This is a genomic window from Flavobacterium sp. IC2-16, from assembly GCF_055521455.1.
This window is the reverse complement of the sequence record NZ_CM145480.1, coordinates 922,743-1,153,428: the sequence shown is the minus strand read 5'-3', so window position 1 is coordinate 1,153,428 and position 230,686 is coordinate 922,743. Positions and strand designations below refer to the sequence as shown.

General features: G+C 35.8%; 208 protein-coding genes and 4 tRNA genes (1 of these 212 running past the window's edge). 109 read left to right on the top strand and 103 right to left on the bottom strand.

The features are described from left to right. Nucleotides 1–127 precede the first annotated feature (127 nt). Nucleotides 128–2,182, top strand: coding sequence for a M13 family metallopeptidase (locus tag ACZ1JT_RS05180; RefSeq protein WP_465095095.1), 2,055 nt, complete (start codon nucleotides 128–130; stop codon nucleotides 2,180–2,182). A gap of 49 nt (nucleotides 2,183–2,231) precedes the next feature. Here the strand turns inward: ACZ1JT_RS05180 and ACZ1JT_RS05175 are convergent, their stop codons facing one another. Genes ACZ1JT_RS05175 through ACZ1JT_RS05145 form a run of 7 tightly spaced genes read right to left on the bottom strand, consistent with a single transcriptional unit; the run spans nucleotide 2,232 to nucleotide 6,599 of the window. Further along, nucleotides 2,232–3,149: a DMT family transporter gene (locus tag ACZ1JT_RS05175; RefSeq protein WP_465095094.1), complete on the bottom strand. Its 918-nt coding sequence runs from the start codon at nucleotides 3,147–3,149 to the stop codon at nucleotides 2,232–2,234. 2 nt (nucleotides 3,150–3,151) lie between these two features. Next, a complete protein-coding gene (locus ACZ1JT_RS05170; protein ID WP_465095093.1) occupies nucleotides 3,152–3,970 on the bottom strand; it encodes an SDR family oxidoreductase in 819 nt (272 codons plus the stop codon). Then, nucleotides 3,963–4,568: an NUMOD4 domain-containing protein gene (locus tag ACZ1JT_RS05165; protein WP_465095092.1), complete on the bottom strand. Its 606-nt coding sequence runs from the start codon at nucleotides 4,566–4,568 to the stop codon at nucleotides 3,963–3,965. Before ACZ1JT_RS05165 ends, ACZ1JT_RS05170 begins: the two co-directional genes overlap by 8 nt. Nucleotides 4,569–4,581: 13 nt before the next feature. Beyond that, the gene (locus ACZ1JT_RS05160; protein WP_465095091.1) at nucleotides 4,582–4,932 is read right to left on the bottom strand and encodes a hypothetical protein; all 351 of its coding nucleotides are present in this window, start codon (nucleotides 4,930–4,932) and stop codon (nucleotides 4,582–4,584) included. A gap of 4 nt (nucleotides 4,933–4,936) precedes the next feature. Further along, nucleotides 4,937–5,356, bottom strand: a complete 420-nt coding sequence (locus ACZ1JT_RS05155) for a YfiT family bacillithiol transferase (RefSeq protein ID WP_465095090.1) — start codon at nucleotides 5,354–5,356, stop codon at nucleotides 4,937–4,939. A gap of 46 nt (nucleotides 5,357–5,402) precedes the next feature. Next, nucleotides 5,403–6,395 (bottom strand): IS30 family transposase, encoded by a 993-nt coding sequence (locus ACZ1JT_RS05150; protein ID WP_465093876.1) that lies wholly within the window; start codon nucleotides 6,393–6,395, stop codon nucleotides 5,403–5,405. Nucleotides 6,396–6,431: 36 nt separating this feature from the next. Continuing rightward, a complete protein-coding gene (locus ACZ1JT_RS05145) occupies nucleotides 6,432–6,599 on the bottom strand; it encodes a hypothetical protein (protein ID WP_465095089.1) in 168 nt (55 codons plus the stop codon). 155 nt (nucleotides 6,600–6,754) lie between these two features. Between ACZ1JT_RS05145 and ACZ1JT_RS05140 the strand changes: the two genes are divergently transcribed. Then, nucleotides 6,755–7,075 carry a single-stranded DNA-binding protein gene (locus tag ACZ1JT_RS05140; protein ID WP_465095088.1) on the top strand — a complete coding sequence of 107 codons (321 nt, stop codon included), beginning with the start codon at nucleotides 6,755–6,757 and terminating at the stop codon, nucleotides 7,073–7,075. A gap of 63 nt (nucleotides 7,076–7,138) precedes the next feature. Here the strand turns inward: ACZ1JT_RS05140 and ACZ1JT_RS05135 are convergent, their stop codons facing one another. From ACZ1JT_RS05135 to metG, 3 genes are read right to left on the bottom strand one after another with little or no spacing between them, the layout of a single operon-like run. Then, nucleotides 7,139–7,759, bottom strand: a complete 621-nt coding sequence (locus ACZ1JT_RS05135; protein ID WP_465095087.1) for a CatA-like O-acetyltransferase — start codon at nucleotides 7,757–7,759, stop codon at nucleotides 7,139–7,141. 1 nt (nucleotide 7,760) lies between these two features. After that, nucleotides 7,761–8,444, bottom strand: a complete 684-nt coding sequence (locus ACZ1JT_RS05130; protein ID WP_465095086.1) for an HAD family hydrolase — start codon at nucleotides 8,442–8,444, stop codon at nucleotides 7,761–7,763. Between the two features lie 40 nt (nucleotides 8,445–8,484). After that, nucleotides 8,485–10,545, bottom strand: a complete 2,061-nt coding sequence (gene metG / locus ACZ1JT_RS05125; RefSeq protein WP_465095085.1) for a methionine--tRNA ligase — start codon at nucleotides 10,543–10,545, stop codon at nucleotides 8,485–8,487. A 230-nt stretch (nucleotides 10,546–10,775) separates the two neighbouring features. Between metG and ACZ1JT_RS05120 the strand changes: the two genes are divergently transcribed. The 5 genes from ACZ1JT_RS05120 to ACZ1JT_RS05100 all read left to right on the top strand — a co-directional run bounded on the left by ACZ1JT_RS05120 (nucleotide 10,776) and on the right by ACZ1JT_RS05100 (nucleotide 13,900). Continuing rightward, entirely contained in the window at nucleotides 10,776–11,675 is a 900-nt protein-coding gene (locus ACZ1JT_RS05120; RefSeq protein WP_465095084.1) for a S66 peptidase family protein, read from the top strand. Beyond that, on the top strand, nucleotides 11,675–12,034 hold the full coding sequence (locus ACZ1JT_RS05115; RefSeq protein WP_465095083.1) for a YraN family protein: 360 nt from the start codon (nucleotides 11,675–11,677) through the stop codon (nucleotides 12,032–12,034). Before ACZ1JT_RS05120 ends, ACZ1JT_RS05115 begins: the two co-directional genes overlap by 1 nt. A gap of 91 nt (nucleotides 12,035–12,125) precedes the next feature. Further along, nucleotides 12,126–12,785 (top strand): aspartate kinase, encoded by a 660-nt coding sequence (locus ACZ1JT_RS05110; protein WP_465095082.1) that lies wholly within the window; start codon nucleotides 12,126–12,128, stop codon nucleotides 12,783–12,785. A gap of 150 nt (nucleotides 12,786–12,935) precedes the next feature. Next, nucleotides 12,936–13,358, top strand: a complete 423-nt coding sequence (locus ACZ1JT_RS05105) for a hypothetical protein (protein ID WP_465095081.1) — start codon at nucleotides 12,936–12,938, stop codon at nucleotides 13,356–13,358. A 77-nt stretch (nucleotides 13,359–13,435) separates the two neighbouring features. Next, a complete protein-coding gene (locus ACZ1JT_RS05100; protein ID WP_465095080.1) occupies nucleotides 13,436–13,900 on the top strand; it encodes a septal ring lytic transglycosylase RlpA family protein in 465 nt (154 codons plus the stop codon). Between the two features lie 3 nt (nucleotides 13,901–13,903). On the opposite strand, the gene ACZ1JT_RS05095 is transcribed toward ACZ1JT_RS05100, so the two are convergent. Then, the gene (locus ACZ1JT_RS05095; protein WP_465095079.1) at nucleotides 13,904–14,371 is read right to left on the bottom strand and encodes a CYTH domain-containing protein; all 468 of its coding nucleotides are present in this window, start codon (nucleotides 14,369–14,371) and stop codon (nucleotides 13,904–13,906) included. An 84-nt stretch (nucleotides 14,372–14,455) separates the two neighbouring features. On the opposite strand from ACZ1JT_RS05095, the gene dinB reads away from it, so the two are divergent. Next, nucleotides 14,456–15,538 carry a DNA polymerase IV gene (gene dinB, locus ACZ1JT_RS05090; RefSeq protein ID WP_465095078.1) on the top strand — a complete coding sequence of 361 codons (1,083 nt, stop codon included), beginning with the start codon at nucleotides 14,456–14,458 and terminating at the stop codon, nucleotides 15,536–15,538. 55 nt (nucleotides 15,539–15,593) lie between these two features. Here dinB and ACZ1JT_RS05085 read toward each other — a convergent pair whose 3' ends face one another. The 6 genes from ACZ1JT_RS05085 to ACZ1JT_RS05060 form a co-directional block, all read right to left on the bottom strand. Beyond that, entirely contained in the window at nucleotides 15,594–16,364 is a 771-nt protein-coding gene (locus tag ACZ1JT_RS05085) for a Bax inhibitor-1/YccA family protein (protein WP_465095077.1), read from the bottom strand. Nucleotides 16,365–16,378: 14 nt separating this feature from the next. Then, a complete protein-coding gene (gene pyk, locus ACZ1JT_RS05080; RefSeq protein WP_465095076.1) occupies nucleotides 16,379–17,809 on the bottom strand; it encodes a pyruvate kinase in 1,431 nt (476 codons plus the stop codon). Nucleotides 17,810–17,814: 5 nt separating this feature from the next. Then, the gene (locus ACZ1JT_RS05075) at nucleotides 17,815–18,300 is read right to left on the bottom strand and encodes an IPExxxVDY family protein (RefSeq protein ID WP_465095075.1); all 486 of its coding nucleotides are present in this window, start codon (nucleotides 18,298–18,300) and stop codon (nucleotides 17,815–17,817) included. Between the two features lie 91 nt (nucleotides 18,301–18,391). After that, complete coding sequence (gene rnc, locus ACZ1JT_RS05070) at nucleotides 18,392–19,138, bottom strand: ribonuclease III (RefSeq protein WP_465095074.1); 747 nt, start codon at nucleotides 19,136–19,138, stop codon at nucleotides 18,392–18,394. A 9-nt stretch (nucleotides 19,139–19,147) separates the two neighbouring features. After that, nucleotides 19,148–20,401: a beta-ketoacyl-ACP synthase II gene (gene fabF, locus ACZ1JT_RS05065; RefSeq protein ID WP_465095073.1), complete on the bottom strand. Its 1,254-nt coding sequence runs from the start codon at nucleotides 20,399–20,401 to the stop codon at nucleotides 19,148–19,150. Between the two features lie 187 nt (nucleotides 20,402–20,588). Further along, entirely contained in the window at nucleotides 20,589–20,825 is a 237-nt protein-coding gene (locus tag ACZ1JT_RS05060; RefSeq protein WP_014166687.1) for an acyl carrier protein, read from the bottom strand. Nucleotides 20,826–21,025: 200 nt separating this feature from the next. Between ACZ1JT_RS05060 and purN the strand changes: the two genes are divergently transcribed. From purN to ACZ1JT_RS05030, 6 genes are all read left to right on the top strand, one after another. Further along, a complete protein-coding gene (purN, locus tag ACZ1JT_RS05055) occupies nucleotides 21,026–21,601 on the top strand; it encodes a phosphoribosylglycinamide formyltransferase (RefSeq protein ID WP_465095072.1) in 576 nt (191 codons plus the stop codon). Between the two features lie 6 nt (nucleotides 21,602–21,607). Continuing rightward, entirely contained in the window at nucleotides 21,608–22,087 is a 480-nt protein-coding gene (rnhA, locus tag ACZ1JT_RS05050) for a ribonuclease HI (protein ID WP_465095071.1), read from the top strand. An 18-nt stretch (nucleotides 22,088–22,105) separates the two neighbouring features. Then, entirely contained in the window at nucleotides 22,106–22,723 is a 618-nt protein-coding gene (locus tag ACZ1JT_RS05045) for an START domain-containing protein (protein ID WP_465095070.1), read from the top strand. Between the two features lie 57 nt (nucleotides 22,724–22,780). Next, entirely contained in the window at nucleotides 22,781–23,710 is a 930-nt protein-coding gene (locus ACZ1JT_RS05040; RefSeq protein ID WP_465095069.1) for a PfkB family carbohydrate kinase, read from the top strand. Nucleotides 23,711–23,770: 60 nt separating this feature from the next. Next, entirely contained in the window at nucleotides 23,771–25,669 is a 1,899-nt protein-coding gene (locus tag ACZ1JT_RS05035; RefSeq protein ID WP_465095068.1) for an amidophosphoribosyltransferase, read from the top strand. 192 nt (nucleotides 25,670–25,861) lie between these two features. Next, entirely contained in the window at nucleotides 25,862–26,407 is a 546-nt protein-coding gene (locus ACZ1JT_RS05030; protein ID WP_465095067.1) for a hypothetical protein, read from the top strand. 44 nt (nucleotides 26,408–26,451) lie between these two features. On the opposite strand, the gene ACZ1JT_RS05025 is transcribed toward ACZ1JT_RS05030, so the two are convergent. Further along, nucleotides 26,452–27,057, bottom strand: coding sequence for a superoxide dismutase (locus tag ACZ1JT_RS05025; RefSeq protein WP_465095066.1), 606 nt, complete (start codon nucleotides 27,055–27,057; stop codon nucleotides 26,452–26,454). A gap of 121 nt (nucleotides 27,058–27,178) precedes the next feature. Here ACZ1JT_RS05025 and ACZ1JT_RS05020 point away from each other — a divergent pair, with 121 nt between their 5' ends. The 4 genes from ACZ1JT_RS05020 to ACZ1JT_RS05005 all read left to right on the top strand — a co-directional run bounded on the left by ACZ1JT_RS05020 (nucleotide 27,179) and on the right by ACZ1JT_RS05005 (nucleotide 35,966). Next, nucleotides 27,179–30,328: a UvrD-helicase domain-containing protein gene (locus ACZ1JT_RS05020; protein WP_465095065.1), complete on the top strand. Its 3,150-nt coding sequence runs from the start codon at nucleotides 27,179–27,181 to the stop codon at nucleotides 30,326–30,328. Nucleotides 30,329–30,420: 92 nt separating this feature from the next. Beyond that, on the top strand, nucleotides 30,421–31,611 hold the full coding sequence (kbl, locus tag ACZ1JT_RS05015; RefSeq protein WP_465095064.1) for a glycine C-acetyltransferase: 1,191 nt from the start codon (nucleotides 30,421–30,423) through the stop codon (nucleotides 31,609–31,611). Nucleotides 31,612–31,725: 114 nt separating this feature from the next. Further along, on the top strand, nucleotides 31,726–33,141 hold the full coding sequence (locus ACZ1JT_RS05010; RefSeq protein WP_465095063.1) for an OmpA family protein: 1,416 nt from the start codon (nucleotides 31,726–31,728) through the stop codon (nucleotides 33,139–33,141). A 62-nt stretch (nucleotides 33,142–33,203) separates the two neighbouring features. Next, nucleotides 33,204–35,966, top strand: a complete 2,763-nt coding sequence (locus ACZ1JT_RS05005) for a PD-(D/E)XK nuclease family protein (RefSeq protein WP_465095062.1) — start codon at nucleotides 33,204–33,206, stop codon at nucleotides 35,964–35,966. On the opposite strand, the gene ACZ1JT_RS05000 is transcribed toward ACZ1JT_RS05005, so the two are convergent. Continuing rightward, nucleotides 35,958–36,740, bottom strand: a complete 783-nt coding sequence (locus ACZ1JT_RS05000) for an alpha/beta fold hydrolase (RefSeq protein WP_465095061.1) — start codon at nucleotides 36,738–36,740, stop codon at nucleotides 35,958–35,960. The genes ACZ1JT_RS05005 and ACZ1JT_RS05000 overlap by 9 nt on opposite strands. A 94-nt stretch (nucleotides 36,741–36,834) precedes the next feature. Continuing rightward, complete coding sequence (locus ACZ1JT_RS04995) at nucleotides 36,835–38,127, bottom strand: aminopeptidase P family protein (RefSeq protein ID WP_465095060.1); 1,293 nt, start codon at nucleotides 38,125–38,127, stop codon at nucleotides 36,835–36,837. A gap of 151 nt (nucleotides 38,128–38,278) precedes the next feature. On the opposite strand from ACZ1JT_RS04995, the gene ACZ1JT_RS04990 reads away from it, so the two are divergent. The 5 genes from ACZ1JT_RS04990 to ACZ1JT_RS04970 all read left to right on the top strand — a co-directional run bounded on the left by ACZ1JT_RS04990 (nucleotide 38,279) and on the right by ACZ1JT_RS04970 (nucleotide 43,886). Continuing rightward, nucleotides 38,279–39,148: a hypothetical protein gene (locus ACZ1JT_RS04990; protein ID WP_465095059.1), complete on the top strand. Its 870-nt coding sequence runs from the start codon at nucleotides 38,279–38,281 to the stop codon at nucleotides 39,146–39,148. Between the two features lie 158 nt (nucleotides 39,149–39,306). Continuing rightward, nucleotides 39,307–40,170: a succinate dehydrogenase cytochrome b subunit gene (locus tag ACZ1JT_RS04985; RefSeq protein ID WP_465095058.1), complete on the top strand. Its 864-nt coding sequence runs from the start codon at nucleotides 39,307–39,309 to the stop codon at nucleotides 40,168–40,170. Nucleotides 40,171–40,173: 3 nt separating this feature from the next. Further along, nucleotides 40,174–42,183 carry a fumarate reductase/succinate dehydrogenase flavoprotein subunit gene (locus ACZ1JT_RS04980; RefSeq protein ID WP_465095057.1) on the top strand — a complete coding sequence of 670 codons (2,010 nt, stop codon included), beginning with the start codon at nucleotides 40,174–40,176 and terminating at the stop codon, nucleotides 42,181–42,183. Nucleotides 42,184–42,273: 90 nt separating this feature from the next. After that, complete coding sequence (locus ACZ1JT_RS04975; RefSeq protein WP_465095056.1) at nucleotides 42,274–43,035, top strand: succinate dehydrogenase/fumarate reductase iron-sulfur subunit; 762 nt, start codon at nucleotides 42,274–42,276, stop codon at nucleotides 43,033–43,035. A gap of 83 nt (nucleotides 43,036–43,118) precedes the next feature. Continuing rightward, entirely contained in the window at nucleotides 43,119–43,886 is a 768-nt protein-coding gene (locus ACZ1JT_RS04970) for a nitrilase family protein (RefSeq protein ID WP_465095055.1), read from the top strand. Here ACZ1JT_RS04970 and ACZ1JT_RS04965 read toward each other — a convergent pair. Further along, nucleotides 43,870–45,471 (bottom strand): Ig-like domain-containing domain, encoded by a 1,602-nt coding sequence (locus ACZ1JT_RS04965; protein WP_465095054.1) that lies wholly within the window; start codon nucleotides 45,469–45,471, stop codon nucleotides 43,870–43,872. The two genes, ACZ1JT_RS04970 and ACZ1JT_RS04965, sit on opposite strands and share 17 nt — an antisense overlap. Nucleotides 45,472–45,540: 69 nt before the next feature. After that, complete coding sequence (locus ACZ1JT_RS04960; protein WP_465095053.1) at nucleotides 45,541–46,227, bottom strand: ComF family protein; 687 nt, start codon at nucleotides 46,225–46,227, stop codon at nucleotides 45,541–45,543. 65 nt (nucleotides 46,228–46,292) lie between these two features. Here ACZ1JT_RS04960 and ACZ1JT_RS04955 point away from each other — a divergent pair, with 65 nt between their 5' ends. Both ACZ1JT_RS04955 and ACZ1JT_RS04950 read left to right on the top strand, forming a co-directional pair. Beyond that, nucleotides 46,293–46,943 (top strand): hypothetical protein, encoded by a 651-nt coding sequence (locus tag ACZ1JT_RS04955; protein WP_465095052.1) that lies wholly within the window; start codon nucleotides 46,293–46,295, stop codon nucleotides 46,941–46,943. Between the two features lie 66 nt (nucleotides 46,944–47,009). Continuing rightward, the gene (locus ACZ1JT_RS04950) at nucleotides 47,010–48,551 is read left to right on the top strand and encodes a glycine--tRNA ligase (protein ID WP_465095051.1); all 1,542 of its coding nucleotides are present in this window, start codon (nucleotides 47,010–47,012) and stop codon (nucleotides 48,549–48,551) included. Nucleotides 48,552–48,644: 93 nt separating this feature from the next. Here ACZ1JT_RS04950 and thiL read toward each other — a convergent pair whose 3' ends face one another. The 3 genes from thiL to lepA all read right to left on the bottom strand — a co-directional run bounded on the left by thiL (nucleotide 48,645) and on the right by lepA (nucleotide 55,986). After that, nucleotides 48,645–49,691 (bottom strand): thiamine-phosphate kinase, encoded by a 1,047-nt coding sequence (gene thiL, locus ACZ1JT_RS04945; RefSeq protein WP_465095050.1) that lies wholly within the window; start codon nucleotides 49,689–49,691, stop codon nucleotides 48,645–48,647. A 115-nt stretch (nucleotides 49,692–49,806) separates the two neighbouring features. Continuing rightward, a complete protein-coding gene (locus tag ACZ1JT_RS04940) occupies nucleotides 49,807–54,054 on the bottom strand; it encodes a choice-of-anchor L domain-containing protein (RefSeq protein WP_465095049.1) in 4,248 nt (1,415 codons plus the stop codon). 135 nt (nucleotides 54,055–54,189) lie between these two features. Beyond that, nucleotides 54,190–55,986, bottom strand: a complete 1,797-nt coding sequence (gene lepA, locus ACZ1JT_RS04935; protein WP_465095048.1) for a translation elongation factor 4 — start codon at nucleotides 55,984–55,986, stop codon at nucleotides 54,190–54,192. A gap of 274 nt (nucleotides 55,987–56,260) precedes the next feature. Here lepA and dusB point away from each other — a divergent pair, with 274 nt between their 5' ends. Beyond that, on the top strand, nucleotides 56,261–57,253 hold the full coding sequence (gene dusB, locus ACZ1JT_RS04930) for a tRNA dihydrouridine synthase DusB (protein WP_465095047.1): 993 nt from the start codon (nucleotides 56,261–56,263) through the stop codon (nucleotides 57,251–57,253). A gap of 52 nt (nucleotides 57,254–57,305) precedes the next feature. Here the strand turns inward: dusB and ACZ1JT_RS04925 are convergent, their stop codons facing one another. From ACZ1JT_RS04925 to rbfA, 3 genes are all read right to left on the bottom strand, one after another. Next, on the bottom strand, nucleotides 57,306–58,733 hold the full coding sequence (locus tag ACZ1JT_RS04925) for an MATE family efflux transporter (protein ID WP_465095046.1): 1,428 nt from the start codon (nucleotides 58,731–58,733) through the stop codon (nucleotides 57,306–57,308). 156 nt (nucleotides 58,734–58,889) lie between these two features. Then, entirely contained in the window at nucleotides 58,890–60,089 is a 1,200-nt protein-coding gene (locus tag ACZ1JT_RS04920; protein WP_465095045.1) for an ABC transporter permease, read from the bottom strand. Nucleotide 60,090: 1 nt separating this feature from the next. Beyond that, on the bottom strand, nucleotides 60,091–60,483 hold the full coding sequence (gene rbfA / locus ACZ1JT_RS04915) for a 30S ribosome-binding factor RbfA (protein ID WP_465095044.1): 393 nt from the start codon (nucleotides 60,481–60,483) through the stop codon (nucleotides 60,091–60,093). Nucleotides 60,484–60,590: 107 nt separating this feature from the next. On the opposite strand from rbfA, the gene mce reads away from it, so the two are divergent. The 3 genes from mce (at nucleotide 60,591) to ACZ1JT_RS04900 (ending at nucleotide 61,596) form a co-directional block, all read left to right on the top strand. Further along, on the top strand, nucleotides 60,591–60,995 hold the full coding sequence (gene mce / locus ACZ1JT_RS04910) for a methylmalonyl-CoA epimerase (protein WP_465095043.1): 405 nt from the start codon (nucleotides 60,591–60,593) through the stop codon (nucleotides 60,993–60,995). A 45-nt stretch (nucleotides 60,996–61,040) separates the two neighbouring features. After that, a tRNA-Ile gene (locus tag ACZ1JT_RS04905) sits at nucleotides 61,041–61,114 on the top strand. Nucleotides 61,115–61,383: 269 nt separating this feature from the next. Further along, a complete protein-coding gene (locus ACZ1JT_RS04900) occupies nucleotides 61,384–61,596 on the top strand; it encodes a PID-CTERM protein-sorting domain-containing protein (protein WP_465095042.1) in 213 nt (70 codons plus the stop codon). Between the two features lie 13 nt (nucleotides 61,597–61,609). On the opposite strand, the gene ACZ1JT_RS04895 is transcribed toward ACZ1JT_RS04900, so the two are convergent. Further along, nucleotides 61,610–62,200: a riboflavin synthase gene (locus tag ACZ1JT_RS04895; protein WP_465095041.1), complete on the bottom strand. Its 591-nt coding sequence runs from the start codon at nucleotides 62,198–62,200 to the stop codon at nucleotides 61,610–61,612. Nucleotides 62,201–62,258: 58 nt separating this feature from the next. Between ACZ1JT_RS04895 and pdxA the strand changes: the two genes are divergently transcribed. The 6 genes from pdxA (at nucleotide 62,259) to accC (ending at nucleotide 67,219) form a co-directional block, all read left to right on the top strand. Beyond that, nucleotides 62,259–63,308, top strand: a complete 1,050-nt coding sequence (gene pdxA / locus ACZ1JT_RS04890; RefSeq protein WP_465095040.1) for a 4-hydroxythreonine-4-phosphate dehydrogenase PdxA — start codon at nucleotides 62,259–62,261, stop codon at nucleotides 63,306–63,308. A 70-nt stretch (nucleotides 63,309–63,378) separates the two neighbouring features. After that, nucleotides 63,379–63,912 (top strand): YceD family protein, encoded by a 534-nt coding sequence (locus ACZ1JT_RS04885; RefSeq protein ID WP_465095039.1) that lies wholly within the window; start codon nucleotides 63,379–63,381, stop codon nucleotides 63,910–63,912. 9 nt (nucleotides 63,913–63,921) lie between these two features. Then, nucleotides 63,922–64,116: a 50S ribosomal protein L32 gene (gene rpmF, locus ACZ1JT_RS04880; RefSeq protein WP_081694205.1), complete on the top strand. Its 195-nt coding sequence runs from the start codon at nucleotides 63,922–63,924 to the stop codon at nucleotides 64,114–64,116. Nucleotides 64,117–64,278: 162 nt separating this feature from the next. After that, nucleotides 64,279–65,277, top strand: a complete 999-nt coding sequence (locus ACZ1JT_RS04875; RefSeq protein WP_465095038.1) for a beta-ketoacyl-ACP synthase III — start codon at nucleotides 64,279–64,281, stop codon at nucleotides 65,275–65,277. A 26-nt stretch (nucleotides 65,278–65,303) separates the two neighbouring features. Beyond that, nucleotides 65,304–65,786 (top strand): acetyl-CoA carboxylase biotin carboxyl carrier protein, encoded by a 483-nt coding sequence (accB, locus tag ACZ1JT_RS04870; RefSeq protein WP_465095037.1) that lies wholly within the window; start codon nucleotides 65,304–65,306, stop codon nucleotides 65,784–65,786. A gap of 92 nt (nucleotides 65,787–65,878) precedes the next feature. Beyond that, a complete protein-coding gene (accC, locus tag ACZ1JT_RS04865; RefSeq protein ID WP_465095036.1) occupies nucleotides 65,879–67,219 on the top strand; it encodes an acetyl-CoA carboxylase biotin carboxylase subunit in 1,341 nt (446 codons plus the stop codon). Between the two features lie 204 nt (nucleotides 67,220–67,423). Here accC and ACZ1JT_RS04860 read toward each other — a convergent pair whose 3' ends face one another. Further along, the gene (locus ACZ1JT_RS04860; protein WP_465095035.1) at nucleotides 67,424–68,620 is read right to left on the bottom strand and encodes a C1 family peptidase; all 1,197 of its coding nucleotides are present in this window, start codon (nucleotides 68,618–68,620) and stop codon (nucleotides 67,424–67,426) included. Between the two features lie 366 nt (nucleotides 68,621–68,986). On the opposite strand from ACZ1JT_RS04860, the gene ACZ1JT_RS04855 reads away from it, so the two are divergent. Further along, nucleotides 68,987–70,216, top strand: coding sequence for a TolB family protein (locus ACZ1JT_RS04855; protein ID WP_465095034.1), 1,230 nt, complete (start codon nucleotides 68,987–68,989; stop codon nucleotides 70,214–70,216). A 113-nt stretch (nucleotides 70,217–70,329) separates the two neighbouring features. Here ACZ1JT_RS04855 and ACZ1JT_RS04850 read toward each other — a convergent pair whose 3' ends face one another. Together ACZ1JT_RS04850 and ACZ1JT_RS04845 are read right to left on the bottom strand one after the other, a co-directional pair. Next, complete coding sequence (locus ACZ1JT_RS04850) at nucleotides 70,330–72,237, bottom strand: S9 family peptidase (RefSeq protein WP_465095033.1); 1,908 nt, start codon at nucleotides 72,235–72,237, stop codon at nucleotides 70,330–70,332. A gap of 122 nt (nucleotides 72,238–72,359) precedes the next feature. Further along, nucleotides 72,360–76,295, bottom strand: a complete 3,936-nt coding sequence (locus tag ACZ1JT_RS04845) for a reprolysin-like metallopeptidase (protein WP_465095032.1) — start codon at nucleotides 76,293–76,295, stop codon at nucleotides 72,360–72,362. A 337-nt stretch (nucleotides 76,296–76,632) separates the two neighbouring features. On the opposite strand from ACZ1JT_RS04845, the gene ACZ1JT_RS04840 reads away from it, so the two are divergent. From ACZ1JT_RS04840 to ACZ1JT_RS04815, 6 genes are all read left to right on the top strand, one after another. Further along, nucleotides 76,633–77,871, top strand: a complete 1,239-nt coding sequence (locus ACZ1JT_RS04840; protein ID WP_465095031.1) for a dicarboxylate/amino acid:cation symporter — start codon at nucleotides 76,633–76,635, stop codon at nucleotides 77,869–77,871. 20 nt (nucleotides 77,872–77,891) lie between these two features. After that, nucleotides 77,892–78,578, top strand: coding sequence for a DedA family protein (locus tag ACZ1JT_RS04835; protein WP_465095030.1), 687 nt, complete (start codon nucleotides 77,892–77,894; stop codon nucleotides 78,576–78,578). Nucleotides 78,579–78,583: 5 nt separating this feature from the next. Continuing rightward, nucleotides 78,584–79,696 carry an NAD(P)/FAD-dependent oxidoreductase gene (locus tag ACZ1JT_RS04830; RefSeq protein ID WP_465095029.1) on the top strand — a complete coding sequence of 371 codons (1,113 nt, stop codon included), beginning with the start codon at nucleotides 78,584–78,586 and terminating at the stop codon, nucleotides 79,694–79,696. After that, a complete protein-coding gene (gene mtgA, locus ACZ1JT_RS04825; protein ID WP_465095028.1) occupies nucleotides 79,696–80,457 on the top strand; it encodes a monofunctional biosynthetic peptidoglycan transglycosylase in 762 nt (253 codons plus the stop codon). The genes ACZ1JT_RS04830 and mtgA overlap by 1 nt, the downstream gene beginning before the upstream one ends. Nucleotide 80,458: 1 nt before the next feature. Beyond that, a complete protein-coding gene (locus ACZ1JT_RS04820; RefSeq protein ID WP_465095027.1) occupies nucleotides 80,459–81,280 on the top strand; it encodes an SDR family NAD(P)-dependent oxidoreductase in 822 nt (273 codons plus the stop codon). Between the two features lie 79 nt (nucleotides 81,281–81,359). After that, nucleotides 81,360–82,160, top strand: coding sequence for a TIGR00266 family protein (locus ACZ1JT_RS04815; protein ID WP_465095026.1), 801 nt, complete (start codon nucleotides 81,360–81,362; stop codon nucleotides 82,158–82,160). A gap of 38 nt (nucleotides 82,161–82,198) precedes the next feature. On the opposite strand, the gene ACZ1JT_RS04810 is transcribed toward ACZ1JT_RS04815, so the two are convergent. From ACZ1JT_RS04810 to ACZ1JT_RS04775, 8 genes are all read right to left on the bottom strand, one after another. Continuing rightward, nucleotides 82,199–83,200: a transglutaminase domain-containing protein gene (locus ACZ1JT_RS04810; RefSeq protein WP_465095025.1), complete on the bottom strand. Its 1,002-nt coding sequence runs from the start codon at nucleotides 83,198–83,200 to the stop codon at nucleotides 82,199–82,201. Nucleotides 83,201–83,208: 8 nt separating this feature from the next. Continuing rightward, nucleotides 83,209–83,886, bottom strand: a complete 678-nt coding sequence (locus tag ACZ1JT_RS04805) for a carboxypeptidase-like regulatory domain-containing protein (protein ID WP_465095024.1) — start codon at nucleotides 83,884–83,886, stop codon at nucleotides 83,209–83,211. A 56-nt stretch (nucleotides 83,887–83,942) separates the two neighbouring features. Then, nucleotides 83,943–86,147, bottom strand: a complete 2,205-nt coding sequence (locus tag ACZ1JT_RS04800) for a TonB-dependent receptor (protein ID WP_465095023.1) — start codon at nucleotides 86,145–86,147, stop codon at nucleotides 83,943–83,945. Between the two features lie 55 nt (nucleotides 86,148–86,202). After that, on the bottom strand, nucleotides 86,203–86,553 hold the full coding sequence (locus tag ACZ1JT_RS04795) for a hypothetical protein (RefSeq protein ID WP_465095022.1): 351 nt from the start codon (nucleotides 86,551–86,553) through the stop codon (nucleotides 86,203–86,205). A 67-nt stretch (nucleotides 86,554–86,620) separates the two neighbouring features. After that, nucleotides 86,621–87,610 carry an aspartate-semialdehyde dehydrogenase gene (locus tag ACZ1JT_RS04790; RefSeq protein WP_465095021.1) on the bottom strand — a complete coding sequence of 330 codons (990 nt, stop codon included), beginning with the start codon at nucleotides 87,608–87,610 and terminating at the stop codon, nucleotides 86,621–86,623. A gap of 151 nt (nucleotides 87,611–87,761) precedes the next feature. Then, nucleotides 87,762–88,187: a large conductance mechanosensitive channel protein MscL gene (gene mscL, locus ACZ1JT_RS04785; RefSeq protein WP_465095020.1), complete on the bottom strand. Its 426-nt coding sequence runs from the start codon at nucleotides 88,185–88,187 to the stop codon at nucleotides 87,762–87,764. Nucleotides 88,188–88,270: 83 nt separating this feature from the next. Further along, a complete protein-coding gene (locus ACZ1JT_RS04780) occupies nucleotides 88,271–90,706 on the bottom strand; it encodes a bifunctional UDP-N-acetylmuramoyl-tripeptide:D-alanyl-D-alanine ligase/alanine racemase (protein WP_465095019.1) in 2,436 nt (811 codons plus the stop codon). 3 nt (nucleotides 90,707–90,709) lie between these two features. Next, entirely contained in the window at nucleotides 90,710–91,339 is a 630-nt protein-coding gene (locus tag ACZ1JT_RS04775; RefSeq protein WP_465095018.1) for a thymidine kinase, read from the bottom strand. Nucleotides 91,340–91,533: 194 nt separating this feature from the next. On the opposite strand from ACZ1JT_RS04775, the gene ACZ1JT_RS04770 reads away from it, so the two are divergent. The 3 genes from ACZ1JT_RS04770 to ACZ1JT_RS04760 all read left to right on the top strand — a co-directional run bounded on the left by ACZ1JT_RS04770 (nucleotide 91,534) and on the right by ACZ1JT_RS04760 (nucleotide 93,644). Then, complete coding sequence (locus ACZ1JT_RS04770; protein ID WP_465095017.1) at nucleotides 91,534–92,484, top strand: hypothetical protein; 951 nt, start codon at nucleotides 91,534–91,536, stop codon at nucleotides 92,482–92,484. Beyond that, the gene (rsmI, locus tag ACZ1JT_RS04765; RefSeq protein ID WP_465095016.1) at nucleotides 92,485–93,159 is read left to right on the top strand and encodes a 16S rRNA (cytidine(1402)-2'-O)-methyltransferase; all 675 of its coding nucleotides are present in this window, start codon (nucleotides 92,485–92,487) and stop codon (nucleotides 93,157–93,159) included. A gap of 62 nt (nucleotides 93,160–93,221) precedes the next feature. Then, nucleotides 93,222–93,644: an OsmC family protein gene (locus ACZ1JT_RS04760; protein WP_465095015.1), complete on the top strand. Its 423-nt coding sequence runs from the start codon at nucleotides 93,222–93,224 to the stop codon at nucleotides 93,642–93,644. A 3-nt stretch (nucleotides 93,645–93,647) separates the two neighbouring features. On the opposite strand, the gene ade is transcribed toward ACZ1JT_RS04760, so the two are convergent. Then, complete coding sequence (gene ade, locus ACZ1JT_RS04755; RefSeq protein WP_465095014.1) at nucleotides 93,648–95,270, bottom strand: adenine deaminase; 1,623 nt, start codon at nucleotides 95,268–95,270, stop codon at nucleotides 93,648–93,650. 120 nt (nucleotides 95,271–95,390) lie between these two features. Here ade and recJ point away from each other — a divergent pair, with 120 nt between their 5' ends. Both recJ and ACZ1JT_RS04745 read left to right on the top strand, forming a co-directional pair. Beyond that, nucleotides 95,391–97,088, top strand: coding sequence for a single-stranded-DNA-specific exonuclease RecJ (gene recJ / locus ACZ1JT_RS04750; protein ID WP_465095013.1), 1,698 nt, complete (start codon nucleotides 95,391–95,393; stop codon nucleotides 97,086–97,088). Next, nucleotides 97,081–98,343, top strand: coding sequence for an MFS transporter (locus ACZ1JT_RS04745; RefSeq protein WP_465095012.1), 1,263 nt, complete (start codon nucleotides 97,081–97,083; stop codon nucleotides 98,341–98,343). The genes recJ and ACZ1JT_RS04745 overlap by 8 nt, the downstream gene beginning before the upstream one ends. Here ACZ1JT_RS04745 and ACZ1JT_RS04740 read toward each other — a convergent pair. The 18 genes from ACZ1JT_RS04740 to aspS form a co-directional block, all read right to left on the bottom strand. Continuing rightward, nucleotides 98,340–98,777, bottom strand: a complete 438-nt coding sequence (locus ACZ1JT_RS04740; RefSeq protein WP_465095011.1) for a LexA family protein — start codon at nucleotides 98,775–98,777, stop codon at nucleotides 98,340–98,342. The two genes, ACZ1JT_RS04745 and ACZ1JT_RS04740, sit on opposite strands and share 4 nt — an antisense overlap. Further along, nucleotides 98,771–100,033, bottom strand: a complete 1,263-nt coding sequence (locus ACZ1JT_RS04735) for a Y-family DNA polymerase (protein ID WP_465095010.1) — start codon at nucleotides 100,031–100,033, stop codon at nucleotides 98,771–98,773. Before ACZ1JT_RS04735 ends, ACZ1JT_RS04740 begins: the two co-directional genes overlap by 7 nt. 77 nt (nucleotides 100,034–100,110) lie before the next feature. Next, a complete protein-coding gene (locus tag ACZ1JT_RS04730) occupies nucleotides 100,111–101,478 on the bottom strand; it encodes an NADH-quinone oxidoreductase subunit N (RefSeq protein ID WP_465095009.1) in 1,368 nt (455 codons plus the stop codon). Nucleotides 101,479–101,491: 13 nt separating this feature from the next. Continuing rightward, entirely contained in the window at nucleotides 101,492–102,925 is a 1,434-nt protein-coding gene (locus ACZ1JT_RS04725; protein ID WP_465095008.1) for a complex I subunit 4 family protein, read from the bottom strand. A gap of 11 nt (nucleotides 102,926–102,936) precedes the next feature. Next, nucleotides 102,937–104,823: an NADH-quinone oxidoreductase subunit L gene (gene nuoL / locus ACZ1JT_RS04720; protein WP_465095007.1), complete on the bottom strand. Its 1,887-nt coding sequence runs from the start codon at nucleotides 104,821–104,823 to the stop codon at nucleotides 102,937–102,939. Nucleotides 104,824–104,829: 6 nt separating this feature from the next. Continuing rightward, nucleotides 104,830–105,150: an NADH-quinone oxidoreductase subunit NuoK gene (gene nuoK / locus ACZ1JT_RS04715; protein ID WP_465095006.1), complete on the bottom strand. Its 321-nt coding sequence runs from the start codon at nucleotides 105,148–105,150 to the stop codon at nucleotides 104,830–104,832. 1 nt (nucleotide 105,151) lies between these two features. Beyond that, complete coding sequence (locus ACZ1JT_RS04710; RefSeq protein WP_465095005.1) at nucleotides 105,152–105,670, bottom strand: NADH-quinone oxidoreductase subunit J family protein; 519 nt, start codon at nucleotides 105,668–105,670, stop codon at nucleotides 105,152–105,154. Nucleotides 105,671–105,672: 2 nt separating this feature from the next. Further along, a complete protein-coding gene (gene nuoI / locus ACZ1JT_RS04705) occupies nucleotides 105,673–106,215 on the bottom strand; it encodes an NADH-quinone oxidoreductase subunit NuoI (protein ID WP_465095004.1) in 543 nt (180 codons plus the stop codon). 12 nt (nucleotides 106,216–106,227) lie between these two features. Beyond that, a complete protein-coding gene (gene nuoH / locus ACZ1JT_RS04700; protein ID WP_465095003.1) occupies nucleotides 106,228–107,277 on the bottom strand; it encodes an NADH-quinone oxidoreductase subunit NuoH in 1,050 nt (349 codons plus the stop codon). Between the two features lie 3 nt (nucleotides 107,278–107,280). Next, nucleotides 107,281–108,309 (bottom strand): NADH-quinone oxidoreductase subunit G, encoded by a 1,029-nt coding sequence (locus tag ACZ1JT_RS04695; RefSeq protein ID WP_465095002.1) that lies wholly within the window; start codon nucleotides 108,307–108,309, stop codon nucleotides 107,281–107,283. A 72-nt stretch (nucleotides 108,310–108,381) separates the two neighbouring features. Beyond that, on the bottom strand, nucleotides 108,382–109,749 hold the full coding sequence (gene nuoF, locus ACZ1JT_RS04690; RefSeq protein ID WP_465095001.1) for an NADH-quinone oxidoreductase subunit NuoF: 1,368 nt from the start codon (nucleotides 109,747–109,749) through the stop codon (nucleotides 108,382–108,384). A 4-nt stretch (nucleotides 109,750–109,753) separates the two neighbouring features. Next, entirely contained in the window at nucleotides 109,754–110,284 is a 531-nt protein-coding gene (locus ACZ1JT_RS04685; protein ID WP_465095000.1) for an NADH-quinone oxidoreductase subunit NuoE family protein, read from the bottom strand. Nucleotides 110,285–110,289: 5 nt separating this feature from the next. After that, nucleotides 110,290–111,525 carry an NADH-quinone oxidoreductase subunit D gene (locus ACZ1JT_RS04680; protein ID WP_465094999.1) on the bottom strand — a complete coding sequence of 412 codons (1,236 nt, stop codon included), beginning with the start codon at nucleotides 111,523–111,525 and terminating at the stop codon, nucleotides 110,290–110,292. Nucleotides 111,526–111,549: 24 nt separating this feature from the next. Continuing rightward, on the bottom strand, nucleotides 111,550–112,071 hold the full coding sequence (locus tag ACZ1JT_RS04675) for an NADH-quinone oxidoreductase subunit C (RefSeq protein ID WP_465094998.1): 522 nt from the start codon (nucleotides 112,069–112,071) through the stop codon (nucleotides 111,550–111,552). A gap of 1 nt (nucleotide 112,072) precedes the next feature. After that, nucleotides 112,073–112,624 carry an NADH-quinone oxidoreductase subunit B gene (locus ACZ1JT_RS04670; protein WP_465094997.1) on the bottom strand — a complete coding sequence of 184 codons (552 nt, stop codon included), beginning with the start codon at nucleotides 112,622–112,624 and terminating at the stop codon, nucleotides 112,073–112,075. Nucleotides 112,625–112,636: 12 nt separating this feature from the next. Beyond that, nucleotides 112,637–113,002 carry an NADH-quinone oxidoreductase subunit A gene (locus tag ACZ1JT_RS04665; RefSeq protein WP_465094996.1) on the bottom strand — a complete coding sequence of 122 codons (366 nt, stop codon included), beginning with the start codon at nucleotides 113,000–113,002 and terminating at the stop codon, nucleotides 112,637–112,639. Nucleotides 113,003–113,223: 221 nt separating this feature from the next. After that, on the bottom strand, nucleotides 113,224–113,424 hold the full coding sequence (locus ACZ1JT_RS04660) for a cold-shock protein (RefSeq protein WP_465094995.1): 201 nt from the start codon (nucleotides 113,422–113,424) through the stop codon (nucleotides 113,224–113,226). A 166-nt stretch (nucleotides 113,425–113,590) separates the two neighbouring features. Beyond that, on the bottom strand, nucleotides 113,591–115,345 hold the full coding sequence (gene aspS, locus ACZ1JT_RS04655) for an aspartate--tRNA ligase (protein ID WP_465094994.1): 1,755 nt from the start codon (nucleotides 115,343–115,345) through the stop codon (nucleotides 113,591–113,593). Nucleotides 115,346–115,553: 208 nt separating this feature from the next. Between aspS and ACZ1JT_RS04650 the strand changes: the two genes are divergently transcribed. Then, entirely contained in the window at nucleotides 115,554–115,901 is a 348-nt protein-coding gene (locus ACZ1JT_RS04650; protein WP_465094993.1) for a toxin-antitoxin system YwqK family antitoxin, read from the top strand. Between the two features lie 180 nt (nucleotides 115,902–116,081). On the opposite strand, the gene ACZ1JT_RS04645 is transcribed toward ACZ1JT_RS04650, so the two are convergent. The 5 genes from ACZ1JT_RS04645 to ACZ1JT_RS04625 form a co-directional block, all read right to left on the bottom strand. Next, entirely contained in the window at nucleotides 116,082–119,267 is a 3,186-nt protein-coding gene (locus ACZ1JT_RS04645) for an efflux RND transporter permease subunit (RefSeq protein ID WP_465094992.1), read from the bottom strand. 90 nt (nucleotides 119,268–119,357) lie between these two features. Beyond that, nucleotides 119,358–120,431 (bottom strand): efflux RND transporter periplasmic adaptor subunit, encoded by a 1,074-nt coding sequence (locus tag ACZ1JT_RS04640; RefSeq protein WP_465094991.1) that lies wholly within the window; start codon nucleotides 120,429–120,431, stop codon nucleotides 119,358–119,360. Nucleotides 120,432–120,436: 5 nt separating this feature from the next. Further along, complete coding sequence (locus tag ACZ1JT_RS04635) at nucleotides 120,437–121,774, bottom strand: TolC family protein (RefSeq protein WP_465094990.1); 1,338 nt, start codon at nucleotides 121,772–121,774, stop codon at nucleotides 120,437–120,439. After that, nucleotides 121,774–122,370, bottom strand: a complete 597-nt coding sequence (locus tag ACZ1JT_RS04630) for a TetR/AcrR family transcriptional regulator (RefSeq protein WP_465094989.1) — start codon at nucleotides 122,368–122,370, stop codon at nucleotides 121,774–121,776. The genes ACZ1JT_RS04635 and ACZ1JT_RS04630 overlap by 1 nt, the downstream gene beginning before the upstream one ends. Nucleotides 122,371–122,495: 125 nt before the next feature. After that, entirely contained in the window at nucleotides 122,496–123,587 is a 1,092-nt protein-coding gene (locus ACZ1JT_RS04625) for an MBL fold metallo-hydrolase (RefSeq protein ID WP_465094988.1), read from the bottom strand. A 128-nt stretch (nucleotides 123,588–123,715) separates the two neighbouring features. Between ACZ1JT_RS04625 and ACZ1JT_RS04620 the strand changes: the two genes are divergently transcribed. Both ACZ1JT_RS04620 and ACZ1JT_RS04615 read left to right on the top strand, forming a co-directional pair. Continuing rightward, nucleotides 123,716–124,690, top strand: a complete 975-nt coding sequence (locus tag ACZ1JT_RS04620; RefSeq protein ID WP_465094987.1) for a polyprenyl synthetase family protein — start codon at nucleotides 123,716–123,718, stop codon at nucleotides 124,688–124,690. A gap of 2 nt (nucleotides 124,691–124,692) precedes the next feature. After that, nucleotides 124,693–125,043 carry a hypothetical protein gene (locus tag ACZ1JT_RS04615; RefSeq protein ID WP_465094986.1) on the top strand — a complete coding sequence of 117 codons (351 nt, stop codon included), beginning with the start codon at nucleotides 124,693–124,695 and terminating at the stop codon, nucleotides 125,041–125,043. On the opposite strand, the gene ACZ1JT_RS04610 is transcribed toward ACZ1JT_RS04615, so the two are convergent. Continuing rightward, a complete protein-coding gene (locus tag ACZ1JT_RS04610; RefSeq protein WP_465095276.1) occupies nucleotides 125,027–125,572 on the bottom strand; it encodes a hypothetical protein in 546 nt (181 codons plus the stop codon). The two genes, ACZ1JT_RS04615 and ACZ1JT_RS04610, sit on opposite strands and share 17 nt — an antisense overlap. 116 nt (nucleotides 125,573–125,688) lie before the next feature. Here ACZ1JT_RS04610 and ACZ1JT_RS04605 point away from each other — a divergent pair, with 116 nt between their 5' ends. The 3 genes from ACZ1JT_RS04605 (at nucleotide 125,689) to ACZ1JT_RS04595 (ending at nucleotide 131,039) form a co-directional block, all read left to right on the top strand. Then, the gene (locus ACZ1JT_RS04605) at nucleotides 125,689–128,460 is read left to right on the top strand and encodes a 2-oxoglutarate dehydrogenase E1 component (protein WP_465094985.1); all 2,772 of its coding nucleotides are present in this window, start codon (nucleotides 125,689–125,691) and stop codon (nucleotides 128,458–128,460) included. A 54-nt stretch (nucleotides 128,461–128,514) separates the two neighbouring features. After that, on the top strand, nucleotides 128,515–129,729 hold the full coding sequence (odhB, locus tag ACZ1JT_RS04600) for a 2-oxoglutarate dehydrogenase complex dihydrolipoyllysine-residue succinyltransferase (RefSeq protein WP_465094984.1): 1,215 nt from the start codon (nucleotides 128,515–128,517) through the stop codon (nucleotides 129,727–129,729). 95 nt (nucleotides 129,730–129,824) lie between these two features. After that, nucleotides 129,825–131,039 carry a TCR/Tet family MFS transporter gene (locus ACZ1JT_RS04595; protein ID WP_465094983.1) on the top strand — a complete coding sequence of 405 codons (1,215 nt, stop codon included), beginning with the start codon at nucleotides 129,825–129,827 and terminating at the stop codon, nucleotides 131,037–131,039. A gap of 35 nt (nucleotides 131,040–131,074) precedes the next feature. On the opposite strand, the gene ACZ1JT_RS04590 is transcribed toward ACZ1JT_RS04595, so the two are convergent. From ACZ1JT_RS04590 to ACZ1JT_RS04575, 4 genes are all read right to left on the bottom strand, one after another. Further along, complete coding sequence (locus ACZ1JT_RS04590; RefSeq protein WP_465094982.1) at nucleotides 131,075–132,004, bottom strand: hypothetical protein; 930 nt, start codon at nucleotides 132,002–132,004, stop codon at nucleotides 131,075–131,077. 51 nt (nucleotides 132,005–132,055) lie between these two features. Further along, a complete protein-coding gene (locus tag ACZ1JT_RS04585; protein WP_465094981.1) occupies nucleotides 132,056–132,496 on the bottom strand; it encodes a retropepsin-like aspartic protease in 441 nt (146 codons plus the stop codon). A 102-nt stretch (nucleotides 132,497–132,598) separates the two neighbouring features. Beyond that, entirely contained in the window at nucleotides 132,599–134,212 is a 1,614-nt protein-coding gene (gene pckA / locus ACZ1JT_RS04580) for a phosphoenolpyruvate carboxykinase (ATP) (protein WP_465094980.1), read from the bottom strand. A 70-nt stretch (nucleotides 134,213–134,282) separates the two neighbouring features. Continuing rightward, entirely contained in the window at nucleotides 134,283–134,672 is a 390-nt protein-coding gene (locus ACZ1JT_RS04575; RefSeq protein WP_465094979.1) for a DUF423 domain-containing protein, read from the bottom strand. Nucleotides 134,673–134,766: 94 nt separating this feature from the next. On the opposite strand from ACZ1JT_RS04575, the gene ACZ1JT_RS04570 reads away from it, so the two are divergent. From ACZ1JT_RS04570 to ACZ1JT_RS04560, 3 genes are all read left to right on the top strand, one after another. Beyond that, on the top strand, nucleotides 134,767–135,531 hold the full coding sequence (locus tag ACZ1JT_RS04570) for a DUF3108 domain-containing protein (protein WP_465094978.1): 765 nt from the start codon (nucleotides 134,767–134,769) through the stop codon (nucleotides 135,529–135,531). An 11-nt stretch (nucleotides 135,532–135,542) separates the two neighbouring features. Beyond that, nucleotides 135,543–135,869, top strand: coding sequence for a hypothetical protein (locus ACZ1JT_RS04565; protein WP_465094977.1), 327 nt, complete (start codon nucleotides 135,543–135,545; stop codon nucleotides 135,867–135,869). Between the two features lie 96 nt (nucleotides 135,870–135,965). Next, nucleotides 135,966–137,318, top strand: coding sequence for a saccharopine dehydrogenase family protein (locus tag ACZ1JT_RS04560; protein WP_465094976.1), 1,353 nt, complete (start codon nucleotides 135,966–135,968; stop codon nucleotides 137,316–137,318). 24 nt (nucleotides 137,319–137,342) lie between these two features. Here ACZ1JT_RS04560 and ACZ1JT_RS04555 read toward each other — a convergent pair whose 3' ends face one another. Further along, on the bottom strand, nucleotides 137,343–137,969 hold the full coding sequence (locus ACZ1JT_RS04555; protein WP_465094975.1) for a hypothetical protein: 627 nt from the start codon (nucleotides 137,967–137,969) through the stop codon (nucleotides 137,343–137,345). 147 nt (nucleotides 137,970–138,116) lie between these two features. Here ACZ1JT_RS04555 and ACZ1JT_RS04550 point away from each other — a divergent pair, with 147 nt between their 5' ends. Beyond that, the gene (locus ACZ1JT_RS04550) at nucleotides 138,117–138,587 is read left to right on the top strand and encodes an Lrp/AsnC ligand binding domain-containing protein (RefSeq protein WP_465094974.1); all 471 of its coding nucleotides are present in this window, start codon (nucleotides 138,117–138,119) and stop codon (nucleotides 138,585–138,587) included. A 169-nt stretch (nucleotides 138,588–138,756) separates the two neighbouring features. On the opposite strand, the gene ACZ1JT_RS04545 is transcribed toward ACZ1JT_RS04550, so the two are convergent. Together ACZ1JT_RS04545 and ACZ1JT_RS04540 are read right to left on the bottom strand one after the other, a co-directional pair. Next, nucleotides 138,757–139,452, bottom strand: a complete 696-nt coding sequence (locus ACZ1JT_RS04545; protein WP_465094973.1) for a zinc metallopeptidase — start codon at nucleotides 139,450–139,452, stop codon at nucleotides 138,757–138,759. A 188-nt stretch (nucleotides 139,453–139,640) separates the two neighbouring features. Continuing rightward, a complete protein-coding gene (locus ACZ1JT_RS04540; protein ID WP_465094972.1) occupies nucleotides 139,641–142,664 on the bottom strand; it encodes a leucine--tRNA ligase in 3,024 nt (1,007 codons plus the stop codon). A gap of 150 nt (nucleotides 142,665–142,814) precedes the next feature. Between ACZ1JT_RS04540 and ACZ1JT_RS04535 the strand changes: the two genes are divergently transcribed. The 4 genes from ACZ1JT_RS04535 to truB are packed head-to-tail and all read left to right on the top strand — an operon-like array spanning nucleotide 142,815 to nucleotide 145,501. Further along, a complete protein-coding gene (locus tag ACZ1JT_RS04535; RefSeq protein WP_465094971.1) occupies nucleotides 142,815–143,690 on the top strand; it encodes a cell division protein FtsX in 876 nt (291 codons plus the stop codon). 51 nt (nucleotides 143,691–143,741) lie between these two features. Further along, nucleotides 143,742–143,981 (top strand): DUF3098 domain-containing protein, encoded by a 240-nt coding sequence (locus tag ACZ1JT_RS04530; RefSeq protein ID WP_465094970.1) that lies wholly within the window; start codon nucleotides 143,742–143,744, stop codon nucleotides 143,979–143,981. Then, nucleotides 143,981–144,790: an undecaprenyl-diphosphate phosphatase gene (locus ACZ1JT_RS04525; protein ID WP_465094969.1), complete on the top strand. Its 810-nt coding sequence runs from the start codon at nucleotides 143,981–143,983 to the stop codon at nucleotides 144,788–144,790. Before ACZ1JT_RS04530 ends, ACZ1JT_RS04525 begins: the two co-directional genes overlap by 1 nt. 6 nt (nucleotides 144,791–144,796) lie before the next feature. Next, nucleotides 144,797–145,501, top strand: a complete 705-nt coding sequence (truB, locus tag ACZ1JT_RS04520; protein WP_465094968.1) for a tRNA pseudouridine(55) synthase TruB — start codon at nucleotides 144,797–144,799, stop codon at nucleotides 145,499–145,501. Here truB and ACZ1JT_RS04515 read toward each other — a convergent pair. Beyond that, on the bottom strand, nucleotides 145,482–146,084 hold the full coding sequence (locus ACZ1JT_RS04515; protein ID WP_465094967.1) for a thioredoxin family protein: 603 nt from the start codon (nucleotides 146,082–146,084) through the stop codon (nucleotides 145,482–145,484). The two genes, truB and ACZ1JT_RS04515, sit on opposite strands and share 20 nt — an antisense overlap. A gap of 101 nt (nucleotides 146,085–146,185) precedes the next feature. Here ACZ1JT_RS04515 and ACZ1JT_RS04510 point away from each other — a divergent pair, with 101 nt between their 5' ends. The 4 genes from ACZ1JT_RS04510 (at nucleotide 146,186) to ACZ1JT_RS04495 (ending at nucleotide 150,961) form a co-directional block, all read left to right on the top strand. After that, a complete protein-coding gene (locus tag ACZ1JT_RS04510; RefSeq protein WP_465094966.1) occupies nucleotides 146,186–146,965 on the top strand; it encodes a patatin-like phospholipase family protein in 780 nt (259 codons plus the stop codon). A 123-nt stretch (nucleotides 146,966–147,088) separates the two neighbouring features. Then, complete coding sequence (gene pyrH / locus ACZ1JT_RS04505) at nucleotides 147,089–147,796, top strand: UMP kinase (RefSeq protein WP_465094965.1); 708 nt, start codon at nucleotides 147,089–147,091, stop codon at nucleotides 147,794–147,796. Nucleotides 147,797–147,820: 24 nt separating this feature from the next. Then, on the top strand, nucleotides 147,821–148,384 hold the full coding sequence (frr, locus tag ACZ1JT_RS04500; protein WP_465094964.1) for a ribosome recycling factor: 564 nt from the start codon (nucleotides 147,821–147,823) through the stop codon (nucleotides 148,382–148,384). A 51-nt stretch (nucleotides 148,385–148,435) separates the two neighbouring features. Then, nucleotides 148,436–150,961: a DUF5686 family protein gene (locus tag ACZ1JT_RS04495; RefSeq protein WP_465094963.1), complete on the top strand. Its 2,526-nt coding sequence runs from the start codon at nucleotides 148,436–148,438 to the stop codon at nucleotides 150,959–150,961. Here ACZ1JT_RS04495 and ACZ1JT_RS04490 read toward each other — a convergent pair. Further along, nucleotides 150,958–151,287, bottom strand: a complete 330-nt coding sequence (locus ACZ1JT_RS04490) for a DMT family transporter (RefSeq protein WP_465094962.1) — start codon at nucleotides 151,285–151,287, stop codon at nucleotides 150,958–150,960. The genes ACZ1JT_RS04495 and ACZ1JT_RS04490 overlap by 4 nt on opposite strands. Nucleotides 151,288–151,461: 174 nt before the next feature. Between ACZ1JT_RS04490 and asnS the strand changes: the two genes are divergently transcribed. From asnS to ACZ1JT_RS04475, 3 genes are all read left to right on the top strand, one after another. Beyond that, nucleotides 151,462–152,907: an asparagine--tRNA ligase gene (gene asnS, locus ACZ1JT_RS04485; RefSeq protein WP_465094961.1), complete on the top strand. Its 1,446-nt coding sequence runs from the start codon at nucleotides 151,462–151,464 to the stop codon at nucleotides 152,905–152,907. A gap of 86 nt (nucleotides 152,908–152,993) precedes the next feature. Beyond that, on the top strand, nucleotides 152,994–154,460 hold the full coding sequence (gene rpoN / locus ACZ1JT_RS04480; RefSeq protein ID WP_465094960.1) for an RNA polymerase factor sigma-54: 1,467 nt from the start codon (nucleotides 152,994–152,996) through the stop codon (nucleotides 154,458–154,460). 5 nt (nucleotides 154,461–154,465) lie between these two features. Continuing rightward, nucleotides 154,466–155,080 (top strand): hypothetical protein, encoded by a 615-nt coding sequence (locus ACZ1JT_RS04475; protein WP_465094959.1) that lies wholly within the window; start codon nucleotides 154,466–154,468, stop codon nucleotides 155,078–155,080. On the opposite strand, the gene ACZ1JT_RS04470 is transcribed toward ACZ1JT_RS04475, so the two are convergent. The 7 genes from ACZ1JT_RS04470 to ACZ1JT_RS04440 form a co-directional block, all read right to left on the bottom strand. Continuing rightward, nucleotides 155,075–155,743, bottom strand: coding sequence for a porin family protein (locus ACZ1JT_RS04470; RefSeq protein WP_465094958.1), 669 nt, complete (start codon nucleotides 155,741–155,743; stop codon nucleotides 155,075–155,077). The two genes, ACZ1JT_RS04475 and ACZ1JT_RS04470, sit on opposite strands and share 6 nt — an antisense overlap. A 113-nt stretch (nucleotides 155,744–155,856) precedes the next feature. After that, nucleotides 155,857–155,943, bottom strand: a tRNA-Ser gene (locus ACZ1JT_RS04465). A gap of 59 nt (nucleotides 155,944–156,002) precedes the next feature. Beyond that, nucleotides 156,003–157,034: an asparaginase gene (locus ACZ1JT_RS04460; RefSeq protein ID WP_465094957.1), complete on the bottom strand. Its 1,032-nt coding sequence runs from the start codon at nucleotides 157,032–157,034 to the stop codon at nucleotides 156,003–156,005. Next, nucleotides 157,018–158,157 carry a 1-acyl-sn-glycerol-3-phosphate acyltransferase gene (locus ACZ1JT_RS04455; protein WP_465094956.1) on the bottom strand — a complete coding sequence of 380 codons (1,140 nt, stop codon included), beginning with the start codon at nucleotides 158,155–158,157 and terminating at the stop codon, nucleotides 157,018–157,020. The genes ACZ1JT_RS04460 and ACZ1JT_RS04455 overlap by 17 nt, the downstream gene beginning before the upstream one ends. Before the next feature lie 65 nt (nucleotides 158,158–158,222). Next, the gene (locus tag ACZ1JT_RS04450) at nucleotides 158,223–158,990 is read right to left on the bottom strand and encodes a TatD family hydrolase (RefSeq protein WP_465094955.1); all 768 of its coding nucleotides are present in this window, start codon (nucleotides 158,988–158,990) and stop codon (nucleotides 158,223–158,225) included. Nucleotides 158,991–159,074: 84 nt separating this feature from the next. Then, a complete protein-coding gene (locus ACZ1JT_RS04445) occupies nucleotides 159,075–159,833 on the bottom strand; it encodes a uroporphyrinogen-III synthase (RefSeq protein ID WP_465094954.1) in 759 nt (252 codons plus the stop codon). Between the two features lie 19 nt (nucleotides 159,834–159,852). Beyond that, nucleotides 159,853–160,518 (bottom strand): DUF4271 domain-containing protein, encoded by a 666-nt coding sequence (locus ACZ1JT_RS04440; protein ID WP_465094953.1) that lies wholly within the window; start codon nucleotides 160,516–160,518, stop codon nucleotides 159,853–159,855. Nucleotides 160,519–160,620: 102 nt separating this feature from the next. Here ACZ1JT_RS04440 and ACZ1JT_RS04435 point away from each other — a divergent pair, with 102 nt between their 5' ends. The 3 genes from ACZ1JT_RS04435 to ACZ1JT_RS04425 are packed head-to-tail and all read left to right on the top strand — an operon-like array spanning nucleotide 160,621 to nucleotide 163,078. Beyond that, nucleotides 160,621–161,343: a polyprenol monophosphomannose synthase gene (locus tag ACZ1JT_RS04435; protein WP_465094952.1), complete on the top strand. Its 723-nt coding sequence runs from the start codon at nucleotides 160,621–160,623 to the stop codon at nucleotides 161,341–161,343. Nucleotides 161,344–161,346: 3 nt separating this feature from the next. Further along, nucleotides 161,347–162,684, top strand: coding sequence for a dihydroorotase (locus ACZ1JT_RS04430; RefSeq protein WP_465094951.1), 1,338 nt, complete (start codon nucleotides 161,347–161,349; stop codon nucleotides 162,682–162,684). Between the two features lies 1 nt (nucleotide 162,685). Beyond that, on the top strand, nucleotides 162,686–163,078 hold the full coding sequence (locus ACZ1JT_RS04425; protein ID WP_465094950.1) for a DUF4296 domain-containing protein: 393 nt from the start codon (nucleotides 162,686–162,688) through the stop codon (nucleotides 163,076–163,078). On the opposite strand, the gene ACZ1JT_RS04420 is transcribed toward ACZ1JT_RS04425, so the two are convergent. Beyond that, nucleotides 163,044–164,048: an NAD-dependent epimerase/dehydratase family protein gene (locus ACZ1JT_RS04420; RefSeq protein WP_465094949.1), complete on the bottom strand. Its 1,005-nt coding sequence runs from the start codon at nucleotides 164,046–164,048 to the stop codon at nucleotides 163,044–163,046. The genes ACZ1JT_RS04425 and ACZ1JT_RS04420 overlap by 35 nt on opposite strands. A gap of 171 nt (nucleotides 164,049–164,219) precedes the next feature. Between ACZ1JT_RS04420 and tyrS the strand changes: the two genes are divergently transcribed. Beyond that, nucleotides 164,220–165,524: a tyrosine--tRNA ligase gene (tyrS, locus tag ACZ1JT_RS04415; RefSeq protein WP_465094948.1), complete on the top strand. Its 1,305-nt coding sequence runs from the start codon at nucleotides 164,220–164,222 to the stop codon at nucleotides 165,522–165,524. On the opposite strand, the gene ACZ1JT_RS04410 is transcribed toward tyrS, so the two are convergent. From ACZ1JT_RS04410 to ACZ1JT_RS04390, 5 genes are all read right to left on the bottom strand, one after another. After that, nucleotides 165,517–166,497, bottom strand: a complete 981-nt coding sequence (locus tag ACZ1JT_RS04410) for a LuxE/PaaK family acyltransferase (protein ID WP_465094947.1) — start codon at nucleotides 166,495–166,497, stop codon at nucleotides 165,517–165,519. The two genes, tyrS and ACZ1JT_RS04410, sit on opposite strands and share 8 nt — an antisense overlap. Before the next feature lie 69 nt (nucleotides 166,498–166,566). Then, nucleotides 166,567–168,510 carry a T9SS type A sorting domain-containing protein gene (locus ACZ1JT_RS04405; protein ID WP_465094946.1) on the bottom strand — a complete coding sequence of 648 codons (1,944 nt, stop codon included), beginning with the start codon at nucleotides 168,508–168,510 and terminating at the stop codon, nucleotides 166,567–166,569. 109 nt (nucleotides 168,511–168,619) lie between these two features. Further along, nucleotides 168,620–168,961: a T9SS type A sorting domain-containing protein gene (locus ACZ1JT_RS04400; protein ID WP_465094945.1), complete on the bottom strand. Its 342-nt coding sequence runs from the start codon at nucleotides 168,959–168,961 to the stop codon at nucleotides 168,620–168,622. A gap of 103 nt (nucleotides 168,962–169,064) precedes the next feature. After that, nucleotides 169,065–170,237 carry a hypothetical protein gene (locus ACZ1JT_RS04395; RefSeq protein ID WP_465094944.1) on the bottom strand — a complete coding sequence of 391 codons (1,173 nt, stop codon included), beginning with the start codon at nucleotides 170,235–170,237 and terminating at the stop codon, nucleotides 169,065–169,067. Between the two features lie 165 nt (nucleotides 170,238–170,402). Next, a complete protein-coding gene (locus ACZ1JT_RS04390) occupies nucleotides 170,403–173,150 on the bottom strand; it encodes a TonB-dependent receptor (protein ID WP_465094943.1) in 2,748 nt (915 codons plus the stop codon). Between the two features lie 195 nt (nucleotides 173,151–173,345). On the opposite strand from ACZ1JT_RS04390, the gene ACZ1JT_RS04385 reads away from it, so the two are divergent. Both ACZ1JT_RS04385 and ACZ1JT_RS04380 read left to right on the top strand, forming a co-directional pair. Next, complete coding sequence (locus ACZ1JT_RS04385) at nucleotides 173,346–174,029, top strand: response regulator transcription factor (RefSeq protein WP_465094942.1); 684 nt, start codon at nucleotides 173,346–173,348, stop codon at nucleotides 174,027–174,029. Next, nucleotides 174,030–175,073: a sensor histidine kinase gene (locus tag ACZ1JT_RS04380; protein WP_465094941.1), complete on the top strand. Its 1,044-nt coding sequence runs from the start codon at nucleotides 174,030–174,032 to the stop codon at nucleotides 175,071–175,073. Between the two features lie 7 nt (nucleotides 175,074–175,080). Here ACZ1JT_RS04380 and ACZ1JT_RS04375 read toward each other — a convergent pair whose 3' ends face one another. Beyond that, nucleotides 175,081–176,136, bottom strand: a complete 1,056-nt coding sequence (locus tag ACZ1JT_RS04375) for a glycosyltransferase (RefSeq protein WP_465094940.1) — start codon at nucleotides 176,134–176,136, stop codon at nucleotides 175,081–175,083. A 153-nt stretch (nucleotides 176,137–176,289) separates the two neighbouring features. Between ACZ1JT_RS04375 and trmB the strand changes: the two genes are divergently transcribed. The 7 genes from trmB to ACZ1JT_RS04340 all read left to right on the top strand — a co-directional run bounded on the left by trmB (nucleotide 176,290) and on the right by ACZ1JT_RS04340 (nucleotide 181,110). After that, entirely contained in the window at nucleotides 176,290–176,964 is a 675-nt protein-coding gene (gene trmB / locus ACZ1JT_RS04370) for a tRNA (guanosine(46)-N7)-methyltransferase TrmB (protein WP_465094939.1), read from the top strand. Next, nucleotides 176,964–177,593, top strand: a complete 630-nt coding sequence (locus tag ACZ1JT_RS04365) for a LysE family transporter (protein WP_465094938.1) — start codon at nucleotides 176,964–176,966, stop codon at nucleotides 177,591–177,593. The genes trmB and ACZ1JT_RS04365 overlap by 1 nt, the downstream gene beginning before the upstream one ends. Beyond that, a complete protein-coding gene (locus ACZ1JT_RS04360) occupies nucleotides 177,593–177,925 on the top strand; it encodes an MGMT family protein (RefSeq protein WP_465094937.1) in 333 nt (110 codons plus the stop codon). Before ACZ1JT_RS04365 ends, ACZ1JT_RS04360 begins: the two co-directional genes overlap by 1 nt. A gap of 129 nt (nucleotides 177,926–178,054) precedes the next feature. Continuing rightward, nucleotides 178,055–179,182, top strand: a complete 1,128-nt coding sequence (locus tag ACZ1JT_RS04355; protein WP_465094936.1) for an Mrp/NBP35 family ATP-binding protein — start codon at nucleotides 178,055–178,057, stop codon at nucleotides 179,180–179,182. Between the two features lie 134 nt (nucleotides 179,183–179,316). Beyond that, a complete protein-coding gene (locus tag ACZ1JT_RS04350; RefSeq protein ID WP_465095275.1) occupies nucleotides 179,317–179,556 on the top strand; it encodes a NifU family protein in 240 nt (79 codons plus the stop codon). A 161-nt stretch (nucleotides 179,557–179,717) separates the two neighbouring features. Next, nucleotides 179,718–180,776 (top strand): NAD(P)/FAD-dependent oxidoreductase, encoded by a 1,059-nt coding sequence (locus tag ACZ1JT_RS04345; RefSeq protein WP_465094935.1) that lies wholly within the window; start codon nucleotides 179,718–179,720, stop codon nucleotides 180,774–180,776. Between the two features lies 1 nt (nucleotide 180,777). Continuing rightward, nucleotides 180,778–181,110 carry a 2Fe-2S iron-sulfur cluster-binding family protein gene (locus ACZ1JT_RS04340; protein WP_465094934.1) on the top strand — a complete coding sequence of 111 codons (333 nt, stop codon included), beginning with the start codon at nucleotides 180,778–180,780 and terminating at the stop codon, nucleotides 181,108–181,110. Between the two features lie 31 nt (nucleotides 181,111–181,141). Here ACZ1JT_RS04340 and ACZ1JT_RS04335 read toward each other — a convergent pair whose 3' ends face one another. From ACZ1JT_RS04335 to ACZ1JT_RS04315, 5 genes are all read right to left on the bottom strand, one after another. Next, nucleotides 181,142–181,927: a DUF3050 domain-containing protein gene (locus tag ACZ1JT_RS04335; protein ID WP_465094933.1), complete on the bottom strand. Its 786-nt coding sequence runs from the start codon at nucleotides 181,925–181,927 to the stop codon at nucleotides 181,142–181,144. Nucleotides 181,928–182,057: 130 nt separating this feature from the next. Further along, a complete protein-coding gene (locus ACZ1JT_RS04330; RefSeq protein ID WP_465094932.1) occupies nucleotides 182,058–183,236 on the bottom strand; it encodes an acyl-CoA dehydrogenase family protein in 1,179 nt (392 codons plus the stop codon). Between the two features lie 193 nt (nucleotides 183,237–183,429). Beyond that, nucleotides 183,430–184,140 (bottom strand): tRNA1(Val) (adenine(37)-N6)-methyltransferase, encoded by a 711-nt coding sequence (locus tag ACZ1JT_RS04325; RefSeq protein WP_465094931.1) that lies wholly within the window; start codon nucleotides 184,138–184,140, stop codon nucleotides 183,430–183,432. Between the two features lie 185 nt (nucleotides 184,141–184,325). After that, nucleotides 184,326–184,856, bottom strand: coding sequence for a ribosome maturation factor RimM (gene rimM, locus ACZ1JT_RS04320; RefSeq protein WP_465094930.1), 531 nt, complete (start codon nucleotides 184,854–184,856; stop codon nucleotides 184,326–184,328). Nucleotides 184,857–184,871: 15 nt separating this feature from the next. Continuing rightward, complete coding sequence (locus ACZ1JT_RS04315; protein WP_465094929.1) at nucleotides 184,872–185,426, bottom strand: 30S ribosomal protein S16; 555 nt, start codon at nucleotides 185,424–185,426, stop codon at nucleotides 184,872–184,874. A 195-nt stretch (nucleotides 185,427–185,621) separates the two neighbouring features. Here ACZ1JT_RS04315 and ACZ1JT_RS04310 point away from each other — a divergent pair, with 195 nt between their 5' ends. Together ACZ1JT_RS04310 and dnaE are read left to right on the top strand one after the other, a co-directional pair. Continuing rightward, the gene (locus ACZ1JT_RS04310; protein ID WP_465094928.1) at nucleotides 185,622–185,975 is read left to right on the top strand and encodes an RNA recognition motif domain-containing protein; all 354 of its coding nucleotides are present in this window, start codon (nucleotides 185,622–185,624) and stop codon (nucleotides 185,973–185,975) included. Nucleotides 185,976–186,263: 288 nt separating this feature from the next. Next, nucleotides 186,264–190,799, top strand: a complete 4,536-nt coding sequence (dnaE, locus tag ACZ1JT_RS04305; RefSeq protein ID WP_465094927.1) for a DNA polymerase III subunit alpha — start codon at nucleotides 186,264–186,266, stop codon at nucleotides 190,797–190,799. Here dnaE and ACZ1JT_RS04300 read toward each other — a convergent pair. Both ACZ1JT_RS04300 and ACZ1JT_RS04295 read right to left on the bottom strand, forming a co-directional pair. Then, nucleotides 190,791–192,839 carry a tetratricopeptide repeat-containing sensor histidine kinase gene (locus ACZ1JT_RS04300; RefSeq protein ID WP_465094926.1) on the bottom strand — a complete coding sequence of 683 codons (2,049 nt, stop codon included), beginning with the start codon at nucleotides 192,837–192,839 and terminating at the stop codon, nucleotides 190,791–190,793. The two genes, dnaE and ACZ1JT_RS04300, sit on opposite strands and share 9 nt — an antisense overlap. Next, nucleotides 192,836–193,540 (bottom strand): LytR/AlgR family response regulator transcription factor, encoded by a 705-nt coding sequence (locus tag ACZ1JT_RS04295; protein WP_465094925.1) that lies wholly within the window; start codon nucleotides 193,538–193,540, stop codon nucleotides 192,836–192,838. The genes ACZ1JT_RS04300 and ACZ1JT_RS04295 overlap by 4 nt, the downstream gene beginning before the upstream one ends. Nucleotides 193,541–193,773: 233 nt before the next feature. Between ACZ1JT_RS04295 and ACZ1JT_RS04290 the strand changes: the two genes are divergently transcribed. The 6 genes from ACZ1JT_RS04290 (at nucleotide 193,774) to ACZ1JT_RS04265 (ending at nucleotide 203,692) form a co-directional block, all read left to right on the top strand. Then, nucleotides 193,774–195,459 (top strand): hypothetical protein, encoded by a 1,686-nt coding sequence (locus ACZ1JT_RS04290; protein WP_465094924.1) that lies wholly within the window; start codon nucleotides 193,774–193,776, stop codon nucleotides 195,457–195,459. A gap of 11 nt (nucleotides 195,460–195,470) precedes the next feature. After that, nucleotides 195,471–200,033, top strand: coding sequence for a hypothetical protein (locus tag ACZ1JT_RS04285; RefSeq protein WP_465094923.1), 4,563 nt, complete (start codon nucleotides 195,471–195,473; stop codon nucleotides 200,031–200,033). A gap of 18 nt (nucleotides 200,034–200,051) precedes the next feature. Continuing rightward, entirely contained in the window at nucleotides 200,052–201,968 is a 1,917-nt protein-coding gene (locus ACZ1JT_RS04280; RefSeq protein WP_465094922.1) for a fibronectin type III domain-containing protein, read from the top strand. Nucleotides 201,969–202,074: 106 nt separating this feature from the next. After that, nucleotides 202,075–202,392, top strand: a complete 318-nt coding sequence (gene trxA / locus ACZ1JT_RS04275) for a thioredoxin (RefSeq protein WP_313805038.1) — start codon at nucleotides 202,075–202,077, stop codon at nucleotides 202,390–202,392. Nucleotides 202,393–202,602: 210 nt separating this feature from the next. After that, nucleotides 202,603–203,529, top strand: coding sequence for a DUF58 domain-containing protein (locus tag ACZ1JT_RS04270; RefSeq protein ID WP_465094921.1), 927 nt, complete (start codon nucleotides 202,603–202,605; stop codon nucleotides 203,527–203,529). An 86-nt stretch (nucleotides 203,530–203,615) separates the two neighbouring features. Then, nucleotides 203,616–203,692: transfer RNA gene (locus tag ACZ1JT_RS04265), tRNA-Asp, on the top strand. A 154-nt stretch (nucleotides 203,693–203,846) separates the two neighbouring features. Here ACZ1JT_RS04265 and ACZ1JT_RS04260 read toward each other — a convergent pair. Further along, nucleotides 203,847–204,347 (bottom strand): DUF456 domain-containing protein, encoded by a 501-nt coding sequence (locus ACZ1JT_RS04260; RefSeq protein ID WP_465094920.1) that lies wholly within the window; start codon nucleotides 204,345–204,347, stop codon nucleotides 203,847–203,849. A 41-nt stretch (nucleotides 204,348–204,388) separates the two neighbouring features. Between ACZ1JT_RS04260 and ACZ1JT_RS04255 the strand changes: the two genes are divergently transcribed. After that, nucleotides 204,389–204,874, top strand: a complete 486-nt coding sequence (locus ACZ1JT_RS04255; RefSeq protein ID WP_465094919.1) for a hypothetical protein — start codon at nucleotides 204,389–204,391, stop codon at nucleotides 204,872–204,874. On the opposite strand, the gene ACZ1JT_RS04250 is transcribed toward ACZ1JT_RS04255, so the two are convergent. Continuing rightward, nucleotides 204,875–206,002 (bottom strand): glycosyltransferase family 2 protein, encoded by a 1,128-nt coding sequence (locus ACZ1JT_RS04250; protein ID WP_465094918.1) that lies wholly within the window; start codon nucleotides 206,000–206,002, stop codon nucleotides 204,875–204,877. Then, nucleotides 205,990–206,934: a lysylphosphatidylglycerol synthase domain-containing protein gene (locus ACZ1JT_RS04245; RefSeq protein ID WP_465094917.1), complete on the bottom strand. Its 945-nt coding sequence runs from the start codon at nucleotides 206,932–206,934 to the stop codon at nucleotides 205,990–205,992. Before ACZ1JT_RS04245 ends, ACZ1JT_RS04250 begins: the two co-directional genes overlap by 13 nt. Nucleotides 206,935–206,955: 21 nt before the next feature. On the opposite strand from ACZ1JT_RS04245, the gene ruvC reads away from it, so the two are divergent. From ruvC to ACZ1JT_RS04215, 6 genes are read left to right on the top strand one after another with little or no spacing between them, the layout of a single operon-like run. Next, the gene (ruvC, locus tag ACZ1JT_RS04240; protein WP_465094916.1) at nucleotides 206,956–207,510 is read left to right on the top strand and encodes a crossover junction endodeoxyribonuclease RuvC; all 555 of its coding nucleotides are present in this window, start codon (nucleotides 206,956–206,958) and stop codon (nucleotides 207,508–207,510) included. A gap of 48 nt (nucleotides 207,511–207,558) precedes the next feature. Beyond that, on the top strand, nucleotides 207,559–208,695 hold the full coding sequence (hemW, locus tag ACZ1JT_RS04235; protein WP_465094915.1) for a radical SAM family heme chaperone HemW: 1,137 nt from the start codon (nucleotides 207,559–207,561) through the stop codon (nucleotides 208,693–208,695). A gap of 41 nt (nucleotides 208,696–208,736) precedes the next feature. Beyond that, the gene (locus ACZ1JT_RS04230) at nucleotides 208,737–209,450 is read left to right on the top strand and encodes a VIT1/CCC1 transporter family protein (RefSeq protein WP_465094914.1); all 714 of its coding nucleotides are present in this window, start codon (nucleotides 208,737–208,739) and stop codon (nucleotides 209,448–209,450) included. A 5-nt stretch (nucleotides 209,451–209,455) separates the two neighbouring features. Next, nucleotides 209,456–210,223 (top strand): cyclase family protein, encoded by a 768-nt coding sequence (locus tag ACZ1JT_RS04225; protein ID WP_465094913.1) that lies wholly within the window; start codon nucleotides 209,456–209,458, stop codon nucleotides 210,221–210,223. 2 nt (nucleotides 210,224–210,225) lie between these two features. Continuing rightward, nucleotides 210,226–210,591, top strand: a complete 366-nt coding sequence (locus tag ACZ1JT_RS04220; RefSeq protein ID WP_465094912.1) for an MmcQ/YjbR family DNA-binding protein — start codon at nucleotides 210,226–210,228, stop codon at nucleotides 210,589–210,591. A gap of 50 nt (nucleotides 210,592–210,641) precedes the next feature. Beyond that, nucleotides 210,642–211,364 (top strand): PH domain-containing protein, encoded by a 723-nt coding sequence (locus ACZ1JT_RS04215; RefSeq protein WP_465094911.1) that lies wholly within the window; start codon nucleotides 210,642–210,644, stop codon nucleotides 211,362–211,364. A 107-nt stretch (nucleotides 211,365–211,471) separates the two neighbouring features. On the opposite strand, the gene ACZ1JT_RS04210 is transcribed toward ACZ1JT_RS04215, so the two are convergent. Then, nucleotides 211,472–212,572, bottom strand: coding sequence for a DUF4407 domain-containing protein (locus tag ACZ1JT_RS04210; protein ID WP_465094910.1), 1,101 nt, complete (start codon nucleotides 212,570–212,572; stop codon nucleotides 211,472–211,474). A gap of 233 nt (nucleotides 212,573–212,805) precedes the next feature. On the opposite strand from ACZ1JT_RS04210, the gene ACZ1JT_RS04205 reads away from it, so the two are divergent. Continuing rightward, complete coding sequence (locus tag ACZ1JT_RS04205) at nucleotides 212,806–213,627, top strand: hypothetical protein (protein ID WP_465094909.1); 822 nt, start codon at nucleotides 212,806–212,808, stop codon at nucleotides 213,625–213,627. Nucleotides 213,628–213,665: 38 nt separating this feature from the next. Here ACZ1JT_RS04205 and ACZ1JT_RS04200 read toward each other — a convergent pair whose 3' ends face one another. Beyond that, complete coding sequence (locus tag ACZ1JT_RS04200) at nucleotides 213,666–215,054, bottom strand: dipeptidase (protein ID WP_465094908.1); 1,389 nt, start codon at nucleotides 215,052–215,054, stop codon at nucleotides 213,666–213,668. 191 nt (nucleotides 215,055–215,245) lie between these two features. Between ACZ1JT_RS04200 and ACZ1JT_RS04195 the strand changes: the two genes are divergently transcribed. Beyond that, nucleotides 215,246–215,327 (top strand) — tRNA-Leu (locus ACZ1JT_RS04195). A gap of 24 nt (nucleotides 215,328–215,351) precedes the next feature. On the opposite strand, the gene ACZ1JT_RS04190 is transcribed toward ACZ1JT_RS04195, so the two are convergent. After that, nucleotides 215,352–215,825, bottom strand: a complete 474-nt coding sequence (locus ACZ1JT_RS04190) for a hypothetical protein (protein ID WP_465094907.1) — start codon at nucleotides 215,823–215,825, stop codon at nucleotides 215,352–215,354. Between the two features lie 84 nt (nucleotides 215,826–215,909). Between ACZ1JT_RS04190 and ACZ1JT_RS04185 the strand changes: the two genes are divergently transcribed. Together ACZ1JT_RS04185 and ACZ1JT_RS04180 are read left to right on the top strand one after the other, a co-directional pair. Next, nucleotides 215,910–216,590, top strand: a complete 681-nt coding sequence (locus ACZ1JT_RS04185) for a glycerophosphodiester phosphodiesterase (protein ID WP_465094906.1) — start codon at nucleotides 215,910–215,912, stop codon at nucleotides 216,588–216,590. Beyond that, a complete protein-coding gene (locus ACZ1JT_RS04180) occupies nucleotides 216,587–217,804 on the top strand; it encodes a BaiN/RdsA family NAD(P)/FAD-dependent oxidoreductase (RefSeq protein ID WP_465094905.1) in 1,218 nt (405 codons plus the stop codon). The genes ACZ1JT_RS04185 and ACZ1JT_RS04180 overlap by 4 nt, the downstream gene beginning before the upstream one ends. A gap of 25 nt (nucleotides 217,805–217,829) precedes the next feature. Here the strand turns inward: ACZ1JT_RS04180 and ACZ1JT_RS04175 are convergent, their stop codons facing one another. Continuing rightward, nucleotides 217,830–218,357, bottom strand: a complete 528-nt coding sequence (locus ACZ1JT_RS04175; protein ID WP_465094904.1) for a hypothetical protein — start codon at nucleotides 218,355–218,357, stop codon at nucleotides 217,830–217,832. Nucleotides 218,358–218,489: 132 nt separating this feature from the next. Further along, on the bottom strand, nucleotides 218,490–218,969 hold the full coding sequence (locus tag ACZ1JT_RS04170; protein ID WP_465094903.1) for a TspO/MBR family protein: 480 nt from the start codon (nucleotides 218,967–218,969) through the stop codon (nucleotides 218,490–218,492). A 100-nt stretch (nucleotides 218,970–219,069) separates the two neighbouring features. Between ACZ1JT_RS04170 and ACZ1JT_RS04165 the strand changes: the two genes are divergently transcribed. The 9 genes from ACZ1JT_RS04165 to ACZ1JT_RS04125 all read left to right on the top strand — a co-directional run. After that, a complete protein-coding gene (locus ACZ1JT_RS04165) occupies nucleotides 219,070–220,155 on the top strand; it encodes a diphosphomevalonate decarboxylase (protein ID WP_465094902.1) in 1,086 nt (361 codons plus the stop codon). Between the two features lie 48 nt (nucleotides 220,156–220,203). Further along, nucleotides 220,204–221,142 (top strand): mevalonate kinase family protein, encoded by a 939-nt coding sequence (locus tag ACZ1JT_RS04160; protein ID WP_465094901.1) that lies wholly within the window; start codon nucleotides 220,204–220,206, stop codon nucleotides 221,140–221,142. Between the two features lie 42 nt (nucleotides 221,143–221,184). After that, the gene (locus ACZ1JT_RS04155) at nucleotides 221,185–222,102 is read left to right on the top strand and encodes a geranylgeranylglycerol-phosphate geranylgeranyltransferase (RefSeq protein ID WP_465094900.1); all 918 of its coding nucleotides are present in this window, start codon (nucleotides 221,185–221,187) and stop codon (nucleotides 222,100–222,102) included. 65 nt (nucleotides 222,103–222,167) lie between these two features. Continuing rightward, nucleotides 222,168–223,061 carry a pseudouridine synthase gene (locus tag ACZ1JT_RS04150; protein WP_465094899.1) on the top strand — a complete coding sequence of 298 codons (894 nt, stop codon included), beginning with the start codon at nucleotides 222,168–222,170 and terminating at the stop codon, nucleotides 223,059–223,061. 38 nt (nucleotides 223,062–223,099) lie between these two features. After that, nucleotides 223,100–223,462, top strand: a complete 363-nt coding sequence (locus ACZ1JT_RS04145) for a nuclear transport factor 2 family protein (RefSeq protein WP_465094898.1) — start codon at nucleotides 223,100–223,102, stop codon at nucleotides 223,460–223,462. Nucleotides 223,463–223,500: 38 nt separating this feature from the next. Further along, nucleotides 223,501–225,267, top strand: a complete 1,767-nt coding sequence (locus ACZ1JT_RS04140; protein ID WP_465094897.1) for a DUF885 domain-containing protein — start codon at nucleotides 223,501–223,503, stop codon at nucleotides 225,265–225,267. 247 nt (nucleotides 225,268–225,514) lie between these two features. After that, nucleotides 225,515–228,295 carry an AsmA family protein gene (locus ACZ1JT_RS04135; protein WP_465094896.1) on the top strand — a complete coding sequence of 927 codons (2,781 nt, stop codon included), beginning with the start codon at nucleotides 225,515–225,517 and terminating at the stop codon, nucleotides 228,293–228,295. A 237-nt stretch (nucleotides 228,296–228,532) separates the two neighbouring features. Further along, entirely contained in the window at nucleotides 228,533–229,969 is a 1,437-nt protein-coding gene (locus tag ACZ1JT_RS04130) for a site-specific integrase (RefSeq protein WP_465094895.1), read from the top strand. Nucleotides 229,970–229,995: 26 nt separating this feature from the next. Further along, a protein-coding gene (locus ACZ1JT_RS04125; protein WP_465094894.1) for an HsdM family class I SAM-dependent methyltransferase crosses the window boundary here: on the top strand, nucleotides 229,996–230,686 show its beginning. The gene runs 1,478 nt beyond the window's last position; only the first 691 of its 2,169 coding nucleotides appear in the window; the start codon lies at nucleotides 229,996–229,998; its stop codon lies off the right edge, out of view.

The window sequence follows — 230,686 nt, the reverse complement described above, 5'->3', positions numbered from 1 at the left end:
GAATCAAAGCTAGAATTTATAAATTTGGCTTCAACGGTGTAACAAATACGATTTGATAAATACTTATTTGAACATCAACGGGTTAATAATAAAGTATCACCCCAAACAAAAAACGAAAATAATAATTATGAAGAAAAATGCTGTAGTTGCAGGTTCGTTGGCTGTTTTTTCATTGTTTTCTTTGGAAACAACAGCGCAAGAAAAACCTAAAAACCCCGGAATCGACTTGAACTTGATGGATAAATCGGTTCGTCCTGGCGACGATTTTTTCCGTTATGTAAATGGAACATGGTTTGATAAAACTGATATTCCTGCCGATAAAACTCGCTGGGGAAGTTTTGATGAATTGCGTCAGAACACTGATAGAGATGCGCTTGCTATTTTGAAAGAGGCAGCCGCTAATAAAAATCTTGATCCAAAATCTGATCAAGCGAAAGCAGTTAGTGTATATAAAACGTATATGGATACAATTTCGAGAAACAAACTCGGAATTACGCCATTAAAACCGTATTTGGCTAAAATTAATGCGATTAAAACCATTGCCGATGTAAATAAATTACTTATCGAAATGGAACCTCAAGGCGGTTTAGGTTTTTATGGAGTTGGTATTGGTGCCGATGCTAAAAACAGTAATCGCAACGTAGTATATTTAGGTTTAGGAAGCTTAGGTTTGCCAGATAGAGATTACTATGTTTCTGATGATAAAGATTCAAAAGAGAAGCGTGAAAAATATGTATTGCACGTTGCTCGTATGCTTCAGTTCTTAGGTATTAAACCAGCTGATGCTAAAATTCAGGCTGAAAAGGTTTTGGCTTTAGAAACCGAAATGGCACGCCCAAGATTAGACCGCGTTGAACGTCGCGATCGTAGAAAAACATACAATCCAATGACAATTGCCGATTTGCAAAAACTAACGCCATCAGTTAATTGGAATGGTTTTATGGAAGGTGTAGGTATTGGAAAAATCGATTCGCTTATTGTTTCGCAACCTAAATATATGACAGCTTTGGAAGAAATTTTCAAAGCCAATAAAGTTGACGATTGGAAAGCATACATGCGTTGGACGTTAATCAACAAATCAACAGGTGTACTAACAACCGATATTGAAACTGCAAACTGGGAGTTTTACAGTAAAACATTAACAGGTGCTTTAAAACAACGTCCGCGTGAAGAGCGTGCGCTTCAAGTAGTAAATGGTACTGTAGGTGAAGCTTTAGGAAAATTATATGTTGAGAAAAAATTCCCTGCTGAAGCGAAAGCGAAAGCGAAGGAAATGATCGAAAACGTATTTTTGGCTTTTGAAAACAGAATCAATAACTTACCATGGATGACTCCAGCTACACGTTTAGGAGCTATCGAAAAATTACGAAAATCGACTGTGAAAATTGGTTATCCTGATAAATGGAAAGACTATTCGAAGTTGGTAATCAAATCGAAAGAACAAGGTGGGTCATATTATGAGAACATGAAAAATGTTTCTCGTTGGGGCTTTGAAGAAAATATTGCCGACTTAAAGAAACCGGTTGATAAAACACGTTGGGGTATGTCGCCACAAACGGTTAACGCATATTACAACCCTTCGTATAACGAGATTGTGTTCCCAGCGGCTATTTTACAACCACCATTTTATGATTATAAAGCAGATGATGCTGTTAACTATGGCGGAATTGGAGCCGTAATCGGACATGAAATTTCTCATGGGTTTGATGATTCTGGAGCTCGTTACAATGCCGATGGAAATTTAATTAACTGGTGGACCGATGACGATTTAAAACAATTTACAGGTTTAGGTGGTGCTCTTGCGGCTCAGTATAGTGCATTAGAACCATTACCAGGCACTTTTGTTGATGGTAAATTTACATTAGGAGAAAACATTGGTGACTTAGGGGGTGTTAATGCTGCTTATGATGGTTTACAATTGGCCTTGAAGAAAAAAGGTAATCCAGGTGCTATTGATGGTTATACTCCAGAACAACGTTTCTTCATTTCTTGGGCTACAATTTGGCGTTCGAAAATGAGAGATGAGGCTATTAAAAATCAGGTAAAAACCGATCCGCATTCTCCAGGAATGTATAGAGCTTTTGTTCCTTTGCAAAATGTAGAAGCTTTTTATCAGGCTTTTGATATTAAGGAAGGACAAAAATTATATGTTAAACCGGAAAACCGAGTGAAAATTTGGTAAAAGAAAAGGTTTAGAATTATTAAAATCCCAAGTTTATGCTTGGGATTTTTTATTTCTTACGGATGGATTTATTAACCAGATACAATCCAAAAATGGTTATAGAACCTCCAATTCCAATCATAATGGTTAATGGTTCGTTAAAGATGGCAGCTCCCAATACAACAGCCACTATTGGGTTGATGTAAGCATAAATACTGCTAATTTCGGCAGGAAGATTTTGTAAGGCATAAATGAAAGCAATAAAGGTTAACACCGAACCGAAAATAACCAAATAGGCAATAGGCCACCACGATGCTGCAGGTATTTCTGTAATACTAATCGATGTTCCGGTAGCACCTGTAACCGCAAATAGTATGATACTCGAGATTAGCATTTGTAAGCCTAAGCTAAAATAGGGATTAAAACTTGCTGCTTTCTTTTTGGTGTACAAGCTCCCAAAAGCCCATGTTAGTGTAGCAATTAAGGATACTATAATGCCAAATTGAAAATCAGGCTTTAAAAAATCAGCTAAGTAGTCATAAAATATTAAGCAGACCCCACTAAAGCTGATAACAAGACCAAATATTGCCAAGCGAGCCATTTTCTCACCTTTACACAAGCTGATTATAACAATCCATAACGGAAAAACTGCACCAATTATGGCGCCTAATCCGCTTGAAATGTATTTTACACCCCACGTACTTAATCCGTTACTCAATGCAAAATTTAAAAGACTTAGAATAAATATTGATTTCCATTGTTTACTTTTTGGCCAGGGTTCTTTTTTATACAAAAAGTAGGAGATATAAATTACAGCTCCTAAAAACTGTCGAATTGCAGCCAACTGTAAAGCAGGCATGTGTTTAACCCCTTCTTTACTTGCTATCCAGGTAGTGCCCCAAAAAAAACTTATCCAAATAAGAGCAAGTATTGGTAATCCAATAGATTGTACTTTGCTTTTGGTAGCATGATGGATTTTTTTGATCACGTTTATAAATCGGTTTTACAAAACGAATACTTTAAGAGCTGTTCAACTTTTTCAGAAGAAATAATTTTCCCTACTGAAGGGTTACCCTGTGCAAAGTTAGGTAAAGCCAAATTCATTTCTTTTGCTTTTTTTTGATAATACGTTTCCCGGCTAGGATGATAAGGGGTTACGGCGTTAAATGTTTCGCCCCAAATTTCTGTTTCAATAATTTTATGAATAACCCCGATGCAGTCCTCTTGATGGATTAAGTTAATTGGAGCGTCTGGATTTTCAAGATTTTCTCTACCTGCTAAATGTCTAACAGGTTGTCTGTCGGTACCAATTAATCCGCCAAATCGAACCACAGTGGTTTTAAAGTTCGGGTTATTCTGAAGCAATTTTTCAACTTCCAAAAGCTGTTTACCACTTTCCGTATTTGGAACAGTAAAATCATCTTCGGTTATCTTTTTGAATGAAAAATTATCAGCATATACAGAAGTTGAACTAATGAAAATTATTTTTTTTACAGACGATTTTTCCAAATACGGTATTAATAAAGTCATTTTAGTGACAAAGCTTTCAGAAGATACATTTCTTACTTTTGGAGGAATGTTGATAATTAAAACATCTGATGCGTTTAAAAATGCTTCAACGTCACCAGTTATCCCATTTTCAGTCATACAAATTTGGAAACCATGTATCCCTGCAGCTTTCAAATGATCTACTTTTTCTATAGTGGTTGTAGTTCCTTTAACGGTGTAGCCTTTTGAAACACAACTCTGGGCCAACGGGAAACCAAGCCAACCACAACCTAGAATAGCTATAGTTTGAGGTTTAATCATTCTCAGCTTTATTTGGCACTCTTACTTTAATATGCCCCCAGTTTTCTCCCGATTTAATGCGGTATAACTGCATTTCACTTACGCCAAATTGTTTGGCCAAAATTTTCATGCGTGTTTTTCGATTGGGATCTAACAACATCTTTTTTAATCGGATTACAGTTGTTTCGGTTAACTTTCTACCGTCCGATTTAATGTTGTGAGAAATAGTTTTTTTCCTTCCAAGGGCAACATGAGGACTTTTTTTGTAATGCTCCATTTTTTCAGCATAGTTTACCCATTTCAAGTTACTTGCCTTGTCGTTGTTTCGTGTAAAATCCAAATGAATTACATATTCTTGATCCTCAGATGTTTTCGGAACAAATAGCTGGGCTACGAGTTTGTACAACATATGAAAATGAACGGTTTTCTTTCCTTCAAACGAATTTTGCATTCTAAGGATTCTGTATCCATCAGCTAAACCGCCTTTAAGAATTTTACCATCTTTTATTTCATTTGTAAAACTAGCCAAACGGCCATGGTTGGAAATAGCATAGCGCATTTTTCTATTCCCTCCAACCTCAAATTCTTTAAATTCTTCATTGGGGTAAAAACGTACCATATTCTCTGCATTTTTAGTTAGTTGTCTTTTTTACTATAACTAATCCGTCATCTTCCAGCAGCATATAACTCTGATCGTACAATACAAAACACACTTTTCCATTATCAGCAATGCTTGTAGAAGTATAATAATTGAAGAAAAACCCTTTATCCAATAAATTAGTCCGTGTGGTTTTGGATTCCCCTTCTGGATTAAGTTCGACCAAAATACGATAATTTTTTCGAAGTTTATTATTTACGTTACGCATTAGACTTGTTTTGTCCTTGTTTAAGCGATTGTTGTAAGAGTTTCTGCACCCATCGCTACAAAATTTTTTATCTTCCCGACCAAAAATTTTCTCATCACATTCAAAACACTGCTTCATCTTACTATTCGTTAAAGCTACCCTTGTAAATTAGAGCTTGTTGGATATGAGCTAGATGATGTTGGCAATGCCAGCTGTATAGGCCGAGTACTTCTTTTATAGAGAAGAATCGTTGGTGCTGAGGGTGGAAATACATTTTGTTCCAATCTTCTGAGGATAAATGTTTAATTAAGTAAGCCCAACGACCGTGCACACCTTCCAGTATATGTAAAGAATTATCAAGATCATCACAAATTCCATCGGGAAGTTCTGCCCAAAGTTGTTCTTCGTAAGGCGTAATTGTGGGATTGTTTTCTGTTAAGGCAAGTTTTATTCGAATCAGCGCATTCATGTGACTATCAGCTAAATGATGCACCACTTGTTTTACAGTCCAACCTTTAGGACGATATTTCCAGTTTTGCTGTTCTGTTGAGGGCGGTTTCAAATTTCTAGCGCAACGCTAGAGTATCACAAATATATCTTTTTTTAGATTACATAATTTCTAAAATCATAGAATCAAAAACTTCTTTTGGAGTTTGATAGTCGAGTACCTTTCTGGGTCTTTCGTTGAGTTCATTTTGAACTTGTTTGAGGCGTTTTTTTGTTACGGTTGATAAATCTGTTCCTTTTGGGAAATAGTCTCTTAAAAGGCCGTTTGTGTTTTCATTGGTAGGTCTTTCCCATGGGCTGTATGGATGAGTGAAATATACCTGTACTTTGGTGTTTTTGGTAAATAATTTATGTTGTGCCATTTCGGTTCCGTTGTCGTAAGTAAGCGATTTTTTCATTAGAGTAGGGAGTTGCTTAAATTCCTTTTCAAAAGCTTTTCTAACGGATTTAGCGTCTCTTGATTTTAGGTGTACCAATATGACCGCTCTGGTTGATCTTTCCACTAAAGTTCCTATTGCGGATTCTCTGTTTTTACCTAAAATTAAGTCTCCTTCCCAATGTCCAGGAATCTCTCTTCCGATTACTTCCTCCGGGCGTTCATCGATTCTTATAGGGTCTTTAATGGTTGTTCTTTTATCTGTTCCTCTTCGGGTATTTCCTCTGTATTTTCTTTTTTGTCTTAACTCGGAAATGAGCGTGCTTTTGAGTTCTTTTTTAGAATGTAGATAGATGTAAAGATAGATCGTTTCGTGGCTTACCTGCATGTTTTTGTTGTTAGGAAATAAACGTTTTAAACTTACAGAAATTTGATCAGGTGACCAAAACTTAGCCAGTTTGTCATGAATGTAATTTTGAAGTTCTGGGTTTAGTTTTATTTTACTTTTCCCATATTTTCTATTAATGCATCGGTCATAAGAATTCATGTTTGCTTCCCAAGACTGATAAGTTTTTTTCTGGTACTTTTTGATTTCTCTGTAGATGGAAGTCTTATGTCTTCCAAGCCTTAAAGCAATGGCAGGGCAGGAGAGGTTTAAAGCTAATAGTTTTTCAATTTCAATACGCTCTTTGAGAGTTAATCGGCTGTACTTTTTCATAATTAACGAACTTATAAATTTCTTTAAAAAGTTGCGTTAGATTATTGAACCGGCGGAGGTTTGATTTATAACCTTGCGTAACCTTGTAGGGAAGTGTTCAATGGTTTTTGCCCAATCTATTAGATGTTTTTCTGTAATTTCAACGGGAAGTGAGAAAGGGCCAATTGGGAAGCGTAATTTTTCGATGTCTAATTGGTGTGTCATGGCATATAATTTTATCAAAAATAGGAAAATTCTTAAAAATAACAATGTCAAATGAGTGTAAACGACATTAAATGATTCATAACCGATTAAATTTAAGCAATTTTCAATCTTTGCAGCGTTAAAATTCTTTTTATAACTTATAATTTTTATACGCCATGAGAAACAGAGTACAATTAATCGGGAATGTAGGCCAAGAACCTGAAATAAAAACAATTTCGGGAGATCGAAAATTAGCCAATTTCACCATTGCTACCAACGAATTTTATTACAACGAAAAAGGAGATAAGGTTGAACAAACCGAGTGGCATCGCGTTTCCGCTTGGGGTAAAACAGCAGAAATTATCGAAAAATTTGTTGTTAAAGGAAAAGAAATTGCTGTTGAAGGCAAATTAACACACCGAAGTTATGATGACAAAGAAGGAAACAAACGTTATCTAACAGAGGTTTTAGCTACGGAGGTTTTGTTATTGAAATAAGATTGAATTGAGCATTAAGATTCGGTTTCGGTTAGTGGGTGTTAACCGGAACCTTGTCTTAATTTATGCATTCATTTCGTTTTGAAATATTTCGAGAAATTGTCCAACATGATACCCATCCATTAAGCCGTGATGTACATGCACAGACATGGGCATTATTTTTTTAGAACCTTCCTCAGTCATTTTTCCAAATGAAATTTTCGGACAACTATCTGGGAAAGAAAAACTTCTAGAGTGGGTTATTCCCGTAAAGTTTATCCAAGGAATAGCAGAAAAATGAATAATATTTATATCATATTCGCGGGTAAGAAGTCCGGTAGTATTCTGAATTCTTTCAATCTCTTCTTTAGCATTAGCAACAAAAATGGCTAAATCTTTATTGAATTCAATTTGGGAAAATCCAAAAGTTTTATCTTCTCGCATTATGGTTGCGGAGACATTAATCGTATCAAAAATAAAAATCTCGTCATCGATAATTCGGTAGCGAAAATTTTCAATAGAATTTACAGCAACCAAGGTTTTGTATAGATAATAGATGAAAAAAGGAATCTTTAATTCTTTTGCTTTTTGAAAGGCTATAGTACAATCTACAGACAAGGAAATGCCAAAAAAGGGCTCTTCAAATTTTTTGAAAAACTCAAAATGTTCTTTGCGGTTCCAAGTTTGTAAATCTAATTTTTGCATTTTATAGAATGGTTAAAACATCCGAAATTTGTTTAAGTGCAACAAAATTAGGATGGTTTACTTCAAAGTCAATTTTTTCATATTCCCAAGTTGTATGATAAGGAATATGAATAGCATATCCATTAATATTCAACACGGGCAGTACATCCGATTTTAATGAGTTTCCAATCATTAAGAAATCTTCAGGAGTAGTATCCAATCGAAGTAACATTTTTTGATAATCCAGTTCGGTTTTGTCGCTCATTACTTCAATATGATGGAAAAAAGGTCCTAATCCGGAATCGTGCAGTTTTCGGTGCTGATCTTTTAAGTCGCCTTTGGTAGCTACAATTAGTTTATAACGACCTTTTAAGGTTTCCAAAACAGTTTCTACTTCGGGTAAAAGTTCTACTGGTTTTTGTAATAAGTCTTTTCCAATGGCAATTATTTTTTCAATTCCATTTCCGGAAATAGAGTACTTAGTAAGCTGTAAAGCGGTTTCTATCATGGATAGTGTGAAAGCTTTAATTCCAAAACCATATAATGGTAAATTTTTCACCTGATGACTTAAAATTAACCCTAAGATTTCTTGTTTGGAGGCAAAATCTTGGAACAATTCACAAAATCGCTCTTGCGCCTCATCAAAATAAGGTTCGTTGTGCCATAAGGTGTCGTCTGCATCAAATGCGATTACTTTTGCTTTCATTTGTATATAACGTTTGGATGTAAATCCAACCTTTGTTTAATTACCCAATCATTGCACCATTAATAACGCCTTCAGTATCTGGGTTGACAAAAACCAATTTGCCTTCCGCAGTATTGCTTAATAAAAGCATACCTTCACTTTCTACGCCACGTAAAGCTCTTGGGGCTAAGTTTACCAATACGGTAACACGTTTTCCAATCACTTCTTCTGGTGTGAAATGTTCTGCAATTCCCGAAACAATAGTACGAACATCGATTCCGGTGTCTACTTTTAATACTAAAAGTTTATTGGCTTTTGGCATTTTTTCAGCTTCAATGATGGTGCCAACACGCAAATCTATTTTAGCGAAATCTTCAAAGGTGATAATCTCCTTTTGAGGTTCCGCTTTTGCATTTTCGGCTTTGTTGGCTACTTTAGTTGCTTCCAATTTGTCAATTTGTTTTTGAATTTCATCGTCTTCGATTTTTGCAAATAGTAATTCAGCTTCTCCAATTTGGTGTCCGGCAGGAATTAAATCCGATTTGCTACTAATATCGTTCCAATCGAAACTATTATTTAGTTTTAAAATATTTTTCAGTTTACTAGCAGTGAATGGTAAAAACGGTTCTGCTAAAACGCTAAGCGCCGCAGCAATTTGCAAGGCAACATACATTTGCGTTTGAACGCGGCCTGGATTTTCTTTCACAATTTTCCAAGGTTCTTCATCCGCTAAATATTTATTACCTAAACGCGCTACATTCATTAACTCACCTAACGCTTCTCGGAAGCGGAATCGTTCTACAGAAGAGGCGATTACAGCTGGATAAGCTTTTAACTCCGTTAATGTTTGTTCGTCAATCTCGCTTAGTTCATTCGGTTGTGGTATAACACCGTTGTAGTATTTGTTGGTTAAAACTACTACGCGGTTGATGAAGTTTCCAAATATCGCAACTAATTCATTGTTGTTACGAGCCTGGAAATCTTTCCAAGTGAAATCATTATCTTTTGTTTCTGGAGCATTTGCAGTTAAAGCATAGCGTAATACGTCTTGTTTTTCAGGAAAATCGATTAAGTATTCGTGCAACCAAACCGCCCAATTTTTAGATGTAGATAATTTGTTGCCTTCTAAGTTCAAAAATTCGTTAGCAGGAACATTGTCCGGTAAAATGTAAGAACCTTCAGCTTTTAACATGGCTGGAAAAATCACACAATGGAAAACAATATTATCTTTTCCAATGAAATGTACCAGTTTGGTATCTTCCGATTTCCAGTACGGCTCCCAGTCTTTTCCTTCACGGGCTGCCCATTCTTTGGTAGATGAGATATACCCAATTGGAGCATCAAACCATACATATAATTTTTTGCCTTCGGCTCCTTCAACGGGAACATCAATACCCCAGTCTAAATCACGAGTCACAGCTCTTGGGCGCAATCCGTCTTCCAACCACGATTTTACTTGACCATATACATTGGGTTTCCAGTCGTTTTTATGACCTTCCAAAATCCATTCGCGTAAAAAAGTATCGTATTGATCTAGAGGTAAAAACCAATGCTTAGTTGATTTTAAAATGGGTTTAGTTCCTGTTATAGTCGATTTTGGATTAATTAAATCGGTTGCATTTAATGACGAACCACATTTTTCACATTGATCACCGTATGCCTCTTCATTACCACATTTTGGGCAAGTTCCCGTAACAAAACGATCGGCTAAAAATTGATCGGCTTTTTCGTCATACAATTGTTCGGTAACTTCTTCAATGAATTTGCCATCCTCATATAATTTTCTGAAAAAATCTGAAGCAGTTTTATGGTGAATCTCAGCTGAAGTTCTGGAATAGTTGTCAAAAGAAATTCCGAAATCTTCAAACGATTTACGAATTATTCCATCATATTTATCAATGACTTCTTGTGGAGTAATACCTTCTTTTTTAGCTTTCATAGAAATAGCTACTCCGTGTTCGTCACTTCCACAAATGAAAGCAACATCTTTTCCTTGTAAACGAAGAAAACGCGCATAAATATCGGATGGCACATAAACACCAGCCAAATGGCCAATATGAATGGGTCCGTTTGTGTAAGGTAATGCAGCGGTAATAGTATATCGTTTCGGATTTTGTATCATAAATAAAGTATATCGTCAATTAAAGTGCAAAAATAAGGCATTACTGTGAATATTAAGAATAAGCCATTAATTTTATTTATTTCAATTAGGATTTTTCTTAAATTTGTTAAGATGACTTCTAATCTGAACCCATGAAAATTGTAAAGCTATTTTTGGAATTCGTATTTTTGAAGTCAATTTTATTTTTGATAATTCTGTTACATACAACTCCTTTTTATTCTCAAAAAAGCATGAAGATTCCACCTTATTTAAAGAAAGGCGATAAAGTTGCCTTGGTTTGTACCGCCCGAAAATTTTTTCCTGAAGATGCAAAACCGGCTATTGAATTGTTAAAATCATGGGGTTTGGAAGTTCAATTAGGGAAAACAATTGGTTTGGATAGCTGCCAATTAGGGGGTACCGATGCAGAACGTGCAGCAGATTTGCAAGAGATGTTGGACGATGATGAGATTAAAGCTATTTGGTGTGCAAGAGGAGGCTATGGTACGGTTCGAATTATAGATCGTTTGGATTTTTCAAAATTTAAAAAACATCCAAAATGGATTATGGGTTTTAGTGATGTTACCGTTTTGCACAGCCATTTGAATACTTTAGGAGTTGCCAGCATTCATTCTATTATGCCATTCACTGTTCCGAACGCACCAGAAGAGGTTAAGGAAACATTGCGAAAGGCTCTTTTTGGTGAAAAAATTAGATATGAAGTACCTGCAAAAGGATACGAAATAAAAGGAAAATCGAAAGGGCGTTTGGTTGGAGGAAATTTATCCATTCTCTATAGTTTGCTGGGTTCACCTTCTTCAATAAATACTAAGGATAAAATATTATTTATAGAAGATTTAGATGAATACCTTTATCATATCGACAGGATGATGCAAAACCTAAAGCGCAATGGGTATTTTTCTAATATAAAAGGTTTGATTGTTGGCAGTATGACCGATATGCACGACAATGAAATTCCATTCGGACAAAATGAAGTAGGAATCATTACTGAAATTGCTAAAGCATATAATTTTCCGGTTTGTTTTTATTTCCCTGCAGGACATCAAAAAGACAATAGAACGTTGGTGTTAGGTAAAGAAGTAGAGTTTGAAGTTAATGCGGATTCTATCATCCTAGAGTTTCTGGACTAATGGCTGAACATAACGATTTAGGAAAATTAGGCGAAGAAGAAGCCGTTTCTTTTCTGATAAAAGAAGGGTATAAGATTTTGGAAAGAAACTGGGTGTTTCAAAAAGCGGAAATCGATATTATTGCTGCTAAAGAAAATGTATTGGCTGTTATTGAAGTTAAAACACGATCAACAGCAGATTTTGGCGACCCACAAAATTTTGTAAATTCTAAAAAAATTAATTTAGTGGTAAAGGCTGCTAATGAATATGTTAGTAGGCTGAGTGATGAATTTCAGGTTCGATTTGACATAATAACGTTACTTAAAGACGCAACCAATTTGAAAATTGAGCATCTAGAAGATGCATATTACTATTTTTAACATTGTTATAACTTTAACAAATTGTTTTTAATTGTAAATTGCAGCGTTTTTTAAAACACAACTATTTAAGTCCCAATATTATACAAAAAAAATGAAAACAATTTCATCTGTTGTTGAAAATTACATTAAAAACAAACCATTCTTATTGAATGGACTTTCACTCGGAATCGTCAATCTTACTTCTTTAGCGCGAGTTATTCAATCGGAATTGGAACATGAAGTAGACAAAGAAGTTAAACAAGGAGCCATTGTTATGGCATTAAAACGACTTTCGGAAGAATTAGAATTCAAATTAAATCATAAAGTTGAGCGTGTTTTAAAAAATCTTGGAGAAATTACCGTTCGTTCCTCTTTAACCGATTATAACTTTACAATCAACCCAAAAGTTCTTGGGAAACAAGCAGAGTTTATTTCAGAAATTAGCCATTTACCGGATGTTTTTTATACTTCTTCTCGAGGTGTTAATGAAACAAATATTATCGTTAGTGATTCGGTTAACCATTTAATGGATAAACATTTTGAAGAAGAAAAATGGATTCATAAAGTGGATCATTTGGCTTCGGTTACCGTGAAATTGCCAAAAGATAACGTAGGTGTACCGGGTCTTTTCTATTATGTTTTCCAACGATTGGCTTGGGAAGGAATTAATATCTGCGAGGTTATTTCTACCAACTTCGAATTTACAATTATTGTAAGCGAAGAGCAGGTAGATTTGGCTTTTAAAGTAATTAAAGATTTAAAAAACACATAACGTTATTAATTTATAAACAACTAGAACATCAATTTTGATTTTCAGGTTGTTTTTCATGTTTATTTGCAAAACTTTTTTAGACCGTCAGTTTTAAATTGGCGGTTTTTTTATTTTAATTCAATATATTTGTTACTCACCAAATTAAAAATTATGTACGAAATTATTCAAAAGGCACATTCTGGAATAGCTTATTTGGCTTTAGCAATGTTATTAGTTGCTGTAATTAATGGGTTTATCGGGTTTACTTCAAAAAAATCGTTTACAGATAAAGACCGTAAAATTTCATTATTTGCTTTAATTTTTTGTCACATTCAGTTGCTTTTAGGATTGATTCTGTATTTTGTTTCTCCTTTAGGAATGAAAGCTTTTGGTGATATGAGTAACGCTGCATTACGACTTACATCATTGGAGCATCCGTTAATTAATATTATGGCTATTGCTTTAATAACTATTGGTTGGTCAAAACACAAAAAGGAAGCATCAGATAATGGGAAGTTTAAAAAAATAGCTTTTTTATACACTGCTGGATTGTTGTTTATACTAAGTAGAATTCCGTGGGACCTTTGGTTCTAATAATATAAGTGCCCGTTAAGGGCATTTTTTATCTGTGGCATATTTATTGTTAACACGTGTTACGTAAAAAATATTCTATGAAAAAGATTGTCGCTCCAATTCTATTACTTTTCGTACTGATGTTTTTTGTTAGTAGCTTTACTAGTGATGCATTTCACCCTACTCTCGAAAATCAAACTAAAGTTCAAGATAGCGTTCTTGCTGATTCACTTTTGTTGAATGCAAAATTTAAGCCCTATAAAAAAGAGGTTCACGCATCGTATTATCATGATAAATTCAATGGTAGAAAAACGGCCAGTGGAAAAAGATTCGATAACTCCAAATTAACAGCCGCTCATAAAAAACTTCCTTTTGGTACCAAAGTTAGAGTGACAAATCCGGTAAATAAGAAATCTGTAATTGTTGTTGTTACCGATAGAGGACCATTTACTAAAGGACGTGAAATAGATCTTTCTAAAAAAGCCTTTATGGAAATTACGCATGCTAAAGGCAGAGGATTCCTTAATGTAGATTTAGAAATCATCAACGAAAAAAAACCGTAAACCTTACCATTTTTTAAAAGGATGATTGCTGAGATAGGCGTTATAGTAACGAATGTCTTGAGTGACTTCATTGCCTAACCAAGTTGGTTTTTCAAAAGATTCGTTTTCATTGTTTAATTCAATTTCGGCAATAATTAATCCTTCATTTTCTCCTAAAAAAACATCGACTTCATAGATGTGATTTCCAACAGGAATTTCATGACGAATTTTTTCAATCATGCCTGTTTCGCATAAGGGAAGTAACAGTTCAGCATCGGGCAATGAAATTTCTTTTTCCCATTCCAATCGCGTAGTCCCCGATTCGTTTCCTTTTCCTTTTATGGTGAGAAACCCTTTATCTCCTTTAATACGAATACGTACAGTTCGTTCAGGATTTGAATTCAAATAGCCTTGAACGATTCGGGTTTTGTATTTTGAAAAACTTAAAAATTCATCAGAATTGATTAGAAATTTGCGTTCAATTTCATGCATGATGTAGAAATAAAATTTAGAACCAAGGTATAAAATTATATTGAAGTGTTATAACTTTACCATTGAAGAATTGTAAAGAAAACTATGGAATCTGAAGTTCAATTGAGGAAAATTATTCATGTGGATATGGATGCTTTTTATGCTTCAGTTGAACAAATGGATAATCCGGAGTTAAAAGGGAAACCACTAGCGGTTGGCGGCAATGAAGTTCGAGGCGTGGTTTCTGCAGCCAGCTACGAAGCGCGTAAATTTGGCGTTCGTAGTGCCATGAGTGGTTATATGGCTAAAAAACTTTGTCCTGAGCTTATTTTTGTCCGACCTCGCTTTGACCGATATAAAGAAATTTCTAAAAAAATTAGAAAAATATTTCTGGATTATACCGATTTGGTTGAGCCGCTTTCCCTCGATGAAGCATATTTAGATGTTACAGTTAATAAGAAAGGAAATCCAAGCGCCACGCTTATTGCCAAAGAAATAAGACAACGCATTTTTGATGAAGTTGGATTAACAGCTTCTGCAGGAATTTCCATAAATAAATTTGTAGCCAAAATTGCCTCAGATTTTAATAAACCTAACGGACAAAAAACAGTTAACCCCGATGAGATCGAATCTTTTTTAGATGTTTTAGACGTTAAAAAATTCTACGGTGTTGGAAAAGTTACTGCCGAACGAATGTATCAATTGGGAATTTTTACTGGTGTCGATTTAAAAAGTAAATCCCTCGAATACCTGGAACAACACTTTGGAAATAGCGGACAATCTTTTTATAATTTAGCACGTGGAATAAGTTTTAGTCAGGTTCGACCTAACCGTACCTTAAAATCGGTAGGCGCCGAAAGAACATTTAACGTGAATCTGTCTTCCGAAATTTTTATGGAAGAACGTTTGGAAAACATCGCTAAAGAATTGGAAAAGCGTTTGCAAAAAAGTAAAATTGCCGGAAAAACAGTAACCTTAAAAATTAAATATTCCGATTTTACATTGCAAACACGAAGTAAAACATTGCCTTACTATATATCGGATAAGAGTTTGATTTTTGAGACTTCTAAAGAATTGTTGTATCAAGAAAAGTTAAAAGAATCGGTTAGATTGTTGGGAATATCCCTGCATAATTTGAATACAGAAACTAAGAAATCGGTTGTAGTTCAATTGAAATTTGAGTTTTAGAGACAAAAAAACCGATTTCCTAGGAAATCGGTTTTTATAATTTGTGGTTTCTAATTTAATCTCTACTTGAAATTTTAGAAAGCAATCTAAGAAACTCTATATACAACCAAACAAGCGTAATCATCAATCCCATAGCGCCAAACCATTCCATGTATTTTGGAAGGGATTTTTTAGCGCCTTTTTCAATTTGGTCAAAATCTAAGAATAAGTTTAATGCGGCAACTACTACCACAAAAACACTAATTCCAATACTCATTAATGAATTTCCACGGTGTATTGGCTCAAAATCCATAAATAATGAACAGATCCATGAAATTAAATAAAAGCTAAAAATAGCTAACGTAGCCGCAATAACCACCGAACGAAAACGGTCGGTTACTTTAACGATATTGTATTTGTATAAACCAAAACAAACAATAAACGTTACAAAGGTTGCTCCAACGGCTTGAATAACCAATCCGGGATACATTTGTTCGAAGAATGCTGAAATCCCACCAATAAAAAGGCCTTCAAAAACAGCATATCCAGGAGCAATATAAGATGAATATTGAGGTTTGAAAGAAACAATTAGTACTAAAATAGTGGCTACAATTGCTCCACCAATAGTTAAAACAAGTGGGTTGTACCCACTAAAAGCCATTGACCATGTAACAAAAGCACCGGCAACTAAGAAAACAAGCATCAATAAACTTTTATTTATGGTGCCTTGAATTGTCATAACATCATGGTATGTTGCTACAACTTGATTTTCACTTTCTTCGGTAGTAGTATATCGTGAAGTTGGCGAAAAAGATTTGTTTTTGAAAAAAGGATTTTTGGATTCCATATATAAAATTAGTTTTATTCGATTTCAGAAATTCGTAATGTATTTACCATTCCTTTAGCCGTAACAGGCATTGCTGCTAAATTAACTAGCATATCCCCCGATTTCACAAATCCTTTTTCTTTTGAAATAGCATTAATGTCTTCAATGGTGTCATCGGTACTTACAAACTTATCGTACATAAAAGCATTTACGCCCCAAAGTAAATTCAATTGTGTTAAAATGAATTTGTTGGAAGTAAAAACCAATATATGAGCATGAGGGCGCCAAGCCGAAACTTGAAATGCTGTGTAACCACTATTGGTAAGTGTTGTAATAGCTTTTGCGTTGATGTCGTTAGCCAGTTGTGCCGCATGGTAACAAATGTTTTTGGTTACGTAGCGGTTGGTTTTAATTTGCGGCTGGTTTTGTGGTACTTGAATTAGTGGAGAGTCTTCAACACTTTCAATGATTTGAGTCATTTTTTCAATAACCTGAACTGGATAATTTCCTACCGAAGTTTCTCCAGAAAGCATTACCGCATCGGCACCATCCATAACCGAATTCGCAACGTCGTTTACTTCAGCACGGGTTGGTGTTAAACTGGTAATCATGGTTTCCATCATTTGTGTAGCAATAATTACCGGAATTCTTGCAGTTTTAGCACGATGAACCAATTTCTTTTGAATTAGCGGAACTTCTTGGGCAGGAATTTCAACACCTAAATCACCACGAGCCACCATTAAACCATCGCAATAGGCTACAATTTTATCAATATTTGCTACGGCTTCCGGTTTTTCGATTTTAGCAATAATCGGAATTTTATGATCCGAATTGGCCATGATTAAATCCTGCAAGTCTCTTAAATCTTCTGGAGTTCTTACAAACGATAATGCAATCCAATCAACATTGCTTTTTATAGCAAATAGGGCATCGCGAATATCTTTTTCGGTTAGCGCAGGTAGTGACACTTTTGTATTGGGCAGGTTAACTCCTTTTTTTGATTTTAGCGGACCACCTTGAATTACAACGGCTTCAACTTCGGTTTTTTTGTTGGTTTTTACAACTTCAAAAATAAGTTTTCCATCATCCAATAAAATGCGTTCCCCTGGATTAACATCTTTAGGGAACGAGGTGTAATTCATGTAAACCTTCTCAGCTGTTCCTAATACGTCTTCGGCAGTTGTAAATGTAATTTTATCGCCTTTGCTTACAACCACATCTTCTTTCATAACGCCTACACGAAGTTTAGGACCTTGTAAGTCGGCTAAAATCGATGTAGTGTAACCGTATTCTTTGTTTAGTTCACGAATCATGTCTATTCGTTGTTGAACGTCGGTATAGTCGGCATGAGAAAAATTAATTCTAAATACGTTAACTCCTGCGTCAATCATATCCTTAAGTACTTCTTTCGTGCTGCAGGCAGGGCCAAGTGTTGCTACAATTTTGGTTTTTTTTCTTGTTGGCATTTGTGTTAGAATATTAAATTATTTTTCGATTTCAATGTTTGAGAATCGATTTTGTATGCTGTTGTTATGTGTTTGATGCTTAATAAAGTGTCAATCAATGAATCGACATCAAAAAAATCATCAGTGTTTTCAATCTTGATAATATAGTCAACTTTTTTTAATTCGGGAAGCAGAAAAATATTAGTGGCAATATCAAGTTCTGTTTCTTCAAATAAAGAAGTTGCTTTAGTTTGTCGCGTTATTATTTTGGTTTTATTGGGCACCAAATTCCAAAAAAGTTCATTTTCTTCATCATCATAAATAAAACGGGTAAAATGACTTTTTCCTTCTGAAATTTGAATTCCAATATCTTTTTGGCTTTTTTCTAATGAAACAGCTAACTTCTGATTGATAAAATAGGCTAGACGATAATCTTCTAAAGAAGAATGTATCGCAATAAGGGCGTATTCTACGGTTCCGAAATCGTCGATTTGCAATTTGATAACTGCCATGTTTCAAAAATATATGTAAATATACTATATAAAACTTTGAAAATAACTGTGAGTTGTGTTGTTAACGATAATTTAGTAAATTGAAAAAACATTAATTGTTTTTAGCATCAATTTTTTCTTGGAAGGCAAAATAAGCTCTTTGTGATGCTTTTTCTTCGGCCTTTTTCTTGGAAGTGGCTCTAGCTTTAGCCACAATTTTGTTTTCGATTTTTAATTTTACGCCAAAATATTTTACACCTTCATTGCCATTGTCTTCGTAAACATCATAGTGAAATGATTTTTTTTCTTTTTGGCACCATTCAATCACTAAGCTTTTGTAACTGATTACCTTACCTTCCAGTTTCGGAATGTCTACATAAGGAAGAATTACTTTTTTATGGATGAATTTTTCACAATAGGTAAATCCCTTATCAAGGTAGATGGCTCCAATTAAGGCTTCAAATAAATTACCATGAATGTTTTCTCCAAAATGCTGGGTAGATACTTTACTCTCTACGTATTTAATGAGATTTAAATCTTTACCTAATTCGTTTAGATGATCACGACTAACAATTTTTGATCGCATTTTGGTTAAATAGCCTTCATCGCCACCAGGAACTTCATTGAATAAATGGGAAGCAATTACAGAACCCAACATAGCATCGCCTAAAAATTCCAATCGCTCATAATTTACAGCATTGCCCTTTTCATCTACTCTATTCATAGAGCGATGAGTAAAAGCTCTTCGGTAATGGTTGAGGTCTAAGGGTTTAAACCCAAGTATTTTTTGAATATCATCAAAAAAAATCCCGTCTTCTGGAGAGCGGGAATTTGAAAATATTTTTTTGATGATTCTCATATCAAAAGATTACTCTTCTAATTTTTTAAATAAAACGCAAGCATTGTGACCTCCAAAACCAAACGTGTTACTCATAGCAACTTTTACCTCTCTTTTTTGAGGTTTGTTTAGCGTAAGGTTTAAACTTGGATCGATGTTTTCATCTACAACACTGTGGTTGATAGTTGGAGGAACAATACCGTGTTGCATTGCTAAAATAGAAGCAATAGCCTCTATAGCTCCAGCAGCACCAAGTAAATGTCCTGTCATCGATTTGGTCGAATTGATGTTGATGTTTTTAGCATGGTCTCCAAAAACAGCACTAATGGCTTTCAATTCGGCAACATCACCAAGTGGAGTAGAAGTACCATGTGTATTGATGTGATCAATATCTTCAGGATTCATGCCCGCATCTTTTAAACAGTTTTTCATTACTGCTATAACACCAATTCCTTCCGGATGTGGCGCTGTTAAATGATAAGCATCTGAAGATAAACCACCACCGCCAACTTCGCAATATATTTTTGCGCCACGAGCTTTCGCGTGTTCGTATTCTTCTAAAATTAGTGCGCCTGCACCTTCGCCTAAAACAAACCCGTCACGTGTTGCGTCAAAAGGTCTTGAAGCAGTTTCTGGGCTGTCGTTTCGAGTTGATAAAGCTTGCATAGAGTTAAATCCACCCATTCCGGCAATAGTTACAGCAGCTTCCGAACCACCCGACACGATAACATCGCACATTCCTAAACGAATGTAATTGAATGCATCAACCAAAGCATTAGCCGATGAAGCACATGCAGAAACGGTAGTGTAATTTGGTCCCATAAAGCCATTTCTCATGGAAATATGTCCAGGGGCAATATCTGCAATCATTTTTGGAATAAAGAACGGATTGAAACGTGGAGTTCCATCGCCTTTTGCGTAGTTGATTACTTCCTCTTGGAAAGTTTCTAAACCACCAATTCCTGCTCCCCAGATAACACCAACACGGTATTTATCTACATTTTCAGTAGTAATTCCTGCGTCTTTAATGGCTTCGTCACTGGCAGCAATAGCATATTGAGCAAATTTGTCCAATCTGCGAGCTTCTTTACGATCCATGTAATCTTCAATATTGAAGTTTTTTACTTCACAGGCAAACTTGGTTTTATGCTTTTCTGTATCGTAATATGTTATTGGGGCAGCACCGCTTTTTCCACTGATTAACCCATCCCAATATTCTTGGATGTTGTTACCAATAGGGGTTAGCGCGCCTAAACCTGTTACTACAACTCGCTTTAATGCCATAATAAATTGCTTAAAATTGTATTGAAACAAATAAACCCATGCTACTTTCTATGCTGTAAAGGAAACATGGGTATTACGTTTGTATTTTATTGATTGTTCCCAATCAGTATTTTCGATATTCTATCAAAAAGACTAAAATAATAACACCCATGCACTCGTTAAGAATACATGGGATGTATAGCAGTTATTATTTTTTAGCTTCTTCGATGTAAGAGATAGCTTGACCAACAGTTGCAATATTTTCTGCTTGGTCGTCTGGAATTTGAATGTCGAATTCTTTTTCGAATTCCATGATTAGCTCAACAGTGTCTAATGAATCAGCTCCTAAATCGTTAGTGAAGCTTGCTTCTGAAACAACTTCGTTTTCGTCAACACCTAATTTGTCTACGATAATCGCCTTTACTCTTGATGCAATGTCTGACATAATTTTTAATTTTTAAATTTAATTTGTTGGCAAAAATAAAAAACTTTATTTTAAAACAACATTTTTGTTACTAAATGTGACTACGAAATTAAAAAAAATAATTTTACAAAGACTTTCATTTTCTATTTATTATCATTTATTATTCTTTTTTTTGTACTCGTAAAAGGCTGATTGCTGTTGTAATACTAATTACAGGATAAATGAAAAAAATTGTAATTTTTGCTTCCGGTTCGGGTTCCAATGCCGAAAACATTATCTCACATTTCAAAAATAAAAGTCAAGGAAACGTAGTCGCTGTATTGACTAACAATTCACATGCCAAAGTTATTGAACGTGCTGAAAATCAAAATGTTCCTGTGGTAGTATTTTCTAAAGAGGAGTTGTTGGGTGGCGTGGTTCTTGAAAAACTCCAAAAGATTAACCCCGACCTAATTGTCTTGGCTGGCTTTTTATTGCTTTTTCCGGCAGCTATTATTTCACATTTTCCTAATAAAATAATCAATGTACACCCTGCTCTTTTGCCTAAATATGGAGGAAAGGGTATGTATGGGATGAATGTCCATAAGGCGGTTTTGGCCAATCATGAAAATGAAACAGGTATTTCAATACATTATGTAAATGATCATTACGATGAAGGGGCAATTGTTTTTCAAGCTTCTGCTTCTATTGTAGATTGTACTACTCCTGAAGAAATTGCTCAGAAAGTACATGAATTGGAACACAAACATTTTCCTTTAGTAATTGAGCAGCTTTTAACTTCTAAAACTATAATTTAAATTATTTTGAATCACGAAGTACATATTTATACCGACGGCGCGGCTAAGGGAAATCCTGGTCCGGGCGGGTATGGTGTGATATTGGAATGGGTTGGTAAACCTTATAAAAAAGAATTTTTTGAAGGATTTCGATTAACAACGAATAACCGAATGGAGCTTTTGGCTGTAATTGTGGGATTAGAAAAGTTAAAAAACCCAGGAACTAAGGTCTTGGTAACTTCAGATTCGAAATATGTTGTGGATGCGGTTACAAAAGGATGGCTTTTTGGTTGGGAAAAAATTGGATTTAAAGCCAAGAAAAATCCGGATTTATGGATGCGGTTTTTGAAAATATACCGAAAACACCAAGTCGATTTCAGATGGATAAAAGGGCATAACAACCATCCTCAAAATGAACGTTGCGACGAATTAGCTGTTATGGCTTCACTACAGAAAAATCTTTCTATAGATTCTTTTTACGAAAAGGAGCAAGATCAATTGTTTTGATTTTCATATCTTTAGGAAATGAAACAGCTTCATTTCTTTTTTATTGCAAGCTTTTTTTTTCTTTGGATTGCTCCATTGCATTCTCAAGGGAAAACCGATTTAGCGGTAGATAAGGAAGGCATTAAAGTTTACCTCACAAAACTCGATACATCTGCCTTTAAAGAATACCGTGCTGAAATGACAGTTAATGCGCCAATCGATACTGTTGCCAAACAAATTTTGGACATTAAAAGTATCAAACAATGGAACTACAAAACACGAACTAGTGATTTGATTCGAAAAGTTTCCGATACCAGCTGGATTTTTCATATGTCACATCATTTCGGTTGGCCTATTCAAAATAGAGATCACGTTTCTCGAGTTACCCTCACCAAAAAAAAGGAACAATATTATATTACACTGGTTCCTGAAAACAATGTGCTAAAAGAGCAAAAAGGCTATATTCGACTGCGAAATTTTAAAGGGTTTTGGATTTTAAAACGCATCAATGCAAATAAAACATTAGTTATTCAACAGGTTTATGGTAATCCAGAAGGTAGTGTGCCGGCATTTGTTGCCAATATGGTAATCACCAAAGGTCCATTTGAGGCCTTTAAAGCCTTACGAAATAGGGTAGAAAAGCTTAATAAAAAATAGACTTTTACGAACCAAAACAAAATCGTACATTTGCAGCTTCAAAATTAGAATCATTTTATGAATAAACTATTGATAGTTGGGACGGTAGCTTTTGATGCAATTGAAACTCCATTTGGAAAAACAGATAAAATTTTAGGTGGAGCAGGAACGTATATTGGACTTTCTGCATCGCATTTTAACTTGAAATCAGCAATTGTTTCAGTTGTTGGTGATGATTTCCCACAAGAATATTTAGACTTATTGAAAAGTAAAAACATCGATATTTCCGGATTGGAAGTGGTTCAAGGGGGAAAAACATTCTTTTGGAGTGGCCGTTATCACAACGATTTAAATTCTAGAGATACCTTAGATACGCAGTTAAATGTATTGGCGGATTTTCAACCAAAAGTACCTGCGGATTTTAAAAATGCTGATGTTGTAATGTTAGGAAATTTGCATCCTTTAGTACAAAGCAGCGTTTTAGATCAAATGGAATCGAAACCAAAATTGGTGGTTTTAGATACTATGAACTTTTGGATGGATTGTGCTCTTCCAGAATTGATGGATGTTATTAAGCGTGTAGACGTTATTACAATTAATGATGAAGAAGCACGTCAATTGTCTGGAGAATATTCTTTGGTAAAAGCAGCGGCTAAAATCCACACCATGGGTCCTAAATATGTAGTGATTAAAAAAGGAGAACATGGAGCATTATTGTTTAACGAAAAGAATGTATTCTTTGCTCCAGCATTGCCATTGGAAGAAGTGTTCGATCCAACAGGAGCAGGTGATACTTTTGCAGGTGGTTTTGCAGGATTCATTACACAAAGCGAGAATATTTCGTTCGATAATATGAAGAAAGCAATTATTTATGGTTCAAATTTAGCTTCTTTCTGTGTGGAAAAATTTGGAACCGAAAGAATGGAAAATTTGAAAAAAGACGAAGTGTTGTCTCGTTTACAACAATTTAAATCGTTAACTCAATTCGAAATTGCATTAGAAAACTAATAATACAAACATGAGCCTCGGTAACGAGGCTCTTTTCATTAATACAACAACACAACAACTATGAGCGACGCTTTAAAACACGAGTGTGGCATTGCCCTTTTAAGATTAAAAAAGCCTTTAGAATTCTACAAAGAAAAATACGGTTCGGCTTTTTATGGCGTACAGAAAATGTATTTGCTAATGGAAAAGCAACACAATCGTGGTCAAGATGGAGCTGGTTTAGCAAGTATTAAGTTAGATGTAGAACCAGGCGAGAGATATATTAGCAGAATTCGTTCCAATCAAGCACAACCAATTCAAGATATTTTTTCGCAAATCAATCAGCGAATCAATGAAGAAATTGAGCATCATGCTGAGTACCAAGATAATGTTGCCCTTCAAAAAGCAAATATCCCGTATATTGGTGAATTGTTTTTAGGCCATGTTCGATACGGAACTTTTGGTAAAAACAGTATAGAAAGTGTTCATCCGTTTTTACGTCAGAATAACTGGATGCACCGAAATCTTATTGTGGCGGGTAATTTTAATATGACCAATGTAAAGGAGCTTTTTGAGGATTTAGTTCGATTAGGGCAACATCCAAAGCAAATGGCTGATACAGTTACGGTAATGGAAAAAATTGGTCACTTTTTAGACGATGAAGTAACCGATTTATACCAACAGTGCAAAAATGAAGGTTTGTCAAAAAGGGACGCTTCTCCAGTAATCGCTGAAAAGCTAAATATTGGACGAATTTTAAAAAGAGCTTCTAAAAATTGGGACGGTGGTTATGCTATGGCCGGTTTGTTAGGTCATGGGGATGCTTTTGTAACTCGCGATCCGGCTGGAATTAGACCGGCATTTTATTACCAAGATGACGAGATTGTTGTGGTAGCTTCAGAACGTCCTGTAATTCAAACGGTTTTCAATGTTCCATTTGAAGCCATTAAGGAAATCACACCCGGACACGCTATTATTATTAAAAAAGACGGACATGTAATCGATGAAAAAATTCGTGAAGCATTGCCGGAAAGAGCTTGTTCGTTTGAACGTATTTATTTTTCTCGAGGCAGTGATGCCGAAATTTATAAAGAGCGAAAAGAGCTTGGTAAGCTTATCATGCCGGCAGTTCTTGAAGCAGTGGATAATGATACAGATAATACGGTGTTTTCATATATTCCAAATACTGCCGAAACATCATTTTACGGAATGGTAGAAGCAGCAAACGATTTTCTGAATCAGCGTAAAATCAATGATATATTAGCGAATGCAGCTTCACTAACAGCAGAGAAACTACAAGAGATTTTATCGGTTAAATTGCGTTCTGAAAAAATCGCCATTAAAGATGTGAAATTGCGAACGTTTATTACTGAAGACAGCAGTCGTGATGATATGGTTGCACACGTATATGATGTGACATATGGTGTAGTAAAACCAACGGATAATTTAGTAATTATTGACGACAGTATTGTTCGCGGAACAACTTTAAAACAGAGCATTATTAAAATGCTGGATCGATTACAGCCTAAAAAATTGGTGATAGTTTCATCAGCACCTCAAATTCGTTATCCGGATTGTTATGGTATTGATATGGCTAAGCTAGAAGGACTTGTGGCTTTTAGAGCTGCATTGGATTTGTTGAAAGAAAGAGGCTTGTATCATATTGTTGAAAAGGTGTATCAAAAATCGAAGGCTCAAGAAAATTTAAATGACAGCGAGGTTGTTAATTATGTAAAAGAAATATATGCGCCTTTTACCGATCAGGAGATTTCCGACAAGATAGCAGAAATGTTAACGGAAGAATCTGTAAAAACGCAGGTTAAAATTATATTTCAAACCGTAGAAAATTTGCATCAAGCATGTCCTAAAAATCTGGGAGACTGGTATTTTACTGGAAATTATCCTACAGATGGAGGGAATAGAGTAGTTAACAGAGCCTTTATAAATTTCTATGAAGGCAAGGATGCGAGAGCGTACTAAAATCTGACAAATGTGTTTTTCATCGACTTTATATGCAGTTTATCTGATTTTTTTGAGTGATGTAAAACCTCGCCATACATTCGTATCACCATAGCATTAGTAGGTTAAGTTTATGGTAGATTTGGGGCAAAAAGGGTGGAAGAGATTCCACCTTTTTATTTTTATATATTTGACTTTTTAATGTCCTATTCGATGAAATACATATTATTTTCCTTTTTATTCCTGTCTTTTGGAATTTCTTTTTCCCAAATTAAGTCGGATACTTCTAAAGAGCTTGACTTTGATGGTGTTAAAAATAATTTTGAAGCAGCTTGTTTTGTCAATTCAAGATTAGTTTCACAAAAAACTCTTGAAGGTATTAATCCTGATGACATTGAAAATGTCACAATAAAAAAAGGCGATACTCTAATCATGGGAAAAAAATTTCAGGGAAAAATTTTTTTATCGTTGAAGAAGAATAAAGAGTATGTCTTTCTTTCCTTACGAGAAATAAAAAACCAATATACTGGAGTGCAGTCCGATGAGGTGCTTTATATGATTAACGGTAATTTCATCAAGGAAAATGAAGAACATTATTTTATTGAGAAAAGTTATTTTTTTAAAGCAATAGACCAGACTAGGTTTAATCCGTATTTAAAAGAAAAAAAGATTTTAGTAATTAATATCCTTACTAGAACTCCTGCTAATTTAAATGCTAAAATAATTATTAGAGGTAATAACGTTGGTAGTATAGAATAAAAAAAGCGTTCACTAAGTGAACGCTTTTTTGTTTTTACTGTTTTTTATTTTGCTGCTGCAAAACGTTTTGCAACTTCTGTCCAGTTAATTACACTGAAAAAAGCTTCAATATAATCAGGTCTTCTATTTTGGTAGTTTAAGTAATAAGCATGTTCCCAAACGTCCATGCCTAAAATTGGTTGTCCGCCACATGCAACACCCGGCATAATTGGAGTATCTTGATTTGGTGTAGAACAAACTTCTAATTTACCGTCTTTTACACAAAGCCAAGCCCATCCCGAACCAAAACGAGTAGCACCCGCTTTAGCGAATTGCGCTTTAAATTCGTCAAAAGAGCCAAATGCGCTGTTGATTGCATCTGCCAATTCACCAGTTGGTAAACCACCACCGTTTGGTGACATGATTTCCCAGAATAAAGTATGGTTGTAGTGGCCACCACCGTTATTGCGTACCGCCATATTGTTCATGTCTAGATTTTTAAGGATATCTTCAATAGATTTCCCTTCTAAATCTGTTCCAGCAATAGCAGCGTTTAAATTGGTTACATAAGCATTATGGTGTTTAGAATGATGGATTTCCATTGTACGCGCATCAATGTGCGGTTCTAAAGCGTCATATGCGTATGGTAATTGTGGTAATTCGAATGCCATGATATTTTTATATTTAAAGATTAATAATTAAATTCATTCAAAATTATAAATTTATCTTCGTAAAAGAAAATAGAAATGGGCTATTCTCGTATTGTCAAAATCAATTTAACGCTTTCTTAATTTGAATAAACCTGCCTTTACCATATACGACGCCTCAGCCGGATCTGGAAAAACCTATACTTTGGTTAAAGAATATTTGATAATTCTTTTACAATCCAATACGAATGATGCGTATCGAAAAATTCTGGCTATAACTTTTACCAACAAAGCTGTTGAGGAGATGAAAACCCGAATTGTGTATGCGTTACATGAATTTTCTAAGGAAACTCCAAACGGGAAAGCATTTGATTTCATGAAGGATATTGCTTCAGAAACCAAACTTTCACTAGCAACTATTAAAGATAAATCCAAAGCAATAATTAAGAATATCATCCATAATTATGCGGCGTTCGATATTTCTACGATAGATAAATTTACTCATAAGGTTATTCGCGCCTTTGCACACGATCTGAATTTGCCGGTTACTTTCGATGTGTCATTAGAAACCGATTTGCTTTTACAAGAAGCGGTAGATGCTATTATAGCTAAAGCGGGGGAAGATGAATTGCTTACCAAAATTTTAGTCGATTTTTCCTTAGATAAAACCGATAGTGATAAAAGTTGGGATGTTACGCATGAATTGCTCGATGTTAGTAAGTTACTGGTTAACGAAAACAATCGTAATGAAATAACCCATTTTCACGAAAAAACGATTGACGAGTTTTTGGTAATAAAACAAAAGTTGAATGAAGCAATTAAGGGACTAGAGGAAGATTCTGCATCTTTGGCGAATCAAGCAATTGCGTTGTTGGGTGAAAACGGTGTGGATGATGCGTCATTTCCATACGGAACATTTCCAAAACATTTAGCTTTTATTGCGAATAAAGATTCTAGAGCCAACAACCATAAGTTTAGGGATACAGAATCGATTGCTGTAAAAAAAGGTGCAAAAGATAAAGCTGTAATTGAGAGTATAGCGCCAGAGCTGATTGCGATTTTGGCGAAGGTGTATGCAAATTATGAAAAAATGAATTTTTATATCGCTTTTCAGAAAAACATCACCCCATTGTCGTTGCTTAATTCCATTGCACAGGAGTTAGAAACTATTCAGAAAGACCAGAATATTTTATCGATTTCCGAATTTAACGCTATTATATATAACGAAATACAAAATCAGCCCGCACCTTTTATTTATGAACGTTTAGGGGAACGGTACAAGCATTTTTTTATTGATGAGTTTCAAGATACTTCAGAAATGCAATGGCATAACCTGGTGCCATTAATTGACAATGCATTAGCTTCTGAAGATTTAGAAGGAACTCGAGGTTCTCTTATGATAGTTGGAGATCCTAAACAATCGATTTACCGTTGGCGTGGCGGAAAAGCCGAGCAATTTATAGGACTTAGTAAAACTGAAAATCCATTTTCCAATCCGAGTAAAGAGCTAGTACGTTTAGGAAAAAATTATAGAAGCTATTCCGAAATCATCGAATTCAACAATACTTTTTTTGCAATGCTATCCGATGAATTTTTGAACGAAGACTATCAAGATTTGTATCGAAATAAAAGCCACCAAGAAATTAATGATAAAACTGGAGGTTATGTTAGTATTTCATTTATTCCAAAAGTGGAAAACTCCAGTGACGATGAAGAAGAGTTGTTAGATAAGACTCAGTTGTATTTAAAGGCTACTTTGGCTACAATAGAAAAAGTGAAAGCGCAAGGGTTTCAATATCGAGATATGGTGTTGTTAACTCGTAAAAGGGATTCAGGCGTGGCGCTGGCAAATTATTTAACCGAAAACGATATTCCTATTTTGTCTTCGGAAACACTATTAATTGAAAATGCTACTGAAGTTAAACTGATTCTGAATGTGCTTCGTTATCTGAAAAACAATAATGATAAAGAAGCTAAAGCGGCACTGTTGTACTTTGTGGCAAAATATAAGCAAACCGACTTTCCTATTCATGATTTCATTGAAACAGGAATGACAAAACTTTCGGAAGAAGAACTGGAAGTATGGTTGAAAAGTTTTAGAATTGTTATTTCATTTACCAATTGCCGTAAAAAATCACTGTATGAAGCGGTAGAAATTATTATTGCCACGTTTATTAAAGAGAAGAGTACAGTGTCTTATGTGCAATATTTCATGGATTTGGTTTTGGAGCGTGACGTTCGGACACAGTCAAGTATTGTTGATTTTTTGGACTATTGGAACAATAACGGTTCGAAATTCAGTATTCCTTCACCCGAAGGAAATGATGCCGTGCGGATTATGACCATTCACAAGTCGAAAGGTTTAGAGTTTCCAGTTGTGATTTTTCCTTTCGCAGAAGAAGATTACGCCAAAAAGCCAAGAAGTAAAATGTGGCTCGATTTAGACGATGAAACATTGAACATGCCCAAAGCCTTGGTTGATGTTAAAAAAGAAGTGGCCGAATATGGCGAAAAGGCTTCCGAGATATATTACGAACGCAATCAAGAAGAATTGTTAGATAATATCAATGTTTTGTATGTGGCTTTAACACGTGCTGAAGAACAGCTGCATGTTATCTCTAGTAAAAATTTGACAGCTAAAGGAGAACTTACTAATAATATGTCATCGTATTTTATACGCTATTTAGATTTTAAAGGGGTTTATCAGGAAACTGTTTCCGAATTTGAATTTGGGAATAAAGAAAGGCTTTCAAAATCCAAAGAAAATCAGGAAAAGCAACCAACTATTGAAATTGTCAAGGAAGTTTTTGATCCCAAAAAAATAAAAATAGCCCAGCGCGAAGCATTAATGTGGGGAACCGATCAAATTAAAGCTATTGAGTTTGGAAATGTAATGCATGAAATTTTATCGTATGTGCTAAACAATACCGATATAGATTTGGCTGTTGTTAAAGCTGTAGAAAACGGATTGATTACCGCTTCTCAAAAAGAGGAAGTGTTGAAAATTCTAACCGATATTGTGAATCATGAAGCGCTTGCCGATTTCTTTTCGGCTGATAAAAAGGTGTACAATGAACAAAATATCATCATGCCTGGAGCAACTACACTTAAACCAGACCGTGTTGCTGTTCATAGTAATAAAGCGTATCTCTTAGATTACAAAACTGGTACACATCAAGCTAAGTATGAAAAGCAATTGTTTGAATATGGACAAGCTTTGGAAGAAATAGGTTTTGAAGTGGAGAAAAAAGCACTTGTATATATTGGAGAAAAATTAGAAATAGTACATTTGTGACTTTGTGAAAAGAAGAAATAAAAATCAAAACGTATTGATATTGCGATTTACACATCCCACATAATTAAACAAACGAACAAACACATAAAAACATGTACGGAAAAATTAAAAATCACCTGCAAAACGAATTAAAATCGATTGAAGAAAATGGTTTATACAAAAAAGAACGAATCATTACTTCTCCTCAAGGTGCGGAGATCACAGTTAATGGAGAAACCGTTCTTAATTTTTGTGCAAATAATTATTTAGGATTATCATCTCATCCAGAAGTGGTGCAAGCGGCAAAAGATGCGTTAGATTCGCATGGCTTCGGAATGTCGTCTGTGCGTTTTATTTGCGGAACTCAGGATATTCATAAAACATTAGAGCAAAAAATCGCTGATTTCTATGGAACGGAAGACACCATTTTGTATGCGGCTGCTTTTGATGCGAATGGTGGTGTTTTTGAGCCTTTATTAGGTGAAGAAGACTGTATTATTTCCGATAGTTTAAACCATGCGTCAATTATAGACGGTGTTCGTTTGTGTAAAGCGGCGCGTTACCGTTACGAAAACAATAACATGGAAGACCTAGAACAGCAATTGATAAAAGCCAATGCTGAAGGTCGTCGTTTCAAGTTGATTGTTACAGATGGGGTTTTCTCTATGGACGGTTTAGTAGCTCCTTTGGATAAAATTTGTGATTTGGCCGATAAGTATGATGCCATGGTAATGGTTGATGAATGCCATGCCGCTGGTTTTATTGGAGCAACTGGTAAAGGAACACTAGAGGCTAAAGGGGTTATGGGACGTGTGGATATCATTACAGGAACACTTGGAAAAGCTTTAGGTGGGGCGATGGGTGGTTATACGACTGCTAAAAAAGAGATTGTCGAAATTTTACGTCAACGTTCTCGTCCGTATTTGTTTTCTAATTCCTTAGCACCTTCTATTGTAGGAGCTTCGATTAAGGTTTTTGAGTTGTTGGAAAAAGATACATCTTTACGCGATAAACTCGAATGGAATACCAATTATTTTAAAGAAGGAATGAAAAAAGCCGGGTTTGACATCATCGATGGTGATTCGGCAATTGTTCCTGTAATGTTATACGATGCTAAACTTTCACAGATAATGGCAGACGAATTGTTGAAAAAAGGAATTTATGTCATCGGATTCTTTTATCCGGTTGTTCCAAAAGAGAAAGCAAGAATACGAGTTCAGTTGTCTGCTGGACACAGTAAAGAGCATTTGGATAAGGCAATATCTTCATTTACAGAAGTTGGAAAAAGTCTTGGTGTGATATAAATAAACATTTTTTTAGTAAGAAAATGCGATTTTTTTAACGAAATCCTTTGTAGTTAACATTTAACCTATTATTTTTGTCGTAATTATAACGTATTGTAATTAAATAAAAAAAGTATGAAACATCTAAACAAATTATTTGTTGCGGCTCTTATGTTTGCAGGGTTGAACTCTCAAGCACAGGATAGCAATAACAAATGGGCTATCTCATTCGGTGCGAATGCAGTGGATGGTGGTAGAGTGAGTGCTGATTCTAAAGTTGAAGATCAGTTTTCTCAGTATTTCAATGCAAAAAGGTATTGGAACATGATCCCTTCAGTATCATATCTAAACGTATCTAGATACGTAGGAAGTGGGTTTTCATTTGGAGTAACTGGATCAGTAAACAAAATCAACAAATTTGTAAACTACAGATTTCATGATGATTTACCAAATGAAGAATATGTGGTTACTAATCCAGGGGATTTAATGTATTACGGTATTGATGGGGTTATCAAATATAGCTTCATGGATATGTTAAAATCTAAATGGTTAGATCCATCTGCTCACATTGGTGGAGGTTACACATTCTTAGGTGATGCATCTGCAGGAACTGTAAACGGAGGTTTAGGGTTAACTTTTTGGTTCTCAGACCAAGTTGGTTTGTCTTTCCAATCTACTTACAAACATTCATTTGACGATACAAGAACTCCAAATGTAGATGTTGCTACTCACTTACAACATTTTGCAGGTCTTACTTTCAAATTTGGAGGTAAAGATACAGATGGAGACGGAATCTATGATAAAGATGACGCTTGTCCAGAAGAAGCAGGTTTAAAAGAATTCAACGGATGTCCTGATAAAGATGGAGACGGAATCGCTGATAAAGACGATGCTTGTCCAGATGTATTCGGTCCAAAAGAATTAAACGGATGTCCTGATACTGACGGTGACGGAGTTTTAGATAAAGACGATGAATGTGTTGATGTACCTGGTCCAGCAGCATTAAACGGTTGTCCTGATGCTGACGGAGACGGTGTAGCTGATAAAGATGACAAATGTGTTGACGTTAAAGGTCCTAAAGAAAACGCTGGTTGTCCTTGGCCTGATACTGATGGTGACGGTGTAGCTGATAAAGATGATAAATGTCCTGAAGTTAAAGGAACTGTTGCTAACAACGGATGTCCTGAAGTTGACGAGGATGCTATTAAGAGATTGAATGACTATGCTAAAACTATCTTATTCAACTCTGGTAAATCAAGCTTCAAAAAACAAACTATGCCAGTATTAGAGTCTATTGCTGCGATCTTGAAAGAGTATCCAAGCTCTAAATTCTCTATCGAAGGACACACAGATTCTGATGGTCCTGAGGCTATGAACTTGAAATTGTCTAAAGACAGAGCTGCTGCAGTTAAAAACTGGTTAATCGAGCATGGTATTGCTGCTGATCGTTTATCTTCTGAAGGTTACGGTGAGTCTAAACCAATCGATACTAACAAAACTGCTAAAGGTAAAGCAAACAACAGACGTGTAGAGGTTAAATTAGCTAACTAATCACATCTAAATAAATTAAGAAAAACGCTCCGATTATCGGGGCGTTTTTTTATTTTTATAACATGACAAATGCTACCTTTCTCGATAAGATCAGCCACGAAATTGTTCAACATCATTTGAACAGCCTTTCAGAGCTAACAATCATACTACCAAACAAAAGAGCCAAAGTTTTTTTATTGGAAGATTTAAAAAAACAATTGCCAAAGGCTACATTCGCTCCAGAAATTATTAGTATCGAAGATTTTATTCAAAATGTTGCCGGTATTCGTTCGTGTGACAGTATTGAACTAGTATTCGAATTCTATAACATATATCTTGAACTTACACCAGTTGAAAAGCTACAAGAATTTGAACTTTTTGCCAATTGGGCAAAAACATTGCTACAAGATTTTAACGAAATTGATCGCTACTTGCTCAAACCAGATCATGTTTTTTCATATTTGAAAGATATTGAGGTTTTAAAGCGTTGGGATTTAGAGCCTTCTCAAACCACACAACTCATAGATAATCATTTAGAGTTTTGGAGCAGACTTCCTGAATATTATCAAGTTTTTTATCAGCATCTTAAAAATAAAGGTATTGGTTATCAGGGACTCATTTATCGTGAAGCGGTCGAAAATTTGAATTATTTTGCAGACAGCTTAGGTGATAAGCAACTCATTTTTGCTGGATTTAATGCATTAAATCAAGCGGAAGAAAAAATTATTCAACAGCTTTTATTTAATGAACAAGCTAAAATTTATTGGGATATTGATGCTGTTTTTTTAAACGACAATTTGCATGATGCCGGTTTGTTTATCAGACGTTTTAAAAGAGATTGGAAACAATATACTTCACAGCCATTTGAATGGGTTGTAAATGAATTTTCATCTTCTAAAAACATTGAAATAATTGGTACTCCAAAAACTATTGGACAGGCTAAAATTGCCGGTAAAATTATCGAGCAAATCCAAGAGAATGGTTCAAGTTTAGATAAAACTGCTTTGGTGCTTGGTGAAGAAAATTTACTTATTCCTGCTTTGTATGCGCTCCCAAACTCGGTACAGAGTTTGAATATTACAATGGGATTTAATAGCAAAAACAATCCTGCACAAATTCTTGTAAACAAATTGTTTAAGCTGCATGCTAACGCTATACAACGTAGTGAAAAAAGCTATACTTATTATTATAAAGAAGTTTTGGATGTTTTAACTCATCCTTTAATTGAACCCTACACAAATGCTTCTACTGTTATTAGAAGTATGAATCAAAACAACATAACTTTTCTTTCGCAAAAGAAATTAATTGAAATTGGAGCAGAAGCTTCACCGTTGTTTCATTTGTTGTTTGATCGTTGGGATATTTCGGTTTTGGAAATTTTACAGCGCTTGTCGGATATTTTATTGAAAATTAAGTCTTTTCTTAGTAATGATTCTGAAGAAGAAAAAGTAACCAAAGCTTTTTTGTATTCCATTTTCAAAACCATTAATAAACTTATTAGCTATCAGGAGCAGTATCATCGAATTAATTCGATTGCCATGTTGCAGTCCATATACAAGCAGGTGGTTGATTTAGCTGAAGTTTCTTTTGAAGGGGAACCGTTATCCGGATTGCAAATCATGGGAGTTTTAGAAAGTAGGGTGTTGGATTTTGAAAATGTTATTATTACATCCATGAATGAAGGGGTCTTTCCGGCAGGAAAATCGTTGAATTCTTTTATTCCTTACGATGTTAAAAAAGAACTCGGACTTCCAACGTACAAAGAGAAAGATGCCATTTATTGTTATCATTTTTACCATTTGCTACTGCGCGCTAAGAATATTTATTTATTGTATAACACCGAAAGTGAAGGTTTAGATGCTGGCGAAAAAAGTCGATTTATCACGCAGTTGGAAATCGAAAAACAAGCCAATCATGTTCAAAGCCATAAAATTTACAATGCCTATTTGCCAGACAAAGCATATGAACCTATTGTAGTGCCAAAGTCTGCTCGCGTTCAAGAACGATTAAAGGAAATTGCAACAGGAAAAGGGTTTTCGCCTTCGGGTTTAACTAGTTATATTCGTAATCCAATTCAATTTTATAACCAGCGTATTTTGCGTATTTCTGAAGTGGATGAAGTCGAAGAAAACATCGCTTTGAATACCTTGGGGACAATTATTCATGAAGCTTTAGAAGAGTTGTATAAACCTTTTTTAAATCAGTTTTTAACGGAAAATGCAATTGATGAAATGCTAAGCAAAGCAAATATCGAAGTTGAAAAGCAATTTCGAGAAGTGTATAAAGAAGGTGAAATAAAAAAGGGAAAAAATTTATTAGCTTTTGAAGTTGCTAAACGAAATGTGTTTAATTTTTTAAACGAAGAAAAAAAGAATATCACTGCTGGGGATGCAGTAAAAGTTTTAGCGCTTGAAACATCGTTGGAGCGTTTTATAGAAGATGAGGGTTTACCATTTCCAGTAAAAATAGCTGGAAACGTGGACCGAATTGAACAACGTAACGGAAAAATCAGAATTATAGACTACAAAACCGGCAAAGTTGAACTAAAAAACGTACAGTTGAAAGATTGGAACGGATTGTCATTAGATATCAAAAACGATAAAATTATTCAGTTGTTGTGTTATGCTTTTATGTTTGAAAACCAAACTAATGGTATGGAGATGGAAGCTGGAATTATTTCTTTTAAAAATATGAAAGCAGGTTTTTTGCCTTTCGGATTTAAAGAAGGTAAAGATGTGCAAACAATCATTACAACAGATATAATGAACGCTTTTATAACCGAAATGGTAACATTAATAACCGAAATACTTAATGCTGAAATTCCGTTTGAAGAGCAACTAAACTGATTTAAAAAAATCTAATAATATTTTGCCAAGAATGTCTTTGTTTTCAATATGACTCATGTGGCCATCAGGAAGGGAAACGAGTTGGGTTTCGGTGCCTTCAATTTGTTCGATATTGTCTTCGTAGGGTAGTACGGGGTCTTTTTGACCAAGAATGAGCATAACGGGATATGGTGCAAAATGCAAAAGAACCTCGCGATCTTTTCGTATTTTCATGCCTTCCAAAGCCGCTACAATCCCTTGAAGTGGTGTTTTTAAGGCTTCCAGTTTTACCGCTTCGATTTCGTCAATTAGTTTTTCACGATTATCTTCGCTAAATAAATTGGCAATCGACATGCGGATAAATGCCGAATAATCTTTTTTGACACAAACAATGGCGCGGTCACGATTTAGCTTTCTTTCATCGCTATCAGCACGTGATGTGGAATTTAATAAAACAATTCCTTTTACAGCATCTGGGTATAATTCGGCGTAAGCCAAAGCAGCATAGCCGCCCATGGAATGTCCAACAAAAATGGCTTTTCGAATGCGAAGTTCATGAAGCACGGCGTGAATCATATCGGCCATATCTTCCATAGTGTGCACATAGCCTAAGCATTCGGTTTGACCATGACCTAATAAATCGACGTTAATTACACGGTATTTTTTGGCAATATCAGCAATGTAGAAATCCCACATCGTTGAATTTTCAAGAAACCCATGAAGTAAAACTACGGCCGTTCCTTTTCCGGTTTCGGAATACGCAATTTTAGTATTTTTATGGAGGATGTGATTCATGTGGATACAAAAATACTATTTAATGTGCTAAAAGAAAAACGGCTCACAAAAGTGGCCGTTTTTAATATTTTATATTGTGACTTCGACTGAAAAATTAAGCATTCATTAAACTTTCAATTTCGTCTGCTTCTATTGGAATGTTGCGCATTAAATTGAATGGTTCTCCTTTTTCCTGAATCACGACATCGTCTTCCAAACGAATTCCGAAACCTTCTGCCGGAATATAGATTCCAGGTTCCACGGTGAAGACCATGTTGGCTTGCATGGGTTCGTGCAATAAACCATAATCGTGCGTATCTAAACCTAAATGGTGTGATGTTCCGTGCATAAAGTATTTCTTGTAGGCTGGCCAATCCGGATTTTCGTTTTGTACATCGGCTTTGTCAATTAAACCTAAGCCTAATAATTCGGATGTCATTACTTTGCCAACTTCTACATGGTATTGTTTCCATAAGGTTCCCGGAACTAACATTTTGGTTGCTTCGTTTTTCACACGCAAAACGGCTTTGTACACCTCACGTTGCCTGTCGGTATAACGACCCGAAACTGGAATAGTTCTGGTTAGATCGCTAGAATAGTTTGCATATTCTGCACCCACATCTAATAATAATAAATCTCCGGCTTTACACTGTTGGTTGTTTTCGATATAGTGCAACACATTAGCGTTGTTTCCGGAAGCAATAATTGGGGTGTATGCAAAACCTTTTGAACGGTTCCTTAAGAACTCATGGGCCAGCTCTGCTTCGATTTCGTACTCCATTACATTGGGTTTTACGAACGATAGCAAACGACGGATTCCTTTCTCGGTAATGTTACACGCATTTTGAATCAAATCAATTTCTTCACTTTCTTTTACAGAACGCAAACGTTGTAAAATGGGATTCGATTTTTCTACTTTATGAGCCGGATAGTTTTCTTTCCACCATTTGATGAAGCGGGCTTCGCGGGTTTCGGTTTCAATGGTTGCACGATAATGTTCATTAGTGTTAATGTACATCGTGTCGGCATATGTCATTACTTCTTTTAGCGTCTTGTGAAAATCCTGCAACCAAATTACAGTTTTGATTCCAGAAACTTCAAAAGCGCGCTCTTTAGTAAGTTTTTCTCCTTCCCAAACTGCAATATGTTCGTTGGTTTCTCTTAAAAATAAAATTTCTTTTAAGTGTTCGTATGGCGCGTCTGGAAAAAGTAATAAGATGCTCTCTTCTTGGTCTACTCCCGACAAATAAAAGATATCGCGGTGTTGTGCGAAAGGCAAAGTACTATCGGCAGAAACCGGATAAATATCGTTGGAATTGAAAACCGCTACACTGTTCGGCTTCATCTGTGCCGTGAATTTGTTGCGATTTTTAATGAATAAACTACGGTCTATTTGATGGTATTTCATAAGGTTAATGAATTTAAAAAGATAAAAGAATTCAAATTTAACAACTTTACATTCAAAAGCCGTTAAGGTAAGCCTAAAATTATTGTTTTGCCAGTACCTGTAGTGTGAATAAAACTTTTTATATTTATGAAATACTATTAAAATGTGAATTATGACAGTAAAACGAATTTTAGGGATATTGTTATTTGGCGTCTTATTTGCTTCGTGTGAAGATCAAGATGATAAGCTTCAAAAAGAACCAATGTTGGTTGTAAAATTTAAATTTGATCCAACTCAAGTACGTTTGGATAACCTAGGAAATCCTTCAACTTTGCCAGCAGGGCATGCTGCTCAATCGCCTTCGTTTAATAAAATCAGTTCCCATTATTTGGAATTATCGCCAACGGCTACAACTTTGTTAGGTGATGGAGAAATTTTATATCATGCACCAGAAACTACCGCAGGAGGCGCTAATGCCATTGATTTCAGTAAAGCAAAAATCGTTGCTGAAGGAGAAGCGTTTCTGTCTATACCTCTAAAAAATATTACGCCTGGAACCTATGAATGGGTGCGTTGCTCATTATCATATCAAAACTATAATATTAATGTGTTGAGTGGTGGAACAGAATATGTTGGAACATTGGCTAGTTTTGTTGGATTCCGAAATTATATTACTACGTTCAGTTCTGGAGGGTATTCGTTTACTGTTAATGGTAATCGTGATCAAGGTTATTGGGCATTTGGATTGCAAGGTTTTGATTATTCAACATCAGGTCAAGCACCAGCTGGTGCTACAACAGTGCCAAATCCGTTATCGGCAACCTCTCCAATTCCAGCAGGTTCTTGTGTGGTTACAGGTCAGTTTGCAAACAATTTAGTGATATCAGGAAATGAATCCAGAGATATAGTCGTTACACTTTCGTTATCTATTAATAATAGTTTTGAATGGCAAGAAGTTAATGCAGATGGTAAATACGAACCTGGAGCTGGTGAAAATGTTGTAGATATGGGGTTGAGAGGGTTGATTCCAAGTCACAATTAATTTTTTCAAGTATATAAACCATTCAACAGAATGGTTTTTTTATTTTGTAAAAAAGCGTTTTTAAATTCATTATAAATTAGAGGTAAATACTTGCGAAGACAATCAAATACCCTTATTTTTGTTTGATTTTTTTAAAACTATTACACTAAACAAATACTATGGCACAATCTGCACTTTTAAAGTCATCCATTGCAAAGAAATATTGGATGGCTCTTACAGGTTTATTTTTATGCTTGTTTTTGGCGGGTCATTTGGCTGGAAATCTACAATTGATTTTTGGTGATGCATTGCAATTCAATCAATATGCATTGTTCATGACGTCGAATCCAGCAGTAAAATTATTATCCTATTTAACCTACTTCTCAATTTTGTTTCACGCATTTGACGGGTTTTTATTGACTTATCAAAACATTAAAGCGAGACCAATTGGTTATGCTAAAAGCAATCCTTCTGCGAACAGTAGTTTTTCATCAAGAAACATGGCTGTTTTGGGAACGTTAATTTTAGTGTTCATCGTCACTCATATGGTGAATTTCTGGGCTGTAATGCATTTCGATAAAAAAATGCCGGTTTATCAAACAACGGTTGAAATGATGGGGCAAAAGCAAGATTTGTATGTAACCACTGCAGGTTCATATATTCCTGTTATGCAAGTAGCTAAAGATTTTAAAGAAGCTGAAACAACAGGTGCTCAACTTTATGTAGATCATGGAAAAGATTTTTATAATACTCAAGCAAAAATTAAAGTAGGGGAAGGATACAAAGATTTGCATAAAATTACGTTTGCCTTTTTTCAACATCCTAAAAATGGTTTGATTTTTACCTTGTTATATGTATTGGCAATGGGAGTTTTAGCGTTCCATTTATGGCATGGTTTTCAAAGTGCTTTTCAATCTTTAGGAGTAAACAATAAGTTTACACCTGCTATTAAAACATTTGGAAAATTGTTTGCGGTTATTGTTCCGTTATTGTTCGCAATTATTCCTGTGTGTATTCATTTCAATTTTATTCTAAAGCATTAATATATGAAGTTAGATTCTAAAATACCAGAAGGCTCTATTTCAGAGAAATGGACTAATCATAAAAACCATTTAAAACTTGTTGCTCCAAATAACCGTCCTAAAATTGATGTAATTGTTGTAGGAACAGGGCTAGCAGGTGCTTCGGCAGCAGCTTCTCTTGGCGAAATGGGATATAATGTAAAAGCATTCTGTTTTCAAGATTCTCCACGTCGTGCACACTCGATTGCAGCACAAGGAGGTATCAATGCAGCTAAAAATTACCAAAACGATGGCGATAGTACCTATCGTTTATTCTATGATACAATTAAAGGTGGTGACTACCGTGCACGTGAAGCAAACGTTCACCGTTTGGCGGAAGTTTCAGCTAACATTATTGACCAATGTGTGGCACAAGGTGTTCCTTTCGCACGTGATTACGGCGGATTGTTAGACAACCGTTCGTTCGGGGGTACACAAGTACAACGTACGTTCTATGCAGCAGGTCAGACAGGGCAGCAGTTATTGCTAGGAGCTTATTCAGCTTTATCAAGACAAATCGGTTTAGGACGTGTACAAATGTTCAACCGTCACGAAATGTTAGACTTGGTAAAAGTAGATGGAAAAGCGCGTGGAATCATTGCTCGTAATTTGATTACTGGTGAGATTGAAAGACACTCTGCTCACGCTGTTATTATTGCATCAGGTGGATACGGGAACGTATATTTCCTTTCTACTAATGCAATGGGGTCGAATGTAACTGCAGCATGGAAAATCCACAAACAAGGTGCATTCTTCGCAAATCCTTGTTATGTTCAGATTCACCCGACTTGTATTCCAGTACACGGAACGAACCAATCGAAATTGACATTGATGTCAGAATCGCTTCGTAATTCAGGACGTATTTGGGTTCCTAAGAAAAAAGAAGATGCAGAAGCAATCCGCGCTGGGAAATTAAAACCAACGCAAATTGCGGAAGAAGATAGAGATTACTATTTAGAGCGTAGATATCCTGCGTTTGGTAACTTGGTTCCACGTGACGTGGCATCCAGAGCGGCTAAAGAGCGTTGTGATGCAGGTTTCGGAATTGAAGCAAACGATACTAATGAAGGAGTGTACTTGGATTTCTCTTCAGAGATTATCTCTAAAGGAAAACAAGCTGCATACGCTAAAGGAAACCACAATCCTACACAGGAAGAAATTACGACTTTAGGAAAACAGTGGTTGGAGGAAAAATATGGTAACTTATTTACCATGTACCAAAAAATTACCGACGAAAATCCATACGAGACCCCAATGAAAATTTACCCAGCGGTACACTATACCATGGGAGGTGTTTGGGTTGATTATAACTTACAAACGAACATTCCAGGATGTTTTGTGGCTGGTGAGGCGAACTTCTCCGATCACGGAGCGAACCGTTTAGGAGCTTCTGCTTTGATGCAAGGTTTAGCGGATGGTTATTTCGTATTGCCATATACGGTTTCTGATTATTTAGCTGACGAAATTCGTACCGGTAAAATCTCTACAGATTTACCGGAATTCGTGGAAGCAGAAAACCGTGTGAACGAGCAAATCAATATGTTCTTGAACAATAACGGAACTAAATCTGTAGATCATTTCCATAAAAAATTAGGATTGATTATGTGGAACAAAGTAGGTATGGGACGTAACGAGCAAGGATTAAAAGAAGCGGTTGCTGAAATCGATGCGTTGCGTGCAGAATTCTACAAAGATGTATATGTTCCAGGAAGTGCTGACGAATTGAACCCTGAATTGGAAAAAGCACTTCGCGTGGCAGATTTCATGGAATTAGGGCAATTGATGGCGATGGATGCGTTACAGCGTAAAGAATCTTGTGGAGGTCACTTCCGTGAAGAATATCAAGATGCTGAAGGCGAAACACTTCGTGATGATGTAAACTTCAAGTTTGTTGGTGCATGGGAATACAAAGGCAGCGACATCAATCAAGAAGTGCTTCATAAAGAAGAGTTGGTATACGAATACATCAAAATCGCAGCTAGAAATTATAAATAAGAATTAGGGATTAGTAAAAAGGGAAAAGTGATAAGGTGTTTCAAGCGAATTACTAACACCGGATTACTAAAACTCAAAAAGTGAAAAATTATGGCTTCTAAAAAGAACATCAATATAAACCTTAAAATTTGGCGTCAGAAGAATGCTAAAGAAAAAGGAAGTATGGAAACATACAAATTGGATAACGTTTCTACCGATAGTTCGTTCTTGGAAATGTTAGACCAATTGAACGAGCAATTAGTTAACGAAAGAAAAGAGCCTGTTGCGTTCGATCACGACTGTCGTGAGGGAATCTGCGGTATGTGTTCGTTATACATTAATGGTCGTGCACACGGACCAGATACAGGGATCACAACATGTCAGTTGCACATGCGTATGTTCAATGACGGTGATACAATTTATGTTGAACCATGGAGAAGTAAAGCTTTCCCTGTTATCAAAGACTTAGTAGTAGACCGTAGTGCTTTCGACAGAATTCAGCAAGCGGGTGGTTTCGTATCGGTAAATACTTCAGGTAGAACTATCGATGCTAATGCAACTCCGGTTCCTAAACCAGATGCAGATAAGGCTTTCGAAGCGGCAGCATGTATCGGATGTGGAGCTTGTGTAGCTACGTGTAAAAATGGTTCTGCAATGTTGTTTGTGGGCGCAAAAGTTTCGCAATATGCCTTGTTACCGCAAGGACGTGTTGAAGCTACAGAGCGTGTTTTAAACATGGTACGTCAGATGGACGAAGAAGGATTCGGAAACTGTACCAATACTGGAGCTTGTGAAATCGAATGTCCTAAAGGTATTTCGTTAGAGAACATTGCTCGTATGAACAGAGAATATTTAAAAGCAAGTTTAAAATAAACTGTAGCTATATATTATAAAACGCATCCATCTAATTTGTTGGATGCGTTTTTTGATTTTATTACTTTTATAAAAAAATCATCATGGAAATAGCTGTTGTGCAGTCACCTCTTATTTGGGAAAATCCACAAGCAAATCGCAATTATTTTGATGCAAAAATCAAAGAGCTTCCAGAAAGTGTTGAGTTAGTTGTTTTGCCGGAAATGTTTACATCCGGTTTTACAATGACTCCAGAACGTGTGGCTGAAAAGATGAATGGTGAAAGCCTACTGTGGATGAAAGCATTAGCTGTAACACATCAGATTGCAATTACAGGTAGTTTGGTAATTGAAGAAAATGACGATTATTTTAACCGACTTGTTTTTGTGTTTCCAAATGGAGAAATAGAATATTACAATAAAAGACATTTGTTTTCTTTAGCTGGTGAACACAATGCATATGCTAAAGGTGATGAAAAGAAAATTGTCAATTATTTAGGTTGGCGAATTTGTTTGCAAATTTGCTACGATTTGCGCTTTCCAGTTTTTTCTCGTTTTAATAACGACTACGACTTGCTAATTTATGTTGCCAATTGGCCGCAACCAAGGATTGGGGCTTGGGATGCCTTACTCAAAGCTCGTGCTATAGAGAATTTAAGTTTTGTAATTGGCGTGAATCGAATTGGGAATGATGAAAATAACAATATATATCCAGGGCATTCGCAAGTTTTAGATTGTTTCGGAAGTTATTGTTTGGCACCTACCGATAAGGAAGACACATTTTTTGTAACATTAAATAAAGATTTCTTACTTGAAAGCCGTCAAAAATTTAGATTTTTAGACGATAGAGATGCTTTTACTTTGTCAGAATAAAAGGTTGCTCTACATCCCAATTGGCACGAACGTCAATCTCTTTAGGGAAATAGATAACTTCTTCAGGTTGTCTTTTTTCAAGAAAGCTACCACTTGTCCATTCGCCGTTTTTATCATCGTCATAAACCACGCGAAGGGTGTAAAGTCGTGGTACAATGGTGTCAAAATTGATGATGGTTTCTTTTTCCGAATAGTAAGAAGCAATAATATTTTCTTTATTATCTAGAATTTCAACAAGAATTGGAAAACGATTCACATTTTCTAAGGTAACTTTAAGATTCCCGTAATCGGTTAACTTTTTGGTCGATATTGAAAATTGCAAAGAGTCATTTTCTTTTTCATAAAAATCTTTCAATGCTCCTGGCAATAGGCTAATTTTATATTTTTCACTTTCTTCTTTTTTGAAATCAAAAACCAATTCTTGGGTAAATTCATTGTATTTTGAAGTAAAGTTTACTGCTGTAGAATCTTTCTTTTGGATGCTAATTTTAGCATTGTTTATCGCTGTTATTGGCGTTGAACTTTGTAACGTGTACGAATCTCTGAAGTCAAGTGTTCCAGATTGTTTTGCACTCACCGATAAAGTATCGGTAGTTTTCATTTCTTTAAAACGACTATTGAATTTATTTTGATATGAGCCATTGCTTACTGCAACTTGAAGGGAATCGGCTTTAATTTTTGGAATCCAAATTTGCAATGAATCTTTTTTAGGCATTTGAGTGAGTACAAAAGGAACATCAGCACCGTTGTTTTTCACTGTTACTTTGGTGTTTTTTGGATTTCCTTCATAACCCATCGTTAATTTGTTTGAACTTGCCTGTGAAGGTTTTTGAGTTTTAAATTCTAATTTTTCACTGAACAATTCCAGTTTGTATAAAGTATCGTTTGGAACGTTTATGGGGTTTTTAAAAAAAGCTATTTTATCGCTTTTCGGATTGAATTTATAATCGTTATTGTCGTCTTTTAAGGCAACTAAATAGTACTTTCCTTCTTTTAGGTTTTCTAAAATAAACGTTTTTGCACTATCTAATGTATTTGTCACATAACGCGGTTGCTCTTTGTAAATAGTAGAATCCTTAAAAGTAGCTGCTTCGTATAGTTGAACGTTAACATAACTATCGGTTTTTTGTGAGCGAGCATCTTTAATAACGCCACCCATTTTTAAAGAATCGATATAATCTCCAGTTGAAAAAACATACTTGAACTGCGAAAAAGGATTTCCTTCGTTATTATCAGTAATGCTTTGTCCGAAGTTGAAACTGTATGTGGTGTTAGGTTGAAGTGTATCGTTAATTTTAATAGTAATGAATTTACTAGCACTACCCATCGGGACTATATAGGGTGCGTTTTTCATTGGAGGAGAAATAATCAGCTGTTTGCTAATGTCTTTAACCTTGATGTATTCATTAAAATTGATTTTGATAAAGTCGCCTTTAAAGTTTGTGCTGAAATTCTTTGGATTGCTATTAATTAAAACAGGAGGAATGGTGTCTTTTGCACCTCCGGTTATCATGCCTCGTTTTGCACAACTGGTAACTATAACCAGTAATGATAGAAGAAAAAAGGAAAACTTAGATTTCAGCATTTTGAAAGTCAATTATCTGCACAAAATAACAATTATATTTAGAGGAAATAAAATGTTTTGTCAATTTTATTACTGAGCATACGCTATTGTGATTATACTGATTTTAGCATCCGGAATTACAAGTAAGGCCTTGGCACAAGCTTCCAATGTGGCACCACTGGTAATAACGTCATCAACTATAAGGAAATGCTTGGCATGGTGTACTGCTGAATAATTTGCCTGGAAAAGCTCCTTTTTTTCTTCGTTTCGGGCTGTAATGTTTTTCTTGGTTTGTGTTTTGGTATATAGGTTTCGTTGTAAAATGGTTTCGTCAAAGGGAATATCAAGTCTTTCCGACAATGATTTTCCAAAAGTGGTAACCTGATTGTAGCCTCGTTCTCTTTTTTTCTTTACATGAAGCGGTACCGGAATAATACAATCTACAGTTTTAATGATGTTGCACTCTTTGATGATATCGCTATAGTAATGTCCGAAAAAAGTTCCTACCTCTTGAGCGCCTCGGTATTTTAAATTATGAATTAATTGCTGTACTATTCCTTTTTTATTGAAATAAACAATTGAAGAAGCATGTTCTAAAGGAACACGTCCGTATAATCTTTTTTTGGTTTCGTTTTCAGAAGTTAAGTGGTGTGTAGTAAAAGGTAAATTGTGTCTGCAATGCAAACAAATGGTTTTCTCATGGCTTCCTAAGGCCGAGTTGCAACCTTTACAATTTTCAGGAAAAAGTAAGTTCAACAAGTTTTTTATGGCGTTCATCGATTTTTTTTCAGTTCAAATTATTTTAAAAGTACATTGAAAATTATTTCAATACCACAACCCAAATGCCATTTAAATCATCCAGTCAATTTTCGTCTGCAAGCATCGGATTTTTGCTTGTAGGAATGCTTATCGTTTCTTTTAAGCTATACAAAACAACCCAACAAAACGATAATCTAAAAGATAAATTGAGTATAGAAAATACTATTCATCAAAATCAGATTGCCGAAATTTTGCAGCGTTATGACTCCGTTAACGAGATTAAAGCTGTGGTAAAACCTGAAGTTATTAGTGTTTCTCGCATTGAAAAAGTTACGCCCAAAGTAGTAAAACCCGAAAAAAAATATCTTTCGGTTTCCAATTTTAATATTCGCTCGGTTCGTGTGGTAAATGGTGAGGTTTTTGAAACCAATAGCTCTACCAAAATCGATCAGTTCCGTATTTGCTTTACCCTAGAAAAAACCAAAGAAATTGAAAAAGGAAATAAAAAAGTATACATTCAAATTTTAAATCCAAAAAACCGACTTACAACTTTTAATGGTTTGAGTGATAATCCTAAGTACAGCATTTTGAAAGAAGTGTATTTCGATAATCTCGATACCGATGTTTGTACTTTTGTAGATTTATACCAATACCAATTAATTGCCGGCGAATATAAAGTCAATGTAATTAGCGATTCCAAAACAATTGCATCTACAGTTGTAAAAGTCAATTAATTTTCTTCTAAAAAGATAGTTTTCAAACTATTTTTTCCCAAGCTATTTTTATACTTTTGCGTCACTATGGCAAAACAAGAAGACTTATTTAAAAATGTAGTTTCGCATGCAAAAGAGTATGGATTTATTTTCCAATCGAGCGAAATTTATGATGGTTTAAGCGCAGTATATGATTATGCGCAAAACGGTGTTGAACTTAAGAAAAACATTCGTGAATACTGGTGGAAATCCATGGTGCAAATGCACGAAAATATTGTGGGAATTGATGCTGCAATTTTTATGCACCCAACCACTTGGAAAGCCTCGGGACACGTAGATGCTTTCAACGATCCGTTAATTGATAACAAAGATTCTAAAAAAAGATATCGTGCTGATGTTTTAATTGAGGATTATGCCGAAAAATTAAATCAAAAAGCACAAAAAGAAATCGAAAAAGCGAAAGCCCGTTTTGGTGAAGCTTTTGATGAAGCTCAATTTGTTTCTACCAACCCAAGAGTTGTGGAATATCTTTCTAAAAAGAATGAAATTTTACAACGTATGGCCCGCGGATTAGAATCGGGTGATTTAGCCGATGTAAAAGCTTTAATCGAAGAATTAGAAATAGCCGATCCAGAAACAGGTTCTCGTAATTGGACCGAAGTTCGTCAGTTTAACTTGATGTTCGGAACAAAATTAGGAGCATCTGCCGATACAGCGATGGATTTGTATTTGCGTCCGGAAACCGCTCAAGGTATTTTCGTTAACTTTTTGAATGTGCAAAAAACGGGTCGTATGAAGATCCCTTTTGGGATTGCACAAACCGGTAAAGCTTTCCGAAATGAAATTGTAGCCCGTCAGTTTATTTTCCGTATGCGTGAATTCGAACAAATGGAAATGCAATTTTTTGTGCGTCCAGGTGAAGAAATGAAATATTACGAATACTGGAAAGAAACGCGTTTGAAATGGCATTTGTCTTTAGGATTAGGTGCATCAAATTACCGTTTCCACGACCATGAAAAATTAGCACATTACGCTAATGCTGCCGCCGATATCGAGTTTAATTTTCCGTTTGGTTTTAAAGAATTAGAAGGAATTCACTCTAGAACCGATTTCGATTTGAAAGCTCACGAAGAATTTTCAGGTAAAAAATTACAATATTTCGATACAGAACTAAATCAAAACTATGTGCCATACGTAGTGGAAACTTCTGTTGGTTTAGATCGTATGTTCTTGGCGGTTTTCTCGAAATCCTTAGAAGAAGAAACGTTGGAAGACGGATCCACAAGAACAGTATTGCGCTTGCCATCTGTTTTAGCGCCAACCAAAGCAGCAGTTTTGCCATTGGTTAAAAAAGACGGACTTCCTGAAGTTGCTAGACAAATCATTGAAGATTTGAAATGGGATTTCAATGTAGCTTACGACGAAAAAGATGCTGTGGGACGCCGTTACAGAAGACAAGATGCTTTAGGAACACCATTCTGTATTACAGTAGATCACCAAACTCTAGAAGATCAAACGGTAACCATACGTCACAGAGATTCTATGCAACAAGATCGAGTTAAAATAGAAGAACTAAGAGGTATCATCAACAATGAAGTTTCGATGAGAAACTGGTTGATGAAGATGTAATCTAGAATAATAAGTAATAAGTAATAAGTAAAAACCCAGATTTCATAATTGAAATCTGGGTTTTTTTTATTTCTAAATTCCGAAATCTAATTTCTAACCTTCAAGTGCATCCCACCCTCTTGCTTTTAATTCGATTTTTGTGTTAGCGCGCGTAACCAAATGAATTCCTTCGCTTTCCTGTGTCATATGGCCAATTACAGTGAAGTTTGGATTTCCTTTAATTTTGTCGTAATCCTCCATTTTTATAGTAAACAGCAGTTCGTAATCTTCCCCGCCATTAATTGCAACAGTAGTACTGTCAATATTGAATTCTTCACACACATTAATAAACTGAGGATCTAAAGGTAATTTGTCTTCGTATAAATTACATCCAACATTGGATTGTTTGCACAAATGCATAATTTCTGAAGATAAACCATCTGAGATATCAATCATTGATGTTGGTTTAATTTCTAGTTTTTCTAAGATATCACGAACATCAATACGAGCTTCCGGTTTAAGCTGACGTTCAATTAAATACGTGTAATTGTCTAAATCTGGTTGGTTGTTTGGATTGACCAAAAAAACTTGTTTTTCACGCTCTAAAACTTGCAAACCCATATACGCCGCTCCAATATCGCCCGATACAACTAGTAAATCGGTAGCCTGTGCGCCTTTTCGATAAATAATTTCGTTTTCACTTGCTACACCTAATGCGGTAATTGAAATCAGCAATCCTTTTTGAGAAGAAGTAGTGTCACCACCAATAACGTCTATATTATATACTTTTGAAGCTAAAGCTATGCCTGCAAATAATTCTTCTAAAGCCTCTAATGGAAATCGATTGGATACTGCAACAGAAACAGTAATGTGTGTTGGCGTTGCATTCATGGCACAAATGTCGGATACATTAACCGAAACCGCTTTATAACCTAAATGTTTCAAAGGCATATACGCCAAATCGAAGTGAACCCCTTCAACTAACAAATCGGTTGAAACCACTGTTTTTTTGTTGTTAAAATTCAATACGGCGGCATCGTCCCCAATTCCTTTTAAAGTAGAAGGTTGTGAAATTTCAAATTGTTTGGTTAAATGGTTAATTAAACCAAATTCGCCTAATTGCGCTATACTGGTTCTTTGTTGATTTTTATCTTCAATCATTTTTTAAAAAAGTTGCTAAGCTATAAAGTTACTGAGTTGCTAAGTTTAAGGTTGTAAAGGTACAAAGTAATAGTGCAAACAAAAAACCCGATTGTATTTGCAATCGGGTTTTGTTTTATCGTTTCATACTAAAATGAGCTTTAAACTCTCTTGTTTCACCATTGAGTTTGTAGAAAACCTGAAACCAATAGTCTGTAGATGGGAGCATTTCGCCATTGTAAGTTCCATCCCAACCTTTTCCAGACGGACTAATCTGTTTTAGGAATTTTCCATAACGGTCAAAAATATTGATAAACGATTCGGGTTGATCTTTTAGACCGGTAATATTCCAATAGTCATTTATCCCATCTCCGTTAGGTGTGAAGAAATTGGGGTAACTTAATACATTAACAACCAAGTCGGTTTGTCCACAATTTGCCTTTGTGTCATATATATGGATAGTGTATTCACCGGCAGGAACATTAGTAAAAATATTGCTAGTCTGTATCGGGCCATCTTCCAATTGGTACAAATATTCACCATAGCCTCCATCAACATGTACTGTGATGTCGATAAAATCTTCAAAAGCACCAGATTGGGTATAACTAGCTATGGCAATGCTGGATTGTTCAATAGTTACTGTAGTAGAGTTGTAATTACAGTTAGCACCAACTTCAGGAGTTAGTTTGATAAAGTCTACCGTATAGGTTCCGGCTGCACTTGCGGTATAGCTCACACCGGTTCCCATTAAGTTTCCGTTAAGATACCAGTTCGCCGAGAATAATGCTGGGTTTAAGCCAGTATTGATTGTATAAGTTCTGGTTGCTTCATTGGTTGTTGGATCAACACAAATAATACCACCTTGTAAAGTAATGTCTAATAAAGGATATACCGTGAAAGTGAATGAAATTTCATCGTTACAATTAGCATTATTTGTAGCCGATCCATACAGATAATAGGTATATGTTTCCGGATTTCTGGTAGTGTTTACAATGTTTAAATTGGTTATTAAATTGGCTGCATTACCGCCAGGTTGTGAGTAATAGCCAATGTTATACGGGACAGTTGGCAAAGTAGGGAGTTGGTAATTTCCGCATTTTTCAACAGGAAAGTTTAACCCTAAAGTTGATAAATCGGGTGTTTCTGAAACAATAATATCAAAACTATCTTCTTGTGTACAAATAATTCTATCGCCATTTACTGCATACACATAAATGGTGGTAGTTGTATTCGGTGTATTGAAAATAGTTCCAGGAGGTACTGGATTAACTCCGGTTGGATCATAAAAATAGCCAATTGTATAATTAAAAGGAGTTGGTGCCACATGCGTTAAAGCAGGCAGTTGATAATTCTCATACTCACAAACATTTACATTTTGATAATCTGGCAGATTGATTCCGTTATAAGTTACTGTAAATGGTCGATTAATTTCACATCCAGTTGTAGTATCAATATTGTATAAATAAAAAGTTTGTGTTGAATTGTAAACCTGCGTTGGCAACACTACTGAGCCTCCGCCGGAAGGACCGCCTGGGGCTGTGTAAATGGTGCCATTTGTTGGAGTAGAAATTGTATAGGGGAAACATTCTGTCCTGCTAAAAACATTATCAGTTGGAGGAAAAGGATTCAAATCTATTGTAAAACTAGACTCGTTTTCGCAATTATTAGCATCTAAACCATTATAAATGTAATATGTGCCTGGCGATAAATTCACACCCGATAAATCGATTATTTGCCCTGCATTTAATTGAATTTGTCCTGGAATCGTTGGTCCTCCCGATAACGTATAATAGGTGCCGTTCGTTAAAGGAGGCAATATAAATTCACCGCAATAGGTTCCACTAGCAATTGTGTCTACTGGCGGTAAAGGATTAATGGTAATGTTATAATTTAAGTTAGAAGTACAATTCGGCAACGTAGTCGTATTTGTAAAATAATATACAATTTGAGAAGATGTTATGTTCAAATCTGTTATCTCAGTTCCTCCGCCATTTGGAGCAGTATAATATCCTCCAAAAGCAACCGCAGGCAATGTGTACATACCACAACCAGATACTGCTGAAAATACAGAGGTGTCAACCAAATCAATTTGAAAAGGGTTTTCTAGTGCACAATTCCCAGGAGCGCCAGAACTTGTTGTATGTGCAAGTTGATTGTACACATAATATATTCCAGGAAAATTTGGACCATTTACGCTTATTACATCTCCAGCAAATAGTGGTGTGCCAGAACCGTTTGGTCCAGAAAAATAGTTTCCATTAGTCAAAGCGGGTAAAATATAACTATCACAGTTTACTACATCAGCTGGGTCGTCTACTATAGGTAAAGGATGAATGTAAAAAACGAACTGCTCATCTCTACAAAAAACACCATTTACTTCAGCATAATAATACAACGTTTCGGTAATTGTAGCTGCAGTTGTGTTGATGTATTCTGTCCCAGAAGGAACAATAGATCCCGTACCCAAGGGTCCGCCAGGTTGTGTGTAAAAATTACCAATATTTTGGGGAGGTGTTGGTACAATAAATGTTCCGCAATGGTCTAATTGAGGTACATATTCATCAATAAGAGTTAAATTAAAATTAGATTCATTTGTACATCCATTTGCATCAGGACCTACAAAAATATAATACGTTCCTCCATCAACTAAAATATCTCCTGCGTTATATTGTACTTGACCGGGTGTTGTTGGTCCTCCTGACAAAAGATAGTATGTTCCATTAACAATAGAAGGTAATGTATATTGACTGCATTCTGTAGGGTCCGGAATATCATCTACAACGGGTAATGGGTTAACTGTAATAGTTACAGAAGTGACATCGAAACAATTTGGATTTGAGTTGTCTTGCATTCGTATTCCAACTGTAACGGTTGACGTTCCGTTTGGAATTGATACCGAAACCACAGGATTTGTTCCCGAAGTTGCTTCTCCAACCGAATTGTAATAAGTAACAGTGTAATTTGCTGGGGATTGACCGTTTAGAACTTCATCAGTAGTGATTGCGCTAAATGTATAATTGGTACTGCCTTGACCTTCACAAACCGAAATTGCATTAGGAGGTGTAGCCACAACGGCATTGGTAACAATTAAATCGAATGTATATTGAGCATCACAAAAATTACCTGTAGAAGTATTTAAAATTTTAATATATATTGTTTGTCCACCAGAACTAGAATACGATGATAAATTACCGCTAGGGATTGGGTTATTAGCTGTAATATCCGCAGGAGACTCAAAATAAACAACATCGTAAATAGTTGTGTCTATCCCTAAAGCAGCTTCATCATTATTTGTTAAATTAAAAGTATAGGTGGTGGCACCGGTATTACACGTTAGTAAATTTTGAGGATTATTTACAGCCAAATCGGTAAATACAATAGTATCGGTTATCAAACAAGAACCTTTTACGGCTTCAACTGAATAACTTCCTGAATGAGTAACAGTGTATGATGAGTTTGTTTCCCCAGGGATAGGGGTTCCGTTTTCATACCAAGTATACGTAAAGGTATTATCTAATCCTGTTTCTAATAAAAAAGTATCTCCAGTACAAATAATTTTATCGGGGCCTAAATCTAAGGTAGTTGTAAAACTTCCTGCCGACAAAAAAACTGCAGAATCAAAACCCGAATTGGCATAATCTCCAATAACCAAACGAATTCGATAAGGGGTATTTGGCACAACTGCTGATGAGGCGTTCATGACAACCGTTTGTCCTCTCATGTTCAATGCAGAACTCGGATTTCCAACATTGTAAATTCCAAAAAAGCTAGGGTTCACCGATGCACAATTGTTGTTCGGACTTGAAGGATCATTATAGGCGCTATTTCGAATTGTAGCTACAGAAACCGGGGTTGTTGTACCAGGAATTACGGCTAAATTGTTAGAAACCCCAGAAGACAAATCGGTTAATACAAAAGCAAAGACATCACTAAATTCACATTGATAAAACCCATATTCGTTTGAAGCAAACAAAAAATTAAAACTAAAACTATTTGAAAGTGGAATAAAATCAAACTCCAAATATTCAGCATCAACTATAGGGCTTGTTCCACCGTTAGCATTACTTAAGTTTTGTAAAAAAGCATCTCCTGTCGGTGTAACGGAACTGCTTAAATTATTGCCCGTGTATGGGCCTTGCGTATGAGTTGCAATACCATTTCGGATTATAACACCTTCTGTAATAGGAAATGTCGATCCATTTTGATTAAAATAGGCAACCGCTTGAGTCGAAGAAACCGAAATATTCGAAACTTCAACACAAGAATTACCCAATAACAAATTGACTAATTGGGCAGGCGAATTTGTGGTATTGTCAACAGTAATTGTTTGGGAATACGTGATACTTCCAAATAAAAAAAGGAATATGAATGTAAGCTTTTTCATAGAAATTTTCTGGGGCTATTAAAGATACAAAATATATTTATTCTCATAAATAAGTTCTGTCGTTTCAAAGATGTTTTGCATAAAAAAACCGACAACCATTAGTTGTCGGTTTTCTAAATTATATTGTTGTAAAACTTAATCGTTCAGTTTCAACACGGCCATGAAAGCTTCCTGCGGAATCTCTACATTACCTACCTGACGCATACGTTTTTTACCTTTTTTCTGTTTTTCCAATAATTTACGCTTACGGGAAATATCTCCTCCGTAACATTTAGCGGTAACGTCTTTACGTAAGGCTTTAATGGTTTCACGCGCAATGATTTTCGCTCCAATTGCCGCCTGAATCGGAATATCAAACTGTTGTCTCGGAATCAGTTCGCGTAATTTCTCACACATTTTTTTACCGATGTTATAGGCATTGTCCTCGTGAATCAAAGCCGAAAGCGCATCTACCGACTGTGCATTCAACAACACATCCAATTTTACCAATTTCGAAGTACGCATACCAATTGGGTGGTAATCAAACGAAGCATACCCTTTTGAAACCGTTTTTAATCGGTCGTAGAAGTCGAATACGATTTCCGCCAACGGCATGTCGAAATTTAATTCTACACGTTCCGTGGTCAGGTATGTTTGATTGGTAATCAATCCGCGTTTTTCAATACACAAACTCATTACGTTACCAACGAAATCTGCTTTGGTAATGATAGTGGCTTTAATATAAGGTTCTTCTACACGGTCCAGTTTTGATGGCTCCGGTAAGTCAGAAGGGTTGTTTACGACAAGGGCTACTTCCGGTTCTTTTTTGGTGTACGCCAAGTACGACACATTGGGAACCGTGGTGATTACGGTCATGTCAAACTCACGCTCCAAACGCTCCTGGATAATTTCCATGTGTAGCATTCCTAAGAAACCACATCGGAAACCAAATCCTAGTGCTGCCGAGCTTTCCGCGGCAAAAACCAAGGAAGCATCATTTAACTGGAGTTTTTCCATCGAAGCACGTAAGTCTTCATAGTCTTCAGTGTCTACCGGATAAATTCCGGCAAATACCATTGGCTTCACATCTTCGAAACCTGTAATCATATTGGTGGTTGGCGTTTTGGCATCGGTGATGGTGTCACCCACTTTTACTTCTTTGGCTTCTTTAATTCCGGAAATTAAATACCCTACATCTCCTGTAGAAACTTTGTCTTTAGGGACTTGGTTTAATTTCAAGGTGCCAATTTCGTCAGCAAAATATTCGTTACCGGTTGCCATGAATTTTATCTTCTGGCCTTTTTTGATTTCTCCGTTTTTTACTCGGAAAATAACTTCAATACCTCGAAACGGATTGTACACCGAATCGAAAATTAACGCCTGAAGTGGCTCTTCCGGATCACCTTTCGGAGCTGGAATTTTTTCAATAATCGCAGCTAAAATATTTTCCACACCAAAACCGGTTTTACCCGATGCATGAATAATATCTTCTAATTTACAACCTAATAAGTCAATAATATCGTCGCTTACTTCTTCAGGGTTTGCGCTCGGTAAATCTACTTTGTTTAATACCGGGATAATTTCCAAATCGTTTTCTAAAGCAAGATATAGATTAGAAATGGTTTGCGCCTGAATACTTTGCGCCGCATCCACAATCAAAAGCGCGCCTTCGCAAGCGGCAATCGAACGAGAAACTTCGTACGAGAAATCCACGTGACCCGGAGTGTCAATTAAATTCAGGATGTATTTTTCGCCTTTATAAGTATATTCCATCTGGATGGCGTGACTTTTAATGGTAATCCCACGCTCACGCTCCAAATCCATGTTGTCCAGCAACTGCGCTTTTTCTTCGCGAGCTGTTACGGTTTGTGTAGCAGCTAATAAACGGTCTGCTAACGTACTTTTCCCGTGGTCAATGTGTGCAATAATGCAAAAGTTTCTTATTTTCTTCATCGTCGTTCAGTGTCTTTTTTCAGGGCGTTCCCACAAGGGTCGGGTCTTTCGCTGTATCTTTTTTCGGCTATTTCGTCCTTCAGCAAGCTCAGGAACCTCAATTGCCCAAAAAAGGATGCCGCTGCAACCCCTAACGCAATCCCTATTAAAGGTAGGGAATTAATCGGCAAATATAGTCAAAGTTTTGATTGTAAAATGCAGTTTAATTACCTGAAACGTTAAACCTTAAGCCCAAAGTCATAAAAATTTGTAATTTTGCCGCAAAATAGAGCAGATGGTCAAAATTGGCAACATAGAATTACCGGATTTTCCTTTGTTACTTGCACCTATGGAAGATGTGAGTGATCCGCCATTTCGTCGTTTGTGCAAACAGCATGGCGCCGATTTGATGTACTCGGAATTTATTTCCAGCGAAGGCTTGATTCGTGATGCTATGAAAAGTCGTAAGAAACTGGATATTTTTGATTACGAGCGCCCGGTTGGTATTCAGATATTTGGAGGAGATGAAGAGGCAATGGAGTTATCGGCTAAAATTGTTGACACTGTTCAGCCTGATTTGGTGGACATCAACTTTGGTTGTCCGGTAAAAAAGGTGGTTTGCAAAGGAGCCGGAGCCGGAGTGTTGAAAGATGTGGATTTGATGGTGCGTTTAACCAAAGCGGTTATCAAAGGAACCAATCTCCCTGTAACGGTTAAAACCCGTTTGGGTTGGGACGAAAGTTCTATTAACATTGATGAGGTTGCAGAGCGTTTACAAGATATTGGGGTTCAGGCCTTAACAATTCACGCCCGTACACGTGCGCAGATGTATAAAGGACATTCCGATTGGTCGCATATTCAACGCGTGAAAGAAAACCCGAGAATCACGATGCCTATTTTTGGAAATGGAGATATTGATTCCCCGCAAAAAGCATTGGAATACAAAAATAAATACGGACTGGATGGTATGATGATTGGTCGTGCTGCCATTGGCTATCCTTGGATATTTGACGAGATTAAGCATTATTTCAAAACCGGCGAATTGTTACCGCCACCCGATATGGAAGCCCGTATTCAAGCCGCTCAAAATCATTTAAACTGGTCGATGGAATGGAAAGGGGAACATGTAGGCATTGTAGAAATGCGTCGTCATTACACCAATTATTTCAAGGGAATTCCACATTTTAAAGAATACCGACAAAAGTTGGTAACAAATAACAGTGCGGAAGAATTGATGCAAATTTTTGATGAAATCCGAGACGCTTTTTCGGATTATCAGACACTTTAAAATATAAAAACCGGCTTATCACAAGCCGGTTTTCTTTTTTACTACGTGTGAATTACACCTGTATTTTTTTCCATTTCCCTTTTCGGTAAAGTACTATTCCGGCCAATGTAATTCCTGTTTCGGCAATAGGAACTGCCATAAATACACCGCTAGGGCCCATGTTGAGGTATTTGGCTAGCAAATAGGCAAGAGGTATTTGAAACATCCAGAATCCGAAAAAATTAATTTTAGTGGGTGTCCAAGTATCTCCTGCACCATTAAACGTGTTGATGAGTACCATACCAATCCCATAAAACACAAAGCCTAAACTCATGGTGCGTAATGCTTCAAGGGCAATTTTTTGAACGGTAAAATCGTTGGAGAAAAACGAAATAATATATTGTCCGAAAAACAAAGTGATAACCATAATGGTTGCCATAAAAATGACATTGTATTTTGCTGTGGTGAATACCGATTTTTCGGCGCGTTCAATTTGTTTGGCTCCTAAATTTTGTCCCACCAAAGTTGCAGCGGCATTACTTAAACCCCAAGCCGGAAGGATAAAGAACATCATAATGCGTAAAGCAGTTTGATATCCTGCAGAGCCGTGATCACCTCCAGTGGTTGCAACCAACTGTGCTAAAAAAATCCAACTGCATGAAGCAATTACAAACTGTAAAACGCCAGGCGCAGCAATTTTAACGATATGTTTGATTTGATCAAAATCGGGAATAAAGTGCGCAAGAACTATTTTTAAAATTCCTTTTCCATTAAACAAATGATACATTTGATATAAAACTCCAATACTTCTTCCAGTAGTGGTTGCAATGGCAGCGCCAAGTAATCCAAAAGCTGGAATTGGTCCTAGTCCGTTAATGAAAATTGGGCACAATACAATATTGCATAAATTGGCCAACCATAAACTGCGCATAGCTATAGCTGCGTTTCCAGCTCCACGAAAAATTCCGTTGATTAAAAATAACAGCATGATAAATAAACTACTGCCCATCATCAAACGGGTAAAGTTTACACCGTATTCGGCTGCTTCTGCTGAAGCTCCCATGATTAGTAATATGTCTTTCGCATAAATAAATCCAACTATGCTAATTAGGGTATTAATGAAAACTGCAATAATTATTGCTTGCATACCCGATTTGGCAGCTGCTTCAGGGTTTTTCTCTCCAATGCGCCTTGCAACAACTGCGGTGGCCGCCATACTAATTCCAATAGCTAGCGAATAAATAATCGTGAGAACCGATTCGGTCAAGCCTACTGCTTGAATAGCAAAACTGCTGTGTTTCAAATGACCCACAAAATACAGGTCGACTAAAGCAAAAACCGATTCCATCATCATTTCTAAAACCATTGGAATGGCTAAGAGAATGACTGCTTTTTTGATGCTTCCGCTAGTGTAATCAAAAGATTCGTCTCCTTTAACTGCGGTTTTTATTGTCGAAAAAATTCGGGATATAGTGTTTTTTGAAGAGGTTGTTTCTGTCATGATAAATTAGGATAAAATGAATACTTTCGAACAAAGTGTGTTCGAGTGAAAATAGAATGTCCTAATTACCTTCCTGATACTTTAGGACGCCACAAAAACAATCATGGGCGTTCAATTATAATGAAAACAAATATAGAATTAATTTTGAAACAGAAATTAATCGAGTAAATTTTTATTTACTCTGCTTGAGGCTATCCAAGAAGCAAGAAAACCAAGTAAGATGATGGTGCCTAATACAATAGCGATGTTGGAAAACTCAAAAGAAATAGGATAAGCCATACTTGGTGTTATCATTATTAAAGCGAATTTTTGTTGTAAAAGCACAAATAAAATTCCAAAAAATAATCCTATTATACCTCCTAAAAAAGTTAGTAAACTTCCTTGGAAAAAGAAAATGCTTCTGAGTTCTTTAATTTCAGCACCTAAATTAAATAAGGTTTTTAAGTTGGCTTTTTTGTCTAAGATCATCATGATTAATGCGCCTACCAAATTGAATAAGGCAATAATAATAACTAAGGTAAAAATCAAATATATCGCGATGTTTTCGGTGTTGAGCATTTTGTGCAAACTGTCGTTAAGCTCTGCTCTGGTTTTAATTGCAATAGTGTTGTTGAATGTTTTTTTGATTTCATCAATGGCTTCATCATCGGTTACAGATGGTTTCAGTTTTATTTCGATATTAGAAACTTGATTTGGTTTGTATTGCAGTAGTTCTTGCGCCAGTGGTAAGTCAACAAAAACATACTTTTTATCTAAATCGTCATTGATGGCATAAATCCCAATAGGAGTTAATTCGGATTCGTTGAAAGCTTGCTGCGGATTTTCAATAGCACCTTTTCCGGGTTTTGGAACAAAAACTTCCAAACGATTATTAAAATCGAATAACCCCATCGAAAGGGTATTGGCAATTCCGTACCCTACTATAACTTGTGACGTTTCGGGTTGCAGCCATTGTCCTGCGTATATTTTATCTTTAAAAGGATTTACGTGTATGAATGTAGTATCAACACCTTTTAAATAAGCTACTTCCTGTTTTTGATTGAAAGAGAATAAAACTCGTTCTTCGATTACCTTACTATATAAAGCAATGGTTTTCGAATTTTTTAAAGCTGTTTCTTGTTGAGTTGAAACGAGTATGGATTTTCCGTTTTTGGGAAAAATTTTCAAATCGGGATCGGTATCATTTGCAAAGGAAAGACTAAACTCTCTTAACCCGCTAAATACCGATAAGACTATAAAAAGAGCCATCGTTCCCACAATTATTCCAACAGTGGCAATACCGGTAATGATGTTTATTGCCGTGCTTTTACTGAAACTTATCGTGTAACGACGCGCTATGTAAAACGAAAAATTCAAATTATGATTTCTTTCTTTTTGCTAACAAATCACGGTTTTCAATAGGGTTTTCTTCGCCTTTTAAAGCAGAGTCTATTTTTTCGATATAGTCCAAACTATCGTCTATGTAAAAACTTAAATTTGGTACACGACGTAATTGTTGTTTAACGCGTTGTGCTAAATCGTGCTTAATTAGTGGTGTATTGGTGCGAATTGCATTTAAAAGTTCAGGCCCTTTTTCAACTGGAAAAATGCTCAAATAAACCTTAGCAATCGATAAATCGGAGGTTACATTAACTTTAGATACGGAAATAATCAGGTTGCTAATACCATTTTTTCGCACTTCGCCTTGCAAAATATCTACTAAATCTTTTTGCAATACTGTTCCTATTTTTTTTTGTCTGTTTGTTTCCATGTTGCAAAAATACAATTTTTTGAGTTGTAAAAATTGAAACTGATTCGAAGACAGCTTTTTTGTTTTTTGTTACTTTTGATGAAATTTATTTTTTAGAAATTAAAATCATGAGAAAAATTGAACATATAGGTATAGCAGTGAAAGATTTGAAAGCATCCAACATATTGTTTGAAAAACTTTTTGGCGCACCGGCTTACAAAGAAGAAGAAGTGGAAAGTGAAGGAGTAAAGACGTCCTTTTTTATGAATGGGCCCAATAAAATTGAGTTGCTTGAAGCAACCAATCCGGATAGTTCGATTGCTAAATTTATCGAGAAAAAAGGCGAAGGGATTCATCATATTGCATTCGATGTGAAAGATATTGTTGCGGAAATGGAGCGTTTAAAAAATGAAGGTTTTGTGGTTTTGAATGAAAAGCCTAAAAAAGGAGCTGATAACAAATGGGTTGCTTTCCTTCATCCTAAAGGAACAAACGGGGTTTTGGTAGAATTATGTCAAGAAATTGAAGAATAATTTTGGAGTGTATAAAAATAGTAGTAATATTGCAACCTCAAAACTGGTCCTATAGCTCAGTTGGTTAGAGCACCTGACTCATAATCAGGTGGTCCCTGGTTCGAGCCCAGGTGGGACCACAATTGAAAAAATGTAAAAAAACGAAGTTGTTTTTAAGCGTTTTTGAAATTTGGAAAAATTTCAAATTAGGAAAAAATTAAGATTTTTTTTTGAAAACTATTGTATTATAAAAAAATCTTTCTATTTTCGTGGCTAGCGTTATTTAAAATTTTAAAATGCTAGTAATGCTATAAGTATCGTTCTGACGCAATTTTAAATTAGTATTAAATATTGATGAAAAAACAGATTTTGGTTTTGTCGGAATGTTAATTTTTATAATTTTATGACCATGAAAAGTGCCCTATATAAAATAATATTGTTTGTCGGAGTGATGTTGAACAGTGTGACGGTATTTTCGCAATCCGAACCACCAGCGCCACCACCGCCAACCCCACCTCCAGGTTTACCAATCGATGCGGGCGTGTTATTGTTATTCGTGGGTGCAATTGGATTAGCCTTTTATTATTTCAAAAATATATCTGTAAAAAAAGCTTCAAAATAATTTGAAGCTTTTTTTATTTCCTTAATTCGTTTAATCGACTAACATACTTTCCAATTACGTCGAACTCCAAATTAACGATTGTACCGATTTTGAAATTTTTAAAATTGGTGTGTTCTAAAGTGTAAGGAATAATTGCAACACTAAATTCATTTTCTTTCGAATTCACAACAGTTAAGCTAACGCCATTTACGGTAATAGATCCTTTCTCAATTGTAATGTTGTTGAAGTTTTTGTCGTATTCAAAAGTGAAATAAATGCTTCCATTTGCGTCTTCAATGTTTTTGCATACCGCAGTTTGATCTACATGACCTTGAACGATATGTCCGTCCAAACGGTCACCAAGTTTCATGGCACGTTCTAAGTTAACGGTGTCTTCAATTTTCCAACTACCAATATTGGTTTTGTCAATAGTTTCTTTAATAGCTGTAACGGTGTATAAATTATTGTCTTTTCGAACAACCGTTAAACAAACGCCATTATGCGCTACACTTTGGTCTATTTTTAGTTCGTTGGTTAAGGAAGATTCAATAGTGAGGTGTATATTTTCGTTTTCTTTTTCAATATTGGCCACTCTTCCAAGAGTTTCGATGATGCCTGTAAACATAACTGGATTTATTTTGCTAAATTTGCACTTCAAAATTAGCAATAAATAACGAATCGAAATGGTTAAAAAAACAGAGAATTTAATTGTAGGTATTTCTGTTGGAGATTTAAATGGGATTGGCGCAGAAATCATTCTTAAAACCTTTGAGGATGCTCGCATGTTAGAACTGTGTACGCCTGTTATTTTTGCTAACGTAAAAATCCTTTCGTTTGTTAAGAAATCGTTCCATTTGGAATCAAGTTTACACGGAATTGATAAGATGGATCAGTTGGTTCATGGTAAAATCAATGTGCTGAATGTTTGGCGTGAAGGTGTAAATCTTGAATTTGGAAAGAATGATGAATCGGTGGGTAAATACGCAATTAAATCATTTGTAGCGGCAACTCAGGCACTTAAAGATGGTTTGGTGGATGTTTTGGTTACTGCTCCTATTAATAAGTATAACATTCAATCGGAAGATTTTCGTTTTCCAGGGCATACGGATTATCTAAATCAAGAACTAGAAGGAAATGCTTTGATGCTTATGGTGCAAGATGGTTTACGTGTTGGGTTGTTGACCGATCATGTACCAGTAACCGAAGTTGCTAAAAATTTAACTGAAGCTTTAATTCGTACCAAAATTGAAACAGTAAATAAAACACTGAAGCAAGATTTTGGAATTACACGACCTAAAATTGCTGTGTTAGGATTGAATCCGCATTGTGGTGATAATGGTGTGATTGGAAAAGAAGATGATGAGGTTTTGAAACCGGCATTGAAAAAACTTTTTGAAGATGGAGTTATGGTTTTTGGTCCTTTTTCTGCAGATAGTTTTTTTGGCAGCGGACAATACGAAAAATACGATGCGGTAATTGCAACGTATCACGATCAAGGGCTTATTCCGTTTAAAACACTGTCTTTTGGTAAAGGAGTGAATTATACAGCAGGACTTGATAAAATAAGAACGTCTCCAGATCACGGAACCGCATATGAGATTGCCGGAAAAGGAGAAGCGGATTTTAATTCGTTTAAAGAAGCAGTTTATTTGGCGATAGATGTTTTTAATAGCCGAATTGAATATAATGAGCTGATTAAAAATCCGTTGAAAACCAAGCAAAAACAGTTATAAACAAAAAAATGTTTACAACTCGTTTGAATTTATAATAATTTTATATCTTTGCACGCTCAAAACTGTTGTTATGAATATTGAGAAAGATTTTTTAATTCCGTTTGTCGGATTAAAACAAGGGAAGCACCAGTTTGATTATCAAATAGATAAAAAGTTCTTTGAGGGCTTTGATTTTGACGAATATAACGACGTTGATGTTAAAGTAAGTTTGGTTTTAGATAAAAAAAGCACTATGCTTGAGCTTGCTTTTAAACACAAAGGAACTATTAATGTGCCTTGTGATTTAACAGGTGAGGAATTTGATTTGCCAATTAAAGGGAAGCTAAATTTAATTGTAAAATTTGGTGACACTTTTAATAATGAGAATGACGAGTTGCTAATTGTACCTCATGGTGAATTTCAAGTAAATGTTGCGCAGTATATCTATGAGATGATTGTCTTGTCGGTGCCTAGTAAAAGAGTGCATCCTGGCGTGAAAGACGGTACATTAAAAACCGACGTAATTGATAAATTAAACGAACTGGCTCCTAAAGAAGAGCATAAAGAAGAAGAGAATACAGATCCCCGTTGGGATAAATTAAAACAACTATTAACGGATAAATAATATAGTAAGATGGCACATCCTAAGAGAAAAACCTCGAAAACAAGAAGAGACAAGAGAAGAACGCATTATAAAGCGACAACTCCTCAAATTGCAACATGTCCTGTAACTGGTGAGGCGCATTTATACCACAGAGCATACTGGCATGAAGGTAAAATGTATTACAGAGGTCAGGTTGTTATTGACAAACAAGTAGCAGAAGCCTAGTTTCTAAAATGTATAGAGAAAACTCTCACGGTGTGGGAGTTTTTTTTGTTAAAACCTATTTCGTTGTAAATTAAGTAGTATAAAAAAGATATAGGTTTGGGATTTTTTTTGTAATTTCCACCACTTTTTGAATTTGTTTCTCAAAAAGAAAATACAATTTTTATGAATAAAATATCAGCTGCCATAACCGCTGTAGGGTCATATGTGCCTGACTTTGTTTTGTCTAATGCCGTACTAGAAGGCATGGTCGATACAAACGACGAATGGATTACTACGCGCACCGGTATTAAAGAAAGAAGATTGTTAAAAGAGGAAGGTCAAGGAACTTCATTCATGGCAATCCGAGCTGCAAAAAACCTTATTGAAAAAGCAGGAGTCGATCCGAAAGATATTGATTTGGTACTTATGGCTACCGCAACTCCAGATATGCCTGTGGCTTCAACCGGAGTGTATGTGGCAACTCAAATTGGAGCGGTAAATGCTTTTGCTTATGATCTTCATGCAGCATGTTCTAGTTTTCTTTATGGAATATCTACGGCTTCGGCTTATATCGAATCCGGACGTTATAAAAAAGTATTATTGATAGGAGCCGATAAAATGTCTTCTATTATTGATTATACCGATCGCGCAACCTGTATTATTTTTGGAGATGGCGCCGGTGCAGTTCTGTTCGAACCAAACCAAGAAGGTTTAGGATTTCAAGATGAATTTTTGCGAAGTGATGGTATCGGACGCGAGTTCTTGAAAATCGATGCGGGAGGTTCTATTCTACCGGCTTCAGAAGATACCGTTAAAAACAAACAACATTATGTGTTCCAAGATGGTAAAACCGTATTCAAGTACGCTGTTTCAGGTATGGCAGACGTAAGTGAAAAAATCATGGAACGCAATAATTTAACGAAAGACGATGTAAATTGGTTGGTAGCACACCAAGCAAACAAACGTATTATTGACGCAACGGCGAACCGTATGGGTCTTGACGACGAAAAAGTACTGGTTAACATCCACCGCTACGGAAATACCACATCGGCCACTTTACCACTATTGCTTTGCGATTTTGAAAACCAATTGAAAAAAGGAGATAATATTATTTTTGCTGCTTTCGGTGGCGGTTTCACATGGGGAGCCGTTTATTTGAAGTGGGCGTATAACAAACAATAAACAACCAAAACCAAATTTAGAATAGTATGGATATCAGAGAAATTCAAAACCTAATCAAATTTGTAGCAAAATCAGGGGCTACAGAAGTAAAATTAGAAATGGATGATTTTAAAATCACCATTAAAACCACCGAAGCTGGAGCCGCTGAAACAACGTATGTTCAGCATGTTCCAATGCAAGCGGTACCACAAGTAGCTGCTCCTGTTGCAGCTGCACCAGTAGCTCCGGCTGCACCAGCTACACCAGCAACTTCAGAAGATAATTCAAATTATATCACGATTAAATCACCAATGATTGGTACATTCTACAGAAAACCGGCTCCAGATAAACCTATGTTTGTTGAGGTAGGTAGTTCTGTTGGAAAAGGTGATGTGGTGTGTGTGATTGAAGCAATGAAATTATTCAATGAAATTGAATCTGAAATTTCAGGAAAAATCGTTAAAATTTTAGTTGACGATGCTTCACCAGTTGAGTTCGATCAACCTTTATTCTTAGTAGATCCATCATAAAAAGTTAGAAGTTAGAAGTTAGAAGTTAGAAGTTTTCTTTCTTCATCTTAATTGTCTAATGGACACATTGTCTAATTATCTAATTGTAAAGTATGTTTAAAAAAATATTAATCGCAAATAGAGGAGAAATTGCGCTTCGCGTAATTAGAACCTGTAGAGAAATGGGGATTAAAACGGTTGCGGTTTATTCTACTGCAGATGCTGAAAGTTTGCATGTTAAATTTGCGGACGAAGCAGTATGTATTGGACCTCCACCAAGTAATCTTTCCTATTTAAAAATGTCGAATATCATTGCGGCTGCAGAAATTACAAATGCAGATGCAATTCACCCAGGATACGGATTTTTATCTGAAAATGCCAAATTCTCAAAAATTTGTCAGGAACACAATATTAAGTTTATTGGTGCTTCTCCTGAAATGATTGAGAAAATGGGAGATAAAGCTACAGCCAAAGCTACGATGGAAGAAGCAGGAGTGCCATGTGTACCTGGTTCTAAAGGAATTTTGGATTCGTATGATGATGCTAAAAAAGTTGCAAAAAAAATCGGTTACCCAGTAATGATGAAAGCAACTGCTGGAGGTGGTGGTAAAGGTATGCGCGCTATCTGGAAAGAAGAAGAGCTTGAAAAAGCTTGGGAAAGTGCACGTATGGAAGCTGCTGCTGCTTTTGGTAACGATGGAATGTACATGGAAAAACTAATTGAAGAACCACGCCATATTGAAATTCAAGTGGTTGGGGATTCATACGGTAAAGCATGTCACTTATCTGAAAGAGATTGCTCAGTACAACGTCGTCATCAAAAATTAACTGAAGAAACGCCTTCTCCATTTATGACAGATGAATTGCGTCAAAAAATGGGTGAAGCTGCTGTTAAAGCTGCAGAATTTATTAAATATGAAGGAGCCGGTACGGTTGAGTTTTTAGTAGACAAACACCGAAACTTTTACTTCATGGAAATGAATACCCGTATTCAGGTAGAGCATCCAATCACAGAACAAGTTATCGATTACGATTTGATTCGAGAGCAGATTTTAGTAGCTGCGGGTGTGCCAATTTCTGGTAAGAATTATTTGCCTCAATTGCACTCAATCGAATGTCGTATCAATGCGGAAGATCCGTATAACGATTTCCGCCCTTCTCCAGGTAAAATTACTGTTTTACATTCGCCAGGAGGTCACGGAGTACGCTTAGATACGCATGTTTATGCTGGCTATACTATTCCGCCGAACTACGATTCAATGATTGCTAAGTTGATCACAACGGCTCAAACTCGTGAAGAAGCTATCAATAAAATGAAACGTGCGCTTGATGAGTTTTATATTGAAGGAATTAAAACTACTATTCCGTTCCACAGGCAGTTGATGGACCATCCGGATTATGTTGCTGGAAACTATACAACGAAGTTTATGGAAACTTTCGAAATGAAAGAGTAATTTCAAGATAAAAAAAGCCCAACCGCACGGTTGGGCTTTTTTATTTCTCAAAACTGAAAAGTGTTGCAAAAATGTATTTTTATTTTTTTTGCAACAATAACTGTTGCATTTTTTTTAAAATGAAGATTTTGCAACAGTAAAGAATAAAAAAATCCCAAAGCATTACTTTGGGATTTAATTTTGATTGATGATTGTGTAATTTACTTACAGGCTTAATTTTTTTGCGATAGTTGCCGGAACTGCTTTTTTATGAAGCATAATAGCAGTGGCTTTATACTTTGCAAATTCTTTAGTCATATACAAATATCCTTTGTAATCGTTTGATGCACCCCAAGAGTTTTTAACGATGTAGTATTCTTTTCCGTTTTGATCTTTCGAAATTCCAACAATGTGCATACCGTGATCGTCAGTTGTAGTGTAGTTGTCAAAAGCTTTCTGACGCATTTCTTCAGTTACCATCATTTCTTTTTTCGGACCGTTAAATATGTCTGCTTTTTCTTCAGCAGTCATATCTTCAATTTTCTTTTCTGGAACGAAAGCAACACCATTTTTCCAGCTGAAACTTTTTTCACTTACATCACCTGCCCAAGCAACAGAGTAACCATTTTTTATTGCATTGTCAATAATATCGGTCAACTCGTTCATGTGTACATTATATACTTGATCGTATGACCAGTTATCTGGTACCATTAATGTAAATTTTGAGTAGTATGGGTATTCTTGTAAAGAAGAAATTTCAACGTAATCATCGGCGTTAATTCCAACTACATCTTTAGCAAATGTTTCTGGAGTATAGTTTTTTCCGTTGTATTGGAATGTTTTTGGAGCCTGACCTAAATACGAGTCGATTACTGCTGTATACGCTTTTTCCCAGTTTGGAGTTAGTTCGCCATTAGGGTTGCTAACCACGGCTTTTAAAAGACCTTCAATTAAGGCTGCCATTTCAGCAAATTTATTTTTTTCAGTTCCGTAATTTAAACCGGTATATACCGATTGAGGTACTGCACCATATTTTTTGTACATGTTGATTACATCGTGAAAAGCACCTCCATCACCTAAAGCTACTGCTCCATGCATTTTTACATAGTTTCTTCCTTTTTCGATGTAGGCATTACGCGCTGAGAAAATTTGAGATAATTCTACCGGTTTTTTACCCATACGAATCATTTCCGATTCTAGAAAGGAATTGGCAGAATAACTCCAACAAGTTCCAGAAGAACCTTGATTTTTAACAGGAGTATTTTCGATGTTGATTACATCTGTAAATTTAAAAGACTCTTTACTTTTTTCACTCGCATTGATTTTCAACGAGTTTACTAAATTATCTTGAGCAAATCCAGAAGCCGCACTTACAATCAATGACGATGCTACAAGAAAAGGTTTAATAGGTAATGATAACATAAATTTTACTTTTTTGGTTTCACTATTGGTTTGTAAAAATAACAATTGTTACAGTTGATATTGGATTTTAACAACAATTTATGCTTTTGATGTAGGTTTATTTTTAGATTATCGGAGTTATTTTAGAAGAGATACTGATTTTATAAATATAATTGACCTGTGTTTTTATAAATTCATATATTTTCATTAATTTTATAACAGCCTATATATCAAATATTTACACTTGAAAAAGTGTGAGTTAAAGTATCTAAGTTCCCCAAAAAACAAAATTTTTCTCACTCGAAATTTATTGAGTGGTTAGAATTTTACGTTGCATTCATTGTTTTAAAAAAGTTAATTTAAAAGACACAGTTTAAGTTAGTTATGATGGAAAATACAATTAAAACGTTTATAAAAGGTGCATTGGTTTTTGGGTTTTTAATATTCTTTTCTTGTAGTAAGGATAATTTTGCCGAAGATAATGCAAATAATGAGCCACCTGTTGCCAATGCAGGAGTGGATCAAACAGTAATTTTACCCATAAATGAAGTGAATTTAAGTGGTGATGCTTCTTCGGATTTCAATAATAATATTCGAAGTTATTTGTGGACAAAAATATCGGGTCCTTCATCTTTCAGTATTTTGAATGAAAATGCAGCTCAAACAAAAGTCACCAATCTTGTAGAAGGGAGTTATCAATTTGAGTTAAAAGTGACAGATGCTTTGGGGTTGTTTTCAAGCGACATAGTAGAGATAATTGTGAAACGTTCTGGAGTAGAGAATCCAGCGCAAGAATGTGGAGATTGTAGGATTGTTTTCGTTAGTACAAGAGATGGTAATCCTGAGATTTACTCCTGTCTTGATGGGGTCAATATTAATAGATTGACTAATGATAAAGCAATAGATGATCAGCCAGTTTGGTCTCCCAATGGGGAGCACATCGCGTTTATAAGTGATCGTTCTGGTAATTCTGAGCTCTACATTATGAATGCAGACGGTTCAAATGTGGTTCGTAAAACATTTTTTTCAAGTGCTTGTAAAGATCCGGAATGGTCTCCAGATGGTTTAAAAATTATATTTTCTGCCGTTAAAAATGGCAGTTTAAGTCTTTGGTCTATTGATACATTAAATGGGCTACTTACGCAAGTTTTTAACTTACCGGGAGCAGATTTTCAACCAGCTTGGTCGTCTAACGGAATGAAGATCGCATTTGTAAGTGATTGGGCTGCGTATGATTTTGTGCAGGATATTTATATAATTAACTCAGATGGTAGTGGTTTTACGATGTTAACAAATGGGAATATATTTGATAATATTGATTATTTAAGTCCGAGTTGGTCACCTGACAATATGAAACTTTCTGTTTCAGTTCTGCATACAATAGCGATGGATCAATACAGTGCAGAAATAGGTATAATAAACTCAGATGGTAGTGCTATGAATATAATTAGATCTGATGCTGCTCCATGGTCTAAGACCTCTTGGTCTAGAAATAGTAATAAGATAGTTTATACCTCGTTGTCTGGGACAAGAAAGGACATTTCTTGGGTTTCAGAAGATGGTTCAGCAGGAGGAATTATTGTTACCAATGGTTATAATGCAGATTGGTTAGACTAATATTGCTATTCATGGTTGTAAAGGAAAAACAAGAATACTATTGGAGCTATTATTAGGCTTTATATTGTGTTAATAAAAAAATGATTCCCGAATAAGCGGGAATCATTTTTTTATTATAAAGTTTCTTTTAACCATTTAAAGAACTCATGTTGCCAAACTAAAGCATTTTGAGGTTTTAACACCCAATGGTTTTCTTCTGGGAAAAGCATAAAACGACTTTTAATTCCTTTTAGTTGCGCTGCTTGAAAAGCTTCTTGTCCTTGTCCTATTGGTACACGGTAATCTTTTCCGCCTTGAATAATTAAGATTGGAGTATTCCAATTGTTTACCATATTTATAGGGTTAAACTGAGAGTATGCTTTTTGAGCATCGGCATTGTTCTTTTCCCAATACGCACCACCATGGTCGAAATTGTTGAAGAAAACTTCTTCAGTAGTTCCGTACATACTTTGAAGATTGAACACGCCACAATGTGAAATAAAGGTTTTGAAGCGATTTTTGTGAATACCCGCCAAATAAAATACAGAGTATCCGCCATAACTAGCACCCACGGCTCCTAAACGACTTTTGTCTACATACGATTCTTTAGCTACATCATCAATGGCAGAAAGATAGTCGTCCATTACTTGTCCACCCCAATCTTTACTAATATCTTCATTCCATTTTACACCATGCCCAGGCATGCCGCGACGGTTAGGGGCAACTATAATATATCCTTGTGCGGCCATTGTTTGGAAATTCCAACGGAAAGAATAGTATTGCGTTAATGCCGATTGCGGCCCACCTTGGCAATACAGTAAAGTTGGGTATTTTTTTGTTTTGTCGAAATTTGGAGGAAGAATTACCCATACCAGCATCTTTTTACCATCTGTAGTGGTTACATAGCGTCTTTCGGTTTTGCTTAAAGCTAATTTGCCATACACTTCAGTGTTTACTTGTGTGATTTGTTTCCAAGCTTTCTTTTTCAAATCGTAAGAATAAATTTCGCTAGCATGATTCATGTCATTACGGGCAACAAGTACTTTTGATTCTGAAAAACCAATAATCTGAGTGACATCAAAATCACCATTGGTAAGCTGAGTTACTTTTACCGCTATTTTAGTTAATCCTGGAAAGTTCACTTCAAAAAGTTGTTTCGTACCATCTACAGCGGCAATAAAATATACTTTTTTACCGTCGGTACTCCATTTGTAACTTTCAACCGTTCCATCCCAAGCAGCAGTTAGATTGATATCCATTCCTTTGAAACGGACAATGATATCGTTTTTATCAGCTTCATAGCCATCACGTTTCATTTGCAACCAAGTAAGATTTCCTGACGGAGAAAAGTCTGGTGCAGTATCGTATCCTAAGTTGTTTTCGGTTAGGTTTTTGGTTGTTTTGGTTTCTAGGTTGTACTCGTATAAATCGGTGTTTGTGCTAATCGCATATTCCGTTCCCGCTTTCTTTTTACATACATAAATAATGTTTTTCCCGTCTGGAGACCAAATATAATCTTCGTCACCACCAAAAGGTTTTTGTGGAGAATCAAAACTTTCTCCTTTCATAATGTCTATAGAAGTTGATTTGCCAGCTTCTTTAATTTCCGAATAAACAACATGATTGTGAGTTCCATCATTCCATGTGTCCCAATGACGGTAGTCTAAACCGTTGTATATTTGAACATCCGCTTTTTTTAAATCAGTATAAAAATCTTTACCTAAAACTTTATCTACTTTTACTTCTTTATGCGATACGATATAAGTACCATTGCTAGATACATTTTTATCTTTTACTAAATCTTTAGTATCGCTTACTTCGGTTGCATTACCACCATTGATTGGAATGGTGTAGAATTTAGAACTCGATTTGTTCTCTTCTACAGAAGGAGTTGAAACTTTGTATACGATGTTTTTTCCATCTTTAGAAATTCCGATTGGAGTTACTCGACCTAATTTCCATAGAAGCTCGGGAGTCATTATCTCTTGAGCAGTAGCAGATAGTCCCATTATACCAAGTGTTAAAATAAGAAGTTTTTTCATTGTAAAATAGTTTGTTTTTCAAGCATCGTAAAAGTAATCAATTTATTAATAAGGAGAATTGCTCGTGTATATTAAAAAAAGAAGGCCTTCTTTTAGAAGGCCTTCAATTCAATAATTAACGCTTATTTTTTGATGAAACGTTTTGTGATAACATTTTCGTTATCGTTTATTTCTAAAATATAATTTTCGCTTTTTAAGCTTGAAACTTCAATAGTTCCGTTGTTGAATTTACCAACCATTACCGTTTGCCCTAAAAGATTGTATATTCTATAGGTAGCATTTTCTGAAACCTCAGTAACATGTAAGAAATCAGTCGTAGGGTTAGGATAAACTTTAACAGCTGCTAATGAATTTACTGCAATATTATCTTCTCTTCCTGAAGCAGTAATGTTGATAGTATAATCTTCTACTTGTCCGTAAGAGAATGATTCACATGATGTTGGAACACCATTGTATTTCATAGAAACTCTCATACGAGTTGTTCCTAATGTGGCTGTAGCTGGTATAGTAATAGAGCCAGAAACCGGAGTCGTTTTTGATGCCGCTTGGCTCCATACTAACTCACCTGAATCTGCAAAATCACCATCTTGATTGTAATCAATCCATACAGCATATCCTTCAGAATATACAGTCCCTGTCCAAGTTGGAGTTATCGTTATTGTATAAGAAGCACCTCTTCCTGCATTAGTAGACAATGAAGTGAAGTCTTCATAACCAGCAGTACCTGTAGATGTATTGTTTATACTTCCGAAAGCAACTTTTCCAATACGCTCATCTGCAGTATTGTTTCCTTGCGATGTACAGTATGATGCTACTACATTAGCCAAAGTAGTTACATTCACCGTGTTGCTTGATGCAGAAATGTTTCCAGCTGCATCTTTAGCTTTAACCGAAAATGAATAAGCCGTAGAAGCTGTTAAGCCTGTTACATTGTATGAAGTAGTGGTAACAGTTCCTAATAAAGTTGTTCCTTGATAAACATTATAACCTGTTACACCTACATTATCTGTAGAAGCTGTCCAAGATAAATTAGTCGTTGTTTGTGTAGTTCCAGAAGCGGTTAAACTTGTTGGAGCAGTTGGAGCAGTTGTATCTGCAGTTCCAGCAACTAAATTAACGGTATAGTCTTCAACTTGACCGTAAGAGAATGTTTCACATTGTGATGGAATACCATTGTATTTCATTGAAACACGCATTCTTGTTGCTCCAGTTGTAGCTGTAGTTGGAATTGTAAATGATCCGCTTACAGGTGTTGAAGTAGAAGCAGCATTGCTCCAAACTAATTCACCACTGTCGTCAAAATCTTGGTCGTTGTTGTAATCAATCCAAACCGCGTATCCTTCTGAATACACAGAACCTGTCCAGGTTGGAGTGACAGTAATTGTATAAGCAGAACCTTTAGTTAGGTTGGTTGAGATTGAAGTAAAATCAGTATAACCAGATCCACCAGTTGAAGCATTGTTAATAGTTCCAAGTTGTACACGTCCGATTAATTCATCGGCAGTATTGTTTCCTTGAGACGCACAATAAGAGCTTACCACATTGTCAAGAGTTGTTACATTCACTGTGTTGCTTGATGCAGAAATGTTTCCAGCCGCATCTTTAGCTTTAACGGAGAAAGTATAAGCTGTAGAAGCCGTTAAGCCTGTTACGTTGTACGAAGTAGTGGTAACGGTACCCAATAAAGTAGTTCCACGGTATACATCATAACCTGTTACACCAACATTGTCTGTAGACGCTGTCCAAGATAAGTTTGTTGTAGTTTGTGTAGTTCCTGAAGCTGTTAAGCTAGTTGGAGCCGAAGGCGCAGTAGTGTCAGATGCTGATAGTGTAGTTACATTCACCGTGTTGCTTGATGCAGAAATGTTTCCAGCCGCATCTTTGGCTTTAACTGAGAAAGTGTATGCTGTAGCAGCTGTTAATCCAGTTACGTTGTATGACGTTGTGGTAACAGTACCTAATAAAGTAGTTCCACGGTATACATTATATCCTGTTACACCAACATTATCTGTAGAAGCTGTCCAAGATAAGTTTGTTGTAGTTTGTGTAGTTCCTGAAGCTGTTAAGTTGGTTGGAGCCGAAGGCGCTGTAGTGTCAGACGCACCACCTGTAATGGTAAAGTTTGTATTCGATACATCAAAGAAAATGTGGTTCGATCCTTTAACCATGATTCTACAGGTTGTACTTGGAGTGTTAGGAACCGTAATAGCTTGAGTTCCGTCGTTTGGTGTTCCTGCCAATACAGTAGACCATGTGTTTCCACCATCAGTAGAGATTAAAATATCTACATTAGCACAGTTTACACCATTTGCTGTTGTTCCAGCAACATTCCAAGTAACCGTTTGTGATGAACCTCCTGTCCAAGAAACAGCTGTATTCGGTGCGCTAACGGTAAACGGGCCAGCTGTTGCGTTAACAGTAACAATCATATCATCACTGTTATTTGCTGAACCACCTGCTCTATTATCACGTACTGTAAAACGGAAGTTTAATGTTCTTGCTACTGATGATAATGCCTCAACTGTAATTTCAGATCCTGATGTAGTAGTTGCTCCTGCAAGAGTTCTTGCCATAGCAGGGAAATATCGAGTAGGAGAAGTACTTGGTGTGTAAGATCTAAAGTTAGGTCCTGATGTTTTAGTTGCACTAGCTGCAGAACTTGCTCCAGTTTGTGTTGACGATGCATTGTCCATTTGTTCCCAAACGTAAGTTAAAGCATCACCATTAGCATCTGTACCCGAACCTGTAAGCATGAAAGCTGTACTTTTAGGAATTGTATAATCTAAACCTGCATTTGCTGTTGGTACAGCATTGCCTGTATTTGTAGTAGTTTGACAAGTTTTTGATTTGATGTTATTAGTAACTTGTTGAATGCTGTATGCATGGAAGAAAGCATCTGAATGTGCTTGAATATCCTGACTGGTAATTCCAGCATATCCCATGATGGTTGAACCACTTCCTGGCTCAACATTAGCTCCAGTTCCTTCATTATTCATTGAAAAGGTGTGATTAGCTCCAAATTGATGGCCCATCTCGTGAGCAACATAGTCAATATCGAAATTGTCACCTTGTGGAATTCCATCAGCAGGCGAAGTATATCCACTTCCTTTTTGACCATTCACACAAACACATCCAATACAACCAGCATTACCGCCGCCGCCGTCTTTACCAAACAAGTGTCCAATATCGTAATTAGCATCTCCAATTACAGAAGTTAAAGTTGATTGTAATTGCGAATTCCAGTTTGACATACTTGATGAAGCAGAGTATGGATCTGAAGAAGCAGAAGTGTATATTACAGCATCATTGTTTGCAATTAAGTTCATTCGAACTCCGAAATCTTTTTCGAAAACACCATTAACACGTGTCATCGTATTGTTGATAGCCGCTAACGCTAATGCTTTAGTTCCTCCAAAATATGCAGTATACTCACCAGTACATGACATTGCTAAACGAAATGTTCTTAGTTTACTGTCGTCTGCATTTGGTCTTGCGTTAAGACTTAAGTTGTTTTGAGTTGTTACATCATTAATAACAGTACATTCGAAGTGTGATAAAGAACGCATTTTGTCTGCTTTTCTAAAAACAGAATAGGTTCTTAAATCTTGCGAATACGGCTCAATAAAAACAGCCGATTGATCCGCATTGATTTGCATAGTTTGTAAACCTAGCGGAGAAACACTAAAATAAATCATTGAAGTAGGATTGTCTACTCCTTCACCAACATACGATTTGATTTCTGGGAAACGTCTTGCTAATTCAGGATCCATATTAGAAACTTCTAAAATGCGAAAACGTTCTAATTGTCCGTTTGCATTTGGAAAAGAGACAACTACGTTTGATTTTCCGGTTTTTTCACCTCGTAATGGTGCGGTTGTTAAAGTTTGCTTTAGTGAAACAATGTCCAAATCAAATAAATTTTTAGTGGGCAATGTAGCACCTCTTTCCGTAGTTGAAACAGTAGATCTTGTAGATGATGTCCAAAACGGTTTACCGCTTTGAGCAAATCCAATCCCTGAAAATACGAAAAACGCAACTGAGAGCAGTTTTAATTTCATGATTTTAAATTGTTAAAATTTGATAGTTATTTAGGTTGACGGGCAAATATATTTAACATATTTCAAATAAAACACACTTTTTTTAACAAATTATTGTAAGACTATTTCTTTTTAAATGAATAAAATGTAAGAAAAAGGTGTTTTTAATGTGTTTTTATTGTTAAATAAATTTCATTGATTGAATAATTCGTAAAAAAATGTTTTCCAGCCAATCTAAAATTATCAAAAACGTAATTCTTTAAAAGTCAAAAAATTATGTTTTAAACGTCATTTTTATTTTTTTAACGAGAAGCGTTTAAAAAAATATGCCTATTTTCACGAACTAAATTAATTTGCAGTGAAAAACAATAATAATAAACTTTTTATAGCCATTATTGTCGCACTTATTTTAGGTGTGGTTTTAGGAGGATTCATACATTACCAATTCCCAGATTCAAAAGTTGTTTTTTCTAAAAATATCAAACTATTCGGAACCATATTTATTCGTTTGGTTCAGATGATTATTGCGCCCTTGGTATTTTCTACCTTAGTGGTCGGAATTGCCAAAATGGGTGATATGAAAATGGTTGGTCGTGTTGGAGGTAAGGCTATGGCTTGGTTTATTACAGCGTCCTTGGTTTCTTTGCTACTAGGAATGACTTTGGTTAATGTTCTTGCTCCTGGAAAAGGAACGTCTATAAAAATGGAAGACACTTCTTCCGCATCAGAATTGCTAGAAAAAACATCGTCTTTTTCTTTGGAAGAATTTGTAAAGCACGTATTTCCTAAAAGTATTTTTGAAGCTTTTGCCACAAATGAAATTCTTCAAATTGTAATATTCTCTATTCTTTTCGGTATTGCATTGTCTGCTTTCAGTAAAAAAGAAGCGAAACCCATTCTTAAATTATTAGATTCTATTTCACATGTAGTTTTAAAAATGGTAACCTATATTATGTGGGCAGCTCCTTTAGGTGTTTTTGGTGCAGTTGCTTCGGCTGTAGCGAATTATGGGTTTGAGATTTTTAGTTTGTATGCCAACTATCTTTTTGCATTTGCTATTGGAATTGTGGTGCTTTGGATATTGCTATTAGCGGTAGGATATATGATTTTGGGCAAGCGTTTATGGACATTGTTGAAACGAATTAAGAGTCCGTTGCTTATTGCATTTTCTACAACAAGTAGTGAAGCTGTTTTTCCAAAAATGGTGGAGGAAATGGAACGTTTTGGATGTCAGCCACGAATTGTTTCGTTTACATTACCTTTAGGATATTCATTCAATTTAGATGGCAGTATGATGTATATGACTTTCGCAAGTATATTCATTGCACAAGTCTACGGTATCGATATGCCTCTAGATAAACAATTAACCATGCTCTTAGTTTTAATGCTAACGAGTAAAGGAGTAGCTGGAGTGCCTAGAGCGTCACTGATAGTTGTGGTGGCTACATGTGCGATGTTTGGTATACCACCTGAAGGTATCGCTTTAATTTTACCTATTGACCATTTTTGCGATATGGCTAGAAGTATGACCAATGTTTTGGGGAATGCTTTGGCAACCAGTGCGGTAGATAAATGGGAATCTAAAACAGTTAGTTAAACTTATAAAATATAATCCCGATGAAGGAAGATTTTCACTGGACACAATTACTCAATCCAGAATTTTATATTAACCTTGAAATTGCAGGACATCATATTGGTATCTATGTAGTACTGTTTATTGTGTTTGCAGAAACAGGTTTGTTTGCCGGTTTCTTTCTTCCAGGCGATAGTTTGTTGTTTCTTAGCGGAATCTACAGCGAAGTATTAATGCGCGAATTGTTTGTTATTGATAATGAATTCACTAATGTAGCAGTATTGTCGTCTCTTGTTGGAGTTGCAGGTATAATAGGAAACATTTTCGGGTATTGGTTTGGAGCCAAAAGCGGCCACTTTCTATATTCTAAAGAAGATAATTTCTGGTTTAAGAAAAAATACCTTATTCAATCACGTTTGTTTTTTGAAAAACACGGAGGACGTGCTATTGTTTTTGCTCGTTTTTTACCAATCATCAGAACTTTCGCCCCAATTGTTGCAGGGATAGTGCAAATGGAAAAAAAGAAATTTATGTTTTATAACATTTTGAGTTCTTTTTTATGGGCTTTTGTACTGATTTTTTCAGGACATTATCTTTACACGTATTTACTAGAAAATCATCAAATCGATTTAAAAAAATATATCGAGTTGATTGTAGTTGGAATAATCATTATTTCCACTTTTCCAGTGGTACTTAACACACTTAAAAATAAATTCAAAACAAGAAAATAAAGAGAATGAATGTGAGTTATTGGGAGCTGAAAAATTGGTTTTCCAACGTAGATTATACCGTTGTTGGAAGTGGTATAGTTGGACTTCATACTGCTTTGCGTTTGCGTGAACGTTTTCCGCAAAGTAAGATTCTTGTGCTTGAAAAAGGTGCTTTGCCTGAAGGAGCTAGTACCAAAAATGCAGGTTTTGCTTGTTTTGGGAGTCTTTCTGAAATCATAGAAGATTTAAAAAATCATACCGAAGAGGAAGTAATTCAATTGATTCAAAAGCGTTGGAACGGATTGCAGCTACTTCGTAAGCGATTGGGTGATGCCGTAATCGATTTTAAACCGTATGGCGGATATGAATTGTTTCTAAAAGATGACGAAAGCAGTTATACAGAATGTTTGCAAAAAATGCCATTCATTAATGATATTTTAAAACCGCTTTTCCGAAGTGATGTTTTTGGGAAAGAACTCGATCGTTTTAATTTTAAGGGTATTCACGAGTATCTTATTTTTAATCCCTTTGAAGGTCAAATTGATACCGGCAACATGATGCAGGCTTTATTAAAGCAAGCCGTTTCAGAAAACATTCTCATTTTAAACAATCAAACAGTAACCGATTTTCAAGAGATAGGTAGCGGAGTATCTATTCAAACCAATGCTTTTAGCTTTGTTTCCAAAAAAATATTATTTGCTACTAATGGTTTTGCAGGCGCTATTACAAATGGAGCTGTTAGACCGGCTCGCGCTCAAGTTTTAATTACAGAACCAATTGAGAATTTAGATATTAAAGGAACATTTCATATCGACGGAGGGTATTACTATTTTAGAAATATTGAAAACAGAATTTTGTTTGGTGGCGGAAGAAATCTTGATTTTGATGGAGAAACCACTGCCGAATTCGGGTTAACCGAAACAATTCAGAACCGTCTTGAAACCTTATTGAAAGAAGTTATTTTACCGAATACCGAATTTAAAATTGCACACCGATGGAGTGGAATTATGGGGTTGGGTTCGCATAAAAAACCTATTGTTGAACAAATGTCACAAAATGTGTATTGTGGTGTACGATTGGGCGGTATGGGTGTAGCCATTGGAAGCTTAGTCGGACAAGAATTAGCAGATTTAGTATAATGGCAACTAGAAAAGCAACCAAAAAACAACCTAAAAAAACAACACCTAAATCTCAAAACAGAAGTTTTGGATCAAGACTATTACGCTTTTTATTCAAGTTTTGTTTATGGTGTTTTGGTCTTTCCATATTCTTTGTGGTATTGTTTAAATTTGTGCCAGTACCTTTTACGCCGTTAATGGTAATTCGCGCCATAGAAAACACACATGATGACAAAGAAGTATTTTTAAATCATGACTGGGTTCCGCTTGAAGATATTTCAGTGAATTTGCAAAAGGCAGTTATTGCCAGTGAAGATGGTAATTTTTTAAAGCATAATGGTTTCGATTTTAAAGCTTTGGCGAATGCCTATGAAAGTAATCAAAAAGGAAAAAAATTAAAGGGAGGAAGCACAATTTCGCAACAAACAGCTAAAAATGTCTTTCTTTGGCAAGGAAGAAGTTATCTTCGAAAAGGACTAGAGGCTTATTTTACAGTACTTATCGAACTTATTTGGGGTAAAGAGCGTATCATGGAAGTATATCTCAATAGTATTGAAATGGGTAATGGCGTATACGGAGCACAAGCAGCATCAGAATACTGGTATCATAAAGATGCTAAAGATTTAACGAAGTATGAAGCCGCTGGAATTGCCGCAATTCTGCCCAATCCAAGAAAATTTAAAGCTACCAATTCTTCTGCCTATACTAATAAGCGTAAAGATAAAATTGTTCGTGTTATGCGATTTGTTGGAAAAATATCTTACGATGAAAAATCCGAATAACATGAAAACAGTACTAATTACAGGGGCTTCTAGTGGAATAGGGCAACAAACAGCAAAGTATTTTTCTGAAAATGGTTGGCATGTTATTGCTACAATGACTTGCTTTGAACACGGTAAAGATACTGTGGCATTGCCTAATGTAAGCAGTTATATTTTAGACGTAACTTCTACTGAAAATATTGAAAGTGCTAAAACAGCAATTCTTAAAAACCATAATTCCATAGATGTTATTATTAACAATGCGGGTATTGGTTACCGAAGTTTTGTTGAACTTTCTGAAGACGACAAAATTCAAAATATCGTTAATGTCAATTGGTTAGGAGTAGTAAAAGTATGTCGTGCATTTATTCCGGTTTTACGCCAACAAGGATATGGGCAAATCATCAACATCTCATCAGTAGCCGGATTGGTTAATCTACCGCTTGGAAGTTTTTATCATTCCACTAAAACTGCTGTAGAAAGTTTTTCAGAATGTATGGCGTATGAGTTACTCGAATTTAATATTAGTGTAGCCACGGTACAATTCGGAAATGCACCAACGGCTTTTCAAGCTCACGTGGTTAAATCGGAAACAGGAGGAATTCCTTCCTATGAGCGCATGATGCATAAAATCTCGGAATTGCTTAATAAAAAGTCTAAAAAGAATACCAATTTAACACCTCAAATTACACAGGCCCTATTTGAGATAGCCTGTAACCCGTCTAAAAGCTTCAGGAGATACGCTATTGGATTCGACGCTAAATTTATGAAGCAAATTAGGGCACGATTGGGTTATCGTATCTTTAATAGTGTTATTCGAAAATCGGTTTTGGGTAAATTCTAATAATCTAAAAGTTCTTTTTTGTTTTTTTAAAAAGTAACATTTCATACAAGACATCGTCTAATAGGTAAATTTTTAAATTATGACATCACACGAAATCGATTACCATATTTATGGTGAAGAAATGCAATATGTAGAAATTGAACTGGATCCGCAAGAAGTTGTAGTAGCTGAAGCAGGTAGTTTTATGATGATGGAAAACGGCATCAAAATGGAAACTATTTTTGGTGACGGATCAGGACAACAAAGCGGTTTGTTTGGTAAGTTGTTATCGGCTGGTAAAAGAGTATTAACCGGTGAGAGTTTGTTCATGACCGCATATATGAATCAAGACAGTGGAAAACGCAAAGTTTCGTTTGCATCTCCATATCCTGGAAAAATTGTACCTATTGATTTAAATAAATACGGTGGAAAATTCATTTGTCAAAAAGATGCTTTCCTATGCGCTGCAAAAGGAGTTGCTGTTGGAATTGACTTTTCCAGAAAACTAGGACGCGGCTTATTTGGCGGTGAAGGTTTCATCATGCAGAAATTAGAAGGTGATGGAATGGCTTTTATACATGCAGGAGGAACATTAGCCCGTAAAGAGTTACAACCTGGAGAGATTTTAAAAGTAGATACCGGTTGTATTGTTGGTTTTACTAAAGATGTTCATTACGATATTGAATTTATCGGCGGAATTAAAAATACAATTTTTGGTGGTGAAGGAGTGTTTTTTGCAACGCTTCAAGGACCCGGAGTTGCATATATTCAATCACTACCATTTAGTCGATTAGCCGATAGAGTTATTCAGAGTGCGCCACAAATGGGTGGAAAAGACCGAGGTGAAGGCAGTTTGCTAGGTGGTTTAGGAAATCTATTAGATGGCGATAATCGATTCTAATAAAAAAAACCGCTCTGATGAGCGGTTTTTTATTTTAATTAATTGTCTTCTACTTTTAGAATATAAGTTGCAATAATATTGTTTTCTACTTTAAGATGAACGTCGAAGTTCCCTTTCTTGTTAAACTGGCACTTAAAAGTTGTTAACTCATTATTGTGTTGTATGTAATATATGTTATATGGAGTTTCTTTTCCATGGTTTAATAAAACTAAAGAAGGGATATGTTTATTGTTGTCAAGGTTTTTAAAACCAAAATTAATAACATCGCCTACTTTGCAATTCACAATCATATTGTTTGGCGTAATAGGATCGACCTTTAATTTAAAGGTTTCGCCATATACAATTGGCGGGAGCATGCTTTTTGTTTGTGATGTCTCGTTAAACAGCATCCATTTTTGCTCAATGGGAATGTGACTTTTTGCGAATAAGTTGGGGTCAGTTAAAAAATAGCCCTCATTGAATTCTTTAATAAAATTTGATTTAGAATCTAAATAACCGCTTGCCCATCCTGTATCACATAAATACCATTTATTGTCTAATTTGACAGCATTCCAAGAATGGTTTACTAAATCTAATGATTCAACATTTTCATCGATGGTTCTCCCAAAGCCATTAATGATTTCACATTCAATATTTGCAAAAAAGCATAATTCTTTGAGTAAATATGCATATCCAGTACATGTTGTCTTTTTGTGCTTAAATAGACTTTTAAAGACTTTTTTTTGGAATTTGGTATTCCATTCTATATAAGATAAACTGTCGTTTTTAAACTTTCTTCTGTTATTTATAATTTTAGTATTTTGAGAATCATCCCCTTTAATGTTGTCACAAATCCAATAGAAAAGCGCTCTAAATTTTTCAATGTCAGTGTTGAGTTTGTTAGTGAGTTTGTGTGAAAGAACAGGTAAGTTTTCTAGAGTTTCACCATTATTTAGTTTAGCGACATTGTCGGCTATAGTAAAGTTTACAGCATTAAAATCCGAGATTTGGGCATTAATTACTGATGTGAAGAGTAAGATGAAAAACAAATAGACTTTCATTTGAAAACTTATTTTTTTGAAGAATAAACACCTTTTTTAGCTACTTTACCCATCATAATAATATCACATGTTTCCATACTAACTTCTAATTCCACATCTAAATTAGAGTTTTCGTTATTAATTGTTACTTTTTTCGATTGCATACCAATAAAACTGAAAACCAGTACATCTCCTTTTTTAAGTTTTTTAGTAAATGCAAAGTTGCCATCCATATCTGTTTGAGTACCAGTAATAGTCCCATCAATAACAACGCTTACGCCGGGTAAAGGTAAACCTCCTTCAGTTACAATTCCTTTAACCGAAATGTATTCTTGTTCATTTATGTCTTCTGTTTTTATGTTATTCGCGTCAGAGGTGTTTTGTTTTTTAATTTCCTGAGCTTGTATGGCTGAACTGTTGAAAAAAGATATACAAGCAAATCCAATTCCACTTAAAAATTGAAAAAAAGGTTTTTTCTTTACAATCGATTTATTATGGTTGGTAACTTGATCGGTTTTAAATCTTCCACAAACGTCATTGCTTCTTTTGTTTTTAAAATACCCAAGAATTTCTTCAGGAGATGCCTTTGTGAAATCAATTACTTCTTTCTTGCATGAATTACAAAAACCGCCTTTAGCAGTAGGGTTAAAAGTGTCAAAATCTTGAGAGCATGGCAACTCTATATGGAGGTTGAAATTATTTTTCATAACAGCTCGTTTAAAGTATGTAAGATAAAAAAATCTTCTATTCTAGGTGAATTTATTTAAAAATTAAAGTTTAGCCCAAGAACAATATTCCTTCCGATATTAGGAATTCCATCACTTTTCAATCGTGATAGGTGTGCAATATAGGTTTTGTTTAAAAGATTATTGGTACTAATATTTAAGTCGAACTTCAAGTTGTTGAAAATAATTTTACCTCCCAAACCTGCATTTAACAAGGTGTAGTCATTCGACTTGGTTTCAAATTCACTAATGTGATTCTGATTGAAAATATAATCCACATTTAATGAAGCATATCCTTTTTGAATGCGATTGCTAATGTCAAATTCAGTTCGAAGTGTATTCGATAATTTGTTCGCCGGAATCAAAGGTAAGTAGTTGCCATCACTTCTTTTTCCCGTAACATTTTCAAAAGTGCTAACCCAGTGTAACCAGTCTAAGGGATGAGGATGAAAATGAATTCCTAATTCGCCACCATAAAGAGCCGCATTAGCCTGATTGTAATCGTAAACTAAAAATCCGTCAAGAGTTCCTCCATTTGGTGAAAGGAAAATATAATTATTGATGAGGTTGTAAAAACCGTTGGCAAAAAACTCAAAATGAGCATTTCCATATTCTAAATTAAGGTCGGTTTGAATGTTTTGTTCTTTCTTTAAAGATGCCTTTCCAATTTCATAACGGTTGCTGCCTTCATGAATTCCGTTGGAAGTTAATTCGGCTAAGTTAGGCGCTCGAAAACCTGAAGCAATATTGAGCCGAGCTGTTATGGTTTTTTTAATTTTCGTTTTATAACCAAGTGAGGCATTAAAACTGTCGAAACTTCTGTCAACAGCTTTAAAATAGTTTTCTTCACCTTCGTTACCGTGTGTTTCGGTGTTTATTTTTCGGTTGTCAAATCGAATTCCTGCTTGAATGGTGCTGGAATTCCATTCGTAGTTTGAAGTAACCAAAACCCCAATATCGTTTGTAGTGGCATCTGGAATTAATAACTCCGAACCTTCGTTAATGTTAATCTGATTTAAACCTTGTAACCCAATAATTGTTTCCAGTTTGCCAATTTTTGGTAAAAAATACTTTACGTTGTAACTGGCCGTTTTTAGTTTCATGTGTAACGCTACAGTATTAGCTGTTTCCAATTCTTTTCGGTTGTTATAGGAATAGCCTAAATCGGTTTCCAGTTTTGAATTTTTGAAGAAAAATTTCTGATGCCAACTCAAAAGATGATTGTCAATATCTTGCTTCGGATACAATGGTGTTCTGAAATGGCTTTGCGGAATTTCTAAATCCGGAAGCCCAATATTTAAATTGTTGTAATTGTATCGAAACTCCGAAGTGTAATACGTATCCGAATAGCCAAGTCCAATTTTATAGTCTTTTTCTATGAAACGAGTGTTTGTAACGCGTTCACCAGTTGGGACTTTATAATCGGCGTGGGTTGAATAACTGGCTCGGGTTAAAAATTTCCAATGATCGGATGACGATTTTATGCCAAATGTTGAATTGCTTCCTTGCGTATTGGAAAACAGTTTCTGATTGAAATTTCCAGAAAAAGTATTTTCTTTTGCAAACTTCTCGGGATTAAAATATAATACACCTCCTAAAGCATCAGAACCGTATAAAAGCGATGCAGGACCTTTAATAACTTCCACGCTTTCTACTCCGGCATCACTCATTCCTAAACCATGTTCTTCCCCAAATTGTTGGTTTTCTACCCGAACACCTTGCGAATAAACTAAAACACGGTTTCCACTCAAACCTCGAATCACAGGTTTACCAATGGAAGTTCCGGTAGCAATTTGAGATACACCCGGAATGGTAGCTAATCCTTCTATTAAGGTAGCACTGCCTTTTTGTTGCAGTTCCGTTATGGTTTTGTGTTCTACCTTCATTACGTTTTGCGATTGCAATTTGTTGAAAACAGTCGAAACAATGAGCTCGTCCATATGGGTAATGCTTTCTTCGAGTACAATATTTAATTCGGTTTTTGATGTTTTAAGTTCGACAAAAGTGGTTTTATAAGTATATCCAATACCTGAAAAAGTGATGCTAAAGTGGCCATTAGGTAAATCGGTTAGTTCAAATTTTCCCGAAACATCCGAAACGGTTTCTTTGTGAATATCGGGCAATGAAACAAATATGCCTTCTATAGGTTTGTTGTTGTGATCGGTGATAGTACCAACAAGAATGTTTTGTCCGTTGACAAATAGTGAAAACCCTGTAAAAAGGGTAGCAAGTAAAAATTTCATGGATTTTTATTTTGAAATATTGTATAAAATGTATGACTGATTGCTCAGTAAAAATTTATGCAATACAACAAGGAGGGGCGCGAAGCGAAAAATAGCGTTTTGAGAAAACCAGTGTTTTTTCAGTTACTGAAAAAGAGGCGCTATTAAAGTTGATTTTGGTTAAGAATGAAAATTCAAAAAAGGCAACAGGAATGAAATTGCTAAATGAAAATTCACAAGTAAAACAGGTGTCAATGTCATGATGGTTGTGTGAAAATTCCGTTTTCGAAATAGCATAATGGTGATGACATTGTTTTTCGGAAACTAACTTTGCCAAGTGTTCGTACGAATGCACCGATTGAAACAATATTGCGAACAATAATGCAATCAGGGTTACGATACTGGTTTGTTGTAGTTTTCGATTCATATCTCACAAATTTAAAAAAACCGATTCACTCAAAAAAGTGAATCGGTCTTTCATTTTCTGTTTCGAATTATACCAGATGATGTGCTACCAAATATTCGGCAATTTGAACAGCATTGGTTGCTGCTCCTTTTCGCAAATTGTCGGCAACAATCCACATGTTAAGTGTGTTTGGCTGACTTTCATCTCTTCGGATGCGGCCAACAAATACATCATCTTTTCCTTCAGCGTATAGAGGCATCGGATAGGTATAGGTATCAATATTATCTTGAAGGGTAATTCCCGGAGTGTTGTGAAGGATAGAACGTACTTCGCTAATTTCAAAATCGTTTTCAAATTCTACATTAACCGCTTCACTATGTCCGCCAACAACCGGAACACGTACTGCAGTTGCCGTTACAGCAATTGTTTTGTCGTTAAGTATTTTTTGAGTTTCTCTAACGAGTTTCATTTCTTCTTTAGTGTAGCCGTTATCTTCGAAAACATCGCATTGAGGGATGGCATTTCGGTGAATAGGATATTTGTAAGCCATTTCACTTTGTACTCCTGCATATTCGTTTTCCAATTGACGAACCGCTTTAACTCCCGTGCCGGTAATCGATTGGTAAGTAGATACAATTATTCTTTTGATATCGTATTTTTGGTGTAATGGCGCTAAAGTCATTACCATTTGAATGGTTGAACAATTCGGATTGGCAATAATTTTATCTTCTTTAGTTAAAATGGAAGCATTGATTTCTGGAACAACTAATTTTTTTGTTGGATCCATTCGCCAAGCCGATGAGTTGTCAATAACAGTAGTTCCTGCTTCAGCAAACTTTGGAGCCCATTCTTTAGATGTATCACCACCAGCAGAGAAAATAGCAATTTCCGGTTTCATATCTACCGCTGTTTGCATGCTAACCACCTTAAATGTATTTCCTTTAAATTCGATTTCTTTCCCAACAGAACGTTCTGAAGCAACTGGAATTAATTCGGTTACAGGAAAATTTCTTTCGGTTAAAACCTGAAGCATTACTTCACCAACCATACCGGTGGCACCTACAACGGCTACTTTCATTTTATTTAGTGTGTTTTATTAGTGTTATTTAGTAATGCAAAATTAATACAATTGGAATGTTAAAAAGTGCTAATGCAGAAAATAAATGCTATTATGAAATAAAAAAACCACGCTCTTTGGCGTGGTTAAGTTAGAATATGTGTGTAGCGGATTATTTTTTTAATAAATCTCTGATTTCACCTAATAATTCTTCTTGAGTTGGACCAGATGGAGCAGGTGCTGGTTCTGGTTTTTTCATTTTGTTCATAGCTTTGATGATCAAGAACATTACAAATGCTACAATGATAAAGTCGATAAGAGCAGTTAAAAAAGCTCCCCATTCGATAGCTACTTCAGTAACTGCAGGAGTAACAATGGCTCCGGCAGCATCTTTAACTTCGGCTACACCATCTTTAAGAATAAATTTTTTGTCATTTAGGTCTATACCACCCATGATTAGACCAATAATAGGAGCAAACATTTTTTCTACAAAAGCAGTAACTACTTTTCCGAAAGCACCCCCCATTACAAAAGCAATTGCCATGTCGACTAGGTTGCCCTTCATAGCAAATTCTTTAAACTCAGAAATAAATCCCATATAATTTGATTTTAGTTAAAAATATCTTTAACACTAAATTAATAAAATTTAAATTACATTTTAACAATTTGTGGAAAATAAACTTACTCTTTGTAGAAAACACGTTTTACCCGATGCGATATGCTAGTTAAAATTTCATAAGGAATTGTACCTATTGCATGGGCTAGTTCAGTAACACGTGGCGACTTTCCGAAAACCACTACAGTGTCACCTTCGGTACAGTCAATTTCGGTAACGTCAACCATAAGCATGTCCATGCAGATATTACCAATAATTTGTGCTTTTTGGTGGTTGATTACCACATAACCTTTTTCGTTTCCCCAACTTCTCGGAATACCATCGGCATAACCAATAGGAATTGTTGCAGAACGCATAGGTTTTTTAGCTCTGAATTTTCTGCTATACCCTACACTGTCACCTGTTGGAATATCTTTTATTTGAAGAATAATAGTTTTTAGGGTTCCTACATTTTCCAGATGCGTCATTTCTTCTGGATCATTGCCAACGCCATAAAGGCCAATTCCTAAACGTACCATGTCGTACTGGAATTCTGCGAAATGGTAGATGCCCGAGGTATTTAAAATATGACAAATTGGGTTAATATCTAAACTTTTGCAAAGTTGATTCGACCAATGTTCAAATTTATGGATTTGCGATAAGGTGAACTCTCTAAATTCAGGTACATCACTAGAAGATAAGTGTGAAAAAATACTTTTTACCGTTATCAGATTATTGTTTTTAAGAATGCTGGTTAGTTCGATTAAGTCGGATTCTTCAAACCCTAATCGATGCATTCCTGTATCGAACTTAATATGAATAGGATAGTTGTAAAGATTTTTTTGCTGGGCTAACGCGATGAACTTCTTCAATACCGAAATTGAATAAATTTCTGGTTCTAACTGATAAGCTATCATTGCAGCAAAGGCGCTATTTTCGGGATTCATTACAATAATTGGCATGGTTATACCAGCATTACGTAATGCAATACCTTCATCGGCAAAAGCCACACCTAAATAATCTACTTTATGATGGGCTAATAATTTGGCTATTTCAAAACTCCCGCTACCGTATCCAAAGGCCTTTACCATAGCCATCATTTTAGTTTCCGGTTTAAGTTTTGAACGGTAAAAGTTAAGGTTATGACTTATAGCATTCAGGTTGATTTCCAAAACCGTTTCATGGGTTTTTTCTTCAAGTAAAACCACAATTTCTTCAAACTGAAAACTACGTGAACCTTTAATTAAAATGGTTTCGTATTCAAATTCGTTAGCATTAAAATGACTTATGAAATCTTGCGTAGTGGCAAACGAAGTGAAATTAGGAAAATGACTTAAATGTTTTCCAATATTATCACCAATGCCAAAAACACGATTGATGTTGTTATGCATAAGTAATTTTTCAACTTTTGCATAAAGCTCTTCGGCAGAAAACCCGCTTTGAAAAATATCAGAAAGAATTACGGTTTTCTTTTGATGTGTTTTGTGCTGTTCTAAAAAGTCTAATGCAATTTTTAGCGATTGGTAATCGGAACTGTAACTGTCGTCAATGATGGTGCAATGGTTAATTCCGTTTTTAACCTGCAAACGCATTTCAACAGGGTATAAATTAGCGATGCGCTCTTGTATGGTTGAAATGTTGTAATTCAGATGCAGCATTACCATTAAACATGTAATGGCATTTTCTTCAGATGCTTTATCGTGAAACGGAATTTCTATTGAAAAAGTAGTTCCGTTGTATATCACGTTAAAAGAGTTCGCTGTTTTTTTAGTCAATACAACATTAGCTGCTGTGTCGTCAAAACTCCAAGTAAAGGTTTTTGTGGAAGGTTTTACAAAAGCTTCTATGTTCTTGTTTCTTTGAAGAATAAGCAGAGGTGTGTTGTCAAACAGTTTTAGCTTTTGCTGAATTTTTTCGTCTTCAGAACAAAACCCTTCGTTGTGTGCTGATCCAATATTGGTTAAGACACCGATTGTAGGTTGGATTATTTTTTCCAGATTAGCCATCTCACCGACTAATGAAATTCCGGCTTCAAAAATCCCTAAATCGTGTTTTTCATTAATACCGATTACCGAAAGCGGAACGCCAACTTGCGAATTGTAACTTTTCGGACTTCGTATAATATTATATTCACTGCTTAAAAGGAAATTGAGCCATTCTTTTACAATGGTTTTGCCGTTGCTGCCTGTGATTCCAATTACCGGAAAATCGAATAATCGTCGGTAGTAAGCGGCAAATTGTTGTAAGGCGGTTAACGTATCGTCTACCAATAAAAAATTGGCTTGATTAGAATATTTTGAAGGAATTTGTTGCACTACAAAATTTACAACTCCTTTTTCTACTAATTCTGCTATGTATTGGTGTCCGTCGTGATGTTGTCCTACTAAAGCAAAAAATAAAGTGCCACTATTGTTTTGAAGTGAACGACTGTCTATCGAAACATTGTCGATAACACATGTGTCTTCTTTCCCAAAGCATTTGGCGTGAATGACCGGGACAATATTTTTTAGAAGTAAACTCAAAATTTAAGTAGGGTTATTTTTGTTTTTCGAACTGTTTTTGCCTTCTCTTTCTGCCATTTCTTTCATGGCGTTGTAATAAGCAGCTCTGCTTAAAGGCTCGTATTCTTCGGTTTCACCAAGAAAAACAAGACTATCACTTTGTGCTTTTCTAAAGCTGTAATTGGCTAGGTTTCCAGTTCGGGTGCAAACAGCATGAACTTTAGTAACGTATTCGGCAGTAGCCATTAAAGCAGGCATTGGGCCAAACGGATTTCCTTTAAAATCCATGTCCAATCCAGCAACAATTACGCGTATTCCAGAATTGGCTAAATCATTACAGATAGATACAATTTCATCATCAAAAAACTGTGCTTCATCAATGCCTACCACATCACAGCCTTGCGCTAAAATACGAATATTAGCAGCTGCAGGAACGGGCGTAGAACGAATTTCATTGGAGTCGTGCGAAACAACCATTTCGTCGTGATAACGGGTGTCTATAGATGGTTTGAAAATTTCCACCTTTTGTTTGGCAAACTGTGCGCGTTTCAATCGGCGTATTAGTTCTTCAGTTTTACCCGAGAACATAGATCCGCAGATGACTTCAATCCATCCAAATTGCTCTTTATGATTTACTGTATTTTCGAGAAACATTTTGTAATTTTCAAGCGTAACAGAAAAATTTCTGTTTAGATTTGTAATTGAAACAAATCAATAATTTTTCTATTTTTACATTGCTTCAAAAATAGAAAAAATTATCAAAGGTTTTCCTTTCCTTGCCTGAAATAAATTGAGGAAAGATAAATAATAAGAAACATTGCGTTGCTCCGTATAAATTCAGAAAAGTTATGAAGAAAAGATTAGAAGCCGAATTAATTAGTATTGCACACAGAATTTTAAAACTTAAAGGAAAAGAAGATGTAGTGCTGTTGCATCAGGAAACGCAAAAATTATACGAGAAATTGTCCATTCTTCGTTTTTATGAAGAAAACTTCGAAGCTTTAAAGCCAACACTTTCTCACGAAGAGTTGGAACAAAAAATTGAAAGTGTTTATGATGAAGTTCCCAATGTGGCTCCAGTAGTAATTGCGAGTGAAGAAATTGTGGAAACCTCACCACAAGCCGTTGAAATCCCAGTTGCTGAAGAGAAGATACTGGAAGAGAAAATTACTGAAGCCGATTTGGAAACAGAAGAGGAAGGAGAAGAAGAACCAAAAGTAATAGAAGACGTTCACGATGAGGTAATCGAACCTTTATTCGAACCCGTTCATGAAGAAGAACAAGTTGTTGAAGAGGTAAAAACAGAAACCCAAAAACAGATTTCTTTAGAAGATTTGTTGGGTGATACCTATAAAGAACCTGAATTTGTTAAAGTAGATGATGTTCCTGCTGCAGTAGAGAAAGCAGCTGATGTTGTATTTGATAAAATTGAAGAACCTAAAGTAGAAACCAAAGTAACTGAAGTTGTTGTGGAGGAATCGAATGCAGGCCGACCTCTAGAAACGATTAAGGCGGAGATTGAAAAGGAGAAAAAAGAATACAAGGCAGCATCTTTAAACGATAAATTTAACAAAACGATTTCGTTGGGACTTAATGACCGCATCGCTTTCGAAAAACATCTTTTTGGCGGAAGTGGTGAAGATTTAAATCGTGTATTATCCCAATTGAACACTATGGACACTTTTCAAGAAGCCAAAGATTTTATTGTGGATTTGGTAAAACCGGATTACAATAATTGGGATGGAAAAGACGAATATAGCAGCCGATTCATGGAATTGGTTGAAAAAAAATTCGCTTAAATGGGAAAATTGTATTTGGTGCCCACACCCATAGGGAATCTAGAAGATATGACTTTTAGAGCCATTAAGGTTTTGAAGGAAGTCGATTTAATTTTAGCTGAAGATACGCGTAACAGCGGTAAACTACTTAAACATTTTGAAATTGCCACGCCAATGCACAGCCACCACATGCACAACGAGCATAAAACGGTTGAAAATTTGGTAAAACGCATGCAAACCGGTGAAACTATTGCGCTAATTTCCGATGCTGGAACTCCAGCCATATCAGATCCGGGTTTTTTGCTCACAAGAGCATGCGTGGAAAACGGTGTTGCCGTAGAGTGTTTGCCGGGAGCTACTGCTTTTGTGCCGGCATTGGTTAACAGCGGATTGCCTAATGATAAGTTCGTTTTCGAAGGTTTTCTTCCCGATAAAAAAGGAAGACAAACTCGTTTTTTAGCGCTTTCGGAAGAGTATCGCACTATGATTTTCTATGTTTCTCCTCATAAACTAAATAAAACCCTAGCAGAATTTGTACAATATTTTGGAGCAGAACGATTGGTTTCTGTCTCCAGAGAATTATCCAAATTGCACGAAGAAACTGTTCGCGGAACCGCCGAAGAGGTACTAAAACATTTCGAAGCCAAACCAGCCAAAGGTGAAATTGTGGTTTGCGTAGGAGGGAAGAAACAGTAGGCCAAACAGGTTCAATCAACAGTTTTTAAGAATTTCAAATTGCTAAATAAACAACGCAACAAATGGAACATAATGTAACCACAACCTGGAAAGGAAAAATGCAATTCGAATCGACTAACCCAAGTGGTGATGTCATGCTAATTGATGCCGGTCCAGAAAATGGTGGCGATGGTAAAGGTTTTCGCCCTAAAGCATTAATGTTATCGGCTTTGGCGGGTTGTACTGGATTGGATGTAGCTTCATTAATCGAAAAGATGAAGCTGGAAGTTGAAAATTTTAAAATTGAAACCATAGCCAACCTTACCGAAGAACATCCTAAGGTGTACGACAGCGTTGTGTTGGAGTACCATTTTTACGGAGCCAATTTAAACGAAGCAAAATTGCAACGTGCTGTAGATTTATCCGTTGAAAAATATTGTGGCGTTATGGAAATGTTTCGTCAGTTTGCGAAAATTGAAATTAAGATTCTATTTCATAAATCCTAACTATTAGGCCATTTCTAAATCTACAAAAGAGAAGGTATTTCCACTAAATAATCCTTTGTCCGATAATTTTAAATCGGGTATTACCAGTAACGCCATGAACGACAGTGTCATAAATGGTGCTTTTAATGGGCTGCCTAAATCTTTCGCCATTTGGTCAATTTCCTGATATAATTTTCCTGCCGTCCAACCGTCTTTATCGCTCATAATTCCGGCTACAGGAAGCGGTAATACTTTTTGTTCCGAACCGTTTACTGCACAAACACCACCTTTGTTTTCGATGAGAAGGTTCACGGCAGCACAAATTTCTTCATCGGAAGTACCTACAACCACAATGTTATGGCAATCGTGCGCAACCGAACTGGCAATAGCTCCTTTTTTTAATCCGAAATTTTTAATAAAAGCGATGGCAGGTTCAGCATTTTGATAGCGGTTGACTACAGCCATTTTTAAAATATCTGTAGCAACATCTGAAACTAGATTTCCGTTTTGAATGCATGAAGGGTGATGAATTTCGTTGGTAATCAACTGACCTTCTAAGGCTTCAATTACGCGTATTTTAGAAGCTGAACTTTGTGCCTTGAAATCCGTTGTCTTTTTAGTTGAAGTGTTGAAATTGTTAGGCGTTTCAAAAGTAATATCGGGTACAAACGAAACACCATTTTCTGCAACTAATGTTCCGTTGATGTAGGTTTGAAGCACGTTGAAATGTGTTAAGTCTTCCACTACAATGAAATCGGCAGCATCGTTTTCTTGCAAGAGTCCGATATTCATGTTGTAATGTTTGACCGGGTTTATACATGCAACTTGCAGCACTTTAAAGATATCCATTCCTTTAGCAACGGCTCTTGCACAAAGCGCGTTAATATGACTAACAATTAGGTCGTCCGGATGCTTGTCGTCGGAACAAAACATCATGTTTTCGAAGTTTTCCGGTAACAAGTCGATTAAAGCTTCAAAGTTTTTTGCGGCACTTCCTTCACGGATAATAACTTTCATGCCCAGCGATAATTTTTCTTTGGCTTCTTCATAAGTAAAACACTCATGATCTGTAGAAATTCCAGCGGCAATATATTTTTTTACCGCATCACCGCGTAATCCCGGAGCGTGTCCGTCTACGGGTTTTTTGAAATGTTTAGCCCAAGCTATTTTTTTTAGTACTTCTTCATCATCAAATAACACACCTGGATAATTCATCATTTCGGCCAAATAATGGATATCTGGAGAAGCTAATAGTTCTTTAATACCTTCAGAATCAATAACAGCCCCAGCAGTTTCAAAAGAAGTTGCCGGTACACACGAAGGAGCGCCAAAATGAAATTTAAGAGGTACTTGTTTGCTGTTTTCAACCATATAGTATACCCCATCTTTTCCTAAAACATTTGCAATTTCATGCGGATCGGAAATGGTTCCTACGGTTCCGTGTAAAACCGCTAATTTGGCAAATTCAGAAGGAACCAACATCGAGCTTTCAATATGAATATGCGCATCAATAAATCCGGGTAAAATATATGTTTTTACATCATGTTCTTTTTCTGTGATGGTAACAATTTTTCCGTCTTTTATGGTAAGCTCTCCAGCGTAAATTCGTTTGTTTTGAATGTCTACTATTTGTCCTTGAATCTGCATTTTTGTCTTTATACGAGTTGAAATTCAAAAATAGAATAATTTATTTAGTTGCATCTAGAATTTACATTTTTTAGTTTAATTTTGAGGGAGTAATACTTTATAGCCTTTAAAAATTAGTTTATGCGTTGGAATTTAAAATCGAAGCCAGAAAAAGAAAAAATACAAGCCTTACAAGACGCACTTCAGGTAGATGCCATTATAGCAACACTCTTATTGCAACGCGGTATTGAAACATATGAACAAGCCAAATCTTTTTTTCGCCCTTCTTTAGAAGATTTACATGATCCGTATTTAATGAAAGATATGGATAAGGCTGTTGCACGCATTGAACAAGCCATTCAAAACGAAGAAATGATTTTGGTTTTTGGTGATTATGATGTAGATGGTACCACGGCTGTTTCCTTACTATCGTCGTATTTAAGAAGTTTTTACCCTAATGTTGCGACCTATATTCCGGATCGTTATAATGAAGGGTACGGTGTTTCGTATCAAGGAATTGATTTTGCCGATGACAATGGTATTTCATTAATTATTGCGTTAGATTGTGGTGTAAAATCTATAAATCATGTGGCATACGCAAAGTCTAAAAATATCGATTTCATTATATGTGATCACCATAGACCAGGAGATACCTTGCCCGATGCGGTTGCGGTACTAGATCCCAAAAGAGAGGATTGCAGTTATCCTTATGATGAATTGTGTGGGTGTGGGGTCGGGTTTAAACTAATTCAGGCCTTGGCGCAAAACCGGAATCAAACGATTGAAGATTTAGTACCTTATCTTGATTTGGTGGCCACTGCTATTGCAGCGGACATTGTTCCGATTACGGGAGAAAATCGCGTATTGGCAAAATTTGGATTGGAAGTAATTAATACGAATCCCAGACCGGGGATTAAGGCTTTAGTTCAAAACTTAAAACGACAAACCTTATCTATTACCGATGTGGTTTTTGTGATTGCTCCGAGGATAAATGCTGCCGGACGTATCAAACATGGTAATTATGCAGTCGAGCTTTTAACGGAGTTTAATTTAGAACAAGCCTCTGCCTTTGCTGCACAAATTGAAACGTTTAATGCAGATCGACGGGAGTTCGATAAACAAATTACAACCGAAGCCCTAGAGCAGATTATTACTAACAATGAAGAAAATCGCTCGACAACTGTAGTGTATAAAGAAGATTGGCATAAAGGTGTTATTGGGATTGTAGCATCACGTTTAACAGAAACATACTATCGACCAACCTTGGTGTTTACCAAAAGCGGCGATAAACTAGCTGCTTCGGCTCGGTCTGTTAAAAATTTTGATGTATATAATGCTTTAGAAGCATGTTCGGAATATTTAGAACAATTTGGAGGACATATGTATGCGGCTGGAATGACCTTGAAAGAGGGAAATTATGAGAAATTCAAACAGGCTTTCGAACAAGTGGTGTCTCAAACCATACATCCGGATATGTTAGTTCCGGAAATTTCGATAGATGCCGAATTAGCGTTACATGAAATTACGCCCAAATTCTTCCGCATTTTAAAGCAATTTGAACCTTTTGGTCCAGAGAATATGTCACCTGTTTTTTTAGCCCATAATCTAAAAGATAGTGGTTATGGGAAGAAGATAGGGAGTAACGAAGAACATTTAAAATTATACGTAAAACAAAACAACTCCGATAGTTTTAATGCTGTTGGTTTTGGCTTGGCTGATAAGAAAGAATTAACCGAAAATAAAAAAGCTTTTGCGGCTGTTTTCTCGGTAGATGAAAACGAATGGAACGGAACGGTTTCCTTGCAATTGCGATTAAGAGATATTAAAGATAATGCGTAAAAATGATCCGTTTTCTTCTTTAAAAGTAAAGGAGTTTCGTTGGTTTCTTCTCATGCGACTGGCTATTGTACTGGCTTGGTCTATGCAGTTTGTGTTAATTGAATGGGAAGTATATAGTATTACAAAAAGTCCGTTTTCGTTGGGTTTGATTGGCTTGATGGAAGTAATTCCAGCCATTAGTATGGCTTTGTTTGCCGGTCACATTGTAGATCAGAATGAAAAACGAGGTATGTTACTTAAATGTGTTTCAGGATTAGCCATTATAAGTTTGTTATTGTGTTTGTTGGTCAACCCAACTATTTCAGTTTCATTTTCGAAGTCTGTTTTGCTTTACGGAATTTATGCCTTGGTTTTTCTAGGCGGATTTATCAGAGCATTTATTATCCCGTCTGTATTCAGTTTGTTAGGATTAATAGTAGAAAAGAAGAACTATGCTAATGCTGCAGCGTGGAGTAGTTCAACTTGGCAAATTGCGGCTGTTTTTGGTCCGGCCTTAGCAGGTTTTGCAATTGGCTGGATTGGAGTATTTTATTCCATGGTTTTTGTTGTAAGTTGTATTTTAATCGCCGTGTTTATTTTATTTCAAATTCAACCTAAACCCATTTTGAATCCCAAAATTGGGGAACCTATAACCAAAAGTTTAAAGGAAGGTATATCTTTTGTATTTCAGCATAAAACCATTCTGAATGCAATTTCACTAGATATGTTTGCTGTTTTATTTGGTGGAGCTGTGGCTTTATTGCCTGTTTTTGCACAGGATATTTTGAAAGTTGGTTCGGAAGGATTCGGGATATTGCGTGCTGCTCCAGCGGTTGGCGGTTTAATTACGATGTTAATTGCTACATCTATGCCTTTAAATCAAAATGCGGGTAAAAAGTTACTTGCTGCAGTTTTTGGTTTTGGGGTTTGTATTATTGTATTTGGACTTTCTACTAATTTTTGGATTTCTGTTGTAGCCTTGTTTTTAAGTGGCGTTACCGATGGGATTTCGGTTGTTATTCGCCAAACCATTCTTCAAATGTATACTCCTGATCATATGAGGGGGAGGGTGTCTTCTGTAAATTCCATTTTTGTAGGTTCTTCGAATGAATTAGGTGCTTTCGAAAGTGGTTTTACATCCAAAATTATGGGGGGTGTTGTACCCGCAGTAGTTTTTGGTGGGATTATGACTATTGTTGTGGTCGTTACTACATCGGTGGTTTCACCTAAATTTCGAAATCTTACTATTGATGCCGATGCAGATGAAGCAGCTTAAAGGGTTTTTAAAACGTGTGTAACAATTCCCCAGATAAGTAATTCGTTGTCTTCTGTGACTTTTATTGGCTCGTAATCTTTATTTTCTGGAATAAGATAGACGCAATCTTTTTCAATTTGAATTCGTTTCACGGTAAATTCGCCATTAATGAAACAAACAGCAATTTTGTTATGAGCGGGTTCTAAACTTCGGTCAATTACCAAGATGTCTCCATCATCAATTCCAGCACCAATCATTGAATTACCACTGGCTTTAGCATAAAATGTGGCTTCTTTGTGTTTCACTACAATAGTGTCTAGACTTATTTTAGTTCCGTCAAAATCTGCGGCTGGCGATGGAAAACCTGCTTTAATACCACTGCTAACAAAAGGAATAGCAGAAGAATTATTTTCTTCGGCTTGGAATACAATTATTTTGGGTTTTTCGGTTAGCATTTTACAGTAATCACGTCTTTTATATTGGTAGTGTAATTTTTAGATAGAAAATTTTGATTCATAATCCAGGTTTGTTGCAAATCCTGATTGCCTAAACGAATTTTACGTTGCCCTATTTTTGAATGATATTTGTCTATGGCTTCCATGAGTTTCTGATGCTTCGGATTTTCTTCTTCAAACAAATGAAACTGTTTTTGATTTTGTGGAATAATTTGCGTTACAATCACCCCAGCTTTCATATAACTTTGATTGGGCTCATATAATTTCTCCAACATTTCCACAGCTAACATACTTATGGTTAAATTAGAATTTGTAGCAAAGGGCAGAGTTTCTGTTCGGCTGTAATATGTTCTGCCTGTTGTTTTGTGAGGATCTTTTGCCAAAAACACAATTATGGAATAGCAACAAGAATTTTGTTTGCGCAGTTTTTCGGCGCATACTGTTCCAAATGTGGAAACGCGTTCTTTTAAATCCTGAAGCTGGGTGAGTTTGGTTTTAAAACTTCGGGTAATGGCAATGCTTTTTTTGTTTTCTAAAGGGGTTTCCAAATCTAAAACCGGAATGCCTTTGAGCTCGCTTAGCATGCGTTTTCCTAAAACTCCCATTACCATTTTTATCCACGCTTCATTTTCGGGTTGAATAAAATCGTAAGCTGTGTGTATGTTTTTGGCTTTCATTTTTTTCGACAAGCGATAGCCGATACCCCAAACATCTTCTATTTTCGACCATTTTAAAGCTTTGATTCGTTTTTCGTCGGTATCGATGACATGCGAACCTAATGTTTTTTCTGGGAATTTTTTAGCAATGCGATTTGCAAGTTTTGCTAGTGTTTTGGTAGGAGCAATACCCACACAAACCGGTAGTCCTAGCCATTTGTAAAGCCGTTTTCGAATTTGTAAACCGTAGGCATGGTAATCGGTTATGTTCAAACCCTCGAAATTTAGAAAAGCTTCATCGATACTGTAGTCTTCCACATTTGGAGTGAAATCCCGTAAGATAGTCATCACGCGCCCGCTAAGATCACCATATAAGGTATAATTAGACGAAAAGACGATAACATTATTTTTTTTTAGTTCTTCCCGAACTTTAAATTCCGGCGCACCCATGGGTATGCCAAGTGCTTTAGCTTCTTCACTGCGCGAAATGATGCAACCGTCATTGTTGGATAAAACCACAATAGGTTTCCCTACAAACTGAGGTTGAAAAACACGCTCGCAGGAAGCGTAAAAATTATTACAATCAACTAAAGCATACATAGTGTAAAGGTACGGAGAAAAGAAAAAAGGCTGTTCAAAATTTATGAACAGCCTTTTCTATTTTAAGTGTTTTTCTTTTAGAATAAGTCCATTAAGGCAGATGGGAAAAGACCAATGGCAATGTTTAACGCCATGGCTGCAACTGCCACAAAATAAAAAGCGAATGGAACTGGAGTAACTTCTTCTGTTGCTTCTTTAGTGTACATAGCACTAATTACTTTGAAATAATAGTAAACCGCAATCATTGAGTTGATTACACCGGCAATTACTAAAATTAACCAACCTGCTTGTAATACCTGATTCAACAAGAAGAATTTAGCAAAGAATCCAGAGAAAATTGGGATACCCGCCATAGAAAGTAATGATGCTGTAAGTATCATCGCCATTAGTGGATTTCTTTTTCCTAAACCGTTGAAGTTTTCAATATCTTCATTGTTTTTTCCTCGGCATACATACATGATTACTGTAAATGCTGCAATACCGGCTAGGCCATAAGCAACAGAATAATAATATAAACTTCCGGTTGCATTTTGTAAATTCAATAATGCCATTACCATAAATCCGGCATGTGAAATTCCCGAGAAAGCCAACATTCTTTTTACATTGTTTTGACGTAAGGCCATAATGTTACCTACTGTCATAGAAGCTATAGAAACAATAACAATAACCAATTCATATTCGAATTTCATATTGCCATTCATAGCCATATTTAGTTTAAAGAAAGTCGCCATAGCAGTAACTTTAGCTAGCGTACTCATGGTAGCAGTAGTTAGAGCCGGTGCACCTTCATAAACATCTGGAGCCCAGAAATGGAACGGAACGGTTGCAATCTTGAACAACATTCCTACGGTAATCATCGAAACACCAATATAAAACCAGTCGGCAGTAGTTGCCGAATTGGAAGCTTCATAAATCATATCCATGTCAAAAGAACCTACTGCACCGTAGATAAGTGCAATTCCAAAAAGAATAATTCCTGAAGCGAATGAACCCATAAGGAAGTATTTCATACCCGCTTCGTTACTCTTAACATTTAAGCGGTCACTTCCAGCTAAAATGTATAAAGCAATGGATAATACTTCAATCCCTAAGAAGAACATTGCTAAATTTCCAAAAGAAACCATAGAAACCGCTCCTGCTAAAAGGAATAATTTTATAGAAACAAAATCGGATATTTTTGAAGCACGATCTTCATAGAAATTATGACTTAACGCTATAAGGAAAAATGTAAGAACAATAAACAAACTCGAAAACATAACAGTGAAATTATTCACACGTATCATGTTGTTGTAGTAAGTTTCGTTTACACCAAAATCGTTTACCGTCAGACCTAAAATGGCAATTAAACCTGCTAATGTAACAGGAATAATGGCTTTTCTTAAGTTGAAAATCTCAGCCAAAAGGACGATAACGCCTAAAACTGCAATTGCTATTAAAGTATTCATTCTGCGGTCTAATTTATTTAATGTGAACTAAAATTTCTTGTATGCTAGGGGTTATCAATTCGATAATTGGTTTCGGATATAATCCGAAGAACAATAAAAATCCAATGATTAAAACAAAAACAATACTCTCTGAAGTTTTAACGTCTGCGAATATCTTTGTATTTGTTTCTCCTAACATAACATGTTGGAACATGCGTAACATATAAAACGCACCTAATATAATTGTTGTTCCACCAATAATGGCGAACCACATGTTTTCTGTAAATAAGCTATATAAAACGGTAAATTCTCCAATGAAGTTAAACGTTCCTGGTAAGGCTACAGAAGCTAATACCAAAATCATAAACATAGAGGCGAATTTTGGAGTTTGCTGACGAATACCTCCCATTTCACTTATGGTTCTTGTTTCGTAACGTCTGTAAATCACTTCAGCAGCAAAGAACAATCCAACGATTACAAATCCGTGAGCAATCATTTGTAGAACTGCACCGCGTAAACCATCCATATTTAAAACATAACATCCGGCTGCAATTAACCCAACGTGAGCCAGGGAAGAATATGCTAGAAGTTTCTTTAAATCTTTTTGTTTCAAAGCAACAATCGAACCATATACAACTCCGGCAATACTTAAGCCAATGATAACGTATTGAAGTTCTTTTGCTGCGTTTGGTGCAATTGGCAATTGCCAACGAATCACCGAGTACAATCCCATTTTTAGCATAATACCCGATAAAAGCATTGTTCCAACAGTTGGTGCTTTTTGGTATACGTTTGCCTGCCATGTATGGAAAGGGATCAAAGGAATTTTAATAGCATAAGCTAAGAAGAAAGCCAAGAAAATCCAAAACTCTTCAGTTGAAGTTAATGTCAAGCCTACTAAAACATCCCATTTAAAACAACCTGCTTTTTGGTATAAATAGATGAAGGCAGCCAACATAAATAAAGAACCAGCAAAAGTGTAAATGAAAAATTTAATTACCGCTTTTTTACGCTCTTCGGCATCTCCATTCCCCCATAATAAGGCAATAAAATAAATAGGAATTAATGAAAGTTCCCAGAAAATATAATATACAAATCCGTCTGATGCTAAAAAGGTACCGGTCATTGCAAAAGCCATAAACAATACTAAAGCATAGAAATTTTTTGCATTACTAAAGTTGTTGCAAAATGAGGAAAGTATAATCAAAGGTGTCAGGGCAGTGGTTAAAAGAACCATTGCTAAAGACAAACCGTCTGCTTTTAAGGCAAATAATACATTAGGATTTTTAATCCATTGTGCAGAAAAGCTACAGTCAATTCCTTGATAAAACTGATTTAAAATGAATAACGATGTAGCTAAAGCGGCTAAACTGAAAAATAGCGCCACTTTCGAAGCAATGGCATTTCCTGAAAAATACGTTGCTAAAGCACCAATGAATAGTAGAATGAGTAATATAGTTACGTCCATTTTTAAATAGATTATCGAACAAAGAATAAATAATACACTATCGAACAAAGTCCAAATACAAAAGCAAATAAATAGAAACCAATATTCCCGTTCTGTAATTTTTTACCTTGTAATGACAAGCCGTTTGCCACATCTCCAATACCAAAGACAAGACTTGAAATGCCCTTTTCTATATAATCTCTTGAAAATTTTGAAAGAGCATATATCGGTTTCACAATGATAGCACTATAAATTTCATCAACATAAAATTTATGATATGCCACATTAGCAAAGCCTGTGATTTGATCATCTTCTGCTGGAACTTCAGCTTTTTTGATATACATCATATAAGCTATACCAATTCCAACCAATGCACCAACAACTGCTAGTCCCATTAACATATAAGCAGTTCCGTCTAAATGATGTTCTGCATGTGCTTTATGTGCGAAAATAGGTTGAAGATAGGTGTTTAACCAGCTGTTTCCAGGTAAGCTCAATGCACCACCAACAGCGGAAAGAATTCCAAGTACGATTAATGGAAAGGTAATTAAACCTGGGCTTTCATGTAAATGATGTTTTTGTTCTTCTGTACCTCTGAAATCTTTGAAGAATGTAAGGTATAATAAACGGAACATATAAAACGCTGTCATAATTGAAGCTACTGCAGCAATAAGCCATAAAGCTTTATTATGATGGAAAGCCGTCATCAAAATCTCATCTTTAGAGAAGAAACCAGCAAAAGGAGGAATTCCCGAAATTGCCAGCGTAGCAATCAAGAACGTTACAAAAGTAATTTTCATAACACCTTTTAAACCACCCATTCTTCTCATGTCTTGTTCTCCGTGGAGGGCATGAATAACCGAACCCGACCCTAAGAACAAACACGCTTTAAAGAAAGCATGTGTGATTACATGAAAAACAGCAACTTCATAAGCTCCTAATCCTAAGGCTAAGAACATTAAGCCGAGTTGCGATACTGTAGAATATGCCAATACTTTTTTAATATCGTTTTGAACCAAACCAATAGTCGCTGCTACTAATGAAGTAATAGCGCCAACTACAGCAATAATCATTTGAACATTTGGCGTTAAATCGAATAAGAAATTCAGACGCGTAATCATAAAGATACCTGCAGTAACCATGGTTGCGGCGTGAATTAATGCCGAAACCGGAGTAGGCCCCGCCATCGCATCAGGTAACCAAGTATATAACGGAATTTGTGCCGATTTACCCGAAGCACCGATGAATAAACATAGGGTAGCTGTTCCAATAAGAGCTAGGTCTGTGGTACCTTTACCGGCTAAAATCGCTTCTTTTAGCGTGACAAAGTCAAGCGTGTTGAACAAATAACCAATGATGAAAATACCAATTAAGAAACCTAAATCTCCAATACGGTTCATGATGAAGGCTTTTTTTGCCGCATCATTATAGTCTTGGTTTTTATACCAGAATCCGATTAGCAAGTACGAACACAATCCAACACCTTCCCAACCAATAAACATAATCAATAAGTTACTGCCTATTACAAGCGTAATCATGAAGAAGATGAATAGATTTAGATAAGCGAAAAATTTATGCATGTTTTCATCATCGTGCATATAGCTTATGGAATAGATGTGAATTAACGATCCAATTCCCGTAACGAACATCAACCAAAGCAGGGAAAGCTGATCCAATAGAAAGTCAAAACCAATGTTAAATTTTCCCATAACAATCCAATCGAACAAATGAATGTGGATGGCTTGTTTGGATTCGTTTACTTGTAAGAAGAAAACAGTTGTTGCAATAAAAGAAACAACAACAGCTATAGTGCCTAAAACACCAGAACCAGTTCTTCCGAATTGTTTTCCTATAAAAATATTAGATAAAAACCCAACAAAAGGGGCCAGTAATAAGAGTAAAACTAAACTTGTCTCCATTCGGGATTATCCTTTTAAATTCTTTAAATTATCAATATCAACCGATCCGTGATTTCTAAAAATTGAAACCAAAATCGCTAAACCAACGGCAACTTCTGCTGCAGCAACGGCCATAGAGAAAAATACAAATACTTGACCGTCTGCATCTTGGTGGTATGTTGAAAAAGCCACCAACATCATGTTTACTGCATTCAACATAATTTCAATTGACATAAACATCACAATGGCATTTCTTCGTAATAGAATTCCGAAAACGCCTATGCTGAATAATAAGGCAGATAGATACAAGTAGGTTTCTACTCCGATTTCTCTTAAAATTGTTTCCATATTATTTTAGGCTTTTTTCTTTATCTTTTTTTGAAATTAACACCGCTCCAATCATGGCAACCAATAACAATACGGAAGCAAATTCGAAAGGAACCATATATTGATCCAGTAAAACCTGACCAAGTACTTTAATCGATTGGAAATCTTTGCCAGAATAATAATAGCTTTCTACTACCGGTTTGGTTCTTAATAAACCAGCCAGTAAAACTAAACCAACCAAGCAAAACGCTATCGTAGCCGCTAATTTTGCAGCTAGAGGTTTGTGTGATTCATCTTCTTTATTCAGATTCATTAACATGATGGTAAACAACATCAAAATCATGATAGCACCCGAGTAAACAATGATATGTACGATGGCTAAAAACTGAGCGTTCAATAATAAATAATGTCCGGCAATTGAAAAGAAACAAACTACCAATGACAAAGCACTGTGAATTGGATTTCTACTGAAGATTGTCAATAGAGCAGTTCCAAGTGTAATAGTGGCTAAAGCGTAAAAAATAATTTCTCCTATTCCCATAATTAACTTAACTGATTTTGACGATTTTTCATAGCTTCCGTTAAAGGCATAACCAATTTATCTTTACCAAAAATAAAGTCCTCACGATGACTAGCAGAAGGCACCATAACTTTGGTTTCGGTTAAGTAAATGGCGTCTTTTGGACAAGCTTCTTCACATAAACCACAGAAAATACAACGCAACATGTTGATTTCGTAGATTTCTGCATATTTTTCTTCGCGGTACAATAATTTTTCATCTGGTTTTCTTTCTGCAGCTTTCATAGTAATGGCTTCTGCTGGACAAGCAACAGCACACATACCACAAGCCGTACAGTTTTCTCTACCAAACTCATCGCGTTTTAACATGTGTTGACCACGGTATACCGGGCTTAATTCGCGTTTTTGTTCCGGATATTTTATGGTTACTTTTCTTTTGAAAAGATGACGAATTGTAATCATCAATCCTTTAAAGATAGCAACTAGATAAAGGCTTTCCCAGAAGGTCATCTTCTTGTTGGAAACCTCTTTTTTCTTTCCTGATAATGAAATAGTATCTAATGACATTTCTTTTCCAATTTATTGGGTTAGTACAATAACCAATCCCGTAATAACAATGTTAGCAATAGCTAGCGGAATCAACATTTTCCATCCTAAATTCATCAACTGATCGTAACGGAAACGCGGGATAGTCCAGCGAATCCACATATAGAAGAAGATGAAGAAACAAATTTTGGTAAACAAAGCAATAATTCCTAAAATGTTTGCAGCGTTTACACCCCAATTTTCTACAACCCAATTAAATCCAGGGTAGTTATAGGCTCCGAAATATAAGATAGATAAGATAGCAGATGAGATAAACATTGCAGCATATTCACCAAACAAATAGAATCCCATTTTCATGGAAGAATACTCAGTGTGGTGACCTCCAATTAACTCAGCCTCACATTCTGCTAAATCGAATGGTGTTCTGTTGGTTTCGGCAAACGAACATACTAAGAAAATTAAAAAGCTTATTGGGTGTTTAAACACGTTCCATGTAAACCATCCGTCGTTCCAAAAACCAGACTGTTGTGCAGCGATTTCACGCACACTCAAAGTACCGGTTGCCATAATTAATGCAATGATGGCTAATCCCATGGCAACTTCGTATGAAATCATTTGGGAAGAAGCACGCATAGCACTCATTAAGGAGAATTTATTATTAGAAGCCCAACCTCCAATCATGATGCCATAAACACCTACAGATAATACTGCGAAGATGTATAACATCGCTACATCGATATCGGTTGCTTGTAAGATTACTGTTCTTCCTGCAATTTCCAATTTGTCTCCCCAAGGAATAACAGCACTAGTCATTAGTGCCATCGACATGGAAATAGCCGGTCCTAAAACGAATAAGAACGTGTTTTGAGTACTTGGCATGAACTCTTCTTTAGCGAAAAGTTTCAATCCATCGGCCAAAGGTTGTAAAATTCCACCTTTACCAGCACGGTTTGGACCAATACGGTCTTGTAACCAAGCTGCGATTTTACGTTCTGCAAGTGTAGAATACATCGCCATAAACATGGTTACTGCGAAAATTGCTAGAATGAAAATTCCTTTTTCTATGATAATTGCACTGTCCATGTTTTAAGAATTTGAATTACCATTATTTTTTTCAGGAACATCCACCATACTGATACGTATCTGATCTTGCTCACGACCTTCTAAAATAAATTTCTCGGTATTGATTTCCACTTTTGGAGCGTGAAGCGCATAGTTATTTCTATTGATAACCGAGAATTTCTCGAATTTTCGAGGTCCTTCAATTACCCAGTCATTAACATCTTTCTTGTCAAAACGACAAGTGTTACAAATAAATTCTTCTACTTCGTGGTATTCGTCTTTACGAGCTGTAACACGTTGAATTTCATTTCCGAACATCCAAACCGTAGTTTTTCCACAGCATTTGTCACAATTTCTATGAGCGTTGTATGGTTTGTTGAACCAAACTCTCGATTTGAATCGGAACGTTTTATCGGTTAAGGCACCAACTGGACAAACATCGATAACATTTCCTGAAAATTCATTATCGATTGCATTGGATAAGCAAGTAGAAATTTGAGCATGATCTCCACGGCTGATTACACCATGAATTCGCTTATCGGTTAATTGGTCTGCCGCTAACACACAACGTTGACATAAAATACAACGGTTCATGTGCAACTGAATATTAGGACCGATATCTTCCGGCTCAAAAGTTCTTTTTTCTTCAATGAATCGAGTTTCCGATTTTCCGTGTTGGAAACTTAAGTTTTGTAAATCACATTCTCCAGCCTGATCACACACCGGGCAATCTAACGGGTGGTTGATTAATAAGAATTCGGTAACCGATTTCCTTGCTTCTTCCACACGAGCTGAATTTTTACTATTTACTTCCATGCCGTCCATTACACCGGTAACACATGAGGCTACCAATTTAGGCATAGGAGTAGGGTTGGCATCGCTACCTTTAGATACTTCCACCAAACAACAACGACATTTACCACCACTTCCTTTTAATTTGGAATAGTAGCACATCGCCGGCGGTACGGACTCGCCTCCAATCATTCGCGCAGCCTGAAGGATTGTTGTCCCCGGTTCTACGTGTATTTCCTGACCGTCTATTGTTACTTTCATATTCTATTGTTTCAAGTGTAAGGTCAAAGGGGTGTTTACTTTACCCTTATTCCTTATCCCTTTTTACTTTACTTATACTATTGTTTTTCCAACTAAGTGACGTACTTTTTCAAAAGGTTCGTGCACAAAGTGATCTCTATTTTTTACTTTTTCTGGGAAGCGTACATGATATTCAAATTCTTCTCTGAAGTGACGGATTGCTGCAGCAACAGGCCAAGAAGCCGCATCACCTAAAGGACAAATCGTGTTTCCTTCAATTTTGCTTTGAATGCTCCATAACAGTTCAATATCTTCTTCACGGCCGTGACCGTTTTCGATACGGTGTAATATTTTTTCTAACCAACCAGTTCCTTCACGGCAAGGCGTACATTGCCCACATGATTCATGGTGGTAGAAGCGAGAGAAATTCCAAGTGTTACGAACAATACAAGTAGTGTCGTTATACACAATGAAACCTCCGGAACCTAACATGGAACCTGTAGCGAAACCACCATCGGATAAGGATTCGTAGGTCATCAAACGGTCTTCACCATTAGCGGTTTTGAAAATCAAATTCGCTGGAAGAATAGGCACGGAAGAACCTCCAGGAACTAAAGCCTTTAAAGGTCTGTCGTTTAACATTCCTCCTAAATATTCATCAGAATTCATGAATTCATCTACCGATAAACCTAATTCGATTTCATAAACTCCTGGATTTTTAATGTGTCCAGATGCTGAAATTAGCTTTGTTCCAGTAGAACGGCCAATTCCAATTTTTGTATATTCTTCACCGGAGTTAAGAACAATCCAAGGCACTGCTGCAATAGATTCAACATTGTTAACTACAGTAGGATTTGCCCATAAACCACTAACTGCCGGGAAAGGCGGTTTGATTCTTGGGTTTCCTCTTTTACCTTCTAAAGATTCAATTAGTGCTGTTTCTTCACCACATATGTAAGCTCCTGCACCACAATGAACATGAAGGTCTAAATTATATCCAGTTCCTAAAATATTTTTTCCTAACCAACCTGCAGCGTAGGCTTCTTTGATGGCTCTTTCTAATATTTTATATACCCACATATATTCCCCACGGATATAGATATACGACAAGTTTGCCTCTAAAGCATAACTTGAAGTAATCATTCCTTCGATTAATAAGTGAGGGATGTATTCCATTAAGTAACGATCTTTAAACGTACCTGGTTCAGATTCGTCAGCGTTACAAACTAGATGTCTTGGTTTTCCGGATTTTTTATCGATGAAACTCCATTTAAGTCCAGTTGGGAAACCAGCTCCTCCACGACCACGTAACCCAGAAGTTTTTACTTCTTCGGTAACTTCGTCCGGGGTCATTTGTTTCAATGCTTTTTCCACAGAAGCATAACCACCATTTTGACGGTAAACTTCATAGGTTTTGATACCCGGAATATTTATCTTGTCTAATAATATCTTTCTTCCCATGGTATTACTTATCGTGTAATGTTATTTTACCAGCTCTACAATCGGAGATTAACTGATCTACTTTTTCTTGATTTAGATTCTCGTGATAGAAATCACCAACTTGCATCATAGGGGCGTATCCACAAGCTCCTAGACATTCAACACCAACTACGGTGAACATGCCATCGACAGTGGTTTCGCCTTCTTTAATTCCTAATTTATTACAAGTATAATCCATTAAATCTTCTACACCACGAGTTGCACAACACGAAGTTCTGCAAAATTCGAACATATATTTTCCAATTGGTTTTTGGTTGAACATAGTGTAAAAAGAAACTACTTCGTACACTTCAATTGGGAGGATGTTTAATATTTCTGCTACCTTATCTTGTAGTTCGTAACTCAACCAATTGTCATGAGCATCTTGTACTTCATGTAAAACGGGTAACAAGGCAGATTTCTTTTTGTCTTCAGGATAATGACTTAGCAATTCGTTGATGCGAGCCATTAATTCGGGAGTGATATTGATATCCTGTTTGTAGATATATTTTTCCATAATCATTAAGCGTCTAGTTCTCCAGCAATAACATTTAAACTTGATAGTGTTGCAATGGCATCTGATAACATTTGTCCGCGTACCATGTCGTTAAATGCTTGATAATATATAAAACAAGGTCTTCTAAAATGAAGTCTGTATGGGGTTCTACTTCCGTCGGTGATTAAATAAAAACCTAATTCACCGTTACCGCCTTCAACTGCGTGATACACTTCGGTTAAAGGTACAGGTACTTCACCCATTACGATTTTAAAGTGCCAGATTAACGATTCCATTGTAGAATATACATCTTCCTTCGGAGGTAGGTAGTATTCAGGAACATCGGCATGGAAAGGACCTTCTGGTAGTTTAGCCAAAGCTTGTTTGATGATACTTAAACTTTCCCATACCTCGGCATTTCTAACACAAAAACGATCGTAGGTGTCACCTGATTGACCTACTGGGATATTAAATTCGAAATCTTCGTAAGATGAATAAGGTTGTGCAATACGAACATCATAATCAATACCTGCAGCACGTAAATTTGGACCTGTAAATCCATAGCTTATTGCTTTTTCGGCAGAAATCGGACCTACATTAATGGTACGATCCATGAAGATTCGGTTTCTTGTCAAAAGATTTTCAAATTCTTGCCAAATTGGAGGGAATTCTTCTAAAAAAGCGTCAATTTTTTTCCAAACAGCTGGGCTCCAGTCTCTCTCGAAACCACCAATACGACCCATGTTTGTAGTTAAACGAGCACCACAAATTTCTTCGTAGATTTCATATATTTTTTCACGGAATTGGAAAACGTATAAGAATCCGGTTAAAGCACCGGTGTCAACTCCTAATACTGAATTACAGATGATATGATCGGCAATACGTGCTAATTCCATTACGATTACTCGCATGTATTGAACACGTTTTGGCACTTCAATACCTAAAGCCTTTTCCAAAGTCATCCACCAACACATATTATTAATAGGTGCAGAACAGTAGTTCATACGATCTGTTAATACTGTGATTTGATAGAATGGTCGGTTTTCAGCAATTTTTTCAAACGCACGGTGAATATATCCAACCGTTCCTTCTCCATCGATGATACGCTCACCATCCATTAAAAGAATATTTTGGAAAATACCGTGTGTAGCCGGGTGGGTTGGACCAAGATTTAAAACAGAAAGTTCACTTCCGTCTTCGTTTCTTCTTTTTTCGATTTCTTTAGCGAATCGATTCTCCGGCGTTAATAATAGATCTGACATTTGGGTTTTTATTTCAGGTTATTATTAGCAATTTTGTTTCGTTCTTCCGAAGAAACGATCGTCTTTATCGGTTCTTCCTCCATCTTCCAATGGGAATTCTTTTCGCATCGGGAAAACGGTCATTTCATCCATGTTTAGAATTCGTTTCAATTGTGGATGACCTTTGAAGATAATTCCGTAAAAATCATACGTTTCTCTTTCTTGCCAGTTAGCGCCTAAAAACAATGAGGTTACAGAATCAATTTCTGGATTTTCTCCGTTTAGGTAACATTTGATTCGAATACGAACATTGTCTACCCAATTGTGCATGTGATATACTACTGCAAATTGGCGACTGGTTTCGTAATCAGGATAATGAATTCCGCAAACATCGGTTAAAAAGTTAAAGCGCATTACAGAATCATCTTTTAGGTATTTCATTACCTCTAAGATTGAATCAGGATTTACTTCAAAAGTTAAGATATCGTGTATTTGAACAAAATCGGACACTTGTAATCCGAAGTTTTCAATTAATTTATTTTGTATTACAGCGGTTTCTAATGCCATTTTATTTGATGTTATAAGAACCTAATAAATCTTTATATTCGTCTGATCCTCTACGGCGAACAGATTCGTTTTTAACGATTTCTTGTAAGCGCATGATTCCGTCAAGAATTTGTTCAGGACGAGGAGGGCATCCCGGCACATATACATCTACAGGGATTACTTTGTCAATTCCTTGAAGTACAGAATACGTGTCAAAAACGCCTCCTGAAGACGCACAAGCTCCAACAGCAATAACCCATTTTGGTTCAGACATTTGTTCGTAAACCTGACGTAAAATTGGCGCCATTTTTTTGGCAATTGTTCCCATTACCAAAAGCATATCTGCTTGACGTGGTGAGAAACTCATACGTTCCGATCCGAAACGTGCCACATCGTAGTGAGATGCCATGGTTGCCATGAATTCAATTCCGCAGCATGACGTTGCAAATGGTAGGGGCCACAAAGAATTAGCTCTAGCCAGACCTACAACATCACTTAATTTGGTTGCAAAGAAACCTTCTCCGGCATATCCTTCCGGTGGTTCAACCGTTGTATATTTTGATGAATCGCTCATTTTTTTAATATTTTATTCCCACTCTAAACCTCTTTTCTTGATAACATAGTAAAAACCAATTACCAAAAGTGTCATGAAGATACCCATTTTAGCTAATCCCATCCATCCCATTGCTTTGAAATTAACAGCCCATGGGTACATGAATATAACTTCAACGTCGAAAAGCACAAATAAGATTGCTACTAAAAAGTATTTTACAGAAAATGGAATGCGGGCATTTCCAACAGATTCAATTCCACACTCGAAGTTTTTGTCTTTGTTGGCAGAATGGCGTTTAGGGCCTAATAACCCCGAAATTACGATCGTAGTTCCCACAAACCCAGTAGCTAAAAGGAGCTGCATGATGATAGGAATGTAGTCGATTTGGTTCGTTTGCATGTTAAAAATTCTTTAAAAGAAAATCAATTCACAAATATACATTCCTTAACTTTATTCGCAACGCAATTTTTTAATGATTTTGGCGTTTTATAGAAGAATAAAGTTAAAACATATTTAGACTAATTACAAATAATTAACTGATGTTTAAGTTTTGTTTGTGTAGTAAAACAAAAAAACCGCTCATTGAGCGGTTTGTGATCTTAGGTAATCAAAAATATATATTAATCTTCGATAACAGCTACCTGAGCAGCTACTTTACCTTTTCTTCCTTCTTCTTCAACGTATGAAACACGAGTTCCTTCGCTTAAAGATTCGGCGTTTAGACCTGTCGCGTGAACGAAAATGTCATTTCCTGTTTCATCGTCTGTAATGAATCCGTATCCTTTAGATTCAATAAAAAATTTTACTTTGCCTGTGCGCATTCTTAAATAAAAAATAATTAATAATGTACCAAAGATAGACTTTTTTCTGTAACAAACAAGTTTTTGCTAATAAATTTCAAAAAAAAGTATGAAGTATTGAAAATTTTAAATTAAAGTCAATTAATTGTTGCAAAATTAAAAAAGCGACCATTTGGCCGCTTTTTCTTTATGAATTTAGATTTAATTTTATGAAAAGTTCATCGAGTTGTTTGTTGTCGATGGCAGAAGGCGCATCAATCATTACATCTCTTCCGGAGTTGTTTTTAGGGAATGCAATGAAATCACGAATGGTTTCTTGTCCGCCTAAAATGGCTACTAAGCGGTCTAATCCAAAAGCTAAGCCGCCATGTGGTGGTGCTCCAAATTGAAAAGCATCCATTAAAAATCCGAATTGATTTTTAGCTTCTTCTTCTGTGAACCCTAAATATTTAAACATTAATTGTTGTGTTTCTTTATCGTGAATACGAATAGAACCGCCTCCAATTTCATTTCCGTTTAAAACCATATCGTATGCATTTGCTCGTACAGCTCCGGGATTAGTAGCTAATAAGTGCATGTCTTCCGGTTTTGGTGAGGTGAAAGGATGGTGCATTGCGTGATAACGACCACTTTCTTCGTCAAATTCCAATAGTGGGAAATCAACAACCCATAACGGGGCAAATTCTTCAGGTTTGCGTAATCCTAATCGGGTAGCAACTTCCATGCGAAGAGCGCTTAACTGAGCTCTTGTTTTGTTTGCTGGTCCTGATAATACAAAAATGATATCTCCTTGTTTAGCGCCTGTAATTTCAGCCCATTTTTTCAAATCCTCTTGATCGTAGAATTTATCTACAGAAGATTTTAAGCTGCCGTCGGCTTCGTATTTACAGTACACCATGCCCGAAGCTCCAACTTGTGGTCGTTTTACCCAGTCAATTAAAGCGTCAATTTCTTTTCTCGTGTACGATGCACCGCCAGGTACTGCTATTCCAACAACTAATTCAGCAGCATTGAAAACTCCAAATTCTTTATGTTGTGCTACGGTGTTTAATTCGCCAAATTCCATTCCGAAACGAATATCTGGTTTGTCGTTACCGTAGGTTTTCATAGCATGTTCGTAGGTCATTCTTGGGAATTTATCTACGTCTATACCTTTTAATTTTTTTAATAAGTGTCTTGTTAAACCTTCAAATACATTTAAAATATCTTCTTGCTCCACAAAAGCCATTTCGCAATCGATTTGTGTGAATTCCGGCTGACGGTCTGCACGTAAATCTTCATCACGGAAACATTTTACAATTTGAAAATATTTATCCATACCGCCTACCATTAGCAATTGCTTGAACGTTTGCGGCGATTGTGGTAAAGCATAAAATTGTCCTGGATTCATGCGTGAAGGCACGACAAAGTCTCTAGCTCCTTCTGGAGTAGATTTAATTAAATAAGGTGTTTCTACTTCACAGAAATCTTGAGCAGAAAGATAATTACGAACTTCTTGTGCTACTTTATGGCGGAACAATAAGCTATTACGTACTGGATTTCTTCGAATGTCCAAATAACGGTATTTCATTCGGATGTCTTCTCCACCGTCAGTATCATCTTCAATAGTGAAAGGTGGGGTAATGGCTGTGTTCAATACGGTTAATTCTGAAACTAGGATTTCAATATCTCCAGTTGCCATGTTGGCATTTTTCGATTCACGCTCGATTACAGTTCCTTTAATTTGAATGACAAATTCACGACCAAGAGTTTTGGCCAATTCGAAAACTGTTTTATCTGTTCGGCTTTCGTCAAATATTAATTGGGTAATTCCGTAGCGATCACGTAAATCAACCCAAATCATAAATCCTTTATCTCTACTTTTTTGTACCCAACCGGATAATGTAACTTCTTTATTAATGTGCGAAGCATTTAATTCTCCGCAAGTATGACTTCTGTACATCCTTAAAAAATTTGCACAAATTTAAGTTTTATTTTTTGACTTTAAAATGCAGATTAGCCTTTTTAAATGTGAATTTTTAACTGTAGGAAAATACTTGACTGTGTTAAGTTTTACATCAATGTTACCAAATTGTTAAGTAAAAGTTTTGTGAATGTAAAATAATTTGTAACTTCGTTATATAATTGTTAACCTATTAAACAAAAATGCTATGAAAAAGAGTCTAATTGCAGGATTATTGATGTTTTCGGGAATGTTGTTCGCACAAAACATTGAGCCTAAGTACGAGATAGTTGGAAAAACAGTTAAGGCTACGTACTTCTATGATAATGGACAAGTGAAGCAAGAAGGCTTTTATAAAGATGGAAAGTTACATGGAAAATGGATTGCATTTAACGAAGATGGTTCAAAACAATCTATTGGAGAATATACAGACGGATTAAAAACCGGAAAATGGTTTTTTTGGAATAACGCAACTTTAGCAGAGGTAGATTATACTAAAAGTAAAATCGCTGATGTTAAGAAGTGGTCTAAAGACGGGTTGGCAAACAGAAATTAATCACGGTCTGCTTTCGAGAAAAGATTGCATCTGTTTGTAGGATTTAAAACCACCGTTTTTAAAGAGGAATGGCTGTTACAGAGTAGTGACAGCCATTCTTGTTTTTAGAAACCTTCTTTTACTATTAATAAAAAACCGCTACATCACTGTAGCGGCTCTTCAACAAATTAAATTAATCAATTACATTTTATGAGAAGGTGTAAAACCATCTTCACTAATTTCGTTAGGAACATAGTCTTCTACCATTAATGCACTGTAATCTTTGGTTTCGCCTTTGGTGAATTTGTGTACGATGCGATCCATAACATCATAGATAACAGGTACTACCACCAAGGTTAAGAATAAAGAAGAGATTAATCCTCCAATAATTACCCATGCTAAACCGTTTTTCCATTCTGCACCTGCGCCTGAAGCTAAGGCAATTGGTAACATACCGAAAACCATGGCAATAGTGGTCATTAAAATTGGGCGTAAACGCGCATGGTTTGCTTGTATTAATGCGTCGTGGATGGTTTCTCCTGCAGCTCTACGTTGGTTGGTAAAGTCAACTAGCATAATCGCATTTTTACATACCAATCCAATTAGCATGATGATTCCTAAAATTGTAAAGATGTTTAAGGAATTGTTTGTTAAACCAAGAATTAACATTGCACCGATTAAAGACAATGGTACGGAAAACAATACAACCAGCGGATGAATATAACTATCGTATAATGCAACCATTACTAAGTAAACCAATACGATAGCGGCTAATAAAGCAAAACCTAAAGTACCAAAACCTTCTGTTTGATTTTCCATATCACCACCCCAAATGTAGTTTACACCGGTTGGTTTGCGAATTTTTTCAAATTTAGTTTGCCAATCTGCAGCCACACTACCACCAGGACGACCAACGGTTTGCGCTTTAATGGTTACCGATGCTGTACGGTCACGACGTTCTAACTGACTTGGGCCTGAACCTTCTTTTACTGAAGCAAATTGCGACAGTTTGATTTGTTGCCCCATTGCATTAACAAAGGTAAGGTTGTTAACATCATCTATGTTTTTACGATTGAAATCGTTATATTTTAAATTGATATCGTATTCGTATTCTCCTGCTCTAAATTTACTGTCGGTGTTTCCGCTAAATGCCGTTTGCATAGTCATACCAACGGTTTGCAGGTTTAATCCAAGCGCTGCCATTTTATCACGATCCACCTGAACGTTGATTTCCGGATTTCCAGTTTCAACCGATAAGCGAATTTCGGATGCTCCCGGAACAGTATATAATTCTTTTTCCGCTGCTTTGGCAAACACCATAGCGCTGTCAAGACTAGTTCCGGTTACAACTAAAGCTAGAGGAGCTTCTTCGGCAGTACCCATAATACTCATGCCAACCGTTTTGATTTTTGCGCCTACCAATTCTTTCTGAAGCATGCGTTTTATTTTCGCGGCATATACATACGAGTCATCTTCACGTTGGTCTTGATCTACCATTTTTACACGAATTTCAGACTTGTACGCTGTAGCTTGTGTTCCAGAAAATCCTTCAGAAGTTTGTCCTACTGTTGTGATTAAACTGGTAACATCTTCTTGTTTCTTTAGAAAAGCTTCTGCTTTTTGAGTCATGAAGTTAGTTTGTTCTAACGAAGCATCTTTTGGCATTTCTATCTGAACTAAAAATTCACCTGCATCAGAACGAGCAAAGAATTCCCCTCCAACAAAGCCGCCACCCATCATAATCATTGGTACGGCAAAGAATAAAACAGTAACACTAATAATGATTGCTATTTTTCGTAATGTAGTAGCTAATGCCCATTCTAATAATCCGCTAATAAAATTGGTGAATTTGGTTAATTGTGCTTCGAAACCTAAAATGATTCGGCCAAATAAATTCTTGCCTTCAATATGTTCTAGTTTTCCAAAACGGGAAGATAACCAAGGAACAATGGTAAAGGAAGATAATAAGGATAATAATGTTGAAATAACTACGGTTACACAAAACTGAGTAATGATGTTAGAAACCAAACCAGTACTCATAGCAATTGGAAGGAATACCACTACAATCACCAAAGTAATCGAAGTTACTGTTCCGCCAATTTCAGCAGTTGCATCGTATGCAGCTCGAACTCTATTTTTACCCATTTCCATGTGCCTATAGATGTTTTCGAGTACTACAATGGCGTCGTCCACCAAAATACCTACAACAAGCGATAGTCCTAATAAACTCATCAAGTTTAAGGTATATCCCATAACTACAAATCCGATAAAGGTTGCAATTAAGGAAGCCGGAATGGAAACCATTACAATTAATGAGTTACGAACACTGTGTAAGAAGAAAAGCATTACCAAGGCAACCAATAATACTGCTAAAATTAAATCGTGAATTACAGAATCGGCAGCTTGTAAGGTAAATACAGAACTGTCGTTCGCAATATTTAATTCTAAATGGTCTTTGGCATAGTCGGTTTTTAATTGTCCTAATAAAGCTTGAACATGCTCACTAACTTCTACAGCATTGGCATCAGACTGCTTAATGATTTGAAGTATGATAGCATTTTTTTGATCAACACGAGCAATTTTTTCAACTGTTTTTTGCGCATCTTGAACATCGGCAATATCACCAAGGCGAATTTGCGATCCGTTCATGCTTGAAACAACAAGGTTTCTTAGTTCTTCAACTGTTTTGTATTTACCAGCTAAACGGATTAATATTTTTTGGTCTCGTGTTTGAATATTTCCTGTTGGGAAATCTAAATTGGAAGCTAAAACGGCTTGTTGTACCTGAGGAACAGCCAATCCGTATCCTTTCATTTTGTCGGCATCCAAATTAACCTGAATTTCTCTTTCGGCACCACCAACTAAATTTATTTGCGCAACCCCATTTACACGAGATAATATAGGTTTGATTTTTTTATCGATTAAATCGTAAAAAGCTACTTCGTCCATTTTTGCGTTAGCTCCAATGGTCATGATTGGCAAATCGCTTAATGAAAATTTGCTAAGTGAAGGTTGTTTTACATCGTCGGGTAAATCACCTAGTACTGCATTTACTTTACGTTGCGCATCATTTAGAGCAACATCGGCATCGGCATTACTGGTAAGTTGAACCGCAATAGTCGATAAACTTTCGTACGATTTTGATTCAATCTTTTTAATGTTTTCCATTGAAGAAATTGCATCTTCAATTTTTTTCGTTACCGTGTTTTCAACTTCTCCAGGAGAAGCACCCGGATAAACCGTAGCTATACTAATTACATTTTGCTCGAATTTAGGAATCAATTCGTATCCTAAAAGGCTGTAACTGAACAAACCTCCTAATGTTAAAATCGTAAAGAGCACGACTACAAGCGACGGACGTTTTATGGATATTTCTGCTAATTTCATATATTTTTTTAGTTTAAAAGAGATGCAACCAAGAGCTTAGTCGGTATGAATTGTCGACTTTAGTTTTTACTCTTTATGCTTGTTTCTCAATTATTTAATAACGGTAACTTTAGATCCTTCTGTTAAATTGATTTGTCCGCTGGTTACAACAATATCGCCATTTGAGAGTCCGTTTAAAATTTCTACTTTCTCACCAAAAATTCTTCCTGCAGTAACTTTTTTCATTGAAGCCAAACCGTCTTTGTTAACAATAAAAATTTCGTTCGCACTTACACTTCCAACAAAAGCATTTCTAGGTACAATCATTAATGGTGTTTTATCTGTAGTAGTAGGTACAAAAGTTGCACTACCGTACATACCTGCTTTCAGGTCGCCATTCGCATTGTTTTCAATTTCAATTTCAACGGCAAAGTTTAAGCTCGAATCGGCTTTAGGAGCGATGAAAGTGATTTTTCCGTTAAAAGTTTTATCAGGAAAAACCGTGGCGTTTACTTTAACAGGATTTCCAACTTTTAAACTGCTAACCTGATTTTCATTTACAGTTACATTTAATTTTAACTTGCTTACGTTAACAATTTCAAACATTTGAGTTGGCGGCATTCCGCTTAAGATAGTTCCAACTTCAATGTATTTTTTGTTGATGATTCCGCTAAATGGAGCTTTAATATGAGTATCACCTACGCTAATGTTAGCCTGAGTTAATCTTGATTTTGCATTAACCATATTAATTCGAGCTTGGTCCAATTGTTGTTTTGTAACACCACCTGTTTTGTATGCGCTTTCAAATCGATTGTAATCGTTTAATGCATTCTGATAATTTGCATTAGCAGTTTGTGCTTCTACATTAATAACATCGCCACGAACAATTGCAAGTGTTTGTCCCGCACTTACACGATCTCCTTCTTTAACCAAAACGCGAATTACTTTTCCTGATTTTTCTGCAGCGAAGTTTAATTCTTGTGAAGGTGCAAAGGTTCCGTTAGCAATGAAGTCTTGATTTACGGTTTCGGTTTTAACCGTATCCACTTTAACTACTACAGTAGCGTTATTTTCGGCTACAACAGCAGTTTTTGCTTCGTTTTTTTCTTTGTTCTTGCTTAATATAAATCCGATTAAACCTAATGAGGCTAATACGATTACTCCGGTGATTATTTTCTTGTTCATAGGTGTTATTTTGCTAGATTTTTTAATTCTCCTTTTGATTTGATTATCTGTATTTCAGCTAATTTATATTCTAATTGTGCTGTAGTATAATTGTTTTGTGCCTCAGAAAGCGCATTTTCAGCATCCAATAACTCGGTTAGCGAAGCCAAACCATTTACGTAATTGTTCTTTGTGTTTTCTAAAACAGATTTTGCTAACGCGGCATTTTCTTTTTGTGTGTTGATGTTGACAATGCTATTGTTCATTTGTGTTTTAGCATTTTCGAAACCATAGTTTAATGCAAGCTCTGTGTCTTTAATATCCTCTTCAATTTTTTTCAGACTAACTTCGGCTTGACGCACTTTTGAACGAGTTCCGAAACCACTAAAAAGCGGAATGTGTAAATTCAAACCAATCGAGGAGAAGTCGGTCCAGTATACATTATCTATCGGTTTGGCAAACCATGGAAATTCTTTTCCTAAACCTTGGTATCCATAATTTGCGCTTAATGAAAGCGAGGGATAATATTCGGCTTGGTATGCCTTTTTTTGAAAACTCAACAATTGTTGTTGTTTTTTAAGAAGTGCCATTTCGGTTCTGTTGCTTATTTCTGCTTTATCAGTAAATGCTTCTGCAGTAACATCGATCGTGTTTTCCGGAAGTTTGACAGTTTGATCCATCGGCATTCCAATAAAGAATTTCAAAGTGTTTTCTTGCAGTTGAACTGCATTATTCAATTGTTGACGCGCAGCTTCTAAATTGCTTACCTTAACTGAAATCCTATCTAAATCAATTTTTTTAGCTAATCCGTTGTCGTATTGTCCTTTGATGATTTCGCGTACTTTTTTGGTGCTCTCTAAGTTGGTTTCTGCAATTATCAACTTTTGCTTTGTAACATACACTTGGTAATAGCTACTGGCTACTTTTTCGATAAGTTGTTCTTCGGTAAGCTGTTGGTTAATGGCATAAAATTCTTTCGTGCTTTTAGCAGCTCTTAAGCCTGTGAAAACCGATTGGTTAAATAAGTTTTGTGTTAATGTGGCTACGGCATTACTATTCCATTTTTGACCGAAAGGAACCATAACAACGCTTCCAGGTTGACCAAAAAATTCTCCAGGTAAAGCGCTTTGCTGTAAAATAGGATTGTATGTTAACCCAGCGTTTACACTTAAATGAGGTAATGCCATGGCGCGAACTTCTGCAATTTGATGTTCGCTATTTTCTACATTTAAAGCCGCTTTTTTAGCATCCGATTTGTTCTCCAAAGCAAATGTTATGGCATCTTTAAGCGTAAGTTCTTTCACTTCTTGAGCGTTAAGTGAAAATGCTACCGTTAAGAATGATAGTATTATTAGTTTTCTCATTATTTGTTAAGATTTTGTAAGTGTTTTTCTAATTCGGTTACTCCTTTTTGGGTTGCAATGGCGCGTGTATGATATTCTAAGGCAAGTAGTTCTAATTCCTGTGCTTCTTTTTCATAGAATGTATTTTCATTGATGTTGAAAATAAGCGTATAATAAAATTTTACAGCCGCTTTTACATCCATTTCTTTTCGATACAAACCTTCACTAATGCCTTTAAGAATGTTTTTTTCAAAATAAGCATCACACGCATGTATTTCTTCGGAAATAATTTTTTCGTAGATAGAAGGATAATGCTTTTTTAATTGATATAAGGGTGATGAATCAATTGATTTAAACATTTCTCGGAACATTTTGCGGATTTCAAAATTTTCTTCAATGGCATTAAAGTTTTTTAGTACTATCGAATCTATTATTCCATGTATTTGATTGTGAACAGTAGCAGTCGATTCTTCAATGAGTACTTCTTTGTTGCAAAAATATTTATAGATGGTTTTTTTGGAGATACACATTTCTCCAGCAATATCATCCATCGTTACGCTTTTAAAGCCTAGTTTTAAAAACATGTCACTGGCTTTCGATATAATTTTCTCTTTCATAATCCATTTAAATTCTTTGCAAATGTACAATGGAAACTTTCAACACAAAAATAGTTTCCAAAGTTTTTACATTTTTTTAACATTACTTCATTTCGGGGCTTTTGATATGATATGGTTTTTGAGTTTTACTCAATGAATTCCCACCATTTAGCAAATTTTTGATCGTACTTTAAGTAAACGGATTCTCCAATTCGTGGTGTAATTAAATACGTGTTCGATTCGGCAGCGAGATTTGAGATTCTTTTTAAAGGTTCATCCCAATCATGGTTTGCTAAGGCGAATTTTGAAGAATGTACCGGGAAAAGCTTTTTTGCATTTAAATCTTTTGTGGCTTGAATAACTTCATCAGGAGTCATATGAATGTATTTCCAGTTTTTGTCGTATTGGCCATTTTCCAAAATGGCTAGATCGAATGGTCCAAATTTTTCGCCAGCTTTCTTAAAATGGTCATCGTAACCACTGTCGCCTCCCAGATAAAGGTTCATGGTTGGTGTTTTTAAAGCAAACGAAAGCCATAACGATTTGTTTCGTTTTAGACCACGGCCAGAAAAATGTCTGGCTGGAATTGTATTTACAATAAAATCGTTGTTTAAGATTATCTTTTCGTTCCAATCTTTTTCAATAATTTGTTCTTTAGTAAATCCCCAACGCTCTAAATGCGCTCCAACACCTAGACCACAAATAACAATACCAACCTTATGTTTGATTTTTGTAATGGTTTTATAATCCAAATGATCCCAATGGTCGTGCGTTATAAAAAGATAGTCCACAAAAGGCAGGTCCTCGGGAGAGTAGGCGTTTGCTCCTTTAAAAGGTTTTGTGGTAAATGATACTGGAGAAGCTGATCCACTCAAAACGGGATCGACCAAAATTCGTTTTCCATCAATTTGGATAAAATACGACGAATGTCCAAACCAAACCATAATGTCTTTGTTTGGTTCTAAAGCATGTAAATCGGTTTTAAATACGGGTATTTCTTCTTTTGGTTTGTTTCGTTCTTTTTTCTCAAATAAAAATTCTTTTAAAACGGAAAAAAAGTTTGCTCCTTCTGTTAAATCTGGTGTGTGGCTGAGGTTTTGAAAACTACCATTTTTGTAATTTTCAGATGTTTTTAAGCGCTCAATATCACTATTTTTCGGTAGGCTTCCAAATCTTGGCGATGTAAGGAATAGCCCAATGAAAAGAATTGTTGCCAATAGAATAATTAAAAGTGTCATGATATTCAAATTAATGATGCAAATGTAGTAAGGAAACTTTTAATACTTAAAAAGTTTCCTAGTTTTTATAAAAAAATTAACGTTTGTAATAAAGTTAAAATGAAGTACTTTAGCCGAAAAATAAGAGTATGCATTCCATTTCCGAGTATCAAGAAATTATTTCCGAACATTTTTCAGAAATTTCGATTGAAAGAGAGCCTAATAATTTATACGAGCCTATTCGATATATTTTGGCGTTAGGTGGAAAAAGAATGCGTCCGGTTTTAACACTAATGACTGCTGAGATTTTCAATGCAGATTATACTAAGGCATTGGCTGCGGCTACTGCAGTTGAGGTTTTTCATAATTTCTCTTTGATTCATGATGATATCATGGACGATGCTCCTTTGCGAAGAGGACATGAAACAGTTCACGAAAAATGGGATATCAATACGGGGATACTTTCTGGGGATGCCATGCTTATTTTAGCCTACCAATATTTTGAACAGTATAAACCCGAAATATTTCAAAACTTGGCAAAATTGTTTAGCAAGACTGCTTTGGAAGTCTGCGAAGGTCAGCAATGGGATGTTGATTTCGAAAATCGTGACGATGTAACCATTCCGGAGTATTTAAAAATGATTGAATATAAAACTGCTGTTTTAGTCGGAGCCGCCATGAAAATGGGGGCTATTGTTGCTGAAACCTCGGAAGAAAATGCTTCTCTGATTTACAATTTCGGATTGAATCTAGGTATTGCATTTCAGCTACAAGACGATTATTTAGATGCCTTTGGCGATCCAAAAACGTTTGGCAAGCAAGTAGGCGGTGATATTATAGAAAATAAAAAAACGTATTTATACCTAAAAGCTGTTGAATTTGCTGAAACAGAGCAACGCCAGCAGCTGCAGCATCTTTTTTCAATTCGTCCTTCAAACAATACAGATAAAATTGAAAAAATTAAGGATATTTTCATTACCACAGGGGCTAGTGAAGCAACTCAAAAAGCGATACAAGAATATACTTTTATGGCGTTTGACATGTTGGAACGTTTGGATATAGAGTCTGATAAAAAGCTAATTTTAAAAGCTTTTGGTGAAAAGTTAATGGGTAGAAAAGTATAAGTATGTTTGTAGCTCCCTTAAATACAGATTTGTTGCTTTCTGAAGCTCAAAAAGAAACTTTATACATTAAGTTGGTGGAACAAATCAATAAAGATTTCACGTTTGCCAATGAGAGTGTAGACTTCAAAAATTCCATAGCGCCTATCGATTTGAAAGTTCAACTCCATGAAAAAATCTATAAATTGATTCAGTTCAAATTTGCCGAATATCTCAATCTTTTATACATCATCGATGTGCCGGAAGAACAAGTTAAAAAACTAGATGGTTCTGATATTACAGAACTTTCTGAGCAAGTTGTTTTCTTGATTTTAAAACGAGAATGGCAAAAAGTCTGGTTTAGAAATAAACTCTAACAAAAGGCATCCAGGCTTGGCTGTACACATAATTTGCTTCTTTGTAAAGTACATTGTATCGGAGTCCGATTGTAACATTTTCTGCCCGATATCCGGCGCCGACAAACAGAGCGGTATTCCAAAAATTATCCTTAATTACAGGAGTAAATTGAGTATAGGTGTTGTTAACGCGTAATTCTTCTAATTCGGCCGATAATTGTATTTCAGGAATCGGATTAAAAAGCTCAATTAAGCTTACACCATACAAATGAGAATTGAATAAATTCTGTTGCTTTACATAGCTGTATTGCGCTCCCAAACCCGTTGAAAAATAGTTGTTAACATTGTAAATTGCACTGGGCGCAACCATAATATTGCTATAACCACTTCCAAATCCTAATCCAATTCCTCCTCCAAACTGCACATTCTTCCAAAAATCATTTTTATGATTTGGTAATGTTGAATTTGAGGTTTGCGCAATCGAAAGTGTTGTTATAAAAAGAAAGGTTGTTAAAGTAAATGTTAAAAAACTAAAAGGGTTGGTTTTCAACTTCATCGATAGGAATATTTTATGATATAAAAGTATAAAAAACATTAGAAGATTAGTATAAAGTATTGTACTTTTGCGGATAATTTTTTAACCCAAAATCGTCTTACGACCGAATTATGGATAGGTTTTCCTTTTTAAACGCAGCACACACGGCTTTTTTTGCCGATTTATACGATCAATATTTACAAAATCCTGATAGTGTAGAACCAAGTTGGAGAAGTTTTTTTCAAGGATTTGATTTTGCCAACGAATTTGGAAATGACCCGGTAACACAACTTGAAGCCATGGCAAATGGGGATGTGGCCATGTCGGGGAATTCGGAAAAAATTCAAAAAGAATTTAATGTTTTAAAATTAATCGACGGATATCGTTCTCGCGGTCATTTGTTTACTAAAACAAACCCGGTTCGCGACAGAAGAACGTATTCGCCAACACTGAATATTGAGAACTTCGGATTATCAACATCCGATTTAAATACTGTTTTTGACGCTGCCAAAGTGGTGAATATGCCGCCAAGCACATTGCAACAAATTATCGATCACTTAGATAAAGTGTATTGCCAATCAATTGGAGTTGAATACATGTACATCCGTGATCCGGAAGTGGTTGAGTGGATTCAACGTCGTTTGGATATCAATGACAATCTTCCAAATTTTGATGCAAATCAGAAAAAAAGAATTCTTAAAAAATTAAACGAAGCAGTTTCTTTTGAGAACTTCCTTCATACAAAGTATGTTGGACAAAAACGTTTTTCATTAGAAGGAATCGAATCAGCAATACCAGCACTAGATTTTTTAATTGAGGCAGCTGCTGATAAAGGAGTTGAGCAGTTCGTAATGGGAATGGCTCACCGTGGTCGATTGAATGTGTTGGCTAATGTTTTTGGTAAGCCAACTCAAGATATTTTCTCAGAATTTGACGGAAAAGATTACGATGATGATGCGTTGTTTGATGGTGACGTAAAATACCATTTAGGGTTAACATCCGATCGTCAAACGCAAAACGGAAAGAAAATCAATATCAACCTAGCTCCAAATCCTTCGCATCTTGAAACTGTTGGTGCAGTAATTGAAGGGATTGCGCGTGCTAAACAAGATAAGTACTATTCGGAAGATCCGTCTAAGGTATTACCAATAGCTGTTCATGGTGACGCTGCCGTTGCGGGACAAGGTATTGTGTATGAAATTATCCAAATGGCGAAGTTGGATGGATACAAAACCAATGGAACTATCCATATTGTATTGAACAACCAAGTTGGATTTACAACAAACTATTTAGACGCTCGTTCTTCTACATACTGTACCGATGTGGCAAAAGTAACCTTGTCGCCAGTATTACATGTTAATGCAGATGATGCTGAAGCTGTGGTTCACGCCATGTTATTTGCTTTAGAATATCGTATGACATTTGGAACGGATGTATTCATTGATTTGTTAGGATATAGAAAATACGGTCATAACGAAGGTGACGAGCCAAGATTTACGCAGCCTAAATTATACAAAGCAATTGCGAAACATAAAAATCCAAGAGATATTTATGCTGAAAAATTGAAAGCCGAAGGAACAATCGATGCAAATTATGTGTCGGGTCTAGAGGCAGAATACAAAGCCAATTTGGAAGAAAATCTTGAAAATTCAAGAAAGAAAGATTTAACGGTTATTACGCCGTTTATGCAAAACGAATGGCAAGGTTTTGAACAAGCTGAATCAGATGTAATGCTTCAAAAGTTTGAAACCAAAGTTGATAGAAAAACATTAACGGAAATTGCAGAGGTAGTTACTCAATTACCTTCCGATAAAAAATTCATTAGCAAAATCTCAAAACTAATTGGTGATCGTAGAACAATGTTCTTTGAAACCGATAAGTTGGATTGGGCTATGGGAGAAATGTTAGCATACGGTACTTTGTTAACCGAAGGATATGATGTTCGTATTTCTGGTCAAGATGTGGAACGTGGAACATTTTCTCACCGTCATGCTGTTGTAAAAGTAGAAGATTCGGAAGAAGAAGTAATTCTTCTAGATAATATTCCAAATAAAAAAGGGAAATTCTCAGTTTACAATTCTCACCTTTCTGAATATGGTGTTTTAGGTTTTGAATATGGCTATGCTTTAGCAAATCCGAACGCCCTTACCATCTGGGAAGCTCAATTTGGAGATTTCTCTAACGGAGCTCAAATTATGATTGACCAATATATTTCTGCCGCAGAAGATAAATGGAACAATCAAAACGGACTTGTGATGTTGTTGCCGCACGGTTATGAAAACCAAGGTGCCGAGCATTCATCAGCAAGAATGGAGCGTTATTTACAGCTTTGTGCAAATCATAATATGTATATAGCCGATTGTACAACTCCTGCTAACTTTTTCCATTTATTACGCAGACAATTAGTGACTAAATTCCGTAAACCTTTAGTGGTGTTTACGCCAAAAAGTTTGTTGCGTCATCCTGAAGCAGTTTCTTCTGTTGAGGAATTTGCAAACGGTCAGTTCCAAGAAGTAATAGATGATCCTAATGTAAATGCAGCTGAGGTGAAAACATTAGTTTTCTGTACGGGTAAATTCTATTACGATTTGAAAGCGGAAAGAGAAGCTAACGGACGAAACGATGTAGCTTTAGTAAGAATCGAGCAATTGTTTCCATTGCCAATTGAGCAAATGAAAGCAGTTATCGCCAAATATCCAAATGTTGATGATTACGTTTGGGCTCAGGAAGAACCTCGTAATATGGGTGCTTACGGATTTATGTTGATGAATTTCCATGAAGTAAAATACCGCGTGGCATCCCCAAAAGCATACAGTGCGCCAGCTGCCGGAAGTTATGTGCGTTCTAAAAAACGTCATGCTGCAGCTATTGCCATGGTTTTTGACAAAAATTTATTTCAGTAATATTGTATTTTTGATAATCAGATAAATAACAACACTATATAAAATTATATACCGATGATTTTAGAAATGAAAGTCCCTTCACCAGGGGAATCAATCAAGGAGGTAGAAATTGCTACTTGGTTAGTTAAAGATGGAGATTATGTAGAAAAAGACCAAGCGATTGCTGAGGTTGATTCTGATAAAGCTACTTTAGAGTTACCGGCTGAAATGAGCGGAATTATTACGCTTAAAGCAGAAGAAGGTGATACAGTTGCCGTTGGTGCCGTAGTTTGTTTAATCGATACGAGCGCAGCAAAACCAGAAGGGGGTTCTGCTCCAGTTGCAGATGCACCAAAAACAGAAGAGAAAAAAGTTGAAGCACCAAAAGCAGCACCAGCTCAAGAAGCAACGTATGCTACTGGTTCGGCTTCTCCGGCGGCTAAAAAAATATTAGCTGAAAAAAATATCCAACCTTCAGATGTTGTAGGTTCTGGTAAAGGCGGTAGAATTACTCATGAAGATGCAGTAAATGCAGTGCCTTCTATGGGAACTCCAACAGGTGGTTCTCGTGGTTCAGAAAGAACTAAATTATCCATGTTGCGTCGTAAAGTAGCTGAGCGTTTAGTGGCAGCTAAAAACGAAACAGCAATGCTTACAACGTTCAACGAAGTTGATATGACTGCAATTTATGCATTGCGTGATCAATATAAAGAGGAGTTTAAAAACAAACACGGTGTAGGATTAGGCTTTATGTCTTTCTTCACTAAAGCGGTAACTCGTGCTTTACAATTGTATCCAGATGTGAATTCTATGATTGATGGTCAAGAAAAAATCTCATACGATTTCTGTGATATTTCTGTTGCAGTATCTGGACCAAAAGGTTTAATGGTTCCGGTTATGCGTAATGCTGAGTTATTATCATTCCGTGGTGTAGAAGCTGAAATCAAACGTTTGGCGTTACGTGCTCGTGACGGACAAATTACGGTTGATGAAATGACAGGCGGTACATTTACTATTTCTAACGGAGGTGTATTTGGTTCGATGTTGTCGACTCCAATTATTAATCCACCACAGTCAGGAATTTTAGGAATGCACAATGTGGTTGATAGAGCTATTGTGAAAAACGGACAAATTGTTATTGCTCCAGTAATGTTTGTGGCATTATCGTACGATCACAGAATCATCGACGGACGTGAGTCGGTTGGATTCTTAGTAGCTGTTAAAGAAGCATTAGAAAATCCTGTAGAAATTTTGATGGATAACAATCCTAAAAAAGCATTAGAATTATAGTTAATGCAAAATAGGGGAGTAATCTCTTAATAAATAAAATCCCGTTTAGTTGTCTAAACGGGATTTTTTGTTTCTTTGCGAATCAGACGTTATTTATGAAAGAAAGTAAAAAGCAAGCTGCCATCGGTTTTATCTTCATTACCATGTTGATTGATATTATTGGATGGGGAATCATCATACCAGTAATTCCAAAGTTAATTTCCGAACTTATTCATGGCGACATAAGTGAAGCTTCCAAATATGGAGGTTGGCTTACTTTTGCTTATGCTATTACGCAATTTGTTTTTGCACCTTTAATTGGGAATTTGAGTGATAAATTCGGAAGAAGAACCATTATTTTAATTTCCTTATTTGGATTTTCTATCGATTATTTGTTTTTGGCAATTGCACCTACCATTACATGGCTTTTTGTGGGAAGAATTGTTGCGGGGATTACTGGGGCTAGTATTACCACGGCTTCTGCCTATATTGCCGATATCAGTACTCCTGAAAATCGAGCGAAGAATTTCGGAATGATTGGAGCTGCTTTTGGTTTAGGCTTTATTATAGGTCCTGTTTTAGGGGGTTTATTAGGACAATATGGTTCAAGGGTTCCGTTTTATGCTGCCGCGGTTTTGTGTTTGTTGAATTTTCTGTATGGCTATTTTATCCTTCCGGAATCACTCAGTAAAGAAAATCGCAGGGCATTCGACTGGAAAAAAGCCAATCCAATCACTGCTTTTTTAAATCTGAAAAAATATCCTTCGTTGATTGCCTTAGTAGTTTCTATCTTTTTATTGTATGTAGGATCTCATGCCGTGCACAGCAATTGGAATTATTTCACAATGTATCGTTTTAATTGGGATGAAAAGATGGTTGGAATTTCGTTAGGTGTGATTGGTCTTTTGGTAGCTTTGGTACAAGGTGGTTTGATTCGTTGGGTTAATCCGAAAATTGGAAATGAAAAAAGTATTTATGTTGGTTTGGGGTTATATACTTTCGGAATGTTTTTGTTTGCTATTGCTTCGCAAAGCTGGATGATGTTTGCTTTTTTAGTTCCTTATTGCTTAGGAGGTATAGCGGGTCCTGCTTTACAATCCATTATTACAAGCAAAGTGCCCGTTACCGAACAAGGTGAAATTCAAGGCACATTAACCAGTTTAATGAGTGCTTCTGCTATTGTAGGGCCGCCTTTAATGACCAATACCTTTTATTTTTTCACGCATAAAGAGGCCCCGTTTGAATTTGCCGGCGCTCCCTTTTTGTTGGGAGGCGTTTTAATGCTAATCAGTTGTTTTGTGGCTTATCGCGCTTTACGATTAAAATATTAAATAAAAAAATCCCGTTTAATTTAAACGGGATTTTTTTATTCTAATCCATTGATAACATTGGTTAGCTGTGTTGCAGTTACTGTTTGCATCTCGTTGGCGTAAAAAACAACTTGATGATTTTCAGTTAAAATTTCATTCTGTTTTATGGTATAAATGTATTTGCCATTGTTCTCAGAAACATAAATCAAATGACATTCCGTTCCTACTGGATAAGTGCCATTTATAGTTCCTAAAGCATTTGCATTGTTTTTTAGCGCAATATAAACCATTCCGTTATTTAGATTATATTGTTCAGGGAGAAATGCCGAAATAGACGTATTTGGAGTTGTATTACTAAGTGAAGTGCCGCAATTAAACCATCCAAAATTGCTTATGGTGATAGTATAAGCTTCAGTAAGCGGGTCTGAGGGCAGCGTTCCAATAGTAAAATCGAAGAAGTTGCTTGGAGTTTGCCAGATTAGTTCATTGGTAGCATCAATATTCCCTTCGAATAAAGTCATTGTATTGTTTGTTCCGCCAGTAAGTGAAGTAGGAATTGAAACCGTTATAGTGCAATTTAGCGTTAACGGCTCTCCGTTTTGGTATGCATTTATGAGAAATTCACCACCGGATTGTAATACATGTTTTTCTGTACTACTAAGTTCCATGGTTGTTTTGTTTGTTGCTAACATGTTTCCTTTGCCAAAAACTTCAACAAATTCAATAGCTACAGCTCCAGTAATAGGTTGATTGTTCAACTGTAAACAGCTTCCATCTATAGAAAATTCAACACCATTGGTAGTTGTAAAAGTAGTTAGGCCGTCTTCTGCATTCATTTGAAATTCTTGTTTTTGGTTTGCCAATTCCGTTTCAAATAATGCTTGAAATGCCTCTGGAGATGGTCCGGTAACAGGAATTATTTTGTTGTTTTCATCGGTACACGATACCAAGAATAGCACTAAAAGACTGTAAAAAAAAGTTTTCATGTAAGCGGTCTTAAACATAATAATGTAAAAATAAGAAAAGCAAGCGGGTTCTTATCGTTTTAAATATAAATAATGATTGTGGTAATCAATTATAGCTTTTCCTTTTAATAAAACATCGGCGCCAATTATGCCGTGAACAGGCTTGGCTTTGTATTGCTGTAATGCTAAATTAACATGCGACATATCGAAAATAATAACTTGAAAGTCATTATAATGCCATCGTGATAGTTGTAACGTATTGTTAAGCGCAGTTTGCGTTATCATGTCTACAGCGCCAGCTCCAGCTGCTTTAGTGGATGATTTTTCAGCATGGACCTTAAAATGAGCTACGTTTTCAAATCCGATGCAACTGTTTGAAGCGCCAGTATCCAAGATAAAATTACCAGCCACACCATTAATCTTTGCTTTAATAAGAAGATGTTGGGTTTTTGAAATTTTAAATTTTATTTTTTGGTATCCTGCTGTTTTTAAAACATGCTGTAGGTTTTCCATTGAAGTTTTATTTTAATAAAATTCGCTCTAAGATATATTTTTTCCAATAAAAAATCCTAACGGTTTAGGTTAGGATTTTGAGTGTATGATTAAGGAGATAAATTATAATTGCGGACCAGCTGCAACTAAATTTTTACCTTCTTCGTTGTCGGTATACTGAACGAAATTCTTAACGAAACGACCTGCTAAATCTTCTGCTTTTGCCGACCATTCTGAAGCATCAGCATACGTATTTCTTGGGTCTAAAATTTCAGTGTTTACACCTTCTAAAGCTGTAGGAACTTCTAAATTAAATACAGGAATCACTGTAGTTTCAGCTTTCTCTAATGAACCATCTAAAATTCTGTCGATGATAGCACGAGTATCTTTAATAGAAATACGCTTACCAGTTCCGTTCCATCCGGTGTTTACCATATAAGCAGTAGCATTGTGCTCTTCCATTTTTTTAACCAATTCTTCACCATATTTAGTTGGGTGTAAGCATAAGAACGCTTTGCCAAAACAAGCTGAGAATGTTGGCTCTGGTTGAGTTACTCCTCTTTCAGTACCAGCTAATTTTGCCGTAAATCCAGATAAGAAATAATATTTAGTTTGTTCAGGAGATAATTTAGAAACTGGAGGCATAACTCCGAAAGCATCTGCAGTTAAGAAAATAACTTTAGAAGCATGACCTGCTTTAGAAACAGGTTTTACAATATTTTCAATATGATCAATCGGGTAGGATACACGAGTATTTTGAGTTACCGATCCATCTTTAAAATCGATTACACCGTTAGCGTCAAGTGTTACGTTTTCTAATAAAGCGTCACGTTTGATAGCGCCATAAATATCCGGCTCATTTTCTTTACTTAAGTCGATTGTTTTTGCATAACAACCTCCTTCAAAGTTAAACACGCCATCGTTGTCCCATCCGTGCTCATCATCTCCAATCAATTCGCGTTTTGGATCTGTAGAAAGCGTGGTTTTTCCAGTTCCAGATAAACCAAAGAAAACAGCAACATCACCAGCAGTACCTTTATTGGCTGAACAGTGCATAGAAGCTATTCCTTTTAATGGTAGGTAGTAGTTCATCATAGAGAACAACCCTTTTTTCATTTCACCACCATACCAAGTACCACCAATTAATTGAATTTTTTCAGTTAAGTTGAAGGCAATATATACATCGGAATTTAAACCGTGTGCTGCATAATCTTTGAAGCTGGTTTTTGAAGCATTCATTACAATGAAATCAGGTTCTCCAAAGTTGTCCAATTCAGCTTCTGTAGGACGGATAAACATATTTTTAACGAAGTGCGCCTGCCAAGCTACTTCCATAATGAAACGCACTTTTAAGCGAGTATCTTCATTTGCACCGCAAAAAGCATCAACTACATATAGTTTTTTGTTTGAAAGCTGTGAAACTGTAGTTTGTTTTAAGGCATTCCATGTGTCTTGAGAAATAGGTTTGTTATCGTTAACCGCTTTTTCAGATGTCCACCAAATAGTATCTTTTGTAACATCATCTTTAACAATATATTTGTCTTTAGGAGAACGACCGGTAAATACTCCAGTCATTACGTTAACTGCACCTAATTCTGATAGTTGTCCCTTTTCAAAACCTTCCAACGACGGATTTAATTCTTCATTATATAAGAAATCATACGATGGATTATGAATAATTTCAACAGTATTATTAATCCCGTATTTTTCTAATGAAATTGATTTGGTAACATTCATAATGTGTTGTTTGTATGTTTTAAGAACGCAAAATTAAAAATTTAATTTCATATATGTTTTTTTTAACCAATTATTCTACTTTTTTACCCATATTTTTGATTAAAAGTACACTCCAACCTATAATTAAAAGTAACCCTCCAATGGGTGTGATTGGGCTAATTGCTTTTGTGTTGAGGTTTGTGAGCGATGCCGTTGCTAATAAGTAGATTGAACCCGAAAAGAAAAGTACTCCTACTACAATTATTGCTAAGGCAGTTTTTTTGGTTTTGTCTGTAAAAAAATTAGAATTTGCTACAAAAAGCAGTAATAAGGCATGATACATTTGGTATCTCACACCGGTTTCGAAAGTTTCAAGTTGTGTAGATGTAAGAACTTCTTTTAGCTTATGCGCTCCAAAAGCACCTAAAATGATTGCTGTAACACCCATTGTCAGGGCGATTGTGATTATTTTTTTATTCATGATAATATACTATAAAACAAATTTATTAGTTATTGCTTAAACTAAACGAGTAGATTGTAAATAATTATACATTTGTAGCGAATTTTTATACTTTATGAAAAAGAAATATTTTATTCTTTGCTTATTCGTTGTTTGTGGATTTATGCCATTAACAGCACAAACCGTTAAATCGGGTGAAAAATTAGTTTTTTCAGGTTCGTACAATATGGGTGGGTTAATGACACAATTGGCTCAGGTAACTTTAGAAGCAGATGATGTGTCAACATCTAAAAACAAATACTTGCATTTGAGTTGTCAAGCGGCAACATATAGCAAATGGGATACCTTTTTTAAAATCCGTGATTTGTATGAGTCGTATGTAAATCCAGCTACGTTTAGCCCTAATTTATATAAGCGAAATATTAGCGAAGGCGGTTATACCAAAAAAGAAAAATACGTTTTTAAAAATAATGGAACTTCAATAACCAGCACGGTAAATAAAAAGAACATGCCCGAAAGGCAACAAACTTTTGCTATAAAAAATAAAAGCATTGATGTGGTTTCTTTATTGTATAAGATACGCACGTTAGATTACAGTAAAATGAAAGTCGGACAAATTTTTTCGTTCAGTATTGTTTTTGATGAGAGAGAAATTCCGGTTTCTATTAAGTTTATGGGGAAAGAATCAATGAGCGCTGGAAATTTAGGACAAAAAGACTGCTATAAAATTGCGATTACGGCTAAAACAGATGCGTTAAAAGGGAAAGATAAAAATCTTATTTATATGACGGCCGATGCTAAAAAGATTCCGGTGTTAATTAAATTTAGCATTCCGGTTGGTACAGGACAATTAGCATTAACATCAGCAACCGGACTTTAAATTATCAGATTATGAGAAAAACAACTTTGATTTTAGGATTTGTATTTGCGTTATTAAGTATCGTTTTTTCAGTACTTCCATTAGGTACAATTGCTTTGTTGCCTATCGGAATTGCTATTGTAATGTTATTGATTGCTATAAAGAAATCCGATGTGAATCAAAAGAAAATGCCAAAGATGTTGCTAATCATATCGGCCTTGTGTTTGGTATATGTGCTTGGCAAACAATTTTTGGTAAAAGAAGAAGTGGCTCAAGATGCTCAGTTTGAAAAAACAATTGAAGAGTCTAAAAAAGAAGACCAAAAAGAATTGGAGCAACTCGAAAACGATTTAGAATAACAGTAAAACTCATGAAAATTTCATGAGTTTTTTGTTTGTATATGCGCTACGGTTTTTATTGCAAATTCTTACCTTTGTGGGCAATTGCAAAAAATCATGAGAAATATTCTGATTATTGGAGCAGGTCGTTCGGCCTCTTCACTTATAAAATATCTTTTAGATAAGTCTGATAAAGAAAATCTTCACCTTACTATTGGTGATTTGTCGTTGGAACTAGCGCAACGTAAAACAAAAAATCATCCTAATGCTACCGCAATAGCTTTAGATATTCATAATGTGGCACAACGCCAAGCAGAAATTCAAAAGGCTGATATTGTTATTTCGATGTTGCCTGCTTTTATGCACATAGAAGTTGCGAAAGACTGTGTTACGTATAAAAAACATATGGTTACGGCTTCATATATTTCTGAGGCGATGCAAGATTTAGATGCCGATGTTAAGGCGAATAATCTTGTTTTTATGAATGAAATTGGTTTGGATCCGGGTATTGACCACATGAGTGCTATGAAAGTTCTTGATGAAATTCGTGACAAAGGCGGTAAAATAGTATTATTTGAATCGTTTTGTGGCGGCTTGGTTGCGCCTGAATCGGATACGAATTTGTGGAATTATAAATTTACTTGGAATCCAAGAAATGTAGTTTTGGCTGGACAAGGCGGTGCTGCAAAATTCATCCAAGAAGGTAAATACAAATACATTCCGTACCATAGATTATTCAGAAGAACCGAGTTTTTAGAAGTGGATGGCTTTGGTCGTTTTGAAGGATATGCTAACCGCGATTCATTGAAATACAGAAGTGTATATGGATTAGATGATGCGTTAACGGTATACCGAGGAACCATTCGAAGAGTAAGCTACTCAAAGGCTTGGGATATGTTTGTGCAATTAGGAATGACTGACGATACATACATAATTGATGATTCTGAATTAATGAGCAATCGCGAATTCGTGAATTTGTTTTTACCGTATCATCCCACAGATTCTATAGAAATTAAATTGCGTCATCAATTGAAAATTGATCAGGATGATGTAATGTGGGACAAGTTGGTGGAATTGGATATTTTTAATCCGGATAAAATAATCGGATTGAAAAACGCTACACCGGCGCAAATGCTAGAGAAGATTTTAACCGATAGTTGGACATTACAACCAGAAGATAAAGATATGATTGTTATGTATCATAAATTTGGTTACGAAATGCACGGCGAAAAGAAACAAATCGATTCTACTATGGTTTGTATTGGTGAAGACCAGACGTATACAGCTATGGCAAAAACGGTTGGTTTACCTGTAGCCATGGCTACTTTGCAAATTTTGAATGGAAATATTACAACACCGGGTGTGCAGTTGCCAATTCGAAAAGAGGTTTATGTGCCTATTTTGAAAGAACTAGAAGAATATGGCGTTGTTTTTAATGATAAAACGGTTCCGTATAAAGGATACAATTAAAAAAAGCCTCGTAAGAGGCTTTTTTTATGAGGCTTTGGAAAGCTTTTGTTTTTTGTTTATCTCGTCCAAAAGTTTGCGTTGTATTTTAAGCTCACGCTCCATAGCGCTTCTTTTATAATTGTCGAATTCGTCTTGCAAATCGTTTAAGAGCTCTTGCGATTTTAGATTTACTTTATTTGCATTAACAAATTTTCGATATACCAATCCTATCGTTACCAATAGAAATAAAAGTAACGACGTTACGATAACAGTATAGGATTGTTTAGAAACCGTCATCCCTAAAAAACTCATTTGATTTTGCGCTTGGTTGTTTGCTTCAATTTGTTGTTGAAGGTTAATTAACTCCAATTTAGCTTGTTCAAAGTCTTTAGAATTTCTTGAAAGCGCCGATTTCGCCCTAAGTAATTCATCTTCCGAATTTGCAATTAAAGCTAAGATGTTCTCTCGCAAGGCTTCTAATGACAGTTTTTTAACAAGTTTCACATCTTGATAATTGGCAGAAGTAGTCAGTAATGTATTAATTTGATTTTCTACTAATGATTTTGAAACTAGAGTTTCTTCAGTAGTCTCAATATTTTTTACAGGAGAAGCCAATAGGTTTTGTAGTGACATTATTGCCACAAAACAAAAAATTAGGTTAAGCTTTTTCATTTTACCAGGTTTTGGGGTTACTGTGTAATTTGATTGTATATTATAGATGCGTCATTTTTTCACACTTTTGATTGTTTTTAATTAAAATTGATTATTTTTATCATAAATAATTGAATTTATAATAAAATAACTTTCATATTATATTGTATGAGACAAAATCACTTACAAATTGAAATCGACGGTATAGATAAGCAAATCCTTCGCGAGCTTATGGAAGATGCCCGAAAGCCGATATTGCAGATTGCTAATAAAATAGGAATTTCGGGAGCGGCTATTCATCAACGCTTGCGAAAATTGGAACAAGCCAAAATAATTTCGGGATCAAAGTTTATGGTAAATACCAAAGTATTGGGATATAGCACGATGGCTTTTGTGGGGATTTATTTGGATAAGGCGGCTCGAAACCCAGAAGCGGTAAAAGAACTTAAGAAGATTCCGGAAGTTCTGGAATGTCATTATACTACTGGAAACTGGAGTATTTTGATTAAAATGTTGTGTAAAGACAACGAACATTTAATGCAGTTGCTGAATAAAAAAATTCAAGCAATTGATGGAGTATCGCGTACGGAAACCTTTATTTCACTAGAACAACAAATTGAACGTCAGATACAGTTATAGTTTTTAAGAAGTTTGCAAAAACAAAAAGCAGTCAACTATTTAGCCCCGACAGTAGCGGCACCGTGTAGAGCGCATGGCGGGAGTAAGGATTGCTGACCCAACCAAACTATTTGCTTCAAAAAAAAATCCGCTACTATTTGTAACGAATTTGTTGTTTTATTTAGGAAGATTAATCTCTTCTGCCCAGAATTTGCATGGCCCAATATAGTAAGGATGCTAAGGCACCTAAAGCGGCAACGACATAAGTTCTTGCGGCCCATTTTAAGGCGTCTTCGGCTCCGGCAAATTCTTCTTGACTTAACATGTTTTTGTTTTTTAGCCAAGCTAAGGCACGATTACTAGCATCGTATTCTACCGGTAATGTAACAAAACTGAATACCGTTGCAATTGCCATTAAAACCAATCCGGCTAAGGCTACATAAAAACCTATTGAGGATTTGGCTCCAAAACCAAGAAGTAGGCCTCCCATGATAAGCCATTGCGACATAGACGATGAAATATTCACCATAGGAACCATTTTAGATCGCATGGTCAACCATTGGTACGCGTGTGCGTGTTGTACGGCATGACCGCATTCGTGAGCGGCAACAGCTGCGGCTGCGGCATTTCGTTGATTGTACACGGCTTCGCTTAAGTTGACAGTTTTGTTTGCCGGGTTGTAATGGTCGGTTAATTGTCCGGGTGTGGAAATTACTTTCACATCGTAAATACCATTATCGGCTAACATTTTTTCAGCTATTTCGGCACCAGACATTCCGTTTCGTAAATGAATTTTGGAATATTGCGCGAATTTGCTTTTCAATCGCGAGCTAACTAAAAAACTCGCCAGAGCAATAGCTCCCAATAAAATATAATATCCTAACATTGTTTTTTATTTACTTTTTATATAACCTTTTCTGCAAACGATGCGCCAATTTTTAAAAAATGACAGTTTGACATTAGTTTATAGTTATACGTAAAAATTGAAAAATGTTACAAAAAGAAATCCCAAATTTCCGGTCACTGAGCTTGATGAAGTGGAAATTTGGGATTTTTATATTTTTGGAATTAAAACTATCCTACCAAATTGATAATTTTTCCAGGAACGATAATTACTTTATTTGGCGTTCTTCCTTGTAATTGGTTTTGTGTTCTTTCATCGGCCATTACAATTTCTTCAATTTGCGCAGCTGTTAAATCCAATGGTAATTTAATTGTAAAACGCATTTTTCCATTGAAAGAAACAGGATATTCTTTTTCGCTTTCCACTAAATATTTTGCTTCGAATTTAGGGAAAGCAACTGTTGAAATAGAACCTTCATGACCTAAAGCACTCCACAATTCTTCAGCAATGTGAGGCGCATAAGGCGAAACTAAAACCGCTAACGGCTCTAAAATAGCTCTGTGATTGCATTTTAATTGCGATAATTCGTTTACACAAATCATGAACTGTGAAACCGAAGTGTTAAACGAGAAATTCTCGATATCTTCTGTTACTTTTTTAATGGTTTTGTGTAACGATTTGTACATATCAGCCGTTGGTTCGTCTTCTTTTACAACAGATCCATTATCATCAAAATACAAACGCCATAACTTTTTCAAGAAACCAGAAACCCCAGTAATACCAGCCGTATTCCAAGGTTTTGCTTGTTCTAATGGTCCTAAGAACATTTCATATAAACGTAAGGTATCGGCACCGTATTCTTCACAAATATCATCTGGATTGACTACATTGTATTTCGATTTCGACATTTTTTCCACTTCGCGACCAACAATGTATTTTCCATCTTCTCTAATAAATTCAGCATCTTTATAATCTGAATATAAAGGATGTGCTTTGAATTTTTCAATGTCTAATTCGTTGGTGATGTCATTGATACAAGATAAATCAACGTGACTCTTTTGAATATAAAAATTAGGTTCATATCCTTGAAAAACCTCTTTATTCTTTTCATAAAAAACACCTAAAAGATATCCAAACATTTCACTGTCAAATTCATCAGTCATATAACCCCACAATTTTGTGTTATCTGATTTTTCTTGTAGTTTTTTATAATATTTATATGAAACTAAATAAGGCTTTTCAAATTCAACAAGATGCATTTCTTGATTAAATTCTCCTTCATTCTTTTGGTAATAAGGCATGATTTTATAGAAGAATGCTGAATTCCCCAAAATCATTCCTTGATTGATTAATTTTTTGAATGGTTCTTCTGTTGGTGCAACACCTCTGTCTTTTAAGAATTTATTCCAGAAACGAGAATACAATAAATGTCCGGTTGCATGCTCGCTTCCACCAATATATAAATCTACATTTTCCCAATATTTCAATGCATCAGCACTAGCAAATTCATTCTCGTTATGCGCATCCATATAACGCATCCAATACCAAGAAGAACCTGCCCAACCTGGCATTGTGTTTAGTTCAAGTGGAAACACATTTATGTTATCTATTAACTGATTACTAACCACTGAACACTGTTCAATGTCCCAAGCCCAAACGGTTGCATTTCCTAATGGTGGTTGACCATCTTCTGTTGGCAAATATTTTTCAACCTCTGGTAAAACAATTGGCAAGTGTTTTTTGTCAATCATTTGTGGCAAACCATTTACATAATACACTGGAAAAGGTTCACCCCAATATCTTTGACGAGAGAAAACCGCATCGCGTAAACGATAATTTACTTTGGCTTTTCCTGCTCCTATTTTTTCTAACTCTTCAATTACTTTTTTAGTTCCAGTTTTGTAATCCAATCCGTTTAAGAAATCAGATTCCACTAATTCAAAACCACTTTTTTCACCAAAAGCTGCTTCAGAAATATCTTGATTGAAAATATTTTTAATCGCTGGCATTCCGTTTGTTCCTTTGAAGAAATTTGCGAAAGCATAATCGCGCTCATCACCACAAGGAACCGCCATAACCGCTCCCGTTCCGTAACCTGCTAACACGTAATCGCCAATCCAAACCGGAATAGGTTCTTTTGTAAATGGATGTTCGGCATAAGCTCCCGTGAAAACTCCTGAAATGGTTTTAACATCTGCCATACGCTCTCTTTCCGAACGTTTTGCAGTTGCTTCAATATAAGCGTTAACTGCTTCTTTTTGTTCTGGAGTTGTAATTTGCGAAACCAATTCGTGTTCTGGCGCTAACGTCATAAACGTAACACCAAAAATCGTATCAGGACGGGTTGTAAAAACATCAATAACTGCATCGTGATTTTTTACTATGAAAGTTACCGCAGCTCCAACCGATTTTCCAATCCAGTTACGTTGCGATTCTTTAATCGATTCACTCCAATCAATCGTTTCTAAACCTTGTAACAAACGCTCTGCATAAGCTGAAATTCGCATTGACCATTGTGTCATTTTTTTACGAATAACAGGATGTCCACCACGCTCCGAAACACCATTTACGATTTCGTCATTTGCTAAAACAGTTCCTAAAGCCGGGCACCAGTTTACTTCTGTTTCTGCTAAATACGTTAATCTATATTGTAATAAGATTTTTTGTTGCGCTTCAGAAGAAAATGCATTCCATTCAGCTGCTGTAAATGGCGTGATATTGTCATCACAAACCGCATTTACATTTGCGTTTCCTTCTGTTTGGAATTTTTCCACAAGAGTAGCAATATCTTCCGCTTGGTTGGTATCGTTGTTGTACCATGAATTGAACAATTGGATAAAAATCCATTGTGTCCATTTATAATAATCAGAATTTGAAGTACGTACTTCACGACTCCAATCGAATGAAAAACCAATTTTATCTAATTGCTCACGGTAACGTGCAATATTTTCTTTTGTTGTTTTTTCTGGATGTTGACCCGTTTGAATCGCATATTGTTCTGCTGGTAAACCAAAAGAATCATAACCTTGTGGGTGCAAAACATTGAATCCTTGATGTCTTTTATAACGAGCCACAATATCAGATGCAATATAACCTAGTGGATGCCCAACATGTAATCCTGCACCAGATGGATAAGGAAACATGTCTAATACATAATACTTTGGCTTTTCAGAATTATTTGATGCAGCAAAAGTTTTGTTTTCTGCCCAATATTGTTGCCATTTGGCTTCGATTTCGTTGTGGAAATATTTCATTCTTTATAGGTTGCTGAGTTACAATGTAACTGAGTTGCTAAGTTTTTTAAGGCGCAAATTTACATTATATTATAAGAAAGTTAAAACTTTGAGCGTTATAAAGGGGAAAAACGATTTTCTTTTTTAATTTTACGGCTTAAAATAGATTTTATGGCATCATCATTCGAGAAGTTTCAAAAAAGACGACTTATATCTTCCTATTTTTCTGTTATCCTAAGTATTTTTTTAGTACTGTTTCTTTTAGGAGCATTGGGGTTATTTGTAATCCATTCTGAAAAGATTTCCAATAGTTTTAAAGAAGATATTCCGATGTCGGTTTATTTTAAAGATGAAGCTAACGATTCCATTTTAAAAGCTTTCGATGCAAAATTGAAAGGTTCGAAGTATGTGAAAGATTATGTGTTTGTTTCTAAAGACGATGCAGCCAAAAACAATAAAGATATTGTAGGGGAAGATTTTTTAGAGTTTTTAGGGATGAACCCATTACCTAATTCGTTCGATATTCATCTAAAAGGCGAATATGTTGAAGCGGCAAAAATCAAGCAAATTGAAAGTGATATCAAAACTAACGATATGGTTTCGGAAGTGATTTACGACAAACGTTTGGTGGATTTGGCTAACGAGAATATCAAAAAAATCAGTTTTTGGATATTGGTTATTAGTGGGGTATTTGCTGTAATTTCCATGTTGCTTATTAATAGTTCATTACGTCTGTCGGTATATTCAAACCGATTTATTATCAAAACCATGCAAATGGTAGGAGCAACTAAATCGTTTATTCGTAAACCATTTATTTGGAGAGGTATTCGTTTAGGATTAATTGGTTCTGGATTGGCAATAATTGCATTGGTGACATTAACGTATTATGTTGATGGCTTGTTTCCGAGTTTAGGTATTGCTAAAGATTATGTCTCGATGGCAATAGTTTTAGGCGGTGTTTTAGCTGTTGGGATTATTATTACTTGGATTAGTACCTTTTTTGCAACCCAACGTTTTTTAAATTTAAGAACCGACGATCTTTATTAATTTAATCATTCAATTATTCGGGATGAAATTTTAAATTCCGAACTCAACATTATGGAAAACAAACAAAAACCCGATTTTCTTTTTGAAGATATAAATTATAAAATACTACTAATAGGTTTGGCTGTTATCGCATTTGGATTTATTTTAATGTCTGGTGGTGGTAGTGATAATCCAAAGGTTTGGAGTGATGCTATTTTTGATTTTAGAAGAATTCGATTAGCTCCAACTATGGTTCTTATTGGATTTGGAATTACAATTTATTCGATCTTTAAAAATTCCAATAAAAAGTAATGGATTTTTTTCAAGCCTTAATTATTGCCATTATTGAAGGGTTAACCGAATTTCTTCCGGTTTCTTCTACAGGTCACATGGTGTTTGCCAGTTCGTATTTTGGGATTCAAGAAGATGATTTCGTAAAATTATTCCAGGTTTCCATACAATTCGGAGCTATTTTAGCGGTAGTGGTTTTGTATTGGAAGAAGTTTTTTGATTTTTCGAAATTTAATTTTTTTATCAAATTGGCTTGTGCTGTCGTGCCGGCTTTAATTTTAGGTAAATTATTCGATGACAAAATTGAAGCGGTTCTTGGAAATCCAATCCCAATTGCAATTGTTTTAATTCTGGGTGGTGTTGTTTTACTTTTTGTAGACGGTTTTTTCAAAAATCCTGCAGTTGCAACCGAAGAAGAAATCACTGTTAAAAAAGCGGTAACTATTGGTTTTTGGCAATGTTTGGCCATGATGCCGGGTACTAGCCGTTCTGCAGCATCCATTATTGGGGGTATGCAACAAGGATTAACAAGACATGCTGCAGCCGAATTTTCTTTTTTTCTAGCTGTTCCCACAATGTTAGCCGTTACGTGTTATTCCGTTTTTTTAAAAACCTATGAGCATACGCAATTAAAAGGGTACGAATTGATTTTACAATCTTCAGATACCATAAAGATGTTTTTAATTGGAAATGTAGTGGCTTTTATTGTTGCGGTTTTAGCTATTAAATTCTTTATTGGGATTATCAAACAATACGGATTCAAACCATGGGGTTGGTACCGAATTGTGGTTGGCTTAGGACTTTTAATTTACTTTTCTTATATAAAATAAATTGCATTGAAAACGGCTGAAGAATTTCAAGAAGGACAAATTTTACTTTTAGACAAACCCTTAACCTGGTCGTCGTTTCAGGCGGTAAACAAGGTGAAATGGGCGCTAATAAAAAATTTGCATTTACCTAAGAAATTCAAAATTGGTCATGCTGGAACTCTAGATCCGTTAGCATCAGGGTTATTATTGGTTTGTACTGGAAAGTTTACCAAGAAAATTCCCGATTTAATGGGAATGCAAAAGGAGTATACCGGTACTTTTCATATTGGTGCAACAACGCCTTCGTACGATTTAGAAACTCAAGTTGATGCGACATTTCCCATCGAACATATCACAACCGAATTAATCGAGAAAGCTCGCATAAGTTTTATGGGAGAAATCGACCAAGTTCCCCCAGTTTTTTCTGCTATAAAGAAAGATGGGAAGCGTTTATATGAGCATGCAAGAGCCGGGGAAGAGGTAGAAATCAAATCACGTAAGGTTGAAATTATCGAATTTGAATTAACCCGAATTGCGCTGCCTGAAATTGATTTTAGAGTAGTTTGTAGTAAAGGAACATATATTCGTTCATTAGCTTACGATTTCGGGAAAGCACTTCAATCCGGAGCCTACTTAACTGCTTTACGCCGAACTAAAATTGGCGCATTTGACGTGAAAGACGCCATTTTAGTAACCGATTTTCAGGCGCTTGTTACCCCAAAGCCTGCATAATTTTAGTTATTTCATTCATTGTTGTTAGGCCCTTGTCGTGCAAATACCATTTTTGCAGTTCGATTTTGGCTTCTTCATTTACAACGCCAAATTTGGTTTTGTATTCTTTAATTAATCGAGTGGCGCCTTCAGGACGTGGTCCCCATGCAGCCATTACTTCATGATTACTATTGTTAATGATAATTAATTTGGGTATTGCTCGCGCACCATTGGTTAAAAATTCCTGCATCAATGCATCGTTTTCATCCCGAAACACAATACGGTAGTCAATGTTTGTGGCTACTTCGGCCATTTTTTCCATTACTGGAAGTAATTGTGCGGCATCACCACACCAGCCTTCAGCTAAAACAAGCCATGTATAGTTGTTTTTAATGGAAGTAAGTTTGGTTTTAATCTCGTCTGGAACAACTATAGTTTTATCCAAACGATTCATACGGGTTTCGTTTAGTTCACTATAATGTAATAGGTCCTCCGATTGTTCATTACCACTGGATTTTCCTTCCGATACTAAATCTGCAATTTTTTTTCGATATTCTAAATACGAATAACTCTGGTCTAAGCCATTTTGAATAAGGTTTTTCATGTCGAAAGAATTTACAATACAAAGGTAAATTAAAACCAAGTTTCTTACAATAAATCGAATGTAACTCAACAAAAAATGTATTTTTATGGTAAATTTTAAACATGGATTTAAAAACAAAATCAATTGGACTAATCCTTTCGGGTGGCGGCACAAAAGGCTTGGCACATGCCGGTGTAATTAAATTTTTAGAAGAAAAAAACATTAAACCAACTCATATAGCGGGTTCGAGTGCAGGTGCAATTGTTGGAGCTATGTATGCATCGGGAAAAAGCCCAGAGGAAATTTTGGAATTTTTTAAATCGATATACTTTTTCAATTGGAAACATTTCACATTTAAAAAAGCAGGATTGATCGATTCGGAATCATTCAAGCAGTATTTCAATTCGATTTTTGGTGAGAAACAAATTGATCAATTGCCAATAGAAACTCATATTACGGCTACCGATTTGGTTAAAGGAAAACTTAAAGTATTTGGACCAGAATCTAAAGTGGTAGATGCCGTTTTGGCTTCATCATCTTTTCCTGGCGTATTATCACCTTATGAAATTAACGGAAGTTTATATAGTGATGGCGGAATTTTAAACCATTTTCCAACCGATCTTCTACAAGGACGCTGTGAAACCTTAATTGGAGTTTATGTTAGTCCGATTCAGAAAATAGAAGCCTCCGATTTGTCGTCTATAAAAGCGGTTACGGCAAGGGCATTCGACTTGTTTTCGGCGAATTCTAATTTGAATAAATTTACCAATTGCGACTGGATTATTGCACCCGAAGAATTAGCGATTTATGGTACTTTCGAAACAAGTAAATCTAAAATGGATGCCATCTTCGAAATTGGGTATAATGCCGCAAAAAAATCGTATGAAGAACTTGCGTTATAAATTTCAATATACCTATTTCAAAAAAACAGATTATAACTATATTTGCATCACTAAACAAAAACAACTCAAATGAAACGAAAGAAATCGAGTTTCATTTGACCGTCGAAAACAATAAAAGGCAACATGAAATACAACAGAATTCTTCTAAAACTTAGTGGTGAAGCTTTAATGGGTGACCGTCAATACGGAATCGATCCAAAACGGTTGGCAGAATATGCCGCAGAAATTAAACAAATTCACGACAAAGGTGTTCAGATAGCAGTTGTTATTGGTGGAGGAAATATTTTTAGAGGAGTTGCAGGAGCTAGTAACGGAATGGATCGTGTTCAAGGGGATTATATGGGGATGCTAGCAACAGTTATTAACGGAATGGCTTTGCAAGGTGCTCTAGAAGAAGCAGGTATGCAAACACGCTTGCAAACAGCTTTGAAAATTGAGGCTATTGCAGAACCGTATATCAAACGTAGAGCAACACGTCATTTAGAAAAAGGACGAATTGTAATTTTTGGAGCAGGTACTGGAAATCCATATTTTACAACAGATACTGCAGCGGTACTACGAGGAATAGAAGTGGATTGTGATGTGATTTTGAAAGGAACCCGTGTAGATGGAGTCTATGATAGCGATCCTGAGAAAAATGCCGATGCTGTTAAGTTTGATTATGTTACCTTTGAAGAAGTAATCAGCAAAGGCTTAAATATTATGGATACTACAGCCTTTACCTTAAGTCAGGAAAATAAACTACCAATTATTGTTTTCGACATGAACAAAAAAGGAAACTTGTTAAAAGTTTGTGAAGGAGAGACCGTTGGTACTACTGTAAATATTTAATTTGGAACTGTAAAAGTTAGTATTATGACCGAAGAGATTAAATTTATTTTAGATAGCACAAAAGAATCAATGAATGGTTCTATTGCCCACTTAGAAAAAGAATTTTTAAACATACGCGCCGGTAAAGCGACACCGCAAATGTTAGGTGGTGTTTTTGTAGATTATTACGGCTCACAAACGCCGCTTTCTCAAGTGGCGAATATTAATTCTCCCGATGCAAGAACAATCACTGTGACGCCATGGGAGAAATCAATGCTTCAGCCTATTGAAAAAGCTATTATGGTGGCTAATATTGGATTCAACCCGATGAATAACGGTGAAAACATTATTATCAATGTACCGCCATTAACCGAAGAGCGCCGTAAGGATTTGGTAAAACAAGCCAAAGCAGAAGCAGAAGATGCAAAAATTGGAATTCGTAATGCTCGAAAAGATGCAAATACGGATATCAAAAAATTAGAAAAAGAAGGTACTTCGGAAGATATTTGTAAAACGGCTGAAGAAGATGTTCAGAAGTTAACCGATATGTTTATTAAAAAAATTGATGAGCATTTGGTTCACAAAGAAGCCGAAATCATGAAAGTATAATTGAAGTCCCGATGTTATCGGGATTTTTTTATTTCCTATCTTTACCCAAAATTGACTGAAAGTCCATCAGATTTGGCAAAAATCGTAACTTTTTTACTGCTGTTTTGGAGCGTTATACTTAATGCTCAAAATCCTGTTTCCGGAATTGTAAAAGGCAAAGATTCAGGAAAAGCACTTCCTTTTGCTACATTGCATCTGGATGATGGCAAAACCATAATTGCAGATGTCGATGGAAAATTTAGTATTGCTAGTACTGCCGACATTACTTCATTTTCAGTATCCTATAGTGGTTTTCAGGAGCAAATAATATTCTTGCAAAACGATAAAAAATTCTATTTAATCCTGCTTGAAGAAAAAACGTTGCAATTGGATGAAATGGTAATTGGTAGCAATCCTGCAGTCGATATCATTAAGGCTACTATTGCGAACAAGTCTAAAAATAACCCACAAAAAAAATTACATAGTTTTCAGTATAAAGCTTATAATAAACTTATTGTTACTGCTAATCCGGATTCCATATCGGGGAAAATAGATTCAGTTTTTATCTATGAAAAAATAGGTTCACGATTTGTGAAAGTTGATTCGTCCTCCTATAAATTCAAGAAAATAATTCAGAAGCAGCATTTGTATCAAACCGAAAAAGTTTCCGAGTTTAAATACAATGATAGTCAGGGGCTTAAGGAGATGGTGCTTGCGGCTCGTATGGCGGGGTTTAAGCAGCCTATTTATGAGTATATCAGTTTGAAATTACAATCGTTTTCACCTTACGATGAGCGTATTCGTTTGTTTGAAAATAATTATACCAATCCAATTGCTAATAAAGCCTTAGAAGAATACAATTACAAGATATTGGATACGGTTTCCTTTGGAACCCGAGATTGTTATATGATACATTTCAAGCCCAAACATCTTGGTCGAAAAGCTAAGCCTGAAGGTGTTTTGTATATTGATTCAGAAACCTATGCGATTGCCAAAACAATTTTCCGAATTAAAAGTTTTTTAGATATTAGTTTCACCAATTATTTTAAACATTTTCGTGAAGAAGATATTTGGTTTCCAGAGAAACAATCGTTAAAAGTGGTTAAAGGGAATAGTAAAGATGATGTCAAAATTCTCGGAGAAACCATTAAATTTTCTCTAAATGAAGAAGGTGAATCCTCTCAAAAAAATAAAAAAGAAGCTTCTGATTATGTTTACGTGCTCTCCGAAACTAAAAATTCAGAGATTGAATTCAATCTCCCAGTAGCGATACAACATCCATATGTTGCTGTCGATATTAGAGAAGAGGCAACGAATCGTAACGAAAATTATTGGGTGCCATACCGAAAAGATAGTTTGGATGTACGAAGCATAGAAACCTATTCGGTATTGGATAGTATTGTTAGTAAAGAACGTTACGAACAAAAAATACAAATCGGTCGGAAAGTGATTAACGGATTCATACCGCTTGGTCCTGTAGATATTGATTTGCGCCAAATTGCTAAATACAACAATTATGAAGGTTTTCGATTTGGAGTAGGTGGAGTTACCAATAACAAATTCTCAACAATCTATAAGTTAGAAGGGTATGTTGCTTACGGTTTGAAAGATGAAGCAGTTAAGTATAGTTTAGGAAATAGTATTCGGTTAGGTAAATTTTCCAATTCTTGGGTGGGTGGTTCATTTACTGATGATATTCGGGAAATTGCAAGTACATCTTTTGAAGTGGATAAACGAAAATTCAGGTTGTATGATCCAAGGCCATTCAACTTGACAACCTTTTACAACCATAAAACATGGAAAGCTTTTGTGGAAACCCGAATTATTCCAAAAACAGAGAGTATATGGCAGTTGTCGCAAAGTTACATCGATCCTAAATTTAATTATGGTTTCGTTTCGGGCGATTCTAAAGTTACCCATTATAACCTTACAATGGCTACGGTTTCTATACAATGGAATCCATTTAGTACCTATATGCAAACACCAACAGGTAGAATTGAAACAGAGAAAGGATTTCCAAAGTTTGCATTACAGTTTTCTAAAACGGTTCCCGGGTTGTTTGATAACGACCTCGATTTTGGGAAATTGGATTTTAGAACCGAATTTGAAAACAAGTTTTTAGACGGACAAAAAACTACTTTATTGCTTCAGGCGGGATATGCTTTTGGAGATGTGCCTATAACACATTTGTATAGTGTCTCGCCGAACAGCTTAGATAAAGATGCTATTCTTCAACGGATTAATATTTCAGGGAAAAACAGTTTTGAAACCATGCGTTTTAATGAGTTTTTCTCAGATGCTTATGTGGCATTTCACTTTAAACATGCGTTGCGAAAAGCTAGAATTTCAAGACAAATTAAGCCTATAGTTGTTTTGGTTTCACGTATGGCTTGGGGTACTTTAAATAACAAAAGTCAGCAACAAGGTATTTCGTTCAATACGTTAGAAAATGGGTATTTTGAATCGGGACTAGAATTGAATAATATTTTCAAAGGTTTTGGAATCTCTGGATTTTACCGTTATGGAGATTACCAGTTTAAGCGATTTGAAGACAATCTTGCCCTAAAACTTACTTTTGCCTTAGATCTTGGTTTTTAATGCGACGAAACAAATTTTAAACCAACTATAGAAGCAATTAAGGTGGTTAAAAAGAAAATTCGCCAAAATTCAGCGGGTTCTTTAAAAATAAAAATTCCAACTAATACAGTTCCTACCGCTCCAATTCCTGTCCAAACAGCATAAGCAGTACCAATGGGGAGTGATTGAGTAGCTTTGTATAGCAGAAGCATGCTAATGGTTAAGCATACAAAAAAGCCTATCATCCAAAGGTTAGAAGTTGTTCCGTTAGTTTCTTTGGCTTTTCCAAGGCAGGAAGCAAAACCTACTTCAAAAAGACCAGCTATGATTAATAAAATCCAATTCATTTTTACTAAAATTATCAACGAGTCAAAGATATGACTTTGAAAGGGTAATCTTTTGTAAAATCTACATTTCAAGGCTAAAATTCAACAAGCTTTTTACTACATTTGCAAGCATTTAAATTTTTATTGAAAAATTTCCGATTTAAAAGGGAATCGGAATTTTAAAACCTTGAAAAAATGAAACATACTAAAGTTAAAGACCTGCTTAACAGCGCGCCAGGATTACATGAAGTAAAAGCAAAAGGATGGGTTAGAACATTTAGAAACAGTCAGTTTATCGCGTTGAATGACGGATCGACTATTAATAATATTCAATGTGTAGTTGACTTTGAAAATACTTCGGAAGAAGTATTGAAAAGAATTACTACCGGAGCTGCTATTAGCGTAAAAGGACATTTGGTGGAAAGCCAAGGTGCTGGACAGAAAGTGGAAATTCAAGTGTCAGAATTAAAAATTTTAGGAGATTCTGATCCTGAAAAATTTCCAATGCAGCCTAAAAAACATTCTTTGGAATTTTTACGTGACAATGCGCATTTGAGAATTCGTACCAATATGTTTGGGGCTATTATGCGTGTGCGTTCTACATTAGCTTTTGCAGTACATCAGTATTTTCAAGAGAATGGATTTTTCTATGTGAATACCCCAATTATTACAGGTTCTGATGCGGAAGGTGCCGGTGAAATGTTTCGCGTTTCTGCATTGCCTTTTGATGGAACGCCAAGAACCGAAGAAGGCAAAGTTAACTTTAAAGAAGATTTCTTCGGTAGAGAAACGAACTTAACCGTTTCAGGACAGTTGGAAGGAGAAACGTATGCAATGGCTTTGGGTCAGATTTATACTTTCGGACCTACATTCCGTGCCGAAAATTCCAATACATCACGTCACTTGGCTGAATTCTGGATGATTGAACCAGAAGTGGCTTTTAACGATTTACCGGCCAATATGGATTTGGCAGAAGATTTTATTAAATACGTTATTCGTTATACTTTAGATAAATGTCCTGAAGATTTAAAGTTCTTAGAGCAACGTTTGTTGGATGAAGAAAAATCTAAACCACAGGCAGAACGTAGCGAAATGAGCTTGTTAGAGAAATTGAGTTTTGTGCTTGATAATAATTTCAAACGTGTTTCGTATACTGAAGCTATCGATATTCTTAAGAACTCGAAGCCTAACAAAAATAAAAAATTCCAATATTCAATTGATGAATGGGGTGCTGATTTGCAAAGTGAGCACGAGCGATTCTTGGTTGAAAAACACTTTAAATGTCCTGTAATTTTATTCGATTATCCAGCAAAAATCAAAGCGTTTTATATGCGTTTGAATGACAATACAGAACCGGGTAAAGAAACCGTACGTGCTATGGATATCTTATTCCCAGGAATTGGTGAAATTGTTGGAGGGTCACAACGAGAAGAACGTTACGATGTGCTTTTAGAGAAAATGAAAGCACTAGGAATCGACGAAAAAGAATTGTATTGGTACCTAGATACACGTCGTTTTGGTAGTGCAGTTCATTCTGGTTTCGGACTTGGTTTCGAGCGATTGGTCTTGTTTGTAACAGGAATGTCTAATATTAGAGACGTAATCCCGTTCCCAAGAACACCACAAAATGCCGAATTCTAATAAAATTTAGTTTTAAAATTTAAGTTCCAAGTTTCAGGTTTTTTAGTAACTTTAGACTTGGAACTTTTGTATAAAGACAACAGTAAATGCTCAAACAGAACCTTCAATTTAAATTATCACAAAAATTATCTCCTCAGCAAATTCAACTCATGAAGTTGATTCAGTTGCCTACTCAGGCTTTTGAACAACGTCTTAAGGAAGAAATGGTGGAAAACCCGGCATTGGAATCTGGCAAAGAAGAAAACCTAGAAACGGAGGATTACGCTGCAGAAGATAATTACGATGATTATGATGACTTCGACAACGATAAAATCGATGCCGACGAAATCAATATTGATGAGTATTTGAGTAACGATGAAACTCCAGATTATAAACTCCAAGCCAATAATTATAGTGACGACGATGAGGATAGAAGTCTTCCTTTTGCGGCTACAGTAAGTTTTCATCAGGATTTAATCAATCAATTGAACACGTTTATACTTTCTGACGATGAGCGTGAAATAGCTGAGTTTTTAGTGGGAAGCATTGATGATATGGGGTATATCCGAAGAAGCATTCAGGATATTGTTGACGATATGGCTTTTACACAGGGTATTTATACCGATGAAAAGAAAGTTGAACATATTCTTCAAATAATTCACCAACTAGAACCAGCCGGAGTAGGTGCTCGAGATTTGCAGGAATGTTTGTTGTTGCAACTTCGTCATAAAACACCAACCGATTCAGTTAGTTTGGCAATTTCTATTTTAGAAAATCAATTCGAAGCATTTACCAAGAAGCATTACGATAAGTTATTGCAAAAATTTGATGTATCCCAAGATCAATTGCGTAAAGCTATCGATGAAGTTGAAAAGTTAAATCCAAAACCAGGGGGTTCGTTCGATAGCAACCTTAAAGCCGTTGAACACGTAGTTCCCGATTTTACGATTCGTGTAGTCGATGGTGAGTTAGAGCTTACTTTGAACGGAAGAAATGCTCCTGAACTTCACGTTTCTAAAGATTATCAGGAGATGCTTCAAACATATAAAGATTCGAGAGAAAAATCGAATGCTCAAAAAGATGCGGTTCAGTTTATCAAACAAAAGTTAGATTCTGCTAAATGGTTTATAGATGCGATTAAGCAACGTAATGAAACGTTGTTGGTTACTATGAACGCCATTATGTATTATCAAGAAGAGTATTTCTTAGATGGCGACGAAACAAAATTAAAACCCATGATTTTGAAAGATATTGCCGAGATGATTGGGTTGGATATCTCTACAGTTTCTCGTGTTGCTAATAGTAAATTTGTAGAAACACCATACGGAACAAAATTGATAAAGGAATTTTTCTCTGAAGCGATGAAAAACGATCAGGGTGAAGACGTTTCAACTATAGAAATCAAGAAAATTCTTGAACTTGTAATTGAAGAAGAAGATAAAAGTAAACCGCTTCCGGATGATAAGTTAGCAGATATTTTAAAAGAGCGTGGTTATCCAATTGCTCGTCGAACTGTTGCGAAATATAGAGAGCAACTGGATATTCCTGTTGCGAGAATGCGTAAGAAAATTTAAAAGGGATGGATTTAAATAAAACGCTTCCTGTTTTTTCCTATGTTTTTCATCCGTTGTTTGTGTCAATGTATGCCGCCTTTTTTTATTTCTATGTAACGAGTGGTTTTTTTTATCCGCATGAAATTTACCTCACACTGATTCAAATTTCAATTCTGACGGTATTTTTACCACTTTCCATGTATTTTCTGCTGAAATCATTAGGCTTGGCTAAGTCGGGTATTATGCTTCATGAGGCAAGAGAACGAAGATTGCCTTTAGCTTTTCAGGCTATGTTTTTCTTGGTTTTAACGCAGCATAGTTTTTCTACTATATTGGTTCCGGAATTGTATTATTTTTTTAACGGAGCTTTAGTAAGTACTTTTCTTGCGCTTTTACTATTGGTTTTGCATAAAAAAGCCAGTATTCACATGATTGGAATTACTGGATTGGTGTTGTTTGTAATCGGAATGTCTTTACATTACAATATCTCCTATTTAATTTTAATAGCAATTTTAATTGCATCTATGGGTTTTGTTGCGTCTTCCCGATTGTATATGAATGCCCATTCTGTGTCGGAAATTCTAATAGGAATATTTGTTGGTGCAGTTCCTCAAATAGGATTTTGGTATTTTTGGTTATAAAATGTAAAACATAAAACCGAGATTTAAATCGGAGAGTTTAGATCCGTTTTTGAAAATAGGATTTAAACCATAATACAAATGAACATTCCAGGTGTTATATCCTGTGGCGAGATAACTTCCGAATTGCCATTTATTAGCGATGTCGTTTACATTATCCGACTGTGTGGTTCCTTCAAAATCTACTTTTAATTTGGTGTTTAGTACATAACGTGCTTTAAAACCGCCGTAAATTCTCCAAAATTTATGACTTTCTGCTGTTGAATTTCGCCAGCGAATTTCCAAGGGTAAATCGATACTATGCGATAAAATTCGAGTTTTAACGCGATTGGTTGAGGTGTTGCTGCTGTTTAATTCGTTTGCATTAATGAACAACTTGATATTATTGTAAGTATAACCAATTCCTGGTGCTACTGCCCAGTGTCTGTTCTTAGAAATAGGGATGTCTCGTATAAATCCGGCTGAAAAACAAGGGGCAAATGAAAATTGTTTGAATCCAGTAGGGCTGTTTTGGACTAAATTATAGGTTATGCTTAAGTAAAATTGATCTTCACGATATAATGAGTCAACAACTTTTATGGAATCGTTTGCAACTTTAGTATCCTGCGAAAAAACAGGTAATGCTGTAATGAAAGTCAAATAAAATAAAATCCAGGAAATTTTCATAATGGCAATTTTCAAGTACTAAGGTAAAAAAAAACAGCAACTAAATTGTGTTCTGTTCAATATTGCGAATAAAAAAACCCTTTCGTTATAGGAAAAGGGTTTTCTTTATTTTGCAGAGAGGAAGGGATTCGAACCCTCGATGCAGTTACCCACATACAAACTTTCCAGGCTTGCTCCTTCAACCACTCGGACACCTCTCTAAATTCTGTTCGCGAAATAACGATTTTTATTTTGTTTTTTCAATGAATACCTAAAAAAATTAGGATAGTTCGCCTCGAATTGAGGTTTCAAAAATGGTTTTAAAAACTGAAGGGGCTACATTTTGCCCTAATAAGTACATTAGCTTGGTTATGGCGGCTTCTGTGGTGATGTCGCCACCCGATATAACTCCAATTTTCTTTAATTGGATTCCGGTTTCATATTTTTCCATATTAACGCTTCCGCCAGAGCATTGGGTTACATTTACAACATGAAGTCCTTTTTTAATGGCTTTTTCTAATGTTGTTATAAACCAATCTTCGGTTGGTGCATTTCCAGAACCATAGGTTTCTAAAACAATTCCTTTTAGTTCGGGTATGGATAAAACAGCCTTTAAAACACTTTCATTGATGCCGGGAAATAGTTTCAAAATAACTACATGGCTATCGAAGTTTTTATGAACCAATAGGTTTTTTTTAGGGGTTTTCCATAACAATTCTTCATTCACTTTTAAATGAACTCCAGATTCTGCTAGTTCTAAATAGTTAGGTGAAGCGAATGCGTTGAAATGTTCGGCACTAATTTTTGTAGTTCGGTTACCGCGATAAAGTTTGTATTCGAAATACAAGCAAACTTCAGAAATAACCGGTTTGTTTTTGTGTTGTAAGGAAGCAATTTGAATTGCAGTAATAAGGTTTTCCTTGGCGTCAGTTCGTAAATCACCAATTGGTAATTGTGAACCTGTAAAGACAACGGGTTTGGTAAGATTTTCCAGCATGAAGCTTAAAGCAGATGCAGAATATGACATGGTGTCTGAGCCGTGTAGAATTACAAAACCGTCAAAATGAGTGTAATTTTTTTCGATAGCTTCGGCAATTCCAACCCATTTTTCAGGATTCATATTTGAAGAATCGATTGGGTTTGAAAACGAATAAGTTTCAATTTGACAATCGAGCAATCGCAATTCGGGAATATTATGAAGTAATTCGTCAAAGTTGAAAGCTTTAAGAACTCCAGTTTCAAAGTCTTTCACCATTCCGATTGTGCCACCGGTATAAATTAATAATATTTTCGGCTTATTCGATTGGGCCATACTTTAATTTATTAATCACAGGATTGGCATACATAGAAAGGAAGCTCTCGCGAAGCGCTTCTTTTTCATTGCCAAGTCGCATTTCTAGACGTCTTTCAAAAAGTTGTTTTTCTTGAGTAGAATATTTTCCGGCAAACACATTTGTATTCATTAACAAATCATATGCAATGAAATTCGTTGGCCATAATTTATATGTTGACAAAATAGAATCGTCAATAACTTGGGCTAAGGCTTGAATTTGCTTGTTGGTATTGTTGTTTTCTGCGGCAATGGTATCGTATTCTTTGTCTAAAACATCACCTACATGAATGTGAATTCGCTTTTTCTGACCAATAATTCCACTAATCAAAGTAATGAAATCTTCATTTTTCTCTTTAATATATACTTCATCGTTGGCTTCAGCCATTAATTGCGGCATTTTTAAAGCGTCAGTTGGGTCATATTCATACGAAATGGAAACAGGAACGACTTTAATTTTTCTAAAGAAATCCATTACATTCGTTTCGTCAGATGCCATGGCAACCATTTTAAGAACACCTTGATGTGTAGCGTCATTTCCGTCTTTGGTTCTTCCTTCTCGTTGGGCAATCCATACCGAGCGATTTTCTTTAGAAAGCAAATGATAAATGTATTCCGACATTAATTTAGAACTTTGCAACAATTCTCTTGGTGGTAATCCTCGACGTACTAAAAAATTCCTGTTTAAACGAGATAGTGTAAGTAGGAAATTCTTCTGAACCAAATTGTCACCTATGGCCGATGCAGTCATTATTTGTCCGTGGTCGTATAAACTCACATTAAGTAATGAAGTGTCTAATATGATGTCGCGGTGGTTGGAAATGAAAAGATAGGCTGTATTAGGTTCCAATTTTTCAAATCCAGAAGTTGTTAACCCTTCCGAACTTCGTTCTAAAACGCGTTGGATGGATTGATAAATAAAATTAACCTGAAAGTCGCGAATTGAATGCGTTCGCTTCAATTGCTCAGTCCAAACCGATTCTTCAACATCGGGAAAGGTAAAGCTCATTAGTGCTTTCATCATGGGGTGATTGGAAGCTCCTAAAATGGCTTGATTTACCTCGCTATCGTAAAACTGTCGAATTGAATCGAATTTTGTTGGCATTTTAGATGTATCATTAACAATTCACAAATGAACGAATTTTTTATGAATCAAAGGGAATTTCTTTGTTAAATCCCAAAAACTTCTTGTGAATTTTCTGTAGTAATTCGTGCAATTTCTTCAATAGGAAGCTGATATATTTCTGAAAGCTTTTCGGCAACAAGGGTTACATAGCTGCTTTCGTTGCGTTTTCCGCGATAGGGAACAGGAGCCAAATAAGGCGAATCGGTTTCTAAAACGATGTGTTTAAGGTCGATTTGATGTAAAAACTGATCGATTTTTCCGTTTTTAAACGTAACAACACCGCCAATTCCTAATTTCATATTGTAAGAAATGGCTTTCAAAGCTTGTTCGTAGGTTCCAGAAAAACAATGGAAAATTCCAAATAGCTCGTCTGATTTTTCTAATTCCAATACTTCGAAAATCTCATCAAAAGCTTCTCTGCAATGAATGTTAATTGGAAGTTTGTATTGTTTTGCCCATTGTATTTGTTTTTGAAAAGCTATTTTTTGGATGTTCAATGTGGTTTTATCCCAGTAAAGGTCTATTCCGATTTCGCCAATTGCAGTAAATTTCCGTTGTGTTAATTGTGAAGCAACATGCGCTAATTCAGTTTCGTAATTTTCTTTTACATAGCAAGGATGCAATCCCATCATTAGATAAATGTGATCTGGATATTGTTGTTCCAAATCATACATTTTTTGAGTATAACTCGAGTCTATAGCGGGAATGAAAAAACGTTTTACACCTTGGTTTATGGCGCGTTCAATCATGTCATTGCGGTCTTCTGAGAATTCTTCTGAATATAAATGGGTATGGGTATCGGTGAAAATCATTAGTGTGATAATAATAAGTGTAAATGTAGTGCTTTCGCGCCGACTTGAAAAAGAAAAAAGCAACCGATGTGGTTGCTTTTGGTATTATTTATCTTTCGATTCTTTGTTGGCTTTAATGATGTATTTTTCCAACGCCATTGTCATAGAAGGAGTATCTGGTGTTGGAGCCATAATATCAACTCGTAAACCGTGATCCAATGCTTCTTTTTGGGTTGTACTTCCAAAAACCGCTATGCGCGTATTGTTTTGAACAAAATCTGGAAAGTTCTTAAATAATGACTTAATTCCTGTTGGACTGAAAAAGGCCAGTACATCGTAATATACATCTGCTAAATCAGATAAGTCGCTCATTACAGTTCTGTAAAATGTTCCCGGAATCCAATTTACTTTAAGTCCGTCTAAAGTTTGAGGAATGTCGGCATTTAACTGATCTGAAGAAGGTAGTAAAAACTTCTCATCCTTGTATTTTTTGATAAGCGGCGACAAATCAACAAAATCTTTTTGCCCTACATAGATTTTACGTTTTCTGTAAATCACATACTTTTGAAGGTAGAAAGCAACTGCTTCCGATTGGCAGAAATATTTTAAATCTTCAGGGACTTTATAGCGCATTTCTTCGGCTACTCTAAAAAAGTGATCTACTGAATTTTTACTGGTCAAAATGATGGCAGTGAAATTGCTTAAATCGATTTTTTGTGCACGGATTTCTTTAGCCGGTACGCCCTCAACGTGAATAAATGGCCGGAAATCTATTTTGATTTTCAACTTTTGTTGAAGCTCATAATACGGTGAATTCTCTACTTTAGGCTCAGGTTGCGAAACCAGGATAGTTTTCACTTTCATATAAAATTATTCAATTATTCTAATTTTTTGTAAACCAATAATACATGAAATAATAGGGCGCTATTTCAAGTGCGCAAAGATACAAAATAAAATAAAAGAACTTGCTGAGGATTAAGTTTTGATAATTTTTCAAAGAAAAGAAATAAGTTATCATGTTTATTATCAAAATAATAGCAATAATTGATAAGATTAGTGATTTTGACAAAAAATCGTTGTAAAACAACAGAATGTTAATAGGTAGAATCATCATCCCAATGTAACTTCTGTAGTTAACTTTTTGTAAATTAAATTGTTCGTTGAAGTCTTCAATGTTAAAAGTGGTCGCAATAATTTTTTCAATCAAGTATTTCGAAAGGATAAACACACCTAACAAAGTGACAATTTGAATGTATATAATGCTGTTGGTTTTAACAGTTAGACCAAAAACACTTAATGTAAGTTGAATGAAAAAAGCGAATGAAATCAAGTGTACAATAAACATAGAAATGGTAAACCAACTTTGCATGTTACCACTGTCTTTGTAAATTTTTAAATACTTATCCGAGATCCCTAAACGAACAAATTCAATAAAGCGAACTTCAAAAACTGCTCGATTTATAGCAATCAGAACAAAGCACAACAAAAATAGAATTGTTGCCCAGTCCTTAGGGTTGATTGTGCGTTCGTTAAATATTAAATCTGTCATAGCGGTGTAAAAGTACTAATTTTTGTAATGAAAAATTTATTATAATTTTATTATGAAAGTAGCGTTATAAATACGCTATTTTTGCAGGTAAATATTTTAAAAATGGGCAAAGGCGTTGTCATCATTCCGACATATAACGAAATTGAAAATATAGAAAATATTCTGAAAGCGGTGTTTTCACTAGCAACTCCATTTCATGTTTTGGTTGTTGATGATAATTCGCCAGACGGGACTGCTCAAAAAGTGCAACAAATGCAAGCTGAGTTTTCAGACCGTTTGCACCTAGAAATTCGACAAAAAAAATCGGGTTTAGGTACTGCTTACGTGCACGGATTTAAATGGGCCTTGCAAAATGATTTTGATTTTATTTTTGAGATGGATGCCGATTTTTCTCATAATCCAAAAGACCTTGAAAAACTTTATCAAGCCTGTCTTGATGGGGCTGAAGTATCCATTGGTTCACGCTATGTAACAGGAGTGAATGTTGTGAATTGGCCTTTAAGCCGAGTGCTGTTGTCGTATTTTGCTTCTGTATATGTAAATATGATTACTGGAATGCACATTCATGACACAACAGCAGGATTTGTTTGTTATAAACGAAATGTTCTGGAATCAATTGCTTTAGATAAGATTAAGTTTATTGGATATGCTTTCCAAATAGAAATGAAATACCGCGCCTTCATTAAGAAATTTAAAATTGAAGAGGTGCCGATAATTTTTACAGACAGAACCAAAGGACAGTCTAAAATGAGTAATGCCATTATAAAAGAGGCTATCTTTGGGGTTATCTCACTTAGAATACAAAAAATGTTAAACCGACTTTAAGCCATGAATCATATACTTATTAAAAATGCAAAAATTGTAAATGAAGGTGTGATTTTTGAAGGCGATGTGCTAATTGAAGGCGAATTTATTAAAGAGATTGCCGAAAACATTAGCCCAAAACCTAACGATATTATTGTTGATGCCGAAGGGAATTATTTGCTTCCGGGAGTAATTGACGATCAGGTGCATTTTCGCGAACCAGGTTTAACACACAAAGGAGATATTGCTTCCGAATCCAGAGCTGCTGTTGCAGGCGGAATTACGTCTTTTATAGAACAGCCTAATACGGTTCCAAATGCCGTCACTCAAGAATTATTAGAGCAAAAGTATCAGATAGCTGCACAAAATTCGTATGCTAACTATTCCTTCATGATGGGAGGAACCAATGATAATTTGGAAGAAGTTTTAAAAACCAATCCGCGAAACGTAGCAGGAATTAAATTGTTTTTGGGTTCTTCCACCGGAAATATGTTGGTAGACAACGAAGCGGTTTTAGAAAAAATATTTTCTAGCACACCTATGTTAATTGCTGTTCATTGTGAAGATGAAGCAACTATCAAAGCGAATTTAGAAAAATATAAAGCGGAATATGGTGATGCTATTCCAATGGAGTTTCATCATTTAATTCGAAGTGAAGAAGCATGTTATTTGTCTTCGTCAAAAGCAATTGAATTGGCAAAAAAGACAGGTGCCCGTTTGCATATTTTTCATGTTTCGACTGCTAAAGAAACCGAATTGTTTACAAATAAAATTCCGTTAGAAGAAAAACAAATCACAGCAGAGGTGTGTGTGCATCATTTGTGGTTTACCAACGAAGATTATAAAACCAAAGGAACACTAATTAAGTGGAATCCGGCAGTCAAAACTTTGGAAGATAGAGAAGGGCTTTGGAAAGCACTTTTAGATGACCGTATAGATGTAATTGCTACAGATCATGCGCCTCATACATTTGAAGAAAAACAAAACCCATATACAAGCGCGCCTTCGGGAGCTCCTTTAGTGCAGCATGCCTTAGTTACCATGTTTGAAGCACATCTTCAAGGCAAAATTTCAGTAGAGAAAATTGTAGAAAAAATGGCGCATAATCCGGCTAAGATTTTCAAAATAGAAAAGCGCGGATTTATTCGAGAAGGATATTATGCTGACTTAACCATTGTTAATGCACATCAGCCTTGGACAGTTAACAAAAGTAATATTTTGTATAAATGCGGTTGGTCGCCTTTGGAAGGAACAAATTTTAAATCGAGAATTTCACATACCTTTGTAAACGGGCATATGGTTTATGCTAATGCAAAAGTTAAAGAAGAACGTTTTGGTCAACGTTTGTTATTTGAAAGATAATATGAAGCAAATTATAACGGTTTTAATGTTGGTTTTTTTTACGGTAAGCTGTAAAGATACAGTTATTGCTAAGCCTGATAGGTTTATTGAAAAAGATCAGATGATAAACATTTTGTATGATATCGCTGTGTTGCAAGCGGCCGAAAATACCAATGGCGCTTATTTCTCTGAATCCGGAATAAAACCCAATGAGTTTATCTATAAAAAATACGCTATAGATAGTGTGACTTTTGCGCAAAACAATCGATTTTATGCTTCAGATCCAGCCAATTACAAAAAAATGTATGGCGAAGTGTTTTATCGTTTAGAGCAAAAAATAAACGCATTGAATGAAGCTGCTGTTAAAGAAACAGGTAAGCCTATTGCGCCTTCAGAAACGCCTGCGATACAGTAACTAAGTATTCAGACATCGGTTTGAACGTATAATTCAAACGCGCAATAACTTTTGAGTTGTCATATATGTCTAAAGAGTGAGATGATTTAGATGTCGCTCGAGTAAAGCTTCGCTTTTTAAAAAATAATTTTGAAAACAACCAGTCTGCGCGCCAGGCTAACGAAGTCATAAACGGTCTTGCATATATGTAAGGCCTTTTTTTATGCATCGAATCGGCAACACTATTTAACAAGTCTTGAAGTTTGATGTTCTCGGAAACAATAGTATAGCGCTCTCCAAAACTATTTTGTTTCATCAATTGGGTCATTATAGTTACTACATCTTCAACTGTAGTAATCCCTGTGGAACCTTTAGTATAAAATGGAAATCCTTTTTTTATTTTTTCTAATAATTCACCACTACCAGATGTTCCAAAGCCTTTGCCAAAAATAACTCCTGGGTTAACAACTACTACATTTAATCCTTCTTGAGAGGCTCGCCATACTTCGATTTCTGCACCAAATTTAGTTAAGGCATAATCGCCGTGATTTTTTTCTGGATTCCATTCCGTTTCTTCGGTGATAATGTTTTCGTCTTCTTTGGTGTCGCCTAAAGCAGCAATTGAACTCACATAGCAGAATTTTTTAACGCCAAAATCCAAAGCACAATTCACTATATTTGCGGTACCTTCAATGTTAACTTTTCGGAGTTGTTCTTCGTCTTTTGGGTCGAATGAAATTAAAGCGGCACAATGATAAACGGTGTCAATCCCGGTAAAAGTTTTTTCTAAATTCGGAATATCTGTAATGTCGGCCTGAATCCATTCAATTTTAGAAAACAAATCCGATTGGTTTTCCAAGATGAAAAGATTTCGGGTTTTATCCAAAGATTTTTCAGAACGATAAATGGCACGAACCACTTCATTTTCTTGAAGTAAATGCAATAGCAAGTGTGCTCCTACCAAACCGGTTCCGCCAGTGACTAATATCATATGACGAAATTACGAATTATGAATTATGAATTGTATTTTTTTTAGGGTAAACAAACAAATAAATAACCTAACTGAGCTGTTGTGAATAAGTGAAATAATCAACAATAAATTTTATCTTTGCGCTCGTAAAGTCCTTGTTAAGGCAAAGTTTAAGAAATTAAAGCAAGAAAAATGAAAAATTTAGTAGAAGAATTACGTTGGAGAGGTTTGTTTCACGATATGATGCCAGGTACTGAAGAGCAGCTGGTAAAAGAAGCAACTACAGCCTATATTGGATTTGACCCTACAGCTGATTCTTTGCATATTGGAAGTATGGTTCAAATTATCTTGTTAATGCATTTACGTAAAGCTGGGCATAAAGCAATAGCGCTAGTTGGTGGTGCGACAGGGATGATTGGAGATCCTTCTGGGAAATCAGACGAGCGTAATTTGTTGGATGAAGCTACTTTAAATAGAAATGTCGAAGGTATCAAACGCGTTTTGTCGCGCTTTTTGGATTTTGAAGCGACAGATGCTAATGCGCCAATTCTTGTAAATAATTACGACTGGATGAAGACTTTTTCGTTTATCGATTTTGCTCGTGATGTAGGTAAACGTATTACGGTAAATTATATGATGAGCAAAGATTCGGTAAAGAAGCGTTTGAGTAGCGATTCGGGAGTTGGGATGAGTTTTACCGAGTTTACATACCAATTAATTCAAGGGTACGATTTCTATCATTTAAACAAAGAATACAATTGTTTGTTACAAATGGGTGGAAGCGATCAATGGGGAAATATTACCACAGGAACCGAGCTTATCAGAAGAATGAATGTTGAGAATGAGGAAAGAGGAAAAGCGTTTGCTTTAACAACACCATTAATCACAAAAGCAGATGGTTCTAAATTTGGTAAAACCGAAGGAGGTAATGTTTGGTTGGATGCGGATAAAACATCGGTGTATAAATTTTACCAATTTTGGTTGAATACGACTGATGAAGATGCTGAAAAATATATTAAGATTTTTACATTTTTAGATAAAGAAACTATTGATGCATTAATTGAAGAACACAGACAAGCACCACATTTACGTGTTTTACAGAAGCGTTTAGCGGAAGAAATTACCACTTTAGTTCATTCTAAAGAAGAATTAGAAAATGCAATTGCTGCTTCAGAAGCTCTGTTTAGTAATTCAATTGAAGGTTTACAAAAATTAGATGAAAAAACGTTTTTGGAAGTTTTTGATGGCGTTCCAATGGTTGAATTACCAATGAGTGATATCGAAGAAGGATTAGATATGATTGCAGCAATGGCAGCAAAAACTAATTTCTTAGCTTCAAACGGTGAAGCTCGTAGAGAATTGAAACAAAACGCAATTTCGTTAAATAAAGAAAAAGTAGGAGAAGACTATAAAATTTCTAAATCTGATTTGATCAACAATCAATTTTTATTGTTGCAAAAAGGAAAGAAAAATTATTATGTAATCAAGGTTAAATAACCATTAGGTTACAACCTCGAATATCCGAATTATCAAAACGTCCCAACACTTCGAAAGAATGGTTGGGATATTTTTTGCCCAAATCTTGAGTAGCAATGAACGAGCAGGAATTTATATTGGCTAAATCAATTACGTTAATGCCGCCTGTTTTACCTTCTTCAACATAAGAAAGGGCATCTTCTGTGTCTCGAATTAAAATTTGCATCCATGGCGGACATTCAAATATACCATCGCCTAAAGAGTAGGCTTGCGATAAAAGTTCGGTCATGCCATATTCCGAATGAATCGTAGGAACATTAAAACCTTTGCAAAGAATTTCGTGAAGTTCTTCGCGAATCATTTCTTTACGCTTGCCTTTCATGCCTCCGGTTTCCATAATAATGGTGTTTTTCAGATTGAATTGATGCTGTTCTACCAAATCTAACAAAGCATATGTAACACCAATTAACATTACATTTTGGCCAGAATTGTCTAGTTCTTCTAATTTCTGAATTAACGCATCATAATTGTGAAGATAAAAGCCAGAATCAGGCTGATTGCTCGATTCAATCAAATCTTCCACCATATAAATTAAAGAAGAGCCTTCGCGTTCCAAATAGGATGGAAGTAGTGCTAATACGACATAGTCTTCAATGTTGCCGTAAAATTGTGAAAAAGCTAGTCGGAAGCTTTCTGTATAGTAATTCAAATCGGTTATATTATGCCGACTTGTGGTCATTCCAGTAGTTCCGCTGCTTGTGAAAGTAATCTCAATTGGTTCTTGACTGCTTACAACATCGTGGGTTTTGAAAAACTGAATTGGCAGAAACGGAATTTCTGTCAACGATTTCACATTGCTTTTGTTCTTTCTCAATAAATTACAAAAATTTTGGTATACCAAATTGTTGTCGTATTGATGACGGAATACTTTGAGAGTAAGTTTCTCAAATTCTTTTTTGGAACCGATGTGAAAGATGTCTGATGTGCTAAACATGTGGCAAAGTTACAAAAATAAGAAAGCACCAACTTTCGTTGATGCTTTCTTTATTGTATGAGAAAGAAATTATTTGATTACTAATTTTCTAGTAGCCGTTTTACCTTCTTCAGTAATTTTAACCATGTAGATTCCTGCGTTTAAAGAAGAAACATTAATTACTTCATTTGCAGTAGTAGTGTTTAATACTTGTTTTCCAACTACATCATAAATAGCGATGTTTTTAACACCATTTGTTGAAGTTGTAATATGAAGGAAATCGTTTGCTGGGTTAGGATAAACGTTTAATCCAGCAATATTGTTAAAGTCTTTTGTTTTTAATGTGTAATCAGCTGTTGTGTTAATCTTTAACGCATCAACCATGATTGTTGGTGTTGGATTGTTGTCTTGACGGAAGAAAAAAGCTGCAAGACTTGTGTATGCAGTTGCAGGAGTAGCTGAAGCTGTTACTGTTCCTGTTCCACCAATTGCTGCGTTTTCAACTAAAGTAAGTAGATTAGTTGTAAAGTCATAACCAACAGATAGGTATTGATTGTTAAACATGTCAACTGCTTCAGGAGTATATAGGTTTGCTGACCAAACCACATCTGCAAGAGTGGTTGTTGGAGCGATACCAAATTGGAAATCAGTTCCTACTCTTCTAATCCAAAGAGTACCTTTGAACGTAGCTCCTGCATCTGTGAAGCCAGCGAAATATGTGCTGTTTCCGTCTGCCATTGCTGCAAAATCAGTTACTTTGATTATGAAAGAACTGAAAATTGTTCCTGAATTCGTGTCTGTAAATTTTGCTTTTGTATCACTACCTGCACCAGAAAAAGTTGCAGAATTTCCTGTAGCGGTTATTCCAGTATAGTTTAAGTTTCCAGCAGAGATAAGAATTTCATCAGCACCACTTGAGTGATTTGTCCACGCTTGTGTTGAACTTAATGCGGTTCCAACAGTATAGTTAAATGGTTCATTAAAAGGTAAAGTGTTTATCACTTTACATTCTGGTGAAGTAACAGTTTTTTGAATGAAACATGCACCGTTAACTGTAAGTGTAATATTTGTGCCTTCTGGAATATTTGTAATTACAATGTTTCCTGTTGCAACAGTTGAAGGGTTATCTCCTCCAATGGTACCAGCGTTAGCGGACAATGTGTATGCAGCAGTGTTACCTCCTGTGAAAGGAATTGTAGCAGTGTATGTGTCAATGGCTGATGTTACAGCATCACATGTTGCAGTTGCAGTACCTAAAGCTAAATCGCATGGGGTAGTTCCCATCCAAGATGATGAAATATAAAGTGCGTCAACCGTTTGGTTTTGGTTTGTAGCATATTGTCTAAGGGCTGCGTATGTAATAGCTGCCTGTCCAGTTCCTGTTGCAGTTATTTCTGGAGTTCCAGCTGCTACTTCAGTTGCAGGGACACCCATTGATATTGATTTTACCCAAAGGCTAGCGCTTCCAGTAGTTGAATTTTCGTATTTTACAATTATTAAGTAGGTGGTTCCTAAGCTTAATTCTGTAGTGCCAAAATTTCCAGTAGACGTATTTGAAAGACCAATGTTGTATTTTGTAGTGGCGTCAATAGTTGACGGTCTTGTAAAAACTCTACAAGCGTAAGTACTAGATGAATTTGGCATTAATGCCAAAAAATACCCAGAAGTTGCATCGGTTACGTTTAACAGAAATGAAGTATAAATTATGCTTCCACTTGCAGGAGCAGTTGTAAGCAGTTTACGAATATCTTGACCGTTATTGTCGACTCTTGCTGCGTTTCCAGCGGTAGTTCCTGTAATACTTGAAACTCCATCGTTATAACCAGCGAATGTAAGACCATTTGAAGCGCCAACATCTATAACTTGAACTCCAGCACCTCCAAATTCTTGCCATCCAGTAAGAGGATCGGCAGTACCAGTAAGGGTAAGCTGTGTATTGTCTGGGTAGTTGAAACTTTCGTTCAGGTAGTTGGTTTGCCCGAATGAAAGTGCGCTAACAGTTAAGGTTAACAATAATGCGTAAATTTTTTTCATATCAATTTGATTTTTAAAAATTGGACAACAAAGATAACAAGTATTTACATATTTGTAAAACTTTTAATGTAAAATTACAGTTAAATAGTAGTAGGTTGAGGGGTTGTAACTATCTGATAATTAGTTTTCTTGTAGCTGTTGCTTCACCTTCTTTGATTTTGATGATGTATACACCCGCAGAAATAGAGCCGATGTTAAGATCTTTTCCGTTAATGTTGGCTTGCAATACACGTTTGCCTAAAACATCAAAAATTTCGATGTCTTTTTCCAGGTTTTTTGTGGTGGCAATAAAAATTCTTTCTCCTGAAACAGGATTTGGATAAATGCTTAACCCTTCAATAGTGTTGTCTTGCGTTTTGTTCGCAGTAGTAGATTTACCTTCTTGAGCCTGAAGATTCAGGGCAGAAAGTAAAAAAACGATAAGAATAATATAAAAGTAGTTTTTCTTCATGCGAACTAATATTGTGTAAATATAAAAAATATTTTTCAAAATATATGCCAAAAAAAACGCCCTTTTATTAAAAGAGCGTTTTTATAACAATTTTATGATTTTATTAGAATCCTACAGACCATAATGCCGCCCATGATGGTGCTGCAGTACCGTTACCTGCTCCAGTTGCAGTACCTACAGTAGCTACTCCAGATACATCAGCAGATGTAGTATCTGTTCTTTTTCCTTTTGTATTGTTGTTGATCCCTTCAAAAGTAACTGTTGTAGCTTTTAAGCTTGTTCCAACATAACTGATTGTTTGATCGTGTTCAACATCAAAACCTGTTGCGAAATCTTTAACATATACGTTAGTGAACATTCCTTTAGTTCCTCTTCTTAATTTAAGTCCTTGGTTTTCACCATAAACGTTTACATCAGCACTAGCTCCAGGTCCAATTAAAGTTAAGTTTGAAATAGTTGGGTTAGAGTTTGGAGAAGCATCAAAATTGAATTCGTAGTTGTCAGCTTCAATTCCACGGTTTCCTTTTCCGAAGTCTAATTTACCATACCAGTTTGTGTTGGTTCCGTTCCATCCTTCAGTCCAGTCGAATTGATCATCTTCGTTACCAATAGAAATTAAGTTAGAAGTGTTAACAGTACCACCAAAAAACTCAAAACCATCATCAGCTCCATGGTAAGCTTCTACATTTTCTACAATTGTTCCAGAACCTACTCCGAAGAATGATACTCCGTTGAATTCTTTAGTTGCGTTGAATGCTGCTCCAGCGTACTCGATTCTTAAATATTGAATTGTACCAGAATTGTCGTTAGGAATTGTACCGCCATAAGTTAAATCGGCAACTTCAGATTGTGCAGATGTAGCTCCAATGTTGATAGGTGCTCTACCACAAATTACTAAGCCACCCCAGTCTCCAGCAGCTTTAACAGTTTTTCCACTTGTGAAAACTACAGGGTTTGAAGCTGTACCTAAAACGTTGATTTTTCCACCTTGTGCTACAGCGATATATGAACTCGTTCCGTTCATACCTTCAATGATAGTTCCAGCAGGAATAGTTAAGGTAGCACCATTGTTGATTTGGATTTTTCCAGTTAATTTGTAAACTACACCAGAACTTAAAGTTACTGTTCCACTGTTGATAGTTCCTTGAAAATTATTAGCATCAACTACAAAAGATTGTGGGTTTGTAGTGTTGTCGTCTTCAGATTTTGTACAGCTTGTTAAAACAACAGCTGACATGGCTAAAAGTCCGAATAATTTTAAGAATGAATTTTTCATTTTTTTTCTTTTTTGTTTAATAGTTATTTTGATGAAGCAAAATTGCGAATTGTTGTTTTAAACTGAGTTAAGCGATTATAAAGGTTTGTTTAACTAATTTTCAATTTTACATTAATGGAATGTTACCTGTGTTAAGAAAAAATGCGGCTTTAAAGCCGCATTTTTTTAGAACTGATAACTTAATCCCAGACCAAGGTTGATTCCTTTGGTATATGATAATAGTTTTACATCGGCATTATCATTTTCTTGAACGCGTTCAATTTTTGGATTTAACAAGTTCTTGGCAGATAATCCTAATGTTAAGTTTTTATTGAACTTGGATTTTAAGATAAAATCTAATGTACCTACTGCTTTGTCAACTTGATTTCCTTTCATGTTAGTTCCTATGGCATATAATCTATCTGAGAAATAAGAGTATGCAATAGTAGCGTTTACGTTTCTTTCTTTGCTCCATTCTTTCGTGAAAGATATGTCGGCATTAAGTAGTAAAGGTGATGCTCCTGTGAAAGCAGCTTTGTCTTTGCTGAAAATTACTTGGTAAGCGGTTTCTTTGGCAACTTTGTTGTTACTCAATTCTTGAGTAGTATACATGTATGAAGCGTTCAAACCGGCTGTTAATTTTGTTTCATTTTCCGATTCAGTAGCGTATAAGCTTTTTCTAACTTCTGCTTCAATACCAGCTACGTATCCTTTGTTTCCTGTGTTAATGAATGAAATATCGTTCGTTGAAGAAGCAATAGTAACCTCATTAATTGGATTCATGATATATTTTCCAAAAGCACCCATTGAGAAAATTTCATCAGCATTAGGGAAGTATTCCCATTTTAAGTCGATGTTGTAATTGTCTGAAGGATATAAATCTTTGTTACCAATTTTAACTTCAGTAATATCTTCGTAAACAAATAACGCTCTTTCTTTAAACTGAGGTAAAGTGTATGTTTTACTTGCTCCAAAACGTAAATTTTGTTTGTTGTTTACTTCGTATTTTACGATTAAACTTGGTAAGAATGTGTTTTTGTCGAATTCATCTTTTGCACCAGTTGGATCTAATTGTGTTCTCCATTTTACCTTTTGGTAGATGTTTTCACCTCGTAATCCAAGAATAGCGGTTAATTTAGTGTTGAATTTATATTCGGTATTTAAAAACACACCATTAATATATTGGTCACCCGTGTATTTTTGTGGAACTAATGCGTTAGCATCACTTGCTCCGCCAGCATAGGTCGACATTTCAAAATATCCATTAGCATAATTAGTTTGATTGTAGAATGTGTCTAAGTTGTCTAGATCTACAATAGTAGCTAAATAAGGACTGTATGTTTTAAAGTTAAACTGAGTAGCTTTAAAGGTTCTACTTTTTGAACGGCCGTTATATCCAAAAGTAAATGTTCCTTTGTAATCACCTTCGTTGTTTTTGTTAAAAGCATACGATATTGAAGCGTTAGCTACATTTTCTTCTTCTTTCAAACGTTGGTAGTAACGGTTGTTGTCCGGACGTGATTGAGCGATAATTTGGTATCCTGCATCGGTTTTTCTAAAACTGTTAGTAACACGGTCTGGCATGTCTCCGGTGATAGTGTTTCTTCCAAAAGCCCAGTTTGCTTTGATGCGTTCTCCAAATTTGTGCTCACCTAAAAGTTGATTTACGAATAAAGTGTTTTTCTCGTATTGTAAACGTCTGATTAAACCGTTTCCATCGTTGGCTAAATCGGCTACATAACCGTAATATTCACTTTTCGATTGGTTTGAAGTATTTACGAAAACCGAGTTAAAGCTAATTTTATGATTGCTGTTGATTTTATACCCGATGTTTGCTAAACCGGTAGTATTTGTGTTGTATCCTATTGATGAATAGCTTTTAAAATCTTTATTCATTAAACTTCCATCACCGTTTACACTACTACGTGCCATACCGTTTCTTCTAGAAGTGTATTCGTTGCTTATTGAACCTGTAGCAAAAAAGCTAAGTTTGCTTTCTGATCCAATATTAAATGATTTTCCACCAGATAAGCCAATGTTTCCAGCATAAGGTGCTTTTCCTTCTAATTCTAAACTTTGAAATTGGTAACTTGAAATTGTCGATGGGTTTTTAGGATTGCTAAAACCAAAATCGCTATATCCTTTTTGTAATTTGAAATTGTCTTCGGCAATAGCATTAGTGTTTGCATTTGCACCAATGTCAAATTTTAACATTCCACTTCCTTTGTAATCTTTAGAGATGATATCTACATTTCCTCCACCAAAGTCACCAAAAATTTTACTGTTGTATACTTTGTCAATAGAAACCAATTCTACGATATCAGTCGGGAAAATTTCTAATTTAATATTCTTTTTCTCCGGATCGTTAGATGGAATTGGCAATCCGTTCATGGTAGTAGAGTTGTAACGGTCTCCTAATCCACGAACATAAATATTCCCTGAACCTTCTTGTTTTGTGATACCGGTTGTTTTAGTAACAGCAGTGGCCACATCGCTTACTCCTTTTCTAGAAAGTTCTTGTGCACCAATGGATTGTTTCATTTCTACCGCTTTTTTCTGCTCAGCAAGTAGCGCGGTTTCTTTTTGACGACTTTGTGTTACTTTAATTATGACATCTTGAAGTTCAACACCTTTCGATCCTAACGACTCATTGAATGTCTTTGTTTCGTCTGCTTTAATAGAAAATGGAATTTCAACGCTTTCGTAACCTAAAAATGAAATCACTAAAGTATGACTTCCTTCTGGAACAGAAAGGGAATAGTTTCCGTTTTCATCTGTATTAACACCGTTTGTAGTTCCTTTAATTAAAACTGTCGCAAAAGCCAAGGGCTCATTGTTCATGTCTTTGTCTGTAATTGTTCCGTTTACAGTTCCTTTTTGGGCGAAAGAAACGATGGAAAATAACAAGGTAGCTACTAATAGATTAAGTTTCATTATTGTGTTGTTTAAATTTGGTGCAAAGGAACTCTAGTAACGTTAACTTGATGTTATTGGAATGTTACACTTACGTGTACAAAAGATTACTAAAAGGTTAAGAAATTAAATAATAGTTAATCGTAAATTGGCGAGGTGTATTGTTTTGTATTATCTTTACCTTTACGTCCCGAAAACACACAAGAGTGTCCATTTATGAAAAAGAAAGACATTAAAATTTTATTGGTTGATGACGAACAAGATATCCTAGAAATTGTGGGATATAACTTGTCGCAAGAAGGCTATCAAATTATAACGGCTAGCAATGGTAAAGAAGCTGTTGTAAAGGCAAAAAAAGAATTACCTCATTTAATTATCATGGACGTGATGATGCCGGAAATGGATGGTATGGAAGCCTGTGAAAATATTCGAAAAATGCCCGAGCTATCCGATGTTATAATCACTTTCTTAACTGCAAGAAGCGAGGATTATTCGCAAGTAGCGGGATTTGACGCCGGTGCCGATGATTATATTGCCAAGCCAATAAAACCTAAAGTATTGGTAAGTAAAGTAAAAGCATTGTTACGTCGACTTAAAGACGAAAACAACTTAAACGATGTTTTGAAAATTGGTGATATCGAAATCAATCGTGAAGAATATAAAATAATCAATAACGGAACTGAAATCGTTTTGCCTAGAAAGGAATTCGAATTGTTTTATCTGTTAGCTTCAAAACCAGGTAAAGTATTTAAAAGAGAAGAAATTCTGGATAAAGTTTGGGGTAATGAAGTCGTTGTTGGTGGAAGAACCATTGATGTCCATATTCGTAAATTACGTGAAAAAATTGGAGACGATTTGTTTAAAACCATTAAAGGAGTAGGCTATAAGCTGGAGCTGTAAATGAGTATAAACTTTAAGAAGTCATATAAGTTTGCTGTTAAATCATCGTTCTATATCACGTTGTTTGCTACGGGTTTAGTGACTATTTTATTGTATTTTTTTCTTGAAATAAATTTAAAATTTATAGGGTTATTTGCCTTATTCACGATGCTCTTCTCCTTTTTTGTATTACAATACAGGGTGGAGCATTTTATTTACAGAAGGGTAAAGAAAATCTATGACGATGTTTCGCTTCTCGATTCTACCATTTTAAGGAGCAAGCCGGTAACTACCGATATGGCTACGCTTACCCGAGAAGTACAAAAATTTGCTACGGATAAAAAAATTGAAATTGAGACTTTAAAAATTCGTGAGGAATACCGAAGAGAATTTTTAGGGAATGTATCCCACGAGCTTAAAACTCCTCTTTTTACGGTTCAAGGGTATTTGTCAACTTTGCTAGACGGTGCCATGAAAGATAAGGTGTTGCTGAAAAAATATTTGCAACGTGCCGAAAAAGGGGTTGAACGATTGATTTACATTGTTAAGGATTTAGATATGATTACCAAATTGGAAACCGGTGATCTTAATCTAGATGTATCGGAGTTCAATATTGTAGATGTCGTGCAGAATGTTTTTGATTTGCTTGAAATGAAAGCCGATGAAAAAAACATCATCTTAATGTTCGATAAAAAATACACCAAGCCGGTAAAAGTGTTGGCCGATCAGGAAAAAATAGAACAAGTACTTACCAATTTAGTGATGAACTCGATTAAATATGGTAAAACGGATGGGACAACCGAAGTAAGTATTGAAGATCTAGTGAACAACAAAGTCATTATTCGGGTTACCGATAACGGTGAAGGAATCGAAAAACAACATATATCTCGATTGTTTGAACGTTTTTACCGTGTTGACAAAAGTGGAGCACGTTCTGAAGGGGGTTCCGGTTTAGGTTTATCTATTGTTAAACACATTATCGAAGCCCACGAAGAGAAAATTTACGTAGAGAGTAAATTTGGCTATGGTTCGGAGTTTTCGTTTACGCTTGAAAAGTCACGTTAGTTCAATATTATTCGAAAACCTGAAATAATTCTTTCCAGGTAATTTCTTCTTTGCCAACATCACTTAAACCTTTGTATAAGTCTATTTGAAGGAGATGGTCAACTTTAAAATCGTCTTGTTTGCACGAAGGAACCAATCCTTTTTTCTTTAACTTTTTTGCTAAATATTCTTGTTCGTATTGACCAGGTGTCGGAATGAAAAAAGCTTTTTTGCCCAATTTAGCCAAATCCATAATTGTAGTATATCCTGAACGACATAATACGGCTTTACTTTGGTTAAAAGCGGTTTCCAATTCTTTGCTATTCATGTAATTGTAGCATGTAATGTTGAAACGACGGGATACTTTTTGCTCGTTTTCAACCACACCTCTAATAAACAATACGTTGCCGTTGTAGTTTTTTAATTCTTCTTTGAGTTTGTTTTCCAATAAAGTTCTTTGAGGCTCAGGACCCGATAAAATTACCATCAAATCATAAATCTCTTCCAATTGCTTTTTATGGATTCGGCTTAGCGGACCGATATATTTGAGTTGTAAAGAACTGTTTTTCAAATGGCCCAGTTTTCCTGATAAATTTGGTTTTTCTGAAGCGTCGGGAATCCAACATTCTTTAAATTTTTTGATGAATTGTTGATGGATTTTCGTGGTAATCCAAGATGTATTCCCGGTTAAAACATTCAATTGATGCGTAATAAAAACCGATGTTCTTTTGTTGGAGTTTACGCCCAATCGGTTGTCCGAAATTATTCCATCAATTTCATAGGTGTTAATCCATTTTTGAACTGTTTTTCGCTCACTTCGAACAGCATTGAACATGTTCGGGATTTGTTTAAAAAGCTTCCATTTGAAATTTGCTCCGTTTTGTGCGTATTCAATTTTATAGGAAGGTAATTCTAAGGCGGTTAGATGTGGAAATTCTTTTTTTAATAAAGCCAACGCTACACCGTCTGAAGCAATTATAGGTTCAAAATTGTTATTTTCAAGGGCCTCAATAATAGGGATGCATCGTGTGGCATGACCTAATCCCCAATTTAAAGGAGCTACTAAAATTCTTTTTTTCTGCATTCTTTATATAATGAAATCGAAAATGTTAACCATTTCGTAACCAATAATCCTCTGGTAAATTAAGTATATTTGGCTTTAAAATTACCAATGCAAAGTAAAACTATTTTTATTGCTGTATATTTCCTTAATTTTACCAAAATTTTAAATTAAGTCGTGGGAAGTAAAAATAAATTAAAACGATTCAACGAAAATTCAACCTTTCACAATGTGTTTCAACCCACTCGTGAAGAAGTTATGGGTGATGCTTTTTCATTGAAAGGAAAGTGGAATAAAGAAGTTTTCAAAAACAACCACCCGTTAGTTTTGGAATTGGGTTGTGGTAAAGGAGAATATTCAGTTGGTCTAGCTGAACGTTATCCAGATAAAAATTTTATTGGAATAGATATTAAAGGCGCTCGTTTTTGGCGTGGTGCTAAAACGGCTGTTGAAGGTGGCATGCATAACGTAGCTTTTCTTCGTACACAAATCGAATTGATTGAAAATTGTTTTGCAGAAGGAGAAGTAGACGAAATTTGGATCACCTTTCCCGATCCTCAAATTAAATACAAACGTACGAAACATAGGTTGACCAATTCGGAGTTCTTACAACGCTATAAAAAGATATTGAAGCGTGGCGGATTGATGAATTTGAAAACCGATAGTGAATTCATGCACGGATATACATTGGGTTTATTGCACGGTCAAGGGCATGAAGTGATTTATGCCAATCATAATGTATATAAAAACGAAGGTTCTCCAGAAGTAGTAACGGCTATTCAGACTTTTTATGAGAGTCAGTATTTGGAGCAAAACAAAGCGATAACTTACATTCAGTTTAAAATTAAATAGTGAATTATTTTTTACCATTATTACTTGGGTTTACGGCCGCTTCTGTTGGAGTGGCACCGCCTGGTTTGTTAAACATGACAGCAGCAAAAGTAAGTGCAGTTGATGGAAGAAACCGCGCAATTGTATTTGCGTTAGGAGCCAGTGTAACGGTAATTTTTCAAACTTATATAGCAGTTATATTTGCTAAATTTATCGATCGCAATCCCGAAGTGGTCGTAATGTTACAGGAAATAGGTTTGTTTATTTTTGTGGGATTAACGGGCTATTTTTTTTGGGCCGGAAAAAAGAAAAAGAAAAAAGAGGAAGAATTAAAAATGAAAAGCAAAACGAGTCGTTTTTTTCTCGGCATGTTATTGTCTTTTTTGAATTTACTGCCAATACCTTATTATGTTTTTTTAAGCGTTTGGTTTTCTCGAAAAGGTTGGTTTTTCTTTAATCAATCGTATATATGGCTTTTTGTAATGGGTACTGTAATAGGGTCATTCTTAATGTTTTACCTTTATATTTTGTTTTTTAAGAAGAAAGAAACCGATAAGCCTTCTTTCTTAATGGAAAATGGGAACTATATTATCGGAACTGTTACAGGGGTAATCTCTATTATTACTTTGTTGAAAATATTAAAGAGCTAATGGCTGCCAATAGCGATAATTTTTTTGAACGCGTTTACGACATTGCCCGTCAAATACCGTATGGCAAAGTTACTTCCTATGGGGCAATAGCTAAAGCTTTAGGAGCTGCCCGTTCGGCTAGAATGGTGGGTTGGGCCATGAATGCTTCTCATTTAAAAGAAGACATTCCAGCACATCGCGTAGTCAATCGGAATGGGGTTTTAACAGGAAAACATCATTTTGACGGAACCAATTTGATGCAACAATTGTTGGAAAGTGAAGGTGTTAAAGTGAAAGACAACCAAATCATCGATTTCAAAAAGCATTTTTGGGAGCCGCCGATACAGTTTTAGACCAAAATGCTTGCAAAACTTTGTGACTTTGAAACTTTGTGTCTTTGCAACTTATTTCACTATCTTTGCAATCGAGAATCAGTCTTAATAAAGATTTGATTCCTAAAGATTTAAGCATCCTCAAATACAATGAAATTAGATAGAAAAGAAATCCTTAGCGCCTTGGAAACCATTTCCATAGCCGGAGAAGGAAAAAACATGGTGGAAAGTGGAGCCGTACAAAACGTAATCACATTTGGTGATGAGGTAGTAGTAGATTTGCTTTTAACTACACCAGCCATGCACATTAAAAAAAGAGCGGAAGTAGATATTATCAAAGTAATCCATGAAAAAATCTACGATAAAGCCAAAGTAAAAGTAAACATAAAGGTAGAAGCACCAGAGAAACCACAAATCAAAGGAAAGTCAATTCCGGGTATTAGCAATATTATTGCTGTTTCTTCTGGAAAAGGTGGTGTGGGTAAATCTACAATCACCGCTAATTTAGCTGTAACCTTAGCCAATATGGGCTTTAAAGTAGGTGTCTTAGATGCCGATATTTATGGTCCGTCCATGCCAATTATGTTCGATGTGGAAGGTGCAAAACCCATCACAGTTGAAGTAGATGGTAAATCTAAAATGAAACCAATTACCGGATACGGTGTGGAAATTTTATCCATCGGATTTTTCACTAGCCCTGATCAAGCGGTTATTTGGAGAGGTCCTATGGCTGCCAAAGCCTTAAATCAAATGATTTTCGATGCCGATTGGGGTCAGTTGGATTTCATGTTGCTTGACTTGCCACCGGGAACTGGTGATATCCACTTGTCGATTATGCAATCGTTGCCAATTACCGGAGCCGTTGTAGTAAGTACTCCACAAGCGGTAGCTTTAGCCGATGCTAAAAAAGGAGTGGCTATGTTCCAAAACGAAAGCATCAACGTGCCTGTTTTAGGAATCATTGAAAACATGGCTTATTTTACACCGGAAGAATTGCCAAATAACAAATATTATATCTTCGGAAAAGAAGGAGCTAAAAATCTTGCAGAAGATTTAAATGTGCCATTTTTAGGAGAAGTGCCTATAGTACAAAGCATTCGTGAAGCAGGCGATTACGGTCGTCCGGCAGCCTTACAAACTGCTACACCAGTACAAGCTTCTTTTGAGGAATTGGCGCGAAATGTGGTAGCAGAAACCGTTCGTCGTAACGATAATTTGCCACCAACCGAAGCAATTAAAATAACCACGATGGCAGGATGTTCTGCAGTTAAGAAATAATGATATTAGAATGTTAGACTTCTTAGACAATTAGAACTTTTAGATTTTTTGGCTTACGTCTAAAAATCTAAGAAGTCTAACGATCTAAAAAATCTAGTAATCTAAGAGGTCTAACAACCCAACAATCTAAAATGATGAATTCAGAAGAATTAAAAAGTACTATAGAAAAAGCCTTAGATGAAATCCGACCGTTTTTAAATTCAGACGGTGGCGATATCACTTTGGTTGATATTGAAGAAGGGAAACATGTGAGAGTACGTTTGGAAGGTGCTTGTACTTCGTGCAAAATCAATCAGATGACATTGAAAGCTGGAGTAGAAACCACAATAAAAAAATACGCACCACAAATTGAAACTGTGGTGAATATTGCATAGTGTAAATCATCATAGAGCGTGGTGATTTGTTGAAGTATGGTGTCGTACCTGACAGCCACTGGTTGTCCTCCTTTTAATTTCAAATCTCACGCAAACCTGACATTAATCATGTTTGTTGACTTTGCAACTTTGTAGCTTTGTTACTCTGAAACTTAAAAAAAATGATTGAAACAGATATACTCATCATCGGCGCTGGTCCTACGGGACTTTTTGCTGTTTTTGAAGCAGGACTTCTAAAACTAAAATGCCATATCATAGACGGTTTGCCGCAACCAGGCGGACAGTTAACCGAATTATATCCTAAAAAACCTATTTTCGATATACCAGGCTTTCCATCGGTATTAGCAGGCGATTTGGTAACGAATTTAATGGAGCAAATCAAACAGTTTCAACCTGGTTTTACTTTAGGCGAAGTAGCCGAAACCATTCAGAAATTGGATGATGGAAGCTTCATTGTAACCACTAATAAAGGTACCGAGCATAAAGCAAAAGCTGTTGCAATTGCTGGTGGTTTAGGTAGTTTTGAGCCTAGAAAGCCAATTCTGAAAGATTTAGAGTTTTACGAATTGGAAGATCGCGGGGTGGATTATTTTGTAAAAGATCCTGAAAAATACCGTGGTAAACGCGTTGTGATTTCTGGTGGAGGAGATTCGGCTTTAGATTGGAGTATTTTCCTTTCTAATGTAGCATCAGAGGTAACCTTGGTGCACAGGAGAAATGAGTTCCGTGGCGCATTAGATTCTGTAGAAAAAGTACAGGAATTAAAACATGCAGGAAAAATTAAATTAATTACACCAGGTGAAGTGGTTGGATTTAAAGGTTCAGAACGTATTGAGTCGGTTGATATTGAAGTAAATGGAGCACGCATGAATGTGGCTACCGATTATTTTATTCCACTTTTTGGGTTAACACCAAAATTAGGTCCAATTGCCAACTGGGGCTTAGAAATCGAGAAAAATGCCATCGTAGTAAACAATGCCTTAGATTATCAAACCAATATCGAAGGAATTTACGCGATTGGTGATGTAAATACCTATCCGGGGAAATTGAAACTGATTTTGTGTGGTTTTCACGAGGCTACTTTAATGTGCCAATCGGTGTATAATAAATTGAATCCTGGTAAAAAATATGTATTGAAATACACTACGGTTTCCGGTGTTGATGGTTTCGACGGAACCAGAAAAGAAGCTGAAAAAGCTGTTGTAAAAGCAATTGAGTAAGATGAGTCAGGACGTAACCATTTTTATAACCGATCGTAACGGTGTAAGACACGAAGTTCAAGCGCCTACCGATATGAACATGAACATCATGGAGTTGGTTCGAGCATACGAATTGGCGCCTGAAGGAACCATTGGAATATGTGGTGGGATGGCCATGTGTGCATCTTGTCAATGTTATGTTCTAAACGATGTAGAATTACCCGAAAAAAATCCCGATGAAGATGCGATGCTTTGGGAGGCTTTTAATGTAAAAGAAAACAGTCGATTGGGTTGCCAAATTCAAATCACTCCCGAAATAGATGGTTTAGCTGTGGAGCTGGCTCCAGAATCATAAATAAAAAATCCCGATCTAGTCGGGATTTTTTTTATGTAGTTGCTAAATGACTTTCGTTAATATGTTCTTCAATCGCATCCCATAAGCCAATTCTTTTTTCTAAGGCTTGAATAGAAATAGCTTCTACTTCTTTCCATTTTTGGTGGTCTTCGCCACAAAGTTCCGAGATCATTTGCATGGCCATTGGACCGTGATCATCTCCATCTAATTCTATATGTCTTTCGAAATAATAAATTAGTTTGGATAAATCCACATCGGGGAAATTTGCTTTGAATTTTTTTAAGATTTCGGTAAACATTTCCGGAATCAAATCTTCGCGACCAAAAGTAAATGCTGCGGCAATCTCATGCGCTTTACCATGTTCAATTACTTCAAAAGTAAAATTTAGAAACTCCTTTATTTTTGGATTTAAATCACTGATTTTAATCGAAACAAAAATATTTTGCATCGAAATCACACTGTTTAAAAAAGCGTCAATTTGAGCGGTATTTGCACCACAGGTATTCATCGCATCCAAATACATTTCAAAATGGCTTAATCTTTTTCCATCTAAAGTTAGGTCGGATTCTTCGGCTAAAACAATCTCATTAATCAAATAACGAGTTTCTGGATTAGCAGACGCGAACCAAGGGGTTGTTGTACAAGTAAGCTTCGCTTGTAAAGCTTTTAACAACGACATGAAATCCCAAACGGCATATACGTGTCCTTCTAAAAAATGACGTAAATCGTCTATGTTTTGAATTTGGGCATACAACGAGTGGTTTAACAGTTGCTCGCGTTGTTTTTGAATGGAATAATTTATGGTCTGGATATTCATAGGGCAATTTTTATTTATATATACGAAAAACAATATCCAATCGGATTTGTTTCGCGTTTAACAAAAGTAAAAAAGCTTCCCGTTTTAGAGAAGCTTTTAACATTGATTTTATCGAAAATTAAGATTCCTCTTATTTGAAAGCAGCAAAACCGGTAACATCCATACCTGTGATTAACAAGTGAATGTCGTGTGTTCCTTCGTAGGTGATAACCGACTCTAAGTTCATCATGTGTCTCATAATCGAGTATTCTCCAGTAATTCCCATTCCACCTAACATCTGGCGTGCTTCACGAGCAATCTCGATAGCCATGTTTACGTTGTTACGTTTTGCCATAGAAATTTGTGCCGATGTAGCTCTTCCTTCGTTTCTTAAAACACCCAATCTCCAAGTTAACAATTGCGCTTTCGTGATTTCAGTAATCATTTCAGCCAATTTCTTTTGTTGTAACTGCGTAGCACCAATTGGTTTGTCGAACTGGATTCTTTCTTTAGAATAACGCAAAGCCGTATCGTAACAATCCATAGCAGCACCAATAGCACCCCAAGCAATACCGTAACGAGCAGAATCTAAACATCCTAGCGGAGCACCTAAACCAGATTTGTTTGGTAATAAGTTTTCTTTCGGAACTTTTACGTTATCAAAAATAAGCTCTCCGGTAGCCGAAGCTCGTAACGACCATTTGTTGTGTGTTTCTGGAGTAGAGAAACCTTCCATGCCTCTTTCTACAATTAAACCGTGAATTCTTCCAGTTTCGTCTTTTGCCCAAACTACAGCAATATCAGCAAAAGGAGCATTAGAAATCCACATTTTGGCCCCGTTTAATAGATAGTGGTCACCCATATCTTTAAAATTAGTTACCATGCCACCTGGGTTTGAACCGTAATCTGGCTCGGTTAAACCGAAACATCCAATCCATTCACCAGTAGCTAATTTTGGTAAATATTTCATGCGTTGCTCTTCGTTACCATATTTCCAGATTGGGTACATTACCAACGAAGATTGTACCGATGATGTAGAACGTACACCAGAATCACCACGCTCAATTTCTTGCATGATTAAACCGTATGAAATTTGATCTAAACCGGCACCACCGTATTCTACAGGAATATAAGGACCAAAACCACCAATTTCACCTAAACCTTTTACAATTTGTTTTGGGAATTCGGCTTTTTGAGCGTATTCTTCAATAATTGGAGAAACTTCTTTTTTTACCCATGCGCGTGCTGCGTCACGTACTAATTTATGTTCGTCTGTTAGTAAATCGTCTAACAAGTAATAATCCGGCGATTGAAATAAATCTGGTTTCATATGCAGTTTTTATTTTTTTAGTCATATGTAACGCGCAAAGATGTAGTGTTTTTAATCAAACGTGATACCTAGTGCTCGTTTCATTTTAGTTGTTATTTTTTGGTTTACAAAAGTACATAAAGATATTTAACTATTCAATTTGTGAAAGTTATAATTTTTATAATTTAGAAAAATTGCTTAGTTGAATTTAAGATTACATTTTCAAATAAAACGCCTCTGTCAACGCTACATATTCGGGTGTGTATTGGTGTCTTGCCGTTTCAATCACCAATTCATCCACTAAAGGAGTTTGCTCTATTCGTGTAAAAGCCATTAAGCTGCGTTTGATTTCGGCAGTTGGGGTGCCTTTAACACGGGTGATTTTTAAAGGGAATAGACCTCTTTCCTGGCAAAGGGCTAGTATTTTTTCTTCTTCTTTATAAGGGACGATTAAAGAGAAAATCCCATGATCAGACAAGAAAAAATCGGCAGCTTCTACCAGTTCTTCAAAAGGTAGTGAATCTTCAAAGCGGGCATTGTCGCGTGGCGCATCTCCAGATTTGTACTCGTCGGTGTAAAATGGCGGGTTGGAAACAATCAAGTCAAATTCTTCGTCTACTTCATCTACAAATTCGTCCAAGCCGGCATGATAACAATACAAGCGGTCGTTCCAAGGCGAGTTTTCAAAATTCTCGGTAGCTTGTTCGTAGGCATCGTCATCAATTTCAATGGCGTCAATTTGCTCAGCAGTACTGCGTTGTGCCAACATTAAGGCAATTAACCCGGTTCCGGTGCCAATATCTAAAATAGTGTATGGATTGTTGATAAGCGGCGTCCAAGCACCTAGTAAAACGCCATCGGTACCCACTTTCATGGCGCAACGTTCTTGTTGAATAGTGAACTGTTTGAATTGAAATTTAGACATTTTTAGAAAGTTAGAAGGTTAGATTTTTAGAAAATTAGACATTTTTAGAAAGTTAGAAGTTCAGATTTTTAAAGTCTAAGAAAGTCTAATATTCTAAAAGCGAAGCGAGTCCAATAATCTAATCGCGAAGCAAGTCCAATAATCTAATCACGAAGCGGTCTAAGTAGTCTAATCGCGAAGTGAGTCTAAGCATCTAAGTAAAGATCTACCAAGCCTTCGGGAGTGTTTAAAACTACTTTTTTATTCGTGCGGTCTACAGCTACAATAAAATCGTCAATCATCGGGATTAAGATTTCGATATCACCTTTCATAATTTCAAAAAGCGGTTGGGCGGTAGAATCGTTAATAGAAACAATTTTTCCAATATTCCCCAAACGAACATCTTCTACATCAAAACCAATGACTTCATGGAAATAAAATTTGTTGCCTTCCAGTTTCGGCAACATGTTTAAGGGGAGGTAGATTTCAGAGCCCATAATACGATCGGCATCTTCTTCGGTGTCCACTTCTTCAAATTTAACTCTTAAAAAATCGCCTTTGTGAAGTTGGCTTTTTTCAATAAAAAATGGAACCAGATTTTTGCCGAGTTCGACAAAAACTGATTCCATATCTTCATACATTTCGGGTTCGTCTGTATCCAAATAGATTAGAACTTCCCCTTTAAAACTAAATTTTTTTGCGATTTTACCTAAATAGAAACAATCTTCTTTACGCATGGAATCGCTTTAAAATTAAGCTTCTGTTTCTTCGTTGTTTTCCTCAACAGCTGGAGCTTCTTCAGTTGCAGCTTCTGCTACTTCTTCAGCAACCTCTTCTGTAGCTTCTTCTGCTTTTGCAGCTTCAGCTTGAGCAGCGATACGTTTTTCGTTAGCTTCTTTCTCAGCTTTTAATGCTTTTGCTCTTGCATCAGCTTCTGCTTTAGATAAACCAGCTTTTTTAGCATCAACTTTACCAGCTTTTGCTTCTAACCAAGCCGCTAATTTAGCTTCAGCTTGTTCAGCAGTTAAAGCACCTTTACGAACTCCTCCTTCTAGGTGGTGTTTTAATAAAGCACCTTTGTACGAAAGGATAGCTCTTGCAGTGTCAGTTGGCTGAGCACCATTGAATAACCAAGTAACCGCCTTGTCCATGTTCAAGTCGATAGTTGCAGGGTTAGTGTTTGGATTGTAAGTTCCGATTTTCTCTAAGAATTTACCATCTCTTTTTGCGCGAGCATCTGCCGCTACGATCCAGTAAAAAGGTTTCCCTTTTTTACCATGTCTTTGTAATCTAATTTTTACTGACATAATCTTTAATGATTAATTTGAGGTACTCGACCTCGGTTATTTAAGGGTGCAAAGATAGAAAAGTTTGTCATATAAAATAATTTAATTTAAAAAAAAGTAACGGGTGCCGTATAAAATATTTTTAAAGAAAAAGGTTAAGTATGAGTGATTTAGAAAAATAATAGTCTACCTTTACCGAAATTTTAAAATAGTTATATGAACATTTTTGTAGGAAGTCTTCCGTTCTCAATTGACGAAGCAGATTTAAGAGATTCTTTTGGGGTATACGGAACAGTGACTTCAGTTAAAATCATCACCGATAAATTTACAGGAAGAAGTAAAGGATTTGGTTTTGTTGAAATGGAAAATGAAGCGGAAGCGCTTAAAGCCATTGAAGAACTTAACGGTGCAACTGTTGAAGGACGTGCTATCGTTGTGAACAAGTCTGAGCCGAAACCGGAAGGTGAAAGAAGAAGTTTCAATAACAACCGCTCAGGTGGTGGTGGTTACGGAAACAACCGCGGTGGTGGAAACTACGGCGGAGGAAATAATAGAGGAGGAAGATACTAGGCTTTATTTTATATTATTACAAAACCATCTCACATCGAGATGGTTTTTTATTTATAGGTGTTTTGTTTTTTTGTAGCGAGACATTTTGTTTTTTTAGGGATGGTCGTTCCCGTCTTCGCCTTTAGTCTTCCACTTCGTTTCAGTGCTACCGGCTCAACCGGGGCTGAAAAGTTGTCGTTTGGTGTGTTTGTTAATAACTAAAATTGACAATCCGCTTCTTAAAATGTATTTTTGTTTCAACCTAAAATTCGCTTACGGCATCTTGCTTAAAGCTTAAAACTCAGTTGAATGTATTTAATCTTCGATACCGAAACCACCGGATTACCACGCAGTTGGTCGGCACCAATTACCGATACCGATAACTGGCCGCGTTGTATTCAAATCGCCTGGCAGTTGCACGACGAGATGGGAAATCTGGTCGAGCATCAAGATTATTTGGTAAAACCGGATGGGTTTAATATTCCCTACGATGCCGAGCGTATTCACGGTATTTCCACCGAATTGGCCATGGAGCAAGGTGTATCGCTTATGGAAGTGTTGGAAAAATTCAACATTGCCTTGTCGAAAGCCAAGTACATAGTAGGGCAAAATGTTGGTTTCGACGTCAACATCATGGGGTGTGAATTCCACCGTATGAACATAGGTTCCGATATGGTTAAAATGCCGGTCTTGGACACCTGTACCGAAACCACTGCCGAATTGTTAAAACTACCCGGAGGTCGTGGTGGACGCTACAAACTACCAACCCTAACCGAGTTACACCAATATTTATTCGGCGAACCGTTTGCAGAAGCCCACAACGCAACCGCCGACGTGGAAGCGACGACCCGCTGTTTCTTAGAGTTAATTAAACGTGAAGTTTTTACCAAGGAAGAACTCGATGTCACCGAAGACTATTACACGCGTTTTCGCGAAAGCAATCCGCAAGTAATTCAGCTCATTGGGTTGCAACACATCAACCTGAAAAAAGCATCCGATGAAATTCGCACACGCTTAAAGCAAATTCAGCAGGAAGAAGTTGTTCAAACCGTTTCAGAAGACGATAAAAAAGATTTAGCACATGCTGCGTTTGCACATTTGCATAATCATTCGCAATTCTCGGTTTTGCAATCCACCATTTCAATAAACGCTTTGGTAAATGCAGCGGTAAAAAATAATATGCCGGCTGTGGCAATGACCGATGTAGGGAACATGATGGGGGCGTTTCATTTCGTGAGTGCTGTGTTGAATCATAATAAAGCGGCCGAAGGAAAAAACAAAGCTGCAGAAGAAAACGGTGAAGCGCCAACGGAAACGATTGTAAAACCCATTGTAGGTTGTACGTTCAACATCTGTGACGAGCACAAAGACAAAACCAAAAAAGACAACGGGTATCAGGTTGTTTTTTTAGCGAAGAATAAAAAAGGCTACCACAATCTGGCAAAAATGGCGTCCATCGCTTATACCGATGGATTTTATTATGTGCCAAGGATTGACCGCACGGTAGTTGAAAAATACAAAGAAGACATTATCGTTTTGTCCGGAAACCTGTATGGGGAAATTCCGAGCAAAATTCTAAATATTGGTGAAAACCAAGCGGAAGAAGCTTTGATTTGGTGGAAATCCCAATTCGGGGACGATTTCTACATCGAAGTGATGCGCCATAATCAGGAAGACGAAAACCGCGTCAACCAAACCTTAATTGCTTTTGCCCGAAAACACAATGTAAAACTGATTGCGACCAACAATACGTATTACGTAGCCAAAGAAGACGCCAATGCGCACGATATTTTGTTGTGTGTAAAAGACGGCGAGAAACAGGCAACACCAATTGGCCGTGGCCGTGGCTATCGTTACGGTTTACCAAATCAGGAATACTATTTCAAATCGGAGGCGGAGATGAAAAAACTCTTTGCCGATTTGCCCGAAGCGATTATCAACATTCAGGAAATTATTGATAAAGTCGAAGCCTATTCGTTGTACCGCGACGTATTGCTTCCGAAATTCGATATCCCAGATGAATTTAAAGTAGCAGAAGATCAAGCGGATGGCGGAGTGCGTGGAGAAAATGCCTATTTGCGTCACCTTACAATGGAAGGCGCCAAACGACGCTACGAAGAAATCACGCCCGATATCCAAGAGCGTTTGGATTTTGAGTTGTTAACCATTTCCAATTCTGGATATCCCGGTTACTTCCTAATTGTACAGGATTTCATTGCCGAAGCGCGTAAAATGGGTGTTTCCGTTGGGCCAGGACGTGGTTCTGCAGCGGGTTCTGCCGTTGCGTACTGTTTAGGAATTACCAACATCGACCCCATTAAATACGACTTGCTTTTTGAGCGTTTCCTAAACCCTGACCGTGTATCCATGCCCGATATCGATATTGACTTCGATGACGAGGGCCGCGGACTCGTCATGGACTACGTAATCAATAAATACGGAGCGAACCAAGTAGCGCAGATTATCACGTACGGTAAAATGGCTACTAAGTCTGCGATTCGTGATACCGCGCGTGTGTTGGATTTGCCTTTGTTTGAAGCCGATAGAATTGCGAAATTGATTCCGGCCATGATGCCATCCAAATGGAATTTAGCACGATTTCTAGTAGAAGACGAAGGGGAAGTAAAAAAGGCCTTGAAGTCGTCTGAAGAATTCGACCGCGTAAAAGAATTAATTGCTATTGCCAACGAAGAAGATTTGGCGGGAGAAACCATTCAGCAGGCAAAAGTATTGGAAGGTTCACTTCGAAATACCGGAATTCACGCCTGTGGGGTAATCATCACGCCCGATGACATTACCAATTTCGTTCCGGTAACCACGGCTAAAGATTCGGATTTGTACGTAACACAGTTCGACAACTCCGTAGCCGAAAGTGCTGGTTTGCTTAAAATGGACTTCCTTGGGCTAAAAACCTTAACCTTAATAAAAGATACGGTTAAATTGGTAAAATACCGTACCGGAATTCAGCTCGATCCGGATACATTCCCAATTGATGACCAAAAAACATACGAACTGTTCCAAAGAGGTGAAACCGTTGGTATTTTCCAGTACGAGTCGCCCGGGATGCAGAAATACATGAAAGAACTTAAACCTAACGTTTTTGGAGATTTGATTGCGATGAACGCGTTATATCGTCCGGGACCGTTGGAGTATATTCCATCTTTTGTACGTAGAAAAAATGGCGAGGAAGAAATCACATACGACTTAGATGCTTGTGAAGAGTATTTAGCGGAAACCTACGGAATTACGGTGTACCAGGAGCAGGTGATGCTTTTGTCGCAGAAGTTGGCGAATTTCTCCAAAGGTGATGCCGACGTTCTTCGTAAAGCGATGGGTAAAAAACAGAAAGATGTACTGGATAAGATGAAGTCCAAATTCATCGATCAAGCAAAAGCCAATGGACATGACGAGCAAAAACTAGATAAAATCTGGACCGACTGGGAAGCGTTTGCAAGTTATGCTTTCAACAAATCCCACTCGACTTGTTACGCTTGGATTGCCTATCAAACGGCTTACTTGAAAGCGCATTATCCTGCCGAATATATGGCTGCGGTACTTTCCAACAACATGAACGATATCAAGCAGGTTTCGTTTTTCATGGAAGAATGTAAACGCATGGGATTGGCGGTATTAGGGCCAGACGTAAATGAATCGTATTATAAATTTACCGTAAATGAAAATTATGCGGTACGTTTTGGAATGGGCGCCATAAAAGGTGTAGGGGCTGGTGCGGTTCAAACCATTGTAGATAACCGAAAAGAAGGAAATTATAAATCTATTTTTGATTTGGCTAAACGTATTGATTTGCGCGCTGCCAATAAAAAAGCTTTCGAAAATTTAGCTTTGGCTGGAGGTTTCGATTGTTTTATTGATACACACCGTGCGCAGTATTTTCATCATGATGGCGATAATATCACATTCTTGGAAAAAGCAATGCGCTATGGTGCTAAAATGCAGGAAAACGAAAATTCATCGCAAGTAAGTTTGTTTGGCGATGCCTCCGAAGTTCAAATTCCAGAACCAACAGTTCCACCATGTGAAGAGTGGTATACTATGGAGAAATTGGCCAAGGAAAAAGAGGTTGTTGGAATATACATTTCAGGTCATCCACTAGATGATTATAAATTTGAAATGAAATATTTCTGTCCAACACGATTGGAAGCTTTAAAGGATTTGAATCCGCATGTAGGTAAAAATATTGCGGTTGGAGGAATTGTAACCAACGTGCAACATCGTGTAGCAAAAAACGGTAAAGGATGGGCAACGTTTAATTTAGAAGGCTATGATGAAAGTTATGAATTCCGAATTTTTGATGAAGAATATTTGAAGTTCCGTCATTATTTAGGGCAGAACCATTTCGTTTACATACGATTGAATGTGAAAGAGGGTTGGACGAATAAAGAAACTGGAAAAAAATCCGATCCGCGTTTACAGTTTTTGGATGTGTTGCAATTGCAGGATGTGTTGCCTAAATTTTCTAAAAAACTTATTCTACAATTCGCTATTAATGAGTTGCGAGAACAGCTTATCATGGAACTCAATGAATTGTTCAAGGCTAATTCTGGGGAAACAACTGTGACTTTCGAAGTAATGGAATTAGAGCGTATAAAAACGATTGTTGAGGTACCAGTAGTAAGTGAGTTAAACGAAACCGATGAAGTTCTGGATTCGGATGTTGATTCGGATGAGAATATGGAAGAAGTTGCGTTAACCATACCCGAAGAAAAAGAAGAAATTCGTGTGGTTACCAAATTGAGTATGCCGAGTCGTAAATTGAAAGTAGGTATTTCAAACGCGGTATTGAGCGAGTTGGAACGATTGCAAATTAACTTCAGATTAAATTGATAAAATAAAAGTTGTTCCCGTTTTAGTATTTGGATCAATTTTTATTTGACAGCCAATTCCTTTGGCTAAATCACGAATTAAATGTAAGCCTAAACCGGTTTTAATACCTACAACTTCGGTCTCATCATATAAGGCCTTAAATTGTTTTTGACTGCCACCCGGTCCATTATCGGTAACAGAGATGTATTTCCTGCCGTTTTCGGACCAAGCCTTCCAGACAATTGTTGGTTTTTCAGTGGTTTCTAATGCTTTAATCGCGTTTCCAGTAAGATTTCTAACGATGGTTTTAAGGTAATTTTCATCGGTTTTAACAATCATATTTTCATTGTTTACAAATTGAAAATCGATAGCGTCAAAATTGTAAAAATGCTTTTGAATATCTTCAAAAATAGAAGCAACAGTAATGTCTTTGAATTCGGGAGTGAAGTTTTCCATTTGTCCTTTACTCCACAACAATAAATCTTCCATAGACGAAAGCAAATTCTCCGCTCCGGTTATTGTTTTTTGTTCTAATCGTTTTTTGCTTTCTTCGTCGAACAATTCCGGGTTATCTTGTTGTAAATGCAAATAGTGAATAAGATTGGCAACCGGACTTCTTAAATCGTGATTGATTATGCTAAAAAATCGAGCTTTAGTTTTATTTGCTAAGTCGAGTTCGGTGTTAAGCGTTTGTAATTTTTTGTTGGTTTTTCTTCGGTTGATGTTCTGACGATATAATAAACCGGCAATTGTCAATAAAAGCAGAAAACCTAGCGTTAAGTATATCTGATTTTTTCGGGTGTTTTCAATTTCCAGATTTTTCACCTTGTTTTCGGCAGAAAGTAAATTGATCTTTTCTTGTTTGGTTCGGTTTTGAAATTGTGCTTCAGCATTAGCAATAGTTTGTTTTGCCGATTCCTGTAGTAGTTTTTCGTTGGCCTGAGAATAAATTTTTTGGTGATAGTACGCCTGATTCCAATTGCCCATGGCTGCATAACTATCCGATAGCAATTGATGAATGACGATAAACGAATTTTTGTCGAATTCAAAAGCATGAACAGCAGCTTGTTTTAAGACGGTAATTGCTTTTTGATATTGTTTCGTTTTAAAAAGTAATTTTCCTTCGGTAACCTGAGCTTCCATCAGAATTTCATCGTCATTCGATTTTTTTGCAAAAGTCATCGCTTTGGTAGCATATAAAGTTGCATTTTTTAAATCTTGTTTTGCAATGAAATATTCACTCATATACCTATTAGCAGAGCTCACACAAATATGTAGTGAGTCTTCTCTGGAAATTAGATTGTAAACGCCATTGTAATATTTGGAAATACTGTCCAGATTTTGTTTCCCTGTATAACATTTTATGTAGTCGTTGTATAAAAAAGCCAAGGCATTGGGCGATTCTTTTAAGTAAGGTTTGGCATAATTTGAGTATTCGATTCCTTTGTCAAATTGCTTCATTTTTATGTAAGCTTGACCAATTTGAGAATATGAAATCCCAATGTTGATGGTGTTTTTAGTATCATCCTTCGGAAATTTTTTTCGGTATTCAATGGCTTTTAGTTTGTAACCGATAAATTTTTCTATTTCCGAATTGTCTAAATAATATTCTCCCAAGCTTCCATTTAAAATACCTTGAGTGTATATGTTTTTTGTAGTATCTAAAACTTGTTTAATATAAGCAATCAGATTTTCGCGTTTTTGAAATTGTTTAGTAGAATAATACAAGTAATTCAAACGCATGATGGCCAACGTTTCTTCCTTTAAGTTTTTGTTTTTTTTAGCATAGTTCCATGAAGCTTCAAAATACGGGATAGCCTTTTCGTATTGGTTGTTATCGTATTCGTAGCCATACGCCTTATAAAACGTGAACCGTGCCTGAAAGTAGGAATCACTTTGTGAGATGTTTATGCCTTTGCTAGCGTAATCAATCAATTTTTTATAATCGCCATCGTTTTTAATAGTTTCACAAGCTTCGAGTAATGAAATGGCTTGTGTGTTTCGAATTTGACCGAAAAATAAAAAAGGAAATAAGAGTAAAATCAAACCGATTTTTCTCATACAATAAAACTTAAATTATCTTTATAACTACGACCAATAGGGATTATGGTACTGTTGTTTAATTCTACTTCTTGTGTGCTAATCTTTTTTACAAATTGTTTTTGAACCGCGAAACTTCTATGAATACGAATAAACGACTGAAAGTGACTTTCTTTTAAAAGTGTACCAATACTGGATAGAACACAATGTCTTTTGGTTTCAGTAACTACTAAAGTGTAATCTTTTAACGCTTCTAAGTACAGAATGTCATGTAGGTTTACTTTGGTTTGTTTGTGCCCTTCTTTTATATAAATTGAATCACCACCAATAGAAGATTCAAACAAAGCTACTTTTTCACGAATTTCCATAAACTCTTCAATGCGTTTCATGGTTTGTTCAAATCGTGCCGCTTTAATTGGTTTTACAATAAAGTCTAAGGTTTGTAGTTCAAAACTTTCTACCGCATGTTCCGGATGTGAAGTTATAAATATGCAAACAGGGATATGTTGTGCTTTTTTGCGAATTTCGAGCCCGCTGGATTCAGGCATGTCAATGTCAAGAAATAGAATGTCAACAGTATTTTCTTCAATTGCTTGAAGTGCTTTTTCTCCAGAATCAAAAACGCCTACGATAGTTAGATTTGGAAATTTTTTTACACAAGAGAGCGTCATTAAGCGATCTATTTCCTCATCATCAACAATAATACAATTGAATTGTTTCATATCCTCCTCTCAAAATTAAATCTTCAAAACGGTTGTTCGTCTATTTAAAATGTCGTTTGTATATCGGTTGTTTTTTTAACCGAATTCCAACCGCAAATTTGGCCTAAAATTTTGTTAAAAACAATACCGAAGCAGGCCGTAAGCGCTTTAAAATAGGATAATTCGGAAATCCAGCACTTCGTCGGTTTTATTTGCTTTTTATCGATATTTTTTGATTTAAAATTTAAAAATCTATGTCAAATTTAAAAAATGTTTGGGGCGTACTGATTTTCCTGATTGTAGGATTTTCATTTTGTGGAAACGCTCAAGACATTGAACACCTATCAGAATCAAAACCTGTTGAATTTTCGGGTAATTTCACGTTGTTTGGTTCGTATTATAATGCTACAGGAATTGATCCTAGAAGAAAAGATTTCTCATGGTATGCAACTGGAAATCCGTTGTTGAAATTATACGGTGTTGAAATTCCATTTTCGTTTACGGTAAGTGAACAAGAGCGTTCATTTCGTCAGCCATTCAATCAGTTTTGTTTGAGTCCTACCTACAAATGGGCTAAAGCTCATATTGGCTATACAAATTTAACATGGTCTCCCTTTACATGGTCAGGTCAAACAGCTATGGGAGTTGGTGTTGAGCTTAATCCGGGAAAATTCAGATTCGGGGCACTTTATGGGCGATTGAATCGGGCTGTTAAAGAAAATCTTAATTCTCCTGTAGCAATAACTCCTGCTTTTAAACGAATGGGTTATGCAATGAAAATGGGTTATGGAACCGAAAGTAGTCATGTCGATTTTATTATACTTAAAGGGAAAGACGATGAAAATTCATTGAATACGGTACCTACTCAAACGGAAGTTTTACCAGCCGAAAATGTGGTGGCAGGGATTTCGTCAAGATTGAAACTTATAAACCATTTGTTTTGGGATGCCGATATCGCAACCAGTATTTATACCCGTGATGTTCGTGCATTGCCTTTTTCAGGTGATGAAGCAGCTACAGTGAGTAAGTTTAAATCGCTACTAACTGTAAACACTTCTACTCAATGGTATAATTCGTATCAAACCGAAGTTCGTTACGAAGAAAAAAACTATCGTATTAAAGCAAAATACCGCCGAGTGGAACCCGACTTTCAGAGTATGGGAGCTTATTATTTTCAGACGGATATTGAAAACATTACCATAGAGCCTTCAGTGTTTTTGTTAAAAAATAAATTAAAAATCACCTCTAGTTTCGGGCATCAACATGATAATTTGCTAAAAAAGAAATCCTATACAACTAAAAGAATTATTGGGAATTTAGGTATTGATTGGGCAGTTACTTCAAAATTTGGTGTTAATGCTATGTATGCTAATTATTCGGGTGAACAGGGAAAAGGATTAAAAATTCCAAATCAAGCCACACAACAGTCATTTGTTTCGCAAAACATGATGGTTATGCCACGTCTTACTTTTATCAAGGAAAAAATAACGCATTTCCATACGCTAATGGCAAATCGTCAATGGATGACAGATAGAAATCCAAATACGGCGAATTTGACCGAATTTCAAGCAGACAACTTGAATTATACTAGCTCGGTAATGTTCAACAAAATCGGACTTACTCTTGGAGCTTCTTACTTGCTTTCAATTTTTGATTCTAATGCGAATTTGAATCGCTTAAACGGAATTGGAATAAATGCAAGTAAACCTTTTTTCAATAATAAACTCATGATGTCTTTAACAGCAAATGGAACACAACAAAAGTTAAATCATGAGCAATTTGCGGATATTTTGAATTTTACATTCCAAAACACGTATAAGTTTAATGAACACCACGGGATTGTTTTAACGGGTGTTTACCTTGATAATAAAGCCAAATCCAATACCGGAATAACATTTAACGAATACAATATCGATTTAGGATATACCTATACATTTTAAAAATGATGATTATGAAAAAATATTTTAAGATAATTTTTTTGTTGCTCCTTTTGGCAACCGAATTTGTAGGTGCACAAACGTCACCAACTGTAAACGTTACGGTGCAGGTTTTGCCTCCTTATTCAACTTATTTGCCGGATTATTTGAATAGTCCGAACAGGGTAATTGCAACCGTATTGTCGTATACCAACGCCTCGGTGCGTTTGAAAGCGACTATAACGGGTGATAATGGAATAACAGTAGCTACATCCGATACGTATCTTCCTGCAACGCCAATTCAATTAACAGCTTATCAGCAAAAAGTTTTGACAGGTATTGATTTGCGAAACTATTTAGATTTAAACGCTGTTCAAGTTACCGGAATTTCTAAAAATGATTTATATCGTGGTTCTGGGATACCAGAAGGAAATTACACCATTTGCATTCAAATTTTAGATTATGCTACGGGAACGCCTTTAAGTAGCCCCGAGCCTTTAGGATGTAGTAATGTTTTTTCGGTATATCAAATAACACCTCCGCAATTAATTGCGCCTCGTTGTGAAGAGCCAATTGTAGCAGGAACAATTCAGAATGTAATTTTTTCTTGGTTGCCACCACAAAGTGCGCCAGTTGGGAGTCAGTATAAATTAAAAATTGTTGAGCTTGTTCCCAGCACTCGTAATCCAAACGAAGCAATGAATAGTGCAACAACACCAGCATTTTTCGAAACAATAACGAACTCATTTTCTTTTGTATATGGTCCATCTCAACCTCAATTAAGAAAAGGAAGAAAGTATGCTTGGCGAGTTTCTTTGCTTCCTACTGGAACACGTTCAACTTCCGAATCTACATTGAATTTGCAAAACAAAGGGAATAGTGAAGTGTGTAGCTTCGAATACAAAGGAGCAGATAATATGGTTTTACCACAAAATCCAGGTTTGATTTCAACTATGAAACCAGTATATCCTATAAACCGCCAGCATGTTAATAGTGGTTATGGGTTTAGTTTTTCTTGGACAGTTTCTAAAAATCCGAATGTTAAGGAATATCAAGTGCAGTATACCAAACAAATCAACGAGAAAAAATCGATTAAGGAATGGAGTGAAGTGTCGGAAGAGTTGTTTTATGATCAGTATAATTATAATGTCATAGCGGCTGGTCAAAACTTGAGTGTGGCATTAGAACCCAAATATGCAGCCGATAAAGGAAAATATGCTTGGCGAGTAGTGGCGTTAGATGCTTCTAAGAAAGTGATTGAGAAAAGCGTTGTAGAGTCATTCGAAATTGCTGATGCGCCAATTGCAGATAACATTAAATTGATAGCTCCAATTCAAAGTGAAAAAATAACGGCTGGTTATGGACTGAAATTCTCCTGGACAGCTTCTAAAAATAAAACCGTAGTAAACTACGAAGTTCAGTTTACCGATAGTTACTCACAAAGTAAAAAGATAACCAATTGGACTAATTTAACGGAGAGTTTGTTTACAAGCAAAGATGCTTTTTACGCTAGCAAACAAACCAAAGAATTGTTTGTTGATCTTCCTAATTCATGGACAACAGGTACCGGTAAAATAGCTTGGCGAGTTGTGGCCTACGATGCTACAAAACAAGTGGTAGATAAAAGTACCATTGAAATCTATGAAATTGTTGAAGATAACAGTGAATTGGCTCATTTAAAAAGTTTATACATTAATGGATACCCGGTTCAAGTAACTCAGATTTTCAATAAAGATCAAGATAAGTTTTCGGGGTCTGGTAAAATGTTGTTATGGGAAGGAGGCAAAGAAGTTACATTTAACTTTAGTAACCTAAAGGTAAGGCCAATTTTGTACATGCCTAAAACACAAAAATACCAATGGGGAGCTATTGAAGGAGTAATCGAAATTAATACAAAAGGGATGTTTCCCAATAATCGTATTGATTTAAGTACACAAAAAGACTGCGAAGGCGCTTTTCAGTTGGCATTAAATGCTATGAAAATGAATGTCAAACTTGAAGGCGCTATGGATGCCGAAAATAAACTTTTTAAAACAACAAAAGACGCCGGAGTCACCGAAGGGAAAGTGACGCTTAAATGGTTTTCAAATTGGTTTATTTGGCAAACAGGAGCTACAAGTTCAAGCCAGCAATATGAATTTGAATCGGATGGTGAAGGATTATTAACGATGAGTTTTGCCAATAAATTTGAGGGCACCGTTGTTATGAAAAACAAAGCCATGCAAAACCTTGAAAATTCTGGTATTAGTGTTGATTTTGATGCGTTAAACGGTATGAAAGTAGGTGTAAAAAAACTAGAAGCAACCACTAATTTAAGTGGGAAAGTTAAGGTTCCTAAAGCATTGCCAACAAGTATGATTGCTAATAACTTTGCCGTTTTGGTGATTCCGTTTAAAGATCAGAAAAACTTAAATTTCCATTATCAGTTTCCATCGCCTTTAAAATGGAAAATTAACGAAGACGGTTCTGTTTGGGCAAAAGTTACAGAAACGTATGTACATTTTTCCGATCATGGTCAAATCGAATCTAAATTCGAATCGTATAACAACGGATTGAATTTTGATAAATTTGGAGTTGAGGTTAATCTTCCTCAAAAAACAGGAGATTCTAAAAAGTCTGTCTTAGATATGTCTTTCGATAAAATCTACAACAAAGGAAACGGATATACTACGAATACCAAACCGGGTGTAGAGACTAAAAGTGTTGCGGATATAGCGGGTTTTACATCGAAACTGAAGAAATCATCGTTTATGATTAAAAACAACAAATTGGTTTATCTGGATGTAGAAGGCAGCTTGTATGTTCCTTTTGTAAACGATTGGGCTGGCCTAATGATTACCATTGATGATAAAAAAATTCAAGAAATTAATTTGAGTTTCGATTATACAAAAAAATACTATTTATCGAAAAGTCAGTCGGGTGATTTTGCTTATGTAACATTATGGTCTGGGCGCCTAGAGGGAAATACCATCGTTCTGTCGCCAAACTTAACTATTAAGAATAGCGAAAACAAAGGGTTTGAAACTAATAATTTGTCAATGTGCGATTTGTATGTAAATGCTTCTGGAGCTGTTTCCTATAATACAAATTTTGCAGATAACTCCGAGTCAGTTTGTGAAGGAACCAAAAGATGGGCTAATTATTATCGCTTTAGTTTCGGAATTGATAAAATGAAAATCAAACGAAATACGGTTAAAACTGATGCGCAATTTTTGTTTTCAGGTGATTTGATTCTTGGTGAAAAAATAGCCACAACCACTAAAAAAGAAATGGGGTTTCTATATCATGGTACAGAGCCAAAACTGAACACTTTTGACGGCGCAATCGATTATAATTCGAACCAAATTAATCCAAATCTTGGAGGTGGAATTAATACGCCTAAGGGAGGATTAAAAGGACCAAGCGGACTAGTCGAGCATTATATGTCGCCGCTTGAAAATACTATTGAAATTTCAGATGATGGTAAAGCTGTAAATGGGGCTTACGAAGATGGAGCTCAGCGTTTTGGTGGCGGATTTAAGATAAAAACAAACGATCCTACTTGGGGGAATTATTTCGAATTAGGAGGTTACTATGAAGCTAAAGAACCAAATGCAAAAGAATTGGATGCAAAAATGGTTTTGGGTAAAACACTGGCTAATAATGGCAATTATACGTATTGGTTTTTCTCTTTTCATCAAAAAGGAGTTGTGAAAATTCCAATTGTGCCAGGGATTTTGGAAGCTAACGGATTTGGCGGAAAAACCTATTACCACATCCAGCCAACCTATAATAATTTAGGACAAATTACAGATATGGTTCCAAATAAATCCTATTCTTTAGGAATTGCTGCAGAAGCCGATGTGCAAACTGCTTACGACAACGGAGCGACGCTTCACGGTCATGTGCAGGTGGTAACACAGTTTAAAGGGTGGAGTATAGATGGAATTAGTTATTATGTAAAAGGTGATGCAATTGCTTTGAACGGTAACAACCCCGGATTGGTTCAGGCGCGTCTAAACGGTCAGTTAAATTGGGTAGATAAATATTTAGACGGTAAAGGGCAGATTTGGGGCGGTATCAAAGATATTGTATGTATTAATGAAGGAGCTGCCAATGAAGACGCTATTAATTTTCATTTCGGAGCCGATGATTTTTATCTGAATGTGGGAAGCAAAGATGCACCAATTACTGCAGAAGTATTGTGTGGTAACGGATTTTCAACAGGTGTTTGGTTGAATTTTGACACCAAAAAAGTGGGAATTGGGTTCAATAATCATTACGATTCGGGTTGGAAAGGTTTGGATTTGGGTGTAGCTTCAGCACAAGGACGTTTGACATCCGATTTAGGGGCTTCACTAGATGTTGCCTATGCGCCTTTTCAAGCAACAGGTAAAGCTTGGTTTACTGGTCGAGCTTACGGTAAAGGTTGTGTGGACTTGTGGGTGTATGAAGGTTGTATTAGCGGAAGTTGTGGTGTATCAGCCAATTTATCCGTTTCCATGCCAAATCCAGTTGTTTTTGATGGTAGTGTGGAATGTGATGTACATCGCTGGATTCCGAATTTTACGTTGCATGCACGTTGGTCGTCCAACGGAGGTTTTAGCATTAGTTTATAATCGATTAATAAAGAAAAAATGAAAAAGATATATATACTGTTTGTTGTAATGTTAGCTTCATCGGTGATGAACGCTCAAGACTATCAATTGTTTGGAGCAACATCGGGAAAAAACGTTCAATTGAAATGGATGTCTAAAAATTTGAAAAACAATACTTCCTTTGATATTTTACGAAGTGAATCGAATGGTTCGTGGCAAAAATTGAACTCGACAGCTATTGTTCCATCTGCGGTTATTTTGGAATCGGAGTTGAAATCTTCTAAAAATCCATTCCCAAATGATAAATCGTATGCGTTTTACATCAAAAACAAAAATTCAAAAGAATCGGATGCTAATAAAAAAGCCTATGAAAATTATCAATTGGCTTTGGCGGCTATTTTCGATAATCAATTGGCAAAACATCTAGGATTGTTTTTTGAAGATAATACAGCGGTTAACGGAAAAAAGTACAATTACAAATTGGTTGATTCTTCGGGTAAAACAATCTCACAATTGGAAGGTTTAATAGCTGGAGAATTAGATGCTGCTCCCGAAAATGGTACGCTTTCTCAGGAAAAGCAAAGTGTAAAGTTGGCTTGGAAAAACAACGAAGCATTTATGGGGTATAATATTTATCGTAACGGTACTAAAATTAATGCCGAGCCCATACAGTCAAATTTAGAGCAAGGAAAATACAATGTTGGGTATACAGACGTTAATCTTCAAGCGGGAACCTACATCTATGTTTTAAAAGGAATTACTTTTCTAAACACCGAAAGCAAACCTTCGGTAGAATTGAAAATAGAAGTTAAAGACGCTACGCCTCCAGCCATAGTTAAAGGATTTAAAGCAGAACGAAACAATGATGAAATTGTTTTGACTTGGTTGCCATCTTCTGATAAAGATGTTGCTGGATATAATGTTTTGAAAAGTGTGGATAAAGGAAAAACCTTCAAAAAGAGTAACAATACAGTACTTTCGGAAACAAAATATGTGGAGAAGTTGGATGCTACAACTTTTGGAACATTACAATACCAAATCGAAGCGGTTGATAAAGCGGATAATGTGAGCAAAACAATGGCAACAAGTGTTTTTGTGCCAGATCATGATGCTCCTATGATGCCAGCTGGCGTAGTGTTTAAATCGGAACCTGGAAAAATTACATTAACATGGCGAGCAAACACCGAAAAAGATTTACAAGGTTATCGTATTTATCGTGGTTTAAAAGATGATGATGAAAACGAAATGTTATTGTTAAACGTAACTCCGCAAACACAAACTACATTTGTAGATGTTTTTAATGAAAAGGCAGGAACCAAATTTATTTATAAAATAACAGCCGTTGATAAATCGTTTAACGAAAGTCCACAAGCTGCAGTTTGGGTTCAGTTGCCCGATGTAATTCCGCCACAAGCTCCTTTTTTACGTGAAGCTAATTATGAAAACAATCAGATAATTTTAAAATGGGATGCAGTTCGCACTGATGCAATTTTAGGGTATGATGTTTACGAAATATACAATGGTCGGGAAATAAAAGTCAATAGCGAACCTATAACTGAAACTTCATATAGTAATGCTTCAAAAAACAGAGGTCAGTTAGAGTACTATATTAAAGCTATCGATTCTGCCAAATTGGTTTCGAAACCTTCCAACAAAATAGGAGTAACTACAACTAAAGGCAATGGTGATGCAATCCGTTTGCTTGCAGTGAAAGATGAGGTAGCTAAAAAAGTTATATTGCAAATTGAAGGGATAGTGTTGTCGGATGTTCAAGAAATAAAATTGTTTAAACGTTCTGGAGAAGCTGGCTTTGTGCGAATTCCTTGTGTGTTTTCAGAACGAGGGTTTATCGACGAGAAAACCGAATTAGGGGTTATTTATGAATATTTTATCGAGATTGTTACCGTAGATGGAACTAAAATGAAATCTCAAAAAGTAAGCATAAACAATTCGTAGTAGTATGAGTTTCCTTTATGGAACTATCAATAAAACTGATTTTAAGTAATTAGCATTATTCAAATAATATAGTATTTTTGTTATTCAAATTTTAAACAACATTAAAATGGCATTAGCAATTACAGATGCTACTTTTGAAGAAGTAGTATTAAAATCAGATAAACCTGTATTAGTAGATTTTTGGGCTGCTTGGTGTGGACCGTGTCGTATGGTAGCGCCTATCATTGACCAAATTAGTGAGGAATATGCTGGTAAAGCCGTAATCGGTAAAGTAGATGTAGATGCGAACCAAGAGTTTGCTGCAAAATATGGTGTACGTAACATTCCTACAGTATTGGTATTCCAAAACGGAGAAGTAGTTGGAAGACAAGTGGGAGTTGCTCCTAAAAACACATACACTGAAGCTATTGATGCTTTGTTGTAATCAACAGTGTTCAAAATATAAGGTTCGGCGAAAGTCGGACCTTTTTTGTTTTTAGAGCCAAAAGTTTGGACTTTTTTGGAAATCATTTTCCTGCTTTCCGCGCTACACGGTAGCTTGCTCCAATCAGGGCTATGAAGGAAATCATTTTTCTCTTTGTAATCTTTTGGTTTTAAAATTTTTCAATCATTCAATCTTTCCTATCTTTGAGAGATGAAGATTGATACTCAAATCGCTAAAATATCCAGTTTTCAGCATCTCGAATTGTTGGCCAACCAAATTGTGGAAGGGTTTATTTCGGGCATGCACAAATCGCCGTTCCATGGTTTTTCTGCCGAATTTGCCGAACATAAAATCTATAATGCCGGTGAAAGTACGAAGCATATCGATTGGAAATTGTATGCCAAAACCGATAGATTATACACCAAGCGTTTCGAAGAAGAAACCAATTTGCGTTGTCATTTAATTATTGATAATTCATCGTCCATGCATTATCCTAAACTCAAGGATGGACAGTTGTTTTACGAGAATAAAATCGGATTTTCAATATTGGCCTCGGCCGTTTTGATGAACTTGCTTAAAAAGCAACGTGACGCAGTGGGATTAAGTGTTTATTCCGATTCGTACGAATATTACGCACCAGAAAAAGGGAGTGATCGTCACCATCGAATGCTTCTCAATCAAATGGAGCAGGTTTTAAGTTCGCCTAAAGAAACCAAAAGCACAGACACCATAACGTATTTGCATCATATTGCCGAAAAAATGCATCGTCGTTCCATGATTGTGTTGTTTACCGATATGTTTCAGGCCGAAGAAGACGGACGTTTGTTCAAAGCGCTACAACATTTAAAACATAACAAACACAAGGTGGTTTTGTTTCATGTAGTTGATCGAAAAACCGAATTTAATTTCAATTTTGATAACGCACCACGAAAATTCATCGATGTGGAAACAGGTGAGTTTGTGAATTTGTTTGCCGAAAATGTGAAAGAACAGTATGAAAAAGTAATGGCAAGCTATTTTAATCGTATTGAGAATACCTGTTCGCAATACAAAATCAAATATGTTCCAGTTAATGTTGATGAAAATTTTGAAAAAATTATCACGACTTATTTAGTTGAAAAACAAAAGTTTGGATAATAGCTGGAAAAATATTTTCAAAAAAAATAAAAAAATATTTGGAGGATTTGAAAATGGTTGTATATTTGCAACCGCAATAAAGCACTGGTTTGGTAGTTCAGTTGGTTAGAATACATGCCTGTCACGCATGGGGTCGCGGGTTCGAGTCCCGTCCAGACCGCCAGTAAAGAGGAAGCTCCGGATAACAACGGAGCTTTTTTGCCCTCTAAAAATATTTAAAATTAGTTGTGTTGTTTAGGTACGAAAGTACCAGGTTTAGTAGTTAGACCAATGAAAAGCTTTCCATTTACTTGGAGGGCTTTTTTATTTTTAAGACGTTACAACCAACCTTCGCGATATTTCCAAAAAATGCGTAAAAACAACCCCAAGAAAACAACAGCTACTACAAATTGAATAAATGTAGAGGCTAAAAATCCTATAAATGATCCTGTAGCGGCTTTAAACGCTCTTTTATGGTCTTTGTTGTCAAATAATAGTTCGCCTAACAATGCTCCCACAAAAGGTCCTATAACTACACCAAAAGGTATAGGAGCAAGTAAACCCACAACTAATCCAATGTTAGTGCCCCAAACACCATACGAACTTCCGCCAAAGCGTTTGGTGCCTTTGGCTGGAATAATATAATCTAGAAGGGTTATGAGTATGGTAACAGCTAAGGTTACACCTAAAAACCAGTAGTTGTTAGGCACAGTTGCAGTTAAATATAAAAGCAATAGGCCAACCCAACTAATAGATGGGCCGGGAAGAACAGGTATAAGGCTTCCAATAATACCCACAATCATACAAACAAAACCAACAATCAATAAAAAGTATTCCATAAAAAAATCACTATTTTTGATGACTTAAAGGTACAATTTAGATGCTAAATAAATTTTTTATAGCGGTTTTCTTTTTATTCGGAATCACATCCTGCCAGTTTTTTGATAAAAAAACACCATCAGAAGAGGAGTTGCTTCAAACGGAGTTAAAAAAAATTGATTGGCAAAATGTAGATGTTTTTCCATCTGTTCAAACTTGCGAAGTGATTACTGATGAAGAACAACGTCGTCAATGTTTTTTTGAAAGTCTAGCAAAAGCAATACAGGACAAAGTAAGTCCAGATTCGTTGTCTATCACTGCAAAAAGTATCGACACCCTTCAGGTTAAAGTGACCATATTCCCAGATGCCACTTTGCAATTTGAGCCTCAGTTTTCTAAAGATAGTGTTGGTTACAATAAGATTAAAATCGACAGTATTCTTAAAACAAAACTTGTAGATTTTCCAGAAATACATCCTGCAATTAAACGAGGAATTCCCGTAAAAACACAATTTATGCTACCGGTAATTGTAAAATCGGAAAATTAATTATTTGATGTTTTCACGTTTCCATTCAAAGCCGCCAATCAACGAATAAAGCGCTACGGCTGTACTAAAAATAGGGTAAAGTATACTGCTGATAGGTAGAGAATACATTCGCATTTCTAAAAAAGCATTGGTTTTAAGCATTAATATAAAATCAATGCAAAACTTAATGCCAAATAAAGTTGCCAAGAGTTGCCAAGGCATCAATCCTTTTAAAACAAAAATTCCACCTACAATAAGTGCCAGATTAGTTATTAGTACAATAATGGCTAAACCTTTAGAGAAATCACTTTTATAAGCAGTGGCTTTAGATGCCCATCGCACGCGTTGCTTAAATAATGCAATCCAATTCTTTTCGGGTTTGGTGGTAACTATCGCATCTTTGGCTTTTAAATAATGAACTTTCTTAGGCGCAAGATGCAAGCCGTTTTGCAATAAAAAAACATCATCTCCACTTGCAATGTGATTGTTGTTTCTATATCCGCCTAATTCTTGGAAGAATTGTTTTGTGTAGGCAAAATTAGCGCCATTGCACATAAAAGCTTCATTCAGTCCAAAGCTGCCAATTGTAGCTCCTTGCAAACTCAATAAATCCATTTGTTGAAAATGGGAAAGCAATAATCCTTTCTTAGGAAAGCGAACGGCTCCGGCAATCATTTCAGCTTCATTATTTTGTATATAATTATCGAAAGTAGCCAGCCACTCTGGTTGAACTTCGCAATCGGCATCGGTAGTTATAATCCACGGATGTTTTGCAATGGTTACTGCTCTAGTAATGGCGTCTTTTTTAGGCGATTTAGAAATGCGTACATTGTCCAAAATAGTCAGATGAATCCATGGGTTTTCCATGCGCCAACGGTTGATAACACGTTCGGATTCATCCGTGGAAGCATCATTAACAAAAATGACTTCAAATTGCTCTTTCGGATAGTTTAATTTAGACAGCGTTTCTAGTAAATCGGGTAAGTTTTTTTCTTCATTTCGAAACGGGATAACAACTGAAAATCCAGTTTTAACTTCTGCGTTGGATTTCTGAAAAGATTTAACTTTCGAAAATCCCCAGATTAGTAATCCGATAAAAAACACGTAATTGATAAAAATCAGTACGAATAATAAATTTACGATTTCCATTGCGGTTTAAAATTTAAGACAAAATAACTTCCCAGTAACACCGGAATAACAGTATTCAAAAACCACATTAATGTACTAATAAATACCACAATCCATTCGTTTACACCTAATAGTCCGAAAAAATATACGGCTACGCTTCCTTTTACTGCAAAATCCAAAAATTGGAATGTAGGTAACGAAGAAGCTAAGAAATAAACACTAGTTATTGCAGCCATAAGTATTAGGTATGGTAGCTGAACATCGAAAATTAAAAATAAGAAATAATATTGATGCGAAAAAACAAGATAGCGTCCAATGGCTAATACAATGTTTTTTTGATGAATCGATTTCGGAATTTCGTTGATTTTATGTAACAGTTTTTCAAGTGAATAGCCTTTAATTGTGATTTTTTTGGTGAAGAATAAAACCAAAATCAGCAGCACAAGTCCGCCAAATAAAAGTCCGACTGTTTTAGTAGTAATAATGCTAAATTTCGCATTGAAATACAATAAACCAAATAGTCCAAAAACAATAGTAAGTATCATCTGGATTCCGTTGCAAATCAAATTCAGAAAAATAATTTTTTTAGTCTGCGATTTGTCAAAAAAAAGTGCCTTTCCGGCATATTCACCAATTCCGTTAGGTGTAAAAAGTGCTGCAGTCAGGGCGCCAAGAACTTGCTTTGTAGCTTCACCTACTGAAATTTCTCGAATTACCTGAATTAAATTCTGCCATTTCAAAATTTCCAGAAAACGATTTAAAAACGATAAAAATAAAATAAACACAATGCTTTTCCATGACGTTTTCTCTAAAATTAAACTTTTAAATCGGAACCAGTCCAATTGTTCTTCAGAAGCCAATCGGTCATAAATAAAATAAAAAGCACCGCCTACAATCAAAAGTTTGACTATAAGAACCAAGAATTGTTTAGCTTTGTTGTTGAAAGAAATCATCACGCAAAATAACGAATAAAATTGGCAAACGAACGCATTATATTAGGTATTGACCCCGGAACGACCATTATGGGCTTCGGACTTATTCGTGTGGTGAACAAAAAGATGGAATTTATCCAGCTCAACGAATTGCAGCTCAACAAAATGGACGATCATTACATGCGTTTAGCTCGTATTTTTGAGCGTACTATCGAATTAATTGACACCTATCATCCCGATGAAATTGCTATTGAAGCACCGTTCTTTGGAAAAAACGTACAGTCGATGTTGAAATTGGGAAGAGCTCAAGGTGTGGCTATGGCGGCCGGGTTATCCCGTCAAATCCCGATTACCGAATACGAGCCAAAGAAAATTAAAATGGCCATTACAGGTAATGGTAATGCCAGTAAAGAACAGGTTGCCAAAATGCTACAACAATTACTTGGTTTGAAAGAATTGCCTAAAAACCTGGATTCTACAGATGGATTGGCTGCTGCAGTATGTCATTTTTTCAATTCCGGCAAACTGGAAGTCGGGAAAAGTTATTCGGGTTGGGATGCTTTTGTAAAACAGAATGAATCAAGAATTAAAAAATAGTTTTTGGTTACAGAACTGTAAACTGTGACTGCGACTTTTAACAAAAATATGAGCGGTATCTACATCCATATTCCTTTTTGTAAGCAAGCGTGTCACTACTGCGATTTTCATTTTTCAACTTCCTTAAAGAAGAAAGATGAAATGATACAGGCATTGGCCAAAGAAATCCGTATGCGGAAAGCGGAGTTTGCAGATGAGGTTGTTGAAACGATTTATTTCGGAGGCGGAACCCCAAGTATTTTGGAAGTTTCCGATTTAAAAATGTTACTTGATGAAGTTTATGCCAATTTTAAGGTCGTCGATAATCCTGAAATTACCGTAGAAGCCAATCCGGATGATTTAACGAAAGAGCGAATTATCGAATTAGCAAATAACCGAATTAACAGATTGAGTATTGGTATTCAATCGTTTTATGAAGCAGATTTGAAGTTGATGAACCGTGCTCATAATGCTGAAGAAGCTAGAAAATGTCTTGAGATTGCTGTTCAATATTTCGATAATATTACTGCCGATTTAATCTATGGAATTCCAGGACTTACCCACGAAAAATGGTTGCAAAACATCCAAATTCTGTTAGATTTAAAAATTCCGCATATTTCCAGTTATGCCTTAACGGTTGAACCTAAAACCGCATTGCAAAAATTTATTAAACAAGGTATTGTGCCACAACCTGATGATGCAATTGCTCATGAGCAGTTTTTAATGTTGGTTGATATTCTGGAAACCAATGGTTTTGTGCATTACGAATTGTCTAATTTTGGAAAACCTGACTATTTTTCAAAAAACAATTCGGCATATTGGTTGGGAAAAAAGTATTTAGGAATCGGTCCTTCAGCTCATAGTTATGATGGAGTAAATCGAAGTTGGAATATTGCCAATAATGCAATGTATATCAAATCGATTGTTGAGGGTAAATTGCCAAATGAAATCGAAACCTTGACTTTAACCGATCGCTATAATGAATATGTAATGACCGGCTTGCGAACCATTTGGGGTGTTTCTTTGGATACGATTAAAACTGAATTTGGCGAAAATATGCTTCAGTATATGCTTCAAAATGCAGAACGTTATTTAAAAGAAGAAAAATTAGTTTTGGAAAATAATGTTTTGCGAACAACTAAAAAAGGAAAATTTTTCTGCGACGGAATTGCTTCTGATTTGTTTTGGTTAAATTTGGAAGAATAATTCTATAAAGGTTGAAATTTTGTTCATCTAAAACATCATTTATGAAAAATCAAAAGGCAAATTTAGATACCTATCTTGATAAACATTTCATTCATAGAAGCAATTGGTTAAGAGCAGCCGTTTTAGGAGCAAATGATGGAATTTTGTCGACAGCCAGTTTAGCAATTGGCGTTGCTACAGCCAGTGATACACGAGAGCCAATTATCTTGGCAACACTGGCAGGTTTGGTTGCTGGTGCTTTATCTATGGCAGCAGGGGAGTATGTGTCGGTAAGTTCTCAAACCGATATCGAAAAATCAGATATACAAAGAGAGGAGCAAGAGTTAATAGAAACTCCCGAATTAGAATTGGAACTTTTGGCGGAAATATACAAAAGAAGAGGTCTGACAGAAGAAACTGCGCTTTTGGTGGCTAAAGAGTTGACAGAACATGATGCTTTAGGAGCTCATGTAAGAGATGAATTGGGAATTAATGAAATTAGCCAAGCTAAGCCGTTGCAAGCCGCTTTAGCTTCGGGAGCAGCGTTTTCTGCTGGAGGAATACTACCGTTGTTAGCTACGTTCTATGTGCCAGTTCATAATATGGAATATTATTTATATGTATTAGCTATTTTCTTTTTAATTGTGTTAGGTGCATTGTCTGCTAAAGCAGGAGGGTCTAATGTTGTTAAATCAATTCTTCGTGTTACTTTTTGGGGAACAGCAGCTATGGGATTAACGGCCTTGGTAGGTTATCTTTTTGGCGTACAAGTTTAATATTTATGAAAGCAACTATAAAACTTCACGATACTTTTTTAGAAGTCGATTTATCGCAACCACTTGATATTTCATTACCCTTGTCTAATACGGATCAAAATCCTATTGCATGGTACATCGAAAAACCCGAAATTGAACCGGTTCGTTTTGGTGACTGGATCGGAAAAGTCTCTGAAGGCAGTTCGTCAACGAATTTCAATAACATTTTTTTCAATCCACACGGACATGGCACGCACACCGAATGCTTGGGACATATTACGAGGGATTTTTATAGTATCAATCAATGTTTGAAGCAATTTTTCTTCACGGCCGAAATTGTTACCGTTGAACCTGAAAAATTAGGCGACGATTTTGTGATTACCAAAGCACAAATTGAAACTGCATTACAAGGAAAATCACCCGAAGCTATTGTTATTAGAACGTTACCAAACACTTCAGATAAAACCTCAAAAAAATATTCAAATACAAATTGGGCTTATTTGTTGGAAGAAGCGGCTACGTTTATCCGAGAAAGCAACATTTTGCACTTGTTGATTGATTTGCCAAGTGTGGACAAAGAACACGATGAAGGAAAATTATTAGCACACAAGGCATTCTGGAATGTAAAAGATGTAACCAATTTGAATGTTGATGCTCGAATAAACAGTACCATTACAGAATTGATTTATGTGGACGACTCTATTACCGATGGTAGTTATTTGTTAAATCTGCAATTCGCTTCTTTTGAAAATGATGCCAGTCCTAGTAAACCTGTTTTGTATAAAATACTGTAGCTATGACAATTGATATTTACTACGATTATTGTCTTTCTAAAAAAGGCGTAACAGAACATTTTCCGTTCGATGAAGATACTTTGGTGTTTAAAGTTGGTGGAAAAATGTTTGCTCTGTCTTCCCTACAAGAATGGGAGAATGGAAACCCCGGAGTTAATTTAAAATGTGATCCCGACTGGGCCTTAGAGCTTCGTGGACAATATGACGATATTCAGGCTGGGTATCATATGAGTAAAATACACTGGAATACAGTAAAAATAAACCGTTCAGTATCAGATGTTTTTTTAAAAGAACTTATCGATCATTCTTATGATTTGGTTTATAAGAGTTTAACAAAAAAACTACAAGAGGAAATTGCAAAATCATAAAAATACGTATTACTTTTGCCGCAAGTTTTCTAATGTAAAACAGTGCAATCATGATTGATAATTTAAAGAAAATATTAAACGAGGATCAAGATCCTAAGGCAATTGAAAAAATTACTTCCAAATTGGAGAATTTATTAATGTCTAATGAAGAAGTAGGTTATATTGCTGTTCAAAAAAAACCTGCAATAACGGTATTGCCCGATAGTATTGTGGTAACCAACAAGCGCATTATTATTTGTAAGCCAAAAAATTTAGGATTGTCCATGGAATTCATCGATTTTAATTGGGATGAAATTTCGGCAGCCTTTGTTAAAGAGGGTATTTTAGGTTCCGAATTTACATTCTCAACTAAAACCGAATTGACGCATACGGTAGATTACCTTCCAAAAAACCAGGCACGTAAATTATATACATTTGCTAAAGAACAAATGGATGCTTTAAAAAATCCGATAGCATCAAATCCTGTTGTAGCAGAAGCGACGCCGGTTGTGGAAACGGTTCCTGTTCAGGAAGATGTTGTAGATGCTATTGTGGAAGAAGTAGAAACAGAGGAAGTAACCTCTTTTGCGGAAATTATGCCGGCAACTCCAGTGGTTCAGGAAACGATTTCTGAGCCTGTGCAACAAGCTGCTTCCGGAGAGAAAAAACTAAGTGAAATGTCTAGCGAAGAGTTGTTTGCCAAATTACAGAACTACAAAAAATTGTTAGACAACGGTTTGATTCTTCAAGGCGAATACGACAAACTAAAAGCGGAAGTTTTACAGTATATGTAAGATAAGGGATAAGTAAAAAGTAAAAAGGGATAAGCTGTTTTAGAACATTTATCCCTTTTTTATTACTCTGGAAATATTTTTCCCTTTTCTCTTTTTCCTTTTTTGAATTACATCACGTTTTTCTGTTTCTCCACATACGCATCCGATTGCAATTTTAACAACTCAGAAGCAGCTTTGCGTTTGTAATCGTAAATTTCTTTATCGTCGCGAATATCGGCATAGACCTTGTCGTATATGCTAGCATCGGTTTGTTTTTGAAGGTTACGCTGATATACATTTTGTTCGATATGCGTTCTCAAAGCCGTTTCGTTGTCTTCCAGTTTGAAATCATATTCTCCACGAGGCGATAACAATTTGGCAATAATTGGAGAGGTTTCCACGGCTAAAAATAAAAGCATAATAAAAAACGAGGGTATCCAAGGCAATTTACCCAAAGCGTTAATGCGAGCCATTAGTCCGTCGAAACCATCAATGATAGGTTTAGAATCGGCTACTTTTTTGTCTAAATCGGCTTGCAGCGTTTTGGCTCTAACTTCTTTTTCAGCAATAGTTTTAGATGAAGTCGCTTTTAACGAATCCAACTGTTTTAGAGCCAAATCATGTGCGGCTCTTTTTTCTTTATAGATCGGGCCTTTTCCCATTTTCTTGGTTCCGGTAGTGCCTTCAGCTTCGGTAATGTAGGATTGGTATAAATAGGCTACTTCTTTTTCTTTGGCTTTGATGTTTGACTTGATGCTGTCAATTTCTGCTTGATTCTTCGTCACATCGCCTTTGAAATAATTGGTTACTTGATTTTTGTTGGCAATGGCCATTTCATTTTTTTCTTTCAGTAAAACCGTATTGATTTCTTTTTCGAAAATTTTGATTTCCAAAGGTTTTGAAATAACAATGGCAATAATCATGGCCAAAATTATTCGTGGTGAAGCCTGCAATAGTTCACTTCTAAAATTGTTTCTTTTGCGTATGGTCGAAACGATGAAACGATCTAAATTGAAGATGAGTAATCCCCAAACAATTCCGAAGAAAACCGCATAATACACATTGTCGAAAACGGTAAATAACGCATAACTACCGGCTATAAAAGCCATAACTGCAGTGAAAAAAACGGTAGCGCCTACGCCAACATACTTGGTTTGTTCTCCTTCGCTACAAGTGTCGAGCAAAGTTCTATCTGCGCCAGAGCACAGAATAAAAAAACGTTTTAACATGATGATAATTGTTGATTGATGATGATACTGCAAATGTAACGCCAAATTTTATATTTTCTTGCGAATCAGGGCATTATTTCTTTATTATGCGTAGTATATCTCTTCCGAAAAAACGATTTTGGTCGATTAAAAAGCGTAACTTTGTTTAGAATACCGCATGTTTTCAAAATCCACATCGCCTCGAATTTCAAAATCGAATAGTAAACAGATTCGTCAATATAAATTTTGAAATTATGAAAACAGCAACTCTGAAAGCCCTCTTTCTACTTCTTTTTTTGGTTCCAACCTTGCTTTTCGGGCAAGAGAAGAAAACGTATTACATAACGGTTACCACTGCGCATAGAAACTTTGCGGCAGAAAATGCCAAAGCCGATGAGTGGTTGGCGTTAGAAAAGGAATATTTTGAAAAAGTAACACAAAAGAACGATTTAATTGTTGGAGCTAATGTGTTGAGTCATTATTTCACAGCCGACAACAGTGAGGTTATTTTTGTTAGCGTTTATGAAAATTGGGATGCCATTGAGAAAGCATGGACAAAAAGCCAAGAGTTGGTAAAACAGGCTTGGCCAGATGAAAAGGCACGAAAAGCTTTTTTCGAAAAACGCAACAAATACTACCTTCCTAATCATTCGGATGAGATTTATGTTACTTATGGAGCTCGTAAGATGATTTCAAAAATGCCGGATAAACCAATGGTTTACTATGTTAGAAAAAGCGAGTTTGCATCTCCAAAAGATGGGACAATGACAGAATTTGATGATTTGAACAAAGAGCTTTTTGATAACTTAACCATGAAAAATGATATTTTTCAAGGATATTTTGCATACAATCATGCTTGGGGTTCAAATAATATGGAATTTGTTGAAGTATTTGTGGTTGATGCATTAGGTGATTTGGAGAAAGCATGGGCTAAAGATGACGAGTTGTTTAAAGCCAAATGGAAAGATGAAAAGACTCGAGATGCTTTTAGTAAAAAAATAGATAAATATTTTACCGGTAAGCATGCCGATTATATTTACCGTTCTGTGCCAGGTTTGTTTAAAATGGCGAAATAATAAAAAAGGCATCTAAATTTTAGATGCCTTTTTAGTTTTTATTTTGAAAGATCTGCAAAATACTTGTAGAACAAAGGAATAGTCTCAATACCTTTTAAGTAGTTGAAAACACCAAAATGTTCATTTGGCGAGTGTATAGCATCGCTATCTAAGCCGAATCCCATCATAATGGTTTTCGATTTCAATTCTTTTTCAAACAATGCTACAATAGGAATACTTCCTCCAGAGCGTACCGGAATTGGTTGAACCCCAAAAGTGTCAGCATAAGCTTTAGCAGCAGCTTGATATCCAATACTGTCAATTGGAGTTACATATCCTTGACCTCCATGATGTGGCGTCACTTTTACTTTTACTGCTTTTGGCGCTATACTTTCGAAATGGTTTTTGAACAATTCGGTGATTTCTTCCCAGTCTTGGTTTGGTACCAAACGCATCGAAATTTTTGCATAGGCTTTACTGGCAATTACCGTTTTAGCGCCTTCGCCAGTATATCCACCCCAAATTCCATTAACATCAAGTGTAGGTCTGATGGAATTTCGTTCGTTGGTTGTGTATCCTGTTTCACCATAAACTTCATCAATGTCTAAAGCTTTTTTGTATTCTTCTTCAGAGAAAGGACGTTGCGCCATTTTTTCTCTTTCAGCCAATGAAAGTTCTTCTACTTTATCATAAAAACCTGGAATAGTAATATGGTTGTTTTCATCGTGTAATGAAGCAATCATTTTGGTTAACACATTAATGGGATTGGCAACAGCTCCTCCATACAACCCAGAATGTAAATCGCGATTTGGCCCAGTTACTTCAACTTCAACATAACTCAATCCACGAAGCCCTGTTGTTATAGAGGGTTGTTGGTTGGAAATCATTCCGGTATCCGAAATCAGAATCACGTCATTAGCTAATTTTTCCTGATTGCGTTCTACAAACCATCCTAAACTTGCAGAACCAACTTCTTCTTCACCTTCAATCATGAATTTTACGTTGCAAGGCAAGCAATTGTTCTGAATCATGTATTCGAACGCTTTTACATGCATGTACATCTGACCTTTGTCGTCGCATGCTCCACGTGCAAAAATAGCGCCTTCCGGGTGTAACTCTGTGGCTTTTATTACAGGTTCAAATGGAGGTGAGGTCCATAATTCAATTGGGTCTGCCGGTTGAACATCGTAATGGCCATATACTAAAACGGTAGGTAGGTTTTTATCAATTATTTTTTCTCCGAAAACAATAGGATAACCTGGCGTTTCACATAATTCTACTACATCGCAACCTGCTTTTTCCAAACTGGCTTTTACGGCATTTGCAGTATCGATAACATCTTGAGAATAAGCACTGTCAGCACTTACGGAAGGTATTTTTAATAATTCGATTAATTCGTTTAAAAAACGTTCCTTGTTGTTTTGAACGTATTGTTTGATATTGTCCATTATGTTATTAAAATGATGAAAGCCAAATATACAAATAGAAATTCCAAAAAGGAAAATTCCAAAACCCAAATTTTTAGAAATTAACCGATTAAAAAAAGTTTGTTTGGAATTTATGGTTTAGTCTTTGGAATTTCAAAAATATAGTTATATTTGCACCCACTTACTGAAACAACTACTTGTTTTATAAGCCTGCGGGTGTGGTGAAATTGGTAGACACGCCAGACTTAGGATCTGGTGCCTCACGGTGTGTAGGTTCGAGTCCTATCACCCGCACAAAGCCTCTTTTAAGAGGCTTTTTTAGTTTATTGGCCTCAATGTGTTGCTGTAAGTAATGGTAAAAGGATTTCCTTCTGAAGCATTGTCTTTCATGACATAAATGAATTTATATTTTTTAGCGTTTTCAACATCAATTGTTGCTTCTTTTTTGCTGAACTTGTCGGTAATTTTAATAGCCGACGTATTGTAAATTCTTAAAAAACCGGCTATTCCGCGACCTAAATCAGTTATAGGATTTCCTTGGTAAACAATTCCTTTGGCATTTGAAACGGTAATGTTTTCTCCTTTAAACCCTTTTGTGAATAACAGAACCGAAGTGTTTTTACCTGTTGCTTTTAACTCGGTTAGAAAAACTTTTTTACTTTTTTCAGAAACTGATTTAAAATCATCTCGAAATTGAACAGTAGGTTCATCTTTTTTTTCCGTAATTGTTTTTTTCGACGAACAATTGACAATAAGTAAACTTAACGTAATCAGTAGAAGTATTTTTTTCATAATCATTTCAATCTTCTTTTGTAATTGTAACGAACCAGCCTACAATCTAGTATCTTTGTGCTGTTAAATAAAAGCCAAAGTTGCATGGTTCAGAAAATTGGACATCGCGGTGCGAAAGGATATGTGGCCGAAAATACATTGGAATCGTTTCAAAAAGCTATCGATTTAGGAGCAAACGGTATTGAACTAGATGTACACGTTTCGGCAACTGGTGAATTGGTGGTTTTTCATGATTTTACTGTAGATAGAATGACCAATGGTACTGGTGAAGTTCATAAATTATCAATCACGGAATTAAAAAGTCTTACTGTTGCGAATGCGTTTCAAATTCCTACTTTGGAAGAAGTTTTCGATTTGGTAAACCGAAGATGTTGGATTAATGTTGAATTGAAAGGGCATGGCACTGCACAACCAACTTGCGATTTAATTGAAAAATATTGTACGGAGAAAGGATGGGTGCATTCCGATTTTTTAGTTTCTAGTTTTCAAAAAGAAGAACTGCTTGCGGTTCATCGACTGAATCCGAAAATTAATTTGGGTGTACTAACACAAGCCTCTGTTGAACAAGCTTTAGAGTGGGCTCAAGAATTAGGTGCAACAGCTATACATCCTCATTTTTCATTGTTAACCGATGATAATATGGCAGAATCGAAGAGTAAAGGTTATAAAATTAACGTTTGGACGGTTAATCATGAAGAAGATATTAAGCGTTTGGAGACCTATAATATTGATGGAATAATTTCCGATTTCCCAGACCGATTATGATTTCAAATTACAATATACTGATTGTTGGAGGTGGTGCAGCTGGATTTTTTACGGCTATCAATATTGCGGAAAACAATCCGTCATTAAAAATTGCCATTCTCGAGCGCGGCAAAGAAGTGTTAACCAAGGTTAAAATTTCAGGAGGCGGTCGTTGTAATGTTACACATGCTTGTTTTGTACCGAATGAATTAGTGAAGTTTTATCCAAGAGGTGAAAAAGAATTAAAAGGACCTTTTCATCAGTTTTGTTCTGGTGATACTATTGAGTGGTTCGAAAAACATGGGGTAGAATTGAAAATAGAAGATGATGGTCGTATGTTTCCTGTTTCAGATAGCTCACAAACCATTATTGATTGCTTCCTTTCGGCTACAAAAAAACTTAAAATTGATGTGCTTACAGGGCAAAGTGTGCAATCGGTATTTAAGGGTGAAGGATATTGGAAAGTAGAAACCAATCAACAAAGTTTTAAATGCAATTCATTAGTGGTTGCTACGGGAAGTAATCCGAAAATGTGGGAGATGATAACCTCGTTAGGTCATTCTATCGTTGAACCGGTTCCGTCGTTATTTACGTTTAATATCAAAGATGTTCGAATAAAAGACCTGATGGGTGTTTCTGCTGTAGCATCGGTGAAAGTTAAAGATACAAAACTAAAAGCATCTGGACCTTTATTGATTACGCATTGGGGAATGAGCGGTCCGGGTATTTTAAGGCTTTCTGCTTGGGGAGCAAGGGAATTGGCGGCAAAAAATTACAATTTCATTTTGCAAGTAAATTGGCTTAATGAAACCGATTTTGAATCGGCTTTAGAGATTTTAAAAGATTTGAAAGAGGAGAATGCTAAAAAATTAGTAATGAAATTTTGTCCGTTTGAGTTTCCAAAACGTTTGTGGGAAAGTTTGCTTCAGGCTTCGGGAATCGGCATTGAAACCAAATGGGCCGATGTGTCTAAAAAACAATTATCGGATTTGGTTAATCAACTGACTAACGGACAGTTTCAAGTAAATGGGAAAAGTACTTTTAAAGAAGAATTTGTTACCGCAGGAGGTATTGATTTGAAAGAGGTGAATTTTAAAACCATGGAAAGTAAACTCCACGAAAATCTATATTTTGCGGGTGAGATATTAAATATTGATGCTATCACAGGCGGTTTTAATTTTCAGAATGCCTGGACTGGTGGTTTTCTCGCAGCTAAAAGTATAATTGAAAAATAAAGGTTCTCCATGAGAACCTTTGCTTTTATTCAACACCACCTGCCAAAGAATCTTGCCAAGCTTTCAGGTCTCTCCATTTTCCTTCGTAAGCCAAACGAGCCTGACGCGGCCATGTGCCGGGATTGTGTAAAGCGAAGCGTTCTCCGGCTTTGTTTAAAATTTCATTTAAGCGATCTACAGAGGTTTCAGATAGTCTTTTCCAAGTTAAAATACCCGATGTTTTAAATAGTTTTTCAATTTTTGGGCCAATACCTTCAATTACTTTCAAATCGTTTTCCGATACATGTTTTCCAATTACTGAAGAGGCAAAGTTTTCGTCAAAATCAGCATGAATAGGAGGAGTTGAACTAAATCCTAAGATATGTGTTCCGGATTCGGTTTTAGACTTTAACAAGTTTAATTCTTCGGTCAACTCTCTGTTTTTGGCTTTAAATCGGTCTCTTTCTTCCAATAAAGACAATAAATCATCCGAACCAAAAATACCCGATTTTGAAATGATGTAGCCTAACAGTATGCCAATGAGGCCAATTAATGTGATAAGTAGCGTGCTCATAATTCAGTTTTTTAATTGTTTTTAGTGCTTTTTTAATGATTCGGGCTACTATAAAGTTAATTAAAATACTGTATATGAAGGGTTTGCTTGATTTTTAAAATTGATAAAAAGTTGAAAAAATCCGTTGAATGGTTAGTGGTTCAACCAGAAAAAAGCGGCATTTAAAATACCGGCAAAACTAACCCAAGCTAAATAAGGCAATAGTAGGTAGGCAGCATTTTTGTCTACTCTTTTAAAGATATAATACGTTTCATATATCATTAACCACAAAAGTAATAGTTCGGAAAGTGCTAAAAGAATATTGTGAAGTCCGAAAAACAAATACGACCATAAAAAGTTCAACACCAGTTGAATGAAAAAAAAGCGCAGCCCTTTACGAGCATTTATGGTATCAGAGTCAATCTTATTCCAAACTAAACCTGCTGAAACCCCCATTAAAATATAGAGTGTAGTCCAAACCGGTGCAAAAATCCAATTTGGCGGATTAAAACTTGGTTTGACAAGAGTAGGATACCATGTAGTAATGCTTTCGCGTGTTATAACGCCTGAAAAATAGCCAACACACAAGCAGGTGGCTACAATCAGTAAGACTTTGAATATTTTTTGGTTCATAGTGCTGTTTCTCTTTTCAAAAATAGGAAAATCTGAAGAATATAAAACTACTGAATATCAAACCTTGTAAAATGTTATCTTTGCTGAAATTTTAATGGTTATGATTTCGGAACAGGATTTTATCCAAAACGACTGTATACTACAAGTAGAAAACGGAAGCTTTCAATGGAGTGCGCCTAGTAATATTGCCTTAGTGAAATACTGGGGTAAAAAAGAAAATCAAATTCCGGCAAATCCGTCAATAAGTTTTACACTTAACAATTGTAAAACCATTACAAAGTTGGCTTTTGCCAAGAAAGAAAATAATGGAGCTTTTTCATTCGATTTGTTGTTCGAAGGAAAACCAAAAGAAGATTTCAAACCCAAAATTTTAAAATTTTTTCAGCGTATTGAAGCTTATTGCCCGTATTTAAAAGATTTTCACTTTACTATTGATACAGAAAACACATTTCCGCACAGTTCAGGAATTGCTTCCTCAGCTTCCGGAATGGCTGCTTTGGCAGTTAATATCATGAGTCTGGAAAAAGTTCTGAATCCGTCGATTACCGAAGAGTATTTCAATCAAAAAGCTTCTTTTTTAGCACGTCTAGGTTCTGGAAGTGCATGCCGAAGTGTAAAAGGAGAAGTAGTTGTTTGGGGAAATCATGCTGAAATTTCAGGGAGTTCCGATTTGTTTGGTGTGGAGTTTCCATCGGTAATACATGAAAATTTCAAAAACTATCAGGATACAATTTTGTTGGTCGATAAAGGTGAAAAACAAGTGTCAAGTACTGTTGGGCACGATTTAATGTTCGGACATCCATTTGCCGAACAACGTTTTTTGCAAGCACATCACAATTTATCGGCTATGAAAAGCGTTCTGCAAAACGGAGATGTGGAACAATTCATTAAAATAGTGGAAAGCGAAGCCTTAACATTGCATGCCATGATGATGACTTCGATGCCTTATTTTATTCTGATGAAACCAAATACCTTGGAGATTATCAATAAAATCTGGAAATACAGAAACGAAACGCAAATTCCGGTTTGTTTTACGTTAGATGCAGGAGCAAATGTTCATGTGTTGTATCCCGAAACCACTAAAGAAAAGGTATTGCAATTTATTCAAGACGAATTAGTTGGCTATTGTCAAAATGGTCAGTACATTTGCGACCAAATTGGCAATGGAGCTGTAAATTGTATTTAATTTTTCACTACATTTACTAAGTTAAAGACTAAATAAACCAAGGCAAAAATGAAAGGACCGCTTTTTTACTCAAAGATTTTACTTTTCGGTGAATACGGAATCATCAAAGATTCTAAAGGGTTATCTATTCCTTATAATTTTTACAATGGTGCTTTAAAAGTGGATGAAAATCCATCGGAAGAAGCTAAAAAATCCAATGCGAGCTTACAACGTTTTGTGGCGTATCTGAAAGATTTACAAAATGAGCAACCGGAGTTGGTGACTTTTAATTTAGAAGCCTTGAAAGCCGATGTTGAACGCGGTATGTATTTCGATTCTAGTATTCCGCAAGGTTACGGAGTTGGAAGTAGTGGTGCTTTGGTAGCAGCTATTTACGATAAATATGCTAACAATAAAATTACGGTTTTAGAAAATTTAACCCGTGAAAAATTGTTGCAGTTAAAAGCGATTTTCTCGCAGATGGAATCGTTTTTCCATGGCAAAAGTTCTGGGTTAGATCCGCTAAACAGTTACTTAAGCTTGCCGATTTTAATCAATTCTAAAGATAATATCGAGCCTACGGGTATACCTTCTCAAAGTGCAGAAGGAAAAGGGGCTGTATTCTTGATTGATTCCGGAATTGTTGGAGAAACCGCTCCTATGGTTAATATTTTTATGGAAAATTTAAAAGAAGAAGGATTTCGTAAAATGCTAAAATCCCAATTCATAAAATATACCGATGCTTGTGTGGAGAACTTCTTACACGGCGATATGAAGTCACTTTTCTCAAATACAAAAAAATTGTCTAAAGTGGTTTTAAATAACTTTAAACCCATGATACCAGAGCAATTTCACCATGTTTGGCAAAATGGAATCGATACCAACGATTACTATTTGAAACTATGCGGTTCTGGTGGAGGTGGCTATATTTTAGGTTTTACTCAGGACCTTGAAAAAGCTAAACAATCGTTAAAAGATTATAAATTGGAAGTAGTGTATCAGTTTTAAAGAATAACTTTAAGCGTTCAACCTAAACTTCACTATTTAACCATGCTCACACGAAAATCAAAATTACTGTTGATGAAAATCCTCAGCCTGTTTTCTGTTGTGCGCGGGTATAATATTCCAATTATTGTTTTAGCACAGTATTTATCTTCCATTTTTATTTTGGCTCCCGAAAGACGTGCTTTAGACGTTATTCTGGATTGGCGCTTGTTTATCATTGTTTTTGTTTCAACCTTAACAATCGCTTCAGGTTATATCATTAATAATTTTTACGATTCCGAAAAAGATCTAATCAATCGCCCCAACAAATCCATGTTGGACCGATTGGTAAGTCAGAAAACCAAATTGCAGGTGTATTTCGGTTTGAATTTTTTGGCAACGGTTTTGGCATTTATCATTTCATGGCGTGCTGCTTTTTTCTTTGCGACATACATTTTCTTAATTTGGTTTTACTCTCATAAGCTTAAAAAATATCCCATTATAGGGAACTTGACAGCTTCGATGTTAGCTATATTGCCTTTTTTCGGAATTCTTCTTTACTTTAAAAATTTCTATCATGTAATTTTTGCCCATGCAGCATTTTTGTTTTTGTTGATATTAATTCGGGAAATGATTAAGGATTTGGAAAACATTAAAGGAGATATGGCTAACAATTATCAAACTATTCCGGTTCGTTTTGGAGAAAAAGTTTCGAAGCAAATCATTACCTTTTTAACGGTGTCGACTTTGTTGCCTATTTTTATTCTAATCGATAAATACGATGTAGGATATATGGATATTTACTTTTATGTAAGCTGTATTGTTTTGATTTTTTTCTTACTGAAATTATGGAAGTCTCAAAGCCATAATCAATACCTTCAGTTGCATAATATTTTAAAAACGTTAATCGTTGCTGGTGTTTTTTGTATTGTATTGATTGACCCTTCAGTTTTAGTGCACGGCAGAACAGTCTTGAAAATTTAACATCCGTAAGCATCAAACGTAATAATGATGTCTTAAATAAGTATCTTTGCAAAAAATTAAGCGAAATGAATAACGGAAAAGGAAATAATAAGAGAGGAGCGTCTGCAGGAAAAGGGAAAACAGGGTTCGGTCCAAAAAAGCCAAGTGGAACGGGTAAGCCTGCTTTTAAGAAAGACGACAAAAAAACTGGTTTTCCTAAGCCAAAACCTTCTTTTGATAAGCCTAAAGGGCCCAAAAAGCCATCCAATCCAGATGAAATTCGTTTGAATAAATACATTGCTAATTCGGGAATGTGCTCTCGCCGTGATGCCGATATTTATATACAATCCGGTAATGTCAAGGTAAATGGAGAAGTAGTAACCGAAATGGGTTATAAAGTTCAGCTTAATGATGTGGTTAATTTTGATGGAAGTGTTATCACACCGGAAAAAAAGGAATATATCTTATTGAACAAGCCTAAAGGATTTACAACTTCTAGGGATGAAGATATGAATTCTAACAATGTTTTGGATTTAGTTCGTAATGCAACACGTGCTAAAATACAAGCCGTGGGAAGAATGGATAAAACTACTACAGGATTGTTACTTTTTACTAACGATACCGATATGGTTCGTAAGTTTACAACGCCTAACCAACGTTCGTCTAAAGTATATCAGATTTCATTAGATAAAAACTTAAAATTTGAAGATTTAGAGCGTATCGCTTCGGGTTTAACCATAGACAACCACCGTGTTTTTGTAGAGGAAGTTTCATACATTGAAGATCAGCCTAAAAGCGAAGTAGGTTTAAAAATGAAAACCTCAAACGTAAAAGTGGTTCGTTCCATTTTCGAACATTTAGACTATAATGTATTGAAAGTGGATCGCGTGGTTTTCGCAGGATTAACCAAGAAAAATCTTCCGCGAGGCAATTGGCGTTTTCTAACCGAACAAGAAATAATCAATTTAAAAAACATATAATTAGTAATCCCGATTTTTCGGGATTTTTTCTTTCACTTATGAGTCCAGAATCTTTACAATCTATTGCTTTTAAATGGTTTGACGCATTCAATACCAAGCAATTGGAAAAGTTATTGTCGTTGTACGATGATGAAGCCAAGCATTTTAGTCCGAAACTTAAAATTCGCCAACCCGAAACCAACGGTTTAGTTGTTGGGAAAGAGGCTATGCGTTCCTGGTGGCGAGATGCATTCGACAGATTACCTACTTTGCATTATAAGGCAACATCATTCACAGCAAATTCCGATAGAATTTTTATGGAATACACTCGTCAGGTTGATGGAGAAGAAGATATGTTGGTAGCGGAGGTTTTAGAAATTCGAGATGGGAAAATAATTGCATCCCGAGTATATCACGGATAAAATTTGTAGCTTTACTCTTCATCCTTTAATTCCAAATCATGAAAAAAATAATTTTTCTTTCATTATTAGCAACAGTAGCACTGTTATTGGTTAATTGTAAAAAAGAAGAAAAGATGGCTGATTTTAAATCGATTACCGAAAATTATTTCAAAGAAAAAAACGAATTAAATCCTATCGATGCTACCTTGAACGGGCAGAGTTCGTTTAACGATAAGATGGTTTTTGAAATGACCGATGCGTATCGAAAAAAACAAGCCAAATTTTTCGATAAATATGAAGAGGAATTGGCTAATGTCGATACGCTTGGGTTATCTGCAGAAGAGAAAATCAGTTATAAAATTATACAATGGGAAACCGCAATTGGTAAAGATTTACTAAAGCAAGAAGCCAATTTAATGCCGGTGAATCAGTTCGAAAGCACGCATTTGAAAATCATGCAATTGGCAAGCGGAAGTTCGGCTCAACCCTTTAAAACGGAAAAAGATTATCGTGATTTCTTAAAACGAATGGAATTGTATTCGGTTTGGATTGATTCGGCCATCATTTACATGGAAAAAGGAATTCAGAAGCGTGTAGTTTTGCCTGAAGCCTTAACTAAAAAGTTGATTCCGCAATTTGAAGAGCAAATCACTGAAAAGCCAGAGGATAATATTTTTTATTCGACTATTCCTACCATGCCGAATTCATTTTCAGATGAAGTTAAATCGGCTCTAAAAAATGATTATACCAAGGTTATCACCGAAAAAATAGTGCCAAAATACCGTAAAATGGCTGCGTTCTTAACTGAAAAATATTTACCGGCTTCTCGAGCAACTAGCGGTATTGGAAGTTTGCCTAACGGTAAAGATTTGTATGCGGTTTATGTGAAGCAATGGACAACTACCGATATGAAACCCGATGCAATTCACGAATTGGGTCTAAAAGAAGTAGCTCGCATTAAGGCCGAAATGGAAAAGGTAAAAGAACAAGTTGGTTTTACCGGAACTATAGTGGAGTTTTTCGATTTTGTACGCAACAATTCACAACTTAAACCATTTAAAAAGCCAGAAGAAGTTATTGCAAATTTTGAGGCAATTCATAACAAAATAAAACCTAATGTAGACAAGTTGTTTTCGTTACAGCCTAAAACACCTTTCGAAATACGCCGTACAGAAGCCTTTCGTGAAAATACTGCTAGTGCCGAATATATACAAGGTGCTGCCGATGGCTCAAGACCGGGCATTTTTTACGTTCCCATACCCGATGTAAAAAACTACAATTGTTATGGTGATGAAGATTTGTTTTTACATGAAGCAATACCAGGTCATCATTTTCAAGTTTCGTTACAACAGGAAAATCAAGAGCTTCCGGATTTTAGAAAATTCAATTGGTTTGGGGCTTATGGGGAAGGTTGGGCTTTATATACCGAAAGTTTAGGAAAAGAATTAGGCTTGTACACCGATCCATACCAGTATTTTGGAATGCTGGGTAACGAAATGCACCGCGCCATTCGTTTGGTTGTAGATACGGGAATCCATTATAAAGGCTGGTCACGTGAGCAAGCTATTAAATATTCGTTGGAAAATGAAGCCGAAAGCGAAGCCAGTATTATTGCCGAAATAGAGCGTTATATGGCGTATCCGGGACAAGCGTTATCGTATAAAATCGGACAGATGAAAATTATGGAGTTGCGTCAGAAAGCGCAAAATAAACTTAAAGATACATTCGATATTAAAGTGTTTCATCAAAAAGTATTGGAGTCGGGGGTAATGCCTCTGGCACTTCTGGAGCAGAAAATTAACGATTGGATTGCTGCAGGGAAATAAAAGTAAAGCCATCTGAACAAGGTGGCTTTTTTGATTTTTAGAATGATTAAAATTCGAGTATGAGAAAAGTGTTGAATCAAATTGGTTTTATAAAACTGTATATGCTTTTTGGACAATTAGTCTTCATTAACTGTTCAGATCGTAAGCAAACAACCCATTTTAGGAGTAAATCTTTTTAACAAATATTTAGTGCAAATAAAGTAGGTGAATACGTTATAAATTAAATTCTCCTTGGTAATTTTGTAGCATGGAAATCAAAAAGAAAAACAAGCTGCTTAAAGCCTTAAAAATTACTGGTATAACTATTGGTACTATACTGTTTTTGTTGTTTATAATCCCGATACTTTTTCCAGGTAAAATAGCCGAAGAAGTTAAAACATTTGCAAACCAAAAATTAAAAGGCGAACTCAATTTTAAAGAAGCCAATCTTTCTTTTTTTAATCACTTTCCATCGCTTACTTTAACCTTAACCGATTTTTCGTTAAAAGGTTCAACGCCTTTTCAGGATAAAACGCTTTTAAATTCTAAAGAAGTTGCTTTCGGAATTAATTTGAAAAGCTTGATTTTTAGTGGTGATATCGATATTGATCAAATTTTTGTCTCAAATGCCGAGATGAATGTGTTGGTAAACGAAAAAGGAGAAGCCAATTACAACGTATACGTTTCCGAAGACAAAACCGAAAAGAAAGAAGCGTCTACTACATCCTTGCGTTTGGATAAAATTGTTATAGAAGGCAGTCACTTGCTGTACAACGATAAGTCGGCTAAAATTGTAATGAATGCCAAAGGGTTTAATTACAGAGGTAAAGGCGATCTAGACAAGGCCATTTTCGATTTGAAAACCAAAATGGAAATCGACTCGTTCGATTTTGTGTTCGGTGGCGAAGAATATTTGAAAAACAAAAAAGTAAATGCCGAATTATTAACGCAAATCAATACCAACTCGCTATCGTTTTTGTTTCAACAGAACAATTTAATCATCAATAAATTGCCCATCGATTTTAAAGGAAAACTCAATTTCTTGAAAAGTGGTTACGATATCGATTTCAGCATGAAGTCGGAAGAAAGTGATTTGTACGATGTTTTTACGGCACTGCCACCGCATTATGTAACATGGTTGGAAAAAACCAAAATGAAAGGAACGGCCAATGCGTTGCTAACGTTTAAAGGGCGTTATAACGTAGCCGAAAATAAAAAACCGGATTTGACATTTAAATTTAAAGTGCGTGATGGTTTTGTGAATTACAATGAAGCGCCAGTTCCGGCTTCAAACATTTACCTGAATTTTGAAACCAAACTTCCGGCATTAAATACCGATAATTTGAATGTGAAAATAGATTCGGTGTTTTTCAATTTAGGAAAAGATTATTTCAGCGGAATTGTAGAAACAGTTGGTTTAGAAAGTCCAAATGTGAAAGTTCAAATTAAATCGCAACTTGATTTAGGGGAACTACATCGCGCATTGGGAATTCAAAACATGAATTTCAAAGGAAACCTAAAAACCAATATTGCAGCAAACGGAAAATACAATCCTAAAAAACATCTGTTTCCGATTACTAAAGGAAGTTTTATGTTGCAAAAGGCCTATTTAAAAACAATTTATTATCCAAATCCGATTGAGAATATCAATGTAACGGCCAACGTATTGAATACAACCGGAAAGTATAAAGATTTGGCTGTAAGAGTTCAACCTGCACAACTTACATTTGAAGGAAAGCCAATTTTTGTTGATGCTAGCCTGGTAAATTTTGATGACATTCTTTACGATATAAAGGCAAAAGGAGAAATGGATTTGGGGAGAATCTATAAAGTGTTTTCCCGCAAAGATTTGGATGTGAAAGGGTATGTGAAAGCCGATTTGAATTTGAAAGGCAAACAAAGCGATGCTGCAAGCGGAAATTATAATAAGCTTAGCAATAAAGGAACTTTGGTATTACGCGATATTCGAACGCAATCGGAATATTTACCACAACCGTTTGTGATTAAAGACGGTGTTTTTACATTCAACCAAAACACAATGAATTTCAAAGATTTTCATGCCGTTTATGGACAATCCGATTTTACAATGAACGGTCAGATGCAGAATGTAATCAATTTTGTAATGTCGGATAAAGCTGTTCTAAAAGGTGATTTTGTAGTTGATGCCAATTTCATTAATGTCGATGAATTTATGGTGAATGCAGCTCCTTCAAAAACAGAAAACAATTCACCAAGCGATTCAAAAAATGCACCATCGACTATGGAAACAGGAGTGGTGATTATTCCGGCTAATTTTGATTTCAATTTAGTAGCCAATGCGCAAAAAGTAAATTTTGAAGGCTTGAATATCAATAATTTAAAAGGAAATCTAACCTTACAAAATGGTGTGCTTAAACTCAAGAATACTAATTTCGATTTAATCGATAGTAAGTTCGCTATGGATGCTACCTACGGAAGTTTGAATCCTCAAAAAGCAGCATTCAATTATCAAATTAAAGCGAAAGATTTTGATGTTAAAAAAGCGTACGATGAAATTAAAATGTTTCGCGATATGGTTAGTGCTGCCGAAAATGCTGAAGGTATAGTGTCAGTAGATTATAAAATTGCCGGGCATTTAGATGGAAACATGAAACCAATTTATCCTTCGTTAACGGGTGGAGGTGTGCTTTCTGTTCGCGATGTTAAAATGAAAGGTTTTAAATTGTTTAATGCCGTTAGTAGCAAAACAGGAAAATCAGATATTAAAAACCCGAATTTGAAGGAAATAGATATTAAAACCACAATTAAGAATAATATCATGACATTGGAGCGCTTCAAATTTAAAGTGGCAGGATTCCGACCAAGAATTGAAGGGCAAACGTCTTTAGACGGAAAACTGAATTTAAAAATGAGGTTAGGATTGCCGCCTTTGGGAATCATTGGAATACCGTTGAAAATTACAGGAACTTCCGAAAATCCTAAAATCAAAATTGGAAAGAAAACAGAAGACTTGGAAGAGTCAGAATACCAGGCTGTAGCAAACGATACTATTACTAAAACCAATCCATAAGCGATTGGTTTTTTTGTGAATGCAATAAAAACAAAAAACCCACTCATTGAGTGGGTTTGTTTGTGGTACCTCCAGAACTACAATAAAGTAGTTTCATTTCACAACAAAATACATCAAAGTATTTCATTTATAGCTTGTTAAATAAGGAATTGAGAAAATAGTAAGTTTTAAATAATTTCAATAAATTCCATTTTATTTTACAAAATTACGCCGTATATTACGCTGTAATTTTTGGATATGAAAAATATTAAGATTCGCTACTATTTAGAACCGAAGTTTAAAAACGTAGATGAAAGGACAAAGCCTGAATTGATTATGGCAGAAATCGGATATGGTTATGCGGTAATAAATAAACACGGTAAAAAAAGGCACACACCAGCAAGATTTTCATTACAAGAGAATATTTTGCCGAGCAAATTTGGTAAAAAAGAAAATAATTTCAAGTTTGACGAAAGTGTTTTCAAAAAAGCTACTGCAAACAATTCGACAATAAAAACAAAAATGTTGCAGTTTCAGACTGTTTTGAATGAAATAGCAGTAAACTACATTTTAAAGAAGATATTGCCAACTCCGAAGGAATTGAAAGCCGAATTGTCAAGTAAACTTCGATTTGAAACAATAGAAGAGCCGAAAATGTCAATACTGGAATATTTTTATTCTAAAATTGAAAAAGACAAGGATAACAGTGGTAAGTCAATGAAAAATAGTAAGCGCAGTAATACTATTAAAACTTATGTTACTGTAAGTCATTTAATCGAAAATTATCAAATAGCTACTAATCAGGTTTTAAAGTTTGAAGATTTTAATGAAAGTGCTTACTGGAATTTTTGGGATGTATTAGATGATATATTAAAAGATGAAATCAAAGTTGAAAATCCAAATCAACCCAGAAAACAGAGAAAACAGGACTATGGTTATTTAGTTGTCACTATAAGGAAGCATCAAAAGACATTGTTGACAACTTTAAAGCAAGCTCACAAGGATGGTTATAAAGTACCTTTGGATATTCACGACGAGAACTTAGTACTTGAAGATGTAGATGCGGTAAAAGAATTTTTCATAGAAACTAAATTGCTAAAAAAAATTATTGATTCTGATGTTTCGCATGATTTGAAATTGCAAAGCGCAAAGGATTATTTCATTATAGCTTGTCTTACTGGATTGAGGTATGAAAGTATGTTTGAGGCGCAAAACATGGAAATTCAGTATTGTAATGAAGAGGGCTATGATTTTCATTATTTACACTCTACACATAACAAGACCTCAACGCAAGTATTCATACCGCTTTTAAAACCAGTAAAAGAAATTGTTGACAAAAGAGGTTTTCCCCGAGTTTCAGCTAACTCAGATATTAACGAAAAGCTTAAGAAACTATTCAAGCATTTGAAGATTGACAGAAAGGAAAAAGTTACGAAAGTGACATTTAGAAGCGGCATAATAGAAACAACAGAGCCAATATACAAATTAGTAAGTACTCACGATTGTAAAGGAACGTTTTACTCTAATCTGTACGGTTTGCATATTTCTGAAAAAGTAATTGATAATATAACGCATCCAGATCGAAAGCCAAAAAATGCGATGGCAAAAATTTATAATAAAACCACTATGCTAACGAAAGCAAAAATGTTTGTTGATGAGGTTTTAAAAGTAGAATCCGACGTCTACACCTTTTAAGCTATATTTGCACAACTATTATAAGTATGATGAAGTTTACAGAAGCGAAACACGATTTTGACAATAAATACGAAACAGTATCGGAATACGACTGTTTTTTACCTGAGCACTTGACTTTTGGAAAAAAGACAAATTTTAAAAAGAAAAACGGACAACGTAATGAACAATATTACAAGTGGCAATTTCTGTATTCTATTGTACAATCAGGACTTTTTGCTAAAGACTATATTGGGACAGAAGTTCAATTCCCGAAAGGTAACAAATCTTCTGCTCCACTCAAACTTGACGGAGCAATTTTTGATGACATTACTTGGTTCGATAAATACAAGGACTACCATGAAAATGGTAACAATGAAAGTTTAGAGTGGCTTCGTGAACATTTAATTGTAGCACTTGAGTTTAAAAAAGAGGACAACAAGAATGTTGTAGATGTTTGGGACAAACAACTTAAAGCATATCTAAACGAAAGTCGTAGATCTTTTTGTTTAGCAGTTTTATATGATACGGAAAGACTTTATTTATTCCGTAAACATAACAGCAAGTTTCTACGGTATAGTGAAGAATTTAATACCAAAGGCGAAGACAGTAAAACAAAGGAACTTGCGTTACATTTGCCCGATCCGTATTTGAATTTACCAAGTTTTGAAGACTTGTTGGAATGGACAGCGACCCAAACGATTAACCGTTCTAAAAGAACAATAACGGATTTAGATATTA

Excerpts from the sequence above, each read along its gene's own strand:
- aspS (WP_465094994.1), bottom strand. The coding sequence starts at position 115,345 with ATGTACAGAAGTCATACTTGCGGAGAATTAAATGCTTCGCACATTAAT.
- ACZ1JT_RS04245 (WP_465094917.1), bottom strand. The coding sequence starts at position 206,934 with ATGATTTCTTTCAACAACAAAGCTAAACAATTCTTGGTTCTTATAGTC.
- ACZ1JT_RS04550 (WP_465094974.1), top strand. The coding sequence starts at position 138,117 with ATGAGACAAAATCACTTACAAATTGAAATCGACGGTATAGATAAGCAA.
- ACZ1JT_RS04985 (WP_465095058.1), top strand. The coding sequence starts at position 39,307 with ATGGCACAATCTGCACTTTTAAAGTCATCCATTGCAAAGAAATATTGG.
- ACZ1JT_RS04770 (WP_465095017.1), top strand. The coding sequence starts at position 91,534 with ATGAAGAAAAGATTAGAAGCCGAATTAATTAGTATTGCACACAGAATT.
- ACZ1JT_RS04135 (WP_465094896.1), top strand. The coding sequence starts at position 225,515 with ATGGAAATCAAAAAGAAAAACAAGCTGCTTAAAGCCTTAAAAATTACT.
- ACZ1JT_RS04425 (WP_465094950.1), top strand. The coding sequence starts at position 162,686 with ATGAAGCAAATTATAACGGTTTTAATGTTGGTTTTTTTTACGGTAAGC.
- mtgA (WP_465095028.1), top strand. The coding sequence starts at position 79,696 with ATGGCAACTAGAAAAGCAACCAAAAAACAACCTAAAAAAACAACACCT.
- ACZ1JT_RS04175 (WP_465094904.1), bottom strand. The coding sequence starts at position 218,357 with ATGAGCACGCTACTTATCACATTAATTGGCCTCATTGGCATACTGTTA.
- ACZ1JT_RS04775 (WP_465095018.1), bottom strand. The coding sequence starts at position 91,339 with ATGTTTCTCGAAAATACAGTAAATCATAAAGAGCAATTTGGATGGATT.
- ACZ1JT_RS04260 (WP_465094920.1), bottom strand. The coding sequence starts at position 204,347 with ATGGAATACTTTTTATTGATTGTTGGTTTTGTTTGTATGATTGTGGGT.
- ACZ1JT_RS05085 (WP_465095077.1), bottom strand. The coding sequence starts at position 16,364 with ATGGAATCCAAAAATCCTTTTTTCAAAAACAAATCTTTTTCGCCAACT.
- pckA (WP_465094980.1), bottom strand. The coding sequence starts at position 134,212 with ATGAATGTTACCAAATCAATTTCATTAGAAAAATACGGGATTAATAAT.
- asnS (WP_465094961.1), top strand. The coding sequence starts at position 151,462 with ATGAAACATACTAAAGTTAAAGACCTGCTTAACAGCGCGCCAGGATTA.
- ACZ1JT_RS05135 (WP_465095087.1), bottom strand. The coding sequence starts at position 7,759 with ATGCAAAAATTAGATTTACAAACTTGGAACCGCAAAGAACATTTTGAG.
- rpoN (WP_465094960.1), top strand. The coding sequence starts at position 152,994 with ATGCTCAAACAGAACCTTCAATTTAAATTATCACAAAAATTATCTCCT.
- ACZ1JT_RS04975 (WP_465095056.1), top strand. The coding sequence starts at position 42,274 with ATGGCTTCTAAAAAGAACATCAATATAAACCTTAAAATTTGGCGTCAG.
- ACZ1JT_RS05130 (WP_465095086.1), bottom strand. The coding sequence starts at position 8,444 with ATGAAAGCAAAAGTAATCGCATTTGATGCAGACGACACCTTATGGCAC.
- ACZ1JT_RS04190 (WP_465094907.1), bottom strand. The coding sequence starts at position 215,825 with ATGAAAAAAATACTTCTACTGATTACGTTAAGTTTACTTATTGTCAAT.
- ACZ1JT_RS05045 (WP_465095070.1), top strand. The coding sequence starts at position 22,106 with ATGAAACAGCTTCATTTCTTTTTTATTGCAAGCTTTTTTTTTCTTTGG.
- ACZ1JT_RS04995 (WP_465095060.1), bottom strand. The coding sequence starts at position 38,127 with ATGAAATACCATCAAATAGACCGTAGTTTATTCATTAAAAATCGCAAC.
- ACZ1JT_RS04255 (WP_465094919.1), top strand. The coding sequence starts at position 204,389 with ATGCTAAATAAATTTTTTATAGCGGTTTTCTTTTTATTCGGAATCACA.
- nuoK (WP_465095006.1), bottom strand. The coding sequence starts at position 105,150 with ATGGAAACAATTTTAAGAGAAATCGGAGTAGAAACCTACTTGTATCTA.
- ACZ1JT_RS05010 (WP_465095063.1), top strand. The coding sequence starts at position 31,726 with ATGAAACATCTAAACAAATTATTTGTTGCGGCTCTTATGTTTGCAGGG.
- dinB (WP_465095078.1), top strand. The coding sequence starts at position 14,456 with ATGGAATCTGAAGTTCAATTGAGGAAAATTATTCATGTGGATATGGAT.
- ACZ1JT_RS05030 (WP_465095067.1), top strand. The coding sequence starts at position 25,862 with ATGAAATACATATTATTTTCCTTTTTATTCCTGTCTTTTGGAATTTCT.
- ACZ1JT_RS04360 (WP_465094937.1), top strand. The coding sequence starts at position 177,593 with ATGGCTGCCAATAGCGATAATTTTTTTGAACGCGTTTACGACATTGCC.
- ACZ1JT_RS04380 (WP_465094941.1), top strand. The coding sequence starts at position 174,030 with ATGAGTATAAACTTTAAGAAGTCATATAAGTTTGCTGTTAAATCATCG.
- ACZ1JT_RS04335 (WP_465094933.1), bottom strand. The coding sequence starts at position 181,927 with ATGAATATCCAGACCATAAATTATTCCATTCAAAAACAACGCGAGCAA.
- ACZ1JT_RS04375 (WP_465094940.1), bottom strand. The coding sequence starts at position 176,136 with ATGCAGAAAAAAAGAATTTTAGTAGCTCCTTTAAATTGGGGATTAGGT.
- ACZ1JT_RS04895 (WP_465095041.1), bottom strand. The coding sequence starts at position 62,200 with ATGTTTACAGGCATCATCGAAACTCTTGGAAGAGTGGCCAATATTGAA.
- odhB (WP_465094984.1), top strand. The coding sequence starts at position 128,515 with ATGATTTTAGAAATGAAAGTCCCTTCACCAGGGGAATCAATCAAGGAG.
- ACZ1JT_RS05040 (WP_465095069.1), top strand. The coding sequence starts at position 22,781 with ATGAATAAACTATTGATAGTTGGGACGGTAGCTTTTGATGCAATTGAA.
- ACZ1JT_RS04160 (WP_465094901.1), top strand. The coding sequence starts at position 220,204 with ATGAAAGGACCGCTTTTTTACTCAAAGATTTTACTTTTCGGTGAATAC.
- ACZ1JT_RS05145 (WP_465095089.1), bottom strand. The coding sequence starts at position 6,599 with ATGACACACCAATTAGACATCGAAAAATTACGCTTCCCAATTGGCCCT.
- ACZ1JT_RS04420 (WP_465094949.1), bottom strand. The coding sequence starts at position 164,048 with ATGATATTAGTCACTGGCGGAACCGGTTTGGTAGGAGCACACTTGCTA.
- metG (WP_465095085.1), bottom strand. The coding sequence starts at position 10,545 with ATGATACAAAATCCGAAACGATATACTATTACCGCTGCATTACCTTAC.
- ACZ1JT_RS04955 (WP_465095052.1), top strand. The coding sequence starts at position 46,293 with ATGCCATTTAAATCATCCAGTCAATTTTCGTCTGCAAGCATCGGATTT.
- ACZ1JT_RS04130 (WP_465094895.1), top strand. The coding sequence starts at position 228,533 with ATGAAAAATATTAAGATTCGCTACTATTTAGAACCGAAGTTTAAAAAC.
- ACZ1JT_RS04855 (WP_465095034.1), top strand. The coding sequence starts at position 68,987 with ATGGAAAATACAATTAAAACGTTTATAAAAGGTGCATTGGTTTTTGGG.
- ACZ1JT_RS04990 (WP_465095059.1), top strand. The coding sequence starts at position 38,279 with ATGACAGTAAAACGAATTTTAGGGATATTGTTATTTGGCGTCTTATTT.
- ACZ1JT_RS04980 (WP_465095057.1), top strand. The coding sequence starts at position 40,174 with ATGAAGTTAGATTCTAAAATACCAGAAGGCTCTATTTCAGAGAAATGG.
- ACZ1JT_RS04445 (WP_465094954.1), bottom strand. The coding sequence starts at position 159,833 with ATGAAAGTGAAAACTATCCTGGTTTCGCAACCTGAGCCTAAAGTAGAG.
- ACZ1JT_RS04410 (WP_465094947.1), bottom strand. The coding sequence starts at position 166,497 with ATGTTTAGCACATCAGACATCTTTCACATCGGTTCCAAAAAAGAATTT.
- kbl (WP_465095064.1), top strand. The coding sequence starts at position 30,421 with ATGTACGGAAAAATTAAAAATCACCTGCAAAACGAATTAAAATCGATT.
- ACZ1JT_RS04355 (WP_465094936.1), top strand. The coding sequence starts at position 178,055 with ATGAAATTAGATAGAAAAGAAATCCTTAGCGCCTTGGAAACCATTTCC.
- ACZ1JT_RS04820 (WP_465095027.1), top strand. The coding sequence starts at position 80,459 with ATGAAAACAGTACTAATTACAGGGGCTTCTAGTGGAATAGGGCAACAA.
- ACZ1JT_RS04615 (WP_465094986.1), top strand. The coding sequence starts at position 124,693 with ATGTTTGTAGCTCCCTTAAATACAGATTTGTTGCTTTCTGAAGCTCAA.
- ACZ1JT_RS04645 (WP_465094992.1), bottom strand. The coding sequence starts at position 119,267 with ATGAAATTAGCAGAAATATCCATAAAACGTCCGTCGCTTGTAGTCGTG.
- ACZ1JT_RS04170 (WP_465094903.1), bottom strand. The coding sequence starts at position 218,969 with ATGAACCAAAAAATATTCAAAGTCTTACTGATTGTAGCCACCTGCTTG.
- ACZ1JT_RS04570 (WP_465094978.1), top strand. The coding sequence starts at position 134,767 with ATGAAAAAGAAATATTTTATTCTTTGCTTATTCGTTGTTTGTGGATTT.
- ACZ1JT_RS04810 (WP_465095025.1), bottom strand. The coding sequence starts at position 83,200 with ATGAAAGTCTATTTGTTTTTCATCTTACTCTTCACATCAGTAATTAAT.
- ACZ1JT_RS04730 (WP_465095009.1), bottom strand. The coding sequence starts at position 101,478 with ATGAATACTTTAATAGCAATTGCAGTTTTAGGCGTTATCGTCCTTTTG.
- ACZ1JT_RS04440 (WP_465094953.1), bottom strand. The coding sequence starts at position 160,518 with ATGACAGATTTAATATTTAACGAACGCACAATCAACCCTAAGGACTGG.
- ACZ1JT_RS04605 (WP_465094985.1), top strand. The coding sequence starts at position 125,689 with ATGGATAGGTTTTCCTTTTTAAACGCAGCACACACGGCTTTTTTTGCC.
- hemW (WP_465094915.1), top strand. The coding sequence starts at position 207,559 with ATGAGCGGTATCTACATCCATATTCCTTTTTGTAAGCAAGCGTGTCAC.
- ACZ1JT_RS04850 (WP_465095033.1), bottom strand. The coding sequence starts at position 72,237 with ATGAAAAAACTTCTTATTTTAACACTTGGTATAATGGGACTATCTGCT.
- ACZ1JT_RS04680 (WP_465094999.1), bottom strand. The coding sequence starts at position 111,525 with ATGTCAGATCTATTATTAACGCCGGAGAATCGATTCGCTAAAGAAATC.
- ACZ1JT_RS04665 (WP_465094996.1), bottom strand. The coding sequence starts at position 113,002 with ATGCAAACGAACCAAATCGACTACATTCCTATCATCATGCAGCTCCTT.
- ACZ1JT_RS04185 (WP_465094906.1), top strand. The coding sequence starts at position 215,910 with ATGGTTCAGAAAATTGGACATCGCGGTGCGAAAGGATATGTGGCCGAA.
- ACZ1JT_RS04735 (WP_465095010.1), bottom strand. The coding sequence starts at position 100,033 with ATGTATGCTTTAGTTGATTGTAATAATTTTTACGCTTCCTGCGAGCGT.
- ACZ1JT_RS04140 (WP_465094897.1), top strand. The coding sequence starts at position 223,501 with ATGAAAAAAATAATTTTTCTTTCATTATTAGCAACAGTAGCACTGTTA.
- accC (WP_465095036.1), top strand. The coding sequence starts at position 65,879 with ATGTTTAAAAAAATATTAATCGCAAATAGAGGAGAAATTGCGCTTCGC.
- ACZ1JT_RS04395 (WP_465094944.1), bottom strand. The coding sequence starts at position 170,237 with ATGAAAAATTCATTCTTAAAATTATTCGGACTTTTAGCCATGTCAGCT.
- ACZ1JT_RS04740 (WP_465095011.1), bottom strand. The coding sequence starts at position 98,777 with ATGCTAACCGAAAAACCCAAAATAATTGTATTCCAAGCCGAAGAAAAT.
- ACZ1JT_RS04875 (WP_465095038.1), top strand. The coding sequence starts at position 64,279 with ATGAATAAAATATCAGCTGCCATAACCGCTGTAGGGTCATATGTGCCT.
- ACZ1JT_RS04900 (WP_465095042.1), top strand. The coding sequence starts at position 61,384 with ATGAAAAGTGCCCTATATAAAATAATATTGTTTGTCGGAGTGATGTTG.
- frr (WP_465094964.1), top strand. The coding sequence starts at position 147,821 with ATGACCGAAGAGATTAAATTTATTTTAGATAGCACAAAAGAATCAATG.
- ACZ1JT_RS04430 (WP_465094951.1), top strand. The coding sequence starts at position 161,347 with ATGAATCATATACTTATTAAAAATGCAAAAATTGTAAATGAAGGTGTG.
- ACZ1JT_RS04885 (WP_465095039.1), top strand. The coding sequence starts at position 63,379 with ATGAATATTGAGAAAGATTTTTTAATTCCGTTTGTCGGATTAAAACAA.
- lepA (WP_465095048.1), bottom strand. The coding sequence starts at position 55,986 with ATGAAGAAAATAAGAAACTTTTGCATTATTGCACACATTGACCACGGG.
- ACZ1JT_RS04950 (WP_465095051.1), top strand. The coding sequence starts at position 47,010 with ATGGCAAAACAAGAAGACTTATTTAAAAATGTAGTTTCGCATGCAAAA.
- ACZ1JT_RS04745 (WP_465095012.1), top strand. The coding sequence starts at position 97,081 with ATGCGTAAAAATGATCCGTTTTCTTCTTTAAAAGTAAAGGAGTTTCGT.
- ACZ1JT_RS04225 (WP_465094913.1), top strand. The coding sequence starts at position 209,456 with ATGAAAGCAACTATAAAACTTCACGATACTTTTTTAGAAGTCGATTTA.
- mscL (WP_465095020.1), bottom strand. The coding sequence starts at position 88,187 with ATGGGATTTATTTCTGAGTTTAAAGAATTTGCTATGAAGGGCAACCTA.
- ACZ1JT_RS04315 (WP_465094929.1), bottom strand. The coding sequence starts at position 185,426 with ATGTCAGTAAAAATTAGATTACAAAGACATGGTAAAAAAGGGAAACCT.
- ACZ1JT_RS04710 (WP_465095005.1), bottom strand. The coding sequence starts at position 105,670 with ATGGGAATAGGAGAAATTATTTTTTACGCTTTAGCCACTATTACACTT.
- ACZ1JT_RS04250 (WP_465094918.1), bottom strand. The coding sequence starts at position 206,002 with ATGGAAATCGTAAATTTATTATTCGTACTGATTTTTATCAATTACGTG.
- ACZ1JT_RS04830 (WP_465095029.1), top strand. The coding sequence starts at position 78,584 with ATGAATGTGAGTTATTGGGAGCTGAAAAATTGGTTTTCCAACGTAGAT.
- ACZ1JT_RS05075 (WP_465095075.1), bottom strand. The coding sequence starts at position 18,300 with ATGGCAGTTATCAAATTGCAAATCGACGATTTCGGAACCGTAGAATAC.
- ACZ1JT_RS04215 (WP_465094911.1), top strand. The coding sequence starts at position 210,642 with ATGATTGATAATTTAAAGAAAATATTAAACGAGGATCAAGATCCTAAG.
- accB (WP_465095037.1), top strand. The coding sequence starts at position 65,304 with ATGGATATCAGAGAAATTCAAAACCTAATCAAATTTGTAGCAAAATCA.
- ACZ1JT_RS04435 (WP_465094952.1), top strand. The coding sequence starts at position 160,621 with ATGGGCAAAGGCGTTGTCATCATTCCGACATATAACGAAATTGAAAAT.
- ACZ1JT_RS04960 (WP_465095053.1), bottom strand. The coding sequence starts at position 46,227 with ATGAACGCCATAAAAAACTTGTTGAACTTACTTTTTCCTGAAAATTGT.
- ACZ1JT_RS04230 (WP_465094914.1), top strand. The coding sequence starts at position 208,737 with ATGAAAAATCAAAAGGCAAATTTAGATACCTATCTTGATAAACATTTC.
- ACZ1JT_RS05180 (WP_465095095.1), top strand. The coding sequence starts at position 128 with ATGAAGAAAAATGCTGTAGTTGCAGGTTCGTTGGCTGTTTTTTCATTG.
- ACZ1JT_RS04530 (WP_465094970.1), top strand. The coding sequence starts at position 143,742 with ATGGAAAACAAACAAAAACCCGATTTTCTTTTTGAAGATATAAATTAT.
- ACZ1JT_RS04340 (WP_465094934.1), top strand. The coding sequence starts at position 180,778 with ATGAGTCAGGACGTAACCATTTTTATAACCGATCGTAACGGTGTAAGA.
- ACZ1JT_RS04165 (WP_465094902.1), top strand. The coding sequence starts at position 219,070 with ATGATTTCGGAACAGGATTTTATCCAAAACGACTGTATACTACAAGTA.
- ACZ1JT_RS04290 (WP_465094924.1), top strand. The coding sequence starts at position 193,774 with ATGTCAAATTTAAAAAATGTTTGGGGCGTACTGATTTTCCTGATTGTA.
- ACZ1JT_RS04400 (WP_465094945.1), bottom strand. The coding sequence starts at position 168,961 with ATGAAGAAAAACTACTTTTATATTATTCTTATCGTTTTTTTACTTTCT.
- ACZ1JT_RS04650 (WP_465094993.1), top strand. The coding sequence starts at position 115,554 with ATGAAAAAGAGTCTAATTGCAGGATTATTGATGTTTTCGGGAATGTTG.
- ACZ1JT_RS04925 (WP_465095046.1), bottom strand. The coding sequence starts at position 58,733 with ATGACAGAAACAACCTCTTCAAAAAACACTATATCCCGAATTTTTTCG.
- ACZ1JT_RS04270 (WP_465094921.1), top strand. The coding sequence starts at position 202,603 with ATGAAGATTGATACTCAAATCGCTAAAATATCCAGTTTTCAGCATCTC.
- nuoL (WP_465095007.1), bottom strand. The coding sequence starts at position 104,823 with ATGGAGACAAGTTTAGTTTTACTCTTATTACTGGCCCCTTTTGTTGGG.
- rsmI (WP_465095016.1), top strand. The coding sequence starts at position 92,485 with ATGGGAAAATTGTATTTGGTGCCCACACCCATAGGGAATCTAGAAGAT.
- ACZ1JT_RS04330 (WP_465094932.1), bottom strand. The coding sequence starts at position 183,236 with ATGAAACCAGATTTATTTCAATCGCCGGATTATTACTTGTTAGACGAT.
- ACZ1JT_RS04790 (WP_465095021.1), bottom strand. The coding sequence starts at position 87,610 with ATGAAAGTAGCCGTTGTAGGTGCCACCGGTATGGTTGGTGAAGTAATG.
- ACZ1JT_RS04455 (WP_465094956.1), bottom strand. The coding sequence starts at position 158,157 with ATGCCAACAAAATTCGATTCAATTCGACAGTTTTACGATAGCGAGGTA.
- ACZ1JT_RS05140 (WP_465095088.1), top strand. The coding sequence starts at position 6,755 with ATGAGAAACAGAGTACAATTAATCGGGAATGTAGGCCAAGAACCTGAA.
- ACZ1JT_RS04760 (WP_465095015.1), top strand. The coding sequence starts at position 93,222 with ATGGAACATAATGTAACCACAACCTGGAAAGGAAAAATGCAATTCGAA.
- ACZ1JT_RS04670 (WP_465094997.1), bottom strand. The coding sequence starts at position 112,624 with ATGAGCGATTCATCAAAATATACAACGGTTGAACCACCGGAAGGATAT.
- ACZ1JT_RS04470 (WP_465094958.1), bottom strand. The coding sequence starts at position 155,743 with ATGAAAATTTCCTGGATTTTATTTTATTTGACTTTCATTACAGCATTA.
- ACZ1JT_RS04545 (WP_465094973.1), bottom strand. The coding sequence starts at position 139,452 with ATGTTAGGATATTATATTTTATTGGGAGCTATTGCTCTGGCGAGTTTT.
- ACZ1JT_RS04460 (WP_465094957.1), bottom strand. The coding sequence starts at position 157,034 with ATGGCCCAATCGAATAAGCCGAAAATATTATTAATTTATACCGGTGGC.
- ACZ1JT_RS05165 (WP_465095092.1), bottom strand. The coding sequence starts at position 4,568 with ATGGTACGTTTTTACCCCAATGAAGAATTTAAAGAATTTGAGGTTGGA.
- ACZ1JT_RS04285 (WP_465094923.1), top strand. The coding sequence starts at position 195,471 with ATGAAAAAATATTTTAAGATAATTTTTTTGTTGCTCCTTTTGGCAACC.
- ACZ1JT_RS04200 (WP_465094908.1), bottom strand. The coding sequence starts at position 215,054 with ATGGACAATATCAAACAATACGTTCAAAACAACAAGGAACGTTTTTTA.
- ACZ1JT_RS04815 (WP_465095026.1), top strand. The coding sequence starts at position 81,360 with ATGACATCACACGAAATCGATTACCATATTTATGGTGAAGAAATGCAA.
- ACZ1JT_RS04595 (WP_465094983.1), top strand. The coding sequence starts at position 129,825 with ATGAAAGAAAGTAAAAAGCAAGCTGCCATCGGTTTTATCTTCATTACC.
- nuoI (WP_465095004.1), bottom strand. The coding sequence starts at position 106,215 with ATGTCATTAGATACTATTTCATTATCAGGAAAGAAAAAAGAGGTTTCC.
- recJ (WP_465095013.1), top strand. The coding sequence starts at position 95,391 with ATGCGTTGGAATTTAAAATCGAAGCCAGAAAAAGAAAAAATACAAGCC.
- ACZ1JT_RS05115 (WP_465095083.1), top strand. The coding sequence starts at position 11,675 with ATGGCTGAACATAACGATTTAGGAAAATTAGGCGAAGAAGAAGCCGTT.
- ACZ1JT_RS04940 (WP_465095049.1), bottom strand. The coding sequence starts at position 54,054 with ATGAAAAAGCTTACATTCATATTCCTTTTTTTATTTGGAAGTATCACG.
- ACZ1JT_RS05150 (WP_465093876.1), bottom strand. The coding sequence starts at position 6,395 with ATGAAAAAGTACAGCCGATTAACTCTCAAAGAGCGTATTGAAATTGAA.
- ade (WP_465095014.1), bottom strand. The coding sequence starts at position 95,270 with ATGCAGATTCAAGGACAAATAGTAGACATTCAAAACAAACGAATTTAC.
- ACZ1JT_RS04620 (WP_465094987.1), top strand. The coding sequence starts at position 123,716 with ATGCATTCCATTTCCGAGTATCAAGAAATTATTTCCGAACATTTTTCA.
- ACZ1JT_RS04300 (WP_465094926.1), bottom strand. The coding sequence starts at position 192,839 with ATGAGAAAAATCGGTTTGATTTTACTCTTATTTCCTTTTTTATTTTTC.
- ACZ1JT_RS04800 (WP_465095023.1), bottom strand. The coding sequence starts at position 86,147 with ATGAAATTTTTACTTGCTACCCTTTTTACAGGGTTTTCACTATTTGTC.
- ACZ1JT_RS04805 (WP_465095024.1), bottom strand. The coding sequence starts at position 83,886 with ATGAAAAATAATTTCAACCTCCATATAGAGTTGCCATGCTCTCAAGAT.
- ACZ1JT_RS04490 (WP_465094962.1), bottom strand. The coding sequence starts at position 151,287 with ATGAATTGGATTTTATTAATCATAGCTGGTCTTTTTGAAGTAGGTTTT.
- ACZ1JT_RS04220 (WP_465094912.1), top strand. The coding sequence starts at position 210,226 with ATGACAATTGATATTTACTACGATTATTGTCTTTCTAAAAAAGGCGTA.
- ACZ1JT_RS04565 (WP_465094977.1), top strand. The coding sequence starts at position 135,543 with ATGAGAAAAACAACTTTGATTTTAGGATTTGTATTTGCGTTATTAAGT.
- ACZ1JT_RS04180 (WP_465094905.1), top strand. The coding sequence starts at position 216,587 with ATGATTTCAAATTACAATATACTGATTGTTGGAGGTGGTGCAGCTGGA.
- ACZ1JT_RS05095 (WP_465095079.1), bottom strand. The coding sequence starts at position 14,371 with ATGCATGAAATTGAACGCAAATTTCTAATCAATTCTGATGAATTTTTA.
- pdxA (WP_465095040.1), top strand. The coding sequence starts at position 62,259 with ATGGTTAAAAAAACAGAGAATTTAATTGTAGGTATTTCTGTTGGAGAT.
- pyrH (WP_465094965.1), top strand. The coding sequence starts at position 147,089 with ATGAAATACAACAGAATTCTTCTAAAACTTAGTGGTGAAGCTTTAATG.
- rimM (WP_465094930.1), bottom strand. The coding sequence starts at position 184,856 with ATGCGTAAAGAAGATTGTTTCTATTTAGGTAAAATCGCAAAAAAATTT.
- ACZ1JT_RS04350 (WP_465095275.1), top strand. The coding sequence starts at position 179,317 with ATGAATTCAGAAGAATTAAAAAGTACTATAGAAAAAGCCTTAGATGAA.
- ACZ1JT_RS05160 (WP_465095091.1), bottom strand. The coding sequence starts at position 4,932 with ATGAAGCAGTGTTTTGAATGTGATGAGAAAATTTTTGGTCGGGAAGAT.
- ACZ1JT_RS05100 (WP_465095080.1), top strand. The coding sequence starts at position 13,436 with ATGAAAAAGATTGTCGCTCCAATTCTATTACTTTTCGTACTGATGTTT.
- ACZ1JT_RS05025 (WP_465095066.1), bottom strand. The coding sequence starts at position 27,057 with ATGGCATTCGAATTACCACAATTACCATACGCATATGACGCTTTAGAA.
- ACZ1JT_RS04540 (WP_465094972.1), bottom strand. The coding sequence starts at position 142,664 with ATGAAATATTTCCACAACGAAATCGAAGCCAAATGGCAACAATATTGG.
- trxA (WP_313805038.1), top strand. The coding sequence starts at position 202,075 with ATGGCATTAGCAATTACAGATGCTACTTTTGAAGAAGTAGTATTAAAA.
- ACZ1JT_RS05110 (WP_465095082.1), top strand. The coding sequence starts at position 12,126 with ATGAAAACAATTTCATCTGTTGTTGAAAATTACATTAAAAACAAACCA.
- ACZ1JT_RS04205 (WP_465094909.1), top strand. The coding sequence starts at position 212,806 with ATGAAAACAGCAACTCTGAAAGCCCTCTTTCTACTTCTTTTTTTGGTT.
- ACZ1JT_RS04510 (WP_465094966.1), top strand. The coding sequence starts at position 146,186 with ATGGATTTAAAAACAAAATCAATTGGACTAATCCTTTCGGGTGGCGGC.
- ACZ1JT_RS04660 (WP_465094995.1), bottom strand. The coding sequence starts at position 113,424 with ATGCGCACAGGCAAAGTAAAATTTTTTATTGAATCTAAAGGATACGGA.
- rpmF (WP_081694205.1), top strand. The coding sequence starts at position 63,922 with ATGGCACATCCTAAGAGAAAAACCTCGAAAACAAGAAGAGACAAGAGA.
- ACZ1JT_RS04325 (WP_465094931.1), bottom strand. The coding sequence starts at position 184,140 with ATGTCTAAATTTCAATTCAAACAGTTCACTATTCAACAAGAACGTTGC.
- ACZ1JT_RS04155 (WP_465094900.1), top strand. The coding sequence starts at position 221,185 with ATGCTCACACGAAAATCAAAATTACTGTTGATGAAAATCCTCAGCCTG.
- rbfA (WP_465095044.1), bottom strand. The coding sequence starts at position 60,483 with ATGGAAACAAACAGACAAAAAAAAATAGGAACAGTATTGCAAAAAGAT.
- ACZ1JT_RS04280 (WP_465094922.1), top strand. The coding sequence starts at position 200,052 with ATGAAAAAGATATATATACTGTTTGTTGTAATGTTAGCTTCATCGGTG.
- rnc (WP_465095074.1), bottom strand. The coding sequence starts at position 19,138 with ATGAGAATCATCAAAAAAATATTTTCAAATTCCCGCTCTCCAGAAGAC.
- ACZ1JT_RS04685 (WP_465095000.1), bottom strand. The coding sequence starts at position 110,284 with ATGGAAAAATATATCTACAAACAGGATATCAATATCACTCCCGAATTA.
- dusB (WP_465095047.1), top strand. The coding sequence starts at position 56,261 with ATGGTCAAAATTGGCAACATAGAATTACCGGATTTTCCTTTGTTACTT.
- ACZ1JT_RS04590 (WP_465094982.1), bottom strand. The coding sequence starts at position 132,004 with ATGAAAACTTTTTTTTACAGTCTTTTAGTGCTATTCTTGGTATCGTGT.
- ACZ1JT_RS04630 (WP_465094989.1), bottom strand. The coding sequence starts at position 122,370 with ATGAAAGAGAAAATTATATCGAAAGCCAGTGACATGTTTTTAAAACTA.
- ACZ1JT_RS04845 (WP_465095032.1), bottom strand. The coding sequence starts at position 76,295 with ATGAAATTAAAACTGCTCTCAGTTGCGTTTTTCGTATTTTCAGGGATT.
- thiL (WP_465095050.1), bottom strand. The coding sequence starts at position 49,691 with ATGATTGAAGATAAAAATCAACAAAGAACCAGTATAGCGCAATTAGGC.
- mce (WP_465095043.1), top strand. The coding sequence starts at position 60,591 with ATGAGAAAAATTGAACATATAGGTATAGCAGTGAAAGATTTGAAAGCA.
- ACZ1JT_RS04535 (WP_465094971.1), top strand. The coding sequence starts at position 142,815 with ATGGCATCATCATTCGAGAAGTTTCAAAAAAGACGACTTATATCTTCC.
- ACZ1JT_RS05060 (WP_014166687.1), bottom strand. The coding sequence starts at position 20,825 with ATGTCAGACATTGCATCAAGAGTAAAGGCGATTATCGTAGACAAATTA.
- ACZ1JT_RS04585 (WP_465094981.1), bottom strand. The coding sequence starts at position 132,496 with ATGGAAAACCTACAGCATGTTTTAAAAACAGCAGGATACCAAAAAATA.
- ACZ1JT_RS04695 (WP_465095002.1), bottom strand. The coding sequence starts at position 108,309 with ATGAAAGTAACAATAGACGGTCAGGAAATACACGTAGAACCGGGGACA.
- fabF (WP_465095073.1), bottom strand. The coding sequence starts at position 20,401 with ATGGCATTAAAGCGAGTTGTAGTAACAGGTTTAGGCGCGCTAACCCCT.
- ACZ1JT_RS04575 (WP_465094979.1), bottom strand. The coding sequence starts at position 134,672 with ATGAATAAAAAAATAATCACAATCGCCCTGACAATGGGTGTTACAGCA.
- dnaE (WP_465094927.1), top strand. The coding sequence starts at position 186,264 with ATGTATTTAATCTTCGATACCGAAACCACCGGATTACCACGCAGTTGG.
- ACZ1JT_RS05000 (WP_465095061.1), bottom strand. The coding sequence starts at position 36,740 with ATGAATCACATCCTCCATAAAAATACTAAAATTGCGTATTCCGAAACC.
- ACZ1JT_RS04970 (WP_465095055.1), top strand. The coding sequence starts at position 43,119 with ATGGAAATAGCTGTTGTGCAGTCACCTCTTATTTGGGAAAATCCACAA.
- ACZ1JT_RS04385 (WP_465094942.1), top strand. The coding sequence starts at position 173,346 with ATGAAAAAGAAAGACATTAAAATTTTATTGGTTGATGACGAACAAGAT.
- ACZ1JT_RS04310 (WP_465094928.1), top strand. The coding sequence starts at position 185,622 with ATGAACATTTTTGTAGGAAGTCTTCCGTTCTCAATTGACGAAGCAGAT.
- ACZ1JT_RS04390 (WP_465094943.1), bottom strand. The coding sequence starts at position 173,150 with ATGAAACTTAATCTATTAGTAGCTACCTTGTTATTTTCCATCGTTTCT.
- ACZ1JT_RS04725 (WP_465095008.1), bottom strand. The coding sequence starts at position 102,925 with ATGGACGTAACTATATTACTCATTCTACTATTCATTGGTGCTTTAGCA.
- ACZ1JT_RS04345 (WP_465094935.1), top strand. The coding sequence starts at position 179,718 with ATGATTGAAACAGATATACTCATCATCGGCGCTGGTCCTACGGGACTT.
- ACZ1JT_RS04525 (WP_465094969.1), top strand. The coding sequence starts at position 143,981 with ATGGATTTTTTTCAAGCCTTAATTATTGCCATTATTGAAGGGTTAACC.
- ACZ1JT_RS04640 (WP_465094991.1), bottom strand. The coding sequence starts at position 120,431 with ATGAACAAGAAAATAATCACCGGAGTAATCGTATTAGCCTCATTAGGT.
- nuoF (WP_465095001.1), bottom strand. The coding sequence starts at position 109,749 with ATGGGAAGAAAGATATTATTAGACAAGATAAATATTCCGGGTATCAAA.
- ACZ1JT_RS04145 (WP_465094898.1), top strand. The coding sequence starts at position 223,100 with ATGAGTCCAGAATCTTTACAATCTATTGCTTTTAAATGGTTTGACGCA.
- ACZ1JT_RS05005 (WP_465095062.1), top strand. The coding sequence starts at position 33,204 with ATGACAAATGCTACCTTTCTCGATAAGATCAGCCACGAAATTGTTCAA.
- ACZ1JT_RS04965 (WP_465095054.1), bottom strand. The coding sequence starts at position 45,471 with ATGCTGAAATCTAAGTTTTCCTTTTTTCTTCTATCATTACTGGTTATA.
- ACZ1JT_RS04405 (WP_465094946.1), bottom strand. The coding sequence starts at position 168,510 with ATGAAAAAAATTTACGCATTATTGTTAACCTTAACTGTTAGCGCACTT.
- ACZ1JT_RS04625 (WP_465094988.1), bottom strand. The coding sequence starts at position 123,587 with ATGACACTTTTAATTATTCTATTGGCAACAATTCTTTTCATTGGGCTA.
- ACZ1JT_RS04635 (WP_465094990.1), bottom strand. The coding sequence starts at position 121,774 with ATGAGAAAACTAATAATACTATCATTCTTAACGGTAGCATTTTCACTT.
- ACZ1JT_RS04515 (WP_465094967.1), bottom strand. The coding sequence starts at position 146,084 with ATGAAAAACCTTATTCAAAATGGCTTAGACCAGAGTTATTCGTATTTA.
- tyrS (WP_465094948.1), top strand. The coding sequence starts at position 164,220 with ATGAAAAATTTAGTAGAAGAATTACGTTGGAGAGGTTTGTTTCACGAT.
- ACZ1JT_RS04475 (WP_465094959.1), top strand. The coding sequence starts at position 154,466 with ATGGATTTAAATAAAACGCTTCCTGTTTTTTCCTATGTTTTTCATCCG.
- ACZ1JT_RS04210 (WP_465094910.1), bottom strand. The coding sequence starts at position 212,572 with ATGTTAAAACGTTTTTTTATTCTGTGCTCTGGCGCAGATAGAACTTTG.
- ACZ1JT_RS04835 (WP_465095030.1), top strand. The coding sequence starts at position 77,892 with ATGAAGGAAGATTTTCACTGGACACAATTACTCAATCCAGAATTTTAT.
- nuoH (WP_465095003.1), bottom strand. The coding sequence starts at position 107,277 with ATGGACAGTGCAATTATCATAGAAAAAGGAATTTTCATTCTAGCAATT.
- ACZ1JT_RS05170 (WP_465095093.1), bottom strand. The coding sequence starts at position 3,970 with ATGATTAAACCTCAAACTATAGCTATTCTAGGTTGTGGTTGGCTTGGT.
- pyk (WP_465095076.1), bottom strand. The coding sequence starts at position 17,809 with ATGCCAACAAGAAAAAAAACCAAAATTGTAGCAACACTTGGCCCTGCC.
- ACZ1JT_RS04555 (WP_465094975.1), bottom strand. The coding sequence starts at position 137,969 with ATGAAAAAGCTTAACCTAATTTTTTGTTTTGTGGCAATAATGTCACTA.
- ACZ1JT_RS05035 (WP_465095068.1), top strand. The coding sequence starts at position 23,771 with ATGAGCGACGCTTTAAAACACGAGTGTGGCATTGCCCTTTTAAGATTA.
- ACZ1JT_RS04675 (WP_465094998.1), bottom strand. The coding sequence starts at position 112,071 with ATGGCATTAGAAACCGCTGTAATACAAAATAAATTAATTGAAAACTTC.
- ACZ1JT_RS05105 (WP_465095081.1), top strand. The coding sequence starts at position 12,936 with ATGTACGAAATTATTCAAAAGGCACATTCTGGAATAGCTTATTTGGCT.
- ACZ1JT_RS04295 (WP_465094925.1), bottom strand. The coding sequence starts at position 193,540 with ATGAAACAATTCAATTGTATTATTGTTGATGATGAGGAAATAGATCGC.
- ACZ1JT_RS04860 (WP_465095035.1), bottom strand. The coding sequence starts at position 68,620 with ATGTTATCATTACCTATTAAACCTTTTCTTGTAGCATCGTCATTGATT.
- ACZ1JT_RS04560 (WP_465094976.1), top strand. The coding sequence starts at position 135,966 with ATGAGAAATATTCTGATTATTGGAGCAGGTCGTTCGGCCTCTTCACTT.
- ACZ1JT_RS05120 (WP_465095084.1), top strand. The coding sequence starts at position 10,776 with ATGAAGATTCCACCTTATTTAAAGAAAGGCGATAAAGTTGCCTTGGTT.
- ACZ1JT_RS04150 (WP_465094899.1), top strand. The coding sequence starts at position 222,168 with ATGAATAACGGAAAAGGAAATAATAAGAGAGGAGCGTCTGCAGGAAAA.
- ACZ1JT_RS04795 (WP_465095022.1), bottom strand. The coding sequence starts at position 86,553 with ATGAATCGAAAACTACAACAAACCAGTATCGTAACCCTGATTGCATTA.
- ACZ1JT_RS04450 (WP_465094955.1), bottom strand. The coding sequence starts at position 158,990 with ATGATTTTCACCGATACCCATACCCATTTATATTCAGAAGAATTCTCA.
- purN (WP_465095072.1), top strand. The coding sequence starts at position 21,026 with ATGAAAAAAATTGTAATTTTTGCTTCCGGTTCGGGTTCCAATGCCGAA.